Source organism: Bacteroides sp. 3_2_5, assembly GCF_000159855.2.
GTDB lineage: Bacteria > Bacteroidota > Bacteroidia > Bacteroidales > Bacteroidaceae > Bacteroides > Bacteroides fragilis.
Window position 1 is genome coordinate 115,344 of record NZ_JH636045.1, and the last position, 230,686, is coordinate 346,029.

Here is a 230,686-nt window from a genome sequence, read left to right on the forward strand (position 1 = left end):
CTGAAAACGAATATAATCCTCATCCGTCTTACTTTGTTCAGCCAGAACAATCAGTTCATCGAGTTCCTTACAGAGTTTTTTCCAATCCTGATATAAATGATGGTATACATCCAAAGCCTCTTCGTTATGGGAAAGAATATCGAGCACATTAAGCTGGAAGCCCTCCTTATTGAGCAATAGGTTCTGATGTTGAGAGTGTACATCGATCAATTGCTCACCCAGTTCTTTCATTTGTGTGAGCGAAGCAGGTGTATCATTGATAAATGCCCTACTTTTACCGGATGACTGTACTTCACGACGAAGTATGCATTCGGGCTCATACTCTAACTCGTTCTCTTCAAAAAAGGCTTCCATGTGATAGGCCGATATATCGAATCGTGCCTCGATGACACATTTAGAAGCGCCTTGCCGGATAGCTTTCACATCGGCACGTTGTCCGAGTAAAAGTCCGATTGCGCCCAGAATAATGGATTTTCCGGCACCGGTCTCTCCGGTGATTACAGAAAATCCGGTTTCGAAACGAATATCGAGTTTCTCAATCAGAGCATAATTCTGGATGTATAATGAACGTAACATAAATCACATTTCTTTTATCATTCTATCAATAATATCTCTGGCTACTTCCGTCTTCGATTTTAACGGATAATCGGTTCTACCCCTGCAACTAAGAATGCTTATCTTATTGGTATCGTAACGGAATCCCGCACCAGCATCATTCAACGAATTCAGCACAATGAAATCAAAGTTCTTCCGGATCAGCTTTCCCTCGGCATTGCGCTGCTCATCATTCGTTTCAAGAGCAAAACCAATTAACTTCTGTCCCGGAGTTTTTATCTTGCCCAATGCAGCAGCAATATCGTGAGTGGGTTTAAGATGCAGCAACAACTCGTCTCCTTCCCGTTTTATCTTCTTGTCAGCAACAGCGTCCGGAGTAAAATCCGCTACCGCTGCACACAGTATTCCGGCATCGACCAAGGGGTATTGCGCCATGGCTGCTTCATACATGTCCTGAGCGGACTCCACATCAATGCGGGTAATATGTGAATGATATGTTTTCTGTTGTACCGGCCCTGCAATCAGTACCACATCGGCTCCGCGACGGGCACACTCCTCAGCCAAGGCAAACCCCATTTTACCGGAAGAATAATTGCCGATGAAGCGCACCGGATCAATCTTTTCATAAGTCGGTCCGGCCGTGATCAGCACTTTTTTCCCCGCCAGTTCGCCCGTTGATGAAAAGAATTCATCAAGTACCCGGATTATATTCTCCGGTTCTTCCATACGGCCTTTTCCTACCAGATGACTGGCCAATTCACCCGAAGCCGGCTCAATGATATGATTGCCATACGAACGAAGCGTATCCAGGTTCTTTTGAGTACTGGGATGGGCAAACATATCCAGGTCCATAGCCGGAGCAACAAAAACCGGCGCTTTAGCAGAAAGATAAGTCGTAATCAGCATATTATCGGCTATGCCGTTCGCCATTTTTCCGATGGTAGAAGCCGTGGCAGGGGCTATCAACATAGCATCCGCCCACAATCCCAGGTCTACATGGCTATTCCACGTACCGTCACGTTGAGCAAAGAATTCACTGATGACAGGTTTGCCGGTCAACGCAGAGAGAGTTATCGGAGTGATAAATTCTTTTCCGGCGGGAGTAATTACGACTTGTACCTCAGCTCCCTGTTTGATCAGGCCACGTATGATGTAACAAGCTTTATAGGCAGCTATGCTACCGGTAATACCGAGTATAATTTTCTTTCCGTTCAGCATAATTATTTTCCGGTTAACTCACGCAGACGAATCTTGGTCAACATGGCTTTTGTATTCAACGTGAAATCACTGTTCAGAATCCAACTGTAATATCCCGGATCTTTTTTCAGTACTTCACTCACCGACTGTCCTTTGTATTTACCAAAGTTGAAAACCTCTACCCCATTGTCGTCATATACCATACGTCCTGCAAAATCCACATTCTTGTTATAGCTTGAATAATCGGCCAGGAAAGACATATCATTCTGCAACTCTTCCGGATAACGATCGAGTTGAGCCATCAGTACCTCGTACGTGGCACGGGTATCAGCTTCCGCTGTATGCGCATCTTCCAGATTACGGCCACAATAGAACTTATAAGCAGCCGTAAGGGTACGCTGTTCCATCTTATGGAAAATCACCTGTACATCGACAAATTTGCGCTTACTCATATCGATATCCACACCCGCACGCAGAAATTCTTCTGCCAACACGGGAATATCAAAACGGTTGGAATTGAAACCAGCCAGATCACAACCCTCGATATCATTGGCAATACTCTTTGCCACTTCCTTAAAAGTAGGACAATCGGCTACATCAGCATCATAAATACCGTGAACAGCAGATGATTCGGCAGGGATAGGCATTTCGGGATTGATACGGAGAGTTTTCGACTCTTCATTCCCATTGGGATACACTTTAAGATAACAGATTTCTACGATTCGGTCTGAGTTGATATTTGTCCCGGTCGTTTCCAGATCAAAAAAGACGATAGGATTCTTTAGGTTGAGTTTCATTGTTTATACGGTTTTGTTTTAATTCACTACAAAGGACACTGAGGGCACAGAGTTTCAATTCAAAAAAGAATGATGTCCCTGTGATCTTTGTGTCCTCTGTAATGAATCCGATTTTATTTCTGTTCCGCGATTAATCGTTCAGCATCATCGGCATCAGCAACATCAGCAAGTCTTCATTTTCTTCCTGTTCTACCGGGATAATGACACCGGCCCTTGACGGATCAGCCAATTCGATAACCACTTCGTCCGCCGAGATATTATTCAGGATATCGATCAGGAAAGTAGATTTGAAACCGATACTCATGGCTGCACCGGCATATTGGCATACCTGTGTTTCCTCTGCAGAGGTAGAGAAGTCAATATCCTGAGCCGAAACCACGATCTGGTTTTCCTGCATGCGGAGTTTTATAAGGCTGCTTGCCTGCGAAGAAAAAATAGATACACGACGCAAGGCGCCCATCAGTTGCATACGGTCCACCGTAACTTTATGCGGATTATTTTGCGGAATTACTGAATTATAATTAGGATAGCGTCCCTCTATCAGACGGCATACCATACGATAACTTTCAAGCGTGAAGACAGCGTTGCGTTCGTCAAACTCGATCACTACCATACCCGATTCCTTAGGCAAAAGGTTCTTCAACAGAGTCGCCGGTTTTTTGGGTAAAATAAATGCGGCACGTTCGTTTCCGCGCGCAGCCAATGTTTTACAACGCACCAACTTGTGTCCGTCCGAAGCCACCATCGTAATGTCTTCCGTCGTAATGTCAAAGTAGATACCGTTCATCACCGGACGAAGTTCATCATCAGCCGTAGCAAATACCGAACGGTTAATGCCTCCCAGTAGAATCTGTGCTTCCATCTCTACACGAACTGCATTATCGCCAAGTGTAGCCGATTGCGGGAATTCATCGGCATTCTGTCCCATCAGGCTATATTTACCATTCTGGTACTGTACCGTAATTTCATAAGTATCCGGTTTGATATCGAATGTCAACGGTTGTTCCGGTATCTCCTTCAATGCATCGAGCAATGTTTTTGCAGCTACAGCAAATTTTCCGTTAGAATCACTCTCGTTCACCTCAACCGAGGTTACCATTGTAGTTTCACTATCAGAGACAGTCACAGACAGTGTTCCGTCCTCCAACTGAAAGAGAAAACAATCTAAAATAGGCAGTGCATTTTTTGAGTTTATCACACGGCTAACAGCCTGTAAATGGCTGAAAAGTGCAGTACTTGAAACGATAAATTTCATATAATCTGTGATTTTAAATTTTATATTTTTGCAAAGCACAAAGTTACAAAAAAGATCGAGGCAGCACAATAAAAGAGAAGAAAAAACAGGGGAATATTCGTCGGATATCCCTAAAAAATTGTAACTTCGCCGCACAATTTAAAATTATCGCAATGGAATTTACAGGAAAAATTATCGCTATACTCCAGCCCAGAGGTGGAGTTTCTAAAACCAGCGGCAACGAATGGAAAGCCCAGGAGTATGTAATCGAAAATCATGACCAATACCCTAAGAAAATGTGTTTCGACATTTTCGGAGCAGACAAAATAGAACAATTCAACATCCAAATGGGTGAAGAGTTGACCGTGTCATTCGATATCGATGCACGTCAATGGCAGGATCGCTGGTTCAACAGTATCCGCGCATGGAAAGTAGAACGCGTAGGCGCAGGCGCACCCATGGCTCCGGGAGCTCCGGTTCCTCCTCCGGCACCCTCTTCGGCACCCGAATTTATTGCCGGTGACGCAAAAGACGATCTGCCTTTCTAAGCAAACAAGCTTTGGCAAAAGGCATAAAACCCCGAAAGTTCTTCAAGTTCTTTCGGGGTTTTATACCTTTTATGGGGTCAGGAAACGTCATCAGACTCACCTTTGTAAATCAATACCACATTGGGATATACAATTCCGTCCGTACAAGTAAATTGTGCAGAAAGAATAAAGTGGCGGAAAAACTCCTGATTACGAAAGAAAAATGCAGGTATCAGCCTCACATAATTCTCCGGTTGTGAGAAAGTCTCTCCCAAATCAGCAACCATCATAAAGTTGTACGACGGAGAAAGATTGACCACCGCCTCTTCATATCCGGGAGTATCATCCAGAATTTCTTTTTTATCCAGATGACGGAGATATGCGGTAAGGCTTTCCACATCCGGGGCCAGAACCAGTCTTCCCTCGTAGAAGCAAGCGTAAATGTATAAAGCCGACTCTGTTATCCCGGTCAATTGCGTAAACAACGTATTACGAGGCAGTACATAGAGCGTATAAGCCCTTAAAGGAGTTTTACAGAAAGTAGTACGTGGTTTCGGAGGACCGTCTACCTCCTTCGGAGCAGTGCGAAGCATTCCCTGCAACACACGCTCAGCCTGCTGCCCATCCCTCAATGGAATACTCATCACCGCACAAGGATTTGAAAGAGTATCTGTCGAATGAAACAGACAAGTCACAATCTCACCCCCGGCATTCTCTTTAAGATATGCGAGCAACTCCCCATCCCGATCTCTGATATAGTCGGAATAAGTCGATGTCGTATACTCCTGCCTGGCAGTGAAATCAAGCATAGCCTGCATATCGGTTACCGACCGTTTATTGAAGAAAAAAGTAGAAGCCGGCAGGATATCTCCCGGGAAATCCTCCACCGGTTGTTGTTGGCGCAACACATTCATAAATGTCAGACAAGTATCCGTATCATGGCTGACACCGGAGAAATAAATGGCATCTCCATTCATTTTCATATCAAATTCGGTCCATCCGCCCAACTGTGTACACGAACGAATCCCGTCGGTAGCCTTTCCCATACTCAACGGTTGCATACGGGCATAAATAGTAGCTGCCACACGGGCACGTTTATCCTCGTGTACTTTGGCAAACGAGGCATCGGTCAGCAAAGATTTCTTGGACAAACGGGCATCGATCACTTGCTCAATCAGTTTTTTCTGATAACTCACAACCAGAAAGTCGGAAGTGAAATAACAAGCCAGGAAACTGTCATCCGGCATCGGATAAATACGAATCTCTTCCCCTTTATAGTCAAACAGCTTTGACGGGAAACTACTCGAACAGTATTTACGTATAAACTTTTCCACCAACTCGTAATCGCCGTTTCCCAAGCTGCAATACAACACCTGGTTGCGATCATTGTCGGGTTCATGGAAACTCAACAACACTTTATTCATCTGCTTGCTCAACCCGTGCGGCGTATCTTCCAACAACGTATACAGATGGAGCTTCAGATAAGAAAATAATTTGGAAACATAAAGAAAATGTCGGTCTTTACTGCAACTCAACTCATTGATCCCCTGTATCATTCCGGCAAGATCATCCGTCTCGAGGACTACAGTGGCCGAACCCGGAACAAGCGTGTAGAGATTAAAATCCTTGCGTCCTTCCGCCGCCGACAACCTGAAGAAAGAAAACATGGCAAAGCCTGTACACAGCAGTACAACAGACGAGATTACGGCTATTTTCACTATCGTACGGAGTTTCATGGCATTCGTTGTTTATCGGCTCAGTGCAAAAATAATAATTTCTCCAAATAAAACAAAATATACTTAAAGAAAGAATTATAAAGCATCAATCACTAACATTCTAATTCAAGCCCGTCGAATGCAAAATGCACATGCGGAGGAAGTTGCTTCTCTACATCTGCCTGAAGTCCGATATGGTGACTCATGTGAATCAGCCAGGTTTCCTTCGCTCCGATGCGTTTCACAGCCTCCAATGCTTCAGACAGGCTCTGATGGGTGTTGTGTGGCGCTATGCGCAATGCATTCATCACCAGCACCTCTATTCCTTGCAACTGCTCAAACGATTCATCGGGCATGGTCAGCATATCTGTTATATATCCAAGCTTTCCGATCCGATATCCCAAAATGGGCAGTTTGCCATGCATTACCCTTAAGGGTAACACTTCGGTATGATTAACAAGAAAAGGGCGATTGGGTTCAATCTCACGCAAAGGAATATTCGGAACTCCCGGATAGGAATGCTCCACAAAGCAATAGGGCATCCGGCTGCGCAAACGTTCGGCTGTATAAGTTTCGGCATAGATGGGCACTTCCCCGAAACGGCAGAAAGGGCGAAGATCATCCAACCCTCCCACATGATCATAATGTTCATGCGAAATCAACACAGCATCGATCTTTCCAAACGGAACGCGCAACATCTGTTCCCTAAAATCCGGACCGCAATCCAGCAGTATAGTAGCGTCGTCAGTATACACCAATGCTGAGGTGCGAAGACGGCAATCTCTCGGATCTTTTGAAGTACAAACCGCACAAGTACATCCTATTTCGGGCACTCCGGTAGAAGTCCCGCTACCAAGTATTCTTATTTTCATTTCTTTCAATTATCAATCTGTCATTCCTGAGAGCCGGCATGCCCTGCAGCCCCATCGTAATCAGATAAAATTCACTTCCGGATGAATGTCTATGCCAAACTTCGCACGGACCGAAGCACGCACGGCATCGGACAATGCGATGACATCCGCTCCTTTTGCGCCTCCGCGATTCACCAGCACCAACGCTTGTTTATCGTGTACCGCCGCAGGGCCTAATGCTTTACCCTTCCAGCCACACTGATCAATCATCCATCCGGCCGGAATCTTCACCCGGTCAGTATCGATCTCGTAAAAAGGCATTTGAGGATATTCTGCCTGTAAGGCTTCGAACTGCTCACGACCCACAATCGGATTCATAAAGAAACTTCCCGCATTCCCCATTACCCGGGGATCAGGCAACTTCTCTTCACGGATAGCGATAATCACCCGGCGCACCACATCCAATGTCACTCCGGGATACTTCTCCAGCTCCCGGCGGATAGTACCGTAATCTAATGTATAATGTTCCCTCTTGCTCAGCCTGAAACTGACATAGGTAACAAAAACGCTCTTATTCTCAGGGCGCTTGAAGATGCTGTCCCGGTAAGAATATCCACACTCCGTTACATCATAAACATGCTCTTTCCCTTCAATGTTCAGGGTTTCCACCCGGACAATCAGATCTTTAACTTCAACCCCGTAGGCCCCGATGTTCTGCACCGCACTGGCTCCCACCTCTCCGGGGATCAGTGAAAGATTCTCCACGCCGTACCAATGCCGTTGCACGCAATAGTCCACGAAGTCGTCCCAGACCACACCTGCCCCCACACGCACAACAATATCGTCATCCGTTTCGGCCACAATCTCTACGCCCCCGATGCGTGAATGCAGGATAGTACCTTCGTAGTCTTTAGTAAACAGCAAGTTGCTCCCCCCTCCGATATGCAGATAAGGAGAGGTAACCCGTCCGGACCCGATCAACCCGCGTAATTCATCCACCGAAGCATACTCCAGGAAACAAGCCGCAGACACATCGATACCAAAAGTGTTATGTGATAAAAGAGAGTATTTCTGTTCCATAATCCTATAAAAGCAATCTCTAAATACTTGTATCCTCAAACTTGTACAACTCCCAGCCACTGTCTTTGCGCTGGAAATAGAGGATATTGGAGAACCCGTTGCCAATGCCTTTCAATGCCAATATTTTATGTGAGGCATTGTCATCATTTTGCTGCCCGTAGTTGATATTCGAAAGTTTATCGGCAGGCAATGCCGGCTTAAAGGCAAACCATTGGTTCAAGTCAAGTGTAGTTTCGAGTATCGAGAAGTCATCATCCGGATCGGTTGTCACAAAGACAAGCGGTTGGCGGATTCGCCGGCTCTGGAAAATACTATCCGTCGCAAAATGACCGAAGAATTCAACAAAGTCCTCGTTCTCGTTTTCCTCAATCGGACGCAGATTGATTGCTTCGAGCATCCACGCCCCTTTAATTCTTTCAAAATAATATTTCTTCACCATTCGTTTTTTCACGAAAATCCATTCCACCTGAACGGATGTGAGTGAAGTGTCTCCTACCAGATCCATATCCTCTTCCCGGTCGAAGAGTAAGGTATAATAACTTTGTTTGGCAAACAAGTCATCATGCTTCCAGTACTTCCTGTCGATTTTCGAAGCCCGTTCTCCGTTGTAGTAGGGCAACGGAAACACCACGCGCTGCCTTTGCAGAGCGTCATCAGAAGCAAAATTGTAGATAAAGTCGTCAAACGATTCGTCAGCCTCAATCGGTTTAGGTTCGTCCGAAGTCTTTTCTCTGTCAATAGAATCGGTTTTGTTCACCATTGCCGAATCTACCAGATGTGTAATAGATGCAAAGGGGTCAGCGTCGGTCTTATTACTGTTGCCGCACGAAGCGAACAACACCAGGACGGTGACTCCCGCCATTATTGTTTTCATTTTAATAATTAGCAATGTGTCGATATCCCCACATGCCAACCGGTTTTCGAAACTCTTTCATACTCCGGTCGGCACATGGGATTTATATCATCACATTATTTTAATTTAGCTCTTAGTTTTTCAAGCATATCCACTGTCATACTTTCCAAATCGTAAGCCGGTTTCCAGCCCCACTCCTCACGGGCGCAAGAATCATCCATACTGTCGGGCCAGCTGTTGGCGATGCGTTGTTTCAGCGGGTCTACCTTATATTCCATCTCAAAGTCAGGAACATGTTTCTTGATAGCAGCATAAATGGTCTCCGGCGCAAAGCTCATAGAAGCGATGTTGAAAGCATTACGGTGCACCAGTTTCGTCGGATCGGCCTCCATCAGCGAGATAGCTGCATTCAGCGCGTCCGGCATATACATCATATCCATCAGTGTTCCTTCCGGAATCGGACAGATAAACTTCTCTCCTTTAACGGCAGAGTAGTAGATATCTACCGCATAGTCAGTCGTACCACCTCCCGGAGGAGTTACATTCGAAATGATTCCCGGGAAACGCACGGCACGGGTATCTACGCCATACTTATTAAAATAGTAGTCGCTCAGCAACTCAGTGGTCACCTTGCTGATACCATACATGGTACGCGGACGCTGAATAGTGTCCTGCGGTGTCTGCACATGCGGAGTGCTTTCACCAAACGAACCGATCGAACTCGGAGTGAATACGGCACATTTGTTTTCGCGAGCCACTTCAAGTACATTCCACAAACCGTCGATACCGATTTTCCAAGCCAGCTTCGGCTTCGACTCGGCTACAACAGACAGCAGGGCGGCAAGGTTGTAGATTGTGTCGATATTATACTCTCTCACTACAGAGGCAATCATATCCTGATCTGTTACATCGACTACAGCCGACGGACCGGATTCTTTCAATTCCCCTTTGGGCTCTGCCCCGTGAATATAACCTGCTACTACATGTGTGTTTCCGTAGCGTTTACGTAGTTCCATCGTGAGCTCCGAACCAATCTGTCCGGTCGCTCCAATTACCAAAATATTTTTCATTATCTTTACTAATAAGGTGTATTAAGCTAAATGGTGCGCAAAGTAAGCACTTTTTTTTCATTTTTATACCAAATATATGTTGTTTATTCCAAGAAAAATTGTGTCCTTTGCAAAAGAAACTAAAACCCCAAACACTATGTACGGTAAAATGAAAGAACACCTCAGCAATACGATTGCTGAAATCAAAGAAGCAGGCCTCTACAAAGAGGAACGCTTAATCGAAAGTGCACAACAAGCTGCTATCACCGTTAAAGGCAAAGAAGTGCTGAATTTCTGTGCCAACAACTACCTTGGATTGTCTAACCATCCCCGCCTGATCGAAGGTGCAAAGAAGATGATGGACCGTCGTGGATACGGTATGTCTTCTGTACGTTTCATCTGCGGAACTCAAGATATACATAAGGAGCTGGAAGCCGCAATTTCAGACTATTTCAAGACCGAAGACACAATTTTGTACGCAGCCTGCTTTGACGCTAACGGCGGTGTATTCGAACCGTTGTTCACCGACGAAGATGCCATCATCTCCGACTCGCTGAACCACGCTTCCATCATCGACGGAGTACGTCTTTGCAAGGCAAAGCGCTACCGTTATGCCAATGCAGACATGGCCGACCTGGAACGTTGCCTGCAGGAAGCACAGGCTCAACGTTTCCGCATCATCGTCACCGACGGTGTATTCTCAATGGACGGAAACGTTGCTCCGATGGACAAAATCTGTGACCTGGCCGAAAAATACGATGCCCTGGTGATGGTAGACGAATCTCACTCAGCCGGTGTGGTTGGTGCAACCGGTCATGGAGTAAGCGAACAGTACAACACTTACGGACGTGTAGACATCTACACCGGTACTCTGGGCAAAGCTTTTGGCGGTGCTTTGGGCGGATTCACAACCGGCCGCAAAGAGATCATCGACCTGCTTCGCCAGCGCAGCCGTCCGTACCTGTTCTCCAACTCACTCGCTCCGGGCATTATCGGTGCCAGCCTCGAAGTATTCAAGATGCTGAAAGAAAGCAACGAAATCCATGACAAACTGGTAGACAACGTAAACTACTTCCGCGACAAGATGACTGCAGCCGGATTCGATATCAAGCCGACTCAGAGTGCTATCTGTGCCGTGATGCTTTACGATGCCAAACTGTCACAGATCTATGCAGCCCGCATGCAGGAAGAAGGTATCTACGTAACAGGCTTCTACTATCCGGTAGTTCCGAAAGACCAGGCACGTATCCGTGTACAGATTTCAGCCGGTCACGAAAAAGAACACCTCGATAAATGTATCGCTGCATTCATCAAAGTAGGTAAAGAATTAGGTGTACTGAAGTAAACCAATCTCCCACTTCCATTGTTATTGTATATAAAAAAATACGATAACAATGGAAGAACTTACACTCACGACACCCGCGCTGCTATTTTCAGCCGTTTCACTTATTCTTTTGGCATACACCAACCGCTTTCTCTCGTATGCCCAATTGGTCCGAATTCTTCGTGACCGCTATATGGAAGATCCTTCCGACATCAATGTTGCCCAAATTGAGAATCTGCGCAAACGCCTCAACCTGACCCGTATGATGCAGGTATTCGGCATTGCCAGTCTATTCTTCTGCGTAGTCACCATGTTTCTTATCTACATCGGATTGTTCCTGCTCTCAATCTATATCTTCGGGTTGGCATTGCTACTGCTGATCGCTTCTTTGGGGGTTTCCCTCCGCGAGATACAGATATCCACCCGTGCCCTGGACATCTACCTGAGTACGATGGAAGGCAAGTTAAAGCATTAACAGCCCATGTTCAGGATTCATACCACCCATACACAGAAAGTTCCGTCCTCTCCCCATCGGGATCGGGCGGAACTTTTACAAACAAAACAAACAAGGGGAAGTGTCTGTCACAGATGCCTCCACACTGTAGAATTTATGATTACTCTAAAACGATGTTGAATGTATAGTTATTGTTTCGGCGGAGGGAATAATCATGGATGTCACTTCTGCCCAAGTCAATGGCTTTTGTATATTCGGCCCCTCCTTTCTTTGCTTTGATTTGGAGCCGGGTGCGTTCACCGGAGTCGGTTCCCTCAGTCACATTCTCAGCCATATAATAGTAGCGGTAAAGGGGGGCTGTCCCCAATACTTTGTCGTCACCGATGACAACCTCTTCCGTATAATTCCCGCCTCCTTCCGGTGACAGATATACATCCGAAGGGAACAAATAGCCTTTGGTCTGCGCATTCTGCAACTGGATCCTCACGTTGCTGAATATCCCTGCCGTCTTGGCCGAAACAGCTATATTGAGCCTGCATACCAGACGTCCCAATACTACATTCACAGCTGTGGTGCCGGCAGCAATCTCGCCTTCGTAATAACCGAAGAGACACACATTCCGGTCCGTATTCCGTTCTTTCAGCCATCCCATATCCACCACCAGACTCTTGAAACCACTCAAGTTATCAGGCCACGCGGCAATCTCTCCATCCGCCAGATTGCCCACCACACAAACCGTACCGCGCCCGGTCCTCAACGCAATTCCTTCAAGCGTGGTGTTGAGCACCGGTGTGGGCAGCACTTTATGTTCGCTGCCTGTCAGGATACCTTCACGGTCAAACTGTAGAATCCACAAATTACTAATCAGGTTTTCATAATCAGGTGCCATCGGCTGCTCCGCACGGGTTGTCGCATCATCATCGGTGAAAGAAGCGGCAGTAAGTCCCATCGACACTTTCACTATTCCCTCCTCCTGATCCATCTGTTCATGGGGTGTGCAGGCACTCAGCGCAAACAGGCAAATACTAAAAACGATATATCCGAATCTTTTCATGGGATCATTATTATTCATTACTCTACTCTGTTTATTTCACCACAGGTTACACGGATTTTCACAGGACTTTTAATCTTAAAGACCACCGGGATTAATCATTAATCGGTGGTGATCGGTATAATCGGTGGTGAATTCTTATTTATCCATTACTACATTCTCCGTCCACGAACGGTTTTGCCAGGTCAGCACAGTGACGCCATTACTGATCTTCACCGTAGCCGTATAGTTGTACGAATGCCCTGCTGTCAGATACAAACCGGTGAGCAACATCTGATACTGAGTGGGGTTACCGTTCACCTTCAGGTTCAGCAACACACTGATAGAGTGAGAGCGTGCGTCTGTGGGCAATACGCCGGTATGCGCCACCAGGCTGTTATCGGCATTTTGGGTGGCATGTGTGATACGTACCGATGCACTCTGATCCCCCACTTTCACAGGCAGCACATCTCCATTTACCCAGTCGAAGCTGGTCGTATTGTCCAGTGGCTGCTGAATACCGCTGATTTCGATTCCTTCGGCAAGCATCTCCAAGGTGTGCACCCCTTCACCCGCCCTGACAGTAAACTGCATCCGCGCTGTCTGGTTGATGATGGGGGGCAGATACAGTGTCTGGACATTGTTCAATGTACCCCCTTCATCAATTTTCGTAATGGTCACTGCCGTCATGGCTGTTTGCGTATACCGGTCGTCGGTCGCAAGCAGGTATTCTCCGTTACCGATATTGACAAATCCCTTTGAGTTTAAGGCCTTGGCAGGTGACAGGATTCTGAAGTAATAAGTACCCGCCTTCATATAAAGAGGAGTGCTGCTTGAAGATATTACCGCTCCGTTGTCGTCTACCTCACAGGGATAGAGCAGACTGCTGCCTGACGTACCGGCGTTACGTACCAGATAAGCTTTGGAATACTCCTCCAATAGATTCTTGGCATCATCATATACCACCAGGCGTATCGTACTCCCGTCTTCCAGCAGAAAAATCGGTCTATCTTTCAACGTTTCGCCATCCGGTGTCGCCCCACGGGTCTGGGCCGAAGGAGAAATTGAAGGATAATATCCACCGGCAACGGGGTCAATCCGTACCCGATCCTCCGTATCTTCTTCGGGAGAGCCAGCGGCACATGCCGTACAAAGCAGAGCCATGATTACATACGAGCAACTTTTATAAACGATCATTCTTTTCATACATCATACTATTTTATTGTGAAGTGACATCCCGCACACAACGAATTTGGAAACCATCAGCCGGAGTATAGTTACTCATATTCAAATACCGGGTACTTGTATCAGCATCAAACTTTAATTTAGCCGCACGCACCATATTACCTTGTGTTGTGGAGGTTAAATACATCGCCTCAAAAGCATCATTTATAAGCATAGCGCTACGTGCCCATATAAAGCCATAGATAGGGATATTGATTACATCGCTGGGATGTTCCCAGTCCATACCGCTTTTGCTCTCTAAAGTCAATCGGTCTGCCGATGTGCATGAATATTTGGATATCTGCATATAGGCCCGACGAATAAAAACCCCACTACCATCACTGACATCCTCTTGACTTACAAATTTAGGTTCCCATTTGATTCTGTAAGCTCTGGAAGTGCCTTGGTATTTTAAGGCATAAATTACTCCATACATAGTGCCGGTATTTGCTCGTTCTCCAATATAAACGGATGTATATCCACTTTCCGGATCATTTGACATGGTCTCTATCCAGGAAGTCCCGCTATGTTGCAGAAAAGTAATGTCTCCCGACTTATCCTCCAACGGCATTATACCCGCAAATTCAATATATGTCGGCAACCTCCATCCTTTTGGACATGGATCGTTCAATGGTGTTTTCCAGCGATTGATACTGATTGCATGGGTATTATCCCAGTCTGTGGCATCAGCTTTAGATACAATCCATGCGACGGTCTTGCCTTCCTTAACATCATCAAAAGTGACAGCCACATTGGTAGGATTCTGGGGACCGCTAATAGCGGAGACACCTTCCTTTCCGGTTATCACCGGATAAGGAGCGGCACCACTACTGTATCCCCTACAATATGGCCTGGTGTACGTTTTACCGTCACTACCTTTAAAATTCACTGTTCTTTTCACAAAATAAGGAATGTCCCTACCCACCTGATAATAGTATCCCCTTCCTGCTTCCCATCCTTCCGGAGTTGTCATATCCGCACTGGTAGCTCCGAGATTCCGGTCCATCCACATGACACCGTTAAAAGTCAGGGGCTGCCCCATATACTGCGAATCGTCATTATGTTCGATCCAATCATACCGGCGGGGGATGATGGTAATAATCTGTACATCGCTATTAGTAATCGTAATGGTAAGCGTATACTCGTAATTGGGCAGGAAGCGGAAAGGCCCCGTCACGGTCTTACCGTTTTCATCCTTCCGGACCTCTCCATCATCTCCGATAACCGGAACACGAATTTCATACGTATCCGTTCGATCTCCACTGTTCGTCCCTTTCGTAGCTACTTTTATTTTAAGTCCCTCCGCAGCCGTGGTTAGAGTCGGGAATATCAGGCATTCGGCAGCCGCACTGCCCGATTGCCCGTCTATAGTTACAAACTGCACACTTTCCGTCACAGCTTGAGAAAATCCGCTGCCCAGAACCGCACGGTCACTTTTCCCTCCCATATAGCTGTATTCTCCGGTCGAAAGCAAGAGCGCTCCTTCGCTATAATCACTGACTGTGATCCCCTTCAGTTCGATACCCGCCAACACATCGACACCGGCCGAACCATTCTCCGGTTTTTGCTTCACCACCTCAAACTTCAACTTAGACAAAGTATGCTTGAAGGGTAAGGTAATCACTCCCGAGTTGATACCCGATTGTCCTGTCAGCACAGCACGGCGCAAGTCGGGCAATACTCCTCCGGCAGAGGAAGTGACGTTGCAAACAGGTATGCCATCTGCTTCGGAACCGCATATCGGCAGAGTCGTATTACCGTATGTCAGTGCATAAAAGTCGAGGATTCGGCCTTCAAAACGGTCTTCGTCAGTACCTGTACTCAGATATTCTATCTGATGTGTGCCGTCCGCACCAACGACCTCCGTGCCCTCCTGCCCATTCATCGTAGAGAGTCTGCCGCTCCACGAACTCCCTATAAGTCCGTATAGCCGGTATTTAGTGCCGGCTGTGAAATGATTCACCGACACATCTCCCGCACGGGTGATGACCTGCTCTTCACTCGAGGAGAGTGTAAAGCTGTCACCACCCTGCGCAGGTATGTGTTCCTCTTCAGGAGTGCAGCCGGTAACCAGTACCGCTACAGTTGAAAGAAAGAATCGTATTATTGTTTTCATATATTCAGCTCTTTTTATTTAGATTCACCACAGAGGACACAGAGTTGGAGTATTTAAGTTTACAGTCCCTCCCCTGTTCATCGTTCCCTGTTCACCGTTCATCTATGCACTTGGAACCGGTTCAGGAACCACCACGGGAATGGTCATTTTTCCTCCGTCCTCCCACTCCTTCTCTTCGCCTTCCAGTGTGAAAGAGTCGATATCAAAATTGAGAGTGGTTCCATACGACTCTCCGGATTGCAACTGAGTTACCGGGACTCCGGATTGATCCATGAAATTCAGGTTGCCATCCAAAACAGGAAAGCTTGCCTTTCGCGCTCCGGTCGTAAAATTTACATCCTTGGCCACATCCGCTGTCAACGTAAGCCCCGGTGTACCCGAAGAGGAAATATCGGTCAGCAAGTCGTTCGTCGCACAGGGTATCAGATAGAATACCGCAATTTGCGTATCCTCCGTACTCAATATCTGACCGGGATGATCGATAACCAAATCGGCGGAAGCCGGAGCCGCTACATAGTGTTTCACCCCCGTATCCCATTTCACCCCTCCGCACACTAACCGTGAAGGCACGGTCAACTTAAGGTTCTTGATATACAGCTTACCGACCGTGTTGTCCGTACGCCTCGCCTTGAGCACGATACGTACGGCAGCGTGTGCAAACTCCAATGCCCGTCCGAAAGGCTGCTTCCTGCTACCCGTAACCCCATTCGGAGTCACCAGTACATCGGTCAGCCCTGCTCTCGAAGGCAACGAATAGGTAGTATGACTGTCCGCCGTAGTCATCGCAGAAGGACAAAGCCCCATCACCACTACCCGGGAGTTATCAGTCGGATAATCCGTTTCCGTATTATAGGGTGCATCGGCGTAATCACCGATCCCCCCTGCCGGAGTGGAGGTTTTATAAGGAGAGCCCAATGTCCCCGTACTGAAATCCGTCTCTTTCCAGAACAGCAGTAACGGAGTGCCTTCGCTGCCTGCCACCCCATCCGTACGGGTGAGGGCTACCTCCATGGGTATCTCCTGTTCGTACTCTCCTTCTCCGGATACACACGAGGCAGACAGCAGACACAGGCAAAGCAGCAGGCATGCCCGGCAGAATCTACTCTTTTTTTCTTCTTTATTCATAGTTGTATACTTTCTTTCTCAGCTTTCACCACAGAGTAACACAGAGTTCCACAGAGATGATTTTCTCTTCATATCTCATAAACAAGAGATTAAGACTCCGTAAGACTCTGTGTTACTCTGTGCTGAATCGTATTTATTTTCCTTTCTACGTCGGCCTTACTATAATCTGATTACCGGAACTCGTCACCCAGTCCGTTACTTTCATCGTGGCACGCATCGGTTGCGGCAATGCGGCCGAAGGCAGGCTGAACCGGGTAATACGCAACAGATAATAACGGTTGCGCAAGATGCCGGAATCCGCACTGAAAGCGATTGTGCCGTCAGTAGCACTTGTGCCGTCTATATAAGTGTAATAATAGCCGATCCCGCCTTCGTAAGCGGTAAAATCAGTACGTTTCAGGGTACCCGCACCGATGGCGGCCTTCATGCCCGCATAGCTGTAATAGTCACTCCCGTTGGTAAAGTAAGTGCCTGCCGCATGTGCTTCCGCATCGACAGGTGTCGTCGTTGCGGGCAAGTAAGTAGCGGCATCGGCGGGAGATGTCAGGGTTTGCGTGGTTCCGGCCCCGGTAATAATCTGTTTGGGGACAAACTTCGCCGCTACCAGCAGATGGGTAGTCACCAGGCGGGGAATTTCCGCCTGAGTCGAATTAAGTGTTCCTGTCAGATCCAGTCCGCCCGCAAGAGAAGCGGTGGAAGTCGCAGTCGTGTTCTCCGGACAATACAGCCCACCGGTATAAGCACCGCTTTCCGGAGGAGTGGCTTTCGTCGCATTGAATTTGACCTCTTCATACGCTTCCGGAGCGATCCCTTCCGCCCATACACTGCCCAAAGTACGGTAAACGAATTGCTGTTCAGCCACATCGGGTGCCGATACATAATTGCCGCCATCATCTTTAACCACATACGGATCTACTTCATGATTAGGATCTTTCCCATCCGGGGGCGCATTCAGATACACCTTCCGGTTGACTGTGTTGAGGGCATACCGCACATCCGACAAACGTATCCAGCCCGGATCGGCTGACGGACGAGCCGCATTACCGGACATCCGTACGTACGCTCCTCCGTCGTCTGTATAGGTATCGCACACCAACAGTACTTTGGCCACCACCCGTTCCAGTGTGATAGGCGATGCCGTGAGATCCACGTTCACATCGGTGCCCGCACTGACCGTTACGGAAGTCCCGGCTTTTCCGGTCATGGCGATCCCCTCCGTCCCGCGGGCAAACTGCCGGATCACCTCGTCATACCCCGCCCCGGCGGCGGTATACAATCCCTTGCCTTCTGCCTGACCGCAGATGGCATGCACCTGACCGGGCAACAGATTGGCCCCCACATAGACCTTCTTCTCTCCGGGAGTGGTCGGTATGCGCGCCTGATACACGTCCGCCGCGCTACTGGTCGTGCCATACACCACTTCGTACTGCACATCATTCCAATCCTCCTTTCCACTCCCGTCGACCGACACCAGGAAAACGGCAACAGAAGAGATCTTCTCCTCCACCGTCACATCCGCCTGTACCGCCGCCCGGGTAGTCTCCCCCACTACCCGTACCGAGAGCCGGACACACGCCGTCACCCGGTCCGCCCCTGCCGGAGAGGCAGGCATGCCGGCATCATCGGAGCATCCGCATGCCCACAGGCAGAGCAGAAACCGAAAGAATATGATCCATATGCTGCCTTTACAGTTGTGCATCATTCAGTCTGATAATCCATCCGTTAATGTTCAGCGCCTCCAGCTTTCCCATCGGGGTAAGGTAGAAAATCACGTTGAACCGATCTTCGTAATCAAGGTAATCCTGGTCGCTGAGCTCCACACCGTTGCTCTCTTCAAACAGGGGGCGCGTCATCAGCAGATAACGCGTCAGGTCGATATCCACTACTTTCTGCCCCGAGACACGGTCCGTCACCACCAGACGGGCCTCCTGATCCGCCAGTAAGCGCAGTGTGTTCAAGCGGGCACGCGCCAGGCTGACTTCTCCCGTACGGGTGGCGGCCGGTTCCGTTTCGGAAGCGGACTCGGTATGATAGGCGGCATAAGTCACCCGGTCGCCCGTCATCACTTCGTTGTCGGCATTCATCCGGCCGTTATCCGCCAACAGAGTAAAGTCGTAATCATCGGCGTCCAGCCCCTGCCCCGACGTATCGTGCAAGGTAATGACGAACCGGTTGCTGTCCTTCAACATCGGTACGCTGACCGATGTCAGTTCCGAAGGCTGTATCCGGCTCAACCGGAGATGACCGTACCACAAGTGCCCCAATTCGTCATCCTGACGTCCGTCTCCGTCACGTTCCAACCGGAGGGTCAGCTCGTCACGGGTCGAACTGCCCGGTGTGAGTTGCGGCATCCGGTAATGCCGGTTGTCCCCTCCCGCCCAGAACACCAGTTCGTAAACGTCTCCGTCTTTATATTCCAGCGGCAGGGTAATGATATAATCGTTTTCAGTCAGCGATTGCCTGTTCTCTGTGTGCAGGCAGACGAACTGTCCCTGTGCGTCGAACACGTAAAGGGACAGCGTGTCGATCTCGTCGGTGATGACGCCTGTCCCGCTGTCGGGCTGTATCTGTGCATGCAATGCAGGCTGAAGACGAATACGGAAACCACTGGGACAGTCGCTACGGTCGTCCCCGGTCCACGAGCAGGCAAATAAGCCCGCCAACAACGAAAGCCACAAGAACGGCAGAAACCAACTGCCGGAATGGGAAAAACAGAAAGTCTGAAACTTATCGGACATGGTTGGGAAAATTTTATGATTGAACGGGTGTTTCACCACAGAGTAACACAGAGTTCCACAGAGATCTTTTTCTCTTAAGATATCCTGATAAGCGAGAACTTAAAACTCTGTGAGACTCAGTGTTACTCCGTGGTGAAAACCCATCTCAAAGCAATTACTTTTTTAGAGAAAACAGTGGGTTAACGGCCCAATACGGCACTATTCGCACGCACTACCCAAGGTTTGATACTTAACTTCACATTCAGCAATACGGTAGTCGGATCATCGGTTTCGGTATCGGTAATGATATTTTCGGTTACACCGTCTTTGCCGACACCTTGAATACCGGTAACGGTTACTTGATAGACATTGTTGCGGACAATGCCGAACTCCATCACATCTTCTGCTGTATCTGCCGAGGGGAGATGTTTGATCCAATACGGATAATAACAAATGAACTTGCCATCGGCACTTTCTTTCTTGAAACACTGGACGTCGTTCTTTTTCAGGTCGGCAGGGGCACCGCTGGCCGAACTGGAAGTAGTTCCGTCTGCCAGCAATACACCGGCTTCTTTCAGCGCTTCAATATCTTTGTAGAAGATGCCGGAATGGTAGAAGATTTCACCAATCGAACCAATTGTAGTAGTTTCTTCCACACCATCGCCCAAAGGCTTTTTTTGCATCATTTTACTCGGAGCTATTTCCGCTTTAAATACGATGCCGGTTGTATATCCGTTCTTCTGTTTATCCTTCAGCATCGTGTTTTCATAGCAGTAAGCGGCGACTTTAGTTTCCACCGCCCCGGAAGAGTAGCCCGGCATATCCGTATAAGTTCCGGAAAAAGTGCCGAAAGACGACAAGCCAAATGCGCTTGATCCTTGCAGATACCAGTCGCCATAGCTATTGGCTAAAGCAGGTGTGGAAGTATAAGTTTTATTATACGTCTTCGGATCTGTCACATACGGCAATGTAGCGCTTGAGTTACCATAATTAGCCTCAGTCAAAGGATTCGTTACAGTGCTTTCTTTATCCACATGACGGAAATAATATCCCTCTTTCCGTGCGTTGACTACATAATAGTTTTTTAGGGTGATATCCGTAATATTTCCGATAGCAGTCACTGTGGTAGAAAACGAAGTATATTTATTAACAGTAGCAGCAGAAGACGCACTGGTTCCTCCCGCAGTCACCGTAATCTTTCCCATCACACGCTCCACTGTTGCCGCAATGGTCTGCTCCGGGTCTTTGGTTATCTCCTGGGCAATATAAGGAAGAGTATTCGAGTTATTACTGTTGGGAGAACGGCTCGCCATTACCAGTCCGTCACTCGGTACAGCAGCTATCACGCTCGTAGCAGCAGCCGTTGTCTTTGCGAGAAAATCAGCTTCGGTCAGAGTTTCCTTGTCACTGTCACCCACCCCATTGACCGTACCGTTCACCACTATATAAATACGATAGTCTCCCGGGGTCAGGGCTGTTTTCTTACTGGTCCATACAATGGTCTTCTGGTCGGTAGTAGTAGTGGTGGTTTGCGTAAACTGGCTGATGGAAATAATCTCTGTCAACTTAGCGCTACCAAAGCTACTACCCGTTCCTCCCGGAAACAGATACAGATTGGCCTTCGTCACTTTGTATTCATCCGTTAAACCGATATCCATATTCGTATCGTCAGTATCCGCCGTCGGATCGGAGGCCCTTGTCTCCGCCACACCATTCGGTACGGCAATGGTCACTGTGGTATAAGCTCTCGCTTCTTCCGGATTCTCTCCGCCCGAAGCATCCGTATCGTCGGAACAGGCGGCCCAGGTTGTCAGCAATAAAGCAGCCAACCCCATCATACTCATGTACTTTAGTTTTTTCATTTCTTTTTTACGTTATGTGATACATTTATTGCGTTATACCGATGGTAGCGGCCCGTCGTTCCGCATTCATCTTTTTAAGGTTTTCTTCCGCTTCCCGGTTTCCGGCTTTCACCGCTCTATGCAGCCATAGCCCGGCTTCTTTGTCGTCTCCGCACAACAGATGGCAGACTCCCCGTACATTCCACGAGCGTTCGTCCGCCTCCACCGTCTTCAGCAACCGGAATGCCTCTTCATACTTCCGCCCCCGAATGGCTTCTATCGCACGGTTCACCGTATCCGCCACGCTGTCAGGGCGGTTGGCATACTGCACACGGATGTAGCAGGCATCGCGCAACTGCGGATAGAGCACATCCAGCACCGAACGATACGGACGCCCGCCCGCCAAGGCTTTCAGCCTGTCATTCCGCTCTTCCTCCGGATGGCTGCGGAGAATAGCGAGCACTTCCTCCTTATATGTCATGTCACTCCCATTCACCAGTTCGGCCAGCCTGTCCCAGTCTACTCCTCCGGCATTCAGTTCAAACAACGATACAGGCAGGTTCATGCGCACCGAGAGAGCATGCCGCAGAGCTTCGGCACGTTTCGCCGATAATTTCCGGTTCAGTTCCGTCGTGCCCTCGGGCGAAGCATATCCGCTGATCGAGATACCTTGCAGAAATGCGCAACTGTCCGCACGCAGCAACCCGATGGCTTCCGTTATCCGGCGCAGGTTTCCGGCATTGGCGGAATACAGCGTATCCACCACTGCCGATGCCGCACGGAAGCGAATACCGATGCCACTTTCATGCAGAGGGCGGCTGCCTGCCTCGCACAGGAACGGATAGTCATCCGCATGTTCCGCCACCGTCCGGCTCACCCTCGGAGTGAGCTCACTAACCGACGGACGATAGGGCAAAGCCACCGGAAAAGCGCCGGAGGAGACGATGCTTCCCACTGTCTGTACCCGGCAGCAACCTTCCCGGTCGATGTCGAGCCGCAGGTTCAAGCCATTCTCCATCCACGGGGCATAGCGCAACGTATCGGTATACAAGAAGGTGTCTCCATTGCGGGCGGTCCACCGATGATTGACGTCACGGTCCGGAAGGCCGGCCAATAGGCGCCGCTGATTTTCCTCGCGCGCCATGATGCGTCCCGTCACCACAAACGGGCCAAGCAACACACTATCCGAGGCGTTGCCCAGACAAGGGGTAATCACCCAGCGGTGACGGGCACGCACTGCACGGGGGGCTATCTTTACGGCAAACGAGACATATACCTGTCCACCCGCACGCTGCATTCGGACGGCGGTAAGGGCTACTCTTCCGGACGGATCTGCCGCACGGACAGACAGCGCACCGAAGCACAGCGCAAAGAGCGTCAGGAAGCAGACTGCCGGCGGCATCTTCCGAAAGCACATTCTTAAACGGGTCGATCGTATCTTCTCTTTCATAAGACTTTTTATTTTAACATATAAATCAGACTGATGCCCGCACGGGTCGGCGCCAGAAAATTTTTCTTGTTCGCTCCCCGATATTCACCACAGACCGGACAATTAAAACGTTTGTATTGGGCATGCACCCACCCTGCACCTATGGTAGCCTCCAGATTCCAGCGTTTGCCGAGCACCCACGAGTAACCGTATGAAAACCCCGCCATCAGCGCCCACCCCTCGTAGCGGTAAGAAACCGAACGGGAAACAAAAGGAAGATGCACCCGGCTCAGGTTGTATTCTCCCCCACCGGCATGCACACCCAGAAAGTGTCCGTAGAATGACTGACAAAGCCAATAGCGTGCCTCACCCTGCGTCATCCAGAATTTCCACTTCCGGTTGTCCGCAAAGTTCCACGGACAGGCGCTTCCCGCAACATCGAGTGTCCAGCGGGAGGCAAACGCCCACTCGGCAGCAAGCGAAGGTGCCGTCGCTACATCGTGCAGCAAATTGGTTTTAACCGCTGCCCGTTGCGCCAGTACATTGCCCGAAACAAGCAAAAGCAATATGAATAGTTGTTTTTTCATTCTGTTAGTTTATCTGAAACATATCCGCCAATCCGCCTATAAATCTGTCAGAGGTATCTCCGACAGATAGGCACGGGTCATCTGGTTGACAATGCCCAGCTTATGGGCGGCATAATGATAACGTGCATACATTTTCTCACAATCCGGTTGATTACAGTTCAGATGCTGGTCCACGGCTTCCATCAAATCGAGCAGGGAGATACGGAAAAGAGGGCGGGTCAGTTCATAGGTTTTCGGAATGCCACTGCCGGATTGGTCTGTCCTGACACGTATCAACCCCGCGGATTCCAGTTGATCCAGGAGTTCGTCAAGAGGCTTACAACCACATTCCAAATCCTGGAGATTTCCTGTTTCGTGAGAGGAAATATGACGTAAGACAGATATGGCTGTCAAAGTTAACGGCGTAAGCATAAGCTATTTTGTTTTGTTGTGTGATCAACCGTTACTTTGTAGGTAACGGTATTTAACAGATAGCGAATACAGAAAGCGTTCTGAACCCAATAACATGAATTAAATAATAAAAGACATCCGATGATGGCAATAAAATGTTTGTCCGCGTTAAATTACACCAACGTGGATAACCCTTTTTATTGCTTTTTTAAGAGAAAATAGGGAAAACTAATGCAAAGCATGCATCTTTTTTAAAATTAATTATCTTTTTAAATAAAAACTTGCCTTTTTATTTGTTTGTGTGAAAAATAATATCCAATTTTGCAGCAATTATTCATTGCCGTTACCTACAAAGTAACAGACTATTTATATCCCTGTATATAAGTGTAATACATTCAAATCATTTTATCTTTAAACCGCATTCAGCACATAGTTGAGTATCTTCCTGTTTGTCCGATCTACTTCCCTATCCCCGAAAGGTTTCAGGTAAGTTTCCGTAACTTTTACCGAAGAGTGTCCCAGTCCACGGCTGATCACTCCCACGGGCGTCTCCTGATGAAAGGCAATCGTGGCCCACGTGTGGCGCGCAGTGTATGAACTGAGCCTGCCGCCCAATCTCAAATCCACCGACACCCGTTCCAACCGGCGGTTCAGGTTACGCAACGCATATTGGTACTCCTGATAAGGAGTCAATGCCTTCTTTGTATGCCGCTTTCGGGTGCGGGGCTGCCCCAAAATAGGTAACAGATAACTCGGATGGCAGTTCTCAACCATCCTCCTATTGATAATTTCCATCGCCTCACGAGGCACGCTAATGCTGACCTCCTGCCCCGTTTTATGCCGGCAGTAGGTCAACACCCCCTTATCAAGATTGCTCCTGCGCAAGTGTGCCAGATCGACAAACGGGATGCCCCGCAGCATAAACATCAGTACAAACCAGTCCACAGCCTTCGCCGAGGCCGATTCATCCGGACACCCCGACATGCGGATCATACGCCCCACCGTGCGGGCATCCACGGCACGCTTCACGTCGGAGCGCGTACCGGTGTATACCTTATCGAAAAGACCGGTGACATATCCCGGACGCCCCTTCATCCCCCGATTGTAGCCCGCACGCAGGGCACGCATATAAGTCGATACCGTGTTCCAGCTCAACCGCTTGCCCAGCAGCCAATGTTCATACTTGCCCAGAAACACCGGAGTCACCTCTTCAAATCCGATCTCCTCTTTTCCTGCACTCTCCCTGAGCGTACGCAGCATATTATGGTAGATACGCCGGGCCGGTTCACGTCCCTCTTCACGGAGCCTTTCAATCTCCGAAATCATAAATACTGTTAATGTTTCATTCATCTTATTCCTTGTTTTTAGTTTACAAATCTTCTTTAAATATAAATTGTGTAAATAGTCGGATAACCGAATCTATATCTTTACAAAAAACATCTAAAGAGACTTTGCAGAACAATCCCCGGGACGATATGCTATGCTCTTTTTGTATATCTTTGCCGATCCTAACGTCATTTTAACAAACATTGGCATCCAGCCATCCCATGCAAACCTCAAAGTAAGATGAAAAAGAGCATTCAAGACCTGAAAGAGTCACTAAGAAAGAAGGAAGAGAAACAACAAAGACTGCACGAACAAGAAGAAACGGTAAAAAAAGACATCCGTGTGCTGCGGTACCTGATAGCCAAGGAGGAAGAGGCCGCCTCACCACAAGCCCCCCGGAAACGAAAAATCCCCCAAAAGCAGATAAACGACTTTTTTACCCGGATCGCCCTGTTTTACGAAGATCTGCAAAGGCGCCTGAACCTGCGCATCACTTATCGCTGCTTCTGCCGCTGGCTCTGCACCCGCTACGAGTTCGAATCACGCTATCACGACCGCCACAAACTGTCGCCTTGCACGATACTGGGGTATTTTAAGAGAGAAAGAGGAGGATGAAAGCCGTATACATAGAGACTAAACTAAAAACACTCTCTATGATTTATCCAGGATGAAAGATGCACACAGATTACTCTGCCATCCGACTTGCCGAAATCACCAGCGAGCACGAAGACTCTCCCAGAGCTATTGTGCTTCGTCACGGATCCATCGTCTCGCACATAGCATCCATCCTGACTGCTTTGTGTCAGTGTGTATGTTTCCTTAAAGAGGAATCATAAGGACGCATCATTCTCCTATCACCCACTCTCCAATATTCCGTTCCTCCTTCTCGAAGGCTACACCCACCTTCACTACTTTCCGTCCGTCCGCCTGATAGGGCAGCAGATATCCCTTTTCATCAATCTGCCTCAAGGCAGCCTCGGCACTGTCGTTCAGCTTGAACTCAAACACGTAGATGTAATCCGGTGTCTTCACCACCGCATCGGCACGCCCCCGGGCACTCCGGACCTCCGTCTCCGTAAACTGCCCCATAAGCTGGAAGACGAGGTAGAACACCGTCTGATAATGCCGCTCCGTGCGGTCGTTCAGATCGTAGGGGATACCGGCAAAGAAGCAGCGCAGGCGCGTGAGGAAAGCGTCCACATCACCGCTCTCCAACTCGCGGATGAACTTGCCGATATAGAACGAGGTGTCTGTCTGGGCTATAGGAGTGTAGAAGGGACTGACGAAGTTGAGGAAACCATATTTCACCTCCTCGTTGGGGAACCCCAGCGTGTACATCCGGAAGCGCTCGTCGTAGTCCTTAATCGTCAGATATCCACTTTGATAAATCATGGGTATCGGATTGTTTATATCCGCGCGGTCGTCGCTCAGCGAAGCCTCATTCACCTCAATACCCTCCATCTCCCTCAAGTCGAAATCAGTCTTCTGCAGCATCTCCACCAGGAAGGTGGGCGTGCCGCTGGCAAACCAGTAATTGCCATACGAACGCTTCTGCAAGGCACTCAACACGCTGAAGGGATTGTACATGGAGGTGAATTCCTCGTCTTTGGTGAACCGGTATCCGTCATATTGGCGAGTCAGCCGGTCCATCACCTGCCGGCAGGTCGCATTACTTTTCACTGCCAGGGCTTCCAATTCTGGAGAGAAGGTAGCTTCTATCTCCGCACGGGTCATGCCGCAAAGGGTGTTATAGTCGAGGTCAAAACTGATATCGTTCAGTTGGTTCAGATTACTGAAAATACCCATTTGCGCGAACTTGGTCACTCCGGTGATGAAGACGAACTGCAACCAGGGGTCGGCATCTTTGAGCACAGTATAGAAAGCGGTCAGCGTCTCCCTGAAGTCGTGTTGCAACTCCTGACTGTCGAACGAACGCAGCAAGGGTTTGTCATATTCGTCAATAAGCACCACCACGCGGCGCCCCGTCTGTTCGCAGGCGCGCCGGATGACGGTCATGAAACGTCCGGAGTGCGTAATACCTTCCCCTCCCGTCCGGTATAACTCTTCCCACTGCCGCAACTGCCGCTCAAGTATATCGATCAGCCCCTCACGACTGTCATACTTCTCCGCATTGAGGCTGAGATGCAGCACGGGATATTGTAGCCACTCTTTTTCCAATTTCTCGATAGCCAATCCGCGGAAGAGTTCCTTCTTACCTTGAAAGTACGCCTCGAAAGAAGAAAGCAACAGGCTTTTGCCAAAGCGGCGGGGACGGCTCAGGAAACAGGGATTGCCTGCTTGAGCCAGCCGATAAATCAATGCGGTCTTATCTACATAAAGGAAATTTTCGGAGCGCAGTTTCTCAAAACTCTGTATCCCTATCGGGAGTTTTCTAAGCGGGGCATTGATCGGTGTATCCATGGGGCATTGAAGTTAGTCTTTTGCAAATGTACACAATTATTTTTTAGATTCTCACACTTGGTTACAAAATGTAAGGGATGCAACAATTGGCACTCTTCTTTATTTTTCTTATACTCGTAAATACAAAGATAACATTTTCTTCTGTATTTTACGTGTTGTACTACCAAAGATACCACCCGGATCTAAATACCTATTATCAGTAAAAGGCCAAGTAGCACTTCGGTGACGATGACGGGCCGGGGCCCAAACGGCAACATACATGGACTTCAAAATTCGTGGTAAATTCCGGAGAATGCCCGGTGCGGCGGATCGGGTTCAAAAACTGTTCGCCGACCGCAAATTCGACTGATATATTTTATATATCTTTTGTTTATTATTTATTTATGTGCAGGTCTGCATGTTGGCGGCCTCGAATTTCGCTCGCACAGAAAGCTGAGCAACAGCGTATTACGAATACTAAAGCATGTTGGTATCCATGTTGGTGATTCAGAGGCTCCGAATGACGGAAACAGAGGGTCCGGAAGAGTCCGGACGAGGCTCGGTTTCACCCCGGCAGAGCGTGCATTGCCTTGCAGTGGACACTGTGACTTTTTGCGCCGTAATGCGGCACTCTGCATCACTTTCTTGCATCGCTGCCTTTCCATGCTTAACTTTGTCATACCGTTCGGGAAAGAACGGTACACTTAATAACCTGTAATATGAAATACTATGAATAGAGGGGAAGACGGAATAAGACGGAGAAAACGGAATTTACAAGTTCTCTATCTCTCCGGCGGACAATCCTGTCACCTGGCAGATGGTTTCGACCGGCAGGTTCAATGCCTTCATCCTTCGGGCATTCGCCTGCTTCTCTTCCATACGACCTTCGGCAAGCCCCTCCTGGCGACCTTCGGCAAGACCCTCCTGGCGGCCTTCCATAGCTGCCGTACTCAATACATCATTCTGAATCATAATCGCATTGATATGTTCATCATAAGCCAATTGTTCTGCCTTATTCATGTTATAATAGACAAGTTTACGACGCGCTTCCTCCAGTCCCGGAGCCTTGGTGTCGGGATGGATCACACCTGTCTTGAGATATTCAATCCACTCCTCAAGGGGCGTGACAGCCACTTTGTTGAACTCGTTCACACGAATAAGGAAATACTCAGGAAAGATCTCGGCAGGCAATTTACGGACGATGGCGTTCTTCTCTTTGGTGCTCACCTCCAGAAGGTCGCCCGTGTGGACACCCACGAAAGAGTTCTGACCGTGGTAAAGGTAATCAGTACCACGACCGATATCAAAGTAGAGGATACTGATGGAATACACCTTCTTAACCTCAGAGTAGAGCTGACCCAACTCGATATGCTCCGTGATCGCCTTGGCAACACCGAAAAGAATACGTTCCAGATAATAAATCTCACGGGTATTCTGAACCTCCACAATAATGATCTCGTCTTTGCTGTTACGCGCCTTTATGTCGACACGGTTGAATTTATCCGTTTCATTCAACTGATTGCCTTCACTCTCCAGAATCTCGACGATACGGATGGGCTCACCCAGCAAAACGGTGAGAAAACCCTCCAACACGCCGAAATTGGCCTTGTTACGCAACAGGCGTTTCACCGCCCAATCAAAACGAATATACCTGTCTTTCTGTTCCATCATATACGAATAATATCTATCCTACAAATATAAGTTTTAAAAAAGAACTATCCAAGCATACGGCGGAAGAAATAAGATGAACCGCCTTTAAACCATAAACGATGAACAGGCCACGCTGCATCGCATAGCTTGTTCATCGTTTACTGTCCATCGTTCAGGCTTGCGTCGGCCGGAACTTATCTCTGACCGAGCTGAGAATCGATAAAGAAGATACCGGCATCACCGGCTCTCTTAATCTTATCGACAATCCCTTGAGCGGTGGCTTCTTCTTCTACTTGTTCGCGAACGAATCCCCAAAGGAAATCCTGAGTCGCTTTATCTTTTTCGGCTGCGGCAATGTCAACCAAGGCATCTACCAGTTTAGAAACATGGCGTTCGTGCTCAAAGACGTGCTCAAACACTTCAAGAGGAGTACCCCAACCGGTGGGAACAACGTCAATCTTATCTACTTTGGCTATACCGCCGCGTTTGATAATATAATCGGCCATGGCATAAGCATGCCCCATCTCTTCCTGAGATTGCTTCTTCATCCAGTGTGCAAAACCGCTGAAACCTTCTCTTTCAAAATAGAAAGACATAGACAAATACAGATTAGAAGACCACATCTCGGCTGAAATCTGCTCGTTAATTGCATTCTGTAATTTTTCTGAAATCATGATCGTATTCATTTTAGGTTATTAAAATCACTACAAAAATAACAATTTTAAAAGAAAGGTTGTTCGGAGAAAGTGAAAAAAGAAGAGAAATCTTCCTTAAATCATCCGGACTACCGGACAGCCGGCCTATGACAGCATTACACCAACTCCTCTGAGATGTACCCTTTCGGCAGTTCACGGCAGTTATAGCCTGAAGCCATAATCTCGCCATAAGCACCGGCAGAACGCAGGGCTATCAGATCGCCACGCTTCACCTTATTCAGATCGACAGCCTTGCCGAATACGTCGGACGACTCACAGATGGGGCCCACCACGTCATAAGTTTCGACCACAGGATCTTCGGAAGTAAGGTTCTCCATCTTGTGATGTGCCTGATAGAGGGCGGGACGAATCAAATCGGTCATGCCCGCATCGAGGATGGCAAATTGCTTGTTGGTACCTTGCTTGACATAAAGTACTTTTGAAATCAGCGAACCGCATTGTCCCGTGATGGCACGTCCCAGCTCAAAATGCAAAGTCTGATGCGGACGAAGCTTCAGGTGCTCGTCGTATGTACGGAAATAGTCGGCAAAATCCGGAATAGGCTGACGGTTGGGGTGATCATAATCGATGCCCAGCCCACCGCCTACGTTGATATGCTCCACAAGGATGTGACGGGCTTCGAGCTTATCCTGCAGTTCGTTGACACGGTTGCATAGCGCTATGAAATCGCCCATATCGAGAATCTGAGAACCGATATGGAAATGAAGACCGATGAACTTCACATGCTTCAGCTCCAAAGCCACGTCGATCACCTTATCCATATCGTGCATGCTGATACCGAATTTGTTTTCGGCCAATCCGGTAGTGATATTGGCATGGGTATGCGCACCTACATTGGGATTGATGCGGAAAGCTACATTGGCAACTTTACCTTTGGCGGCAGCCAACTCGTTGATGACTTCCAACTCAGGCACCGACTCGACATTGAAACAGAAAATATCGTAATCGAGTCCCAGGTCGATTTCCCAATCAGCCTTACCGACTCCGGCAAAAACGATCTTCCCGGCAGGGAAACCGGCCTTGATGGCAGCGCGGATTTCGCCTCCGCTGACACAATCGGCACCCAGTCCACTTTCGCGGATGATGGTCAGTACCTTAGGATTGGCATTGGCCTTGACGGCATAGTGTACACTGAAATTGTCGTAACGTGCCACCTCACGGTTGACGCACGCCAGCGTGTCGCGAAGCACTTTCGTATCATAATAATAGAAAGGAGTCGGCAACTCGCGAAATTTATGAATGGGGAATACAGTTTTCATTTTGAAAAGTTACTAATCAGTTTTGAGTTTGATCTACCACAGAGTCACACAGAGTCTCACAGGGAAAGTTTTTTCTCTTCATCATCCTATTATATTATCAAAAGATTAAAACTCTGTGAGACTCTGTGTCACTCTGTGGTGAACCTAATTCGGTTTCTATTTGCCGTTGAACAACATGTCGCTGAGCGACTGTAAAGCCACCTTCTTGTCGCACTCACGAATCAGGAAGGAGATATTATAGTTGCTACCGCCAAACGAAATCATACGCACGGGGATGTCACGCATGGCATCGAGCGCTTTGGCTTCGAAACCTACATTCTCCCATTCCAAGTCACCCACGACACAGATGATACACATATCCTTGTCGACGGTAACGGTTCCGTACTTCTTCAGGTCATCCAGGATCTCGTTGAGATGCTTGGTGTTATCGACAGATACGGAAACTCCTACCTCAGATGTACAGATCATATCGATGGAAGTCTGGTAGCTCTCGAAGATTTCGAATACCTTGCGGAGGAAACCGTGTGCCAGCAACATGCGGCTCGATTTAATCTTAATGGCAGTAATATTACCCTTGGCAGCAACAGCCTTGATCTTGCCCTTTTCGGTATCATTGGAAATCAATGTACCTGGGGCATGCGGATCCATCGTGTTCAGCAGGCGAACCGGTATGTTGGCATACTTAGCCGGCTGGATACAAGTCGGGTGTAGAATCTTGGCACCGAAATAAGCCAACTCGGCAGCCTCTTCAAAGTGCAGCTGACGCACCGGGGCCGTTTTGTCGACAATGCGCGGGTCGTTATTGTGCATACCGTCGATATCCGTCCAGATCTGAATTTCGGAAGCGTGAATGGCAGCACCGACCAATGAAGCGGTATAGTCGCTTCCGCCACGCTGCAAGTTATCAATCTCGCCATAAGCATTGCGGCAGATGAATCCCTGAGTGATATAAATTTCAGCATCCGGATAGAGATCCAATTGTGCCTGAAGTTTATCCTTAATATAAACAGGATCGGGTTCCGCATTCTTATCAGTACGCATATATTCCAAAGCCGGAAGCAACACGGACTTCACACCGCACTCCTGCAAGTAGTAGTTGACCATAGCGGTGGAGATCAGCTCGCCCTGTGCCAGCACCACTTTCTCTTCGAACAATGTAAAGAGGTCTTTGGTGTATGAACGGATGTAGTCGAAATGAGATTTTATGACCTCCAGGCCTTTCTGTTTATACTCCTCAGTAGCGTAAAGTTCGTCAACATGCTGTTTATATTTAGCCTCCAGCTTATTGATAATCTCGTTGGCACCTTCCGGATTCTTCTTGTACAGATAGTCGGAAATCTCCACCAATGTGTTTGTTGTGCCCGACATAGCCGAGAGGACAACAATCTTTCTTTCACCATCGGTAATCAATTTGGCCACTTCCTTCATCCGCTGTGCAGAACCTACGGAAGTTCCTCCAAACTTTAAAACTTTCATTTTCGTTACTGTGTTAAAATTAGTATGTATATTAATTATTTTCTTTCTTCGCAAATTCGTCCGTCACATTGACAATGCGATGTTCGGCGCACCGGTATACCTGTCCGGGATATTCGGCTACCAACTGGAGGTTGTGAGTGGTCATCACTACCAGCGATCCGGCCTGACAGATGTTATGCAACAACTCTACAATGGCTTTTCCGGTCTCTACATCGAGGTTTCCGGTAGGTTCGTCCGCCAGGATAATCTCCGGAGAGTTGAGCATCGCACGCGCTATCACGATGCGCTGCTGCTCACCGCCCGAAAGCTCGTTTGGCAGTTTATAGCCCTTGTTCTCCATCCCGACAAGGTTGAGTACTTCGGCTATGCGTTCCTTGATTTCCTGTTTATTCTTCCATCCGGTGGCACGAAGCACAAACTCCAGATTATCGTTCACCGTACGATCGGTGAGCAGTTGGAAATCCTGAAAAACAATGCCCAGCTTGCGCCGCAACTGCGGAATGTGCTTGCGCTTGATGGATGTCATCCGATAACCGAGCACTTCGGCCTCACCGGCAGTCACATCGAGCTCGCCATAGAGGGTTTTGAGCAGGCTGGTCTTGCCGGAGCCCACTTTACCCACCAAATAAACGAACTCCCCCTTGTGCAGTTGCAAATTAACTTCGCTCAGCACACAGAGTTCCTGCTGATGTATCTCTACATCGGTATAGTGAATCAGTGTTTCGTCCATGAGTCGCTATGTCTTATCTGCAATTCGCGTGCCAGATCTTCGATGCGGTATCCTTTAGAGGTCAGCAATACAATCAGGTGGTAAATCAGGTCGGAACCTTCGTATATCAAACGGTCATCTGTACCGTTGGTAGCCTCGATCACTGTTTCCACCGCCTCTTCGCCTACTTTCTGCGCTATCTTGTTGATGCCGGACTGAAACAAGCTGGTGGTATACGACTTCTCGGGCATCTCTTCGTGACGTCTGTCGATGAAGTCCTGCAACAGTTTGAGGAACATGACCGGCTCTTCGTTCTTCTCGCCCCAGCAAGTATCGGTGCCGGTATGGCATACCGGGCCGACAGGATTTACCTGAATCAACAACGTGTCTTTGTCGCAATCTTCTTTAATAGAAACAACATTCAGGAAATTACCACTCTCTTCGCCTTTGGTCCACAAACGGTTCTTGGTACGGCTGAAAAAGGTTACTTTCCCGGTTTCAACAGTCTTCTCGTAAGCCTCTTTATTCATGAAGCCAAGCATCAGCACCTTGCGGGTGTCGTTGTCTTGTATGATGGCCGGAACGAGTCCGTTCATTTTATCAAAATCTAAATCCATGGTTCTTATTTATTATATTTTTGAGTTTGATTCACCACAAAGTAACATGGAGTCTCACAGCGTTTTAATCTCTTGTTTATAAGATATTAAGAGAAAACCATCTCTGTGGAACCCTGTGCTACTCTGTGGTGAGTCTGATTCGTTTCTATTCTTTCTTTAATCTTCAGGCTAAGATTTGCTTACGCTTTCTACCTGACGGTAATTCCCTGGCCGCAAAGATACGATTTTAATTCGGGAATTTTAATTTCTCCGAAGTGAAAAACACTGGCTGCCAGTGCGGCATCCGCTTTACCGAGCGTAAAAGCATCACGGAAGTGCTCCATTTGTCCGGCCCCACCCGATGCAATAACGGGAATGGAGAGTTGAGAAGCCAACTCGGCCAGGGCTTCATTGGCATATCCGGTCTTCACACCATCGTGATTCATACTGGTGAACAACACTTCGCCGGCTCCACGCTCCTGAGCTTCTTTGGTCCATGCCGTCAATTCCTTGTCGGTTTCGATACGTCCGCCATTGAGATAGCACTTCCACCCGTTCTCAGTCTGCTTGGCATCTACCGCAAGCACACATACCTGCGACCCGAAATGCTTGGCAATATCATCGATCAACTGCGGATGACGGATAGCGGAAGAGTTGATGGAAATCTTGTCGGCACCGGCATTGAGCAGGCGGTCCACATCACTCAACTCGTTGATCCCCCCCCCGACAGTAAACGGAATACTGATATTGGCAGCTATCCGCCGAACAAGCTCGGCAAAAGTTTTGCGACCTTCGTGGCTGGCCGTAATGTCGAGAAAAACCAACTCGTCTGCCCCCTGCTCGCTATAAGCACGTCCCAACTCCACCGGATCACCGGCTTGGCGCAAGTTTACGAAATTCGTCCCCTTTACGGTCTGACCGTCTTTGATATCAAGACAAGGTATGATTCTTTTTGCTAACACAACTATATATTTACGATTTTACGTTTGACAAATGATTCACTACAAAGCACACACCGGACTTTCGACAGGCATAAACACAACTCTGCCCCGCTATGCTGCCGTTAAAGAAATGCCTGAAGCTCTTTCAAAGTAATACGTCCTTCATAAAGGGCTTTACCGAAAATAACGGCAGGTACCCCGGCTTCGTGCAACGCTTCAATATCGGCTATACTGCTCACACCGCCACTGGCTATCAGATAAAGAGTGGGATGCTCTGCCAGAATCTCTTTATATAAATCCAAAGATGGCCCCGCCAGCATGCCGTCACAACTGATGTCGGTACAGATCACTTTCTCAATTCCTTTCTGGGTATAATCCTTCAAGAAAGGGAAAAGTTCACAAGTACTTTCGTCTTTCCATCCATTGACAGCTATTCTACGATCTTTAACATCGGCTCCCAAAATGATTTTCCCACTGCCATAACGGTCGATCCAACGGCAAAACAGGTCAGGGTTCCTGACGGCAATACTACCGCCGGTCACCATCTGCGCACCATTCTCAAAAGCAATTATCAGATCTTCATCACTCTTCAACCCACCGCCGAAATCGATAATCAACGATGTGCGACTGGCTATCAAGTCGAGTGTCCGGTAGTTGACCACATGATGCGAAGCGGCTCCATCCAGATCCACCACGTGCAAACGCCGGATACCGTTGGCCTCAAACTCTTTGGCAACTTCTACCGGATTTTCATTATATACCTTTTTACTGCCATAATCTCCCTGGGAGAGGCGTACGCACTTCCCATCGATAATATCAATGGCCGGAATCAATTCTATCATCTATCTGTTTTCAATTTACGGTTTAAAATCCCGGAGGGACTAAAGCTCCAGGAAATTCTTTATAATTCTTTCGCCCGCCTCACCGCTTTTTTCGGGATGAAACTGGGTGGCATAGAAATTATCTTTATGCAAAGCGGCACTGAAAGGCCGGATGTAATCGGTTTCGGCAGCGGTAAATTCACTGACGGGCACATAATAACTATGTACGAAATAGACAAATTCATCACGGGTGAATCCTTTGAACAGGTCACTCTTCAGGCAGCTGATGGTATTCCATCCCATGTGGGGAACTTTTTCCTCGTGCTTTCGAGGAGCAAAACGTTTCACATCGGTATCGAAAATACCCAGACAATCGACATTCCCCTCTTCGGAGAAGCGGCACATCAGTTGCATGCCCAGGCAAATGCCCAGCACCGGCTGACGGAGTTCTTTAATGAAACGATCCATGCCACTCTCCTTGAGATGAAGCATGGTAGTCTCGGCCTCTCCCACCCCGGGAAAGATCACTTTATCGGCAGCTTTCAGCACCTCTTTATCAGATGTAATCACTGCTTCCACCCCTAAGCGCTTCAAGGCATAGTCCACAGAACGGATGTTGCCTGCATTATATTTGATAACTGCTACTTTCATTTTAATGTTCTACATTTAGTTCGCAAAAATAACGAATTATTGCAAAACCACGAAAAATCAGAGCAGGAAGTTTGAATTAAAAGATAGATTTATAACAGATAGAAAGATTTTAGGCATATAAAATGAATAAGTATTATCCGAATGGAAAAACAGAGAGATAACCGAGACCTGATAAGACTATTATTTTTTCACACTTTTTTTTTCAAACTAAATACGTTCAGAATGAGGAACTAAGCCAAAACAGCTTCATTTTTTTCAAAAAACTTTTCGTTCAGCTATTGCAGGTTTCGGAAAAATGCCTACCTTTGCAACCGCAATCGAGAGAGATAGCAATTAAGAAATGAAATTCTGGTGCGTTAGTTCAGTTGGTTAGAATACATGCCTGTCACGCATGGGGTCACGGGTTCGAGTCCCGTACGCACCGCATCTCAAGTCTTAATTTAAAAATAAAATTGGTGCGTTAGTTCAGTTGGTTAGAATACATGCCTGTCACGCATGGGGTCACGGGTTCGAGTCCCGTACGCACCGCGAAAGCAAATAGCAAATTAAAGCAAAGCTCTGAAATTCAAGGATTTCAGGGCTTTTTCTTTTTCTCTGCTTCGGCAAAAAGCAGCGGTTTCAGGCAGTTCTCACGTGGCTTATCCGTGGGACTTTTTGAAAGCCGTTTTTGCTCCCACGAATTGACGCATTTGTCTTTGATTGTCAGCTTTTTGCGTAGTTGGTTTTTGAGTATGGAAAACTAATTTTGTACCACTTAAAAATCAATGAATTATGGGAGCAGTGAAAAGAAACACATTGAGCGTATTGTTCATCATCAAGAAATCGAAACTTCTGAAAAACGGTGAAGCTCCTATCTGCATGCGCATCACCGTGAACAAGCGAGTAGCCGAAGTTATGATTAAACGGAGCATTCCCGTAGATTTATGGAATCAGAAAAAGGAATGTTCCAAAGGGAAAGACCGTGTAGCCAACGAACTGAACCACTATATCAATACGGTTCGTGCCAAAATATTGCAGATACACCGTGAACTGGAAATAGACAATAAAACAATAACAGCCGATATAATAAAAGATTGTTTTTATGGACGTGATAAGGTACAGCGCAGCTTGCTGGAAGTTTATGCGGAACATAACGAGAAATGCCGTGCCCTGATTGGCAAGGAATATACGGAAAGCACCGTAACCAAGTTTGATACTTCCATAAACCGCTTGAAAGAGTATATCCGCAGTCGCTACCACCGTGATGATATGATGCTGGCAGAACTGGACGGGCAATTTATCCGTGATTTTGATTTTTGGCTGAAAACGGATAAGCACTGCCAAAACAATTCCGCATTAAAGTATTTGAAGAACTTGAAAAAGGTTGTCCGCATAGCTTTGGCTAACGGTTGGATAAAGAAAGACCCGTTTTACGGCATCCGTTTCAAGCAGGAGGAAGTAAACGTAGAGTTCCTCTCACGTGAGGAACTGGATATTCTGATGAACAAGGAATTTGCTATCAAAAGGCTGGAGCAGGTAAGGGATATTTTTGTCTTTTGCTGTTTCACCGCACTTGCTTTCGTTGATGTGCAGCAGTTAAGCCGTGAACATCTGATAAAAGACAATAACGGTGCTTTATGGATACGCAAGGCACGGCAGAAAACCAATCAGATGTGTAACATTCCCGTTTTATCCATTCCCCAAAGGATATTGGGGAAATATGAAGATAATGCGGAGTGTATAAAGAAAGGTGTGCTTTTACCCGTAATCAGTAATCAGCGCATGAATGCCTACTTGAAAGAAATCGCTGATTTATGCGGTATTGCCAAACGCTTAACTACACATGTTGCCCGCCATACTGCGGCTACCGTAGTTTTTCTCGCCAATGATGTGTCAATGGAAAATGTTTCTAAGATTTTGGGACATTCCAATATCAGAATGACACAACATTATGCAAAAGTTTTGGATAGTTCTATTATGCGGGAAATGCGGAATGTAGAAAAGAATTTTTCTTATGGAGATTGATTTTCATTATTTTGAGTATCTTTGAAAACAAAAAACTATGAATAAGTTACTATTAACCTTTCAGGAAATTAAGAATAGGATTACCGGGTTCAGTTTCCCTCTTTTTGGTGTATCATGGCAACCTAATGAATCAGAAATTAAAATTGCCCAAAATATAATCAACCAATTAGAAGATAGACGAGTTTTATATTCTCCTTATGAATTAGAACGTCCTCACTATTGTATAGAATCTATATTACGAATTAGAGAATGTCTAACCCAAGAAATATGTAAAGTTTCTCAAAATCAGAACATTTATCAAGATATACAATTATTAAGAGCAGCTTGTAGGAAATTTTTAGATACAATACAACCAATACAAGATGAAGTACACAATTGTGACTCCTTTACTACTATTAGTGGATGGATATTTTTATCTGCATTAGGAGAATTAAGGGGTGTATTTGGTATTATAATATCTAAACTTTCGGTTTCATACGGAATTCATATAAATGGAGAATTGATAAAAATAATTCCATCGAACGATATTGATGAATGATAAAAGAGCATTTTGCATGTTACTTCCCGAAGCCGAATAAGACATTAACAAAGATAAGCTCCGTATTCCGTCCGTTCAAGCCCAAGCCCTACGGGTTTTAAAGAAAATCTCCACACCTCACGATGTTCGGGTAGTATTTTCTTTAAAAGACTTGCACAGACGGACTACTACACTGGCAAAGTTAATGTTCTTAGTCAGTTTCGGGAAAAATGTATTCGGGGGACGGTAGATTATTCCTGCCGTTCTTCATTATAGCATGATTGCAGAAGTCTGTCTATATCGCTTTGGCGGTAGATAACCTTTCCCCGTATCTGAATATAGGGGATGATACCCGTATCTCTCCATTCCTGCAATGTGCGGATGCTAACTTTCAACAACTTAGACACCTCTCTGTTACTCAAAAAGCTATCTCCGCCCAATGATGGTTTATTCTCCTTTGCCAGTCGGTTGATACCGTCCAGCAAGCACTCCAAAGATTGAAAGAACTCTTTTACTGGTTCACTGTTTCCGTTTATCAATTCCATATTGAAATATTGTTTTATCGGTAGTTTGGAACATATCAGTCACGTAAATAGCTGCCATAATAAGAAATGGAAAGTATATCTTTCACTTTGTCATAACCGATATAGAGCCGCTTGAAGCCCTCTACAATGAAATAGCGGTTCTTCTCTTTCTGTATCTCGTAGGTGGCTGGTCTGGCTTGCCCGTTATCCGAGACACGGAGCATGGAAAGAAGATATTTCCGTCTGCTTGGATATATCATAATGGCAGGATGAAGATTCAGGCTTTCCCATGTGCCTGAAATAGCCGACAGCCTGAAAGAACAATTTGTTTCTGTTTCTTTTTTCATAGGACAATACTTATTTATGGTTTGACTTCTTGTTTTCGGTATATACTGCAACCAATCTTTCAATATCGGTAGCCTTATAGTACATCTTGTTCCCTATTTGGGAATAGCCCAGTTTCCCGCTATCCCGGTAATTCTGCAAACTTCGCAGGCTGATACCGAGCAGCGCACACACTTCACGGCTGGAAAGCCATTCTTCCGATTTTCGGGAACTTTCCATACAGATACTTTTCACCTGACTGGCAAAGGTGGAGAAACGCCTGCACACCAGTTGAAAGGTCTGTTCTTCGACAGCCACTACTTTCATGCCTGATTTCCTTTTGGCGGGTTGATGATACCTTTGTCGGCTTCTTCCCGATAGAGGGAGGAAATGACTTCTTTATAGCTGTTCAGGTGATGTTCCAATACATTGTCTATAAAGTTGCCGATGCTTATCCGCTTGCCCGCAATGACACCCACCATTCGGGCAATACATCCGTGTATCTCTCCACTGACATACACACTTTGACGGGTGCAGACCGTCCGTTTTTTGAGGAACAATGATTTATAACCGTCCCGTTCCCTGCTTCCCATTCCTTGCAAGGGTTGTTGTTTTACTTCTTCCATATATTCACTTTTTAAAGGTTGATAGATAATTCTTCATTCCTATTGAAAGAAAAAAGACATCCGTACAGATGGCTATATCTTTGGACAGCTTTCAAACAAGACATAAAGACATATTTACATCTTGTTTGATTGTCTTGTGTATTGCCTTATTTCAATCAATCCGCAACAAAGAAAATGGTAAAAACAGACGCTTTATAAAAAGCGGTTGTTTTGTCTTCCCTTGTCATGGATTGTCACGGCAGACCGTATTTCAGCAGCAAACGGTTGTCTGTAATTTTGCAGCGGATAAACGGACGGGGAAAGAAGCCTGACTGCTTGCTTCGGCAATCCGAGGGAACGAGGATTCTTGCTTTCAAACGAAAGCAGCAAGTTGTGTTTTCAGGTCCTCAGATGCTTCTGAGTGCCTGAAGACCTTGCACCTTTGCAGGTGGGCGGTTTCTCTCCGAAGTCGAGAACCTTGTAAAAATATCAGCTTATGGAACAGAAAAAGAAACGCTTCAACAAGGGAGGGCGAAAGCCCTTGTTAAACCCAAAAGTGCACCGCTATTCGTTTAATCTGGACGATGTGGAGAACGCCAAGTTCCTGTCGTTCTTTGACAGGTCGGGGTATACGGTAAAGGCACATTTCATCAAGAATTGTATTTTCGGCAAATCATTCAAGGTTGTGGTAAGGGACAAAAGTAAGGTGGACTATTATATCCAGCTGACACAATTCTATTCCCAGTTCAGGAAGATAGCCAACAATTACAATCAGGCGGTGAAAGAACTACATTCCAATTTTTCGGAAAGGAAAGCACTTGCGCTGCTTTACAGACTGGAACAATGCACCGTTGAACTGATAAAGACCAATGAAATGATAGTCCTGCTCTGCAAGCGGTTTGAGCAATCCTATCAGAGAGAGGGTATAATATCGGCGGATGAATGACGGGAACCTGCCAAAAAAGAAATATCCCGAAACTGCCCACGTGCCGCAATTTCGGAATAACTTCCTTACTGCTTATTATCTCCGTGCTCCTTCTCGAACTTTCGGAGCGTGCCCACATCGAACCGCTCCCTGATGAACTCCCTGACATCGGAAGCCCGATAATAGGCTTTGCCGCTAATCATCATGAAAGGGAGCTTTTTCTTGGCTCTCAATCTTTGCAGTGTACGGGTGCTGACCCTGAACAGCAGGCACAAATCCTGATTGTCCAGCAGCTTGTCACCCGGCATTACTTCGGGGTTGTTCTGCAAAGACCTCACACCTTTGCCCACTTCGTCCAACTTGTCGAGCAGTTTTTGCATCCACTCTCTAAACTCATAGTTTTCTATATACATATTCGCTTCATTTTTCAGGTTATACATAAATGATTACCAACCGGTTGATGAAGCAAAGTTCGGAAAATGGGAGTAAAAGAATTGTAGGGTAGCATACGCTACCCCGTATAAATTGGTGCTAAGTGATTGATTATCTATACCCTTTATTTATGTGTTCTTTTCGGATAAGGTTTGCCAACTCATTAAGAAACTCCGTTAATTTGGCAGGTTTCCGTTTGATGACATCCATATACTTTTGGTGATAATCTCCTAATTTGATATTAAAAAGCCATTCAAAGGCTTTGCCTAAGTCTGTCAAATGAACAGAAGTGCCATTTTGATATATTATCCGTTGAGAAAGGAATAAACCGTCAACAATTTCCATGATATTGATAAGGCTTGTTTTGTCTGCCAAATGGAGAGGGGAAAGATATAGGCTATTTGCGTGTTGCTGGAATTGTTCAGGGTATTTGATACGCAAGTTCACAATACGCACTTCTGTCTTGATTAGTTCTATTGCTTCATCAATCAAGTACAGATAGGGTATTTTTTTCTTGCTCAAACCGCATACGGTATGATTTAAGTCTGTGCAGTCCAAAAGAAAAATAGCGAAGCAAAACACTATAATTCTGTTCATTGGTACTAAAATTGGCTAAGTGAATAGCCAATTCTTCAATAGCTTCTACAAGTTCAGAGGCAGAAACTTTGTGCTGCGAGTATTCCGATAATAATCGGAAAAATCTCTGTTGGGATAATTGAGTCATAACCAATCTATTTAAGATTATAATCTAAATTTGAAAGAGTTTCTTCTACTTACATTTTTTACAATATCTTTATATAAACTACCGTCATAGCCGTTATATTTGGCATTTTTGTAAAGTTCTACAAGTTTGCGACTATAATCAAAAATCATATTATGGGATTTCTGTGATAAATTTGCTGCTAAAATTCCACTTCCCAAAACACCGGGATTACATGAAACGGTATTTTCTTTAATTGATTTCATTATAAGCTCCACACAAGTGTAGTTTTTGATATTTTCTTGTTGCAAACTTCTAATTACATATTGATTTATATGTCCTTTGTCTTGGTTGGTCATAAAGCCATACCAAAGTAAGCATTTCATTCCCGATTGGGTTGCTTTTACAAAAATATCAAGATAGGTTAAGTCCGATGCTCCTTTCTTGTCTATTTCGTATGGGTCTATATGAATAAAAGTAGATTTAGGAAGAGTAGGCAATAAATCAATCATTCCGTTTAAAGAGTCCATGTTAAGAAGCCGTACATCTGAATGAATTTTTATTTGTCCGGCATAGGATGATACGTTATCCAAAGCACTTTTTTCTATATCAAAAAAGATGAAATCGTTTACTCCTTTTAGAACATTCATTGCTAACCCCGGTGAACCTAAATAATTCCCTTTCAGCATTTCTGATTTTTCCAACTTATAATACATAGAATCTTTCAGCCCGTTTTCATCATTTGCCCGTTCCAAGAAATGATAAATGCCATATTGCTGTTCAGGAGTATGTTCCATTTGATAAATGGCACATGCAGAATTAGTTTCTATATAGGTCGAGGGATTTTCATTCTGAAGAATTTCACATAAGACCAAATGTTTTAAGACATCAGGTTGATTGCCAAAATGTTTATAGGTGCTCATACTATATTTATTAAAAAAATTGTGGCAGCAATATTAGGGCATATAAAACAAAAAAGCCTTGACCAAAGTCAAGACCTTTATTTTAATAGTATCTTTTTTCGTATTCGGCTAAGAGTTTCGGGCGTTATTCCCAAGAAGTGGGCTATTTCCTTTAAAGATAATTTTCCTTGTAAATCAGGACAGCGTTTCATCAAGGCTTGATAGCGTTGTTCAGGAGTGTCGCAATAGAAACCTAACAATCTCTGATATATTTCTGCAAACATCGTTTCTGCAATCCGTCTGCCCAAACGTTGAGTGTTCATATCAGTTTCCCAAAATTGATTTAGTCGGTTCAAAGAAAGAAGATACACCTCGCAATCGGTTGATGCTTGTATATTCACGGTAGCTCCCATTTTGTTTATAAAAGAAGGGTAGTCACAAACAAAATCATTTTTAAAACTATATCCAATTATCCACTCATTGCCATTAACGTCTATTCTTGATAAACGGAAAATGCCAGATACAACAAAGCCTATTTGATTTGTCATTTCATTCTGACGAATCAAATACTCATTTCTTTTTATTGTTGTAAATATGCCCTCTCTTAGAAAAAGTCTTTCTAATTCAGAGGTATCTAATATTTCTTTCTCTACATTAAACTTATCCATACTAAAATATTCAGTTTCAGAACAAAAATACAAATATTGGGGAAATAATAGTCCTTTACGCTTTCATTTATTCTCATAAAAGCGTTATATTTGCACCAACTCAAACAACCACCGCAACACCAAGCAATTAAGCGAATTGCACACGTGGGGTTATCAGTGGGAGAAAGAATAAAAGAGCTTGCTAAGATATTGAGTACGTGAAGAATAGTAGAAAAGTTCATCTTCCGTACGCACCGCAAAGGAGAATTAAGAACAAATATTTAGCACTGATATTCAATATATTAGTGCTTTTTTTATGTTCTTACCTTTGCTACACTTTTAAAAATAGTGTGCATAATGTGCGACTAACTATTAGTAACCCGTGCGACCACTCCATGCGTAACATTCATGTATTCTAACCACCTGAACTGATGGATGTTATATATTGGTTACTTTTTAAATATTATACCTTTACTTTTCGTGTCTCCGACACATAATATTCAGCTTCAAATTTGAATTCATAAGAACGTTTGATTTACTAACAATTAAATTAAATGTTATGAATACGTTTGCAGTTTCTTTTTTGGTTAGACCTTCTAAAAGCACTAAAGCCTTCTTTATTGCATTCAAAACCGACACGACTGTCACAAAAGCAAACCACCTATCCAGAAATAAAAAAAATAACTTTTGCCCAGCATATTTAAATACATGCCGAACAAAAGTTATTCATAGCAGACTACATCACGCACAAAAACAATCAGTTCGCTTCCATTTGCTTATCAAACGCTTGTTGAATCAACTCCATGATATCATCCAATTCATTCATATTCGAAATACCGACTTCTACATCGCCATTGCCCCATCGTCCCAAGTTGGATACATCTTTGCACAAACCTTTTGGATCAAGTATATCTGCAAATGCTACATTTAGAGAAAGGCGCAACCGGGATTTCTGAGGCACGACATCCACAAAGTTAGTATAAGCTTTAAAGGCAATGTACAACTTCTTGAGTTCCTCCTTTACGGAAGGATCTATATTCATTATCCTTCTGCGCAAGGCCTGAAACAGAGTAAGTATGTCTCCCTTCAGATATTCATAGTGCTCCAACGTATACTCTGCAGGATCTCTCTCCGCAGATCTATAAACTTCAAGTGTCTCCGGCGATAATAACGGAAACCTCCATATTTCTTTAGCTTTCTCAGCCAATTGCCCCGCACGCACAAGTATTTGCTCTTCATTCCACGAACTGATTCTCCTCAGATATGAATTGAGGCGAATAGGAGAATCGTCGAAACCTCCCTCCATACTCTTCTTTTCTTGGAACGGACGATCACTCAATTCCGAATTATAACCTGTCAGAGTCAGATTACCAAGTGTGTGTAAATATTTACCCTGGACTTCTACCCAACCTTCCCCTAACATCTCTTGCCATTCGTGTGATAGATTAGGATTTTGAGGCATGACATGTTCGATGGTATAATCAGAAATATTCACCATCTCCTTACGCTGAAAATTTTCCAACCGATTTAAAAGGTAGTTCCTGTTACGGAAATTATAAACATCTTTGGTTTGTAGGAAAGTAGTGAACTCCGTATCGTTCGGAAAGCGCTTATAACTATCCAGCAATAGGAATGCAGCTTTCAGACCATCCATATAATTCGCTTTATCGAATGACTTATAGAGAGTAGCGAACGTCTTATTCAAGCTATTTGTCGGTATGCCGCAAATGGCACGTCTGAACACATAGTTCTCAACCAGACAAAGAGCTTCGTAGAACTCGTCCCTGCTGATAACTTCGTTGACATAATCGTTGTACAACGGTAATAAAAACGGGTAACTAACGTCAACCCTCAACTGGCTGATGCGTTTGAAAGCCCCGCAAAGCAGCTTATCCGGCTCTTTGTGAAGAACCATGTTGACGTAATATCCGGAATAAGTATAAATGTCTTTGACTACTTCGCTGATAGTATCGGGAGCTTTTCCCCCTATCACATAGGCCTTGAAAGCATCGTACACCATATCGATACGAGGAATGGTACCTGTCTTCACTGATAAGTAATCGCGCATGAAGCTATTAAACAGCGCCGCATATTCACTACCATATCCTTGTTCCATAGGGTACCAATAAGATTCATAAAGTGAGGTCTGCAAGTGAACTTCTTGTCCCATCAGCACGTAATTGCGAATCAAGTCGGCTTGTGATAAATCAAGTCCCGTACTGTTCATACTTTCAAATATCAATTGTGGATTGTCCTTCTCCTTTTCAAGAGCCACATCCACAACAAACAGTCGCTGTACCCCGCTATAAATAGCTACCACATTCTCCTTGTTTATCTTACTTTTAAAGAAGTCATAGTTTTCAATGATGCGTTGTGACATCCCCTCGGACCGAGGAATCCCCTTCAATAAATTTATATAGGTATCTTTATCTCTCCGGGTCAGCAGAAGTTTATACCGCAATTCATTATCTTCTTCCGGGTTGATCAGATAATAGTTCTGAAGTTTAGTGAAGCTGGTATCTATCTCTACTGCATTCTCTTTTATAAAATCGGCAATAGCCGCTATCAGCAAAGAGACAGTGGTCAAGCGCTGCTGTCCATCAATAACCAGAAGTTTAGGCACATCGGACACTGTATGTATGCTCTCCTGAAAATAAACGATAGAACCGATAAAGTGCCCCTGGACGGCAGAATCGTTGCTAATACGCAAAATATCATTCAACAATTGATTGCATTGAACCAGTTGCCAACTGTATGTACGCTGATAAATGGGAATCACAAACTGTCGTGGTCCCTTTATGATGCTTAAAAGATTATTGGAAGATGCTTTCATAGATTATGCTTATTTTATGATAACAAAAGTATTCTTTTTCCCGATTATAAGAGAATAAAATAAGAAAATTATCAATAGTTTCCTGTTTTTTATCCGTTCATTGACCAATAATATTTCTCACTACCTTTGATTGAACATAATAGAGACAGAGCTTAATGATTATCCACAATTTAAAAAGAAAGTTAGTTTCCATGATAAAACTACAAAATTAAAAAAGGAACTTAAAACTCTGATTAAAACATGGGACAGGTGCACGAAGGACTTAAGAATATTCTTGTTCGTAGACGATATTGACCGATACTCTGAGAAGAAAATCATCCAATCGATCGATTCTTAACTCAGAATATTCTATTACCGATATTTAATAACAAAAAATTTACTAATCAATCAGTATAATTAAGATACATCGAGAGGATATCTGGATCAGCATCAAATATTTACGTCACTTAATCGAATTGTTAGTACTGGCCAGTAAAACTAAGGATGTATCTTTTGTGATCAGGCAAAAAGAGGAAACACAGGGAAATACGGTTGAAATATATTCCATCACTTTACTAAAAGATATCCATACGAACCGAACAGACTACGCGATTCTATTGAATGTGCCCGATACGGTTATAGCCTATTGAGAGCCGGCCATAGACTTGGGGAAATACATATAACTCGAAAAAAATACATTTTTTTTGCTCACTCCTGAACAAAATGATTTCTTCTGCGTTTATAATTATGCAAATCGGCCTGAAGCGCTTTATGCCTATGGGAATATCCATAATAGTCGCACCGTATGCCTCCCCGGCATAGACAGGTAAGATTGCATAGTAGTTTTGTCGTGTTTTATTTTGTGTTTGTGTTGTGACGGTGCTGCGATGTGAATCGAAGTACCGTTTTTTTGTACCTACCTCTCAGAAGCTAAAAGATTTACCATAAAAGAAGCAGAATACAGGGTAATGGGTTAAATGTTCCGATGGACGAATTGTCCGTCGATCCAGAACGTGGCATGCTCAGAACGGAACTTCAGTAAAACGTATTCCGGATCAGTCGGTCCCTTTGGGAAATGGGCGATAAACCAGTCTTGCCAATACTTCTGTTTGAGTCCGGCATCTGTCACTACCTCTATTTCACCGGTCAGGGCAACGCTATTCCCTTGTTCGTAGAAACAAAGACCCGCTTTCGGGTTGCTCCGGAAATCTTTCGTTTTCACAGAATGTTCCCCGGTTGCCATCCAAATCTCAGAAATACCTTCCGAAGCAATCTTACTCAAAGGGACAGGACGGGGATATCCCTCTTGATTGACCGAACTGAGTATTACCGTTTCACAACCTTGCAGCAAATCTGCTGCTCTTTCGTTTAATGATTTCATTGTATATTATATTGAGATTGATAATCCCTGCAAATATAAGCTTGCCCACCTACCCCGGCGTTGTAAAAAAACGACTTTTTACAGAATAAGAAACAGACTAAATTTCTTACAGACATAGTTTATTTTACACTCGCGATACAATGCCTGTACCCGAAACCAAATCCGAAACGCTTTTCTAAAGGCGATTTCCTTTATCACCCAACCGGTATTTTATTTCTCAATATACGTCAGCAGCCCCTCTTGCGGCAAGGTCGGAGAAAGGAATGATTCTGCCGTACCGCCGGACAGCGTCTTGACCTCTTTCAAGAAGTGCGAAACATCGTAATATCCGGCATTCACCGCTACCGAGAGCAGGTTATTTGCCTCCGTCGTATTTTTCAGCAGATCGATCGCCTGCCTGAACTTCACAATCCGACTGTATTCTTTAGGGGTAAATCCGGTAAACAGCTTGAACCGCCGTTCCAGATGCCGTTGACACAAACAGGTATCTTCTGCCAGCAAACGGATCTCCCGCTGACCGTGGTACAAATGAATGTGGTTTACCGCAAAAACAATCTGTTTGTCCACTACATCGTGCTTGTGCATCGACCGCACCAGTACTGTCTCAATACACTGAATCCTACTCCGCAAATCCGGAAGCTCGTAGAGTCGTTCCGTAAACGAATCATCGAACAACTTGATCCCTAAGTCGGCACTACTGATTCGCTGGCCGCCCAACTCCTGCAGGGGCAAGTCCATGAATCGGAATAATCCGCAAGGATGAAAACGAATACCAACCATGTGAACCGTTTCGGTATACGCGACCAACTCCGAATAGCGTTTCATCGGTCCCACGAAAAACGAACGGCAAGACGGCATGATCCGCCCTTCGTTGCCTACGGGTTGTGTTATCCCGCCCAAAGCGAAAATCAAATCGGTACACCCGTCCGGCAGGACATTGATGCGCATCCCATACTCAGGACTTCCTTTGAACTCCCAAATTTTATCGACGTAAGGAGCCAGTAGTCCACAAGGTTGATATTCTCTATACATACTTCAATTTCGGGCAAATATAGTGAGAATCACTCACACCTGCTATTTATCCGAATACAAACCGATATGGTTGCCTTCGCTATCGGCAAAAACAGCGAAATGTCCCCTGCCTTCAGCGTCAATCTCCGTCTCGGGGGTAATGACTCTCCCACCTTTCTGCAGGACACGTTCCAGCGACTTGCCGATCTCTTCGCAATAGAAATGAATCAGCGTTCCCCGCTCAGAAGGCAGAAAATCGGGTGCCCACGACACCGCTCCCACCGCTTCGCCCTGCTCCATGAAGCAGGCCATCTTCTCCTCTTCATACTCCGAGACCGCCAATTTGATGTCCAACACTGTTTCATAAAATCCTACCGCCCGGTGGAAATCTGCCGCCGGAATCTCAAAAAACGCAATAAACTTTTCCATATTCTTTATATTAATAAGATGAATACTGTATGCCGGAAGTCACGTCTCCCAAGCACACCGCAAAAGTAGGGCAAAGCATCCGCCCCGGATAGTAGAAAACAGACATCATTCCTCCACAAAGAAATAATCGGAATAAGGAGCGCAAACAGCCAGATATTCCGCCGGAGTATATCCCGAAAAGAATTTGAACTCCTTAATCATGTGCGATTGGTCGAAGAAACCACATTCGTAGGCCAGTTGCGCAAACGAAATGCCCGGCTGGCATTGTAGAGTATACAACGCCCGCTGTATCCGCACAATGCGCAGAAACTCCTTGGGAGTAGCGCCTACATACTCCGCAAACACCCGCCCAAACTGCTTATTGCTCAGGCAGGCTACGTCTGCCAGTTGTGCCGTACGGATGTGCGGATGGAGGTTCACCGCCTCCAAAACGGTCGAAACACGCTTCAGGTTATATTCGGGAAAAGCATAGAGACGGCTTAACAGAAACTCTTCTATCAGACGGATACACGCTACCCGATCCGGCATATCGGCTATCCGCCTGCCCAGATCAACCAACAGAGGATCGCCCATCTCTTCGGTATTTACATTCATCCCACGAAACTCGCTGACAGGCATATGGAGAAAAGCTTTTGCGGCAAAAGGCTGAAAAACGACTACGATCATCTCCAGCATCCCCGTAGACTCGACATCGGAATAGCCGAACGCCTGCCCGCTGATGAAAGAAGAGGGTTGCAACCGGCCTTCGGTCAGCGAAAACAGTTGGCGCCCCCGGTGAAAGACCATTTGGACGCACCCCACGGGCAGCGTCCGTTCGGATACCGGTGCAAGCGCATCGTCGCTCAACACCCAGTAATGCCGGACATAAGGAACGAGTGCCGCTGTGGGCTTTATGACTCTGAATGATTGCATAGACTACAAATATATTGTTTTTTGGATCATCCCGGCAAAGATAAGGGACGGGAAAAAGAAGGGATAGGAAAAAAGAGACAAAGGAAAATCGGGTTACCGAAAACGGCTGTCAGAAAGAGAATGGATGCACGTATGAATTGTACCCTGATATATAACAATATTAAGTGAGAGCAAAAGGATAAGCCTATTTCGACTTACAGATTATAACAATACAGTAACCCTATTGATAAAATGAATAAAAAAACTACGAGAAGAATCCCGTAGTTTTCTATTTACACAATATTATGGAGAGTCCCTCTAATAGCATACTTACACACAAGTTTGTTTACTTGATAAGTACTAAGCATAAGCAATTTAACTTTGGAAATAGAATATTTTCATCCATTATTTGTCATACACCTTCAACATCACTTTTCCCCCATTAGTCGTAAAATCTATCGGTCCGGGGTAATACTTCTTTTGTCCTTTTCTGTTCTGTCCCCAATAATCTTCTATTAAATCTATCACTGTTCCATTTTCTTTATTAAAAGATTGATCAGGTATGGAAGCACGACCTAAGTCTTTCGTACTAACCTTGTCACGGAGTTTTTCATCCTTCCAGTTTTCAGGAACATTTATTTGCAGATACCATCCATCCGTTTTTTCTATCACTTGAATATCTGCATCGAAACCGGAGTTAACAGTAGCATTTTTATCCAAGCCTGAAGATACCGCTTCTCCCCAATAACAGTTTTTTTCCATCTGTACCGGCAATACACAATCATCATACTCTGTCATTTCGGCCCTGGTAAAGATATTGTTGAAATAAGAGACATTTCCACAAGGACAATCGTGATATCCCATAATCTCCGTCCCATGAGGTGCAAGATAAGGTGTTTTACGTGGATCTACATTATTCAGTTTCCAAACTTTCCAAACAATCAAATTATGAACGAAAGCCATGCCTTGTGACAGTTTGATTTGGGCGAGTTCTGGGGACAGGAACAGATTATTGTCAACTAAAATAGGTCCATGGTTCACCTCAAATGAAACTTCCACGACCCTGTTGTCATGCAAAAGATTTCTTGTCACTCTTGCACCTTGTGCCATCCAATCGAGCCAAATACCACCCTCTACACGATAAATATGATTGCCTGAGATCTCCACATCTACAGCAGCATGTATCTTAATTCCCGCCATTTCATATCCCCAGAACAAGTTCTGTGTACTAATATCATGCACGGTATTATTCTTTATCTTACTGAAAATAGCGCCCAAGCTACCTGCAATACCGGCTTGTCCACAATAAGCCACAGTGTTGTTACGTACCAGATGCCCTCCGATATGTTCTCTGTTCCAATTGTGCCGAAGTGCACGCTTCACACAATTGACATACCCTTCTTCTGATTCTGATTTATTATCCCATTCGTCTCCATACTTACCTAAAGTAATCCCCACACACTTGGAATGGGTGATTGTATTGTTTTCAATAACCCATCCTTTACTCCAGTGAGTCCCCAACAAGCCAATCTGTTCTGCTGTAGGAGGTGCCCAGGGGGTAGCAGCCTGACTCAGCTTAAATCCGTTAACCACAATATAATTCACATAAGGTCTTTCCGGATAAAAGACAGATTGCCTTACATTGATTTCAACCAGTTCCTGATTAGGATTCTTATCGCCAAAATTAGCGTACAGGCGAGTAGTGTCTTGCTCTACTTTGCAAAACCACAACAAACTATCGCCTTTATTCTGCAAAACATTGCTCAATGACGGATTCTCCATCAGGGCTATATCATTCAGATATATCTCTCCCGTATGACACCACTTGCCTCTCTCAAACCAATCACCATGTAAAGTTTCAGCATATGGATTGAACCCACCGAAAAATTTATTCGGTATTCCGACTTCCCAAGTCGTATCATTAACCTTCTTCCAACCTTTCATTACTTCCGAACCTTTTATCTCCACATTCTCCCCTTTGGCCGCCATAAAGACAATCGGTTTTTCTTCCGACTCTCCACCCCGTGAAGGAGAAACCCTTTCACGATAGATACCTTCATGTACAATAACCGTATCTCCCGGCTCAGCCATATCGGCAGCAGCTTGTATCGTCTTCAAAGGATAGGCTAAACTACCGATTGATGCATCGTTTCCTGTCGAAGCGTTCACATGTATGCCATGACTCCGTTCCGCCTGCAATTCGACCACTATCAAAGAGTTGCCGGGCAACCCGAGTTTCATCATTTTACCCGTTGAGGGAACAAACGACTCTACCTTCACCTCTTCCGGATGTTGTAATGTATTAAAGCTCAAATCCGACTGTGGAGCAATCTTCATACCTTTCCTCACACGGAAAGATTTCTTTATCTGGCTAAAATCTATTTTACAAGATTGAGTATTCTGACTAAAATTCAGTACGACCAATGTCAATTTGTCCCGTCTCTTATTCCATGCAGCCTGAATCACAATATCCTGATTCTCCTTTTCCTGCTCTATTATTTGAGGATACGCTATATCCAATGAATTCAAGAGAGCGAAAGCCACGCCCGGAGCATTCAGATAAGTACCTTCTTTAGGAGTATTTATCAGACATTCTCCCCAACCATCGGACAGGTTTGTATAATTGGCAGTAAAGAAACTCCCACCCATATTCTGATAGGCAATGTATTGCTCCACCATATTCATGGCAAATCCCCAACGGATGGAAGCATTAAAGAGAGTTTCTTCCCCACCTGTGTCCTTCTGATTCAATCCGTCGGTATTTCCTTCATTTCGGGTTACCGGAGCACGAAACTCCGTATGGCATAATTTGATGTCTGTACCATGCGCCTTGTTATATGCATCTAAAATTACGATATCAGCACGCATCTCTTCCGGAGTTCCTCCCCTGTTTGTAATTAAATCCACATAAGGTCCGACAATCTCCAACATTTCCTTAAACTTCTTATTAAACAACCAATAATTACCCACCGCTATTTTGATTGAAGGATCTTTTGCTTTCATCGCCTTTGCAAAATCTACACAACGATTGGCATACGTGACGGCATCGAACCGACGGTAAGGTTCATTCTCTAATTCCCAATATTTCACATTCAACGGTTGGGTACGACCATAGGCAATACGTTGTGCATTGGTAGGATTATTACAGAAATCAACCCAGTCTGCAGCACTGTATTCATTATTGAACATAACAGGTACACAAAAAAAGGGTTCCGCCCCCACTGCCTCACACAGATCCACCAATTCGAACGTACCTACATCGTTCAGCAATTCACATCCCCACCAAGTATCATAGCTGACCGGTCTTTCTTCACGTGGACCAATTCCCGAACGCCAGTCATAAAGCGAAGTGAAACATCCGCCCGGCATTCGCATGGTCCTGGGACGAAGTTCATTCTTAATACGTTCAACCGACTCACGTTTCCAACCTTTTATTACATCATCTGCCATCAATGACAGCAGATCTATCCCTACACAACCGCCTGCAGGTACTTCTACAGTATAAGTACACCAGCCTTCATACTCCGTCGCATCTAATGAAGAACTGTATAAGATAAATTGGTTTGTATTCACAGCCAGTTCAGTCTTTGACAACGGAGTATGGAAATCCCCTTCTTTATAAATGGCAATAGTTACCGGGACACTCTCCTTTGAGTATTTCTCTTCGCTTAGGTAACCACCGGAGGAGAAAAGGCCTGAAACTGTATATCCTTTTCCCTTTTCAATATAAATGCGTTCCTGAACTAATAGAGTTGGAGTTTGCTTTTTACGATTATCAATCTGCAAAAAATACTTTCCATGAGCCGATGGCCAATAATTATTGAAAATAAGAGGTAACTTCTCTTCTTTCCTTCCATCAGCAAGCAGATACCACTTTGGCTCTTCATAGCCGGAATGCCACCACTTGGCTTCTTTTACATCCCCCCGGTAACACGTGTACCAAGAGTTTGACTCACTTACAGGTTTCGTATTCTCGAAACTGCGGTTAAAGAGAAGTTCACCCCACAACAAGTCGCTTCTGCCAAACCCCATTTCAAAGAAACTACCCCATAAATAAGGACTCACAGGTGTACTTGTTTTATCTTTATCTATTATTTTAATTGTATTCTGTGCATGCAGATCCGCCAGAAGCAGACATATAAACAAAAAGCTTACTATCTTATTCATGATGTTTAGACACATAATAAAAAATTATCGATTCAACATTCTTATATTGATTACCTGCCTTCCTTCGATAGAAATATGTTCAGTTTTGAACTTACTTCCACTCACAATTAAAGTATCGGTGGACATGGCACGAATAGAATATTCTCCCTTTGAGTTTGTGACAACTTCTTCTTTCCCAACTTTGACAGTTACTTGAGGCAACAGGTTTGCTTGTACATCCCGTATGGTTCCCTTTACCACTACCGGTGTAGCTGTCATATTCTTTGTTGAAGACACTTTTTTCTCCTTGTCCCTCAAAGTAGGAATGTATTTCTCGGATGCACGCTCTACCGTTATCACTTTCTTAATGCGAATATCATCTGATGCACGGCCTATCTGTAACTCAAAAGCACCCGGTTCAACCACTTTTTTCATCTCCTTGTTGTAGAGGGCCAGTTCTGACACGGGAATCTTAATTATCACTTGCTTCGTTTCTCCTTTCTTAATAAGCACTTTCTCAAAACCCTTCAGTTCCTGAACAGGCATCACGACACTGGAAACCATATCACGCACGTAAACCTGCGGCACTTCCAGACCGTCGTAATCGCCTGTGTTGCGAATTGCTATCGTCACCTCAATCACATCTTCACAAGCGTAATCTTCTTTGGAGGTAGTGGCAGAAAGATATTCAAAGTCTGTATAGCTCAATCCGTGGCCGAATGCCCACAATGCTTTCGGCGAAGAGAACACATAATCTTTACCGGGTTTATTCTTACTGCCCGGTGAGCGGTAGAAGCCCTTATCTGTAGGCAAATAGTTATAATAACAAGGTAGATGTCCTACACTTTGCGGAAAAGAATAATTCAATTTTCCCGATGGATTAACCTTACCCAAAAGCATGTCTGCAAGGGCTAGTCCACCTTGTTCACCGGGATACCACTGTACTACAATCCCCGGTATATTTTCCTTTATCCAAGACATTGCAAAAGGCTTTCCGGATAATAGAACAACAATTACCGGTTTACCTGTAGCATGAATGGCCTCCACCAAATCTTCCTGTACACCTGTCAAGGTCAAGTCACTTAAATCAAAACCTTCCCCACAAGTGGCATTACTATAATCACGAGCCAAAGAAGCACTTGCCGAACCGACAACAACAATACAAACATCACTTTTCTTTGCCACATCCACCGCTTCTTTAAATCCCGAACAATCATCCGTAACCAAATCACATCCCTTGGCATAATTCAATGTCAACTGATTACTGACTCTTTCTTTCAGGGCTTCAAGTAATGTAACCCCGTCCTTATTGTCACGACTCCATGTATAATCCCCAAACTGTACCTGATCAGCATTAGGACCTATCACAGCTATGGATTTCAATTTATTCATTTGTAAGGGCAAGATATTGTTTTCGTTCTGTAAAAGAACGATTGATTCTTCAGCAATCTTACGAGCCAATGACACATGGGCAGGAGCATGCACTACTTTATCATAGTTCTTTTCCATTGGTAATGGGTATTCAAACAGTCCCATATTAAACTTGGCCGTTAAAATACGAGCCACTGCTTGGTCAATATACTTCACATCCAACATTCCGTTCTCCACCAATTGCTGAAGCTCAGCGTAACTATTGTCTGAAGCTTCGGCATCCAGTCCGGCCGTTAATGCCTGAATAGCAGCTTCTGCACTGTTTTGTGCCGTTTTATGAAAATAGTTCAGCATACCTATCGCTCCCCAATCGGAATAAACATATCCTTGAAAGTCCCACCGGTCACGTAAAAGTTCCGTCATCAGATAGTGGGAAGAAGAATTAGGTTCATTGTTCCAAGAATTATATGAGGACATCACCGCCCAAGGTTTAGCTTCTTTTACTACAGTTTCAAAAGTTTTCAAATAGATGGAAAGTAACTCCCGCTGTCCGCACGATACAGAAGCAAGATTCAATCCTCCCTGAGGAGTACCATGGGCACCGAAGTGCTTGATCATTGGTGATACTTGATTATCAAGATAACCTCTCACTTGCGATACCCCCATACGCGACACCAGAAAAGGATCTTCACCGAAACATTCTTCCACTCGTCCCCAACGCAAATCACGGCAGACATCGATGACGGGAGTTAAAGATTGCGTGATACCTTGTGCCGACAACTCTTTTGCTATGGCAGAAGTCATTTCGTAAGCCAGTATAGGATTAAATGTACTTCCCAATGCGATGGCTTGTGGAAAAATAGTAGATCCGTCGTGTACAGAGCCATGTAGAGATTCAGTCAACGTGAATACAGGGATACCCAACCGGGGCTTCTCGCGCATATATTTCTGTACTTCATTCATCAAGGTCAGACATTCCTTTCCGGGCAAGGTAATACCTTCTATGAACCCATAGTTCTGCCCACCAATCATTTTCTCCAGTTTTTCCTCATTCAGTTTTCCATTCTCCATGATTGAATAAGCATGAATATGGCGCATTTGAGCAATTTTTTCCTCTAATGTCATCCTGCTTAACAGATCCTGTACCCTTACCTCTACAGGTAGTGAAGCATTCTTATATTTAAAATTGGTTTGTGCATAAAGACGGACACAAAAGCATATTGCCATCAATGAAAGAAATATTAGTTTTTTCATGATACACCGATTTATTTATTATTGTTTTTGATTATAATCTTTTACCGCTTCATAAAACGCGCGAATATTATCCAATGGAATCTCAGGAGGTACATCGCAACCTGTAGATATCACGAAATTAGGATAAGCTGTGGTTTTTTGCAACAAAGTATAGGTTTGCCGATACACCTCCTCCGCAGTGGCTTGTTTGAAAATTCCAACCGGATCCAGATTACCCATAACCAACGCATTCGAAGGACATTCTTCCAGAGCAGCAAGCATATCTATTTTATTTCCAAAATGATATCCTTTAGCCCCCGTAGCAACCATAGCCTGAGTACATTGCCCCATATTACCGCAATTATGCAATATAACTGCAAAATGACTATCCTGGACCTCTTCGACGATTCGTTTGACAAATACAGAGGAATACTGCATACAATCTTCATTGGACAACAACCCTGCCGCCGGTTCTGCAATTATAACTCCGGCAGAGCCACAATCTTTGATGGCACGGCAATATTGGGTAATGAATTGAGTGCATTTATCCAATAACAGCAAAGCCGTTTCAGGCTCTGTGTAAATAGCCATCATTATTTCCGTCATGTCAAACAGGCGACCTGCAAGAGAATACGGTCCAATGCAACCTCCCAAAACCGGTTTATCCAATCCTTTCGCAGCTAAACGGTTTACCTCCAAATATTGCGGAATACGAGCTATATCCAGTGTAGGAATTTTCAATCCGACGACCTCTTCATAATTACTCACCAAGCGCCCTATAACATTGGGTACTTCATTCTCACTAAACTGAATCTGTGCACCAAAAGCTTCCGCCTCTACCGTCAGGTCCATAATGACCGTACAAGCTGCCGACTGTGGATAGTTCATATTTAAAGCTTCAACTGCCTTAAAATGAACTTCACCATCGGTTACTGCATCCAGAACTCTTTTATTTAGCAGTTCAATGCCGGGATGGGTCATAATAGGTAATGCAACCTTTTTATCCGACACTATTATATACTCTATCCATTCATCTACATTCATATCTTACATCATTTATTTAATCTATTTTTATAACAGTCTTTTTTCCCGCACAACTCACAACCGTATTTCTGCCTGGTCATCTGTCTACCGATTCCCACCACTCCACTCACCGATTTAATAGGGCACATTAATGAAGAGGCAGTCAGGCTGACTCCACAAGGCTGATTGGGAAGCAATGAAAAGAGAATCTGCTGATCAGAGACTTTCCATCCACAATAGCCGGGGCTATAAGGATAGCTTATTCCCAATCCTTTCGCCCCGAACTCCTTTTCTATTGCTTTGCACGCCTCCCTCACAGTAGCCTCAGCAATGGCCGAACCTAATGCATCCAGCAGGAACTCCTCAACAATCTGCCCTGATTTTTTGACAGTCTGTTGAAATCGTTCAAATTCCTCACCGGCTGTAGCCACAAACAGGGCACATAACTCCGCATTCTCCAGATAAGGAGTGATAATGCGTCCTGTCTGTAACCGGCATCCATTCAATATAATCCGAGATTTATCGAAAGCATCCAATGAAAAGACACGATATCCCCAACGAGGTTTACAAAATTGAGTCACTTCTCTTTCCAAAGCGGAGAACATGGTCAATACTTCACCTTCCATCTTGTAACCTTTACCCAGAGAAAAAACAAAGTCATCCCAGTCCAGACAAATGTCTTTCCATGAAAGCTCTTTATAGCGGAAATCCATATCAAGCCGCTCCTATCAGTTTCTTCGCCATTATCACCGCTGCATTAGCATTGCTTGTATATGCATCAGCCCCTATCGAATGTGCAAAAGCCTCATTGATCGGAGCGCCCCCCACCATCACTTTTACTTTTCCATACAATCCTGCCGTCTTCAAGTCATCTACTACTACCTTCATATAATTCATAGTAGTAGTCAGCAGTGCAGACATACATATGATATCTGCATTGTTTGTACGGGCAGCTTCTACAAACTTCTCACTGGAAACATCCACTCCCAAATTGACAACTTCAAATCCACAACCTTCGAACATAGAAGCCACAAGATTCTTGCCTATATCATGCAAGTCCCCTTTCACGGTTCCAATAACAATTTTACCGACATAGGCATCAGTCTCTCCCTGTAATAACGGTTTCAGAATATCCAGTGCACCTTTCATGGCACGTGCACTCATCAGCAAATTAGGAACAAACACTTTTCCCGCCTCAAAGCGATTACCAATCTCTTCCATTGCCTTAATCATGTAATTAGTAATAATTTCGTTCGGAAGTACTCCTTCGGAGATTGCTTCATTGGTTACTGCAACGGCTCTGTCAAGTTTGCCATTTAAAATCGCATCATATAAATCTGTCAAGTTCATGATCTTTTATTTTTATCAGTGGTTCATACAGTCTTTAAAGCATCAAGCATTGCTATTACATTCTCGACCGGCACATTAGCCTGAATATTATGTACTGAGTTAAATACAAAACCGCCATCCTTTCCCAAGATTTCGCATTGTCCGAGAACATGCCTGCGAATCTCATCCGGAGTACCGAAAGGCAACATCTTCTGAGTATCGACTCCACCTCCCCAAAAGGTAAGATGGCTTCCAAACTCCCTCTTCAACATTCCGGAATCCATATCCTTAGCATTAATCTGCACCGGATTGATAATGTCAAAACCGGCTTCAATCAGTCCCGGCAAAATAGGCACAATAGCACCACAGGAATGTTTGAAAACTTTCCAGGTAGTATGTTCATGAATCCAGTCGTTCATACGCCGATAATGAGGCAGCCAAAGCTCATTAAAAACCTCCACTGAGCAGAATTGCGACTCTTGAGAACCGAAGTCCGTACCACAGGTTAATACCACATCCACTTTATCACCCAATACCGCCCACAATTTCTCATAGTTTGCGATGGCGATGTCCGTCTGTCTTCTAAATATTTCGTGTAAGTATTCCTGACGCATCACAGTGGACATATACCACTCCACCACACTGCGGATACCCTTCGGTTCTTTTAGCCCCATACCGGGTACAAAAGCAACATCCCCCAATGCAGTGCCACCGAAACTGGCTACCACTGCCCTGCCGGTGGCAGATGCTTCATTCACTTTTTTCTTGTAGGCATCCAATTCTTCATCGGTAATGGAGTTAAACTCTTCCAGATTGTCCATAGGATTCAGTTTATCTTCATCAATCGGCTGCTGCCTTTCGATGGCATTGATAAAGAAACAACCGTTCGGCATAACTGCACTCGGAGGATAGTTTTTATCTCCTCCTGCATATACATAAACATCTCCTTCCTTATCCTGAGTCAAGTCGAGTTGTATCGGCACCAACACTTTCTGCCCCCACGGTGTGACTTGCTCATGCATGCATTCTGTGTCATGGTCAAAGATATCTCTTGTACCTCCTACTCCAATACAATCCACTCCCATTGCATCGGCCAAATCCCTGTCCACCTCACCCAACATCTGGAAGGTATCGACAATCTTTACCGGTTTATAAGACAATCCGTAATGCTTGCGTAAAGCCTCCACTACCCGGCAGTGAATGCCGGTTACGGCTGTAGCTCCGAAGTCAACCGGAATACGATCACTACCCTGATGACTCAGAGCCTGTCTGACTCTATCTCTTGATGTACTCATAATATTCTTGATTTTAAATCTTGTTCAACAAAGTTATATTAAGTGTTTTTTGCGAGTTCACTTCCACTTCCTGCATATCATATCCCTTCCTACTGAAAACCAATACACTTGCAGAAGTAGCTTCAATGGAATATTCACCTTTCCCATTGGTTATCACACTCCCTTTTCTGCCTTTCACAGACACTTTCACACCGTCCAATGTCTTAGCCTGTACATCACGTACCACTCCTTTTACAATCATCTTCTTGCCGGTCTTAACCGTTTGCGTTTCCTTAGAAGCTGCGGAAGAAACTCTTTCTGCCTTAGCGTCCACTTCTCCCACATGAATAGTCTTCTTGAAACAAATACTGTCAGAAGAAGTGCCGATCATAAAGTCAAAATCTCCCGGTTCTACCACATAGCGCATATTCATATCATACAACCCCAATTCACTCACAGGTACAGAGATTTCGGCAAGCGTACTTCCATAGGCAGGAACCGTAACCTTGGAAAAGCCTTTCAGTTGCTTCATCGGCATGACCACACTGCCGGCCAGGTCTCTCACATATACCTGTACAGTTGACTTACCCTCAATGGCACTCTTGTTTTTCACATTTACCTGAATACGTACGGTATCAGTCAATCCGTAATTTTCTTTGTCGAAACAGAAGTCACTGTATTCAAAGTCGGAATAACTCAGACCATAACCGAACGGCCACAAGGGTTCGGGAGTTGAGAACACATAGTCACGGCCCGGCTTGTTAATGGTACCCGGTGAACGATAGATACCCTTATCCGAAGGCAAACGATTGTAATGTATAGGTAAATGGCCGACACTCTGCGGTATGGAGTAGCAGAGGCTGCCCGAAGGATTGACTTTGCCAAACAACACATCGGCAATCACTTCCCCTTCTCTTTCGCCACCATACCATTGGAACAGGATAGCCGGAATATGTTCCTTTTCCCAGGTAATGGAGAAAGGGCGTCCGGTTACCAAAATCAAGACCACTGGTTTCCCGGTCGCATAAATCTCCTTCACCAAATCACCCTGCACACCGGTCAGATTCAAATCAGTCAGATCATACCCTTCACCACAAGTACAATTGCTATAATCGCGCGCCAATGAAGCACTGGCAGAGCCTACAAACAAAAATACCACATCCGACTTCTTGGCAGTAGCCACGGCATCTGCAAACCCCGACTTATCATCGGATACCAAATCACAACCTACAACATGATGAACAGCCAGTTTATTACCAACGAGATTCTGTATTCCCTGCAACGGGGTAATCCCATCCTTATTATTACGGCTCCAGGTATAGTCACCAAACTGCACCTGATTGGCATTAGGGCCGATAACAGCAACAGATTTCAGCTTCTTCATATCGAGCGGTAACAGATTACCTTCATTTTTAACCATTACCACACTCTCTTCCGATATCCTGCGAGACAAAGCAACATTCTCCTTTGTACGCACCTTTTTTTCGTATTCTTCGATAGGAAGTCCATAAGGGTTTTCAAACAGGCCTGCTTTGAACTTGGCATAAAGCACTCTGGAACAAGCTAAATCCACATATTTCACGTCCAATTCACCCAAACGTACCATAGCAGGTATATTGGCATAGCAATCACTTGAGGCTTCCAAGTCGGTACCTGCCATCAGTGCCATCTTAACCGCCTCATTAACATTGGAAGCTACTTTATGAAAACCATATAACATAGACACCGCCCCCCAATCGGAATAGGTATATCCTTTGAATCCCCATTCCGTACGTAATAAATCTGTCAACAGCCATTTCGATGCTGTATTGGGTATGCGGTTGGTAGAATTGTAGGCAGTCATTACAGAATTCACACCCGTTTGCTTAACGGCTACTTCATAAGGTTTTAGGAAAACCTCTCTCAAATCTCTTTCGTTGGCTTCGGTAGAAGCTAAATTCAATCCGGAAGTTGGCACCCCATGGGGACCGAATACCTTGAGCATAGGCGAAATTCCCCCGTCAATATATCCGTTTATCTCATGCACTCCCATCTGGGATACCAGGAATGGATCTTCACCGAAACTCTCTTCCACACGTCCCCAACGCAGTTCACGTATCACATCAATAGTAGGAGATAACACATGGTTCACACCCATCGCATTCAACTCACCCGAAATAGCTTTTGTCATCTGATAAGCCAAATCAGGATTAAAGGTACTCCCTAACGCTACAGCTTGTGGGAAAATAGTAGCCCCACCCTGCACGGCCCCATGAAGTGACTCAGAGATAGTAAAGATTGGAATACCCAAGCGGGTATTTTCGATACAGTGCTTTTGAATCTGATAGGTATAACGAGCCATCTCGATCCCCTCTAAAGTAAGTCCTTCGACAGCCCCCCAGCCCAATGTACCGATGATGTTTTTCATCTTTTCCAAATTCAAAGTATGGTCATCATTCAGGATACTGCCTTCATGGATATGACGTAATTGGGCAACCTTTTCTTCTATGGTCATACGACTCAACAAGTCCTGCACTCTTACTTCTATCGGCTGTGAGGCATCTTTATATTTAGGGATGGGTTGCGCCGATAAACTGATGGTTAAAAACAGTAATACTGCTGTGAATATATAATTCTTCATTGATCGTTTGTTTAATTTAATAACTACTTAAAAAATCTCTAAACTACTACGGAACAGATACTGAGCTACCACGTAGTGGCTGTAGAGCCACTACGTAATAGTCAGCCAACCACTTCTATAAGTAGTTGTATCCTGAAAACCTAAAAATTTAATAAAATCGGAAAACGGAAGTTACCAATTCGGATTTTGAGTTAAGTTCGGATTCAGATCTCGTTCTTTTTGAGGTATTGGGAACAGATACCCTTTAGATGCATTAAAATAACGCGTTTCGATATAACGACGAGGAGTATTGTCAACATCCACAGTTTTGTCGTCCTTGCCAACTCCATCTTTACGCATATATGCACCATACATCTGCCCGGTTAGTCCTACCCCTGTAACAATCGTATTCTTTTCAGCATCTTTCCAACGGATAAGATCCATATAACGAAGTCCTTCATTGGCTAACTCAATACGGCGTTCATTTTTCAATAACTCCATCAACTCGTCTTTTGAGTTATAATTTTCACGGTGTACTCTACCACAGGAACAACGATCACGTAATTGATCTATCAGATTGCATACTTCCTCTTTTGCACTTTCTCCTTTCGTTTGCAATAAAGCTTCTGCTTTCATCAATAACACATCCGCATAACGGAACACAATAATATCATTAGTGCAGTCCCACACGGAGTTCATGGCATAGACAGAGTAGTCAATGTATTTGTTCCACATATATCCGGTAGCCGAAGGCTGAGAGTAATTATACTGGTGTTCAGGTACGGTAGTAGGATCTTCCGGATCATATAACCGTTCTTTGACAGTACCAGTTTCTACATCCAGATATTTTATCTGTCCGGTAGGATATACAATAGACTGATAAAAACGCGGATCCCTACCTTCATAAGGTTTTTTCGGATCATAGGAAGAACCGGCTTCATGAATCAATCGTCCGTCTGCCATAGGATAAGCATCAACCAACGAACCTGAAGGCGTAACTCCCCGATAAGGATCCTCACCGGTGATGCCCTTTAACAGCATGATTCCATTACCACCGTGGGAAGTATAAATTTCTCCAACTCTTTTATCACAAACTACACTCAATATTACTTCACAACTATTTTCTGCAACACCTGAAAATAAATCTTCATAAGGTGTATCACCTTCCCTGTATAATTGATATTTACCCTCCAATAGTTTAACAGTTTCCAATACATTCGAATAGTCACCGTTATACAAATACATACGGGCAATCAAAAATCTGCAAGCATCTGCCGTAACTCTACCTTTCTCTTGTGAAAGCCCTTCCAGCATTACGGCAGCCTCTTTCAACTTGTTAATGGCATAATCCACTACTTCCGCTTTGGGAGTGCGAACGAGTTGTTTGCTTTCAGGAATAGCCAGTGTTTCAGTCACCAGAGGAACATCGCCAAAATAACTTGTCAAAACATAGTAATTATAGGCTAACATAAAGTAGGTTTCACCTATTATCTTATTTTTATCTTGCTCTGATATATCCTCAATCTTTTCAATACCCTCAAGTAAAAACCAACATTTACGGATAACTTCATAGCTACCATTCCATCTATTAGTAGGTATCTCGCCACTTGTTGTATAAGAACCGTTTGCCACTTGTTGAGCACCTCCCCACCAATCCCATACCAGATAGGCATTATCAGACATAGCCTCATCAAAAAAGATGGCATCTTTAGGAAGTAGTGATGCATAAATATCTACTAACACCTTGTCTGCATCCTCTTTACTTTTCCAAAAGTTTTCATTTGTAACTGTATCCTGTGGAAAAGAATCCAGAAAATCATCGCATGCCTGCATAGTAAAAGCCAAGCTCAAAACACAGGTCATATAAGCTATTTTATTCATATCTATAAATCATTTAAGGTTTAAAAATTAAGATTCACTCCCATTGAATAAACTGCTACATTAGGATAAAATCCTCTTGCACCAACCGGAGTTTCAGGGTCCCAAGTACGGTATTTGGTAGCCGTGAACAAATTCTCTCCCGAAGCATATACACGCAATTGGTTGAGCCCCTTTATTTTGAAAGAGTAACCGATCTGCAGGTTCTTTAAACGAATATAGGAAGCATCCTGTACCCAGTGAGACATGTAAGCGTAATTATAATCACTGGACAGAATACGTGGGAAATAAGCCCCCGGCTTAGGATCCTGCGGATTGAAAGACTCTTTATAATGTTCTTTGCGCGCTCCATTAATCCCCATTGGCTGAATAGCTTCCATTGTTACATATCCATCGGCTTTACCTACCCCTTGAAAAAAGCAAGAGAAATCGAAGCCTTTGTACTCAAATCCCAAATTCAATCCAAAAGTAAAACGAGGAATAGAATTTCCAATAACAGTTCTATCTTCATCATTAATTACACCTTCTCCCGTCCGGTCCTTAATAATAATATCACCCATCCCCCATTTAGGATTGTATTTCTGCATCATCGGAGCATATTTGTCATATAACTCTTGATTGTCACAAATACCTAAAGTCTCGAAACCAAAGATTGCATTCAACGGTTGCCCTTCTATCTTAGCAGTCAATTCGGTAGTTGAAGATTTATATCCTCTCAAATCAATCACTTTATTCTTTACATCAGACAGATTGAATCCTATATTGTATTTAAAATCTTTCCCTATGTTCGAACGCCAACTTACAGTCAAATCCCATCCTTTATTCTCCATTTTACCAGCGTTTTCCATAGCAGGTTTAATTCCCAATGCACCCGGAGCTTCCAAGTTTAACAAAATATCCGAAGTTGTCCGGCAGTACCAGTCAAAAGTGGTTTGCAGCCTGTTATCAAACAAAGCAAAATCAATACCGAAATCCAAATTACGAGAAGACTCCCAAGTAATTATTTCATTCCCCATCAAGGCCTCTTTATAACCGATAATAGGGGTACCTCCAAAAAGATAACTTCCACCATTACCGACATTCGAAATAAACTGATAATCATTGATTCGTTGATTACCGAGTTCTCCCCATGACGCTCTTAGTTTTAGATTCTGCACGTGTTTCTTCAAAGGTTCAAAGAAAGCTTCCTCAGATATACGCCAGCCAGCAGATACAGAAGGGAAGAATCCCCAACGATGTCCACGTGCAAACTTGGAAGAACCATCATAACGAGCAGTAAATTCAAACAGGTAACGATCAGCATATACATAGTTAGCACGTCCGAAAAGCGAAGCCAATGCAGAATAAGTGGAATTACCTTCTGCTGCTGCCGTAGTAGCATCCCCGGCATTGATTTCACCAAAATCATCATTTGGAAAATCCATTCGTGAGGCTTTCGTATAAGCCCACTTAAATGTTTCCAAAGAACCACCTGCCATTACCTTGAAATCATGTTTACCGATTGTTTTCTCATAAGAAGCTGTGACATTAGCAGTCAAGTTGCGGTATTGATCCCAACGGTCAGTTTGTTTATTACGGGAAACTTCTGTAAGTCCACTCTGTCCTGCAGGCTCAAAACTTCCGTAAGTAACTGTTTTATTAAATATTTTTTCTTTATATATATTTGATTCATACCCAAAAGTACCCCTGATATTAAGACCGTCCAAAATATTAATTTCAGGAGCAATCAACAATGTCATACAGTCATTGTTCTTTCTTCTCATCCCATAATCTCCGTTCACCATACGTACAGGATTGGAAGGTGCAGCATCATAAGAATAAGTACCATCTGAGAATTGAACAGGCAAATAAGGCAATGCACGCATCGTTCTACGATAAGCCTCAGCTGCTCCTGCTGCAGACTCTTCTTGAGTACTATTTAAATATGCCATATTCACATCCAACTTCAGCCAAGAAGTAAGTTTGGAGGTGGTATTAACACGAAGATTGTAACGTTCATAATCTGTAGAAGGAATAATACCCTGTTGATCGGAATAACCGGCTGAGATCATATAGGTTATCTTATCACTACCTCCGGATACAGTTAATTGATGATTATGTTGTGGGGCACCCGAACGGAGTAATTCGTCATACCAATCCGTATTACCTTCCAACTTGTCAGGATCACCACCTGCTTTCATCCGGTCTATTCGATCCTGAGGAAACAAAGAGGAACTTTTTCCTTCATTATATTGCATTTGATTATAAAGCTCGGCATACTGCCAAGAAGTTACCGACTCCGGTACCCTTGTCGCAAACTGGAAACCTACATTACCTGAATAGTTAAAAGTAAGTTTCCCTTCTTTACCCTTCTTTGTAGTAATCAAGATAACACCATTAGCAGCCCGTGAACCATAAATAGCAGCTGACGCAGCATCTTTCAACACAGACACTGATTCCACCTCACTCGGAATCACATCATTTAAGCTCATGGATACTCCATCCACCAAAACCAAAGGAGATGCATCCCCCCAAGTACCAATACCACGAACACGTACCGTACCTTGATTAGGTCCGGGTTGACCAGAATTCTGCGTGACAGTAACACCAGCAGCTTCACCTGTCAATGCAGAGGCAATAGAAGTAACCGGTTTATTGGCAAGTCTATCGGACTTTACAGTCTCAACGGCTCCTGTCAGGTTCACTTTCTTTTGTGTTCCATAGCCTACCACCACCACTTCTTCCAATGCCTTTGAATCTTCTACCAATACAATATTTACCGACGATTTATTCCCCACATTAATTACTTGTGTCTTATAGCCAATATAACTCACCTGTAACTTCGCATTATCATCAGGTAATTCCAACGAAAAATGCCCATTCATATCCGTAATAGTACCATTGGAAGCTCCCATTACAAAGACAGAAGCACCAATGACAGCTTCTTCCATATTATCCGTTACTTGTCCGGTCACTTTACGTTTGCCTCCAATGGTGTGCTGCCGGACAGCTTTATATACAGAAATACGCTTGCCGTTTACTTCATATTTGATACCCTTACCATCAAAAAGTATCCCCAAAATTTCGGCAACAGTCTTATTCTTGGCATCAATCGATACTTTCTCATTAGTATTTACATCATTGTTTCGAATCAGAAAAGAACAATCTGTTTTCTCCTCTATTTCTTTAAATACTTTACTTAACGGTACATTTTTTTGCTGAATAGTAATCCTAATCTCTTGTAAGGGTGAAGCAACACCTGAGAGAGGCAAAAGAAAAACAAAAAAGAAAAGCAAAATCTGTGTTCTTACCAACAAAAGATTAGCTCCGGAATGACAAAATAAATATGTCATTCCGCTATAAAAACATTTTTTTTTCATACATTTGTACTGATTTAAAGATTTTCTTAAAAGATAACTTAAATTCGGAATCGGAGGACATACCCCAATATGTATCTCCGATTTTTGTTTTTTTACGTACAGTTTTCCATAATATTCTTTTTGAAGGTTACTACTTGATTAACTTATCGGTAATAGTAATCACATTACCACTCCGACTCCAGCTATATTTATTGTCGACATCCATATAGTCCAGTATTTCTTCAACCGTAAGTTTAGGGCTAATACTTCCTGAGAAGACCTCTTTATCCAGATATTTACTGTGGATAACAATCCGCACATCATACTTACGCTCGATAGCTTTCATTATTTCAGGTACTGATGCATTGACAAAACTCAAACGACCGGTAGTCCATTGTGAAGTTTGTAAAGCATCTACATGATGATGGTTCATTTTACCGCTTCTCTTATCATACGTCAACTGTTCATCGGGGGCAAGAATCACATTGTCCCGGGTTTCGGAAGTGGAGAATACATTTACTTTTCCTTTTATCAGACTGACTTCTATTTCAGAATCTTCCGGATAAGAACGCACATTAAAAACCGTACCGAGTACTTTGACATTTATATCATCGGCATGAACAATAAAAGGTTTCTCCGGATTCTTTTGTACTTCAAAATATCCTTCACCTATCAAATAGACTTCCCGGTTCTTTTTACGGAGAAAAGCAGGATCATACTTCAACACGGAACCGGAATTCAGACAAACGACCGAACCATCCGGCAAAATCACTTTGGTCTGCGATCCTAAAGGTACTTCCATTTGACACAAAGCCATTTCCTGATTCGATTCGGCTACATCATTATATATATAATAACCTGCAATAGAAGTAGTAAGAATCAATAAAGCAATAGCAGCTACTTGCGAGAAAGTACTCCACAACGGTATCCTTTTCTTTTCCGATTTCTTCTTTATTCCTAATTTCACAGACAAAGCCTCATAGTCAGCTTGTTTTTCCTGTTCAAACTTACCGATAAACGATTTAGCCCGTGTCCGTGCCATTTCTTTATATCTCTGCTGATAAGAAATATCCGACTGCAGAAAATGAAGTAGCTTCCGTTCTCCATCCTCCGACAGTTTTCCTGCCAGAAAATCAAGCATCAATTCTTCAAAAGTATCAAGTTTCTTTTCCATCATTTCCATGTTCGTTTATATATAATACACATCTCGATATGGAAACATTTAGTCTTAAAGAAACTTTTTTTAAATAAATTGCAAGAAATTCTATAAACGACCTACTTTAGATTCTCCTATACCTACCCATTCTCCTACATAGGCATGTGGGAGATGATATTCCTTAGAGAGATGAGTAGGGTAATGCGTAAAACAAACAAGGGGAATAAAGAACTGACTCAAAGCCTTCCGTAAAGAAACAAAAGCAGTATGCCTGCAGTAGGGCCCAATTGAAGTTTAATATGATCCATCGCATTCTTGATATGAACACGCACCGTATTTACCGATATGGCCTGTTCATCAGCAATCTCCTGAGGAGACATACCTTCATACAAGTATTTTTCAAAAACTAGGCGACATTTTACGGATAGAGAGTCTATCACCGTGTTAACCTGACTTTTCAGTTCCTCTATCTCCAATAATTGCAACGGGTTATTATCATTTTTGCAGAATTCTTCCTGAAAAGCAATCAGTTCCTCCCGATACTCATCAAGCACACGTTCTCGTGTATGTAAAGTACGGATGTAATTCAAACAACGATTCTGTACACTTCGCAATAGGTAATTATGAATAGGGAAACTTAACTGACCTCTACTGCTCCAGATATTCATAAAAACATCATTAACGATTTCCTTTGCCTCATCCGGATCGAATACGTAAGTAGTAGCATAAGCGCATAAATAACTATAATAGCAATCATATAAAGCAGAAAAGGCACTTTCTTTTCCTTCATTTATATCATCTATTATTTGTTCGCTTATCCTAGTAGTAGTCATATTTTAAGGTATTGTGATACTTTAACTAAGAACAAAGTTAATATTTTCATATACCGCTAATCGCACTTTACATTTATTTAACACATATCAATATTTCATTAAATTAATGTTAGACAAAAAATATATGACTATCCGCATAATTCCCCAAACTATTAAGATAACAATTTAATCTCATTTATGCAAAGGGAATTATGCTAGAGAATACTAAACACAGTTGTTAACCTCCTCTAGACTTTCACCCCAAATACTGGGATACACTTAAATAGCTAGTATATTTATTTTGTAATAAAAAAGAAACAGATATGAATCCAATTAGCTTTAAGCTTTACAAAAGAGTTTTGTTTCTAGATGAAGAGAGTTGCAAAAAACACCTCAAAAAACAAAGAGAAAAACAAGGTATTATTTATTTAAAATGCGGGCGCGTTCATCATTATTGGAACAAGAACAGAAATAAATGACAGTGTAGAAAGAACTACACTAACCTCTGGTACTGTTATGCATGGAACTAAACTCCCTATAATGTACTGATACATTGCAATGCATTTTCTTACTTCTATGAAAAAGTCATTCTTAGCATTAGAAATGCAAAGATAATTGAGTCATAGTTGTTATCAACCAATTTAGGAGCTTATGCACAAGCTTCGCAATGTAATGAGACTAAGAAATGCTGGATACCAACTTTGTGGTTTTATCGAATTGAACGAAGGTTTCTTCTCCACACAAAGAGATGTTTAATATTCATTTGTGTTGGTTATCAGACAACGTTCAAACATAATTAAAAAAAAAAATGATTATTTTTATCTACTTTTGTTTATCTTTGTCACACTGTTTAATTTTAAATCAAATTAGTTATGTGCAAAGAAAAAGAGTTTCCTATGAATTTTGTTCCAGTAAAAAGTATCCATTTATCTTTAGTTGAAGAAAAAGATAAGTTCTTCATTATTGATGAAGTTTCTTCTAAGGTTTTGATTACTTTTAATAATGAAATTAATGCCCAAAATGCTATGAAACAAATTACAGATAATTTATCCACCACAATTAATCATATATTGACTATTTCTCAACAAAATATCCAGATACTTGAATAAGATGAAACAAGAAGTGTTATTTATCATTCTCAATGAATATGCCGATTGGGAAAGTGCCTTTCTGGCAGCTTCTCTCCATTCCGGACTGATGCCGGGTAGTGAAATCAAGTATGTAGTCAAAACAGTAGCCCCCACTTTGGAGGCAGTCCGTTCCTTGGGTGGTTTCCGTACTCTGCCGGACTACAGTTTTGATACTATGCCCTCTGATTATGCCGGCTTGGTTTTGATAGGAGGTATGCAATGGCAATCTCCTGAAGCAGAACGTATATTTCCCATTGTACAGGATGCTTTCGAAAAAGGGAAAGTGATTGGTGGTATCTGTAACGCTGCTTCATTTTTATGTGCCCATGGCTTCCTGAATCATGTCAAACATACGGGAAACACTCTTGCCGTACTTAAACAGTGGGGTGGAGAGCGATATACCAACGAGGATGGTTACTTGGAAAAGCAGGCTGTCGGCGATAAGAACATAGTTACGGCAAATGGTACCGGTTATCTGGAATTCACCCGTGAGTTGCTATTAGCATTGAAAGCCGATACACAAGAAAAGATAGAGGCATTTTATGATTTCAGTAAAAATGGACTTGTGAGATAACTACATATTCATCAAGCATATGGGACAACATAAATTATCCGATGATTCTCTTTTGGCTATAGAAGGAAATTTCATGGAAACCCGTATGTCTAACTGGAAAAGAGGAGAAGAAAATATTCTCTTTACGATCCCCTAACAATGATGTGACATGTGATGACAATGAAACCCGTAATCATAAGAGATCAGGTCAATGAAGCAACCAAAAACTAATCCGGACAGCCTAATCGAGAATTATCTTCCGGCAGATTATTATGCGACTCTTTTTCAAAAGAGTCGCATAACAAGAACGTCATCTCCATTGACGAGTTCGCAGATATAGCTTTTAACCAACTTCCCTCTTGGATTATCCTGCTTCTAATAGTAAGAAATAGTTTGATTAAACCCTTCGGACTCGATACAAACAGACGAGTCACGGATATAAAGTGTGAAAAAAGTCAACATGAAATAATCTTTGGCATGTCCGATAAGCACCTGACTTTTTACGTATCCCTTTGGTGTAAGGATAGAGTAGAAAAAGAGGTAAACGTGCATCTTCCTAAAAAGAAAAGCATCCCGGAATTACGTAATTAAACAGACTTTTTTATTGCTCCGAAATCTTTCTTACTATCGGTTTATCCGCTTCCGCCCAGTCCAATATTGCCATCTCTCGTGTAGAAAGCCATTGTGCAGCAATATGTTCTTTCAATACATATCTTTGCCCGACAGGATGGCAAAGAAAAGCATGCATCGTGATCTCAAAATCGGGATAGGTATGATGGACGGTCAAAAGTTTCTCTCCCACTTCAATAACGTAATCCATTTCCTCCATGATTTCCCTTTGAAGCGCCTCCTGCAAAGATTCACCTTCCTCCACTTTTCCACCCGGAAATTCATATCTGAAAGAAGTATATGAAAATTTAGTTTGCCCCCGTTGTACACAAAGATATTTCTCACCTAATCGAATAACGGCTGCTACAACTTCTATACTTTTCATAATGACTATGATATTGGGATTAAAAATAATAGAGGCAAAAGTAATAAAAGAATGCGGGAAAGAAAGAAATAAAGATATATTTATAATGCACAGTACATTTTTGTAAGACACATTTGTTGCTACAAAAAATTTTACGTAAATTTGTATGGTAACAATATGATCATTATGGATTTTGAAAAAATCACCAAAGAAGCTGTAGTACAAGCTTTACTAGAAATCAAGAAAAATGGCATCCCTAAAAATGCGCACTCTTCTACTTATGATATTTTATACAAAGGTAAGAGATATCCACCTAAACTAGTGATGGAATATGCTTATCAACATTCTACTGGAAAACAAATAACCAGAAATGATTTTGAAGGAGGAGAAAAGACACCATGTTTTAATAGATTGAAAGAATTAGGATTTACTATAGTTCATAAAGAGAAAAATCCTAACTTTTATGAGACACTAACTAAATTCCTTGAACAAACTAAGACAAAAAGTCAAAAATATAAAGACTATCCCAAAGAGTTTTTGGGACTGAATATTAGTGTTAGTTTTGGTATAGGTGGCCCTTCAAAGACTCCATGGATTTCTTTCTTGTACGATGGACAAAAGACTCAACATGGTATATACCCTGTATACTTATATTACAAAGAATATAATACACTGTTTTTAGCGTATGGTGTAAGTGAAACCACTCCACCCAATATAGAGTGGAAGTTTAATACTAGTCCTGAAACAATTTTTGATTTTTTTAAACGGAAAGGAATAAAACCTAAACGATATGGAAATTCATATGTATTTAAGGATTATGATATTAACAACTTAAATCCTTCTACAATCAATAAAGATTTATTTGAAATCATCGAAAATTATAAGAATTTAATGGCTTCATATACAGAAATATCAACTAATACTAATAAAATGCAAAGTCCCAGTATTAACATAGATTATCAGTCTATACCAGCTAATCTAAGACAATTTGTCACTGCTATTAAATCGAAACCATTCATACTGTTAGCTGGCATTTCTGGTACAGGAAAATCACGTATAGTCCGACAATTAGCTTATGCCACTGGTGGAGAAAACCCAGAAAAAGTTCAAAAGCCATATAATTACGAAATGATATCTGTACATCCAAACTGGCACGACTCTACAGAATTGTTAGGATATGTAACTCGGGTTTCCGGAAATCCGGAGTATATAGTAACTGATTTTCTGAAATTTATAGCTAAAGCTTGGTTCTACGAAGGAATCCCATTCTTCCTTTGCTTGGATGAAATGAACCTAGCACCCGTAGAACAATATTTTGCAGAGTACCTTAGTGTTGTCGAGAGCCGAAAATTGAGAAATAATAAAATAGTTACAGACCCGATAGTACCTCCATTGACAACTTGGGATAAAGCAGATCAGAAAACACTTGTTTCTGATCAAATACTTAAAGAATTATTTCATGAATTTTGGAATAATGAAGGTTGGAATAACTCTACAATAGCTGCCCGAATTGAAGAATTAAAAGAACAATTCAAAAATACAGGTATTTCTATTCCTCAGAATCTGATTGTAATGGGAACTGTGAACATGGATGAAACAACTTATAGTTTTAGTCGTAAGGTACTGGACCGTGCAATGACCATTGAGATGAATCATGTAGATTTAAATAGTGGTCTCAGCAAAGCACAAGATAATATTACTCCTATCACGGCTAAAGCACTTTTACCTGAAGTAGTTGAGGGATATGATGTTTATGAACAAAACCCAGAAATATGTAAATCTATTATCAAATATCTACAACAAGTTAATGAGAAGTTAGAAGATAGTCCATTCAAAATTGCCTATCGCACACGCAATGAATTTCTTATCTATGTGTTAGCTAATTTACCATATCAAGGTAAAGAGACTCAGGAACAGTGTATCACTCGTGCACTCGACGAAATAACCTGTATGAAAATACTGAGTCGTATCGAAGGAGACAAAAACAAAGTAGGTACAGTATTAGATGACTTATATACCATTATACAAAAGAGAATTGAAACAAGTGGTATTAATTCAGAAAAATCAATCTCTCTTGATAAAATTCGAAGAATGAAAAAGAAATTGGAAACGGCCTATTATTGCGACTTTTGGAACTAATCACTAACGAAAAATTATGGAGGCGCTGCTCACACTGAACCATCCAGACTATAAATTAATGGTCTATTGTCCTTCTTATGATAAAATATTTAAGAAGGCGCAAACTTGCATGCGTGTAAAGCAGAATGATGAAACTCTTTATTCTATTTATACGTGGGATAAAAATGCATTCACTCAAATTAATGGAGAGCAATTAATAGAAGGTAAAAGGCACCCTTCTATCTTTTTTGAAAATACAGATTATCAATTCTGGATCAATTTTAAAAGAATAGATATAGAAGATGCTTGGATCAATACTCCTTTGAGAAACATTCAAGATAATTTTATGTTCAATCAAGAAAATCAGATACTCTTTGGACATCTTAACTATGGAAACGATATCGGTAGAGCAGAATTTAATATTGATTATAAACTGAAAAATGGAGAAATAAGGCATTCAAAACTTGGTTACGATGTACTTTCAATAAAATTAGATTATCATAAAGACTTAAAGAAGATTGTAGACGATATTGAGAAAGAATATCGAATGCTTTCTATTGACTTTCTGCGAAAAACATACCACACTTTTGATGTAGATGTAGTAGGAGAAACACCAGATATTATCTGGTGGAATCTATTTAAAGACATTCAAACAAATTTTATACAAGCTGTAAAAACCATTGTGGACTGTCCCCGTAACCGGCTAGTACAAAAAGAGACCTATCTTCGGGCTGACAAACTAAAACGATTAACTCCACAATTGGAAATACAATTAACAGAACATCGTAAAAATCCAGCGCATTTATACCGTACCGAGCACCCTATTGCCTGCGTAGATACAATGGAGAATCGTTTTTTGAAGTACTGTATTATCTTCATTGCCGAAAAATTCTCAGATTTAAAATGCAGAATTATTAATAGTTACAAGCAATTGACAGAGAAATATATTATCAATCTGAATCAGCAACAGGAGGAATTACAACGATTGGTTCACCACCCATTCTTCAGAACAGTAGGTGAATTTCGAGGATTCACACAAGAATCTTTGATATTAAAACAAGCCACTGGATATTCGGAAATTTATCATGATTGGATCATACTTAGTTGTGGATATGATCTAAAAGAAGGCGCTAATAGTCTAGAGCTAAAAGATATAGCTAAATTATACGAAATATGGTGCTTCATCGAACTCAAGAATATTATTAAAGAATTATTAGGAAACGAAGTCGAAACAAATTATTCTAAACGACCAGAAAAAAAATTTATTACCCAGTTGGGAAAAGGAAAATTATCTAAGGTCATCTTCTCTAAACACAACATTGAGCTGGCAAAAATTTGCTATAATCCTAAAAGTTACGTTGGAGAAGAACAACTATCCACAATAATTCCGTGTACAACTTCATATACTGTCTCACAACAGCCAGACATTATCTTACAACTAACAAGACGCGATATCAAACAAGGTATAAAACTAACCTATTTATTTGACGCAAAATACAGAATAGGAGATACTCAAGATAATGTAGACACTCCACCTGACGATGCTATCAATCAAATGCACCGCTATCGAGATGCAATATACTACATAGATCAAGATACTAAACAGCTAAAGAAAGAGGTTATTGGTGGTTATATCTTATTTCCCGGAAATGGTGAAGACAGCGCTGTCGAAGAGATGAATTTCTATAAATCTATTGGAAAAGTTAACATCGGCGCTTTCCCCCTACGTCCACAGGATAATGAAAGCAAAGAGCTGCTTAGAGGTTTTCTTAAAAGATTGATTTGGGAATGTCCAACCTATCAGATTTTAGAACAAACTTTTACTCACAAAGAAACAATGCTAACTTTCAATCAACCTGGAAGTGTATTATTAGTTCCCATTGCAAAAAGCCGCTCCTATTTCAAAGATTTTAATGAACGTAGTAAAGTGATTCATTATTATTTTGGCAAAATCAAAATGGGAGGTGTATACGAACATTTAAATTTCCAGAAATATGATTACTTTATTCCGGTAATTGAAGGAAAAATCAGGGATGTCTATCGCATTGAATATGCATCAGTTAGACATAGGAACGACATTCCAGGAATAGAACCAAAAGAAAATGTGGATCTTTCTGACTTCAGAATTTACATGAAACTTACTTCTCCCTCTTATTTAACTGGTGCAAAACGATTAATTCCTATTCGGCATTCGAGGATTGATTATAAATGTTTCTTTAAAGAATATAATTCAATAACGGAAGTGATAAATCTTATAACTGAATAGATATCGTTAAATACCAATAATATACCGCTATACCTACTTGCAATCCCTCAATCACCGGTATTCCATACTTGAATTTAAAATACCATGTCTTATGCCGAAAGATATACATCCCCACCCGTGCACCTAACGAACCTACTACGGCTATTCCCTGCAGACGGACTTCAGGAGTACGCCATCGTTTCCGGGATGCATGCCGTTTATCAATACCATACATAACGAAAGCAACGATATTCACAACTACTAAATATAAAATAAGTAACTTCAACAGTCAGCCTTTTTGCAATTCTCCTGCAAAGATACATATTTTTAATCAGGCCAGATTTGCCGGCCGGAAGATTCTCCGTATCTTTGCCACATGGCAGAGAGAAACGAATTACATAAAAGGAACAGGCATAACGGACAGTACGATTTTTCAAGACTGACGGAGGAATACCCACCGTTAAAAAAGTTCATCGTACTGAACGCTTATGGAACAACAAGCATCGATTTCTTTAATCCCCGGGCAGTAAAGGCACTCAACAAAGCCCTCTTGATAAGTTACTACGGCATACGATACTGGGATATTCCCAAGAATTATCTGTGCCCACCCATTCCCGGGAGAGCTGATTATATCCATTACATAGCAGATTTGATTCAGCCGGATATATCCGATGAATCGACAGGGTTGAAAACAGCTGTCCCAAATACCCGTCAATACAGGTGCCTGGATATCGGTGTAGGTGCCAACTGCATCTACCCCATTATCGGTCAAACGGAATATGGATGGACTTTCGTCGGTTCCGATATCGATCCGGTTTCCATTGACAATGCACGAAAGATCGTAACTTGTAATCCGGCATTGGCTCACAAAATAGAACTTCGGCTACAACGGGATAGCCGGAAAATATTTGAAGGAATCATTGCTCCGAATGAATATTTCGACGTAACTCTCTGTAATCCTCCCTTCCACAGTTCCAAAGAAGAAGCAGAAGACGGTACGCTACGCAAACTCAGTAGCCTGAAAGGTAAGAAAGTAACCAAAGCCCGGCTCAACTTCGGAGGCAATGCCAACGAACTCTGGTGTGAGGGCGGTGAACTTCGATTTCTGCTGACTATGATCGAAGAAAGTCGCAACTACCGGAAAAATTGCGGATGGTTCACCAGTCTGGTATCAAAAGAAAAGAACCTGGGTAAACTGACCGCCAAGCTGAAATCGACCGATATAGCCGAACATAGAATCATTGAGATGCACCAAGGTACTAAAACCAGCCGGATCCTGGCATGGAGATTTTGAGAAAGATAGGGTTATCAAATCAGCAAGTATCGACTCAAATCCTTTAGGGAGACGATCTTCACAAGAGAGCGACTGCCATCTAAAGATATCATTGACATTGAGCTGTTTATCAAAGCAAACAAGCAAGTTCCGGAAAGCATGTTTTAACATAGTATTAAAACTTGTTTTCTATAAACAAAAGATTTGTTCTTTGACTGTAGAAAACTAATTCTTTATTTATAAACCATCAAAACCATATATTCAGAATTAACATTGTTAACAGGAAAACAATACACCATTATGAACCTATTAATCATCAGTAACGCCGATAGCTGCCGCAGCCGAATCGCACAAGCACTTCTTTCTTCGTTCGGAAAAGGCATGAAAGTATATTCTGCAGGGACAATGCCCGCAGCAGAGATTCATCCGTTGGTCCTGAAACTAATAAAGGAAACAGGTATCGAACCGAACACACAACCTCCCCACTCCATCCGTGAATACACCAACGAAAACTGGGACCATATCATCGTACTTTCCGGTACGGCCGATGATATACGCAATCTCTTCCGGAAGGAGGTAAAACACTGGTATCATCTTCCCTTTGAAGACTTGTTCTCCACAGCGGCACCAAGCGAAGCGGAACTGTGGGATCGCCTGATACGCCTGAAAGCAGATATACAAAGAAAAATGTACGAACTATACCGGGACGATCTGAGAGAGCAATTACTACCGCGCTGTAGCTGCGGAGCCAATGACTTTTGCAGATGTGAGTGAGGGAATTATTCCCTCACTTCCTGCTTTATCAGCCGTGTCACACTTGTGATGTTCCGCTTATCCTTGTTCAGAATATAAGTATATTTATAATCGCTTGCCCGATAAGAGGTAGGCGAACTATTCACCAGGATAATATTCCGGTTATTGGCAAAGTCCAGAATCCCCTTAATATTATTAGGGTGAAGTTTTCCGATTTCATCCATCATACAGTGCAGCTTAAAGTCGTTGAACTGATGCGATGCTTTCTCCTTAAACACATTTAGTAACATGATATTAATCATGGCCTTCACCAGGATATCCGTTCCGTCGGAACCCACGTTTGCCAGTTTCTCCACCCATCCGCTATCGTTGTCGTTCTCCACAATACGGAACTGGAGTTCGAAGGTATCGGAAAGGGTAAGTTCTTTTTCTTTATTCAATGCCAGTTCTTTCACCAATGACTGCAATAAACTTACCGCCTGCCGATTCCGTTCTACAAAATCCTCTTGTCCGAACAGGCTGAACATGCCCGGGCCACCCGGCTGACTCCGGTCGCAGAACTCTTTGATCGTGACAAAATGTTGCATGATACGATTACCGCTCGGCACAATCTGCAAGGCTATACTCTTGATAACTCCGGCAAAGTTGCGTTCCACAAAGTCACTGTTGATATCGCTGATGGTCTTACGAATCAGTCCCTCTTTTGAAAGCATGTCCGTCGTTTCTTTTCCAATCCGATGAATCAAGTCGGTGTATGCCTCGTTTGAACGACGTTCAAAATCAATAATCTTATCATTATCAATAAATTCTTTCAGATCGGCGGCAAAAGTCATAAACTCTTCCCGCTTCGTAAGCCGCGTACGGAAATTGAACGTATTCTGCTCGGAGAAATTACCGGAAAACCGACCGACGGCCTCCCTGAAGTCTTTTTCCTGTTCAATCTGCCGGTAATGGTTTTGAGTCAGTTCCTCAATCACCTTCTTACAGCGCTTGGCATTCTCTGTTTCCACCCCCGTTTGTAACACAGGCGGACAGATATTGAGCGTTTTGAAGTTCTCCGTCTCCCGAATATCCTCGTCCAAATGTTTCAGGCGGGTGTTTGTCTCAGCCAGCTGCTTGTTCAGTCCCGTTACTTTCAGATTCAATTCTTCCTCTTTCAAACGGAACTTTTCTTTCTCGCCTTCCAGTTCTTTCTCGGCCAACTGCTTTTCGTTTCTGAATTCGTCCATCCGGTCAAAGAATTCTCTCTTGTCCTTCTCGTAATCGTAGACCAGGCGACGATGTTGGTCAATAAACACCAGCTCCTGTTCCGTACTGGCCACTTCATTACGCAAAGCAGTGATACGCTCCGTATCCACTCCTTTCCCGGAGAGTTCGTGCAGCAAGTCTTTGTCCATGGTTGCCAGCAGTTCATCGGTTTTCTGCTTTTCGGAAGCAATGGACAGGTGAATTTCTTCTTGTTTGTTACGGATCAGGGCATCCTCTTCTTGCATTCTCTGGTTACGTTCCTTCTCCTTTTGACGTACACGAGTTTCGAGCAGATGATTGAACTGTTCCAATTCCGCCACTGTCCCCTGCAGGCTACGGGTAGCCTCGGCCAACTGTTTATCCAATTGTTCCAGCAGGACACGCTTCTCCTCCCCTGCCTTCTGTTCCCACCTGATTTCATCCGCTTTCAGGAGCCGGATACGCTTATCGTTCTGCTCCATACAATAAGTGGATTGAGCCACATCCTCCTTACAGGTACTAAGCGTGGCCTGATGTCTTTTCCGAATCAAGGCCAGTTCCTTTTCTTTTTCCTCTCCCAACTTCTCAAGCTGCTGTTGCCACTCTGATACTTCCTTACCGGCTATTTCCTGATCCGCCGCATACTCTTGTACACTTTTCACCTCCTTACGGATAGCCGAGAGGTCGAGTTTAATGCCATAGAAAGAATCTTGACCGGCATCCGGAACAGACTGAGGCTTCAGTTCCTTGCTGAACAAAACCTGTTTCTCGTCCACGACCTTGCCAATGGTATCTTCCCACCCCTGACAGTTCTGACTCAGCCATTCGTAGAATGAACCCTGACGGTTGTCGAGCAAACGGTCTATCTCCGCTACCCTCTCTTTAGCAAGTGTAATCTGCTGTTCGATATCCTTTTGGCGGGCAGTGAACTGCTGCTCACAGGCAGTCTGATCCAATTCCCACCGGCGGCGCACCAGCTCCATCTGTTGTTCAGCTTCTTTCTGCTTCAGCCTATGCTCATGGTTCTCCTTTTCCAGTGCGGCACGCTCCGTCCGGCAGGCTTGCAACTCCTCTTCATAAAGAGTCCGGTGCAAACACTTCTCCCGTTCCATTTTCAACTGATAGATGCCTTCCTTTTTCTTTTCTGTCTGCTCACGCAGAAGGGTCAGTTTCCCAACTTCCTGTTCCCTTACCTCTTTCAATATTTTATCGAACTCCTTACGTATGGCTTCCTTACGCTCGATGGCACGCAGATGGAGGGTATTCAACTCGGCGTTTTTCCCGTTACGGAAACGCTCAAAGGCACTGGCCGCCTGTTCTTTCAGCAGTTTATACTGGCTGTTGATGTCGTCAAAGCGTGCAGTCAGCATGGTCAGCTGCTCTTCCAGCATTTGCTTGTGAAGCACAGCTTCGGACTCCGCATTCACCCGTTCCCGTACATGATGAATATCCTGCGATTCGTACCGTTCTTTTCGCTCCCGTGCTGTTTTCAGATTTTCGTTCTGCACTTTGACCACTCCCAACAATCGGTCACGCTCACTCTGAAATTTCCCGGAAAGTTCTTCCAACTGGCGTTTCTCCTTTGCCACTTCTTTCAACAGCTCTTCTTTCTGTTTTTGCAGAGAAGGGAGTACTTCCCGCGCTGTCCGAAAAGCGTAATTCAATTCTCCGGCCAATGTACGGGCCTGTTGCTCCAGATAATGCATTTCCCGATAAAGTTCAATCACCCGGTCGGCTTGCCTGCGGACAGTTACCTCACCGTTCTTATTTTTCCGGAACCACTTACTGATGTCGGTCACTTCTTCATCGAACCGGCGCAGATGATGGGCATACTGCCCCAGATCGATACGCACATCTTCTTCGTTCAGAGACATGATAATGGTTTGCTTGATAAACTCTGCATCAAGTTTTGAGTTCAGAAAAACATTCTGAATCGTCCGAGGTATATTCTGGTACTGCCGACTTTCGGTAATAGCAAACTTCCGAAACTCCGGAGGAAGCCCCCGGCCATTACCGAAAATAATGTCTCGATACTCCTCATACGTCTCTATACGACGGCTCTTATAGACAAAACTGCCAAGCGCATCACGTATCTGATCCCACTCTTCGTATGCTTTTCCCTCGGGTGAAATGAAATATTCTTTCTTATAGCCCGTGCCCAGAAAGCGGAAGCAGACCCTTCCCTGCGAACGGAAAGCCAATACGCAATACGAAGCATCATCCACCACCACTTCATAAATAATGTATGAATTGACGTACGGAAAATAGTATTCATCAAAACTCTTTTTCTCTTTTGAAATGCCCAGCTTTGTCTTATCGGCATTGTAAAAGAAGAGTAATGCACGCAACGCCGTACTTTTCCCCACTCCCTGTGTACCGATAAAGTGAACATTGCCGTCTATCTGTATTTCGGCATATTGGATACGGGCACTATTGATAAAAATAATCTTATTCAGGTATCTCATTCTGTATCTCTTCTGGTATGTTAATGCAAGCGACCAATTCTTCCAGATAGCCGAAAGCCGCCACTACCTTATAAGTGGAAGTAATCTCGTTTTCCAGTTCAATAAAGCCGTCACGTTTCAGGTCGTTTACTATTTTGTCAATCATCTCTTCATGCTTTTCCCGTCCGGTAAGCTTTTTCAGGCCGGTAAGCTTCTCTTTCAACTCTAAGTCGGTTCCCACTTTCACAACCATATCAGCCGGCTGAAAACGGAATCCGGATGAAAAGGCCGCGTCATAAGTCTTGATAAAGTCGAGTACATCAATCCAACGGACAGCAATCTCCAACTTACGTTCCAAGTCGACTTTATTCTCGCGACGGGAAAAATAATAGTATTCGTTTCCGCTTTCGAGCACGAAGTTGATGGCGGCAAAGAAGTCGTACAACTCCGACTGGTTGTCTTCAATCACCGTATAAAGTTGCCGGATGTTGGGATTGGTACTATCGGAAGAGATAAATCCTCCTTTACTCAATATTTCAAATATCTCAGCAGTTTGTTTAATCATTACTGTAATGGTTTTAAATTCATTTCACCACAGATTACACGGATTCTCACAGAATTCCATTGAGAATTCAGACCAAAGTATCTGTAAGAATCGGTATTACCCGGTGGTGAATCTTATTTATTCCTAAACTATTTCTCCCGTCCTTTCCGGATAAATCAACGCATATTCCACACCATCCATCCTGCCATACTCGTCGGTGATGCGGAGTTCTTCGTAAAACTGGGATACGATCTGGCAATAGAATGTGATTCTTTCATCAAAAGACACCTCTTGTGTGAAAGGGTAAGCGGTAACAAACGAAAACAAGTCCCCATCAGCCTGCATAAACCGCTTCTTCACTTCTTCCAGGTTGATGTAAGCCTCTTCGGATATATGGGTCTCAAGTGACTCCTCAGCGATGCTGTCGGCCACATTACGGGCCAGTATGGCTCGCTTGCCGACTGTGGCTATCACCTTACGGATACTCTCTAACACTTCATCGTCGTTACGGAGATATTCGACAGAGAGACGCAACGGATATGCCGGTGCAGGCTCAAACCAGACACTGTCTTTCTGCATCAGCACCCGGCAGATATCGGTCCGTTCTTCCAGTTCGAACTGATCTTTGAGATATTTCAGCTGACGGATTTTGACCCGTATCTTATTCTGATACTCTATCCGGTTCAGGTAGCTGATGATTTGCTTCTGTATCTCGATCAGGTTATGGAAACATTCATTGAGTTGTATCCGTACGTTAGCCACCACCAAAACCAGTTCATCATCCGGAACCCGGCGAAAGAAACGGTCTTCTTCGGTGACAAGGAGTTCTTCACTCACTCGTATCAGTGCCTCGATATCCCGCCGTTTTTCATCCAGGCGGACCAGTTTCTTTTTCTTGATCTGATAGTTCGGTTCATTCTTGAATGTGCTGTCGATGTTGCGCTTCAGGTCGATGACATTACGCAAGGTAGTCAAGGCAATGTTACGCAATATACGCTTAATGGTACGCAGGTAAGTGGTCTTCCTTTTCTCATGGTTTTCTTGCTGATAATAAGAGATGGTATCTTTGAGATAGCTGATATGCTCGTTAACAAACGAAGTATTGATCTCCTCGTTTACCTCGAGCACCTGCTCGAAAAAGTGCAAGTAGATATCCTCCATTTCGAGAAACGAACCATTCTCACGAAGCACTCCGTGGTCGATCAGGCTCTGTATACGTTGCAGTTTGTATTCAGTCAGTTCCAGTGCATACTCCCGCCGGAAGGATTGCTGTTTCCGTTTGCCGAACATCTGTTTCAACAAAAGTTGTTCACGGCTCATCATTTTCAGCAACTCGTCAATAGAGTGAAATGTAGTCATGTATAACGGCTATAAACTTTTTCGGGGTTCCTTATCTTGTCAGTTTTCTCTTCATTCCTCCGGCCACTTCTTCTTTGAGAAAAGTCATCAACGGCTTTCCCACAACAATAAACGTAACGGCCACCAGAATCATCAGAATACCCAGCATCAGCCTGGGCGTCAGCCGCTCACCAAAAATCATGACACCAAAGAAGAGAGCCGTCACCGGTTCGAGTGCTCCCAAGATAGCGGTCGACGTGGAGCCAATGGTGTGAATGGACACAGCGGTACATACCAGTGAAATCACGGTAGGCAGGAAAGCCATTGCCAGAATATTACCCCAGGCAGGAAGTGAAGGCACAGCTTGCAAGTCCGAACAAAAATTCAAACGGACTATATAAATGGAAAGACCGAACAGCAGGGCATAAAAGGTCAACTTGGCCGTTGACATCAACTTCAGGGTGGAATGATTGACACCGACTATATAGACCGCATAAGACAGCGAAGAAAGAATGACCAGCAACATCCCTACCAGACTTAGCGTCTCACCCCCTTCTCCTTTGTAAAGCAGTCCGATGCCGGAAAGGGCCAACAGAATACAGAACACAGTCAGTAACGATACTTTCTCGTGGAAAAACAAGAACATGATAAGCGCCACCATCACCGGATAGACAAACAGAATGGTGGAAGCAATGCCGGCATCCATGTGCTTATAACTCAGAAACAACAACAATGAGGAAGCAGAAAAGAGCAGTCCGCCTACAATCAGCGGCAGAACCTCGTTCTTTTTCAGAGCGAACGATTGTCCTTGTACTTTCATCAGAATGCCTAGAATGAGCACGGCAAACCCGTAGCGGTAGAACAAGACAGAGTCCACTGACATTCCCTCTTTATAAAGCGGCAGTGTAAACAACGGATTCATGCCATAAGTGGCGGCAGCCACAGCCCCGCACACAAATCCTTTAGCCTTACTATTAATATTCATTATTATATTCATTTTTTCGGGGTGCAAAGATACGGTTTTTTAGAGATCTTGGTTACTTTTGCGTCAATTCTAACAGAGATTAAAATTGAGCAAAAACCGTATTGATCAGGAAAAGAGAGTAGTAGAGTTGATGATCCGCCTTTACTGCCGTAAAAAAGAAAAGAATGTCACGCTTTGCCCCCGGTGCGAAGAGTTGTTGCACTATGCACACGCCCGCCTGGACCACTGTCCCTTCGGGGAGAAAAAGAAAGCATGCAAGCAGTGCAGCATACACTGCTACAAACCCGCCATGCGGGAACAGATGAGACGGGTGATGCGCTTTTCCGGTCCCCGGATGCTGATTTACGCTCCTTGGGAGGCAATCAAGCATTTGTTGGGATAGACATGGTCGGCTCTGAAAACGATTAAATCCATCAAACAGAAAAATACGTTTTGAAAGTAATTCCATATATATCCTATCAAAAAAGCAACTAATCCTTCCTTTCTGCTAACAGCCTATAGAAACAAAAAAGCACTGATAGAAAGTCAAGACAGAGAAGAGTGGAAGAATATGCAAAAATGCAGCTTCATTATCTTATAAAGATGCAATAAAAAGGAAATATATGCAGTGACTCCAACCATCAGAGCCTGCATTGGAAGGAAAGTAACGGTGCATTCCTTTCAAAACAACGGTGCATCCCTTTCAAAACAACGGTGCATCCTCTTCCAAGCAACGCTGAAAGGGTAAAAAAGGGAGATTGATCCGGCCATTTCCGAATTATCAGGACCCTTGAAGCGAAGCGATCCGAACTGACAAAAAGTTCGGTTCCAGGCCGTACACTTTCGATCCGAAAGCAGACCGGGCGTATACAAAGCATAAAAGCCGGAATGCCGCAAGATCGGCGTCACCACGCTCCGTCCCTAATCGCCTGTAATCGTTTTTTTCAAATCCATTCGCCACCGGGACAAAACAGGGCTGCCGGTAAGTGATAGAATATACAAAATGACATTTTATCGCTGCGGATGTTTTCCCGTTCCCCCTTATCATCAACTTTTCCAGAATCCGGGATAGAAAAGCAAAAGTACACTAAAGAGCTCCAACCGTCCTATCAGCATCAGAAATGAAAGTACCCACTTGGCAGCGTCGGGTAATCCATTCCACGAATAGGCTGGGCCACAAGATCCCAATCCCGGTCCCACATTACCGATACTGGAGATCACCGTACCGATGGACTCGGAAAAGCCGACACCCAAGAACAGGAGAACTACCCAACCAAGAATGACGATGATAAGATAAAAAGCAAAAAACATACCCACAGTAGACACAATCGAAGGTGAAACGCTCTGCTTATTGACCCTTACCGGCAAACGGCATTGGGATGCAATAAATGCTTGAATTCATTCCGGATAGAGCGGGCAATAATCAGCAAACGCATGTTCTTGATACCACCGCTGGTAGAACCGGTACATCCTCCCGAGAGCATGGCAATCAGCAACAACAACCACGTAAAGGCAGGCCAAAGATTATAGTCGTCTGTGGCAAATCCGCAAGAAGTATGTGCCGTAGCCACCTGAAACAGCGACTTACGGAAAGCCGTCTCCCAGTCATAATGATTTTGAAAGACCAGTGCGAAAGTGATCAGAAAAGTCAGGATAGCAACAGAACCGAGGAACCAACGTAATTCTTCGTCCCTCAAAAGACGACTGACTTTACCGCGAAGGCACATCAGGAATAATGCAAAGTTGACTCCCGAAAGAAGCATGAATATAGCGACCACATATTCGATAAACGGTGAATTCCAATACGAAATACTGGCCTGCTTGGTAGAATATCCACCGGTGGCCGTCGTAGCAAATGACTGGCAAACAGCATCAAAAAGGCTCATACCTCCCAGCATCAGCAAAATGGTTTCTGCCAGTGTCAATATCAGGTAGACTGTCCATAGCCATTTGGCCATCACATTAATCTTAGGATGGGTACGGTCGTGGATTACTCCCGTAGACTCGGCGGAAAAAAGCTGTACTCCCCCACTGGTGAAAACGGGCAATACGGCAATTGTGAAAAAAACAATCCCCAGCCCGCCAATCCATTGTGTCAGGCTGCGCCAGAAAAGCATACCATGCGAAAGCGATTCGATATCATCAAGAATCGTAGCTCCCGTAGTAGTAAATCCCGACATGGTCTCGAAGAAAGCATTAGTCAACGAGTCAATACTTCCGCTCAAATAAAAAGGCAACATACCGAAAAGTGTGAAAAACACCCACGAAAGTGTCACAATGCAGTAACCGTCACGCCGGCTCAACCGATTTTCCGCACCACGTCCATAAAACATCAGTAACGCACCGGACAGGAGGTTGATACCCACCGTATAAAGGAAATACTTGTAATCGCTTTCACCATAAACCACGGATATGCCGGAGCAGAGTACAAACATTCCCGCCTCTATAAAAAGTAAGACCCCAAGTACGCGCCCTATCATTTTGCCGTTTATCAGACTGTTATTCCGTTTACTAACGTATATGTCCGTCGACAGGTATTCTTCCATAACACACGATTTTTTTTGCGAAAGGCATATAGCCAATATCGTGCCAAAACGGAAAGAAAAAGTACAAGTAAATAGTTACCAGACAAATAGATTTTCCATTCAAGTATCGAACAGTGATCATCACCCTACCATTTTGATAGGATCAGCTTTTCAAAACGAAAAGGTGCATCTTCAGGAAAACCGGTTATCCCTGCATAAAAAGTTTATGCTTCATTTCTGAACTGAACAGGCGAGAAGCCTGTATATTTACGGAAAAAACGCGCGAAAGAAGAAGAGTTCGGAAAACTAAGTTTATCCGCTATCTCTGTGACACTCAAATCCGTCGATCTCAGCATCAGTTTGGCTTCTCTCAGTATAAAATCCGCCATCCAATAGTGAAACGTTTGCCCGGTTTGTTTCTTTATACTCCTCATCAGGTATTTATCCGATATACACAACCGGCTCGCATAAAAGGCTGCCATCCGTTCTTGTGTGCAATATTTATGCAACAGACTGAAGAAACCATCTACCAATTTATCTTGCCGGGACATCTCTACCGAAATATTTCTACCCGAATACATCCGGCACACTTCCAGTACCAAAGAGAACAGCATCCCTTTGATAACTTCTGACGGACATTCGGCATCCAAATAACGATGATAAATGAAATGATAATACATCTTTATCAAACTGAAATCCTCCGGGGACATTGGCAGACAAGGTGCATTAGTAACCTGATTCGATATGTCTGCCTTCAACAACAGGGGAAAATCGGACAGAAAGTCGAAACTGAATGAAAGATACTGAAAAAGAAAATCCTGCGTACACGAAAGCCGGAGGAGTAGATGCCCCGGCGGAAGAAACAAGAAAGTCCGTTCGGGCAACAGCATGCTTTTGCCATCTATCCGTACCATGGCCTTCCCTTTTAATATAACCACGAAATAAACCTTACCAAGAGGATTGCGCACGGCTCTCCCTGTAGGAAAAAGTGACGAAAGATTGCTGCTCGGAGGCGTCATCTCAAACTGCTTCGACTCATCAGACAGATTACACATATTACATATAATAGACCTGAGCAAAGATAAGCGATTCTACCGGAATAACGACCTGCTTTTGGTTACTATTTGAACGAACCTCGCATGATATCGGACGAAATAGTATGCAAAAATAACGGCAACTTTGCAACCGGAACTAATCAAGCAATATAACAATGACGAAAAGAATAGGAAACTCCAGGCTTTACATCCTGATATTTATAGGGATTGTATCAGCATTCGGTCCGTTCGTGACCGATTTTTATCTGCCGGCCCTGCCAGTGTTGAGCGAATATTTCGATACTACGGCTTCGCTGGTGCAGCTTAGTCTGACTTTCAGTATGGTGGGATTGGCAGTAGGGCAATTAATCATAGGTCCACTGAGCGACAAATATGGACGTAAACTGCCTCTAATGGTCTCATTAGTGATCTTCTGTATTTCCACAGTAGGATGCCTTTACTCGCCGGAGATCCATGGCTTTATCTTCGCCCGTTTGTTGCAGGGGTTGTCCGGAGCCGGAGGAGTCGTGATTTCCAAGTCCATAGCCATTGACCTTTACCAGGGAAAAGAACTAACACGTTTTTTCGCCATGCTGAGTTCCGTACAGGGATTAGCTCCCGTCTGTGCCCCAGTATTGGGCGGAATATTACTCGGAGCGATGGATTGGAAAGGTATCTTCTGGATATTATTGGCTATAGGCATACTATTGATTGTCGCCTTGTCTGCCTTCAAGGAATCGTTGGAGATTAAGAAACGCCAAAAAGGGAATGTCTTTTCTACATTCAAATATTATCTGCCGGTACTCCGTAACAGGCAATTCATGCGCTATGTCTTGATACAAGCATTCGCCATGGGGGTCATGTTCACCTATATCGCAGCATCTCCCTTTATTTTCCAAAACCACTTCGGGACCTCACCTTTTGCTTACAGCCTCTGTTTCGGTGTCAATGCATTAGGCATTATGTTGGGCAGTCTGGCTGTCTCCCGGTTTAAAGATGCGACAGCAGCTCTACGTTTCGGAGTAGCAGGTTTCACAACCATGAGTCTTCCGGTTGCTGCTGCACTAATTTTCAGTCCATCCGTCTGGATTGTAGAAGGAACACTGTTTTTCCTCCTTGCATTTTTAGGATTAATCCTTCCCGGTTCCACAACGCTTGCACTTGATATGGAACGTAAGAATTCGGGTAATGCATCGGCCCTGTTGGGATTCCTGATGTTCGTGTTTGGAGGGCTGCTGTCCCCGTTGACGGGAATAGGCAATATGCTTTACTCTACCGGTATCATTATCGTGGCTTGCTGTGTCGGGACATGGTTCTTTACTTATAAAGCAACCTCATCCGCCCGCTAGCCGACTATTACAAGACAAGATATGAAAAATACAGCTTATTCACTTTCCACATTCCGTACCTTGTCTTATTTTTATTTCTTATCTTTGCCTCAAACCCCTGGACATGAATTCAGATATGAAACGAGCCATTATCATCGGAGCTACTTCAGGTATCGGCCGCGAAGTGGCAAAACAACTTCTCTTACAAGGCTGGCGCCTCGGCATTGCAGGCCGTAGGCTTCCGGCACTTGAAGCACTGCAAAGCAGTGCTCCGGACCTTATAGAAATCGCAGTCCTGGATGTCACCCAACCGGATGCAACACCCAAACTCAATAACCTGATCAGACGGGTCGGAGGTATGGATCTGTTCCTTCTAAGCTCCGGCATCGGTTACCAGAACATGGAACTGAATCCGGACATCGAACTGGATACTGCCCGTACCAATGTAGAAGGATTCATGCGGATGGCAGATACCGCTTTCCACCACTTCCGTGAGCATGGCGGCGGTCAGTTGGCAGTCATCAGTTCCATTGCCGGGACAAAAGGATTGGGGGTAGCCCCTGCCTATTCTGCTACGAAACGGTTTCAGAACACCTATATCGATGCGCTGGAACAGCTGGCCGGAATGCAAAAACTGAACATCCGCTTCACGGACATCCGCCCGGGATTCGTATCTACCGACTTGCTGAACGACGGAAAACACTATCCGCTACTGATGCGGCCGGAAAAGGTAGCCAAACGGATTGTACGGGCACTGAACCACCACCAACGGGTAGTGGTGATAGACTGGCGCTATGCCATTATCGTCTTTTTCTGGCGAATGATTCCGCGCCGGATATGGAAACAATTACCCATACGGACAGGGCAGAAACCGACAGAAAAAAATAGCAAGATCGGATAACCGCTCTTTCAGTAAAACCCGCTACATTTGTCCCGGAACCCAACGGAACAAAAACAATGAAGAGCGATACTGAAGAGAAATATCTGCAACAGGTGAACCGGGTGATAGATTATATTAACTCACACCTCAACGAACCTTTGCGGGTGGAAACACTGGCACGTGAAGTATGCCTATCGGAATATCATTTCCATCGCATTATGCGGGCTTACCTGCACGAACCGCTGGCTACGTACATCGCCCGGCAACGAGTGGAACGTGCGGTAATGTACCTGCAAATGAAGAATATCCGTCTGGCGCAAGTGGCAGAGATGGTCGGATACGAAACGCCACAATCGTTATCGAAAGCATTCAAGCAGTTTTTCGGCATATCCCCCACCGCCTACCGCAAACGGCGTGCAGAACGTTACGAAGAATTCAGCACTCTGAAAAAGGAGTCTCTGAAACCGGAAATCCTGACAGAACCGGAATTGAAGCTGGTATATATCCGCATCATCGGGCGTTATGGCGAAGAGGAACCTTACATAGAAGCGTGGAGAAAACTGAGAGATTTTCTCCAAATAAACGGTCTTCTGACTCCTTCTACCCGCTGGATAGGCATCAGCTTTGACGACCCCACAGTAACGAAAACCGAACAATGCCGCTTTTACGCTTGTGCAACAGTGGAACACGATGTATCACCGCAAGGCGCTTTTGGCATGAAGACGATTCCGCAGGGACGCTATGCCGTCTACACACTCCGCGGAAGCTACAGTGGTTTGCAAGAAATGTATGACCGGATTTACTCGTATCCACTGCCTACAGCATTTCGTGATGCAACTTCATTTGAAGAATATCTTAATTGCGAACCAGATACGGAAGAAAAAGATTACGTGACAAGAATATATATCCCTATTGAATAACCTATTAAAAACAGAAAAAGAATGGAACAGAAATTTTGCCAGAGCTGCGGCATGCCGCTCAACCCGGAAGTATTGGGAACAGAAAAGGATGGTAGCAAAAACGAAGAGTATTGCACCTATTGTTATGCCGACGGACATTTCACCGTGGAATGCACGATGGACGAAATGATTAACCAATGCGCACAGTTCGTAGACGAATTCAATAAAGGCTCGGAAGTGAAAATGACGAAGGAAGAGGCCATTGCAAACATGAAGCAATTCTTCCCAATGCTGAAAAGGTGGAAACAGTGAAGAGGATGGGCAACAGTCAGCTTCCTCCGAGGGATTTTATGACGGAATGGTAACAGAACAAGTTCACCACGGATTACACGGATCAACACAAACTCTTATAATCTCTTGGTCAATAGAGCGTTGAAGAGAAAGATATTCTCTGTGAGACTCTGTGTTACCCTGTGTTGTTCTGTGGTGAGTTAAGCTTAGAGCATTGATACTAAGATACAAAGAATCTGTGTTAATCCGTGTAATCCGTGGTGAACCCAAAAACGATTCATTCTCCGAACAGGCCTCAATCCGGACGGTTTATTCCGCCGGATGCCGTTTCAGCCATGCGACGGCATACGAACACGTTGCTTTGGGCTTCAACCCCTGCGCAGAGGCATATTTATAAGTCGCTTCTACCAGTGCGGCCGCAATTCCCTTTCCTTCCAAGGGAGGAGGTACGATAGTGTGCATAATATCCAGTGCTCCATCTTCGACTTCATATTCCACAAAGGCAGTCATTCCATTCTTCTCCAATTCAAAACGATTCCGCTCCGGGCGGTGAATTACTTCATATTCTTCCATTTTCTAATCTCCTTTTTGTTTAGGTTAATATAGACTACATTATTTTTTTCTCTCTTTGCTCCACCCAGATCAGTTTCTTCACATCATATCCCCTGCGGGTGGCAGCATCCAGCAACTTCTTCTTAATCTCTTCCGGCAAAATTGGTGCACGGCTCAGTATCCATAAATATTTATCAGAACTGCTACCGATCAGAGCATAATTGTATTCGTCCTGATCTAATTCCAATACATAATAGTCTGAATAAAAAGACAGGAAAAACGATACTTTCAGTTTACCCGGTTGAGACGGATCGGGTATCTTAGCACGTCCTTCCGCTGTCTTACAAACATCATAGGGTTTCTTATGCTTACATCCCCGGTTCTCCACACGGACCGTCCCGTCGGGCATCAGCGTATAAGTGGCCGTCACCTCCGATAATCCTCTCTCAAAGCGGTGGTCGAAACGGGCTATCTCATACCACGTACCCATGTAGCGGTGCAAATCCAATCGATCTACAGCTGCATGATCCGTACTTTCGAAGAAATCTTCTATCGTCGGCTTCGCAAAACGGAAACCGGCCTCGAGCAAACGTGTGGGACGCACATTCTGTCCTGATGCCAGGAAGGAAGCCGCCTCACCATACCGCATCCGGAAGAACCAACGCGGTACGACCACCTTCATCCAGGCATGATAGCGTGCTGCCATTGCCTGAGTAAATGCATACTGTGAAACTTGTTGCGGAGCCACCAGGTTGAAAACTCCGCTTGCCTCTTCGTGGCTGATAATAAACTCCATCGCCCGACAAAGATCCTGAATAGCAATCCAGGGGAAAGGCTGTGTACCCGGACCGATCACACCGGCTACCCGCGTTATCCGGAGGGGACGAAGCATTTGTTCCATCGCCCCGCCATCGGGTGACAGCACAATGCCGAAGCGGGTGATTACCAGCCTTGTCTGCGACGGACAACGGCGGGCTTCTTTCTCCCATGCATGACAAAGTTCCGCCAGAAAGCCACTTCCCCGGGTATTGGTATATTCATCGAATGTACCCTCCTCTGGATAATATCCTACGGCAGAGGCGGAAATCATTAACCGCGGCTTCGTCTTTACTGCATCCATTGCCCGGATGATGCAGTGCGTCACCTTAATCCGGCTGTCATAAAGTTCTTTTTTGTATTCCGGTGTCCACCGCTTGCTAATGGGTGCTCCTGCCAGATTGATGATAACATCGCAATGTGACAGAGCCTGAATTAAATGCCCCGATGTGCCTTCACGGAACATAGGCCTCCCCAGAGGGATTACCCGGTGTCCCGCTTCTGTAAGGTACTCTGTAAGATGCTTGCCTATAAAACCGGAGGCCCCGCTTATTGCTATATTCATCTGTATTTCCTTTTTTTAGAAATATAACGCAGGGAAAGAGGGTAAAGTTCATCTCATGGTCATCTTCCTCAGATCTTCGAGCGAACCGTTGAATACGTTCAGATCTACATCGTGATGAATACCGGGCACACTTCCGATATCAGTGTGCTGCCAGAAGTGCCATTTACCTTCGTACCTCACCGAATCAACGTAATAGTGGGCTATCCAGTAGGGATAAGCATTGAAAAGCGAGTCGTCCAGATAGCGGGTCTTGAATTTATAAGAAGTGTAGAGAATAGGTTTTACACCATAATGTGCCTCCACCCGGTCGAGCCATTTCTTAATATTTTGTTGCAACTCTTTTTTAGGCCTCTTACCTGTCAGTTCAACATCGAGCACCGGAGGCAAATCTCCACTATCGAGTTTCACGGTACGGATAAAAAAGTCCGCCTGCTTCAAGGCATCCGTACGTGGAGTGAAGAAATGGTAGGCCCCACGAATAAAGCCATAGCGACGTGCTTGTTCGAAGTTGTCTTTGAAAGTATCGTCACCATGATCTCCTCCCTCGGTGGCTTTCATAAAAATAAAGTGAAGCGGAAAATCCGTTTCTCTGTTTTGTTTCAACTCCTTCCAGTCGATGTTCCCCTGATAATGGGAGATATCGATACCATGCACCTCATAGCCACAAGGGATACAAACGCCATACTCCTTCCGTCCGTAGCACTCCTTCCAACGATAAGAATAAGGACGGATAACGAAATAATAGAAAGTGAGAGAAAATACTCCGACCACAATAAGCGCAAGGGTATTGCGCATCCAAACGGGCATGGTGCGGGTAGTTTTCTTTTTCGCTTTCGTCTTCCGTGCCGGTGTACGACGACCGGAAGCGGGTTTGCCGGAGGTAGAAGTGTTTCGTGAAGACTTCATTGATTTTTATTCTTATTTAGAGTTTGATTCACCACAGATTACACGGATTTTCACAGATTAATGATTTTATTTCATTGAGAATCAAATTAAAGTATCTATGAAAGTCCGTATAATCTGTGGTGAAATGAATTCATTCCTAGATGGCTCCATCAGCTTCTGCCCTCACCCACTCCAGATAAACACCCGGATTAGCCTCAGCAGGAGGAGCGATGAAATGAACATAACTAATTCCATTCTGAGATTTGTTCTTGAGCGGAAGGCGCAACGGACGAAGCCGCCCATCTACCCGGACACGTGCTTGCGGGCGCTTCTGCAACAAATCCCATTCCAAAGAAACCTCGTGCCAACGATCATCCTTCACTCCGAGTTGCTTACGGGTGAGTGGAAGTTCATACATAGACTGGTAACGGGCTACGGTGTCCGAAGGATTCATCCAGCGATCATTCAATAACAACGAAACCGAATGACTCCCTTCGGGAATACGTAAACTAACGGTGAACGTTCCTTTCTTCATAGCCGGAAAGTTCCATACCGCACCACGTGTATCTGCCACCAGTGAAGCATCCGGCCGGTAAGTCAGATGAAGCACTTGCCGACCTTCCTTCCGGGGATGGGGTTCGAGCATACAACCCTGTATACGATTATAAGCGCAATGTCCTTTGATACCATTCATGTAGTTGAATGTACTCCATTGTGAAAGAGAGTCGGTAAAGTCGTTGAAGCGGCTCTTCTCGTACAACCAATTCACATCGAACATCATCATAGCACGATGAAGAGGATGTTGACCGATAGATGCCAGCACCTTACCCGGAGCTACTTCTACAAACTGTGCCTGATGAACGCCACGGTCAATCCCGCCACCATGAACGGCATAGTCGATATCATTGCGCATGGGATCCATGTAAAGTTCGCGAAAACCCTTCCAAGTCTTTCCATCATCATCAGAAACCGCCACGTGAGTCACATCACGATTGGTGAACACATCATCCCAAACACCATCCGTACCCTCCTTTTCGGGAAGAGGAGTCGTATTGCACCAGAAAAGCAACAGTCGTCCGTTGGCCAACCGCCCTAAAGTAGGCATCGTGATGGTACCATAAAAAGGCGATGGTTCCGATTCGCCCCAGGTTTGTCCGCCGTCCTTAGAAAAAGCCTGATAATGGAAGTCTTGTGAAGTACGCATCAACATCCAGAGAGTTCCGTCCTTCAGTTCGACCACCGTAGGCTCCACAGCACCATGATTCCAACGGATACCTTTATGGAAGCCTCCTCCCTGATGATCGGGGGATGTGACTGTATTCGAGCATTTCCAGGTCAGACCGTCATCATCGGAAAAATAGGTATAGCACCCTTTCGGTGTTACCCCTCCGTGAGCAGCTACGACAATACGTTTGCCGTTTCGGATAAATACAGGCGGTTTAATCATGATGGAGTTGCGGTCGGCCACCTTCGTAAGAGTACGTCCTCCTGTCAATCCACCGGAAGTACGAATGCAATAAACACCCATTGCCCCCATATCTACCAGACGAATATACTCCTTACTGACAGGGCTCTGACAATCGGCAAAAGGCATTTCTTTGGGACGGTTCACCCGTTTCCAGGTCAAACCATGATCGGTACTGGACAGATATACAGTACCTGCCACAGCCTGTTCTCCATAATTATAGTGTCTGATCTCACCGTTATCGAGAAGCGATAAGCCGATATAAGCATCGGAAGGAGGTGTAGCCACTTTCAGGGGAGCGTAAACCGAATCAAGCACCGTCGGACGGGCCTGGTGTGCTTGTCCCGGAATGAAAAAGCCTGCTGCCAGCAGGCATAGGGTAGAAAGTCGTTTCATATAAAATAGGGATATTCAGATGAACTAAAAACCCACCGAAGGGAATTGAATCAATCCGCCCCGATGGGTTTCTACTATTGTAATGCGGGGAAAAGCTTACTTAGCTTGTTCCAGTTGCAGTGTCTTAGTCGGCTGGTCGCAAACCTCCGTCGGACCGAAGTATTGAATCGGGCCCGGATATACGTAATCTGTATTCAACGCCCACTGATCGCGTTTAGCAGCGAATGTCAGGAACGGTTTTCCGTCCAGTTTCACCAATGCTTTCTGGATTACCGGTTTCATTTCGCCATGACGACGTTCCATGTTCATCATCATTGTAATGGGCACACCGCCTGCGATCCATTCAGCAGCAGGAGCAGTTGTGTTACGTACAGATGACATGTAACCGGTCTTACCGTTAGCAATCAACATAGAAGCTGTGTAACCCAGTGAGTAGCAGTAGTCAGCATCGTAATTTGATGGAGCAGCGCAACGTCCTTCATAACCGAAGAAGTGGTGCTGTGCAGCAAATTTACCTACGTATTTCCCTTCTTCTTTCCACTGGGCCAGTTTTGTTCCTACCATTTCAGACAACAGCTTTTCAGTTTCGATCAATGATACCTGTACGTTTCCGTGCGGGTCGCGATCCAAAGAAAGCTGACGTGCTACACCTTCAGGAAGGCTTGCATAGATCTCAGCATTTTCTTTTGACAGTTTGCTGATGATATATTCGCGCTGACGAGAACGTTTGATATTTGCGAACTCAACGGCATTGGCTGCCAGGAAGTCATTCAACTCAGCGATCAGACGTTTCATAGCTGGGATAAACTCAACCAGACCTTCAGGAATCAGCACAGTACCGAAGTTGTTGCCCTGAGCAGCACGATCGGCAACGATCTTAGCAATGTAAGTTACTACATCGTCCAATGACATATCTTTCGCTTCCACTTCTTCAGAGATGATACATACGTTAGGCTGAACCTGCAAAGCACATTCCAGTGCAATGTGAGAAGCCGAACGACCCATCAGTTTAATGAAGTGCCAGTATTTACGTGCAGAGTTACAGTCGCGCTGGATGTTACCAATCACTTCTGAGTATACTTTACATGCAGTATCGAAACCGAAAGAAGTTTCAATCATTTCGTTCTTCAAGTCACCGTCGATAGTTTTCGGACAACCGATCACCTGTACACCGGCATTCTTGGCAGCATAGTATTCGGCCAGAACACAGGCATTTGTATTAGAGTCGTCACCACCAATGATTACCAGTGCTTTGATACCCAATTTATTGATAATCTCCAACCCCTTTTCGAATTGTTCCGGAGTTTCCAGTTTGGTACGTCCCGAACCAATAATGTCGAAACCACCTGTATTACGGTATTCATCGATGATATCGGCAGTCAGTTCCATATAATTATGGTCAACCAATCCACCGGGACCCAGAATAAAACCATACAGTTTGTTGTCTTTGTTCAGTGTCTTGATACCATCGAACAGACCAGAGATTACGTTATGTCCGCCCGGAGCCTGTCCTCCTGAAAGGATAACACCTACATTCATAGCGGGGAGCTGGATAGCTTCACCTTCTTCGAATTTAATCAACGGCATTCCGTAAGTGTTCGGGAACAGTTTCTGGATAGCTTCCTGATCGGCTACTGATTGTGTAGCTGCGCCTTCAACTGCTTTTACTGAGCCTTTCAGCGCTTTCGGAAGTTTGGGCTGATAAGCAGCCCTGGCAATTTGCAATGCACTTTTAGTCATTTTCTTTATCTTATATTTAAAGGTGTTAGTAATTCAAACTTAAAAGTGTCGCAAATTTCGTGTTTTTTTCCGAATTATGAAAGAAAATGATGATTTTGTTCTCTACAGGTATGCCACAGAGCAGACGAAGGGCACGAAGATTACATCCTTGCTTCTGCAATTCCATAGCACTCCGTACCCTCTTCGCCTGTTCGGCACTATCTGTCAGTCTCTTTTAAAACGTCACTGCAGTCCTGGCTCCCGTAGCAGAAACAGCATATACCTTAAAGCCGTCTTTCCAAGCGGTTTTCATGGTAAACGTAGCAGTACCGGAAGGTGCTAACAACCCATCAGAGATACAGACTTTCTTACCGGTTTCATCTACAACTTCATAAGCTGCCACATTTTTCCAGTTGGTCATGGTAAATGTCGAACCGCTCCGTGTGGCTGTACCGGCTACAATTCCGGGTTTGTCCTTATAAAGTTCTACAGAATTATCCGTTATATATTCCAGAGCAACATCCGGTTTCGGATATCCCAAAGCCTCTACACGACTTCGTATTTCGTCGATACGGGCCTGGGTAACGGTGAGTTTGCCCGTTCCGTAGTCATCCACTGTTATGTCGACCGGAGTCAGAAATCCCCATTTCGTGAAGAAATCCAGCAAGTTGGCTTTAGCTATCAGACTACAGATATAAACGAACTCAGTCTGCTGTTCCCCGGCCGTTCTCAGATTATCGTGCGTCCGGATATACTCGTACACATCCGGATAGAATCCTCCTTTGTCAGATTGCTGAAGAGGTGTCCGTCCGAGTACTTTACCGAAATAGAGTTCCAATTGCCAGAAAGGAACGAGTTTACAGAAAACATCGCTGTCACTTCCAAAATTTCCATGTGGCGCACCTGCCGCAATGATCTGGGTCCAAGCCTTGGAATAACGGTTACGACTGCCATCTCCCATATCTTCTGTTTGCAAGCGAGAAGGCTGTCCGAAAATTGTAGTCTGGATGTACTCGGACATGATATTGTTCGTTACCTCCGTTGTCCCCAACCATTTCAATCCGGGACGTGTCTGGTTGCAATGCCCTATTTCATGTGCAGGTCCCCAACATGCAGATGTCTTCAATTTATCCACATTACAAAGTTCGGCCAGAGTACCGTCATTGTAAGCAGTATGATAACTGGTGGCATACATATAGCTGGTATACATCACATGCAGGTACATGCGGTTCTTGAACAGTTTATTGTATTTATACAATCCCATCAGTTCCATCTCCGAATTCACAATCTGATCATAAGCATCGATCAGTGCTTTCCCGTCCGTAGTATGAGTACGGAAACGCTCGGTCGGGAATGTGAGATGTGCATAATGTCCCACCACATCGAAATACTTATCCACAGCGTTACTCAACAATTTATTCCAATCGGAAGCCTGATGTTTAGCTACATCGAAATAGCCGTTTACTTGTCCGGAAGCGATATGTATCTTTACAGGCTGAGCAGTTTCATAGTCAGGAGTGTGATACAAAATATACATTAATCCTTTATTCCGGGCCGTAATCTTGTTGGCCCCTTCAGACAACGGATAAGAGGTTCCTCCGAAACCATCACCACCGGGAACATCCAGATTCTGAATCACTGCACTGACAGTCTGCCCATGTGTATCGCCGACAAAAATCATCAGTTGCTCTCCATCTTTAACCGAAATTCCCGTAGGATTATCACGCAGGCTATAAGGACTGGTCTTATGTGTTTCTGACTGGGCATCCGGATGGGGCCAAGCCTTATATTCCTGAATACGGAACTCTGCCGGATACTTACCCTGCTTCATATAGTAAGCTATGTTCTTGTAGAATGAATACGGACAGTTCTCTATTTCTTCATCGGTAAGTCCGGGCTTCAATTCAGAGCATGTACCATCGGTGAAAAGAGTGAGCGGATCGAATGCATCCGGATTCTTTTTATAAAATTCCATCTCGGCACAAGCAGCAAATCCCTGCCCGTCTCCCGATCCTGATTTGACAATAAACTGAACCGACGTGACTCCGATTTGTGCCTTCGGAAAATTAACACGGACTGCGGCATTCGTCCCCCCGAAGTTTTTAGTCATCACCGTATTCCATTCATCGGTCCCTCTGGTATTCGCATTTGACTTTACACGGATCTCCACTTCCTTGAAGTTACCATTCGGTCCTGAGGTACGGGGATAATATATAAGATAGTCCATATCCGAACCCGCAGCAAAATTATAAGTCAACGTAATGGGGAAATAATGATCTCCCGCGTTATTCCAGTTAGAATGGTAAATAGTGCTCATATCACCATCGAATGATTTATCAATATTCGAGCCACCCTGAAAAGAGCTTGCTTCACCTGATTCTACCGGAACCTTAATATCGTCTTTGATACCCTCGAGATTTCCGGATTCATATTCTCCCAATCCTTTCTGAGTAACAGATACCAAGGCCTCAAGTTCTCCGCCGACCTCTTTCACGGTGATATTGCCCGTACGTTCACTATCTTCCGGATTGGCTGTAACAATGTAATTATGCGTCGTAGTCACCATTTCGGATGCACGTGTACCTGCCGGTTTCTCTTTGATCCATTCCGGCAATGTGATAGTCACCGAAACATTTGTAGTTACATCGAATGCGATATCACTGCCACTGGCCTCAACGGTAAAGATCTGTTGGGATATCAAAATAGCAGGCTCTGATCCCAATTGGCGTACGTTAACAGTTTCTGCCAATCCATCGGCAGTAACTTTAATCACTGCCTCCCTTGTCTCTTTTCCATCGTATCCGGACACATTCACCGTCAATGTACTTTCGTTGACAGCAACCGAACACCAATCTTTATCAGACCGTGCCGTCCAATGGTCTGCATTGGTAACAATAGCGATGTCACGGGTTCCTGCATCACTTTTAAAATCAATGGCAGACTGTGCTACCTCAAGAGTAGTCGATGTTAACGCTCTTTCTTCTTCAGCAGAACAAGCATACAGCAGCAGAGGGATAATAGCTGCAGAAATCATTAGAATTAGATGTTTCTTCATGTTATTAGGGTAAATTAAACATAAGATAAATAAAACAAAGGAAATACAAATTTTGTTCTCATAAAAGACTTCACTTGTATTTCCTTTTTAATAATTACTTGATTCTCGTATTTAGCATCAATCTGACAACCATAGGTGGCCAAATTCATACTACATTATATAGGTACCTATTGAATCCTGTTTTAGAAACTGCTTTTGAATGAATCGTCTAATGATTTGAGATGAATTTTCACGGTTATTCCGGTTGTTATAAGAGGAAGATAACAAGCTATCTGACGATTAAAAGAATCGAAACAGACCGGAATATCACTCAAAACATAGGCAAAAGTCAATCAAAAAAGATATGTATAGAAATTCAAAACAGTTTCTTACTCAATGGTAGTTTCTCCGGTTTCCGGATCATAGGTTTTCACAATTACCTTCGAAAGGCCGAGTTCTGCCAACGCAATCCAGTTGGAGCCGCTTGTAGAAGATTTCACCTTAAACCAAAGATAGCGGTAAGATGCACCGGCTTTTATTATATCCGATTCGTAAGACGCAGCTTTTGTATTAGGCAAATTACTCAAAGACGCCAACAAAGTGGTCTGGCTCTCATCATAATTCTTTCCATCAAAAGTATTGCTGCCCAGAATATCCATCTCTTTGGGATTGTCTTTATTGTTATTGTCACGACAAACATAAGAGAACAGGAAAGTGGACAAAGCATTCTCTTCACCCAAGTCGACCACAATATAGTGAGGGAAAGGCGTAGGACTGCTCCATGACATGTGGAAATAAGTGTCATTCCTTCCATCCACCAGGTTTGCGATAGGTCCTTCACTACTCTCCTGATCATCTGTATACAACTGTTTTGCAGACAAGGTTATAGGATTCCGGTCAGTCTTGATCTGTTTCAGAGCAGGAAGTGCCTGTGCCATGATACTGCAACTTTGCGAAGCTTCCCCGGCACGATTGCAAGGTTGCAATGTAAAGTTAATGTCACCATACCGATGCAGCAGATTGTCCACCAACATGGTATCACTATTCACACTTGCCAATCTCATACATTTCTTCCCGTCTTCAGGTAATGTATAGGTCACTTTTACATAATAATAATTAGAATCGGCTGGTACGGTCCATTTCAATTTGATAGCACCGGCTTTGGCTTCAGCCGACAGTGAATTCTGATCTATAGAGGTCGGCATGGGATACTTCTCATCGCTGGAGCAGCCGATCATATTTATCAGGCCCAGTATCACACACAGGCCAAGCAATATTTTTTTCATCTTCATTTCTCTTTAAAAAGATTAATAACCCGGATTGTTTACTAATTTTTCATTTCTGTTAATATCGGCAGAAGGTATGGGCAACAGATATTGAGTCGGCGCCTCGAACTTACGCTCAAAGTCAATAGTCTTCACTATCGCATAATCTTCTATGGTAGTAGCAGCAATATTCAACCCCTTAGCCTTGACATTAAAATATTGTCCAGCCAGCAGCCAACGGCGCATATCCCAGAAATTCTGGTTTTCCAAATAAAGTTCATTCATTCTCTCCTGCCGTACAATCTGACGTAATTTTGTCTGATCCAATGCAGCAACACCACTCCATGCTGTTTCTACTGTAGGGATACCGGCACGCTCTCTGACTTTGTTCAGATATTGTTTGGCTGTCTCCAGATCATTAGTCTCCACACATGCTTCGGCATATGCTAAATACAGGTCGGCAAGACGAATAATGGGCCAGGGATACTGATTCAATTTCGTAGCATTTGTAGAAACAACAGTATTAGGATCGACACCTTTTTTGTTCAGATAACCACTTGGAGTATAGTTACCCGGTCGCTGTACGGTGGCCGTACCACGACTGCAGTTACCTCCCAATACAAAATCGCATATCAATCTGCTATCCGAATTATCTTTCTTACCGTTACTCATAACATAGGCCGGATTAGTTGACCCGTTCATCACTTCGTAATATCCACCCTGAAAAGCTACCCAAGCATAAAAGCGAGGTTCGCGATCCAAATTAAACAGGAGTGTTTTACTTCCTTCATGAGCCTCGTCAGCATGGCTGGCATCCACATTGACGATCTTTAATTTGTCTTTATCTTTATACTCCGGATCTTCGTCCCAAGGTAAACCGTTTTTAGTATAAAAACGATTTAACATGGTCCATGTCGGGCCGACACCATTCCACGCCCAGCCGTCAGTCACAAATGGTAACGATTTGTTTTGTATACCATACGAGCCTTCACTACGCGTTTCTGCCAGAAGAACCTCCGGATTACGCGAATCCCAATCGACCAAGCTGGTTCGAAGACACCGGACAGGACCTGCCGCCGGATAGGGATTCGCATCCTCATTACCTATCTTATAGTCTTGCTTTACATACAAAGCATGTCCGTTCTGCTCGGCAAGGTCAATCGCCTCTTTAATAGCTGTCTTTGCTTTTACCCACTTATTAGGATCATAAGTCAGAGGCATTAACTGACTACCGGATTTATCTGTAAAATTACTATAGAAACTTGAGTTTCCATTGAATAACGGAGAAGCTGCATACAAAAGCATTTTCGCTTTCACAGCCTTAGCTCCTACACTGGTTGCCAGTCCGTAATCTTCTTTATTGGTACGTATGGCAGGCAATGAACTTGCGGCTTCATCCAATAAATTGCATATCCAGTCTACACATTCGTCATATGAAGTTCGGGGTAAATATTCTGCTTGCGAAGCATTTACATCCGGTAGTTCCTTGATCAGGATAATAGGTCCGTAACAACGTGCCAACTGATAATGATAATAAGCAATCAGAAACTTAACCTGTGCGATATAGTCTGTTTTTACACTTTCAGTCAGGTCGGGTACCTTGTCTACATTTTCCAGAAATATATAGCATTGACGCAATCCTTGAAAAAATGTATTCCAATAAGAAATCACCGGCGAAGAAGCCGTATAGTTGCCTTTTGGAAAACTGGCAAACGTTTCATGTTCAAAAGCCGTTATCACTTCATCTCCTGTCAGCAAATCGAGACTGCCTGATGCCACATTACTTTGCGGCAAATAGCCATAGCAAGAATAAACAAAATTCTTAGCCGCATTCCGGTCTTTAAATGCATCTGCCTCAGTCGTTATTTCATCCGGAACAATATCCAGAAAGTCGCAGGAACTATATCCTATCGTCAGCAAAAACAAAAATAGGAGTTTATATATTATCTTCATAAGTATATATTATTTAAAAGTTAATTGAATACCAACATTATATGTACGTTGTGTCGGGTATTTCATACCGGCACCTCCACCCATTTCAGGATCCCATAGCTTAAATGGAGAAAAGGTCAACAAGTTACTTCCGTTCACATAGATTCTTGCCCATTTGAAACGATAGCCGATTTCGGCATTCCGCAATTTCAGGAACGAAGCATTCCGCAGCCAATAAGAAGAAGACGCCGTATTGTTGTTGTTATTATATTGTGTCAATCGCGGATACCGTGCATTCGGATTCTGATTATCTTTGCTCCAATGATCATCGGAAATCCATTTCAGAACATTATTTTTACTTTGCGTTCCAAATGGTTCGAAACCGCTCATCATAAATGACACGCGCGCTTGTCCCTGAAAGAAGAAAGAGAAATCCCAATTCTTCCATGTAATAGAGGGACCAAATCCGTATATTATCTCCGGAATTGTGGGATATCCTAATACCACTCTGTCATCTGATGTTATTTTTCCATCATAATTACCGCTCGCGTCCGGCTGATCTACATACTTCACATCGCCCGGTGCAATAGCAATATTACCGATAGTCGACTGAGGATTATTCGCAATATCAGCTTCATCAATATACAATCCGTCTGCTACATATCCCCAGATTGAGTTCAGGCTCTTTCCAACCTGCGATAATGCCGGACGAAGTCCTGCCGCTTCATCATACTTCAAAACCTCATTGTGTGCATAGGTAAAAGTTCCTTTCATCTGGATAGAAAAGTTCCGGTTCAACTGTTTTCCATAATCCAAAGCAAGGTCAAATCCTGTATTCTTCACTTTTGCGAAATTACCGTAGATTTTAGTACTGGCAGTTCCCAGATAATTCGGTATGGAATTTTTCTGCTGAAAAATATTATCTCTAATCTCCCTGAATCCGTCGACAGTGATATTTAATGAATTGAAGAGCTGTAAATCGACACCCACATTCAGTTTATTTCCGACTTCCCACGTAAGTTCATTATTCTGGAATCGATTATAAGTAGGTCCTGATAATGAAGTGGTACTACCACCATATCCGGTTGTATAAGACGGGCTTTTAGTCAAATTCACGATTGCCAGATAAGCAAAACGGTCACTGCCGATTTGATCGTTACCTACCAAACCATACGAACCGCGGACTTTAAAATTGGAAATAACCGGTTTTATCGGCTTCCAAAATTTTTCTTCACTGATATTCCATCCCAACGATATGGATGGGAACAGTCCCCAACGATGCCCTTTGGCAAAACTCTCAGAACCATTGTAGCCCGCATTTACTTCAAGCATATACCGATGATCGTAATCATAAGACAAACGTGCCGCCACACCCATTTTACGTTTTGGAAGCGAAGCAATAAGACTGCTGTTTACATTCGTATTGTAATCATCCTGGTTATAAAGCAACATACCACTTACATTGTGCAAGCCGAACGAACGTTCGTAATTCAGGTATCCCTGAATATAAAACCGACGGTCACCGTTGGTACCGAAAAAGGCATCCATCGTATGATTACTCGGTTCTCCGATAGGTGTATTGGTAAAGTCATAGGAACCGTCTTCATTCTGTTTATAATCGGAAAGCTGATAACTATTATATCCTTGCAGACGGAACTTCTGATTATAACTCCAATTCTTAAATGAAACCAAAGCTCTGAAGCTTAATCCCTTCGTTATAAAATCCAGTTTCTGATCCCAGTTTACATTGGCTACTACGGTACTCTCAAACGTATCCTTGTAGCCTACACTTGAAAGAGCTACCGGATTGAGCGGCTGATAATTTCCGGCAAGGATACCTCCCCAATGGTACCATGTGTCAGATCCCTGCGGAAACATAACCGGAAAATCAACAGGATTGGTTCCCATAATAGCACTGAATATATCGCCTACGCCATTACCATCCTTAGTTGTCAAAGGACCATGCATATCATTCAACTGTACATTCAGGTGAAGCGAAATGGTAGAAGACTTAGAGAGATGAAAATCCACGTTGTTCTGGAACGCATATTTCATGTAGTCTATATTATTTTTATAAGAGAAGAAGTCACTGGAACGATCTTTCAACATTCCGGTTTCATGATTCATATTGACATTCATAAAATAAGTAATTTTAGATGTACCTCCACGTACATTAAAATTCGCTTTTTGATTAAATGTCGCATCTTTGAAGACCTCCTTGTACCAGTCCACATTAGGATAAATATAAGGATTCAGATTATGGATCGTACCATTTATTTTTTCATCAGAATAAAGCACAGCCCCTGTTCCCTGATTGGTAACCGCTTCATTGTACAAACGCATATAAGTGGGTCCGTCAACAATTTCCGGTTTCTTAGTCGGAGTATTTACATAGCCTTCTAAACGTACGCCGATGATCGGTCTGTCCAAGTCACTTCCCGATTTTGTTTTAACGATAAGTACACCGTTTGCTCCACGAGTACCATACATCGCCGATGCCGTCGCATCCTTCAATACGGAAAAGCTTTCAATTACTTCAGGATCCAATGAATTCAAGTCCGCTTTGGATACTTCAACTCCATCCAAAATAATTAGAGGAGAAGTCGCTCCGTTCATGGTTGCAACACCACGAATGAAAAAGTCCGCAGAATTCTGTCCCGGTTCTCCACTACGTTGGTAAGCAATCACACCCGACAAGCGTCCGGCAAATGAAGAAGAAAGGTTGGCAGAAGGTACCAGAAGATCCGAAGGACGAACCGACTGAATCGATCCGGTGATAGTCTCCTTTTTCTGTCCCGTACCAAAAGCAGTGACCACCACCTCATCCAGTTGCTGGGCATCTTCCGCAAGAGTGATAGACATTACCTTTTGACTACCGACTTTAACTTTCTTGGTAACATATCCTATATATGAAATCTGTATTTCATTTTTAGGAAATGCCGCTAATTCAAATTTACCATCTACATCGGTAATCACACCTGTGGTAGTACCCAGTAATTGCACTGTTGCACCGATGATAGGTTCACCGGTTTTTGAATCTGTTACTATACCAATGATTTTTGCCTTTTTCTGTTGTGTACTTTCCGTTTTCTCAACTTTAAGAATAACTTCATTCCCTTTAATAACATAACTGATATTACTCCCTTTAAAGACTTCGTTCAAGACGTCATCAATAGAACCTTTACAATCGATACTCTTAAGAGTTGTGTTTTTCAAATCATTAGCGTTATAGAAAAAAGTATATTGACTGCTTTTTTCTATGAGCCGGATGGCTTGAGGAATAGTGAGAGACTGACCTTTAACCACAATCTGTCCTTGCGCAGCAAGTGCAGACAGCGGATAAAGCAACAAAGCCATAACGATGTATTTGAGACACCGCTTCTGACAAGAAAATAAAAACTTGTTCATGCTTCAATTTTTAGATTTAACATTGGGTTAATAAATATTAGTTGTAAATAATAATCTCGTGATTTATTTCTTTTTTCCGAAGATTCAGGCTAAAACAAATTTTATCAATAACGTCTTCCAAAGACTCATCATAGCGGATACTCCCTGTAAAGGCACAATTTTTATTCACTTTATCGCTGATAATGATACGTGAACCATACATTTGGTTTATAATCCTAGTCAAATGTTCCAAATTAAATTGTGTAAAATTATAACGGCCGTTTTGCCACTCTATATTTTCTATTTGCCTTAATTGAGTCCCTGCATCAGCAGGATTATATACCAATTCCTGAAGTGGTTTCATCTCTATTTTATGTTGAGTCGATTCAACATTAAATTCAATGCTTCCATTAAACAAAGTAATTTCATTGGCACTGGGATTGTTCTGCTTTATCAAAAAGCAAGTTCCTTTCACTTCGATAAAGGCTTTATCGATATACACCCTAAATTTTCTACCCATATTTTTGTGAACTTCGAACAAAGAATTACCTTTCAGCCATACATTCCGATGCTTCTTGAAATCTTCGGCAAAACGTATAGAACTTCCCGGCTGCATCCAGACCTTCGAACTATCTGGTAATAAATACATTCTGCTTTTCTGAGCTGTAATTTCAATATATTTATCCATCGGGGTACTACCTTCATTTAAATGCATCCAAAGTCCACCGACAATCAAAACAAGAGCTACAGAAGCAGCAATATACCATAGTTCTAAAGGAACTAATGCTATATCACATAAAAAATAAAGAAGTTATTATTACCAATTAATTTATTAGATATTATACTAAATATCAGAAGTTTAATAGATATAAAAATAAACAACATGTATATTATAGATACCAGTCAAGAAACTTTTACTAAAAAAAAGTTGCTCTTGTCATGTGGTGGTAGATGGGGCTGTTGTGTATTTAGTTTTAGATAACACAAAATAAATCTAAATATAATTATTAAAATGAATAAAAGTAACAAAGAAACTAATCTGATCAAGAAGCTATTGGCAGATCAATTGGACAAGAAGGAACGCAAGAAACTCTATTATTCAAATTTAATAGAAAAACAAATGAGAAAACAATGGAAAGAAAATAAGAATATTCCGGTAGAAAATGAGATTGGAAATAAGATATGGGACAAGATCGAGAACCAATGCATAAAAGTTCACAAAAGAATAGTTCCTTTAGAACTTATCCAATAAATATATGTTGCTATTATTTTATTTATAAAGAGAAAGAACATATTACCCAATTAAGTGCATATAATAGGATAATATAGCCATAATACACCAAGATAAATTAAACAAAAAATGTTATTTTTTAATATTCTTGTAGAAATCGCAGCAATTTAGAACAAAAAGATTACTTTTGCACCTCTAATTACTAAAACAGATGCAAGAAAAAGAAACAGTCAGGAAATTAAAGCATGGCGATCAGGAAGCATTTGCTTTTTTATACAATCATTACTGGAAACAAGTTTATAATTTCACAAGACTCTATTTCACCGCCTCTATGGATATTGAGGAAATTGTGCAGGAAGTATTTGTGAAAGTATGGGAATCTCATCATTTCTTGGATGAAAACAAAAGTTTTGAAGGCTACCTCTTTATCATAACCCGAAACGTGATCTTCAATCATTCACGTAGGTATTACAAAGAGACAGCCCTCAAAATAACAGCTATACAAGCAGTCGAAGAATCTTATGACATGGAGGGAGAGTTGGATGCCGCCGATTTAAAGAAATATATCGATGAACTTGTTATGCAACTCCCCCCCCGCCAACGAGAAGTATTCCGCATGAGCAGGGAACTGCACATGAGCAACAGAGAAATAGCAGAACACTTCTCTATTACTGAAAAAGCAATAGAGCGCCATATCAATCTGGCCCTGAAATTCCTCAAAAAGAACCTCAATTTATTCATGTTGTTTATGGCAGCTTAACATCCAACCAAGATTCTGTCATTGCACCTGCCATCCGCCCCCCAGAGCCTTATACACTTGTACTACAGCGATCAATTCGTCCCTTATCGCATTGCTGAGTCCGATTTGGGCATCGAAATATCCACGCTGGGCATCGAGCACATCAAGGTAGTTCGTCACCCCATTGATATATTGTAATTGTGCCAAGTCTACATAACTCTTAGCCGAACGTTCCAATTTCGCACGAAGGTCGTATACCTCCTTAATCTTATTGAAGTTGACAATCGAATTGCGCGTCTCTTTGAAAGCAGTCAGGACAGCCTTTTCATAGCTGTGCACTTCAGCTTCATAAGCGGCTTTCTTTGCTTTGAGAGCGGCACGATTTTTTCCCCAACCAAAAATAGGCGTAAGTAAAGCACCTTCCATAATGCTATAAGGCGATTTCAACAGTTCGGAGAGAGCGGTACTTTCCGCCCCTACCCTACCGGTAAGTGAAATACGTGGAAACATATTCGTATAAGCCACTCCTACCCGGGCATTGGCAGCAATCAATTTCTGTTCAGCCTGACGAATATCGGGGCGACGTTCCAATAATCCGGAAGGCAACCCGACAGGTAACTCTTGTGGAAAGTTAAACTCCTGCAACAAACGGCTACGGGTAATTTTGTTGGGATATTCACCGGCTAGAAAAGCTATATCGTTTTCTTTCAGAGATATTTTACGTTCCAAATCGGGCACCAGTGTTGCAGTACGTGCCAACTCAACCTGAGACTGACGATAAGAAGTTTCAGATGTCAAACCTCCTTCGAAACGGATGCGGGCAAGACGCATGCCTTCCTCACGTGCTTTCAATGTTTGGCGAACAATATCCAATTCCGTATCGAGAGCTACAAGTTCATAGTATGCCTGCGCTACTTCGGCTATGATAGTCATGCGAAGGGCACGTTGTGCCTCCACAGACTGAAGGTACTCGGCAATGCTGGCGGAACGTGCCCAACGAAGATTTCCCCACAGATCGAGTTCCCAAGAGAAAAGAAGCTGCGCTTCAAAAGTATCGCTACGCTTGAAAGCATCACCACCGTGGTTTTCATTTTCTCTCTCCGCAGTCACGGTACCTCTAATGTCAGGCAACAGATTTGCTGTTGAAATACGTTTTTGCGCAGCCATCTCCTTGACACGGGCAGCAGCTATCAGCATGTCTTTATTGTGTTCCAAGGCCCTGTCTATCAGACTCCGAAGGGTACTGTCAGTGTAAATCTGCCACCATTCCTTATCTCCGAAACTCAAGCTGTCCTGATGTTGCGCCAGACTATCGGGCAGATTCAGTTCCGGACGGACATAACTTTTTCCTATTTTACAGGAACCTAAAATTAATACAACTAATAAAAGAGTAATATATAAATAGCTTCTTTTCATAATTCAATCAGTTTTCTTTTTAGACTTGAACGGTAATTTCACGTTCACATTCGGTACATTTTTTAGTTTTGCCTTTGTCTTATAAACCAGCACAAAGAAGAATGGAACCAGAATAATGCCCACTACAATGGCAAAGATCATTCCGAAAAAGACTCCTGTACCAATAGCGGCACGGCTTGCCGAACCGGGACCGGTTGCCAGCACCATCGGAAGCATACCCAGCACAAAGGCGAGGGAAGTCATCAAGATGGGGCGAAAACGCAATTGGGCGGCATGGATGGCAGACTGTATTAAATCACCTCCACGGTCTACCTGCACTTTGGCAAACTCTACAATCAGGATGGCATTTTTTGCTGCCAACCCGACAAGCATCACCAGTCCGATCTGGAAATATACATCGTTTTCCAATCCGCAAACCCATACTCCCAGATAAGCCCCCAAGGCAGCCACCGGCAAAGAGAGTAACACAGCAATCGGTACCGTCCAACTTTCGTACTGTGCTGCCAGGAAAAGGAATACAAATAGGAACACCAGCGCCAATACCAATCCGGTCTGTCCTCCCGCCTTTTTCTCCTGATAGGAAAGCCCACTCCACTCCAGTCCGATATTATCGGGCAAATGATACCGGGCAATCTGCTCCATAATCTCCATAGCCTGTCCGGAACTATACCCCTGTGCCGCCTCACCGCGGAATACAGCAGTAGTAAACATATTGAAACGTTTAATGCTGCCGGGACCCGTAGTATATGATGCGTTTCCCAAAGAAGTCAGCGGAATCATAGCCCCGTTGGAAGCCTTCACGAAGAACAAGTTAATATTGTCCTTATGTTCCCGATAGGGTGCCTCAGCCTGAATGTATACCTTATAGATACGGTTGAACATATTGAAGTCATTTACATAAACCGAACCGGTATAAGCTTTCATTGTTGAAAAAACATCCGCCAAAGGCACACCTAGCATCTTCACTTTATCACGGTCCACATCGAAATAAAGCTGTGGAATATCCGACTGAAGTGAAGAAGAAAGTCCCGTCAACTCTTTGCGCTGAGAGGCATAATACATCAGCGTATCCGCCGCCTGCACCAAATTTTCGAAAGTAGCCTCGCCACGAGCCTCCAGTTGCATCTCAAAACCACCCGAGGTTCCCAAACCGGGAATAACAGGAGGAGTAGAAAGATAGACTTTACACTCCGGATACTCACTCAGGTCGTGACGGACGTTTGACATAATCTCATCAATTGACGTATCCTTGCGGTCTTCCCATGGCTTCAAGATAACAGTCAATTCACTACGAGCCTGATTGCTACCTACACGGGGACTGCTTCCGGTAACATTCTGTACATAGGCTATATACGGATTCTTTTCCAGATAAGTGATGGCACGATCCGTCACCTCCCGGGTACGTTCCAGCGTAGCACCTTCTGGCAATTCCAACTCTATCTTGAAGTATCCTTGGTCTTCCACCGGAAGGAAACTTGTCGGAATCAGCCGGTGAATCAACAAAATACCAATAAGCACCACTCCGAAACCGGCCAATACACGACGCGGATTACCGATTACCCTACGGATAGCGATTACATATTTATGATTGCCCACGTTCAACCAATGGTTGATTTTACGGAAAACAATGTTCTTCTTTTTGCCATTGTCCGGTTTCAGAATCAGCGAACACATGACCGGACTCAGAGTCAGCGCCACAACAGTCGAAATCAGTACGGATACAGCGATGGTAATAGTAAACTGGCGGTAAAGTTGGCCCGTAATTCCGCTGAGGAAGCTCACCGGCACAAATACGGCACAAAGTACCAGCGAGGTAGCAATCAACGCACCTGCCAATCCATTCATAGCTTTCTTGGTAGCTTCATACGGCGGCAACTTCTCTTCCTCCATAATACGCTCTACATTTTCCACCACTACAATAGCATCATCCACCACAATACCGATGGCAAGAATCAACCCGAGCAATGTCAATATGTTCAGCGAGAAACCGAAAATCAGCATGAAACCAAATGTGCCGATCAGTGAAATAGGAACGGCAACAATCGGAATCAACGTAGCCCGCCAACTCTGCAAAGAAAGATAAACGACGAGTACTACCAGGATCAATGCTTCAAACAAGGTCTTATAAACTTCATGAATAGACTCGGAAATATAAGTCGTCATATCGAACGGAACCTCATAGCTCAGCCCTTCAGGGAAGTTTTTACTGATTTCATCCATCGCCTCTTTTACACTTTTCGCTACTTCCATTGCGTTAGCGCCCGGAAGCATATAAATTCCCAGAACGGCAGCATTCTTACCATTGATGCCACTCTCTGTACTATATGATGAGGCTTCCAGTGAAACTCGTGCCACATCGCGCAGACGAATGATAGAGCCATTTGTATTGGCACGAATCACAATATTTTCGAATTGTTCTACAGTAGAAAGACGTCCCTGCGTAGTGATAGGGATTGTCACATCGAGCCCCTTCACCGGTTGCTGCCCAAGTACACCGGCAGCCGATTCACGATTCTGATCCTTCAAAGCATTCTGCAAATCCTGCACAGTCAGCCCGAAGTTAGCCAATTTATCCGGTTCTGCCCAGATTTGCATGGCATAATAACGGCTACCGATATTCGACACACGTCCTACTCCCGGAATACGGCGGATTACATCAAGTACATTAATCGTCGCAAAATTACTCAAATAGATTTCGTCAAATTTCGGATCGGACGACATCAATGTAAGGGTCATCAACTGGCTGGGCGCCTGCTTTTCAACTGAAATTCCGTTTTGAATAACTTCAGCCGGCAAACGGCTTTCCGCCAGCTTCACCCGGTTCTGAATTTCTACAGCGGCCAAGTCCGGATCGGCAGAAACATCAAAAGTAACCGTTGCCGAGAAGCCTCCGGAATTGGAACTGTTCGACTCCATATAAAGCATACCCGGTGTTCCGTTAATCTCCTGTTCGATGGGAGTTGCTACAGCCTGCGAAACCGTAAGCGCACTGGCTCCCGGATAAGAGGCACTGATCTTCACTACCGGAGGAGTGATCTGCGGATACTGGTCGACAGGCAACATGGTCAGTCCGATGATGCCGATGATGACTATCAGTATCGAGATAACGATCGAGAAAACAGGTCTATCTATAAAAAAACTAACTTTCATATTCAGTAAGGTCTCACCCCGCCCCTCTCCCAACGAGAGGGAGGAAGAGTTTCTTTTAAATTATACGTTTTTATCTATCTCAGGAAAAGGGAGTCACTCAGTCTCTTTATTCTCAGCTGACGGCTGGGGCAAGGTAGCTCTCACTTTCATTCCCGGTGTCAGCTTGTGATACCCTTCCACCACCACTTCTTCACCTGCACCCAGACCTCTCTCCACAACGAGTTTATTACCAAATTCAGGTCCCAACTCAATGAACCGTTTCTCTGCCGTAGAATCTCTGCGCATCACATAAATATATGCTCCGCCTTTCTCGATAGTCACTGCTTTATGCGGTACAACGATGGCTCCTTCACGTACATCCAAGAGCAGCTTTACCTTCGTAAACTGTCCCGGAAGCAATACCTGTTTCGGGTTCGGCATCTCCGCTCTTACCGAAAAAGTACCGGTCTGCGGATCTACCTGAGGTTCGGCAAAATCCACATATCCTTTATAAGGGTATACCGTATTATCCGCTAAGGTAATGGTGATGTTCGGCTGCCAGGAACGGGAAGAGTCCTGCTGACCGATATTAATATTACGTTCTTTGCTCTTCAGGTAATCCAGAGCAGTCATGCTGAAGTCCACCAGCACCGTATCACTCTTCACAACTGTAGCCAAAAGCGATTTTCCACCCGGTCCCACCAGTGTCCCCAAATCCACATTACGTTCGCTGATGTGTCCAGACAACGGCGAACGGACCAATGTATAACCCAACTCCAACTCTGCCTGCGCCAGGTCCGCCTCACTCATGGCAACGGTTGCCACCGCACTTTCATAGGCCGCCTCCGCATTGTCCAGATCTAACTGGCTGGCCGCATTCTGGGCATACAAAGGCTTGATACGCTCCAAATCCCGCTTTGCTTTCAATGCCTGTGCTTCATCTTTTTTCAGTTGTGCCCGTGCTTTATCTGCCTTTGCACGATATTGATCCTGATTGATCACAAAAAGCACCTGATTTTTATTCACATACGTTCCCTCGGCAAAGAGCATACTTTCCAGATACCCCTCCACACGGGCCCGCACTTCCACAAATTGTTGTGCACGTATGCGCCCCACATACTCACCGAAAATCTCTACATTATCCCTTTCTGCGGGCTCTACAATTACAGTCGGCACTTCCGGCTCTACTTTATGTGGTCGTGTCAGAATCCAGTAAATGCCTGCCACCAAAGCCAAACAGACGATGCCTGCAATTGTTCTTTTTCTCCTCAGTTTTAGCTCTTTTCTCGTAAAAAACAGTCTCATGCTTGTTTGTATTATTAAAATTAACTTATCCTTTATTAGCTACTTTACAAATCAGATACCAAATTATACCTGAACCGATCTTTTCAACTAAAAGCGCCTCCATACGTCTTACAAAGGCAATTTTAATGATTTACCGAACTTAGTTGCCATTCGTTAAAAGTGTGGAATTATGCCCATTAGTGTAGAATAATTCCACAAAAGGGCCGCAAAGATAATTCTTTTCTGCATAAGTTCCATAACTTTCACTTTTAATGGCATTCGCTACTTATTTATCAAATAATAGTATAAATTTGTAGTAACATTCATAATAACACTATAATGAAAAAACATTTGTCATTGATATTAGTTCTGTTACCGGTACTTTTTCTGGCACTCCCCGCTCTGGCACAAGAACGTAAAAAAGTCGGAGTGGTACTCAGTGGAGGAGGTGCAAAAGGGGTAGCACATATCCAGGCACTGAAAGTCATAGAAGAAGCCGGCATTCCGATCGATTATATAGTAGGTACCAGTATGGGATCCATTATCGGCGGATTATACTCTATCGGATATACTCCTCAGCAATTGGACAGCATGGTGCGCAAACAGGACTGGATGTTCTTACTGAGCGACCGGGTGAAACGTAGCGCCATGTCACTCAATGAACGTGAAAAGTCAGAAAAATATGTTTTTTCGTTTCCGTTTACCAAAAGTCCCAAAGATGCAGTTTCAGGTGGCATCATAAAAGGACAAAATCTGGCCAATCTTTTTACGGAACTGACAGTGGGATATCACGATTCCGTAGATTTCAACAAACTTCCCATCCCCTTTGCCTGCGTTTCACAAAATATCGTAAATGGCGAACAGATTGTGTTCCACAATGGAATACTTGCCACAGCTATGCGGGCCAGTATGGCTATTCCGGGAGTATTCACCCCGGTACGGAAGGATAGTATGATCCTGATTGACGGCGGCATGATCAACAACTACCCTGTAGATGTGGCCAGATCGATGGGTGCGGATATCATCATCGGGGTAGATGTACAAAACAATCTGAAAGGAATCGACAAACTAAACAGCGCTCCGGACATACTCTCTCAAATCATCGACCTGACAACTAAAAACAACCATCAAAGCAATGTCGGCCTGACCGATACTTATATAAAGGTAAATGTAGAAGGATATTCCTCGGCCAGTTTTACTCCCGCAGCCATCGACTCCCTGATGCACCGGGGAGAAGTAGCAGCCCGCAAGCAATGGGCTTCTCTGCTCGCTCTCAAAAAGAAAATCGGCATTGCAGACACGTTCGTACCCCAATCGCACGGCCCTTATACCATGTTCTCAAAGGACCGGACCCTGCATGTGAAAGAAATCACCTTCTCCGATGTAGAAGAAAACGATAAGAAATGGTTAATGAAGAAATGTAAACTGCAAGAAAACAGCAGAATCAGCATGCGTCAGATTGAGCAGGCACTGTTCATCCTGCGTGGAAACCAGTCTTACTCAAATGCCAGTTATACACTGACCGATACTCCCGAAGGTTACAAACTAAACTTCCTGCTAGAGAAAAAGTACGAGAAAACGATTAATGTAGGCATCCGGTTCGACTCGGAAGAGATAGCTTCATTATTAATAAACGCTACGGCACAGTTAAAGACTCATATTCCCTCCAAAGTCTCCGTCACCGGGCGATTGGGCAAACGATACATGGCACGGGTAGACTATACATTGGAGCCGATGCAACAACGAAACGTCAACTTTTCGTACATGTTCCAATACAATGACATCAACATTTACGATCATGGTGACCGTACCTATAACACTACTTACAAATATCATTCCGGTGAGTTTGGATTTTCGGATGTATGGTATAAAAACTTTCGGTTTGGGTTCGGAGCACGAATCGAGTATTTCAAATACAAAGATTTCCTCTTCAAGAAACCGGAATTTACGATGAATGTCAATTCCGAATATTTCATCAGCTATTTTGCACAATTACGTTACAACACTTTCGACAAAGGGTATTTTCCATCTAAGGGAAGTAACTTCTCCGGAGCTTATTCGCTGTACACAGACAACTTTGCCCGATATAACGGACATGCCCCCTTCTCTACACTCAGTGCTTCCTGGGAAAGTGTATTCTCCATAAGTAACCGCCTGACATTGATCCCGGCACTTTACGGCAGGGTATTGATCGGCCAAGAGATCCCTTATGCTTATGAAAATGCGTTAGGAGGCGATGTATTCGGCCGTTACCTTCCTCAACAACTCCCGTTTGCAGGAATTTACAATATAGAACTAACTCACAATTCCGTTGCCGTGGCTTCCTTGAAACTACGCCAACGCATGGGTAGCAAACATTATATCACGTTGGTCGGAAATTTCGCCTTGAGTGATGACAATTTTTTCAAAATCCTGAAAGGTAACCGGATTTACGGTTGCAGTATCGGATACGGCCTGGACAGTATGTTCGGTCCGTTGGAAGCTTCATTAGGATATTCCAATCAATCCAAAGACGTGGGATTCTACGTAAATTTAGGATTCTCTTTTTAAGAAACTTAACCCGTATCCCGATAGGGTGTAGCCTTATGAAGCAAAGGGTGTAGCCATCCGGACAATAGGGTGTAGCTCTGCCTTGCGGATGGCTACACCCTATTTCGGCCCCTTCCCAGACGACCGGACAACCGGACAGACAGAGCACGGATTTATTTAATTATTTCAAATTTATTACTCAGAACCAAAGAAAGTCATTATCTTTACCGAAAATATTTTCTATATACTCACATAAAACATTTGGAATAATGGCAAAGAGAAGAGAACTTAAAAAAAACGTAAATTATATCGCAGGTGAATTATTTTCGGAGTGTCTGATCAACAGTAAGTTTATACCGGGTACCGACAAAAAGAAAGCTGACGAGTTGATGGTGGAAATTATGAAAATGCAAGATGAATTCATCAGTCGAATCAGTCATACAGAACCGGGTAACGTGAAAGGATTCTACAAAAAATTCCGTTCGGACTTCAATGCAAAGGTAAATGAAATCATCGACGCTATCGCGAAACTGAATTAAGAATGAAGAAAGCAATATATAGCTTTATCTACTATCACCTGTTGGGGTGGAAAACCAATGTAACGGTACCGAACTATGATAAATGTGTAATCTGTGCGGCACCTCATACAACGAATATGGACCTCTTTATCGGTAAACTGTTTTATGGAGCGATAGGCCGTAAAACCAGTTTCATGATGAAAAAAGAGTGGTTTTTCTTTCCTTTAGGAATCTTGTTCAAGGCCGTAGGCGGCATCCCCGTAAATCGAGGACGCAAAAGCTCACTGGTAGAACAAATGGCAGAGGTCTTTGCCAAAAGACCTAAGTTTCATCTTGCAATCACTCCCGAAGGAACCCGTAAACGCAACCCCAACTGGAAAAAAGGATTCTACTACATCGCATTGAAAGCGCAAGTCCCTATCGTGCTGATCGGAATCGATTACAATACGAAAACAGTTACCTCCACCAAAGCAATCATGCCCAGCGGAGACATTGAAAAGGATATGCGTGAAATAAAACTTTATTTCAAAGATTTCAAGGGAAAACATCCCGAGAACTTCTCCATTGGAGACGTTGAATGATTATTCATGAAAATCTCGATTGTACAGACAGATATTATCTGGGAAAATAAACAGGAAAATCTCCGTTTGCTCCGCGAAAAGCTATCACCTCTTCGCGGAACAACGGAGATTGTTGTTTTACCGGAGATGTTTACAACAGGATTCAGCATGAACAGCCGGCTATTAGCCGAACCGGTTTCCGGTTCCACGCTCCGGAGTCTCAAAAATTATGCCATAGAATTTCATTTGTCATTGGCCGGGAGTTTCATTTGTGAAGAACAAGGTTCTTATTATAACCGGGCTTTCCTGATCACTCCCGATGGACAAGAATTTTACTATGACAAACGCCACCTCTTCCGCATGGGACACGAAGCGGAACATTTTTCGGCAGGCAGCCGGAAAGTGATCATTCCCTACAACGGTTGGAACATCTGCCTGCAGGTATGTTACGACCTCCGCTTTCCTGTCTGGAGCAGGAATGTGAACAATGAATATGACCTCCTTATATATGTAGCCAGTTGGCCGACTCCACGTATTCAGGCATGGAATACATTATTATGCGCACGTGCCATTGAAAATCAATGTTATGTATGCGGTGTGAACCGTATAGGACAGGACGGCAACGGGCTCTGTTATCCGGGGTATTCCGCTTTATATGGACCTAAAGGAGAAAACCTGGCAGGAACTCCCGATTCGGAAGAAAAAATACAAACCATTGAACTTAGCCTGGAAGCCCTCACTACTTTTCGTCATAAATTCCCTTGCTGGAAAGATGCAGACCCCTTTCTCCTTTACTAAATATCCAAGCCTAAATTTCCGTATTTACTAAAAATATCTCTTGAATTATAGTATATAAATGCAAAAAAGTATCTAATTTTGCCAGACAATCAATTTATTGTACCAAAAAACAAACCCTAATTTAACTCATAACACGAATGTTAACCCAATTAATTAATGCACGTATACTCACCCCCCAAGGATGGATGAAAGACGGTTCCGTGCTTATCAGAGACAATAAGATTTTAGAAGTCACAAACTGCGATCTGGCCGTTATCGGAGCTGAACTTATTGACGTCAAAGGTATGTATGTAGTCCCCGGTGGAGTAGAAATCCACGTGCATGGTGGTGGAGGCCGCGACTTTATGGAATGTACGGAAGATGCTTTCCGGGCAGCGGTCCATACTCACATGAAACATGGCACAACAAGTATCTTCCCCACACTGTCATCATCTACAGTCCCCATGATTCAACAAGCTGCAGAAACCTGTACCAAGTTGATGGAAGAGAAAAACAGCCCTATCCTGGGACTGCACCTCGAAGGTCATTACCTGAACATGAAAATGGCAGGAGGACAAATTCCGGAAAACATTAAAAATCCTGATCCGAATGAATACATTCCGATCGTAGAACAGTATCATTGCATCAAGCGTTGGGATGCTGCTCCGGAACTTCCGGGAGCCATGCAATTCGGTAAATATATTGCTGCCAAAGGCATACTGCCTTCCGTAGCACATACACAAGCCGAATTTGAAGATATCCGTACAGCTTATGAAGCCGGATACACTCATGCAACCCACTTCTATAATGCAATGCCCGGCTTCCACAAACGCAGAGAGTACAAGTACGAAGGTACAGTCGAAAGCATTTATCTGTTGGATGACATGACAGTAGAAGTAGTAGCCGACGGTATTCATGTCCCCCCTACGATCCTGAGACTCGTATATAAAATAAAAGGTGTGGAAAGAACCTGTCTGATCACCGATGCCCTTGCATGTGCCGATAGTGATAGCAAAGAGGCTTTCGACCCGCGCGTAATTATCGAAGACGGAGTCTGCAAACTGGCCGACCATTCTGCTTTGGCGGGAAGTGTCGCCACCATGGACCGCCTGATCCGCACCGTTGTGCAGAAAGCAGAGATCCCACTGGAAGATGCAGTTCGCATGGCTTCCGAAACTCCGGCACGCATCATGGGGGTATATGATCGCAAAGGTTCCTTGCAAAAAGGTAAGGATGCCGATATTCTGGTACTGGACGAAGACCTCAACGTAAGAGCCGTATGGGCCATGGGTAAGTTGGTACCTGAAACAAATACTCTGTTTTAAACGATAAACGTTTTTGAGCGATAACGATTAACAGGCTGTGCCGGTGCAGCCCGTTAATCGTTTATTATTTATCGCCTGTTACTTATCGCTCATTGTTCAAAACCGTTCATCGTTTATCTCCCATCATTTATCGTTCCCTCCTCCCTATTTATAGGTAAAAAAAGATTTTAATTTAATTTCCCTGTCAACCTTATCGCATAGTTGATTGTTTTTATATATATTTGTTCAGAGTTTCCAATAACGACAAAGACTCAGTCAAACTTAATTAATAACAAACTTATGAAGACAAATCTTAGTTCTCAGATTACTCTCAACAGGGTCTCCCCCAGGTATTACAGACCAGAGAATGCATTCGAGAGATCGGTATTGACCCGATTAGAGAAAATTCCTACAGACATCTATGAATCTGTAGAAGAAGGTGCAAATCATATCGCTTGCGAAATAGCACAGGTTATTCGTGATAAACAGAAAGCAGGACGTTTCTGCGTACTGGCATTGCCGGGTGGAAATTCTCCGCGCAGCGTATATGCCGAATTAATTCGCATGCACAAAGAAGAGGGACTCAGTTTCCGTAACGTAATTGTATTCAACATGTACGAATACTATCCGTTGTCTCAAGATGCAATCAACAGTAATTTCAATGCGTTGAAAGAGATGTTCCTCGATCATGTAGATATCGATAAACAGAATATCTTTACTCCGGACGGTACGATTGCCAAAGATACCATCTTTGAATACTGCCGCCTGTACGAACAGCGCATCGAAAGCTTCGGCGGTATCGATATCGCTCTGCTAGGCATCGGCCGTGTAGGTAATATAGCCTTCAACGAACCGGGGTCACGCCTGAACTCCACCACCCGACTGATTTTGCTGGATAGCGGTTCACGCAACGAAGCATCCAAGATATTCGGCACCATCGACAACACTCCTATCAGTTCTATTACGATGGGTGTAGCCACAATTCTTGCTGCTAAGAAAATCTATTTGTTGGCATGGGGTGAAGAAAAAGCCCACATGGTGAAAGAGTGTGTAGAAGGTAACGTAACAGATACCATTCCGGCATCTTACTTACAGACCCACAACAATGCACATGTAGCTATCGACCTGTCAGCAGCTTCCAACCTGACACGCATTCAACGTCCATGGCTGGTCACTTCCTGCGAATGGAATGACAAACTGATCCGTAGCGCAATCGTGTGGCTGTGCCAATTGACCGGCAAACCAATCCTGAAACTGACTAATAAAGATTACAACGAAAATGGCTTGAGCGAGCTGCTTGCCCTCTTCGGATCTGCTTATAACGTAAATATCAAGATATTCAACGACCTGCAGCACACCATTACCGGATGGCCGGGTGGTAAACCGAAAGCAGACGACACATATCGTCCGGAACGTGCAAAACCATATCCGAAACGAGTAGTCGTATTTTCTCCGCATCCCGATGACGATGTGATTTCTATGGGTGGTACGATCCGCCGTCTGGTAGAACAGAAACATGAAGTCCATGTAGCTTACCAAACTTCAGGAAACATTGCCGTAGGCGATGAAGAAGTAGTTCGCTTCATGCATTTCATCAACGGATTCAACCAAATCTTTATAAACAGTGAAGATCAGGTGATCAGTGAAAAGTACGCCGAAATTCGTAAATTCCTGAAAGACAAAAAAGACGGCGATATGGATACACGCGATATCCTGACCATCAAAGGTCTGATCCGCCGTGGCGAAGCGCGCACAGCTTGTACTTACAACAACATTCCGCTGGAACGTTGTCACTTCCTGGACCTCCCCTTCTACGAAACCGGTAAAATCCAGAAGAATCCGATCAGTGAAGCCGACGTAGAAATTGTCCGCAACCTGCTCCGTGAAGTGAAGCCTCATCAGATCTTTGTAGCCGGTGACCTTGCCGACCCGCACGGAACACACCGTGTATGTACAGATGCCGTATTTGCTGCCGTAGACCTTGAAAAGGAAGAAGGAGCCGAATGGTTGAAAGACTGCCGTATCTGGATGTATCGTGGCGCATGGGCCGAATGGGAAATTGAAAACATCGAAATGGCTGTACCTATCAGTCCTGAAGAATTGCGTGCAAAACGTAACTCTATCCTGAAGCATCAGTCACAGATGGAAAGTGCTCCATTCCTGGGCAACGACGAACGCTTGTTCTGGCAGCGTAGCGAGGATCGTAACCGAGGTACTGCCGCTCTTTACGACAGCTTGGGACTGGCTTCTTACGAAGCAATGGAAGCATTCGTAGAATACATCCCACTATAACCAAAGCCAATTAGTGAAATAAAAATAAAGAAGAGTGAGGAGTTTGGAACTCTTCACTCTTCTTTTGTTTAAACAGAAAAGATACAAATTATATATGAAACAAGAAAAATTCTTCCGTCTTCTTCCTATAGAGGGAGCTTATAATATTCGTGATCTGGGAGGTTATCCGACATCAGACCATAAACATGTAAAATGGAAAACATTCATCCGTTCGGGCGATCTTGATAAACTGACAGAATCCGATCTGGACTATCTTACCTCCTTGCACATCCGAACCGACATCGACTTCAGGAGCATGCAGGAAAAAAAAGCAGCGGCAGACAAAATTCCCTCAACAGTTACACAATATATCCCCTTATCTATCGAAGCAGGCGACATGACCGACATGACACACTTCAACCTGAACAATATACCGGGAATACTCGAACAGGCATACGTTTATATCATCCAAAATGCTCAGGATACTTATCGGGAATTCTTCCGGATTGTTTCGGAAGAACGGAATACTCCTCTTTTATTTCACTGCTCAGCGGGAAAAGACCGTACCGGAATTGCCGCAGCCTTACTACTGGGAGCATTGGGTGTCGACAGGGAAGTGATAATGGAAGATTACATGCTGTCTGCCGAATATATAAAAGGGAAATATGATGCAATCGTACAAGCTCATCCCGGATTTGCCCCTCTCACCACAGTACGGAAAGAATATCTGGAAGCTGCTTTCCAAACCATTGACACTGACTATCAAGGTATGGATAACTACCTGAAAAATCAATTGGGAGTAGATACCCACAGATTGAGAATGCTGTATACCGAATAAATGGACAGTTAGCAACTTCCTCAGCCAATGACTTATCGGCAATTGCCGGTTTTTCATTTATTTCTTCTACTTTTGCACCCGATAATCATTCAACCGAGCATATGAAAAAACTATGTATATTTCTCCTGCTGCTCTTTGCTGCGACAGGAATCTTGTTTGCACAAGAAATAGAAAAAAGCGTGAAAGAGCGGCTCAGTAATTACTTTGAGACTTACACCCCGGCATCTGCCAATACCGGAAGCTGTAAGTTAAAAAGCGTAGACATAGACTTCGAAGGCAGGAAACTATCTATCTATGCTTCCGAGAGTTTTGCTTATCAGCCGTTTGTACCGGAAACAGTAGACGAAATCTATCATCAGATAGAAGAATTGCTGCCCGGCCCGGTACGTTTTTTCCGAACTACAATTTATGCCAACAACCAACCTATCGAGGAGTTGATTCCCAATTTCTTTCGCGGGAAAAAGAAAAAAGATAAATCGCGGCTTTCAAACGCAGAATATAAAGGAGCACCTTGGGTGATAAACACCTCCCGCCCTTACGAAATAACCAAAGGATTGCAGAACCGGCACATCTCCTTGTGGCAAAGCCATGGCAAATATTACAAGAACGATAAAGGCGAATGGGGATGGCAACGTCCACGCTTGTTCTGCACTACCGAGGACCTGTTCACGCAATCTTTCATTCTGCCTTATGTCATCCCTATGCTCGAAAACGCCGGAGCTAATGTCTATACCCCCCGGGAGCGGGATACTCAAAAGAATGAGGTGATTGTGGACAACGATACACGAAACGGTTCCATCTATCTGGAGATGAAAAGCCGCAAAGCCCGTTGGGAGAAAACCGGCGGTTACGGATTCGCACAAAGAAAACCTGTATATGAAGATGGAGAAAACCCTTTCCTGACAGGTAGCGCACGCTTCACCCGGACTGAAAAGAAAAAGAATAAGGCATTTGCCGAATGGATTCCTACAATCCCCGAAACAGGGAGTTACGCAGTATATGTATCCTATCAGACACTTCCAAACAGCGTCAGTGACGCCAAATATCTGGTATTTCACAAAGGTGGTGTTACAGAATTTAAAGTCAACCAGAGGATCGGCGGTGGTACATGGGTATATCTCGGAACCTTTGAGTTTGACAAAGGCAGCAATGATTATGGCATGGTGGTACTAAGCAATGAGAGCAGCGAAAACGGGGTTATCTGTGCCGATGCCGTTCGTTTCGGCGGAGGAATGGGAAATATATCCCGTGGCACAGTAAGCGGACTACCCCGTTATCTGGAGGGAGCCCGTTATTCTGCCCAATGGGCAGGTATGCCCTATGATGTCTACGGAGGCAAACAAGGAACAAATGACTATGCTGACGACATCAATGCACGCTCCAACACCATCAATTACCTGTCCGGTGGTTCTGTATTCAATCCCGGACAAAAAGGACTGGGTGTCCCCTTTGAAATGAACGTGGCGCTGCATAGTGATGCCGGATACAGTAAAACGAACGATATAGTGGGATCACTCAGTATCTATACCACCGATTTCAATAACGGACTGCTTAACTCGGGAAACAGCCGGTATGCTTCACGTGACCTGGCAGATCTCCTGCTCACCCAAATACAAAAAGACATTCGTGCCAAATTCAATATACAGTGGACACGCCGTAGTATGTGGGATCGCAATTATAGCGAAACACGCCTGCCTGCCACTCCATCCACTATCGTCGAATTGCTTTCACACCAAAATTTCGCAGATATGAAACTCGGTCACGACCCGAATTTCAAATTTACCGTAGGACGTGCCATTTACAAAGCCGTATTACAGTTCATCAGCAGTCAGCACAACAAGGAGTATGTAGTGCAACCACTCCCCGTCAGCAACTTCGCCATCGAGTTTGGCAAAAAAAGAAACACCCTGGAACTCTCATGGCAGGGTGAAAACGATCCGTTGGAGCCTACCGCCCGTCCCCGCGAATACATGGTATACACTCGTATCGGATACGGTGGTTTCGACAATGGAGTACGTGTGAATAAACCTTCGTACACCCTGAAAATAGAACCCGGATTGGTCTATTCATTTAAGGTTACAGCTGTCAACCACGGAGGCGAAAGTTTTCCATCCGAAATCTTATCTGCCTATAAAGCCAAACAAGAACATGCACGAGTGCTGATCATCAATGGTTTTAACCGATTGAGCGGACCGACAGTAATCGACACACCGGACGAAGCCGGATTTGACTTGGAACAAGACCCTGGTGTCGCTTATCAATACAATATTTCACTTTGCGGGGCACAGACCGGCTTTGATCGCTCTCAGGCGGGAAAAGAAGGAAAAGGAAGTCTGGGCTATAGCGGAAACGAACTGGAAGGAATGAAAATTGCCGGAAACACTTTCGACTATCCTTTTGTACACGGCAAGGCAATCCAAGCTGCCGGAAACTACAGTTTCGTATCATGCAGCGATGAAGCTGTCGAAAACGGGCGTATACAACCGGAACATTATCCCATTGTGGATTTTATCCTGGGACTGGAAAAAGATGATATTTTAAGCAATCCGGCACGCAAAACGTATTATAAGACATTCTCTTCACCCATGCAACGGATATTAACCGCTTACTGTCAGTCAGGAGGAAACCTTCTCGTCAGCGGGTCTTACATTGGCAGCGACATGAGTAATTCACAGGGTAACCGGGAGTTTACGGAAAAAATTCTGAAATACGGCTTCCAAGGTTCACTCAAAGATACCCGTTCGAGACAGATCACCGGATTGGGACGCACCCTGCAAATCCCCCGTTTGCCCAACGAGAAGGCTTATGCAGTAACAGCTCCTGATTGTATCGTTCCCGTAGACTCCGCGTTTCCGGTATTTGTCTATCAACCCGGACAATACAGTGCCGGAATCGCTTATAAAGGAAATTACCGGGTATTCGCAATGGGATTTCCATTCGAAAGCATCGAAAGCGAAACAGACCGTGCCATAGTAATGGCGGCAATACTAAAATTCTTCGGAGAAAAATAAATATCCCAATCCACTTTGCCGAAACCTGATGGGTGATGTCAGTCTTTTGTCTGCAAGAAACAAGTTTCTTGCAGACAAAAGACTACATGGATAACTCTTCCAAGCAAAACATCCATAGGGAAAAACACCTTGTGTTTTCTTTCACTCACCGATACATTTTGAACATCATTTTCGGCAGCCCCCCTCGGCTCTACGGTCATACCTGACACTCTTAAAGCTTATACTGACATAATGTCTGCTATCCAAACAAGACATATTTAACATTAACTGCCATAATGTCTGCCATCCTCTTATTCTTCTTATTCGGTTGCCCCTCTAATCCGGCTGTTTTCGTTCTATAATATTTTTCTAATTTCATAATAGAGTCTTCTAATCTGATTATTTGTGCCCGGATAATCATTTGTAGCGTACTACATGAACCAATTTTATATAATTATGAAAGCAAAAATGTTTTTTTTAGTAGTAGCCATGCTACTTTGCAGAGGTGTATCCTATGCATACAGCCCTTCGGCGAACGATCCGATTTCAAAGTCGGGAGGAATTGAGCAAGATATTCCACCTCCCCATATTCCACCGCCTCCGTTGCCGAGTCAGATATTTCTTCATGTCGGTGAAATTTCCGAAACTCCATATCCCATGATCGGGGCAATGGTATGGGAATGTGATAATCCACCGGTAGGTATAGAACAAGAAGAATCATATATCTTTGGAACTATGATTATCCTGCGTATAAAAGGAGTTGCAGCGGGAAGATATCAAGTGGATATGAAATGGTACAATCCGCTCAATCCGGGCCAGCCTCCATTAGGAAGACAAACCATTGAGGTCATCGTTCAGCCGTGGCCTTAACAAGTGACAAATAAATTGTCATAGAACTCCCTCCGCGATGCGCACCTGCATCCGGAGGGAAAATAAAGACAAATACAAACCGGACATAAACGACCATTTAAAAGCTATTCGGGAGAAAACTAAAAAACAGAGATAAGGAAGAGAAACCATTGGAAATATATATTCATCAAAAAAAAATCCCTGCCACTTACTCCATTCTTCATTTTAAATTCTATCTTTGCTCCTAGTAATAACTATTAAAATAAAAACACTATGTACACAATACAGGCAAATCCAAGTGGCACACGCAGCATGGAAATATCTGAAGAGAATTTGGTAACCATTGAAAAATACTCTTTATTCCAGCATCTGATAGACAGCAATGGAATTGTAGATGAAGCTGTTCTGGAAAAGCTGAAACTCAATATACGTTCTCTGATCGCAAGTCAGGAAGAAGACAGTAAAGACCTGCTCGACCTTTGTATAGATGTGATTTATCACAACAATATGAAAGCATTCGGGTTGCAGCAACTCATCAAGCTCTATCTCACCTGGTTGTCAAAGCAGGAAGCAGAAGAAGAGGAGGAGGCATGATTACCGTCGATACCTGTGGAATGACGAACTATAGCCCGTTGATTCCGGCCATAAAAGCGATGTGTAATGCCAATCCCGGTGACAAGATGGAGATTGTAACGGATCAGGTGGCTGCATTTCAGGATCTTAAGGAATATTTATCAGAACAAGGTATTGGATTCCGTGAAATATATGATGGAGAACGGATGACTTTACAGTTTACTATTTTATGAGCGAAATACAAAATCAAATTAAAAAATGGCCGGTAACGGCAATCAAAAAAATCAAAAGTACATTCGGTAGCGCAGAAAAGTTCTACGCTACCGTTTATCTTATAGCCCGCAACGAACATCATTGCCAGATGATGGGAGTGGCCGGAGCGGAACAACGCTTGAAGACGATTCATGCCTATCAGGGTATGATTCGCTTTATGCTCGATGAAGAAGGACTCAATGGTAAGGAAATCCTGGACACAATAGCCGGAGAGTATCTGGAAGACTTTGTGAACTATCGCGAACAAGACTTCGGAATGACCAATGAAGAATTTATTGCCATTATCAAAAGAATAGGTTGAACGCATGGATATATTCCTGATTATTCTGGGTAGTATCTGCCTGCTTGTCGGATTAGCCGGATGTATCGTCCCTATGCTTCCCGGGCCTCCTGTCTCCTATCTGGCACTGGTATTTCTGCATTTCACCGATAAGGTTTCTTTTACCATTCCACAACTATTCTTCTGGTTGTTCATTGTGGTACTGATACAAATACTCGACTATTTCATTCCGATGTTCGGTGTAAAAAGACTCGGAGGTACCCCATGGGGTAAATGGGGTTGCATCATCGGTACCTTTGCCGGCATTTTTCTGTTCGCCCCCTGGGGCGTATTTATCGGCCCGTTTGTGGGCGCAGTTGTAGGCGAATTATTGGGTGGAAAAGAAACGAAATACGCGCTGAAAGCAGGATTCGGAGCATTTGCAGGGTTCCTGTTGGGCACCGTACTGAAGGTAGCCGTATGCGGTTGGTTCATCTTCTGCTTTATCCGTGCCCTCGTATAGCGAAATTATCCGTATCTTTGTCCCCATGAAAGAATATCGACTTACCGATTGGTTACCCACTACCAAGAAAGAAGTAGAGCTTCGCGGCTGGGACGAACTGGATGTTATCCTCTTTAGCGGCGATGCTTATGTGGACCATCCTTCATTCGGAGCCGCCGTTATCGGTCGTATCCTTGAAGCCGAAGGCCTGCGTGTAGCCATTGTGCCCCAACCCAACTGGCGTGACGACTTGCGTGACTTTCGCAAGCTGGGACGTCCCCGACTCTTTTTCGGTATCAGTGCAGGTTGCATGGACTCCATGGTGAACAAATATACAGCTAACAAACGCTTACGTAGCGATGACGCTTACACCCCGGACGGACGTCCCGATATGCGACCGGAATATCCCTCGATCGTATACACCCAAATTCTGAAAAAACTCTATCCCGATGTTCCCGTTGTTTTGGGAGGTATTGAAGCAAGTATGCGCCGCCTCAGCCATTATGACTATTGGCAGGATCGGTTAAAGAAAAGTATACTTTGTGAAAGCGGTGCCGACATGCTGATTTACGGCATGGGAGAAAAGCCTATTTGTGAGTTGGTCCGCCGATTGACAGCCCTGTGTGATAATCAGGATGGAGTGATTTCATCATCCGACATTCATTCTCCGGCATTATCCTCTATCCCGCAGACGGCTTATCTGACCAGGAAATATGAATCCGACGAGAATGATATCACCCTCTATTCGCATGAAGAATGTTTGGCTGATAAAAAGAAACAGGCAACCAACTTCCGTCATATAGAAGAGGAAAGCAATAAATACGCGGCAGCCCGAATCGTACAGGCTGTCGATGGTAAAACAGTGGTTGTAAATCCACCCTACCCTCCTATGACAGAGAAAGAGCTGGACCGTTCGTTCGATCTCCCTTACACTCGTTTGCCTCATCCCAAATACAAAGGCAAACGCATTCCGGCTTATGATATGATTAAATTTTCCGTTAATATCCACCGGGGATGTTTTGGCGGATGCGCTTTTTGTACCATCTCCGCCCATCAGGGAAAATTTATAGTCAGCCGAAGCAAGGAAAGCATTCTGAAAGAAGTAAAAGAGGTAGTTCAATTGCCCGATTTCAAAGGAAATCTGAGCGATTTAGGAGGCCCTTCTGCCAATATGTATAAAATGGGCGGGAAAGATCTCTCCCTTTGCAAACGTTGTAAACGCCCCTCTTGCATTCATCCCAAAGTGTGTCCGAACCTGAATACGGATCACCGTCCGCTATTGGATATTTACTATGCAGTGGACTCTTTACCTGAGATCAAACGAAGTTTCATCGGAAGTGGAGTGCGATACGACTTATTGCTCCATCAAAGCAAGGATGCTACCGTCAACAAAATCACAGCAGAATATACTCGCGAACTAATAGCCCGCCACGTCAGCGGACGCCTGAAAGTTGCACCGGAACATACCAGTGACCGGGTACTGAGTATCATGCGTAAACCCGCTTTCAGCCAATTCGGAGAATTTAAAAAGATATTCGACAGAATCAACCGGGAACTTGGCTTGCGCCAACAATTGATCCCTTATTTCATCTCCAGTCATCCGGGCTGTAAAGAAGAAGATATGGCGGAACTGGCAGTCATCACCAAACAACTGGACTTCCATCTGGAACAAGTGCAGGATTTCACCCCTACCCCTATGACCGTAGCCACCGAAGCTTGGTATACAGGCTTTCATCCGTATACACTCGAACCGGTATTCAGTGCCAAGACTCAACGGGAAAAGTTGGCACAAAGACAATTTTTCTTTTGGTATAAACCGGAAGAACGACGGAATATCATCAATGAATTGCGCCGCATCGGACGGGCGGACCTGATAGATAAACTATACGGAAAGAGGAAATGACAACTTCCTCTTTCCACACTTCACTTACTCTTTCTCTTTCACCGGTAATGCCACAATTTCCAGTAGTACACTGACAGCCGTTTCCACATTCGGAATATCTTTTACCAACATAGACCGACGTCCGTTCTGCTCTCTCAAATCACATCTTCGGGTATACTTCATCATATAGTCGATCATCTTGCCGAAAGCAGCACTCTGATAATACGGGCTTTCTGCATTGTTGACAAAGAACAGTGTCATACGTCCTCCTTTCAAGAACACTTTTTCCACTCCCAATCGGGCAGCCAGGCGCCTTAACGGTACTATACGCAACAATTCTTCAGTCTCAGGCGGAATAGGGCCGAAACGGTCTTCCAATCGTGAACGGAAAGCATCTACATCTCTATCGAGAGTCAGTCCGTCCAGTTCCCGATACAGCAACATACGTTCGCTGCTGCCCGTCACATAATTAGCCGGTAACAGCAATTCCAGATCGCTTTCCACCTGACATTCTTCAACAAACTCTTCACCACTAATGACACCTTCTCCTTTTAATTCGTCAGCATAAAGTTCGGCAAATTCATCCGTTTTCAGTTCATGCACAGCTTCCGACAATATCTTCTGATAAGTTTCATAACCCAGATCGGCGATAAATCCACTCTGTTCGGCTCCCAGCATATTACCCGCACCGCGAATGTCCAGATCCTGCATGGCAATATGAATACCACTACCCAAATCACTGAAATTCTCGATCGCCTGCAGGCGACGTTTGGCTTCGGGGGTTAACGAAGACAACGGAGGAGCCAGCAAGTAACAGAACGCCTTTTTATTGCTACGTCCCACACGTCCGCGCATCTGGTGCAGATCGCTCAATCCGAAGTTTTGTGCCTGATTGATAATAATCGTGTTCGCATTCGGTATATCGATTCCACTCTCGATAATAGTGGTTACAATCAGTACATCGTAGTCATAATTGACAAAGCCGAAAATGATCTGTTCCAATTCCGCCGGCTCCATCTGTCCGTGTCCGATGGCTATCCGGCAATCCGGAATGTGACGAAGAATCATTGCTTTCAGTTCCGGAAGATTGGCTATACGGTTGTTTACCAGAAAAACCTGCCCATTACGACTCATCTCAAAGTTAATGGCATCAGCTATCACCTCTTCACTGAACGTATGTACCTCCGTCTGTATCGGATAACGGTTGGGAGGTGGAGTTGAAATCACACTCAAGTCACGCGCTCCCATCAGCGAGAATTGCAAAGTACGCGGAATAGGGGTTGCCGTCATTGTCAATGTATCCACATTGACCTTCATCTGCCGCAGCTTCTCCTTGACCGACACACCGAACTTCTGCTCTTCGTCAATAATCAGCAGTCCGAGGTCTTTGAACTTGACATCTTTTCCCAAGATACGGTGCGTACCGATCAGAATATTCACGTCTCCAGCTTCCAATCCTTTGATTACCGCCTTTGCCTGTGCCGCCGTACGGGCACGGCTGAGATATTCTACCCGGCAGGGAAGTCCTTTCAGGCGATCACGAAAAGTCTGGAAGTGTTGGTATGCCAAAACCGTTGTAGGCACCAGTACGGCTACCTGCTTATTGTCTGCTACGGCTTTAAATGCGGCACGGATGGCCACTTCAGTCTTACCGAAGCCAACGTCTCCACATACCAGGCGATCCATAGGCATATCCCGTTCCATATCCTGTTTCACATCCGCCGTAGCCTTACTCTGATCGGGGGTATCTTCATAGATGAACGAAGCCTCCAATTCCCGTTGCAAAAAACTATCGGGACTGTATGCAAACCCTTTCTCTTCACGACGTTGTGAATAAAGTTTTATCAAGTCACGAGCTATATCTTTAATCTTTGTCTTTGTACGCTCCTTCAGTTTCTCCCAAGCGCCCGTACCCAATTTGTTCAGTCGGGGGGCTTCTCCTTCTTTACCTTTATATTTTGAAACTTTATGCAACGAATGGATAGAAACAAATACCACATCTTCATTCTGATAGACCAGTTTCATGACCTCCTGTGTCGTATCTCCGTTAGGAATACGTACCAGACCGGAAAAACGTCCCACACCATGATCGGTATGTACCACATAATCACCGGGGGTGAACTGATTCAACTCTTTCAGCGAAAGGGCGACCTTTCCGGAACGGGCTTTATCACTCTTCAGATTATATTTATGGAAACGGTCGAACAACTGGTGATCGGTAAACAAACAAAGTTTCAAGGTATCGTCTGCAAACCCTTCATGCAGAGTCCGCTCCACAGCCGTAAACTGAATCCGGTCTCCCCGATCCTCAAAAATGGCTTTGATGCGATCCGTCTGTTTCGTACTGTCACTACAGATATAAAGTGCATATCCCCGGTTCAGATACTCTTTGAAAGACTCCGCCACCAAATCGAAATTCTTATGAAAAATAGGTTGTGCCGTAGTATGAAATGTCAAGGTAGCATCCGGTGTGCCGGTCGGCTTGTTACCAAACTCCATCCGCCGGAAATCGAGCGCACGAACAGTGAACTCACTCCCATCGATCAATTTTCCTTCCAGAGTAATGCCTCCATTCTCTTCGGCCTCCTGAGAAGCAAGAGCCTGCGGTGTGAGCGATTCATCGTGAACAACCTGAATACGCTCCCGCAACCAAAGGAAATCACGCATCGCCAAAGTGGTATCTTTCGGGATAAAATCAAGAAAAGAAGTTGTAACCTTTCCGGTTACGGCAAGATCGGGCACAATCACAATACTCTCTTTCTTCTCTTTCGACAACTGTGAATCGACCTCAAATGTACGGATACTCTCCACGTCATTACCGAAAAAGTCAATACGATAGGGATACTCGGACGAAAATGAAAACACGTCGATAATACTTCCACGAACGGCATACTGCCCCGGTTCGTATACATAATCCACGTATTCAAACCCGTAACTATGCAATACATCCGTAATGAAACCCGTATCCACCCGCTCACCCACGTGCAGTTTCAGGGTATTCTCGCTCAACTCCTGCCGTGATACGACCTTTTCGGCTAATGCATCGGGATAAGTGACGATACACAATCCCTCCTCACCCTTCTGCAAGCGACTGAGCACTTCGGTACGCAAAATCTCGTTAGCAGCATCTTTCTGTCCGTACTTCACTGAACGACGAAACGAAGAAGGGAAAAACAAAATGCGCTCTGTACCCAACACTTGGGTAAGATCATGATAAAAATAACCGGCTTCTTCCAGGTCACCTAATATAAAAACAAACGGGCAAGGACTCTTTTCAACCAACGCCGAAGCGAACAAGGAAGCAGCGGAAGCATATAAGCCGCCGCAATAGATATGTCTGACTGCGGGCTCCCCCAACAGTTTATTCAGGGCCTCTACATTCGGATGCCCCGCATATTGATGTTGCAGTTCAGTAATTGTCATAAATGCAATTTTAGCCCATCACCGATCCTATGGATTTACACGGATGAAACATGTTTCCGAACCATCTATGCAAATCCCTGTAACCTGTGATGCAAATTCACCGCAAAAGTACTAAATTATCCTTAGTTTTAATGCGCTATCTTTGGTTAGTAGCGGAAAAGCATTACATTTGTCTTCAAATTTAGACACAATATGCAGACATCGGACAGCATCGTAATCATCCCTACCTACAACGAACGGGAAAACATAGAGAACATCATCCGCGCCGTTTTCGGACTGGAAAAGACCTTTCATATTCTGATCATCGAGGACGGTTCTCCTGACGGGACCGCCGCCATTGTAAAGACCTTGCAGCAGGAGTTTCCCGACCGCCTTTTCATGATCGAACGTAAAGGTAAACTGGGATTGGGAACAGCCTACATCACCGGATTCAAGTGGGCGCTGGAACATTCATACGAATACATCTTTGAGATGGATGCCGATTTCAGTCATAATCCCAACGATCTGCCACGGCTCTATGAGGCTTGTGCCGTTCAGGGAGGCGACGTAGCTATCGGCTCTCGATACGTAAGCGGAGTGAATGTAGTAAATTGGCCGATGGGACGTGTGCTGATGTCTTATTTTGCATCTAAATATGTACGAATCGTTACCGGACTGCCGATACACGATACGACTGCCGGATTTAAATGTTACCGTCGCCAGGTACTCGAAACCATCGATCTCGACCACATACGTTTTAAGGGGTATGCTTTTCAGATAGAAATGAAATTTACGGCCTACAAATGCGGATTCAAGATTATCGAGGTACCGGTTATCTTTATCAACCGCGAACTGGGTACTTCAAAAATGAACAGCAGTATCTTTGGTGAAGCGGTATTCGGTGTCATCAAACTGAAAGTGAACAGCTGGTTTCACACATTCCCCCAGAAAACAAAAATGAATTAAGATATGAAAAGAACATTAATACAAAACGCTACCATAGTAAACGAAGGACGTTCTGTGCGCGGTTCAGTAGTTATCGAAGGGGAAAAAATAGCCGAAGTACTTGAAAAAGGACAGAAACCTGCTATCCCCTGCGAAGAAACAATCAATGCCAACGGATGCTATCTGATTCCGGGTGTGATCGACGATCATGTACATTTCCGTGATCCGGGACTAACCCACAAAGCCGACATCTCTACCGAAAGCCGGGCTGCCGCAGCTGGAGGTGTAACCTCTATCATGGACATGCCCAATACAAATCCGCAAACGACCACACTGGATGCGCTCAATGCCAAGTTCGATCTGCTTGCCGAAAAGTGTAGCGTTAACTATTCGTGCTATTTCGGGGCAACCAATAATAACTATACCGAGTTCGACAAACTGGACAAGAACTGTGTATGCGGAATTAAGCTTTTCATGGGATCGAGTACCGGAAATATGCTGGTAGACAAAATGAACAGTCTACTGAATATTTTCAATGGAACCGATCTGCTGATTGCCGCTCACTGCGAGAATCACGAAACGATTAAAAAGAATACGGAGAAGTATGTAAAAGAGTATATTGAAAAATATCCTCATCAATATTACCATGTTCATCATGAGACCCTTCCGATGGGTTATCATGCTAAAATACGTTCGATTGCGGCTTGTTACGAATCGTCCGAACTGGCTGTACGCCTGGCACGCATTGCAGATGCACGCCTGCATATCCTGCATATCTCTACAGCCAGAGAACTTTCACTGTTTGACAATGATATCCCGTTAGAGGAAAAGAGAATCACAGCAGAAGCTTGCGTTTCACATCTGTTATTCGACTCTTCCGATTATCCGGAACTCGGTGCACGCATCAAGTGTAATCCTTCTATCAAAACAAAAACCAACCGGGATGCGCTCCGTCAGGCAGTCAACTCCAACCTGATCGATGTAATCGCGACAGACCATGCCCCACACCTTCTCAAAGAAAAAGAAGGAGGGCCGTTGAAAGCAATGTCCGGTATGCCTATGATCCAGTTCTCTCTGGTCAGCATGCTCGAACTGGTGAACGAAGGTATCTTTACGATAGAAAAGGTTGTCGAAAAGATGTGTCACGCCCCTGCACAAATATACAATATTCACAACCGCGGCTTTATCCGCCCCGGTTATCAGGCCGATCTCGTATTGGTTCGTCCGGATGCATTATGGACGGTAAGCGCGGATCAGATTTTAAGCAAATGCGGATGGAGCCCGCTTGAAGGACGTACGTTCGAGTGGAAAGTAGAAAAGACATTTGCCAACGGACATCTATTGTATACTGACGGACAGGTAGACGAAACCTATCGCGGACAAGAGATCTATTTTGAACGATGAACAATAAACGAGGAACGGGGAACAATAAATGCGAGGAGAATGAGAAATATATTGAAAGATAAAAGTATGGCTTTCGCGATACAAATCGTAAACCTGCATAAATATCCGAACAAAAGAAAAGCTTACTCTCTATCCGACCAGATTCTAATATCCGGTACAGCCATCGGAGTTCTGCAAAAAGAAACGGAATGCGCCGAAAGCAACGCCGACTTTATTCATAATATAGCATCGCCCCAAAAGAACGTAACGAAACCCTTTTCCGGCTTGAATTGTTATTTAAAACAGAATATTTATCCGAAACAGAATATTCAAGCATGTTTGCAGACGCAAATGAATTAATGAAACTTATGATTACCAGTATTAAAACAGTCAAATATGGAAAAGCATAACCCGTCATCATTCACCGTTGATAGCTCCTCCCCTGCTCATCGTTCATCATTCGCCATTCATGATTTAACCCCTTATATCAACTGGATTTACTTCTTCCACGCCTGGGGATTCCAACCGCGTTATGCTGCCATTGCCAATATTCACGGATGTGACTCTTGCCGTGCTATCTGGCTGACCACTTTCCCGGAAGAAGAACGGAGCAAGGCTTCAGAAGCGATGCAACTTTATAAAGAAGCTAACCGGATGTTGAACGAACTGGACAGAGATTTTGAGGTAAAAACTATTTTTAAGCTCTGTCCTGCCAATGCGGATGGAGATAATCTGATTATAAACGGTATCACCTTCCCATTGCTCCGGCAGCAAGTCAAGAAGAAAGAAAACGAACCGTTCTTATGCCTCAGTGACTTCGTACGCCCGCTATCTTCAGGCATCACCGATGTGGTAGGAGCTTTTGCCTCATCCATCGATGCGGACATGGAAGGACTTTATGAGAAAGACCCCTATAAGCATCTTTTGGTACAAACGCTATCCGACCGCCTGGCCGAGGCCGCTACCGAAAAGATGCACGAGTACGTCCGTAAAGAAGCCTGGGGATATGCCAAGGATGAAAATCTTTCCATACCCGATCTTCTTGTCGAAAAGTATCAAGGCATCCGTCCTGCTGTGGGATACCCTTCTCTGCCCGACCAATCCGTGAACTTCATCCTGGATGAGATTCTCGATATGAAACAAATAGGTATCCACCTGACCGAGAATGGTGCCATGTATCCTCATGCTTCCGTATGCGGATTAATGTTTGCCCATCCCGCATCCCAATATTTCTCCGTGGGGAAGATCGGTGAAGATCAACTGGCAGACTATGCCGGCCGAAGGGGAAAAACCGTAGAAGAGATGCGTAAATTTCTGGCAGCAAACTTGCAATAAAAGTTTTCTTTCGATATATTTGTAACTGATCCTATTCTTTATAAATAGAAGAAGTTATGAAAAAGGTTCTTATTCTGTTATTATGGTTACTGCCCTCATGCAGCGTAGTGATCTTTGCACAGACTCAGCGCATAGCGGGTACTGTCGTAGTTGGTGACGGCCAGCCTGCCGTCGGTGCCGCCATCGTTGTCAAAGGAACCAATATCGGTGCCGTGACGAATGTAGACGGCAAGTTCGTAATAGCAGAAGCACCCGCTTCGGCACAACGGCTCGTAGTGTACCATGTAGGTATGGAACGCAAAGAGGTAGATGTTGCTCCCAACGTATACATTCAGCTTCAACCCGTAGAACAAGGCTTTTCGTGGAATGTGAAAGCCGGTGTCAGCCTGTTCAGTTATCGCCGCCCGGATGGACTGGACGAACGGACAGGATTCAGTGTCGGTGCCGGTGTGGAATATAATTTCAGCAGACACTGGGCCATACAGTCGGGATTGATGATCACCAGCAAAGGAGCAACTGCCGAATACGAAGGCTACTCTCCACTATCTTCGTCTACCGATCCCATCTCCTACAAAGCCAAGATATCTCCGATCTACCTGGATATCCCCATCCTGGCAGCTTTTAAAATAGATATATCGAACCATGTTAAGTTCGCGATCAATATCGGTCCCTATTTATCCGTAGGTATGGGTGGAAAATACGAACTGACCAATACAGGCGGACATAAAAACGAATCACACAATCCTTTTAAATCCTACTCCTCCACAGCCGAAATGAAAGATAAGGACGCCTTGTTGAAACGCTTCGACATTGGAGTGCAGGGAGGCATCGGATTTGAAATATGGAAGCATTATCTGATCAATGCCTCTTTCCAGCACGGATTCATGGACCCGATCAAAGGAGGGACATTGTATGCCGGTGATACCGAAAAGCACTACCCGATCGGTGGAATCCTGACAGTGGGCTACAGATTCTAAATGAATACTTTATTTAAGCATTGAAAACACACAAAAGAGTGAAGAGAAAAGGGGTGTGCCTAAACTCGTATTCACCACAGATTACATGGAATTTACACAGATAAATATTATGGTTATCAGTAGATTAAAAATCATTCTGTGTAATCTGTAGTGAGTTATGAAACACTCCCTTTTCATGGTCTATTATCTCAGAAACGATATCCTATTTCAAAAGCTACATCTATAAAGCCTTCCGAATGATTCCATGAAGTACATCCCACTCTTCCGGTTCCTCCTATCAGGAAACGACCGTATTCTACTCCGATTCCATAGGCGAATCCTCCTGTAAACCGTTTACCGAACAACGACCGGCTATTGGTAACAGACTCGGTTTTATTACCCTCCATCGTATCGTAATAATGCTTGATATATTCTCTCTTTTCATCTCCACTAAGTCCCAGATCAATGTAAGGGCCGAAACTGAACACCAGGTTCATATCATTCCCTACCCTGTATTTCAGTGCAAACAACAGAGGAATCTCCAAATAGAATGGATTATAAGTGCCACTGACCTGCTCATAAGAAGCGGATGAAGAACCATCTCCGTTATTTTCGGCATAATAGCCATAGAAATCATACCCTTTCATTTTACGGGAAACCAGCAAAAGTGACGGCTGAAAAGCCCAATGTTTCGACATCCGGATATCGGCTCCCACCCCACCATAGATACTGAATCCGTCTTTCAGTTTCGATTCGGGCCCCTGCATGAATTTTCCTGCTCCAATTCCTGCCTTTACCGACCACGAGAAGCGTTGCATCACCTGTGTGCGCATCTGTATGCGCATCGGAAGATCTATATATCCGCTACGTTTTCCTTTTTTCACTTGTAACGAATCAAAATATACCGGTACCTCCTCCAGTATAAATACTCCGTCTTTATCGGTCGTCGCATTCTGATTCGTACGTTTCAGGGTAACGACGGCACCCTCTACCGGATAGTAATCTTCGTCCACAACCTTCTCTACTACCTTTTGCTTTTGTGCCATTACGTCGGTCAATGCCAGGCAGACCCATGCCAATGCTATATATTTTTTCATATCTTTCTATTTTTTACATTCAACATCCAGTTATCCGTTTCCGCTTCATCAGAAACGGTAAGTGACTCCCAAGGTAAGTACCAGATTGTGCTCTTTTGCTTCAAAGCCTTCATCATCCTGCCCCAAACACATGCTCTTTCCTGAAATACCGGCCAGCCACTTTTTGTATTCCACCCCTATGCCATAGGCTACACCAAAGCTGAAAGGATGCAGCAAAGAATGTTTCCCACCGGAATAGTCGTATTCATACTCACTGCTATAAATATCATACTCTTCATCGGGTTTGCCTGTCTCGCTAGCTTTCACTTTCCCTGCAAAACCATACGAAAAAACAGGTCCCATAGAAAATGCCAGATTCATTTTGCGGGCTATCGGACAACGAAGAATGAACAACATCGGCAAATCCAGTGATACCGGATTCCAAGTCTCCTGATATTTCACGCCATATCTTTCGGCATTGAACTCAGCTCCGTGATTACAGATTTGCAAGGTAGGCTGAAAAGCCCAACGCTTCGACATACGCACCTCGATACCCAGACCGAATTCATATCCCACTTTAAAGTCGGAACCATATATCGTATATTTACTCATACTAAGACCGGCATGTGCCACAAACGAGACCTTCTTACGTTTTCCGGTCAGCTGTACCGGTACATTCAAGTCAACTTCCCGGGTCTCCATCCCGATGGATGTAACGACCACTTTCTTTACCGAAAGAGGAACCTCCTGCAAGAGGAATTTGCCATCTACATCGGTGATTGTACTGATATTGGTTCCTTTGGCGGTGACCAATGCTCCCACAATAGGTTGCTGGCGTCTATCGAATACTACTCCTTTTATGTCGTGTGTCTGAACCTGAGCCATTACGGTGATTGCGCAAATGCAGGCAATCATTCCTATTATTATTCTTTTCATCTGTTTTCGTTCTTTAAATCCATTTTCTTATTCTACGGGAATCTTAACGGTCCGGTAACCACTGTAAGTGATCCCTACTCCATTTTTCGCATAAACACGGAAAGCATAACGCGTTCCGGGACGCAGTCCGGTAACGATTTTACTAAGTTCCTGTCCATAATCATCCCCAAAAGGAACCTCTATCATCTGCTCATCCTTCACCGTCCCCGTTTCTTGTGAATAAATGCCATAACTATATCCGTAGTTTGTAATCTGATAATCATTTGTATAGAAAGAGGCATACAACTCTACCGACGTATCGTCATATGAATACAACGAAAACTGATTGATAATCGGTTCCGTACCCGGTTCGGTTGTAAACTCAACTACCGGTCCGTAGCCTGTCCCTTCCTCAGTAGTCACATAGGGACGTATATAATAATGTGTATTGGGAAGCAGATCGGTCACCTCTACTTCTAAAAACGAATAGTCATAATTCCGGGTTTCCCGTGCCAATGTCTTCTGATCATCAACCGTAGGGATTCTTTTAGTAGAACTGTAACAAGCGCCCTGTTCTATAATTCCGCCATTGCTTTTGAAACGGACCTCCGCAGATAAATAGAAACTGTATCCTGTAAAATGTGCATCGTGCACAACCAATCTTGGCAACCCTGAAAGGCGGAATGGCTTCACTTCACTGTAACGTTCGCCACGCGTATTTCCGCCCAATACATGGTCCAGCAATCCCGGACGTCCGTTATAGCCATAATTATAATCAACCATGGCGCAATAATAAGTTTCGCCCACGGGGAGCATATTCGATTCCAGGAAAGCATAAAAAGTCCCTTCTGTATCACGATGTACATAAGCTTCCGTAAGCACTTCTTTCATCTCTCGATCTTTAGCTATCAGGAATCTGGGATACTGGTAGAATCCGGTTTCTTCACTTGTCACTTTCCCTATCATGACCACGTCTGTCCGATACAGTTCTTCTGTATTCATCCCCAGAATATTGGACAGCAATTCCACGGAATCTTGTGAAAGCGTAGCCATATCACAAATCCGCTCCAACGTTAATGTTGCTTTAGAAGATTCCATAGCCCCCCAATAATCTCCTTTATTATCACAGGAGGTAGCCAGCAATGTCATCAGACAGAGCAAGCCTAGTAATTTTCTCTTGTTCATCTTTGTCTATTTATAGTGTTAATCGTCCGCAAAGTTACAATATTTATCATAAATATAACAAAATAAAACAATTTGATTCTCTACAAATCCGGAGTATCCTCCGGCCGATATAAAGGAAACACAACAAATAACATCCCCCCGGCCGGAAACCGTCCGATGTTGCCAACCGGCATATACTTTGCTTCAGGCAAGAAAAGCCCCCCGGAATAATAAATATTCAATATTATCTCCCTATATTTACAGACAGAGGTACCCCCCTGAAGTACCCCCATTGCAAACACCCATAACGATATGATGCAGAACCCCGATTATTTTGAACGTACCCGCAGCCGGTTACATCCCAAGAAATACCGATTTTATTTCTTTGATTACCTTTACTATTGCGGTGACCGGTGGTCGAAAAGAAATTCTCGCGTATGGGGAAGCGGAGTGATATTTAATTATTGGACATTTTGCATATGGGGTCCTGTTGCCTTTTGGACAAGATTAAATGGGATTCATCTTTTTAGCGAGAGCATAGATGTGACAATTGTTTTTGCCGGCATGTTACTCCCTTTCGTTTGTACCCGTCTACGATACCGGAAAGACCGGGTATCGGCTATCAGGCACCATTACCGCCGGAGTGCCTGGAGAAGCATCATTCCTCCCCGGCTGGTGGTGTTCGGATGGTTTATCATCCTATTGCTTGAAGTGATAGGAGCAAAGTTATGCGAGGCATAACGAGAAGGTAAACAGGATATATCCGGAATCTGAATATGACCGATCATTGATGTATATAGCCACACATTCAGCCTTTATCGTAATACTTCAGGTTGCTTGCAAGCCTGTCAATCGCTTTGGCCATCCTGGCTACTTTTGCCCGATCGGTCTTTGCAGAATAGATCCATTTCACATAATTGTGCCGCTCGTTTTCAGCCAGTGAATTGAAAAATTCCAATGCTCGAGGTTCGTCTTGCAAACACAATTGCAGTTCTTCGGGAATCTCCGACGGCTCTTCATCAAGGTACAAAACAACATGTACATAATCACCCGCCTGCTTTTTGATCTTCTTACGGATCTCAGCTTTTACAGAAAGTCCTAATTCTCCATTCCCCATTGGCATCAAATGGTGCTTTTTGATTTCGACACCATCAATACTTCCTTTTACTTTCACCCAGCCGAAAGGTGCCTTTTTATCTTGCGGCACTTCGGGAATGGGTGCATAAGTCCATCCTCCATTGCCGGGAGTTCTCTCAAGCAAGTAATCTTTATCCACTAAGGGTACTTCCATTTGTCAATGACTGTTTATTTCTATTCTATCTTTTCTATTTCCCCATACTTTCCGCCCCGCATCACTTCTCTTCACCCGGCAGAACGAAAGACCAATGGGTATGGTATGGGTTGATAAAAGCCTTCTGATCTTCATGCTAACGCTCCATTGCTCACTGATCCATATGGCTTCCAAATTTAATAAATATCCGGAGACGAACCCCAATTACCACCAATTTTCACTCTTATTCTGTGATTATTTCCTTTTCTTTGCGACTAACCAAATAAAAGTAATCCTAAAAGAAGATCAATGAACCTGAATCCGGCGCATATCAACGAGCCTGTACAAAAAGAGTTCCTCTCGGTAATCAAGGAATACGAGCGGGTTATCTACAAAGTATGCTATCTGTATACCACCCGGAACGCTACGCTCGGCGACCTTTACCAGGAAGTGATTCTCAATCTGTGGAAAGCTTATCCCAAATTCCGGAAAGAATGCAAAATATCGACCTGGATTTACCGGATAGCCCTCAACACTTGCATCAGCTTCATCCGCAAGGAAAAGAATGTGCCGGAAATCGTCGCACTGACCCGCGAAGCCGACTGGATGACAGAAGAGAAAGACGAACTGACGGAAATGCTGCGGCAACTGTACCGGATGATCAATCAATTGGGACAACTGGACAAATCGATCGTACTGCTTTACCTGGAAGAAAAAAGCTACGAGGAAATAGCCGAAATCACCGGACTGACTGTGACCAATGTAGCCACTAAGCTGAGCCGGATCAAGGACAAACTTAAAAAGATGAAAAAGGAGGAATAAGATATGGAACTGGATGACTTGAAGAAATCGTGGAATGCTCTGGATGAACACCTGAAAAACAAGGAGTTCATTGAAGAAAAAGAGATAGCACAACTGCTGGGACGTGCCCGTAACAAGATGAACAGCATCGACCGGTTCAACAGGAAACTGCGTTTTGCCTCGATCGGCATACTGACATTAGCGGTGCTCTTCTGGATATGCGCCGACACACTTACAGACCTTTTTTATTGGATAGCCCTCTCACTGTGCATCCCGGCTCTTTGCTGGGATTTGTACTCCGCCCATTACCTGAGCCGGACCCGGATCGATGAGATGCCTCTGGTCACAGTCATCTCCCGCATCAATCGGTACCATAGATGGATGGTTCGCGAATGGATCATAGGTATCCTCTATCTGCTTGCGATGGCTACTTTTTTCTTTTTCCACAGGCAAGTCTGGCAATATGGTGCTGCGGGAATTATCGTCAGCCTGATCGTCTGGGCCATCGGGCTCGGAATCTGCCTATGGGTATATCGCCGGAACATAAGACATATAAAAGAAATAAAGAAGAACCTCAACGAGTTAAAAGAATTAAATCATACAGCTTAACTTAAACCATACTTTACAAATTCTCTCTAACTTTGAAGAGGCGTTCGGAAGTCCCCCCCAAAAACTTACCTGCGCCTCTTTTTATGTATTCAACTCCATAGTTAAGAAAATATGCTGCAACGAGTTTTAGGCTTTCTGATAGTAATCCTTGTACTGCCGGACATTTATATTTACCGGACATTTATCAAACAACTGACTCTAAGTCTTTTCTGGCGGATTCTGTACTTCTTCCCCACTCTTTTCCTGATGGCAGGAGTCGTGTCACTGGCTTTCTTTGCCAACTATGAATACGCCGAGCAACATACGTTATGGATAGGGCGTTTTGCCGTTGTCTTTTTCCTATTTGCTTCACCGAAACTAATTTTCACGATCTGTTCCATCATCGGACGCCCGTTTAACCGATGGTTGCACTGGTCCCGGAAGCCCTTTGTGGCAACCGGACTGGTACTTGCCACACTCAATGCGGCGCTGATTCTTTACGGATCGATGGTCGGCAAAGACCGTTTCGAAGTAAAGGAGGTCACTTTCCGGTCTCCCCGTCTACCCGAAGCCTTCAACGGATACCGCATTGTCCAGTTGTCCGATATCCACATCGGGAGTTGGCAGGGAAACGCCAAGAGCCTGCAACGGATGGTGGACCTGGTGAATGCACAAAAACCGGACTTAATCGTATTCACGGGTGACCTGGTGAACAACCGGGCTGCGGAATTGGACGGATTTGAAGAGATACTGTCTCAACTGCATGCCACAGACGGCGTCTACTCCATATTAGGGAACCATGACTACGGACCTTACTATCGCTGGAAAAGCAAGCGTGACCAGGTAAACAACCTGAACGACCTGAAGAAAAGACAGGCCGACATGGGCTGGATACTGCTGAACAACGAGCACACCCTGCTACACCGGGGAAATGACAGCATTGCCCTGATCGGGGTAGAAAACGAAGGAGAACCTCCTTTCTCCCAGCACGGCGACCTGACCAAAGCACAGGCAGGAACAAACGGGCTGTTCAAGCTGTTACTAAGTCATAACCCTACCCACTGGAGGCGTGAAGTGTTACCTCAATCGGACATCGATCTGATGTTGGCGGGACATACTCATGCCATGCAACTGGCCATCGGACATCACTCGCCTGCCTCCTGGATTTATCCGGAATGGGGAGGTATGTACATGGAGGACAACCGGGGGCTGTACGTAAACGTCGGCATGGGATTCGTAGGTCTGCCTTTCCGCTTCGGAGCATGGCCGGAGATTACCGTGATAACACTGGATAAATGAAAAAATACTGGCAAATACTGAAGAAGTACAAAATAAGCCTGCTGGCATGCCCGTTGCTGGTACTCGTGTCGGTGATGTGTGAAACCGTTCAGCCGATGTACATGGCGGATATTATAGACAACGGAGTGATGCAAAGAGACCTCTCCGTCATCACTGCCGTGGGCGGAAAGATGATACTGATCTCCATTGTCGGACTGATTTTTAGCATTGCCAATGTCTACGTATCTTCCCATGCATCCATTGGTTTCGGAACCGATCTGCGCACCGGCCTTTTCGGCAAGATACAGCAACTCTCTTTCTTCGACATCGACCGGTTCAGTACGGCTTCGCTTATTACCCGCCTGACCAGTGACATCAGCCGCATCCAGCAAGTCATCATGATGTCGATGCGCCTGATGCTGCGCTCTCCGCTGATGCTTGTCATGGCGGTGTTTTTCGTTGTACGCATCAATCTCGAACTAGCGGGTGTCCTGCTGGCTGCCATCCCTATATTGGGTTTCAGCGTATTCTTTATTCTCCGGAAAGGTTTCCCCTTCTTCCTGAAGGTTCAGCAGAAGGTGGATCAACTGAATGAGGTGGTACGCGAAAACCTGATTAACATCCGGGTGGTAAAGTCATTTGTACGAGAGGACTTCGAAGCACATAAGTTCAAAGACAAGAGCGAGAGCCTGCGTGATACGGTGATTCATGCTTCCAACATCATTGTCTCCATCTTTCCGGTAATGCAACTGGTGATGAACCTGTCTATCATCGCTATCCTCTGGATGGGAGGCCACAAGGTGATGACCGGAGAGCTGAAGGTAGGCGAACTGATATCGTTTGTCAACTACCTGGGACAGGTGTTGATGTCATTAATGATGCTTTCCATGATCATCATGTCTTATGCCCGTGCTTCTGCCTCGTCGAAACGTATTTTAGAGGTACTGGACACACAACCTTCGCTGACCGACACACCCGAAGGCATGCGGAGCACCCGAGAGATTGAAAAAGGAGAGATCGCCTTCGAGAAGGTCAGCTTCCGTTATGGCGGCGGAGAGACGGACGTATTACGAAACATCAGTTTCCACATCCGCCCGGGCGAGACAGTGGCCATAGCAGGTGCTACCGGATCGGCAAAAAGTTCACTCGTGCAACTGATCCCCCGCCTCTATGATGTCAGCGCCGGAGAAATACGCATTGACGGCATCCCTGTACAAGACTATAACCTGCGCGAACTCCATGCCCGCATCGGAATGGTGCTGCAAAAGAACGAACTCTTTACGGGAACCATCGCCGAAAACCTTCGCTGGGGAAAACCGGATGCCACGCAAGAAGAACTCGAAGTGGCAGCCCGTGCCGCCGAAGCCCATGAGTTCATCTGCTCGTTGCCTGCCGGATACGACACACTGCTGGGACGGGGTGGAATCAACCTTTCCGGCGGACAGAAGCAACGCATCTGCATCGCCAGGGCCTTGCTGCGTAAACCCAAGATATTGATACTGGACGACAGTACCAGTGCCGTAGACTCTGAAACGGAACTCCGTATCCGGAACAACCTGAATGCCTGGCTGCGGGATACCACGGTGCTTATCATCACCCAACGCATATACACCATGCAATCGGCCAACCGGGTCATTCTGCTGGACGACGGGGAGATAGAATCCATCGGCACCCCGGAAGAGTTGTTGGAACGGTCGGAAATGTATCGGGAAATATATTACTCACAGCAAATCGTTATCTGACCATGGCACACGGAGATCATCTGAAATACAGCGGAAAGCCTAAGGCGGGAAAGAAAACATTTCTACGCCTGATATCGTACGTGGCCTGTGACCGGCGGTTACTGATTGTGATCGGTGTGCTGATCGTGATCAGCATTGCAGCCAACCTCACCGGATCGTACATGCTTCGCCCGATTATCAACGAGTACATCCTGCCGGGCGACTTTCAGGGACTGGTGCGCATCCTGCTGTTCCTGGCAGCCATCTACCTGACAGGAGTAGCGGCTACTTACATCGAATATATCCTGCTGAATAAGATAGGACAACGCACCGTGACCCGGATGCGTGAGGAACTGTTCGGCAAGATGGAACGTCTGCCTGTCAGATACTTCGACACCCATCAGCACGGTGATGTCATGAGCCGGTACACCAACGATATTGACCGCATCAGTGACGCATTGACCGACAGCCTGTCCGATATGCTGTCCAGTGCACTGACGGTTATCGGTATTTTCTGCCTGATGATCTTTATCAGCCCGATACTGACAGCGGTAACGCTGATTACTGTCCCCCTGATGTTCCTCAGTGCCAAAGGCATTGTGAAACGGAGCCGGAAATACTTCAAAGCGCAGCAGGAAGCACTGGGAATGATGAACGGCTATGCGGAAGAAATGATCAGCGGACAGAAAGTGGTGAAAGTATTCGGACACGAACAGAAGGTGGAAACAGACTTCGGGATACTGAACCAAAGCCTGAAGGACAAATCGTTGAAAGCACAATTCTACTCGGGGCTAATGATGCCTGTCATGCAAAACCTCAATACGCTGAACTATGTGATCATCACCATTGTGGGGGCTTTACTGGCCATCTTCCGCGGATTCGACGTAGGCGGACTGGCAGCTTTCCTGCAATATTCACGGCAGTTCGGCCGCCCGATCAATGAACTGGCAAGCCTTTACAACAGCATACAGGCTGCCATAGCCGGAGCCGAACGTATCTTCGAAATCATAGATGAAGCGCCCGAGAAAGCGGATGTTCCGGAAGCCGTCACACTGAAAAATATAAAAGGAGACGTAGCCCTGAAGAATGTGTATTTCGGCTACCGTCCGGAGAAAACCATCTTGAAAGGAGTGTCCCTGCATGCACCGGCAGGAAAGAAAATAGCCCTGGTAGGCGCCACCGGAGCCGGAAAGACAACGATATTAAACCTGCTTCCCCGCTTTTTCGATATTCAGTCGGGAGAGATCACCATCGACAATCACCCGATCGACCGGATCGAGCGCAACAGCCTTCGCCGTTCAATGGCTATCGTGTTACAGGACACCCATCTCTTCACAGGTACGGTACGGGAGAACATCCGCTTCGGACGCCTCAGTGCGACGGATGACGAGGTAGTGGCAGCCGCCCGCCTGACCGCTGCCCATTCGTTCATCAAACGCTTGCCGCAAGGGTACGATACTTTGCTCGAAAACGACGGAGCCAACCTGAGCCAAGGGCAACGGCAGCTATTGAACATTGCCCGTGCCGCAGTGGCCGATCCGGCCATCCTGTTGCTGGACGAAGCAACGAGCAACATAGATACACGCAGTGAAATCTTGATCCAGCGGGGATTGGACCAGTTGATGCAGGGACGCACCAGCCTGATCATCGCCCACCGCCTGTCTACGATCCGCAATGCAGATACCATCCTGGTACTGGAGCACGGAGAAATCATCGAGCAAGGCAGTCATCAGGAATTACTTGCATTGAAGGGAAAATATTATTCGCTGAATGAAGAGCAATTCAAATAAACGGACTACCACAGAAACCGCGCCGGGGATGGAGCAACCGTAATCCCGATTCGGAAGAGGTATCAGATAGAAAGTGATTGATGCAAACAGCGATACATTAAGAAAGCAAATACCCGGTTTCACAAACAGCACCTTTCGATAAAAGCAGTAAACCGGAGAGGGAAAGTCCCCAAAAGTGGGGTTACGGAGGTGAAGAACCGGGATTGAACAGGTGAAGAACCGGGATTTTTCACAAAAGAAGCAAGCATTTCAGGAAAAAGAAGTAAGCATTTGGTCCGAAAGAAGTAAGCATTTCCCCAATATGCTTACTTCTTTTTCAAATATCTCCTATTGTTTTTGTCCATCAGGTCTATTGTCCTGTTTTTCTCCCCTGATTCTTGCGTTTTCCGTTCCGGTTGTGAAGTGTCCGAAGCACTTAAAGGAACAACAGAAAGACACGGCTTTCCTTCAAGGAAATACTTCAGCGAAGCAATCGCACCTATCTTGTGACATTCTATCAGAAAGCGAGCGGAATCACCGTCCATAAGACAAACCCATAACTCCCTACAGGACGTTTTTTCCATTCGGACCGCACTCCGGCCCCGAAAAAACGCAGCCTGACGATTTCCAATTATCAATTTGTCAAAGTGATAGCACTCTTCCCATTCGCCGCACGATGGAGTTGCACTTGCACGGCGATGCGCTCACTCATCTCCTGTACATGGGAAATGACTCCGATCTTCCGTCCCTGCATCTGCAATTGCTCGAGAGCTTCCATCACCGTGCGCAAACTGTCGGCATCGAGCGAACCGAAACCTTCATCGATGAAAAGTGACTCCACTTTCAGGTTATTGCTTGAAAGAGACGACAGGCCGAGAGCCAACGCCAGGGAGATCAGAAAAGATTCTCCGCCGGAAAGAGAATAGACGGTACGCACCTCGTCACACATATCGCAGTCGATCACTTGCAGGGCGAGCGTTCCCGGCACCTGCTGCAACCGGTAACGTTTCGATAGATAAGACAGGTGCTTGTTGGCATGCATCAGCAACAGATTCAACGTATAGCTTTGGGCAATCACCTTGAACTTTGTCCCGTCCGCACTGCCAATCAGTTTATTGAGTTTTCCCCATCGGTTGGCTGTCTCCTGTTTTTCGGTCAGTTCCTGCTCCAGTTGCTTCAGCTTCTTCCGGTTTTGCTCCTGTTGCAAAAGACGTGCTTCGACGGTCGACAGACGCCGTTCGGTCTCCTGATTGGTGGCTTGCCGGCGGGCGATCGTCTCCGGCAAATGTTCCGGATCGGCTATCTGTTCTTTCCGAAGCATCAATTCGTCGATGGAGCTGTTCAGTTGCCTGATCTCTCCCTGCATACCGGAAATACGCGACTGGACTTCTTCTCCCTCCTTGCGCACCTGTTCCACGGAATCGTTTAATTGTTTCTCTTTTTTCCGAATAGCGGCTTCCGCATCCTCAACAGATTTGCCTTTCAACAAAGGAGCCCGTTCCTGACGGAGAGTTATCAATTGTTCACTGACCACTCGGAACTGCTCCCGAGCAGTCGTTTCCGCCGTTTTCAGTAGTTCAAATTGCTCTTTAGCAGCCAGAACTTGCTGCATCAACAGATGGCAACGGGCCACCCCTTCGCGCAAAGCCTCACAAGCCGAGCGAGCCGTCCTGATCTGCCCCTCATGCTGTTGCCATTCCTTGTAGAGCTGATGGTATTGGTGCATTTTCTCCGCGAGCAGATTTAGCTTCCCTTGCACGGTATGCAATTGTTTCTCAAAATAGTCCGGATTTTGCTCCTCTTCAGACGAAGGACGTTTCTGCTCAGCCTCTTGGAGGAACGCCTGCAACTGTACGGTTATCTCTCCGGACAATTCCGACAGATGAAGCAAATCCTGTTTCAAGGCAATATTCCGGTTATTTAGTTGCTGATACTCAGCAGATGCGGTTTGATATTCCTGTTCGATGTTCTGATACAGGCTATGGACTACCTGTTCCTCATTCCTATAAGGATGGTCAGTGCCCCCACATACCGGACACGGTTCATTCTCACGCAAATTCTGCCGCAAGGTCCGAACGTCTTTCCCCATCGCGATACGGGCATTCTCAAAAAGGCGTTGCAGCACTTTCAGTTCAGCCTCCTTCTCTGACAACCGGGTGGTCAGAAGGGTTATCTCTTTCCGCATCTGTTCTTGTTTGTGCCCCATCTCTTCCTGTTGTGCTTTCAGACGTTCGGCCTCTGTCCCCGCTTTTCTCCATTCCAACATCTGCTGGCGGGCATTCTGCAAACGGGTTTGTTCCTGCATCCATCGGGCTTGCTCGTCAGTCACCGCTTCAATCCCAAAAGCATTCAGACGGTTCACACGCGCTTCGTTCTTTTCCTGAAGAATGGCAAGTTGGTCTTCCTGCTCTTTCAGCCTGTTCCGGACAGATTCAAGAAATAGCCCGGTCTCTTCCGTAACCGGTAGCTCGATCTCTCCCGTCAGATTCTTCAACGAATGGCAGGAAGTATGCAGGGCTCCCTGCACAGATTGCAATTTATTGGCTTGTGCATTCACTGCCTTTTCAGCACCTTGCAGTATCTCCTCTACCTGCTTAGATTGGCTGACCAGTGATTGGATCTGAACATCCAGTTCACGTGCCCGGCTAAGATCGGGTTGCACAGCTTCACACTGTCCCCTGAAGCGAATGAGAGAGTCGGACTGGCGTGTATATTCTTCCCGGAGCTTCTTACTTTTTTCTTCATCCAGCCGCATATCCTGCACTTTCTTATCACGCTGCTCCTGCTGCAACTTCAGAGTATGCAGCACCGATAGCTGTGCATTCAGGTCTATCAATGCTTTGCTTCCCTGTTCACGAAGGTTGGTCAGACTCTCTTTTTCGGTCCGTAGAAGAGTGATTTCCTCTTCGGAAAGCAGTTCGATCAGAGTGGCATTGCTCTTCAGCTGATTCAGTTCTGCATCGGCTGTTTTGCTACGCAGATAGATTTCACTGGAAATACGGGAGTATATCTCCGTTCCGGTCAGCTTCTCGAGCAACTCGGCTTTGGCAGACTCACGGGATTTCAAGAAAGTAGCGAAGTCATTCTGGGCAAGCAGCACCGTACGGGTAAACTGTTCGTAAGTCAAACCGACCAAAGTCACCAATTGTGCCAACAACTCTTTCCTCGTTCCCTGTAGTTCCTGATTGGCAGTCAGATCGGTCACTTGTATCGTCTGCGACCGCAAAGCACCGTTAGCCCGGCTTCCTGTCCGGCGTACCGACCAACGAGAACGATAACAGTGTCCGGATGCTCCTAAAAAATCAACTTCGGCAAATCCCTCTCCCGTCCCTCTGCGAAGGATATTCTTCACATCGGCCTGATTCACCCGACTCTCACCGATATCTGACATATAAAGACTCTCGACCGAAGCGGAGAAGCGGGGTGTCTTATCATACAGCGCCAGACAGAGCGCATCCAGTATCGTAGATTTTCCGGCTCCTGTAGGTCCGGATATCGCAAAAATTCCGGCAGAGCGTAAAGGCTCGGCTTGGAAATCAATTTCAAAAGTTCCTTCAATGGAAGCCAGATTTTTTAATCGTATGGTTAGTATCTTCATGGTTATTCGGTTTGCTTTCACCACAGATTACACGGATTAACACAGATCAATAGATGATCTCGTTGATAGTAAAGATTAAAAGATCTGTGTGAATCCTAATGGTGATCTGTGTAATCTCCGGTAATCTGTGGTGAATTCCTATTTGATTCATTCTAAATTGATGGTCCGGCAAGCCTCCTGGAACAAATTTACCAGTTCTTCCGGCATCTCCGTCTGGTAACTGTTCTCAAAGGTTGCTTTCACAATCTGTAAGGGATTCATCTCCTGCAATCCGGCGGTCAGGGTTTCTTCTTCCACGCTCCCCTCTGCCGCCTGCCGATAGAAAGAAACGATACGGGCCAGCCGGACCGGCTTGCCTTCCAGTATTTCTTCCACTTGCTGCCGCAACATCGGCTCCGGTTCGCTTAGTTTCACCTTGACTTCCAGATAGGGCATCGGTTCATCTTCCGGTAGTTCCAGCCCGCGCAATTCATCCAGCACCTCGTCCGGAGCCGCAGCTTCTGTGGCAGGGATACTTAGCAAACGCACCAACGGAGTATATTCAAGTTTCTCTATCTCAACCGCCCAACCTTCATCCAGAGTCACTTTTACCACTCCGTGGTGATAATGCTTCTCGGCAAACGACATAGGTAAGGGACTGCCGGCATAACGGATATTCTCCCTGCCCGATACGCGCTGAGCCTTGTGGATATGCCCTAAAGCCGTATAAACAATCTGTTCGGGAAAAGACTCGGGCGATACACTCTCCAGACCACCGATGATGATGCGCTCACTATGATCTTTCTCGGCAATCTCCGAACCGGTTGCCAGCAGGTGTCCGACAGCCACCAATGCCTGTCCGTCAGTCCGCTTCTTCAACGCATATTTCAACAAACGGGCATACAGTTCCTTCACCCCTTCCGCATACGGATTGCCTTCAGTCTCTACCACCGGATAGTCTCCCTGTCGCAAGAAAGGTACCGCCAGGCATAGGGCTTCTACCTCCCCCGCCGCATTCTTCAATTCTACCAGTAAATGCTCATAATCTATTTTGCCATTCTGTTTACGGACAATTCCTTTAATCTCCGTACGCATCTCCTGCAACAAAGGCAGAGGAGATTCCAGCCGGGCAGCCGAATCGTGATTGCCGGCCACAACAACCAACTGCAATCGCGGATTCTCAGTCGTCACCCTGTGAATGAAACGATAGAACATCCGCTGGGAAGCAGCAGACGGATTGGAAACATCAAAGACATCTCCGGCAACAATCAGTACATCAATCTTGTTCTTAGTGAGGACACCGGCCAACCAGTCCAGAAAATGTTCGTGTTCCTGTGTGCGGTCATACCCGAAAAAGGTTTGTCCCAAATGCCAATCGGCTGTATGTAGTATACGTATCATGCTATTGAAATTTGAAACAAAGTTAGCAATTATTCAGGACAGCAATATTATTTTGTTTATTTTTGCACAAGCTAAAACCAAAATCATTATGAAGATACTATACTATATTTATCAAATCTGCATTGCATTGCCCATTTTGTTAGTATTGACTATCCTCACGGCGGTTGTCACAATCGTTGGTTCATTGCTGGGAGGAGCCCACATCTGGGGGTATTATCCGGGGAAAATATGGTCACAACTGATCTGCCTTTTTCTGTTGATCCCGGTCAAAGTGCATGGGCGCGAAAAGCTACATGAAAGAACTTCTTACATCTTTGTCCCCAATCATCAGGGCTCATTCGATATCTTTCTGATTTATGGTTTTCTGGGACGTAACTTTAAATGGATGATGAAAAAAAGCCTTCGCAAAATTCCTTTCGTCGGAAAAGCATGCGAAAGCGCAGGACATATCTTTGTAGATCGCTCGGGACCGAAAAAGGTACTTGAAACCATTCGTCAAGCCAAAGACTCCCTGAAGGACGGAGTATCATTAGTGGTCTTCCCGGAAGGAGCCCGTTCTTTCACCGGACACATGGGATATTTTAAAAAAGGAGCTTTTCAATTGGCAGATGACTTACAGCTTGCCGTAGTTCCCGTAACCATAGACGGCTCTTTCGAAATCCTGCCACGCACCGGCAAATGGATTCACCGTCATCGCATGATTCTGACCATTCATGATCCCATCCCTCCCAAAGGACAAGGAGCAGATAATATGAAAGCTACTATGGCCGAGGCTTACACAGCTGTAGAAAGTGCACTTCCCGATAAATTCAAAGGAATGGTGAAGAACGAAGATCAGGATCGATAGACGTTCTTAAATAGAAAAAACACTGGTAAAAAATGAACGATGAACAAGCTGCATTGACTATCGCACAGCTTGTTCATCGTTCATCTTTTAAGAGCCCATTGCTCAAAGCATTCACTATTTAAAAGGTATTCAACGCTTACCAACCCTCTTCTTCAACACGAATACCGGAAGGAAGAAAAAGATTCCGATGATAGACATCACCAATCCTCCGATAGTTCCTGCCGCTAATGGGAACCAGAATGCCTCCTTATCCGTACCGACCATAAAGGGAATAAAACCAAGGATGGTGGAAACCACCGTCAGGAAGATAGGAAGGATTTTTGCATTCCAGGCTTTGGTATAAGCTCTCAAAGCCGACATTCGGGGATGACGCCTCCGGATGGCATTGTATTCGTTGAGGATATAGATACTGGCGTTCACCGTAATACCACATAGCAAAACGAACGAAGCAAAGCCACCTTGGTCAAAGTTCAGCTTAAACCAATAGAACGTCAGGAATACCCCGATATACGACACGGGAATGATGAATATGATGGCCAAAGGCTGTTTCAAAGAGTTGAACAGAATACTGGTAGTAAAGAAGATAATGGCAATCACTACCAGCAAAAGCAAGTATTGCTTGTTATCCTTTTTTCCCCAACCCCAGCTCTCTCTCTCCGACTGAGCCGTATACCCCATCGGCAACTCTTTATTGAATTCTTCCAGATCCCGCTTCAGGATTTTGTTTCCCTGCTCGCCCGAACCGATATATTCGTATTGCAGGCATAGCCTGTACTGCTGGTTCTCCTTGGCAACCTGTTGGGGCATCTGCCCTTTTTCCATAGTGGCCAGTTCAGACAGCTTATACTGTTTATCGTCTGTTCCATACGGAAAATATTGCATGGCCCAGATATCATATTCCTGAGACTGCTTGGAAGAAAGCTTTATCTTTTCCGAACCATTTTCCGCCACTACCGAGCCGATCTCCATATTCTTACCATATATCGGCCGGATGGTGGAGAACAGAATATTGGCATTGATATTCTCCTGCGCCATACGTTCACGGTTCAGATTAAAATAGAACTCCTGATAATCGTCTTTCCAATAAGAGAAATACGAATTGATGATGACTTCCTTGATCCGTCTGTGGGTCAGCAACTTGGCTTTCAACTTTTCAGCCCACTCGTACAGTTCATCATAATTGTATCCGTACATCTTCACCTGAAACGAACCGGCTCCCTCACGAACATCATTACTGAACCCCTGATCCTGCAAGCCGTATACACCCCAGCTACCTCCACCCAGTTGCAGGGCCTTACTGATAATGTTGGCTTTCAGTGTATAGGGGAAACCGCTATTCTGATGCTCTTTGGTAAAATAGATATTGATATTACCCCGACGGGCATTGTATACCGAGGTTTGGAACTGCTTAATTTCTTTAAACTGGCTCAGATAGATTTCCATCTTCTTGATCAGTTCGTTCATCTGCTCCAACGTACTGCCATTCGGAAGATTGGCATATACATACAACACGACTTCTTCGTTCCGGGTAAAATAGCTGCCGTTGTATACCTTCTGGATAAACAGGCGCAAACTACCTCCCAATGCTTTGTCGACTATCGGCTTGATCTTCTCTTTGTAAGTGGACGATCCCAAGGTTTTGTTGTACCACTCCGTGGCACGTCCTTCACCCTCCACTTTATCCGGAAGCATAAACACCGGAAGTCCGAACAATAGTATCAACAAGATGCAGACAGCCACACGCCAACGACACAATTTACGTATCATCCAGCCATAGAAGCGGGTAAAGTAAACCGTTATTCTTCGCGGAAGAGAGGCCCGGAGAAGGAAGAAGCGGGATTGGGTCCGACGGCGTTTCCTCTTTTTCAACCCGATCTTTTCGATCAGGGCAGGTACGAAGAACAGAGCGACAAACAAGGATACGGCGAGGTTGATAATCACCACGGCTGCAAAGTCCTGCAAGTTCAACCGTATCTTCTCGTCAAGGAAGAAGATGATCACCAAAGCTCCCATTGTAGTCAGAGTAGCGGCCAGGATAGACATAAAGGCTTTCAGGTTACGCCGGTGCAGGATATGGTCGGTCATCACAATCGTATTGTCTATCACCAGATTGAGCGAAACCGTAATACCGGCCAGCGAATAGAGCTGCATCTCCAACCCAAAAAGATAATAGAAAATGACTGCTACCGCAATATTGATGCTCAGGCTGACTACAATCAAGAATAGGTAACGCGGATTCAGAGTGATAATCAGCACAAAGAACAGCAAGATCAGAACCGTAAGGCCGGTACGCAGATAAATCTTGTTCAATTCTTCGTGAATAAATTCCGTCGCATCATAACTGGTGTGAATTTCATATCCGGCAGGCAACACCTTTTGTATGGCCTCCATCTCTTCTTTCACTTGTTTGCTCAATTGCAATTGATTGGCAGTTTCTTCTGCTGTTATCGACAGATAAATGGAGTTAAGTCCGTTGATGCGATAATAGCTTTGGGGGGCCTCTTCCATGTGGGACACAGTTACAAGCTCGTCCAGACTGATCAATTTACCTTCGGCACTCTTCACCCGGATACGGGATGCATCAAAACCCTCATCTTTTGTTTCAGGCATCAGCGCCAACCGGATCCACTCTTTACCCCCTGTAGATGATTCGACATTATAGGTACCGAGGAACTCTTTCAGATAATAGCGGCTGACAGCCTGCTGGATATCACTCAAAGTAATTCCCAATCGTCTCAGTTGTTCGCTATCATACTCCAAGACCCACTCCATGGGAGTAGCTCCGCTCAGGTCTATCTTATAGATGCCCTGAATCTGTGCCAGTCTTGTTTTGATATGCTCATCGGCATATTGCTGAATCAAGATAGGAGTAGAAGGAGCGTTGAGTGTAAACGACATAAAAGGGCGGGAAGCATTCTCGTCCGGGCGCTTCATCCTGATATAAGGATAGCTCACTCCATCGGGAAGCTGCGGCCAGGTCTGCCGGATAATGGTAGAAGCCTCAAAACGTACCGCATCTATATCCGCATACTTATCCAATTCAATGGTGATGCTTCCCGAACCATTATCGGAGGTAGAATAGATATTCTTTATGCCCTTGATACGTGCCAACATAGCCTCCAGTTTACTGGTAGCCTCTATTTCCACCACCCTCGACGAAGTACCGGGCATACTGAACTGCACCGTAAAACCGGGCAGGGTTCTCGAAGGGTTCAGCTTTACGGGAAGCAGGGGGATTAAGGCCAGACCGATCAACGCCACGCATATAAAGGCGACAATCAGCGTAAAAGAAGAGGCTTTCGTCTGCGTTTTTATTTTAGAAGGATTATCCATCGTTTCAATGTTAGTTAGCACTATCGCACCAATTGTCCTCCCGCATAGTCAAACTTGTCAGTCAGCGAGATTCCGGTAGCAAAGTCATGTAACGTCAGTTTACGTATCTTATAATAGTTCAGCCAATAGTTTTGCAAGGCTGAAATGTAATTCTGTTGTGCCTCTTGCTGACGGTTCAGAGACAGGGTCAGGCTGTTGATATCTGCTTTCCCGATGATAAACCGCTGACGAGTCTCGTTATAAGCCAGGATAGAGAGGTCTAGTGCTTCTTCGGCACTGGTGATCATATTCTGTTGAATATTGAAATCGTTCACAGTCATGATCACTTCTTCGTCCAGGCTGATTTCATCCTGGCGGGCAGAAGTTTTCACCACATTCAGGTTATTGCGGGCCATGTTATATTTACCTTTCCTTACCCCCCAGTCAACCAACGGAATACTGACACTGACTGATACCAAGTCCTGCTGCATGGGTTTGTGGTACACATCTCCAAAATTATCAGCCACCTGGTTGAAACCGATACTGGCATTCACGCTCGCATTGAAACGCGACTCTTTTTTCGTCTTGTCCACATTGCGTTCGGCTTCCAGTACGTTCTGCTTTAACCCCAGTAACTGAGGATTGTTTTCATGTGCCATCTGCAATGCCTTGTCCACCGGTATCACCAATTCCTGAGGCCGGACAGGCAAGTCGATATCGATAACCGTATTCTTATCCAGGTTCAGGAACGAAACCAGCGAAAACATGGCGCGTTTCAGAGCACTAGCCTTGTTCTGCAACGTATTGCGTGCATTCACCACATCCAACTTCAGTGTCAATAAGTCGGCTTTCGAGATGGCTGCTATCTTCTGGCGTTGCACTCCGATGCTATAAAGCGTATCCGAAGAAACCATATTCTCCTTGGCCAGGTTATACTCGGCCTGCGCCATAGCCAGGTTAAAGAAATACGTAGTGGCCTGCACGGATACGGCTTCCACATTATACACAAACTCTTTCTTTACTTTTTCATATTTCAAGGGTTCAATCTTTCTCTCCCACTTGAACGAATTATATCCGACCAGGCTCTGTGAATATCCCAACCGGATAGGTACACTGGTAAACTGCGTTGTCTTGTTCCCACCAAAACTACGCATATATCCCAATTGCGATTGCAGGTAGAAAGTACCGCCGGTCAAATCGAAGTTCTGCTGGATAGCCAGATTACCCGATGCATAGAACGACTGTTGGCTACGATAAACATCCAAGTCCTTTTCCGAATCGTATCGCTTGGTGATATCCCGGTTATACTCGGCAGGAGTCATATTCAAAGTAAGGCTCGGCAGGCGATTGGCCTTGTAAGTCCGATACTCCCAGTAACCGGAAAGATACATATTCTGCGTACGGAATGCCTCCAGTGAACTGTCATTGGCCAATTGTATCGTCTTCTGCAAATCGAGTTTTATATGATCCTGAGCCTTCGCTACAGAAGCCCCAAACAGCAAGGCTGCTATTACTATATAATATCTTTTCTTCATATCTATCGTTTTTCTTTATTTCTATAAATAAACCAATACAACAAAGGGATGATGAACAAACTCACCAGGGTACCGATTGTCATAGTACCTATCATGGCTATGGACAGCGGTTTCTGAAGTTCGGAACCAAGGTCGAACGAAAACAGTAACGGTACCATTGCAAAAATAGTGGTCAACGATGTCATGATAATCGGTCGTAATCTTCTTCGTCCGGCTTCATGAATGGCCTCCAGTAATGGTACTCCCTCCTTACGCAATTCGTTGATGGCATCCAGCTTCAGGATGGAGTCATTGATCACGATACCGCAAGTCACAATCAAACCGATGGCCGACATCAGGTTCAATGTATGTCCGCACACCCAAAGCAATACCAATGCAAACGCCACGTCAATCGGTATTTCCATCAACACCAGCAAAGGCTGCATGAAACTCTCGAACTGAGCCGCCAAAATGAAATACATCAGCAAAAGGGAGATGAACAGAATGACCACCAGTTCGTCCAGCATCTTCTGATTGGAAAAGAAGCTTCCCGAAAAGGCGATGTCCCAATCTCCTGTCTCGCTAGAGGTTTCTTTAACCTGGGTCATCAACTTCTCCGCATTCTCCACTCCATAGAATTTATAAGGAATATACTCCCCATTTCTTCCGGCTGTAATACTCTTCAAATCTTCTGCGGGAGTCACTTTTATCAGCTCCCGTAAGGGAATAAAGTTCACCTCTCCCGTCTTGCTGTCCGGTTGTGTCTGAATCAAGGTTTCCTGTAGAACCTGGTTAACCGTCTTTTCGTCTCCTGCAATGCTGATAGGCAGATATTGCTGATAAGAGTGCAACATAGCTACACTGTTTTCCTTGAAAGCAGTTCTCAGCACACGATACAACTCGTTATAAGAGATTTGATACAACAATAGCTTTTCCTGATTAATACTGAGGTTCAATTGGTTTTCGAAAGCAATACCTGTAGGAGGTATTCCTGTCTTCTGACCGAATGTTTGCTCCAATCCACGCAAAGTACCGGGGCCGGGTGCCCTGTCCTTATTGCGGGCATATAATTCGGCCACAATATCAGCCTCACCGGTCACAAACAGTTTCTCAAAAACTGTTTCAGGAGGAGAGAATGAAATCACAGCCAAAGGATAACGTTCTTTCAGCTTCTGATAAATTTGTTCCTGCAACGGAACAATCTCTTTCGAGGTTTCGGTCTTAAAATAAAGTTCCGCCTCCGATGACGACAACTCTTGTTCCCGGTTCAAAATGTAATCCTGCAATCCGATGGACGCTGTCTGCTCCACAGATGCTCCCTGCAACTCACGGAACAATTCGTCGACCCGGCGTTGATTCTCGTCCACATGAATGTTTTCGTTCCATTCAATACGGGTAATCAATTCATTTTCGTCGATATCCGGCATTCTTTCTTTATCGATAAAGTAGAAAAAGAAGATACATAACGGAAAAGAGATGGCACAGAACAATACACTCAACGTCTTATGACTGAATACCCAATCGATACCCTTATCGTAGAAGCGGTCCAGAGTATGTTCTTTCAAAGGATTATTAATTTTCAGCCTCAACCACTTCGGACCACCTTTGATCCCGGTACGATAGACCAACATATACAGAACAGGAAGCAACATGATACCGGTGAAATAAGAGACCATCAATCCTACCGTAACGGCAAAAGCCTGATCGTAAAAGATAGCACCCGCGATACCACTCATAAATACCAAAGGTACAAATACGGCGATTGTCGTAAACGAAGAACTCAGCATAGGAGTCACCACCTCACTTGTTCCCGCCACGCAGGCTCTCCGCAACGAATAACCCTTTTCCCTGTATTGCGATATATTTTCCGTTACGATAATCGAACTGTCGATCATCATACCCAGTGCCAGGATCAGTCCGGACAGGGAGATGATATTGAGAGACATTTTACACAGGTAGAAAAACAAGAAACTGATGACAATAGACACCACCATACTCAGCCCAATAATGAATGGAGATTTGACATCTCCCAAGAAGAGTACGGCAACGATACAAATGAAAACAAAACCGAGTGAGAGATTCTGCTGAAGATTGGATATTGTATAGTCCAGCAGTTCGGTTTGATTACGACTCACGCTAAACTCGATATCCGGATAGATCTTTTTGAAATAATCCATTGTTTCCGACAGAGCATCTTTCATATTGTCCATGTTCTCGTCGGCCTGCTTAATGATGGCAAGCGTCACGGCCCTTTTACCGTTCGACACAGATACTCCTTTTTCTTTGACCGGTACTATCGCTATCCGGCAAAATTCTTTCAACTGTATGATGCGATCTCCTTTACGGATATATATATTCTCCACATCTTCCGCAGTACGGAGCAGAGTTGAGAACTTGATGTTATATTCATAGTATCCATCCCGTACGGTCATGCTTCCCGGCTCTACATTGTTTTGCGCCAGAGCCGTCTCAATATCTTCAATGGATAATTCAAGCATAGCCAGTTTATCCATATCGGGTACAATCTGCAATTGTCTTTCCAGCAAACCGGTAACGTCTACCATTGCCACTTCCGGCAACTGTTCGATACGGCGTTTGATTACCGATTCTGAAAACTCACATAAATTCAGGAAAGCCTGCTGATCCGTCTCTTCATAAGCACTGTCTGTCTTTAAAGTCAGATTCAGATAGAATACCGGAATATCGGTAGCACTTGCCTTGATCACCTTCGGACGATCGGTATCTTTAGGCAAGTAGTTCATAGCTGCGTCAATCTTTTCGTTAACCTCTATGAATGCCAGGTCCGTATTGGTACCAAAATCAAAACTAAGCCGGATAATACCCGCACCGTCACGCGTTTCACTGGTCATGTCTTTTAGGGCAGCCACCTGAATCAATTGCTGACGGACAGGCTTCACGACTGTGTTTTCCAATTCACGTGCCGAGGTATTTTTAGCTGATACCTGTACGGTAATCTCCGGGATGGAGATATCCGGCAACAGCGATACCGGTAATGTGAAGTACGTCACCAACCCCACTATGAAGCAAGCCGTAAAAGCCATCAATACGGCAATGGGACGTTGTATCAGGAATTTAATCATAATTGTTCTGTGTTAGTGATTCATCCTTATTCAATGATTGTGACCGGAGCTTCGTGTGCCAGGTTAATGTTTCCGCTTACGATGACCGTATCTCCTTCTGTCAGTCCGTCGGCCACACTATAACTGTCTGCATTTTCCAAAGCGGTATGAATATAGTTCCATTGGGCCATCTTCCCATCTTTCAGGGTAAATACAACCTGCTTGCCCGAACGAAGTACGACTGCGCTTTTCGGAATCACCAACTGCTCTCCCAACGAACGATGTACACTGACACGTACATTCATCCCGCTAAACAGCTTACCGGCCCCGTTCACCCGGGCTTTCACCTTCACCATTCCTTTATCATCTACCAAAGGGTTGATTTCCGAAATACTTCCTTCGTGTACTGTTGCGGCATCCGAATAGGGCTTGATCACTACCTTATCTCCATTCTTTATTAATGGCAACTCACTTTCAAGTACAGTAAAATCTACTTCCATCCCCTGCATATCGATCACCGTACAGAATACATCCGAAGTACTGGCCAGATTGTAGGGTTTCGAAAACAGGTTAGCAACTACTCCGTCAAAAGGTGCGGTCAAAGTAGCGTGCTCTGCATTGTATTTCGACATTTCATATTGTGATTTGCTCTGATCATAACCACTCTTCACCTTTGCCAGCTTCATTGTCTCTTCGGGTACCTGACTAATGTCGTCTGCCGGATAGCCCTGACTGATAAGTACATCCCTCAATTCCAATTCCGACTTTTTTAAAGCGTCTTCCGATTGCGACAACTGGTTGTCAAGTTTGAATTTGTCCAACTCCGCCAACTTCTGCCCCTTTCGTACCCGGTCTCCGTTCTTTACCCAAATATGGGCTATCACTTCACCACTTTCAAATCTCAGGTCAGCCATTCCCCTGGCAGAAATTTTTCCATTACTCACCAATTCATGATTGAATATCTGCTTTTTGAGCGTCATGACAGACACCTCGTTTTTCGTGTCGGGCAACACGGTTTCCACTCCTTTTTCAGAAGCACTCTCTTTCTTCTCACCGGAACAAGCTGTCAGCATTGTCAATGCCAGACAAAGCGTATAGAAGGGATACTGGTTTTTCATAATGTTATTAAACTTTTTCTCTATTAATTATGATTGCAAATATAGTTGGTTACTTTCTAAAACTCAAAATAAATGGTGGACTAATTCCGGATAACACAGAAGCTTAAATCCATTAATTATTAGCAATTTACGATTTTTACGTTACTTACATAGGTGGACAAAAAACTTTTCTTCCAATTAATCCGTCAAGATTCGGATAGGAAAACTGCATTTCATTCCCGAATCTTATTTGTAGTTCGTTTATTCTGTTTATCATAGCAAATTCTATTTATTTGATGTCTTATTTCCAAGACATATATATATGATGTATTTCATATTATTAGCATACAGTCACAAATATAATTGCTAATCTTCAGAAACGCAAAAGAAATTGTATACTTTTTCTTGCATTTAAAACATATTAATCATTTACATTTCTGCTATTTACGATTTTTTCGTTACTTACATCTATAACTAACTTCCTTATTTCATCCCTCATTTCCCGTACGGCTGTCGACTGTACTTTGGGTTCCTTAGTCAAGACCAAGTCCGCCATTTCATGGAATTTATCGGGCTGTAAATATCCAGGCGAGGCATATAGCTTCGCCAACAAGTAATATGGATAAATCCTTCCCGGCAATAAGTGAGTGGAACGCAAAAGCCATTTTTCAGCTTGAGCATATTCTCCTTTTTCCTGAAAATTCTTACCAATAATATTTAGTATCATCGGATCGCAACTTCGGGTAGAAGCTTCTTTCAATAATAGAATCGAAGCATCCGCCTCCTTTAATTTATGCAAACAATGCCCATACTCAAACAAAAAGGCCCCTCTTCCCTTTAATTTCGGATACAAACGTTCATAGCCTTCTTTTGCACTTTGATAAGCACCTGCCTGATACAACATACGGCAGTTGGCCCAGTCCTTGCACTCTTGATGCACATCTGCCTGCCACCAATGGTATCCGGAAAATCCCAACACACAAGCAAACGCCAGTTGCCAGGCAAGAAAGCGTCCTGCAATACAAGCCATCAGTAAAATCAGGAATGCAATAACAAAAGCAGGCAATTGCATCGGATAAGAAGAAAAAGCAAATACCAACAAAGAGATCACACTGCCACAAGGCCCCCAACGTTTCAGTTCCACACCTCTCCGTAGACAAAATCCTGCAAAAGCCAGGCAACAAAGCAATACGGGTATCCCCCACTCGAGTGCTATCTGCAAATATTCATTAAAAGCATATTCCGGACTTCCTGCCACCAATTCTTCCTGAGGCGAATAACTCCCTTCGGCAAAATAAGCTTCCTGACTTGTCCCATATGCCAGTGCAAAATTTCCTTGGCCATAACCTGTAAATGGTTTCTCTGCAATGGCCCGGCTACTGATTTTCCACATGAACAGTCGCCCGCTGGCCGAATCTTTTTTCAGGTTAAACAAACAGACTCCTCCGACCAACACAACTATACATAACACAGAGGTGACGGCCAGCACCTTTGTCTTTTTGCGCATCCACACTCTTTTCAAGCGTACCGGCCAGGATTTATGCGCTCCATATACCCAAATACCTGAAATAAGAGCAGCCACCCATGCCGAACGACTCATTCCCGCAGGAAGCACACAGAGTATAAGAAACAATACTGCCACGGCCCCATAATATCCCGTCCATTCCATCCAATTCTTATTCTCCCTTTTCCGTAATCGTAACCATTGATCCAGACAAAGAGGAAATATCATAGCCAGATAACCGGAATATGGTCCGGGATTAAAAAAAGATCCGGTCAGGGAATACAGAGAATGATGGGAAGAAGTAAAACCATAAAGCTGCCTCAAGCCATAAATAGCCTCAGAAGCAGCCAAAACAATAAAACTCCAAATAACGACCTGATAAAAATCAGCCCCCATATCATACCCCTTTCTATAATAGAGAAAGGCCAACACCACCCAACCGACAGCAGCTCCCATAGCAACTTTTGCCAGATAGAGCCATTGCCCCGACAACTCACCTGCCGGAAGCATCGGATCATTTACCCATACCACAGACAGCAGTGCACATACCATTGCCAGAAGTCCTCCACGAAGTATAATATGCATATAATCTACTTTTTCTCTCATCATTTTATTCTTTTAAATACCCGGTTCCAACGAATCTTTCCACGTAAAGGATCGTCCGACCGCCATATTGTAAATGCCCTACCTACAATATATGATTCGGGCAACATTCCCCAATAACGTGAATCCTTGGAATTTTCCATATTATCTCCCGATACGAAATAGTAATTCTCTGTGAACTTATATTCCGTTATTGCACTATCGCCCAGACATACCGCCTCTCCTTTTTGCCGCAGTCTCTTCTTCTGCTCCCAATGGATCAATCTTCCGTAAAGCAAACAAGACAATGTATCTATTTTCACCACCTGCCCTTTGGCCGGTACCGGAAGAGGTCCGAATTCCTGAATGGTCCATCCCAGACGTCCGTCCCACGGAAAAGCATCCATCACGATCCCATGTGAATCTTCCCTTCTGACACGTGCAATCCGATGTTGCGCCTGCACATTCCCCACACTGTCTGTGATTCCTTTTATATGATAATAGCCCTTACGTATTTCCAAAGTATCACCCGGCAAGGCAATACACCGTTTCACATAATACTTCATTATATCAAATCCGATGCTGTCGCTCCCATCCTGATAAGGGAAATTAAAAACAAGCACATCGTCCCGCTGAAACGATCCGAAACCCGGTAGACGATAGATATCCACTTCTTCTCCTCGCAATGACGCAAAGATATTAAACAGACGTGCCCCACCGGTCCATTTATCCACCAGTATTTTGTCTCCCGAAAGCAATGCCGGTTCCATTGAATTGGAGGGGATTTTGAAAGAAGTCAGGCAAAACACCTGCAATACCATCCAGGCAACAAAAGCCACACAAGAATAGAAACAGATATTCACAATCCAGTTCCCGATTCGTTTCACCAGTTTTATCCAAACCTCTTTCTTCATATATATACATTTTAATGCGATCCCCTGTCAAGAATCCAAGGAAAAAGAAACCAGATAAAATTCATGAGTTTCAGAAAAAGCAATCCCATACAGTTTATTTGGTTCCTGAGTTGAAGCACAAATTCTCAAAACGAGGCAATCAGTATTATATTTGATTAATTCCCGGCCATCCCAATCAAAAACAGATAAGTTATTAAATAAATTGGGATTCTTGTCACCTATAAATACACTATAAATCCTTTCATCTGTAGCACATAACGCAGAAAAGCCCCAAACAGTCTCCTCTGTGTTTTGGATAGTTCCGGATAAATATTGCACGACCGGAGGATAAAATTTTCGGATTGCTCTTAATTCTATGTTTTGTGATAAATCAAATAATTCAAGGATTCCTCCATATAAAGTTCCTACGGCCATCTTTTTACAATCCGGAGATATCGCAATTGCTGGCGATGACCAAACGGAACGTTCTTTCGGAGTATCTATAGGAAAATCATTGTAATCAGCCACCACTTTTGCATCTGCCAACATCTGAAAACGTTTTTGCTGATCCGACTTTGTTCCCAACTGACCATCTACCAAAAACCTACCATTCCGAAGTTCCCACACCCGGCGTAGTGTACCTCCTAAATCATAAAAAGACCGTTCTTCTATCAACGCTCCCCAATTATCAGCGTCTTTATCAAACTGATAAGTCAATAACTTCATAGAAGATTCGTCATACACAGAAATTTTCTTTTCACGTGCATTATAATAGCACATGTTCGCAGTAGTCGCTTCACCCGGTCCCTGCCCTCTTGTTACAAAACTTCCAAGCAGTTGCCCTGTAGTCTTATCATATACCTGCAACCAGGCATTATCTGCCAAAGCCAATATAAAGATATAGTCCTCACTAACAGCCATATCCAAAGGATAGCTGATCAGGAGTTCGTCCGACAAACGATGAGCATGTATTTTCTTTACTTCCGGAAACGTAGGAGGTGCATAAGCACTACGTTGTTTCTGACAAGAACACAAAATAGTTATTAAACAAACATACAGCGACAACTTCTTCCACATATATTAGTCAAGGCTACTTATTGCGATATTCTTTTCTATACTCGCAAAAATAATACATTTTAAATTATAAACACATCTTATTCGTAAAAACATTACCAAATGTTTTACTTAAAGTTCCTTTAACGACGCCACAATATCTTTAATCTGCGGTAGCAGTTCTAAAAACAATGAGCAAGACGTAAAACTGATATAATATACATTTTCACGCCCCTGCAAATACCATTCAGCCTTTTGCAAAGCAGATAATTCGTTAGTTTCCGGATGACGCTCTGCCTTATACGAAGTAAAAGCCATCTTTTTACCCCCATTCTTACTATTGACAGACTTATATATCACCTTCACCTGCGTAGTATCCGTCGATGCCCAAATACTGTCTTCCTTAAATATTTCCTGAAAAGATGCACATTTTTGTATTTCCATAATGGTCAATACCGCACCACAACGATCTTTACGTTTTGAATATACTCTCATAAACTTTGTAGTTTCGTATTTCCCATTAACGCGTTTCAAAGGTTCATCATTGCAAGAATGCACAGCAGAAGGACGTTTCCATCCTTTCGGCACCTCAATCACATACGTCTCACCACGCAAAAGGTTTCTATCGGGTCGTGATACTTGCCCAACAAGTTGGGCACAAAACAAAAAATTCAAAAAAATCAAAATCATCCATTTCATAATCGGGGTAAATTAAATACATAAATATGATCTTCGTCTTCAACAAAAGCTCCATAAATCTTATTTGCAACTTCATCAACGACAAAAGTGTTAATAAAACAATCGAGTTTATATTGTGTAAGTGGTTTTCCTTCCCAATCGAATACTTGGATGTTAGGAGTAGTTTTTCGATTCTCAATTTCCTCTGTTGTCATATCCAGATTTAATGTATAAATATAACTGTCCGTTGCATAGATACTTATAGGATGTATGAATCTCAAATAATCATCCACATCAGGACGTTCTTGCCCGGGAAGAATATCTAAAATAACATCTCTTTTTAATTCTCCATCTTTACCATAAATTCTGAAACGGCGTATATGTTGGTAGAACGAAACGAAACAACTCTTATCAGGCTTAGCGACGGTCATCTTTATATAGGCCTGATTCCTGCCCAAAACAGATCCGAAACGTTCCTCTGTTTCAGGATATTCTCCCCATGATTCATGATTTCCGTCAGGATAAAGAAACCTAAATTCTTTTTCATTCTCAAAACCTCCATTACAGCAATAACTGCTATCGGAAATACTTATCAAGTCATTAAAACAATTAAATCCATAATTTAAAGTCGAAGTCTGTACGATAGCTTTGTCTTTCTCGACACTAATATGTTTCAGGTTAATTCCGTCTAACATGACAAAACCGTTCTTTTGATATTTCACAGGGGTAATAGAAGGGAGAACGAAATCATTCGGTCCCTGCCCCTGTGTTCCAAAACCATATTGAAAAGTCAAATCCGGCAAATGGAAGCATTGAAACATAGTATCCATTTTTTCATTGAATACTATCAGATTACTATCACATAAAACTAAACTCCGTGGATACAATAACACCGAAGGGACCTGTATCCTGTCGGATTTCAAATTTATGGTATGCTCAAATTGAGCATAATGCATAATCCTATCAGATTCTATACAACTTGATACAGTTATAAACAAAATCCCCCATAAAAAACATCTAACATTCATTATTTATCTCTTTTATAAAAACAGTTTCTCAAAATCTGATTCTCCTACCCCAATACATTTCAATCTTCCATTTCCCACTTAAGATCTGGATACGAATCAAAACAGCTAATATATAAACATATTAAGTCATTCTTTCATCGTGCTCTCTATACCACTCTGTTTCACTTGGTACTTTTCATAAGAATGATTTGATCTTTATCTTGTATGATCTTGAACTCCTATCCACATAAGCCTCTACATCGAAACTCATGCCCCCTGCTACCCAGGCTTAGAAAATTTGCCAAAAACAGAGTTCCATCACGAGATTCACTTTAATGTTTGTTCAAAACTGTTCCCTGGCTCCAAAAAATCCCACTCTACTTTTTTAGGATTGTTAACCTGCAATACTATAGGATAACTATCAATCCGTTCATCGTTAAACAAGAAATCATTATTTTCGTCCACATATACATTTTTCTGCTGAAGCTTATCCCCCATTCTTAAACGCAGTGCTTTCAAAGATGAAATATTCGTAAAAACAAAAAAGATACTATCATTTGTATTCCTTTTTAAAAAAGCCTCCGACTCCGAAATACACCCACCACAGCCCACATTAGGTATAACTACAATATGAGTAAATGTGCCCTTGTTGTAATTACTTATTCGTTTTAATTGTTTCACCATCCTATCTAATGCGCTTTTCTCTTTTGTATCCCCTATATGACAAGAAGTACATAATAAGAAGAAAAGTACACAATATTTCCATACGATATTCAGTTTTCTCATAATTTTAATAGTTCAAATGTTTTAAAACGCATTATATCATCATCCTCTGACTCCACTTGAATGTGAAATCCATCTGGACCGACAAAACATTGATTTAATAAATAAAGTTCTTGGGGTAACATTGTTTCTCCCACAATTTGAAAGTTCTTATCTAAAATAGTCACTGACATTGGTTTGCGTAACACCCCCTCTTTAGGATCAATACTACTGTCTGGATGTCCTGCCAAACGATAGTAAACCTCTCTATATGAGTCATAGTGAATACATCCATAATTCAAACTATGGACATAGTGATCTCTATCGGCTTCTGGAGAAAAATGTTCGAAATCAAGACTTTTCTCAACTGGTTCAATAACGATATCTTCCTTGGTTCCGGCATAAAACTCATGATATTGCAGTGAGTCTACATGATGTACTCTTATATTATGATCGGCAGCAAAACTAATAACCAGTTCATTATTAGGAGACAAGGTATAATAAGGAAAACGATATGTAAAACTCCCCCCCCAATTTCCAGAATGATACATAGATGGATAACTATCAGAATACCTAATAGTGTTCTTCTGCAAATTATAGAAAGCCATCACAGGACGATTTGAATCATTCTCACCCTCAAATTCATAAAAAAGAGTTCCAGATAACAATAATTCATCACCTATTTTTAAAATAGGAGAATTTGTACGCGGAAACAATTCAGAAGGTGCAAAAATGGAATCTCCTTTCAAGCATCTAACAATGTTTATTCGTTTCTTGTCTTTTACAATACTTCTATCATTTGCTAAACTCAGAAGATGAGTTGTTCTATCATATAAATAAATAGAATCTTCATTTATGATTAGATAGGAAGTAACGCTATTAATCCCATTAGCTCCTTCCCTTTCAAATTTTATTTTACGCATATTTTCTCCAGTTGCATAATCATATAATACAATAGAGTTATCATATTCATTCACAAATGAAAAAATAATTTCCTCACCAGATTTAAACAACTGAAGATATTCTGTGGTCTGGACCGTTTCACTGTCTAAATTAAAACACTTATCTGCTTTCACTATCAAAGAATAATCCTCTGTTCTATGAACTCTATCATTTTTTTTATAGCTACATGAACAAACAAGACCTCCCAATAAAGTCCCTAATATAATATGTTTAATTATTGTCATAACGTACAAATTTAATAAATTAAGTTATAAGAGTAGACAAGTCTACTCTTATAACAATAAAAGCAACTCTTACTATAGAATATGAATTTGCTTTAAATCCATATCAATGAAGCATTCTTTATTCAAATTGTACGATAACATGGAAGTGCTCCAGAATATTCAGCACAATATTCATTCTGTAGACTTACATCTTTCACGCAATGCCCCGCATTATAGTGTACTACACTAACCTCACAAGCGGCTAAAGCTTCTGTATCAGTTAATGCTATATCTGACAAACCTACAGTTCTCTGTGCTGCATAAATATTATAACCTGCGACAACCGCTACAACAGCAACAATCATTGCTGTAAGAATTTTCTTTCCCATAACTTCTGTTTTTATTTTAATGGGTTATTAATTTCATTTTCTTTTTCTCTTTCTTTCTATTGGAAAAAACAATCTATCGATTGCATAATTCCTGTTTTATCTCTAAGTTTGCATTCAAAAGTCCCTCCTCGGACTAATTTAGGATGGAGCAGAAGCTATACTTTGCAGAGTCCGGCAGAAGCTCCTCCTTCTTTAAATGAATATTCCTATTTTAGTAATGACGACATATGCCACCATCATTCTCTTCTACCAAAACTGTTGTCTCCCATCGGTCTTCTTAAAGATCCGTTCGTCCTTTCCCTCCGTATGATTCTTTAAAAATAAGGCTACCCCTTTCGGAATTACATAATTTAAAGAATCTGCTTTTGCCACTTGCCGACCTAAAGAATTCCATTTCTTGTCATGCCAATAGAATAATTCATATACATCTCCTTTATGGATAAAATTATCCGAATTACGAGGAATATAGGCAAATTTCTTTATCCGGCGAGGAATGCCAAAATCTAATCCGACCCACCCCTCATCAGGAGTCTTATAATCCATATAAGTATAGGGATTGCCATCATATACTTTGTAATAATCATGCGAGCCGTCTTTCTGAAAACAACCCGGAGTTCCGATGATCCGCCCTTTCAACGCCAACGTATCCGAGGTATCTTCAAAGAAAGCCATCTCTGCTATATTGCAATAACTCCCCTTCGGCCCCTTGTACCGAACATAGCGATAAGACTTTTCTTTCTCCGGAAAAATAGTGTTGTTCAAGCGGAAAGGCCATTGTTTTACATAATACAATGTATCTGCAGAGCGAAACTGCGAATCATTACTTCCTTCAAAAACTCCTCCGGGCATACGAAGGATACCTAAGTCGCAGAACAGCGGAAACTTAAAATACAAGGTTATATCTTCTTTTTCACTTTGAGGAGTGAGCAAAGCAATCGTTCCTGACATTTTATCATAGGTAAACGGCTCGGACTGCATCACAAGACGTTTTCCATTCCATGTAGCCAAACAACCAATCACACTACCTTCCGTATCTTGAAAGCGCAATGAGTCTTCTTCAAAAACAGTCCATGCTATAGGTACCCAATCCATCCTTGTGGAAAGGCAAAAATAGACAATATCTCCTTTGTGAACTTCCTTACACAAAATATCAGAAGACACTACCAGATCACGATTCAAGCTGTCGGCATACACAGCCGTGACATCCTGATATAGAGGTTTTCGAAACGCCGGATGCATCATTTTTCCCTGTTGTCTCTTTACATCTTTCCAGTTTAAGCCATACGTATTCCGGTATACCTTTGCCTTAGGATTATACATACTCACAGCCCGTTTCCAATTAGGATCGGGAAATTCCGTAATATACGTTTTTCCATCTTTATCCAATGTAAAATTCCAGAAATGCGGCACGTTATTATCTCCACGCATCGCCATATAGTCTGTCCCGCAAGGAATACCCAAAGCACGCATTACATACACTACCAAATCGGCGAACTCGCGACAGCTCCCCGCACGCCATGACACTACTGAAGGACCTAAATGAGGACCGGCGGGAAACAGACCGGTAAAATGGGATTGTTCCACAACAAGCGAATCCATCAACACCTTTGCAGCAACCAACGGATCCTGAGCTTGAGGCAACAACCGGATACTATCTAATATTGGATTATAGCGTTTATAAATATCTTCTCTCCAGAATCCAAGTGGTTCATCTCCCAATCGATAAGGTAGAACAAACTCACAAAAATTATCAAAACTTACATTCTTGCCCCAAGGCTGCTCTCTCCACACCTTAAAAGCCCAATCCACGTTCTGCACCAGTAAAGAAGAATCAATATTGGCAATATCCTCTATCCGTTTTAATTGCGAAACAGAAAACGAATTTTCTTTTAAAGAATCAATCACTTCGTGCGGTCCTAATTTTCCTTGCGCGTAAATATCAAAATATTGGTAATAATGCTTCAAAGCATTTCCCTCGTATCCTGCATGAAAAGGCATATTCCTGATCAGAAAGCAAACGGCCTGATACTTCAGGCTGTCATCTTTATAATGATCCAGTACTTTTTGTAGTTCTTCTTTATTGGCGAGCGGAAGAGATAAAACCTCTTCAAGACGTTTCTCTTCTTGAGTTCGACAAGATATGATGCCCCACATCATAATTACCAAGGTTAGCCACATCATCCCACGAACTCCCAGTCTCAACTTCATTATAGTCATACTTTCTACATTGATTTACCTTACAAAGTTTGAGAAAAAATAAGATTAAGGAAGCTAATATCCGGTCAAAAAACAACAAAATCAGACCATTCAGCGATTTACAGTCTATTTTACAAAATAAATAAAAGAAATTCCTCTTTTTTTGATCTGTTTCTTTCCTGTTTTTACCACTTTACAAAGAAAACCTGCCGACCGTCCTCGTTTCGAAATACGGTTTCTTCTCTCCCTCTTGATAAATTCCGAAGCCAAAGTACTGAATTTTGGGGTATATTGTCATAGTGCAATGTTAATTCTGAGGCTACTTGCCTGCCTAAAGAAATCCAACCACGAAATCCATCCTGATAAAACAGTTCATACTGATCCCCTAACCGAATGAAGTTATCATCGTTACGAGGCATATAGACTATTTTTTCAATCTTTTCCGGCTTACCTAAATCAAGTGTAACGAATGCTCCCTTCTCTTTCGTAAGAAAAAAGGTTAATCCATCACCGTCATTCACTTTAAAACGATCAAACCGGTCATCTGCAATAAAAGCATTACTGCCATCGATGACCTTAGCCGTTATTTTCTCTTGATCATCCACTTTTCGGAAAAGCTGTAATTCCGCCAGTTGAAGTGTTTTTTCGGGGGTCGAAGTATAACGTATATACCGGTATCTCTTCCGGGATTGTGGATAGGCTACCTGATAGCTTACCTTAGGTGTATCCACTATCTGATGCAACAGACAGGCATCCGAAAAATCCGAATGATTGGCTCCCTCTATCTTATCCCCCACTACAGCGCTGAGATAATCTTTCAGATATTGTCGCAATAAGAATTTACGGTTCAAATCCATACTTCCTTTCACAGCGCAATCGGGTTTATGATACTTCACCTCTCCCTTTTCGTCTACAAGGAAAGGGTATCCGGCTGCCACCCACTTCATCCCGTTATCATATAGCGGTTGAAACAAAATTCCGGGTTCTACATTCATAAAGGTTGCTTTATTTCCTTTCTGCACAGTTATATCTATGGGCATACATCCTTCCAATGTAAACACACCCAGGCAGATATACTTTTTATCAACCTGAGGATCAATTTCTATTGTAACCTGATTTGCCGGGAAATAGTCACTTGTAACATCTTTTAAATATGGATCTTTCAGCGGAAACGGAACAGACCGATCGCGGCGGATACCTGATACTTTCTCCTGCTGTGCTCCAAAACACCGCCTGTATACCTTCCCTTTTTCTCGTTTATCACTTCCGCCCCGCTCCACTTTAGTCTGAATAAACCAGAAAGGAACATAGCCACCGGTTGTATCCCTCAATACATTCCAGACATGACCGGCTCCCTTACCGGGTCCATAATGATAAATATCCGTTGCAGCGGGAATACCAAGCGCACGTAACACATAGACCGTAAAATCACAAGACGCCTCACAGCTTCCAACCCTGTTAGCTAGCAAAAAACCTGCACCTAAATGGGGTAAGTCCAGCTCAACACTATACCCGAAGTCTTTTTCCTGACGCAAATAAGCCCCTAAACGATCGGTGGCTTCTACCACATCTGTCCCTTGATAGAGCGAATCCAATATAGATTCATAACGCTCCCTATACCAACCACGCCATTCCTCCAAGGGTTCATCACCAATCCGATATGGCAAAATCAATTCACAGAAATCATCAAATGGCAAATATTTATTCCAGGATCTTTTTTCAAAAACTTCAAAGGCTTGATCTATGTGATGAATCAAGAACTCAGCTTTAATCACTTTAGCATCATAAACTTTCTTTAAAGTCCGAAAAGAAAAATGTTCCCATTTTTTGCGATCTTTTTTATTCACCCATCCATCCGTATGTTCTGTGGCTGCATGAATTGCTTTTAACGTATCCAATTGCCATCCTTCATAACTAAAATAGCGGGGCATATTTTCAATCAAAAAGCGTGCGGCATCCTGTTTCAGTCCGCTATCATTATAGTGTTCCAAAACTTTTTCAAGCTCTCCCCTATTCTCCCCGGCAAACTCCAACGCATATTCCAATCGTTTATTTCCTGTACAAGAACAGCACAAGCTACCGACTAACAGCACCCATAATAGGTAAATCTTTATCATTCTTTTTTTCTTTTCCGCTACTCCTGTCATATACTACCCTTAATCATAAAAAGCCGGCTTTCGGTGAATTGCAGCAAGTTTATCAACTACTCCTAGAAATAAACCATTGAACAAAATCGCCCCCCATGGTTATTTGTCCACTGCGCCTCAACCGTCAGCCGGCAATCTCTTAACTTTTATTTAGCATCTCCTTTTATTTTCAATTGCAAAGGTGAAACAGGCGAGTTACAGTAGACAGTAATCGTCTTGTTAAAATGCTCCGGATATTCAGCCTTATAAACGACGGTAATATCTACCGTCTTTCCGGACTGAACCGGTTCTCTCGAATACTCCACCGTAGTACATCCGCACGAAGTATTTATATCATCAATCACAAGCAACTCTTTTCCCGTATTCTCAACGGTAAAAATACATTTCTGTTCTTTTTTCCAATCAAACATACCCAAGTCCATAGACAGAGCCTCTATCTTCACCTCTGTTTGAGGACGTTTTTCATCTGGAAGAGAAGTGCCACCGGAAATTATATTCAAAAATAAATCTCTGATATTCGGGTTATGAATGGGGTTACCTACTGCTACAACCTTATTCTCCTTATTCAGCAAAAAAGTCTGGAATCTTACATCGTCAGGAAAATGATTTAACTTATTAAAAGAATCGAGTGTGTCAACACAAACCGGATAGGTAAATTTATCCATTCTCATTGTATGATATATGTCTCTTCCATTCTTGGGAAAGAAAAAAAACAAAAACTGTACACGCTCAGACTGAGTAGAATCCACATAATGGATTAACTCTTTCCATTTAGACAAGTGTAATTTACAACTGGTGCAACCGGCAGAATCAACATAGGCGACAATCTTATATTCGGTATCTTTTATACGAAAATCAACATTCTCTTTACCCTGAATACTAAAATACATTTTATTCGGGAAAACAATTTCCTTATTCATCCATTCCCTCAAAACAGATTCCGCATGTTTTTTATTCTCATCTTTACAAGAAAACAAAAAAGAAAAAGCTAATAACACATATAAGTATTTCATAAATATCTACTAATTTATATCTAAATCAAGGAAATAAAAAGACTGCCCATTATTTGAGTTAATACCACAAAAAAGATTTCTATCCGGATCTATAAAAAAGAAAAAAATCTTTTCATCCAATCGATAACGCGCTATTGGTCTACCTTCCCAATCTACTATAACCAAACTGGATTGCTCACCCTCCGGACATAGCAAATAAATGTATTTATCAGTAACAAAACAATCTCTAATAAACGTTGTCCAACGTTTAGGATCTGCATCCACAACATATTTATTAGATGCATAATCAAGACATACATCGTGCAATAATCGGGCACTCAAATCATAAATCCGAAAACGGCGAGTCCTCACATAATTAACTAAGATGCGACTTCCGTCCGGTTTTGGCCATACTTCGTGCGCATAGGCAAACTTAAAGTCAAATATCGTTTTAAATCTTACCTCAGTACGCTCCGGATAATGCCCTTTAGGATATAAGATATTATTCTCAGCATCAAGCATGTAGAACTCATTTAACCTAATATCATTATAAGAAGGGTCCGTATATGCATGAGCTGTATACATTTTATCATTCAATTTCTTAATTTTAGATAATCGAATCTTATTGCTATTATAAAGGAAATGAGTTGTCGTTTTCTGCAACAAATCCTTATCTGTTAAATGATATAAATATAACGAATCATCTTTTACCAAGTAAAAGCCTTCATTGCATTTGGCTAATATCTGTTTATATTCTGACAAACTACCGGTATAGCTCAAAAATTTCATTTCCGGATAAGCAAACACAGCATAAATAGAATCTGTAGTTGACGTACGAACCAATACCCGCTTATCGCCATCCCACACCATACACCGTGCATTTACCTGCATAGGATCCATTTCTACTTTAGAAAGCATAACAGTAGTATCTTTCAAGAGAAAAGACGAATAATAAGTAATAGGCACGTCAACCTCCGTGGGTTTGCATGAGACAAAAAGTATACAAGCTACCCCAATAATCCCAAGCCAATTTCTATAAATCATATTTCGCCAATGCAAAATCAGGATTAACTCCTATCACATACAGAGCATTACTTCGTCCGTCAGCAGCAATGCGCATTACAGGCATGCCCAAATTTACAATTTTCAGTAATTTACCATCATAATCATACACAAAAACCGTACGGGGACATTTACTTGCATTACGTCCGACAGTCCTTTCATCCAACGGATCAACTTCCCGGTCACGCTCCAGAGTAACAATATAATCTTTAGTCATGCATATATCTCTCACTCCCATCACGCTACGATCAAACCTAATCGCCCCATCAACAACAGAATAGTTTTCTTTTTCAGGCATGCGTTCCCATAATAACTTAAAATTATCCCCTTCCTTTTTATACAAAGCCAAATAAGAAAAATTAAAAGGACCAAAAGCAAGGAGTCCACGATCTTTATCGTAAGTTTTATATGTACCCATATGGTGTTTCACTTCACGAATCGGATAAACCCCAAATGTAGATTTTTTCCCATTTGAACTCACTTTAAAATAATCGTTCTCACCATTTTCGGTTTCAGTCAGATACAGTTGTTCGTCCAATTTAGCCATTCGTATATTCCGATCAAAATCTGATAAAGACATAAAAGGTTCTTTTCCGACAATTAAACTGTCAATAGATAAATAGCCTCTGGTTTTCCCGTTAGCATCATGAGCAGCAATACAGCGATTAATGGAAAAACGATTGATTAAAGGACTTACAAATTCCTGTGGCCCTTCTCCCTTTTGCCCCATAGAACCGATATATTTTCCATCGGAAGAACGATGTACATGCAAAAATTTGTTATCAGAGAAAGGATCAGACCAAACTAAATAATCGTCTATCAGCAATAAATCACCAGGCATAGTTGTCAAAAGACTATCATTCATTACCTGGGGTTGCAAACTCACCTTATCAGGTACATCAGTAGTTGTGCAGGAAGTAAACACTGTTAAAACAGAAATAATATATAGAATTATCTTATGCATAACTTTAATAAAGTTACCAAAAGATGTGTCACAAATATTACAACTGACACATCCTTTTTATTAAATTTTAATTTGTATAATGGCTACATCCACTTACTGTATAGCAGCTATTACCAGTCACTTCTATTGCACAAGCATAAGTATAATGAATATAATCACACTTACAACATTCTTGTGACCAAGAACCTTCACAATTTCCATTCGAAAGTTCTCCATTTGCCAATGCTTCTACGTTAGCCATTGCCAAATCAGATAAAGAGGCATCCGCCTTTTGACTCTGATAAACATTATATCCCGTAAATGCAATAACAACTACAGCTAATAACGCTGCATAATATTTCTTTTTCATTCTTTTTATTTTATATTGGCAATAATAATTTTGTCTATGTCTCCTTTCTCGGAAGATGTACCTGTTAAACTTCCTTTTCTAAAGGTTGTCAGGAGCGGGAAAATAGCTTCCCCATCAACAAGTTGGCTTTACCCACTCCTTTTCGAACCTGTTACACTTGACTTTAGCCAAAGCGGAACTCCACAATGGGTTGGTCGTTATTAACATCTGTTGCTGTAATAGTCTTATTTCTTTCATCAACATGGAAACCTGTGATATAACGATCTAAGGTATATTTACATAAAGGTTCCCCTTGTAAGTTGAAAACATAAATGTATTGTCCACCATCTGTAGCTCTTCCCTCTTTTTGGTGCTGTGCCATAATCTCTTTAAAAGTGTGACCATGGAAAACAGCATAAATAGCCTCATCCGTAACCTGCACATCCGAGAATCCCATGATCCCATCCGGAATAGCATACCCGCCCGCAAGTTTGAATTCCGGTTCCCCTTTAGGACCTAAACAGACCCTATGAAAATCGTTTTGAAGATTATAAATCTCAAGAACTTCACCTAATTGAGTAGCAGCAACCAACACTCCGTTATGAGGATTATAATCGATAAAACTGCGCCAAGCTTGTGCTAAGGCAGGACGCGCCTCTTTCAATGCTTCTTCGTTCAATGAAGGAATCACTCCACTTTTTTTCAAAAACTTTCCTTGTCGGTTCACCCAACAGAATCGGCTATCTCCCGAATAGTCAGGTATCAGAAAAGTCGTATCATTGAATGCCACAAAATCAAGAGCACGCAGAATGCTGTCTTTATCGAAAGAGATCGCTTCTGCACGCAGAAGCGAATCTCTATCCGAAACAAACTCAAACCTAGTTAACTCGCCTTTGTTGGCATCTAAAGTCCAAAATGAACCATCTATACATTTCACTGTTTCTACTGAAAGCATCTCTTCCGGTGAATCCCCTCTCCTGCCAAACGAAGACAGATAATGGAAATCAGGATAATGAAAAAGATGGCAATACACATCAGTACCATGTAAATCCAGGACAACAGCCTGATCACCGGACACATGTACCCGAAACGGATAACGCATATAAACCGAATCAAGCTGAATTACCTTAGAATGTAGTGTCTCCTCCTTAGGAAAAGAAGCATACAACATCCGATCTTTCGGCAAATCTGAAGTGCACCCAGTAAAGATTACCAAAAGAAAGAGAAATGTCAGACAGTATTTCATGAGATTTTAATAATAATATAATACTTTAGATCCGTCATTGGGACAAACCACTGAACCGTATCCAACACACATAGCAGGTGAAGTCCCCTCCCCTGTCGCCAACGCTTCCACATTCATCATTACTAATGATGAAGGATCTTCTCTCTTTTCTCTCATAAACATAGAGACTATAACTACTGTAACAACGGCTAATACCGCTAAAATCTTTATTTTCATTTCATCAATAATTTAATAAATATCAGCAAAGATAAGCGAGTGAATAGAAGCATGCAAACATTCTATGTCAACACTTTTATTGATAACGTCATTTTATTTAATGACGTCTAAATATCAATATATTAGATTCTAATAAGATAGCAATTGTTTTTATTACTAATTCAACAAATAGGGTGGTAAATTCAAACTTTTAAAGTAACTTTGCAACACCAACACAAGATCTGGCAAATATGAATAAAAGAATATTTTTAGTAATTGGAGTCATTATACTTTTTATTATGATTGCCATAGGTGCCTCAACCTATATCATTCACTCTCTTATTCAAAAAGAAAAAGAAGCATTCAAGCCACAAGTTGAAAATATCTTGAAGGAGGCAGTTGCCAACAATACAATCCAAAAATGTAAAGATATACCCTTAAATGGTTTTAATAACTCACCTAACAAAATAGGTACGTATGAGACTCGGACCTTCTGTTCAAGAGATACCTTGTTTACCTATCAGCACAAAATTCAAGACGTGGATAGTGAAATATTATTCGCTCGCCAATTGGGGTTACTTATGATGGATAGTTTACAAAGTAGTGATATACAAGCCCTAATAATTAAAGACTTAAATAAAAATGATATAAAAGGATATATCAATACTGGAATAATTGTCTCCAAACATCTACAAAGAGAAATATGGAGTCAACCATCAAATAGCATCCCTCGCAATGCAGAAATGATTACCTATCGTCTAGAAAATGAAATTGTTAGTGTAGATTACATAATGTATATCGACTATAGTTTCTCAACTTTGTGGAAGCGAATGCCTAAAACCAATATCTACATCAATTTAGTAGTCGAAGTGATTCTCATCTACACCATTACTCTATTTGTACTATACTATAGGAAACAGCAAAAGAACAGATCTGTATCTACAGTTGATATAACATCAGATCCCAATATTATCACGGACCCCATATCAGTTGACAATACTGTAGAAACAGAAAAGCAGACTAATTCTACCATAAAAGAGGAGTTATCATTCAAGGATCAATTTGTCTTTGAGAAAGACTTTGTCCTATTCAATGACCGTCCGATCAAAATGCCTAATCAACAACAAAAGATATTAATATTTTTCTTAAATAGGCCTAATTACAGAGTGAACAAACACGAATTGAAGGAAGAGTTTTGGCCTAAAAACAGTGATCCAACCAATAATATGACAAGCGCAATCAATAAATTAAAGAAAATTTTAGAGGAAATCAACAGTAAGTATACAATTATCACTGACAAGACTAATGAAGAATACTATGTACTAATCAGGGATAAATCAGCAGAAAAAATATAGATATATAAGGATAAAATAATAAAAAGTATGCGGGATACATCACGCACCCCGCACACAACAACCATTTAAGTATTAAACAATTAAACTAAAAACATATGATAGTACTATATAAAAAAACAAGTCCAAATCCAGTGTTGCATCAATGAATGCTAACATAGAGATGAAACTACTCTTAGAATCTTTTCACATACCTGCTTATCTTCATGGAGTAATTTGCCATTGAAAAATATCCATCATCAGATTTAACAGGTTTGTCTGTAAAGCCTACAGCATATTAACTTTGAAGCTCAGCATCTGTAAGATTAATCCATTTTTCACAAGGGGTGGTAAACAAACATCTCCAATTGTCCCACTCTCGTTCACTTACTTCCGACATATAGCTTATCTCCCTTCCAGTAAATGAGCTATATCCTCTTGATTGCCTGATTGCTTATACGTTCCATCGCCGCAGATAATAATATGCTTTTCATCTAAACTAAAATTATTTATTCTACAATAAATTGTCCATATACATAACCACCATTCGAATTGGTAAATTCAAGCAGGTAAGTTCCCGGTGCTAAATCGGCAATAGAGAACGAAGTAGCTTGATTAGCAGCAGTTACATCCACAGAAGATGAATAAACTTCTTTTTTGGTATCATCTTTCACTGTAATATCCACATTACCTATAACCTTTGTAAATTCAATAAATAAAGTAGTGCCATCAATATCTGCAGAAATAGGAATCAACGGATTGATGGAACGATTACCTTCTTCGATAATTTCACCATCTAAAACAATGGGTCTACGAAGAATTTGAGTGGACATAGCACACATGGACTGTCCAATGAACAATACCACAATTAACGATAAAATAACACGCAATTTCATATTTTATTTGTTTTGGTTTCGTCAAATGTAGCGCATATTTTTCAGACAGCCAAAGAAATTACCCGGACAAATTCAGGTAGGGTTAATGGCATCTAATTATCTTAAAATCAATAGATAAAAAATAAGGAACAGATATTTACCCGGACAATTTCCCCTCAAGCCAAACTAATATTTTAGCAAAAAAACGTCCAAATCATCCGAAGCAGATAGATTCAGTCGTTTTTTCATACGTCTTTTAGCTTTTGTCACTGAATCAGTCTCCGTCAGAAAAATACTTCCTAAGACCTCATGTTCAATACCAAATCTTAATAGACAGCAAATTTCAATATCATGTTTGGTAAGAGTAGGAAAATCATTCTTAATACGCGTAATAAAATCACCATGTATAGCATTAGATAGATGAAATAACTTATCCCAATCGGCATCCAAAAGCAATTTCTTACCTGAAGTATTCTCTATATTTTTCCCTCTTAACATTATTAGTATATGAAGTGCTTGCATATAAATAGCATAGAGATCATCGGCTTCACTTTCCGGTATATCATGCTTCTTCTCTGTTAAACGAAGAGATAATGCTTTATTCTGATCTTCAAGGACAGACATTTTCCCATGCAATTCTCCTATCTGATTTCGATAATCCTGCAATGTTTCTCTTTGTAAGTCCTGATAATTGAGTATTTGCCTTTGATACATCTTTATGTCAGCATCATTTTTACGAATTCTTTCATTGATATCCTTAACCAGTTTCTGATTCGTTCTATATTTATAATAAATATAAATAATAACCATTATTGCAATAAAACTCACAAATGAACTTATTAAAAGAATATTCTTTTTCTCAATACTGGATTGTAGACTTTCCCTCTGCCATTTTTCACTATTATACCGACTCTGTAAAGTTGCTATGCTATTTTGAATATCAATATCTTGAGTAATAATTCGTAAAGAGTCAGCTATGTCTTTATACCCGATAGCACCTTTAAAATTATTCAATTCTTTCTCCAAATCATATAAACATTCACAAGCATCTCTCTTTATAACGAGATTAGAACTTCCAAGACATAATAAGAGATATCTCTCTGCATCTTTTAATCTGTCCATATATAAATACAGATTTCCCAATGCTAAATAACCTGAAAATAATTTTTCTGGATCTTTTTCTTTTTCTATAAAAGATAAAAAATATTGCTCAGCACCAACATAATCTTTTTCAGAACGATGAATTACTCCTAATTCTAAAAGTATTGATCCTACAGCAGAATACTTTTTAAGGTTTAAAATATATAATGCTTTATCATAATAATAGTAAGCACTGTCTATTTGATTCTTATATAAGAATCCCCGACCTAAATTCCTATACGCATAAAGCATACATAAAGAATCTGGTATTGAAGCATAAAAATCAAACGATTCTTTATAATCATTTAAAGCTGCATCAAGTAATTTCTGCCGGCGATTTAAATCTCCAATTTTCTCTGTTACAAGTCCCAATAATTTAAACTGATCACTGCTTTGAAGTACATCTTTCGCCTTTAAATAAAACGTCATTGCATCCTCTACTTTATCAAGGCTTTCCATCACCCTTCCATAATAATAAAAGGATTTTCCTTTAGCTACAAGATCTTCAGTATGGCCTCCATAATAACCAACAGCAAATTTAATCAGCGAATCTGAAGTAAAATTTATGTAGTTTTTATCCATAGCCTGTGTCATCAATAGGCTATAGTCCGCCTGCGCTTTACCATGAAGAGTTTCCGGAGTTGGGATATGTTGCAAAATAGCCATTGCACTATCCGGGCGAGATTCCATTATTTTCTCAGCCTGAGATAGAGATGACATGACTCCATCCGGCGTCGAATAACATGATACAACTAAAAGACTAAATAAAGCAATAAAAAGGTAACCAAATAGTGAGTGCGTGTTCATTTTCATTAAGTTTTTTCGCAAAAATACGAAAAAAACTTATTAGCTAATGGTTCAAGGTCGCATTTTGTTCCATGCGCTGATGCTCTTCAATCAGCTCCATATTCGATTTCGCTTTTGTAATAAAATCCTTCACTAATTTGTTATTCTTAAACGAATAAGGAGCATCTTTCATGATGTCCTCTATTTGGGGAGTCATAACAGGATAAGGTAGTGTGCTGCACAGCATCATAAATACACTCGGACCTAAAACTGTTTCGTAGTTATCTGAGATAAATTTTTTGATAAAGCCATTCATATCTTGCATTAACGAATCGCCCTCGTGAGTCAATTGCTCATGAATATCAGCCAAGTCGGCACCATCCATCACCATGCGGGCTTCTTTACGTTGCAATTCTTCTATCTGAACATCCAATGAATTCTTTTTATCAATAAAAGCGTAGAGGGCATTGTTCAGAGCGGTTCCTTTTGCTACCAATTCTGTATTTGTAATTGAAACCTGAATATTACCTTTTTCAATCACTAAAGGCATGATGCTTTCGTCACCGATATAGAGTGTAGCCATTACTACCGAATCGACTTTACCTTTCATCGAAAATAGTCCATGCACCACTTCGGCAGAATCAATATTGAGCCACTCGCCATTCTGAAGCACTTTAATAAAAAGCATTTTACCGTCCAGACTGGTTACAGAAGAGGCGCCTTCAATCTTATACTTGCGACTACAAGAGGTAAAAACAAAAAGCAAAAGTAAAAAAGGCAATACTTTATTCATAGGATACACAACTTTTTCGACGACAAAGGTACAACGGATTCGTATGCAAATGAAACATTTTATCAATATTTAAAACTTGTAAGACTCTTTTCTTTAATAATCCTTATAAACATCTACATAAGGACGGATTTTTCATTTACTTTACCTAAATTTGCACTTTCGGAGTTGACAAATAGTCAATGAGTTATTGAAGCCGTCAATCCGTTAATCCGTAAAATTGTAACCGTATATTATAGAAATGTCTACCTACGCACCCTTTGCCAAGCCGCTATACGTAATGCTCAAGCCTGTAGGGGCTGTATGCAACCTTGCATGTGATTATTGTTATTATCTGGAAAAGTCCCGGCTTTATCAAGAAAATCCCAAACATGTGATGAGCGATGAACTGCTTGAAAAGTTTATCGAGCAATACATCAATTCGCAAACCATGCCGCAAGTACTCTTCACCTGGCACGGAGGAGAGACATTGATGCGTCCACTCTCTTTCTACAAAAAAGCAATGGAGTTGCAGAAGAAATATGCCCGTGGAAGAAGCATAGACAACTGCATACAGACTAACGGAACCCTGTTGACCGACGAGTGGTGTGAGTTTTTTCGTGAAAACAACTGGCTGGTAGGAGTCTCGATAGACGGTCCTCAAGAGTTTCATGATGAATACCGGAAAAACAAGCTTGGCAAACCCTCGTTTGTGAAAGTCATGAATGGCATCAATCTTTTGAAAAAGCATGGAGTAGAATGGAATGCCATGGCGGTAGTAAATGACTTTAATGCTGATTATCCGTTGGACTTTTATCACTTTTTCAAAGAATTAGGTTGCCATTATATTCAGTTCGCTCCCATTGTGGAACGGATCTTCCCGCATCAGGACGGACGTCATCTGGCCTCACTGGCACAGCGCGAAGGAGGAGAACTGGCAGAATTTTCCGTAACACCGGAGCAATGGGGAAACTTTCTCTGTACACTCTTCGATGAATGGGTGAAAGAAGATGTAGGCGACTATTATATCCAACTCTTCGATTCTACCCTTGCCAACTGGGTAGGCGAACAACCGGGAGTATGCTCCATGGCAAAAACATGCGGACACGCCGGCGTAATGGAATTCAACGGAGACGTCTACTCATGTGACCATTTCGTGTTTCCGGAATTCAAACTGGGCAACATTTACAATCAAACTTTGGTAGAGATGATGTATAGTGAACGCCAGACTGCTTTCGGACAAATGAAACAAAAGTCACTTCCCACCCAGTGTAAAGAGTGCGAATTTTTATTTGCCTGCAATGGTGAATGCCCCAAAAATCGTTTTTGTCGCACAGCAAATGGTGAACCGGGACTAAACTATCTGTGCAAAGGATATCATCAATTTTTCAAGCATGTGGCTCCTTATATGGATTTCATGAAAAACGAATTGATGAACCAGCGGCCGCCGGCCAATGTGATGGACGCTATCAAAGAAAACAAATTGATCATAGATTAAAATAGTAAAACAACGAATCATTCTAATTTTTTTACAAACTAATGAACAGACTCAAACTTTACTTACTGGCGCTGACTGCGCTGGCCGTTTGTTCCGCAAAAGCGGACGAGGGTATGTGGTTACTGCAATTAATGCAGCAGCAACACTCTATCGATATGATGAAAAAACAGGGACTGAAACTCGAGGCACAGGATTTGTATAATCCTAACGGAGTCTCACTGAAAGATGCCGTAGGTATCTTCGGGGGAGGATGTACCGGCGAGATTATTTCACCGGAAGGATTGATATTAACCAATCACCACTGCGGATACGCTTCCATCCAACAACATAGCTCTGTAGAGCATGATTATCTGACAGATGGATTTTGGGCAACTTCAAGAGACAAAGAATTGCCGACTCCAGGACTGAAATTTACATTTATCGAACGCATAGAAGACATTACGGATATTGTAAATTTAAGAATTGCCGCTAAAGAAATCACTGAATCAGAATCATTCAGCAGTACATTTCTTAATAAACTGGCTAAGGAGTTGTTTGAAAAGAGCGACTTGAAAGGAAAAAAAGGAATCGTTCCTCAAGCTTTGCCTTTTTACGCCGGAAATAAATTCTATATGTTTTATAAGAAGGTATATCCGGACGTACGTATGGTTGCCGCTCCTCCTTCATCAATCGGTAAGTTCGGTGGTGAAACAGACAACTGGATGTGGCCACGCCATACCGGTGACTTTTCAATGTTCCGTATCTATGCCGACGCGAATGGCGAACCGGCAGAATACAGTGCTTCCAATGTCCCCCTGAAAACCAAAAAACACCTGAACATCTCTATCAAAGGGCTGAAAGAGGGAGATTATGCCATGATTATGGGATTCCCGGGAAGCACCAGCCGTTATCTCACCGTCTCGGAAGTGAAAGAACGCATGGAGGCAAGCAATGCCCCCCGTATCCGTATCCGCGGAACCCGTCAGGACGTGTTGAAAGAAGCGATGAATGCCAGCGATAAAGTACGTATTCAATATGCCAATAAATATGCAGGTTCAAGCAACTATTGGAAGAACTCCATCGGCATGAACAAAGCTATCATCGATAACAATGTTTTGGGAACAAAAGCAGAACAGGAAGCTAAATTCGCTAAGTTTGCCAAAGAAAAAAATAATACCGACTACATGAATGTAGTGGCAAAGATCGACGAGGCTGTAGCTAAAACTTCTCCAATCAAATATCAACAGACCTGTCTGACGGAAACATTCTTCGGCGGTATTGAATTCGGTAGCCCATTTATGGTAATGGACAAACTGAAAGAAGCATTGGAACAGAAAAACGATTCAAGTATTGAAGCTAACATCAAAGTGCTGAAAGAGGTATTCAACGACATCCATAATAAAGACTATGATCACGAAGTAGACCGTAAAGTGGCCAAAGCCCTGTTGCCACTATACGCAGAAATGATTCCTGCCGGACAGCGTCCTGCCATCTACGATGTGATTGAGAAAGAGTACAAAGGCGACTACAATGCCTACGTAGATGCAATGTACGATACTTCAATTTTGGCCAATCAGGCAAACTTTGATAAATTCATCAAAAAACCGACTGTAAAAGCAATCGAAAAAGATATAGCCACTCAATATTCACGTGCCAAGTTTGACAAATACACCAATCTGGCCGAGCAAATGGGAAAATTGCCGGAAGAACTGGCTTTATTACACAAAACATATATCCGCGGACTAGGTGAAATGAAATTGCCTGTACCATCTTATCCGGATGCCAATTTCACTATCCGCCTGACCTATGGCAATGTGAAACCATACAGCCCGAAAGATGGGGTATATTACAAATACTACACAACAACCGACGGAATCCTTGAAAAAGAAAATCCGGAAGACCGTGAATTCGTAGTACCTGCCAAACTGAAAGAGTTGATCGAGAAAAAAGATTTCGGACGCTATGCATTGCCCAATGGTGAAATGCCGGTTTGTTTCCTGTCTACCAATGACATCACAGGCGGTAACTCCGGAAGTCCGGTACTGAACGAAAACGGCGAATTGATCGGTTGTGCATTCGATGGTAACTGGGAATCACTGAGCGGTGACATCAATTTCGATAATAACCTGCAACGCTGTATCAACCTGGACATCCGTTATGTACTCTTTATTCTCGAAAAGCTGGGAGGATGTGGACATTTGATTAACGAAATGACGATTGTTGAATAATGATGAAAAGAAACTTATTATCTGCTGCGTTTGCACTGATGGCATTGGCCGTCAGTGCTGACGAAGGAATGTGGATGCTGACTGACCTGAAAGCACAGAATGAAGCTGCCATGATGGATCTCGGGTTACAAATCCCTATAGAGGAAGTCTACAATCCGGATGGAATAGCTTTAAAAGATGCTGTTGTACATTTCGGAGGCGGATGTACCGGTGAAATCATCTCGGCGGAGGGATTGGTATTGACTAATCACCACTGCGGATATGGAGCAATTCAACAACATAGCAGTGTAGATCACGATTATCTGACAAATGGATTCTGGGCAATGAACCGGAACGAAGAGTTACCCTGCAAAGGGTTGACAGTAACCTTCATCGACCGTATCCTGGACGTGACAACCTATGTAAACGAGCAACTTAAAAAAGATGACGATCCCAACGGCATCAATTATTTGTCTCCCAAATATCTGGCAACGGTTGCCGACCGATTTGCAAAAGCAGAAAATATCCAAATCACTCCGGCAACACGTTTGGAGCTGAAACCATTTTACGGAGGCAACAAATACTATCTATTTGTAAAGACAGTCTACAATGACATTCGCATGGTAGGTGCCCCTCCTTCTTCGATCGGCAAATTTGGAGCTGATACCGACAACTGGATGTGGCCACGCCACACAGGAGACTTTTCTTTGTTCCGCATTTATGCAGACAAGAACGGTCAGCCGGCTGAATACTCTAAAGACAATGTTCCTTTACAAGTAAAGAAACATTTGACAATCAGCCTGGCAGGAGTTAAAGAAGGTGATTTTACATTTGTCATGGGATTTCCCGGACGCAACTGGCGCTACATGATTTCCGACGAAGTGAAAGAACGAATGCAAACAACCAACTTCATGCGCCACCACGTACGTGAGGCACGGCAGGCCGTACTGATGGATCAAATGCTGAAAGATCCGGCAGTACGCATACATTATGCAAGCAAATATGCTTCCTCCGCTAATTACTGGAAAAATGCCATCGGTATGAACGAAGGTTTGGTCCGACTGAAAGTGTTGGATACCAAAGAAAAGCAACAAGAACAACTGTTGGCAATGGGACGTGAGAAAGGCGATGACTCTTATCAAAAGGCTTTTGATGAGATACGCTCGATTGTGGCGCATCGTCATGATGCCATGTATCATCAGCAAGCCATCAGCGAAGCATTGGTAACGGCACTCGATTTCATGAAAATTCCTTCAACCGACGGATTGAAAAAAGCACTTGAAAGCAAAAATGCCACAAAGATTAAAGAAGAAACTGATAAGCTGAAAGCAGAAGCAGATAAATATTTCGCATCTGTTCCGTTTCCGGAAGTAGAACGACTCGTAGGAAAGAAAATGCTGGAAACCTATGCCGGATATATTCCGGAAGATCAGCAAATCGGTATTTTCAAAGTAATAGACAGCCGTTTTAAAGGGAACAAGGATGCCTTTATCGATGCTTGCTTCAAGTACTCGATCTTTGGTTCGAAAGAGAACTTCAACAAGTTTATCGCTCACCCCACTCTTAACAAACTGGATAAAGACTGGATGATCCTCTTTAAATATTCCATCACGGACGGACTGTTGAAAACGGCACTCGCCATGAAGGATGCCAATAAGAACTATGATGCAGCTCATAAAGTATGGGTAAAAGGTATGATGGATATGCGTCAAGTTGCCGGTACGCCTATCTATCCGGATGCAAACTCAACCCTGAGGTTAACTTATGGTCAGGTATTGCCGTACGAGCCCGCCGACGGGACAGTATACAATTACTATACAACACTGAAAGGGGTAATGCAAAAAGAAGATCCGGATAATTGGGAGTTCGTAGTGCCTCAAAAACTAAAACAACTGTATCATGCAAAAGACTTCGGACATTACGCGATGGAAAACGGAGAAATGCCTGTTTGCTTCATTGTCAATACAGACAATACAGGAGGAAATTCCGGAAGCCCGGTATTCAATGGAAAAGGGCAATTGATCGGGACCGGATTCGATCGTAATTATGAAGGCCTGACAGGAGACATTGCTTTCCGGCCTTCTTCACAACGTGCCGCAGTAGTAGACATCCGCTATACTCTATTTATTATTGATAAGTATGCAGGTGCCTCACACATCATCAAGGAGCTGGATATTGTAGAAGAATAATAAAAAGACAGGGTACACTTCCGTTCAAACGGCGTACCCTGTCTCTTTTGATTATCAATGAAGTTTTTTCTCAGTTTCAGCATCTGATATGCTATAAACTCTTGTCCTATATAAAATCCTCTACCAAATACATTTCTTCAACCAGGTCTTCCATGGTCTGTTCCAGGTTTTTTACCGCTTCTTCGGGTGAATCCCCATACGCATTACACTGCATATTTACAGTAAGCCAAGCATAATAACCGCCATCGGATGTGCGCTCAAGCATATAATCAGTCTTATTCAATTTCATATCGGAAAATAATTAGTTAATGTAGGTACAGTGACAGCCGAATGTTGATCAGCAAGTCGTTCAAGTTCTCCAATGATCTGTCGTTCACAGCTACGAACCCAACGAATAAATTCCCGGTTGGGAACATACGTTCCGGCAAAACGAAGCAACGACTCCAAATCGAAAGATTCTCCAATAATTCCGGCACCGGCCTGCCGGGCATCATAAGCATTGCAATCCTGCTCAATATGAGCAGGAACCATCAGTACAGGTTTGCCCAGATACATCGCTTCACAGATAGACTCAAAACCGGCCGTACTGGCATATGCTCTGCAACCGGCCATTCTATTAAGAAACTTCACATCATCAATCTGATGAAAACTCAGTGTGGCATCCACTTTAGTCACCTCGTCAGCATCCTGTTTATCCCAGAAAAAGTGCATAGGAATTTCAGGATGCAAGGCATGGAAAGCCTCTACACTATCTGCAAAACCTGAGTTAACCATATATCCGTGAATGTAGTTACCCTGTTCCGGCTGCATAGCGGTCACTTCCCTGCGAAGCAGAGGAGGAACAACGGATATCCGTTCAGTCCGGTCCGATTCCATTTTACGAAAAGAGAGTGCCAACCGCCTGCTAGCGCGCAGACTCGTCATCCGCGTGAAAAAGCGCAACATGGAGAGTTGAATCACACTTTTTCGGGGAAACTCAAAGTGGTTGTGCAAAAACAGATATTGGTGTCCGATGCAAACATAAGGAACGGAGGGACGGAAGAGTGCGTAGGTAAGTCCGGTCAGAAGTTCGTAGAAGTTGATCACAACTTCCGCCCCTGTTTCCTTAATGCGCTGATTGATATAACACATACTGCGAAAATATTCCGGTACGTGTATCAGATTGTATGCAAAACTCTTTTTCAGATCAGCCCGTTTATTTTCGGCTGTAGGCAAAAAATTCGGACTGGTGAAACGCTTTACCGGTGCCTGGATACTCCGGTTGAAAAAGCCGGGCAAGGTACGTGACGAACTTTTGCCGACAAGAACCTCCACTACCTGGTGCCCATTACGTAATAACATGTCTTCAAGGGTAATGGCTTGGGTGAAATGCCCTCTCCCCTCTCCTTGCACAATAAACAGAAATTTCATGATGCTATTGTTATGGATATAGTTTGTTTTTCCTTATGATTATCTTCCTTTAGTAATCCACTATCAAAATAGCGGATAGTCCAGTTACCATCTTCATCTTCAGTAAGAGCCGAAAGTGTTTCTACCCAGTCGCCTGAATTCAGATAATGGATATCTTCATAAAAAGTATTGGCAGGATGGTGAATATGACCGCATATCACGCCATCACACTTTTTAGCCCTTGCCAGGCCAACAAGCTCTTTTTCAAAATCAGAAATATAAGAAACGGCAGTCTTTACCCTATTCTTAATAGACTGGGAAAGGGAATAATAAGGTTTTCCCTGCTTCGTTCTGCGGAGATTGTATACCTTATTCAACCATAACAGAAAAGTATATCCTGTGTCGCCCAACTTAGCCAGCCATTTCATTTGAGTAGTCACCGTATCAAAAATATCTCCATGTGTCACATAATAACGTCTGCCGTGGCTTTCGTAGATACAGTCTTTCACAATCCGGATATTATAAAAATTCAGAGGGGCCAGATTATCTAGAAAATCATCATGATTACCACGAACATAAATCACTTGTGTCCCGAAATTCTCCATCATCTTCATTATTACTTTGAAGAAATCCGTATGTTTAGCTTTCCATTTACCCAAACCGCTTTTCTGCAAATGCCATCCGTCAATGATATCACCATTCAGAATTAAGCGATCACAATTTATTGATTTCAGGAAGTGAGTGACTTCCTCTGTCTTGGAGTGTTGAGTTCCCAGATGAATATCCGAGAGAACTACTGTGGGATAATACGTCCGTAAATGCATAACTTTTGTTTTTTTCGTTACGCAAAGATCCCGTTTCCGGATTACAGAAGGATGAATGTAAGGTTACTATATGATGAACAAAATCGGGACTTCTCTGTTATTATAATAAAACAAATAACTATATTTGCCCCCTGTAAACGAGGGCTCTATATTTATCAAAAGAAAGGAAAAATTATGGAAAAATTTGAAGATTTAATACAGTCACAAAGTCCCGTTTTAGTAGATTTTTTCGCAGAATGGTGCGGCCCCTGTAAAGCAATGAAACCGATTCTTGAGGATCTGAAACAGCAGGTAGGCGAGAAAGCCCGTATTGTAAAAATCGATGTGGACACACACGAAGAACTAGCTGTAAAATACAGAATTCAGGCTGTGCCGACTTTTATCCTTTTCAAAAAGGGAGAAGCTGTCTGGCGCCATTCCGGTATGATTCAAGCCAACGAACTGAAAGGAGTTATTGAACAATACACATAAAAACAAAGAATGAAGAAAGTATTATCATTAGTAGCTTTGGCCATGATCAGCACCATTATGTTTGCTGTAAACGATGGAGTCAAAGCAGATCAAAACAAAAAAGAGGCAAAGAGCGGTGAGGTTATCGTGATGAATAAAGAGATGTTTATCAACGATGTCTTTGATTACCAGAATTCAAAAGAGTGGAAATATAAAGGTGATAAACCTGCCATTATCGACCTGTATGCAGATTGGTGCGGTCCCTGCCGCATGACAGCCCCGATTATGAAATCGCTTGCTAAAGAATATGACGGAAAAATCGTAATATATAAGGTGAACGTGGATAAAGAAAAGGAACTGGCTGCACTATTCAATGCAACAAGTATTCCCCTCTTTGTATTTATCCCAATGGAGGGCGAACCCCAACTGTTTCGTGGAGCAGCAGATAAAGCCACTTATAAAAAAGCAATCGACGAGTTCCTGTTGAAACAGAAATAGGACTGAAAAAATTCAATAATAAAAAAGGCATGGTTTTCTCAACGGAACCATGCCCTTTTTATATGCTGCCGTCTTCACTATCTTCACTCCGAACGAATATCAAGTTATCAATAAAACAATTATTCCCTACATCTAAGATCGGGACATAAAAGCCCTGCCTATCTGATGTGTTTACCCAACCATCTAATATTCACCAGTTTGTTTCTTTTATATTTTGCTATTAAAAGCTTAGAATTAACATAGTGTTAAAGTTAGTCTTTTAACTGCAAAACATTAGTTATTTGGTAGCAAAGATCAAATCTTTTGGCACTAAGAAAATCAAGTATCTCCTGATAAATTAACACTGTTAACGAGATTGGCAGAACATCTGCCAAGACACATCATTTAAAATATCCAACCGGATGATTCATCATCGGCATTTGAGTATCCTTTAATTTCAAAGCAGTTTTGAGCCGTGCCAGATCCATCGATGCACGCGGGACTGTGGCCAGACGTGCAGCCGAACAGAACAACGAGATGTTTTGCGAAACAATCCCTGCATCCATAGCTCCCATCAATTGAACATGATTACTCTTCGCATCACCCAGCTTAGACAGATCACTGACCAGCACCAACGATACCGGCGCATTGTTGACAAAGGCCTGACCGCCAGCAACCGCAGAACGGTGATCTCCCTCAGAAATCAGATTGAGCTTATGCCCTTTAGCATCATACAGGTAAGTTCCTTGCGGAAGCACCACATATATGTCGATATCCTGACGATTCATGGCTGACGGAGCTGTACGTTTGCCTTCAGATGACCGGTTAATGCCATTGGCAGCCCAGAGTAAATCGGATAAATCGGTATTACTCAAAGCCTTCGAAGCATATTCACGAGTAGAATGACGTTCGGATAACGCTTTCATTAGCAGTCCGGCACGATTCATATCGGGCTTAGGTAACTGAATCGTCCGCTCGGCAGCATAGCTTGCTACCGACAAAAGCAGGAAACACACTAAAAACTGTAACTTTTTCATAATTATGTATCTTTTTAAGTAAAGTACAAATATAAAAGAATCATCAGTCAACATCTTTATTTCAAAAGAAAATTTAACAAAAAAGGCCTGTATCCCAAACCGGACACAAGCCTTTCTCTATAAATCATTTACGTAGATTATTTCTTACCGAAATAGCGGTTATAAAGTCCTTCGAAACCTTTACCGTGACGAGCTTCGTCTTTACACATTTCGTGTACGGTATCGTGGATAGCATCCAGATTCAAAGCTTTAGCACGTGTAGCGATACGTTTTTTGTCTTCGCAAGCACCGGCTTCAGCATTCATTCTCTTTTCAAGGTTTGTTTTAGTATCCCATACGCAATCACCCAACAGTTCAGCAAACTTAGAAGCATGTTCTGCTTCTTCCCAAGCATAACGTTTGAAAGCTTCAGCTACTTCAGGATAGCCTTCGCGATCGGCCTGACGGCTCATAGCCAAATACATACCAACTTCAGTACATTCGCCCATGAAGTGATTGTTCAGGTCTTTAATCATTTCCTCGTCACAACCTTTAGCTACACCGATTACGTGTTCGTCAACAAAAGTGAGTGCACCACCTTCTTCTTCAACAACTTCTACGAATTTGCTTGCAGGAGCTTTACACAAAGGGCATTTCTCAGGAGCTGCGTCACCTTCACAAACATAACCGCAGACAGTACATCTAAACTTTTTCATTTCGTCTTAATTTTAAATTAATTAGTCAATACGTATATCATTTAAACATTTCTTACAAACACCTTTATAATAGTAGTGCACTTCGCTTACTTCATGTCCATCCATTTGAAGGCCTTCCACTTGTTTCATCTCAACCTGGCATTTCAAATCATAAATACGCCCGCAACGTTTGCACAGAAAATGGGCATGTTGTGAAGTGTCCGCATCAAAATTGGTGTTCCGCTCGTCAATAGTAAGCATTTGTGCCGCTCCCTGCTCAGAAAACAGCCTCAAGGTATTATAGACTGTAGTCTTTGAAAGTGTTGGCATAGAGGGAGATAACTCCGTATATATTTCATCAGCCGATGGGTGTGTCTTATGTTCCATCAAATAGTTCATGATAGCAATTCGCTGCATGGACGGTTTGATGTTGTGCTCTAGTAATCGGTTGTATGATTCCATTTTCTTCCTCCTTTCCAAAATTGTATTTATTACAATTTTAAATCCGATGCAAAGATAAAGAGTTCTTTTATTTTCGCAAACAAAATACGAATATTTTTTTGATTAAACAGAAAAACGGCATACAAAATTGCTTTCGTATGCCGTTTCTTATGACAATAATATGTACGTATTAAATTCCTTTAGGGTTTTCACCGTATTGGTTGCTACCCGGCTGTCCGTCCTGAATAGTCAGGAAGAGATACCAAAGGCTGCCGATCACCGGTACGAAAGTGATAAACAACCACCATCCGCTTTTACCGATATCGTGCATACGACGTATACTAACAGCAATCATAGGCAGAAGCATAGCCAAATAATAAATACCTACAAATACGCAAATCGTACCCAAAATAGCATCAATAATACTTGCGACAATAGCAAAAATAGCCATGAACAAAACAAACATCCAGTATTCACGTCTTCTGGCTCTACCGTCGAAATCTTTCCACTTCTTTAAAACATCAATGTACTCTTTCATCTTTCAAATCTTTTAATAGTTAATAATTGTTGGTATTTTGTGTTTATTCCTATAAACTGCCACAAATATACTAACTACTATTTATATTTTTTATATGTTCTGCGTTTATTTTTAGCAAAAAATAAAAAAAGAGCTAGCTCTCACCCAACAACATAGTGCAAAAGCCCTATACAGGCCGATCTATAGTCCCCTGTTCCTCAACAAAGGTTCTATGCCCGGTTCTTTACCCCGAAAGTTCTTATACATATCCATCGCATCGTCGATGCCTCCGGGAGTGAGAATATAACGACGGAAACGGGAAGCCACTTCCTGATTAAACAGATCACCGGTTTCCTTATATGCTTCAAAAGCATCGCTATCTAACACTTCGGCCCAAATATAACTGTAATAACCAGCCGTATAGCCGCTGTTCATGATGTGATTGAAGTATGTAGTACGATAACGAGGAGGTATCTGACTTAGCAAGCCACGCTCTTTCAGCACAGCAGCCTCAAATTCAGTGACATCCATATTCCGGGGAATCTCTTTCAGTACATGGTAATCCATATCAAGCAGAGAAGCGGCAAGATATTCGGTTGTGGCAAACCCCTGGCCATACTTTCCACTCTTATCGAGTTTCTCAATCAATGCAGCAGGAATCACTTCACCGGTCCGATAATGTTTGGCATATATTTTCAGCACCTCCGGTTCGAATACCCAATGCTCCATAACCTGAGAAGGTAATTCCACAAAATCACGCGGTACACCGGATACGGCATGAAAGTGTACATCTTTAAACAAATTGTGGAGTGCATGGCCAAATTCATGGAATAAAGTACCGGCCTCATCGGCACTAAGCAGGGCAGGCTGTCCCGAAGAAGGCTTGGTAAAGTTACACACAATCGTAACTACCGGCGCCAAACGTTTACCGTCACGATAGGTTTGAGAACGATAAGTTCCGCACCATGCGCCTCCCCGCTTACTATTACGAGGGAAAAAGTCCATATACAGCACACCAAGATGGGTTCCGTCTTTATCTTTACACTCAAAAGCCTGTGCCTCTTCATGCGGTTTCGGAATGTCTTTAATTTCGGTGAAAGTAATGCCATAAAGTCTGTTAGCTACATAGAAAGCACCTTCACGCACATTATTCAATTCAAGATAAGGACGCACTTCATTCTCGTCTAAACTGAACTTGGCTTTCTTCGCTTTCTCAAAATAATAGCGCCAATCCCATCCTTCGGGGGTAAAGTTAGCGCCTTCCTTCTTTATTTCAGCCTGAATATCAAACAATTCCTCCTTGGCTTTCGCCACTGCAGGAGTCCAGATCTGATTCAGCAAACGATATACATTTTCCTCGTTCTTTGCCATGCGGTCTTCCAAAATGAAAGAAGCATAATCGGCATATCCCATCAATTTGGCTTTCTCCAGACGCAAAGCAACCAATTTTTTCACGATTTCATTATTATCAGCCTCATTGCCATTGTTGCCGCGATTGATGTATCCTTTAAAGATTTTTTCACGTAACTCGCGATTATCTGCATATTGCAAGAAGGGCATTACACTCGGATTGTGCAAAGTGAAAAGCCACTTCTCTTCCATACCTGCCCCTTTAGCCGCTTCGGCTGCGGATGCCACAAGACTTTCGGGTAATCCGGCGAGATCTTCCTTCTTATCAATCACCAACTCAAAAGCGTTGGTTTCTTTCAGCAGGTTCTGTCCAAAAGTCAATTGCAACATCGAAATCTCACTATTGAGTTGACGTAACTTCGCCTGATCCACAGAATCAAGATTAGCACCTCCACGAACAAACTTCTTGTAAGTTTCTTCCAGTAACTTATTCTGCTCCTTATCCAATCCCAGTTTCTCCCGACGTTCATAAACTTCTTTCACACGGGCAAAGAGAGCCGGATTCAGACTAATATCGTCCCGATGTGCCGAAAGCAACGGAGTAATCTCTTTATTAAAAGCCTGCATTTCATCGTTCGTATTACAACTGTTCAGCCCACTAAACACAGTACTCACCTTATTTAACAACTCTCCACTCTGATCGAATGCAGCGATGGTATTATCGAAATCGGGAACCGAACGCTGATTGACAATAGCATCTATTTCTTTTTTCTGTTCTTCCATTCCTTTCAGGAAAGCTTCTTTGTAATGCTCTATTTTAATCAAGTCGAACGGTGGAACACCGAAAGGAGTTGAATACTCTGCCAGAAAAGGGTTTCCGGCATCGGTGGCTGCTTTCTGTCCGGCTGTGCCGCAAGCAGTCATCACGGCGGCCATTCCGGCAGCCATAAGCATCTTCTTCATGTTTTTGTGCGATTTAATAATATAATGTATCAATTCAATTTTGACAAAAATACAAAGATTCGATTAAAATGTCTACTTTTGCAACAAGAAATGATAAACTCTAATAGAAAATGAACTACGGATTCGTAAAAGTTGCGGCGGCCGTTCCCCGCGTAAAAGTAGCAGATTGCAAATTTAATTCTGAAAGATTGGAGGGTCTTATTACCATAGCCGAAGGTAAAGGAGTACAGATTCTCACTTTTCCCGAAATGTGCATTACCGGATATACTTGTGGAGACTTGTTCGCCCAGCAACTTTTGCTTGAACAGGCAGAAATGGCTTTGATACAGATTCTAAACAGTACCCGCCAACTGGACATCATTTCCATACTGGGCATGCCGGTAGTAGTCAACTCCACAGTAATTAATGCTGCAGTAGTTATCCAGAAAGGCAAAATACTGGGAGTAGTGCCCAAAACTTACCTGCCTAATTATAAAGAGTTCTACGAGCAACGTTGGTTTACATCCGCCCTACAAGTCTCGGAAAACAGTGTGCGGCTTTGCGGACAGATTGTCCCGATGGGCAACAATCTGTTGTTCGAAACTGCGGAAACAACTTTCGGCATAGAAATCTGTGAGGACCTTTGGGCTACCGTTCCGCCCAGTTCCTCACTCGCACTGCAAGGGGCTGAAATCATCTTTAACCTTTCCGCCGATGACGAAGGTATTGGTAAACACAATTATCTTTGCTCTCTGATCAGCCAGCAATCTGCACGCTGCATCTCCGGTTATGTTTTTTCGTCGAGTGGCTTCGGTGAATCGACAACAGATGTTGTTTTTGCCGGAAACGGACTTATTTACGAAAACGGATATCTACTGGCACGAAGTGAACGTTTCTGCTTGGAGGAACAGTTGATTATCAATGAAATTGATGTGGAATGTATCCGTGCAGAGCGTCGGGTCAACACAACTTTTGCTGCCAACAAGGCTAATTGTCCGGGTAAAGAGGCTATCAGAATTTCTACAGAGTTTGTCAACAGTAAAGATCTGAACCTAACCCGTACATTCAATCCACATCCTTTTGTTCCGCAAGGAAGCGAACTCAACAGTCGCTGTGAGGAGATCTTCTCGATTCAAATAGCCGGACTGGCACAACGTCTGCTACATACCGGAGCAAAAACAGCCGTAATAGGTATTTCCGGAGGACTTGACTCAACACTCGCCTTATTGGTATGCGTCAAGACATTCGATAAATTGGGATTATCTCGCAAAGATATTCTGGGTATAACCATGCCGGGATTCGGAACAACCGACCGCACTTATCACAATGCCATCGACCTGATGAATTCCTTGGGAGTTTCAATACGGGAAATCAGTATCAGGGAAGCATGTATCCAACACTTTAAAGATATCGGACACGATCTCAATATACACGATGTAACATACGAGAATTCACAGGCACGCGAACGTACCCAAATCTTAATGGATATAGCCAACCAAACATGGGGTATGGTGATCGGAACCGGAGACCTGTCGGAACTCGCATTGGGATGGGCAACGTACAACGGAGATCATATGTCGATGTATGGTGTCAACGCAGGTATTCCCAAGACACTGGTGAAACACTTAGTACAGTGGGTAGCCGAAAACGGTATGGATGAAGCATCCAAAGCAACTCTGCTGGATATTGTGGACACTCCTATCAGTCCGGAACTGATACCGGCAGATGAAAACGGAGAAATCAAACAAAAAACGGAAGACCTCGTCGGTCCTTACGAACTACACGACTTCTTCCTGTATTATTTCTTACGGTTCGGCTTCCGCCCGTCAAAAATCTACTTCCTGGCACAAACTGCATTCAGTGGAGTTTATGATGATGAAACAATCAAAAAATGGTTGCAAACTTTCTTCCGCCGCTTCTTTAACCAGCAGTTTAAACGCTCTTGCCTGCCGGACGGACCGAAAGTAGGAAGTATATCCATCAGCCCCAGAGGAGACTGGCGCATGCCAAGTGATGCCAGTTCGGCTGCATGGCTGAAAGAAATAGCCGAATTGTAACAAAGACGATACCTCTTTTTAACATGACACTGCGATCTTTGCAGCATCATATTAAAAAGAGGTAAAGTTATGAAAAGACATCTTATTTTAGCATTTGCTTTATTGGCATCCAGTGTTGCCTTAAATGCAGTCAATTCATTGCCGGACGATGATAAATCCGACAATAAGAACAAAACAGAACTCAATTCTGTCGTCAAAAAGACATGGGAGTTCTACTCCGCCATCAAACAACCTTCTGCCGATGCACTGGCTAATGCGGGTAACTACAAATTCGGGCAAGAAGCCGGCTATCTCTATAACCAATTCATGAAGATCTATGTAGTCAGGGAAGAAGTGGTTCCCGGAGACCCTACCCGCCGTACCGTAATTCGCAAACCCACTATCTACAACGCAGTACGCTCCATCGAGAAACAGCTGAACAAAGAGCTCAAAAGCAACAAAATGACCAGAGAGCAAGTAGCTGCAGAATTCACAAATGTACTGAAAGTAGCGATTTCTGCCTATGATTCCGAAAGCGAATCATTTGAAGACGCTTTACAGACAAATCGCAAAAATGCAACCGACCTTCTCTCCGTATTTCAAAATGTAAAACTGACAGAAATCTAAAATTCTTTTTTTCAATAGGTAAATAAATATTAATGGCAAGTCTTGGGCAAAAGAAAACTTTTGCCCCCGCACTCGCCATGACTAAACACTCAATGATTAGTACTTATGAACAGTAAATTTCTCCTGCTACTCTGTAGTATGTTATTGTGCACTTCACTTGCATTCGCACAATCAATCAAAGTAACAGGTACAGTCACAGACAAAATGGGGGCAGTAATCGGTGCCACTATCATGGTGAAAAACTCATCAAACGGAACTGTCACCGATATAGATGGTCGTTACAGCATCGAAGTTCCTAAAAACGCAACACTACTATTCTCTTTCGTAGGTTACAGCACAGTAGAGAAAGAGGTAGGTAACAACACTGTAATCAATGTCGAACTGTCCGATGACATTCAGGCCATCGACGAGGTAGTGGTCACTGCAATCGGTATCAAGCAGCAAAAGAAGAAGATCGGTTACACAACCCAACAAATCAACAGTGAGGTATTGAATGCCACTCCCAGTCTGAATGTGGGCTCGGCCCTTTCCGGACAAGTAGCCGGTCTGTTGGTAGCCAACCCTACCGGTATTTTCCAGGCACCGAGTTTCAAACTGCGCGGCAACGCACCATTGGTTGTACTGGACGGAGTTCCGGTAGAAACCGACTTTTTCGACATCTCAAGTGAGAATATTGAAAGTGTCAATGTGCTAAAAGGTACGGCAGCCTCAGCTTTATACGGTTCACGCGGGAAAAACGGAGCAATTCTGATCACCAGTAAAACGGCCAAAAAAGAAGGCTTGGAAATCAACTTCTCTACCAACAACATGATCACAGCCGGCTTTGCAGTGCTTCCCGAGACACAACATCAATACGGTAGCGGTTCAAATGGTAAATATGAATTCTGGGATGGTGCAGATGGCGGCATTTCGGATGGTGACATGACTTGGGGACCCAAATTAAATGTAGGAACCAAAGTAGCTCAGTGGAACAGCCCGATCAGGGATAAAGTGACTGGAAAAGAGATTCCCTGGTGGGGAGATGTAAAAGGTACTCAGTATGATGACAAATCGCGCTATGAACGTATACCTATCGACTGGGTATCCCATGACAACCTGAAAGACTTTCTGCAAACCGGACTAGTAACCAACAATAATATCTCAATAGCTTATAAAGGAGAAAAAGCACGCTACTTCGTCACCGGACAATATGCTTACCAAAAAGGACAGGTGCCTTCTACTGAAATGCACAGTGGAGGTATCAACTTCAACTCTACCTTTGATCTGGCTAAAAACTTGCAGCTGGATGCCAATCTGGCCTACAACAAAATAGTTGCCCCGAGTTATCCGCGCTACGGATACGGACCTAAAAACCACATGTACACCATCGTTGTATGGATGGGAGACGATGTGAACGGTAAAGAACTCCAAAAACACAAATACGTTCCCGGGCAGGAAGGGTATCGGCAGGCAAGTTACAATTATGCATGGTATAATAATCCTTACTTTGCAGCCGAAGAGCTCCAGCAATCCGAAAGTCGGGATGTGGTGAACGGGCAACTCCGCCTGAATTATCAAATCCTCCCCAATCTGAACATACAGGGACGTGCCGCCTTACGCCAGAAAACAATTCTTCAGGAAATGAAAGTACCCAAAACTTACATGAACTACGGTGACTCCCGGGAAGGTGACTACAAAGTATGGAATGACCGTCAAACTAATGTAGACGCTGATGTACTGGCTACCTACACTCAAGATCTGACTCCGGATATCCTCTTCACCCTGAATGCCGGAACTTCGGTATTCTACCGTAATTACCGTCAGGAATATCAGTCTACCGACGGTTTGATTGTTCCATTCGTATACAGTATCAAAAACACACAAGGTCCTTCCATTACCGATGCCAACCGAAATGAAAAATCAATCCGTAGTATTTATGGATCAATCAACCTTGATCTTTACAAATATGCCTATCTGACGTTGACAGGACGTAATGACTGGTCATCTACTCTGGCAAAAGGCAGTAACTCTTACTTCTATCCTTCTGTCGCACTGAGTACTATGGTATCCGAATACATCAAATTGCCAACATTTATGGACTATCTCAAAATGTATGGTTCATGGGCGGTTGTCTCTACCGACCTGTCTCCCTACCAGATCATGTCCACTTATACAAAAGATTCCAATTACGGTTCGAATCCATCTATTTCCTACCCTTCTTCTCTGGTCAACTACTACATTAAACCTCAGAAAACGACATCCTGGGAAGCCGGATTGTCAACTGCATTCTTCCGTAACCGGTTATCTTTCGACCTGACTTATTATCATACGATCGATGAAAACCAGATTATCGACCTGAATATTTCGAATGCATCGGGTTTCACCAGCCGTAAAGTGAACGGTAACCAATATACCACCAACGGATGGGAAATCATGGCCAATGTACAGGCTATCAAAAATAAAGATTTTCAATGGGATTTCTCCTTGAACTGGAGTAAGAGTGTAAAAAAACTGACGGAAATATATGGCGGACAGAAAAAGTTCGGTGACCTGAAAGTGGGCGACCGTGCCGATGCATTTTACGGTTCACAATGGCAGAAAAGTGCTGATGGAGAATTGATTCTGGATGAAAACGGTATGCCTACCAAAGACGCATATAAACAATATCTGGGACATCTGGATCCGAACTTCCGAATGGGTATGCAAAATACTTTCCGCTACAAAGACTTCACACTGTCTGTCGATCTGGACGGCGCTTATAAAGGAGTAATCTATTCTGTATTGAGCGAAAAGTTATGGTGGGGAGGAAAGCATCCGGAATCAGTGGAGTACAGGGATGCACAATATGCCGTCGGACACCCGATATATGTACCCAATGGGGTAGTCGTAACCGGAGGAGAGCTGAAACGTGACATCGACGGTAATGTAATCTCTGACACACGCACCTACAAACGTAACACGACAGCGGTCGATTGGCAACAATGGTGCCAGAACTATCCTTATCAAGCTTATGTATCTTCGAAAGAAAATGCCAAATTTGCCAATGTATTCGACCGTAGCTACATTAAGCTCCGCCGAGTGGCACTGACTTACAACTTCACCAAACTACTTTCGAAACAAAGCCCCGTGAAAGGACTTACAGCTACAGTGTTTGGCAACAACCTAGCTGTCTGGAAAAAAGTCCCCTTTGTCGATCCGGACTACACCGGAGACAGCAACGACGGAGGTGCCAACGATCCAACCGCACGCTATATCGGCATGGGCGTCAACATAAAATTCTAAACGAATAAGAAACTAATAAGAAATTATAAAATGAAAAAGATAATATTACTCATCGTATCTGTGTGGATGTGCGTTTCCTGTGGAAATCTGGAAGAGATGAACATTGATCCGGACAATGCCACCCAGACCCACCCCAAACTCCTGCTTACCCAAATCTGCATGAATGCTTTTAAAAGAGGGACTGACGGAATGTATGCTACCAAAAAAGTAATTCAAGCCGACGGAGAGAGTGCAGATCAATATTACAAATGGACCCGCGGAAGTTTTGGCTACTATGACAATCTCCGCAATGTACAAAAGATGGGTGAAGAGGCAGAACGTATAAATGCTCCGGTGTATACGGCACTCACTAAGTTCTTCCGCGCCTACTACTTCTATGAACTGACCCTCCGTTTCGGAGACATCCCCTACAGTCAGGCCTTGAAAGGAGAAAAAGAAGAAATATACACTCCCGAATATGATGCACAAGAGGATGTTTTTGCAGGAATCCTCCAAGAATTGAGAGAAGCAGACGAAATACTGGCAAATGACGCATCTGTCATTGACGGAGACATCATCTATAACGGAAATAGCACCCAGTGGAGGAAACTGATCAACTCTTTTCGTCTGAAAGTGCTGATGACCCTCTCCAATCATACAACAGTAGGGAATATAAATATCGCTTCTGAGTTTAAAAACATTGCGACAAACAGCCCGTTGATGAATAGCCTGGCAGACAATGGACAGTTGGTTTACCTGGATCAGCAGGGCAACCGATATCCTCAATTCAATGCCCAATGGTCCGGCTATTATATGGATGATACATTTATCCAACGTATGCGCGCACGTCGGGACCCACGCCTGTTCATCTTCAGCGCACAGACCAACAAAGGAAAGACTGAAGGAAAACCTATCGACGACTTCAGCTCTTACGAAGGAGGAGACCCTGCCGCCCCTTATAGCGATGCTATTATCAAAGTTAGTGAGGGTACCATATCGCCCATCAACGACCGTTTCCGTACAGATCCGATTGTAGAGCCCACCATGCTGATGGGATATGCCGAACTACAACAAATTCTTGCTGAAGCTGTTGTACGGGGATGGATCAGTGGCAATGCACAAACGTATTACGAGAAAGGTATCCGCGCCTCATTCTCTTTCTACGAAACCCATGCAAAAGATTATGCCGGCTATCTGAACGAGAACGCAGTGGCCCAATATCTGAAAGAACCATTGGTTGACTTCACCCAAGCATCGGGTACTGAAGAGCAGATAGAACGCATTATCATGCAGAAATACCTGGTTACATTCTACCAAGGCAACTGGGATTCCTTTTACGAACAACTACGTACCGGCTACCCGGACTTCCGTCGCCCAGCCGGAACAGAAATCCCCAAACGCTGGATGTATCCGCAAGGAGAATATGATAACAACGGTACTAACGTAGAAACGGCTATTACACGCCAATTCGGTGCAGGAAATGACAAAATAAACCAAGCTACCTGGTGGCAAAAAAAATCATAGAATAAAATATATACTCTTAACCCATATTTATAATGAAAAAGATTATTTTAAGCAGCGTATTATTGCTATCCGGCTTCTTTATCCAAGCGCAACAAGCTCCCGATAAAATCAGCTTTAATTCCAATGGTGAATTTAAGATAGCACAATTTACCGATATGCACTTGGGACATGATCAGGAGAAAGACCGAATAGTGGGAGATATGATCAAAGAAGTACTTGATTCTGAAAAGCCTGACCTCGTGATATTTACAGGAGACAATACTACTATGGATGAAGTCCGGCAAGCTTGGGAAGCCATATCTGCCGAACTGTCGGCCCGCCGGATCCCTTGGACAGCCGTATTGGGAAATCATGATGACGAATATGCCGTAAAGCGTGATGAAATCATTCGTATCATCCGGGAACAACCGTATTGTATGATGAAACAAGTGGCAGAAGGAATAAAAGGAGAAGGTAACCATATTCTCCCTATTTACAGTTCGAAAGACGGAAATAAAACAGCCGCATTGCTTTATTGCCTGGACACAAATGCTTATTCGAAGATAAAAACAGTAAAAGGATATGACTGGATCGGACGATCTCAAATAGACTGGTACTCCCGCGAAAGCCGGAAGTACACAGAACGGAATGAGGGACAACCATTACCTGCATTGACCTTCCTCCATATTCCGTTACCGGAGTACACCCAAGCATGGGAATCGTTCGAAACCAAACGTTACGGAGACCGTAACGAAAAAGAATGCAGTCCCAATATAAACAGCGGTATGTTTGCCAATATGCTGGAATGCGGTGATGTTATGGGTGTTTTTGCCGGACACGACCACGTAAACGATTACATCGCTACTCTCTATAACATCGCTTTAGGATATGGACGAGCTTCGGGCGGAAAAAATACTTACGGAGATAAAACACCAGGCAGTCGTATCATCGTATTGAAAGAAGGTAAACGTGAATTCGATACTTGGCTTCGGGAAAAAGGAAATATGGCAAAACTGAATGTATGTACATATCCCGGCTCTTTTGTAAAAGAGAAATAGAAATCACTTTTATGAGTATTCAAAAAGAAACGGCTATAAAAACTTTTTAGGTGATTTACAGATTATCCCTCCAACCTATAATAAACACTTATCGAATTATAGTTGGAGGGATAAATTTATTTGGTAAAAAGTGAATCGTTACAAAACTCCTTTACTGGACGGCAATTCGAAATGATAGATATCCCTCTTCAACGCCATCTTCAACGCACGGGCCAGCGCTTTGAATATTCCCTCTATCTTGTGATGCTCATTCTGCCCCTCAGCCTTAATATTGAGGTTCATCTTGGCTGCATCACTCAGAGACTTAAAAAAGTGTAAAAACATCTCGGTAGGCATTTCTCCTATCTTTTCACGCTTAAACTCGGCATCCCATACTAACCACGGACGTCCTCCGAAATCCAGGCATACCCTGCAAAGGCAATCATCCATGGGCAAAGCATAACCGTAACGTTCAATTCCTCTTTTACTACCCAGCGCCTGATAGATACACTCACCCAATGCGATAGCCGTATCTTCGATGGTATGATGTTCGTCTACCTCGAGGTCCCCCTTCACCCGGATCGTTAAATCCATACCGGAATGTTTACCAATCTGCTCAAGCATATGGTCAAAGAAACCTAACCCGGTAGAAATGTCACAAGTACCCTTACCATCCAGATTGAGAGCTACTAGGATATCGGTTTCTTTCGTTGTCCTGCGTATTTCTGCTCTCCGCTCTCCTGCAAAAAGGAACTCAGCCACCCGATCCCAATCAGTAGTGGCAAGAGCACAATAAGTTTCCAGTCCCTTTTCTTTCAGCAAATCAATGGATTCCTGAAGGTAAATGGCACGGCAACCTATATTTTTGGCCAATTCTACATCTGTCGGACGATCTCCAATGACAAAGCTGCCCTCCAGATCATATTCCGGATTGGAAATATACTTAGTCAACATTCCTGTACGCGGCTTCCTCGTAGAAGCACAATCTTCGGGCATACTACGATCTATCAGGATATCATCGAACGTAATACCTTCTCCGGCCAGAGTTTTCAACATCAGATTGTGCGCCGGCCAAAAAGTTTCTTCCGGGAAAGAAGAGGTGCCCAAACCATCCTGATTGGTCACCATGACAAACTCAAAATCAAGTTTACTGCGAATAAAGCCCAAATTGCGGAAAACTTTAGGATAGAATTCAAGCTTCTCCAGTGAATCGAGCTGATAGTCGACAGGCGGCTCAATGACAAGCGTGCCATCACGGTCAATAAAAAGTACTTTCTTTTTCATTTTTCCTATTGATATTTTTTCAGTGCTCCAATCAGTTTGGCATTCTCAGCCCGTGTACCTACAGTCACACGAAGGCAGTTGCCACACAATGATATGGAATTTCGATTACGTACAATAATACCCTCTCCCACCAGATAATTATAAATTTTCACAGCATCGGTCACACGTGCCAGAAAGAAGTTGGCATTCGATGGAAATACCTGTAATACGCAAGGCAACTCAACGAAAGCTTCTTCCAGATACCCCCTCTCCTCCTTCAATGTTTTTACCCAGCGTTCTATTTCGTAGTATTTGTGGAGCATTTCTATAGCTTGTTGCTGAGTCAGCTGATTCACATTATACGGATACTTGATTTTATTCAAAACACCGATAATCCCCTCGGAGGCAAAAGCCATCCCCAAACGAATAGCTGCACAACCAAACGCTTTTGAGAAAGTCTGTAAGATAATCAGATTCGGATACTTATCCAACTCTGACAAAAATGAGGGTTCATCGGAAAAATCATTATAAGCCTCGTCCAGAATGACCAATCCTTCGAAATCATTGATCACCTTTATTATCTCAGACCGAAGCAGATCATTTCCCGTCGGATTATTGGGTGAACAAAGGAAAATCATCTTAGTCCGTTCATCCGCAACTGCCAACAATTCATCGGCAGAAAACTGAAAATCATCGTGAAGCAGCACTTTGCGGTATTCCACATCATTGACATCGGCGCAAACCTGATACATGCCGTACGTAGGATCGATAGCCACCACATTGTCTCTGCCCGGCTCACAGAAAGCACGAAACACCAAATCAATAGCCTCATCACTGCCATTTCCCAGAAAGATATGGGCAGGAGCTACTTTTTTTATTTTGGACAATTCCAACTTCAGATCCCGTTGCATCGGATCCGGATAGCGATTGTGCGGCAGGTTATACGGGTTTTCGTTAGCATCCAGAAAAACAGATGCTGCCGCCCCACTATATTCATCACGGGCCGAAGAATAGGGTTTTAGTCTCCAGATATTCGGACGGGTTAATTCTTGCAATGTTTTCATTTTCTTATCTCCTCCAATCTAACAGTTACCGCATTTTTATGTGCATCCAGGTGTTCATTGGCAGCCATCACCTCGATAGCCGGGCCAATAGCCGACATTCCACTGGGAAGTATCTCTTGAAAAGTGATCTTACGGATGAAACTGTCCAAGCTCACTCCACTATAGGCTTTGGCATAGCCGTTGGTAGGTAAAGTATGGTTAGTTCCCGAAGCATAATCACCTGCGCTTTCGGGAGAGAAGGCACCCAAAAATACCGAACCGGCATTTACTATCTGTCCGGCTACTTCCATATAGTCCTTCGTCTCAATAATCAGGTGCTCAGGAGCGTAAGCATTGGTAAGTTCCAAAGCTTCCTCCATATCCTTCACCAATATCAACTTACTGTTGGCCAAAGATTTTTCGGCAATATCGCGACGGGTTAGATAGCCTAATTGGCGTTCGACCTCGTAAACGACTTCCGTTTGTAGCTTCTCAGAAGTCGTAACCAGCATCGCCTGACTATCCACTCCATGTTCCGCCTGAGAAAGAAGATCGGCAGCCACAAACACCGGGTTGGCAGATTCGTCAGCCAGAACCTCTACCTCCGACGGCCCCGCAGGCATATCAATGGCGACATCCCGCAGGCTGACAAGTTGCTTGGCAGCGGTGACATACTGATTGCCGGGACCAAAGATCTTATAAACTTTAGGAATACTCTCTGTCCCGTAAGCCATAGCGGCAATGGCCTGTACTCCACCAACCTTAAAGATTTTGCTGACTCCAGCCAGACGAGCGGCAAACAGGATAGCAGGATGTACCTTTCCATTCTTATCAGGCGGTGTACAAAGTACAATCTCTTTACATCCGGCAATCTTAGCAGGTATAGCCAACATAAGCACAGTGGAGAATAGAGGGGCTGTCCCTCCGGGGATATACAATCCGACCTTTTCAATAGCAACAGCTTTTTGCCAGCAAGTAACACCTTCCATCGTGTCCACCTTTTTCCCCTCAAAACGCTGTGCAGAATGAAATGTCTCAATATTACGTTTAGCCAGATAAATAGCTGCCTTCAGTTCGATGGGTACCTCCTTTTCTGCTTCTTCTATTTCCGCAGAAGTAACAGCCAATGAGGTGAGTTCAGCTTTATCAAACACAGCCTCATATTCCATGACCACCCGGTCCCCTCCGGCTCTCACACGGTTAATAATATTGCGTACAGTATCGAAAAGATTTTCTGTCTCAAGTATAGGACGCTTCAAGATCTCATTCCATTGCGACCGATCCGGATATTTAATCAGTTTCATAATTTTTAATTTAAGAGTTCAACCAACAGATTTTCCTATATAATCATCTTCTCAATAGGCAACACCAAAATACCTTCCGCTCCCAGCGCTTTCAGCTTACCTATGATCTCCCAAAACCGTTTCTCATCGAGCACTGTATGTACAGAGCACCAACCATCTTGTGCCAACGGCATCACAGTAGGACTCTTCATACCCGGTAGCACAGCAATAATATCTTCCAGTTTATCTTTAGGAGCATTCATCAGTACGTACTTTTTATCTTCAGCAGTTTTCACAGCATCCATGCGGAAAAGCAATTCGTCCAATATCTCTTTTTTCTCCTTACTCATATTCTTGTTGCCTATCAGCAAAGCTTCTGATCTCATTACGACCTCCACTTCTTTCAGACGATTGCTGACCAGAGTAGAACCGGAACTGACAATATCGAAAATAGCATCCGCCAATCCGATGCCGGGAGCAACTTCTACAGAACCGGTAATGACATGCACTTCAGCCTTCACCCCGTTACTTTTCATAAAAGCATCTAAAATTCCGGGATAGGAAGTAGCTATCTTCTTTCCGTTAAACCAACTCAAACCGGGATATTCAATGTCTTTGGGCATAGCCAAAGACAAACGGCATTTGCTAAACCCGAGACGCTTAATGATTTCGGCATCTTCCTGCCTCTCTACAAATTCGTTTTCTCCTACTATACCCAGGTCGGCAACTCCTGTAGCTACAGATTGGGGAATATCATCGTCACGGAGAAAAAGTACCTCAACCGGAAAGTTGGACGATTGTACGAGTAAAGTACGTTTGGTTGTGCTCAGTTTGATGTCTGATTCTTCAAGAAGGGCCATCGTTTCTTCAAAAAGACGCCCTTTGGCTTGTACTGCGATTCTTAACATAATTACAATATCTTAATTTACAATTTATAATTCGATATATAGAAAATAAAAAAGGCTCACCTTATCGGTAAGCCTCGTATTCTATCATATATATATACACAATACCATCTTGCCCACCGAGTTATTCGATTGAGTAATGATGATGGCGATGTGTAATAGTAATGTTCATATCTTTATTGTTTATGCGACAAAAATAAAGTATTAGTTCTGAATCACCAAACAATTATCAGAAATTCTTCTATTTTTCTTTCAAATTAAAGGAAGAATCTCTTCATCTTCTACTTCGCATGACAAAAAATGCATCTCTTCTCTGGCTTTCTCCTTCGGAAAAGTAAAGTAAGTGCAGAGAGCTTCTGTACACAATTCCTCATCTTTATTATAAAGACGTGCCTCAATTATCACAATGTTACGCTTCACTTCTTTAATATGTGCTTTGAGCACTACATGTGAATCATTAGTACTGATTGATTTACGATAACGTGTCTCCATTTTTGATGTCACCCCCGTAGTCTGTAACTTCCGGAGAATAACCCATGCACAGATTTCATCCAAAAGTACGGCCTGGATACCTCCATGTAGCGTATCAATCCATCCCTGGTATTCGGGACGGGGACGCCAGATGCTAATCACTTCATCGTTATCCTCATAAAATTCCATTTTCACACCGGCTTCATTGTTAGGGGCACAACCAAAGCAATTATATCCTTCCATCCCCTTCCACGGGTTAATAATCTTTTTCATACCTTTTTCGTTTTAGAATGCTCAAAGATATAAATCTTTTCGCAAAATGCACCCATCTCACCACCAGAACTTTATCTATAATCCGTTTGTTATACAGATGTTCTATTAAGAAAGGAAAAGTATGAAAACAGTAGTAGACAAAGCCTCTTCAAGGGGTTATTTCAATCATGGTTGGCTGAAAACCCACCATACATTTAGTTTTGCAAACTATTATAACCCGTCAAGAATGCATTTCGGCGTATTGAGGGTACTGAATGATGATAGCGTTGACCCTGAAATGGGATTCGATACACACCCTCACCAGAATATGGAAGTCATTTCTATCCCCCTGAAGGGGTATCTGAGACATGGCGACAGCGTAAAAAACACCCGGACAATCACACCCGGCGATATCCAGGTTATGAGTACGGGGAAAGGTATCTTCCACAGTGAATATAATGGAAGTGACAAAGAGCAATTGGAATTTTTGCAAATATGGGTATTCCCGAGAATTGAAAATACAGAGCCGGAATATAACAACTACGATATTCGTCCTTTATTGAAAAGAAACGAACTTGCTCTAATTATTTCACCGGACGGTAAAGTACCCGCTTCCATTAAGCAAGATGCATGGTTTTCTATGGGAACATTTGACGCAGGAAAGAGTTTCGAATACAAGTTGCATCAGGAAGGTAACGGAGTTTATCTTTTTATCATCGAAGGAGATGTGGAAGTTGCAGGCAACCGATTGTCACGACGTGACGGCATCGGTCTTTGGGATACAAAGAGCTTTAAAGTGGAAATAACCCAAGAAGCGACCTTATTGCTAATGGAAGTACCAATGCGATAAAAATGAGTATTCATTTCGCAAAAGAATAAAAGGCTGCCTCCAATAGCGAAGACAGCCCTTTATTTATTGAGAACACTGTATTATCTATTTCTCTTTCCGATAATTTTCAAGTCCTGTTTGCAAGAAATTGATATACTTGGATATATCCTCATCATAAGCATACGACTTGTTCAGCGGATTACCCTCATTGTCTATCAGAACATAGAAAGGCTGGGCATTGGCACCAAACTTCACACGCTGCAGATAACTCCATTTATCACCTACCGTACGCAAAGTGCGTTCTGTACCATTTTCCATGATCTTCACCGGTTCAGTAAGCGGAGTCTTATTGTCAACATAAAGAGTAATCAGTACGTAGTCATTATTAATAATGCTGCTAACCTTCGGATCGGTCCATACGGCAAGCTCCATTTTACGACAGTTCACACAACCATATCCTGTAAAGTCGAGCATTACCGGCTTGTTATGCTGACGGGCATATTCCATACCTAAATCATAATCATCGAACTTGGCATGTACCTCATTGGTATAAAGATTAAAATCCTGGGTTTTCATAGGCGGTGCAAAAGCACTAACCGCTTTCAAGGGTGCTCCCCATAAGCCCGGAACCATATAAACAGCAAAAGCTAATGAAACCAGTGCCATGAAGAAACGAGATACACTTACTTTCGTATCATCGTCATCATGAGGAAATTTAATCTTACCCAACAGATAGAAACCAAGCAGAGCAAAAATAACAATCCACAAAGCAAGGAAAGTCTCACGATCCAGAATTCTCCATCCATAAGCCAAATCGGCAACAGACAGGAATTTTAAAGCAAAAGCTAATTCCAGGAAACCTAATGTCACTTTAATCACATTCATCCAACCACCAGACTTAGGCATTGACTTCAGCCAAGACGGAAATAAAGCGAATAAAGTAAATGGCAGAGCCAATGCAATGGCAAAGCCCAACATACCAATCGCGGGAGCGACTACACTACCTGTAGTAGAAACCTGTACCAACAAAAATCCGATAATAGGACCTGTACAAGAAAAAGATACAAGCGATAATGTAAACGCCATCAAAAAAATACTCAGTAATCCGCTTGTAGCTTCCGCCTTGCTATCCACTGCCGTACTCCATTTTGCGGGAAGTGTCAATTCGAAAGCTCCGAAGAAAGAAGCAGCAAATACGATCAACATCAGACAGAACAAGATATTGAAAACAGCATTAGTGGAAAGGGCATTCAAAGCACTGGCACCAAATATCAAGGTAATGGCAAGGCCAAGCGCTACATAGATTACCACGATGGATGCCCCATAAGTCCATGCATCCCGGATGCCTTTCTTTTTGTCCTTGCTTCGCTTCAGGAAGAAACTTACAGTCATCGGAATGATAGGCCATACACAAGGAGTGAACAAGGCCAGCAAACCTCCTAAAAATCCTGTAATAAAAATATAGATCCATGACATATCTTCCTGAGAGTTTGCCTCACCAAATTTCTTCAAATCATTAATTACAGGCTTCCATAAGTCAACACTGCCTATCGCAGTGGTAACAGTTGTAGCTGTCGGTTCTACAATACTGTCTGTAACAGTGGCGACTGGCTCTTTTACCGGAGTTGCAGGGGTTTCTTTTGCCGAGACTTCGGCAGTAGCAGCGGCTTTACCCGAAAATTTAAAGGGAACTTGTGTAGGAGGCAGACAATTTTCATCGTTGCATGCACCATATTCCAGATACCCTTCTATTGAATAGTCACTGCCGGTAAACTTTATCTTCTGTATAAATTGAGCCGTTTTTTCAAAATAGCGTACTTTCATTTCGAACAGTTTGTCAAAGTCCGAAACTTCTTTTCCCCGAGGGGTTAATTTACCAACAACTTCGGCACCTGACATCTTCTCTACATTAAAAGTAGCGGAGATAGGACCACCATCACCTAAATCGGTAGAATATACATGCCAACCGGCATCGATCGTACCTGTAAAAACGATTTCCGCTTCGGCTCCCGACAGGGTTTTCAGCTCCGTTTTAAACTTCACAGGCTCTTGTATCTGTGCCTGCGCCGTAAATACGACCAGCAACAAAAGCAGAAAAGAGGATAATTTCTTCATTCTTTAAAATTGTTTATGATGTTTCTAGAAATATAACAGCTATCGGATTTTCCCGGTTTGAGGTTTTGGCTAATCTTAAAAAGCTATTATTTATTTATAACTAAAATTCATAATCTACACAAGCCCGACTTTCTTTTGTCTCTGCCAAAATCTTACCGGCAGCCACATGCTCGGGATGGGTAGCATAGAACTTCACATCATCCAGATTATCAAATTCACTATACAACGCAATATTCCAGGTTTCTCCCGGATTCATATTCAATCCGACTTCAATTTTGCGGATCACAGAGATTTTAGCAGGTAATGCTTCAATAGCCTCCTTAAAACTATTCATCACAACGAGTTTCTCTTCTACAGGAACGTCGTCTCTTAACTTAAATAATACAATGTGTTTTACCATTACGTTGTTATTTTAATTATTTGTTTTTATATTTGTCAGCCAAAGCTGTTTTTTACAGTTGCAAAATTACTCTATTTGTTTCAAATATACACTATAAAAGGATGTTAATAATAGGAATAGCAGGCGGAACAGGCTCGGGAAAGACCACCGTCGTACGGAAAATCATTGAGAGTCTACCAGCTGGTGAAGTAGTATTGCTACCTCAGGATTCATACTATAAAGACAGTAGCCACGTACCGGTTGAAGAACGCCAGAATATCAATTTTGACCATCCCGATGCTTTTGAATGGAGCCTTTTGTCTAAACATGTTGCCCTGCTTAAAGAAGGCAAGTGTATCGAACAACCCACCTATTCTTATTTGACTTGTACCCGCCAACCCGAAACGATCCATATTGAACCACGTGAAGTGGTCATAATCGAAGGTATCCTAGCTTTATGTGACAAAAAGCTACGCAATATGATGGATCTGAAAATATTTGTAGATGCCGACCCGGACGAACGGTTGATCCGTGTGATCCAACGTGACGTAGTGGAAAGGGGCCGCACTGCAGAGGCTGTAATGGAGCGATATACGCGCGTGCTGAAACCTATGCATTTACAGTTCATCGAACCATGTAAACGCTACGCAGATTTGATTGTTCCCGAAGGAGGGAGCAATCAAGTAGCCATCGATATATTGACCATGTATATAAAAAAACACATCGGTAGGCCATGAAACGGCATCTGATAATTTACTCCCTGCTTTTTCTTCTTTTCTGTGTATTGTCTTGCCGCAACAAACAAGCAGTAGCTACAGAGGAGTCCTCTGCACACGATCTGGAACAAATCAAAGATAGCGGAGAGCTCGTTGTTCTGACTCTTTATAGTTCTACTTCTTATTTCATCTATCGTGGGCAAGACATGGGTTTCCAATACGAACTCAGTGAACAATTTGCCAAAAGTTTAGGAGTGAAATTGCGAATAGAAGTAGCCAAAAACGTACCGGAACTCATCCGAAAGTTACTAAATGGCGAAGGAGATATTATCGCATACAATATTCCGATTACTAAAGAATTAAAAGACAGCCTGATCTATTGTGGCGAAGAAGTAATCACCCACCAGGTAATTGTCCAACGAACCAATGGGAAAACAAAACCGCTAAAAGATGTAACTGAGTTGGTCGGAAAAAATATATATGTGAAACCGGGCAAATATTACGAACGATTGGTTAACTTGAATAAAGAGCTGGGAGGAGGCATTCTGATTCATCAAGTAACCAATGACAGCATTACTGCCGAGGATTTGATAACCCAAGTTGCACAAGGTAAAATTCCTTATACAGTGGCTGATAATGATGTCGCTAAGTTGAATGCAACTTATTATCCTAACCTGAACACCAGTCTGTCTATCAGTTTTGACCAACGCGCTTCCTGGGCCGTACGTAAAGATTGTCCGCAACTGGCAGCAGCAGCAGACGAATGGCATAAACAGAATATGACTTCGCCGGCATATACCGCAAGTATGAAACGATATTTTGAGATCAGTAAAGCAATGCCTCATTCTCCCATTTTATCCTTAAAAGAGGGTAAAATCTCTCATTATGACAACTTATTCAAGAAATATGCGCAAGAGATAGGTTGGGACTGGCGTCTGTTGGCATCCTTGGCCTATACCGAATCGAACTTCGATACAACTGCCGTATCATGGGCCGGAGCAAAGGGACTGATGCAATTAATGCCTGCCACCGCCCGTGCAATGGGGGTTCCACCGGGCAAAGAGCAAAACCCGGAAGAAAGTATCAAAGCTGCGGTGAAATACATTGCAGCGACAGATCGCAGCCTAAGCATGGTGCCGGATAAACAGGAACGGATTAAGTTTATACTCGCTTCATATAATGCCGGGCTGGGACATATTTTTGACGCAATTGCACTGGCAGATAAATACGGTAAGAATAAAACCGTATGGACAGACAATGTGGAAAATTACATCCTACTAAAAAGCAATGAAGAATATTTCACTGATCCGGTATGCAAAAACGGATATTTCCGTGGAATAGAGACCTACAATTTCGTCAGAGACATTAACTCAAGATATGAATCATATAAGAAGAAAATAAAAAGTTGAAATAGGGCAAAAGCTCGCAATTATAAGAATTGCAAGCCCTTGACAGCATATAGTATATTTTATTTTTTCCCTTTCTCTGTTAACAAACTCACAATAATAACGGCTGCTACCGATAATGGCAATGCAAACAATATCGGATCTATCATCGGAAAAGGATAGGCTTCGATCAACACATCCTTACCGAAAAGCCACCTGCATACCCCCATTGCCGCAGCCTCTTTCTGGTGCAGAAAGGCCAGCGCAAACAAACTACCTATAGTCCCTATCCAAAGGCTTGCCATCACTCCCTGACGGGTAGCACGTCTCCAATATAAAGCACAAAAATAGGCCGGCAGGAAAGCTGCAGCGCAAATACCCATAAAAATAGAAGTTCCACGGGCTATAATATCGTTGGGCAACATATAGCAGATAATATAACTCACTAAAATTGAAAATAAAACTCCCAAACGGATCACATTAGTCAATTTACCACGTGAACGAGGCTTGTAAGTACCATAAATATCGGAACCAACCGAAGCTCCCATCGTATGAAACTGTGAACTCAGTGTAGACATGCTGGCAGAAAGGATACAGAGCATAAAAAGAGCGGCAAACCAATCCGGCATTGCCTTATTTATAAAGTATGGGATGATTTTATCCATATCTTTGACTGCTTCCGTAGCTACAACACCTTCGGTCTTAAGAAAGAAAAGATTGCTCAATGCACCTGCATGATAAATAGCACCTACGGTAATAATCAGAAAAAAACACCCGATAAAAACCCCACGGTTTAGTTGTTTGCTACTTTCAACCGTCATAAAACGCACAACCAACTGAGGCTGCGCAAGACAACCGATTCCAACTCCCAAGATAAGAGAAGTGACTAATGTATACCATTGAGGTGAACCGGTAACAGGCATAGCCGTCCACCCTTGATGTCCCAACGCCTTAAATTTTTCAGGAACTAAGGGAGCTATGTCCGTCAGAGCCTGATTGGCTTCAGTAAAGCCCATATCCAGTACCCGATACAACGAAAAAAGCAGAAACAGCATACAGCCAAACATAATAACTGCCTGTAAAGCATCTGTATACATTACTCCTTTCATACCTCCTGCGATCACATAGGCAGCTATTACCAATGTAAATATTAAAAGTGAAATATTAAAATCAATCTGGAAAATCTGTTCGATAAAGACAGCACCACCTTTCATAACCACTGCGGCATACAAAGGCATTCCGAGGAAAATCACTGCGGCAACAAAGACTTGTATTCCCCGTGAACGATAATGCCTGCCTAACAATTGAGGAAATGTACTTACATTCAATTTAGCACCCATTCGCCGCGTCCGGAGTCCGAAAAAAATAAAGGCAATCACTACACCTATAAACATATTCAAAAAGCAAAGCCACTGAATACCCATACCAAAAGCTGCTGCTACCCCACCAAAGCCGACAATAGCAGAAGCTGATATAAAAGTGGCACCATAAGAGAGTGCCATGACAAACGGATTCATCTGTCGACCTCCTACCAGGTAATCACTGGCGGAGGATGTTTTCTTATAACCTAAAAAACCAAGATAGGCCAGTGACAGCAGATAGGCTATCACAATCAGTCCAAGTGTAAATGTATTCATCGTGTTTTATCTTTTTCGTTGTCTTTATTCCAGTATTTGAAGCCAAACCAAGCAGCAAAGAGCACACATACTACCGAAAGCAAGTATGACAAAATGATAAGTGAGTCGCTAATTCCAAACATTCGTGTATCAGATTTCGATTAATATTGGTGCAAATGTAAGGAATTTATTGAAATAGAGAAACAAAATGCAGAAATTATCAGAAGGAAAGGAATAAAAATAAAAAAGCTGCCTCGTTTTATCAGAAGCAGCTTTCAGAAAAGCCAATAAACGGTTTAAAACTTATCGTAATGAATTTTTTTCTCATCAAATTTCTGTTTAGGCTCTTGGGTAGTTGCCGGATAACCAAACGGAATCACACACAGGGGCACTATATTCCCCGGAAGCTCCGTATATTTACGAACAACCCTGATACGGTCTTCATAAGGATAAGCAGCTGTCCATACCGCACCCAGCCCCTGTGCTTCGGCAGCCAATAATATATTCTGTGCAGCAGCCGAACAATCCAGATACCAATAGGAAGATTGAGCTACATCTCCACATACAACAATGGCATAGCGAGCTTGAGTCAGCATCTTTGCATAAGGTAAAGCAGCGGCCATCGAATCAAGAGCAACCCGGTCGGTGACCAATACAAACTCCCACGGACGAATATCTTTTCCGGATGGTGCAGCCATTCCGGCACGTAGCATCCAATCTATTTTTTCTTTTTCTACTTCCTTGTCTAAATAAGCCCGCACACTTTTACGTGCAAAAATATTATCCAACGCAGCATTGGATGTCGAAGGGGCTTCTCCTTGAGAAGCAGTTGAACAAGCTGCGAATGAAATCATTCCCAGTATCCCGATCACCCATACATAAATCGCTTTCTTTATTACCATAATTTCTTTTTATATCAAAAAAGTTTCAATCTGTTTTCCTGAGCTTCTTTCAATGAAACGGTTTCACGCTTCATCATGCCACTCTTATCACGAAGGGCTTCATATTCACCGGATAATTCTTTTGCCAACTCTTCTTTCGATTTCGGACTCATCAGCCGAGCAGCAACGCCCGCATTCTGCGAAGCATCCTTCAAGTGAACAACCGGAGCGTGATAAACCGGAGCAATCTTCAATGCTGTATGTAGTTTAGAGGTAGTCGCTCCTCCTATCAACAATGGAATATCCAATCCGGCTTTTTCTAATTCCATAGCCACATGTACCATCTCTTCCAGTGAAGGAGTAATCAACCCACTAAGTCCGATCATATCCACTTTCTCCTCAATGGCTTTTTGGACAATCGATTCAGCCGGTACCATCACTCCCAAATCAATAATATCGTAACCATTACATGCCATCACAACCGAGACTATATTTTTGCCAATGTCATGCACATCCCCTTTCACAGTGGCCAGCAAAACTTTTCCTGCCGAAGCAGTACCTTCCACCTTTTCCGATTCTATAATAGGTTGTAAGATTGCAACGGCTTTCTTCATCGTACGGGCTGTTTTCACCACTTGTGGAAGAAACATCTTACCTGCGCCAAACAATTCGCCCACATGATTCATTCCATTCATCAACGGTCCTTCAATCACATCCACCGCTTTATCATATTTAGGCAAAGCCTCAGCAAGATCTTCTTCCAGAAAATCCCCGATTCCTTTTACCAAAGCATATTGCAAGCGTTCTTCTACCGTACCGTCCCTCCAGGCATCATGTTTTACCGGTTGCCCGGCCGAAGTATTACCCGCAGAAGCCTCCTTTAACCGGTCAGCCAATTCTATCAATCGTTCTGCGGCATCACTTCTCCGGTTTAATACTACATCTTCAATCCTCTCGAGTACATCCGCCGGAATATCTGTATACAATACAGAAGTACCCGGATTCACAATCCCCATATCCATCCCTTTCTGAATGGCATGGTAAAGAAATACGGCATGCATCGCTTCACGAATATAGTTGTTTCCACGGAATGAGAACGAAAGATTACTTACTCCCCCACTGATATGGGCGCCCGGAAGATTCTTTTTAATCCAAGCCGTCGCCTCTATAAAATCTACCGCATAGTTATTATGTTCCTCGATCCCTGTTGCCACAGCCAATACATTCGGGTCGAAAATGATATCATGCGGATTGAATCCTATCTTATCTACAAGCAAATGATAGGCCCGTTCGCAAACTTCTATTTTACGGGTGGCTGTATCAGCTTGCCCTTTCTCATCAAAAGCCATCACTACCACAGCCGCACCATATTGGCGAACCGTACGAGCATGTTCAAGGAATTTCTCCTCTCCCTCTTTCAACGAGATGGAATTCACAATTGATTTTCCTTGAAGACATTTCAATCCGGCTTCGATAACTTCCCATTTCGAAGAATCAATCATTACAGGAACACGAGCAATTTCCGGTTCCGAAGCCACCAGATTAAGGAAAGTTGTCATCTCCTCCTTTGCATCCAGAAGGCCGTCGTCCATATTTACATCGATAATCAGTGCTCCGTCTTCTACCTGTTTACGGGCAATGGATAATGCCTCGTCATATTTCTTTTCATTAATCAAACGAAGAAATTTGCGCGAACCGGCTACATTGCAACGTTCCCCCACGTTAACGAAATTTATTTCAGGTTTCACTTCCAACAGTTCTAATCCCGAAAGCCACATACAATCCGGTTTACAAACCGGAATATGCGGTTTTGCTCCGGCAATCAATGCAGGATATTCTGCAATATAGGCATCGGTAGTACCACAGCACCCGCCTATGATATTGATCAATCCTTCATGAACATACTCTTTTACTTCATGGGCCATATCTGCCGGAGTCTGGTCATATTTTCCTAAACTATTAGGTAGACCAGCATTCGGATAAGCACTAATATAATAAGGAGCCCGAGCGGCCAATTGCTCTAAGAAAGGTTTCAGTTGCCTGGCACCAAACGAACAGTTTAACCCGACTGAGAAGATATCAGCGTGTTGCACTGAAGCCAGGAAAGCTTCCAGCGTCTGTCCGGAAAGAGTACGTCCTCCGGTGTCGGAAACCGTCACAGATAACATAACAGGCACTTTTACTCCTGTAGCCTTCATTGCACGTTCTGCTGCCAAAATAGCAGCTTTGGCATTCAGCGTATCAAAGATAGTTTCTATCAATAAAGCATCTACCCCACTTTCAAGCATAGCTTCCATCTGTTGCTGATAAGCATCAGCCATTTCATCATAAGTCACAGCACGATAAGCCGGATTATTCACATCCGGCGACATAGAACATGTTTTATTGGTAGGACCTACCGAACCGGCTACGAAACGGGGTTTATCGGGATTTAGTACCGTATATTCATCAGCCACTTCACGTGCCAGCTTTACAGCCGCTTGATTCATTTCACGCACATACTCTTGTACATGATAATCGGCCATAGAAATAGTGGTAGAACTAAAAGTATTCGTCTCAATGATATCTGCACCGGCTTCTAGATACTTACGGTGTATATCCCGAATCACATCAGGGCGTGTGAGACAAAGTAAATCATTATTCCCCTTCAGTTGACCGGGAATATGCGCAAAGCGTTCATTACGAAAATCTTCTTCTCTAAGATTATATTGCTGAATCATTGTACCCATAGCGCCATCCAATATAAGGATACGTTCGAGTACCAGCTGTTGAATAGTTTTTTTCATTGCTAAAGGTACAAACCTATCATCGTTTAAACATCCTGTCCATATCACGACGGTCGTCTTTTTCTTTCAAAGCCTCCCGTTTATCATATTGCTTTTTACCTTTAGCCAAAGCTACAACCACTTTGGCCAAACCTCTTTCATTAATAAACAAACGCACAGGGACAATGGTGAATCCGGCGTCTTTCGTCCCTCTTTCCAATTTATTCAGCTCCTTTTTGCTCAATAGCAACTTACGGTCACGTCGGGCCGCATGATTATTATACGAGCCATAAAAATATTCGGCAATGTGCATATTCTTCACCCACAACTCGCCTTTCGCAAAATAACAAAACGTATCTACCAAGCTTGCCTTACCCAGACGGATGGACTTAATCTCCGTCCCGGTCAACACAATACCTGCTGTATAAGTATCGATCAACTCATAGTCGAAAGTAGCACGTTTATTCTTTATATTTATAGGAGCCAGTTTCATTTTATTTTCTTAATTTAATATAGCTGTTAGCTTGTTGAACACAACTTGTATTACCGCCGGACATAGTATTAACAAAATCGACGAGAAAATGGTGTAACGCAACCGATTCTTTTCTTCTACCAGCATCACAACCCTTGCTCCTTCCCATACCACATAAACGATATAAAATTGGAGCAGCCAACCGATAATACTGAAATCAGGAAGCAATCCGGTTACTATATGTAACAAAAAAGTGACAACTAACGCATAACCTGCAAACTGCTGTGCCAAAGGGATATCATTGGTCATACCAAACATTTTTATCCCCATCTGATTGATAGCATAAGCCGCCAGAAAATAACCTCCGAACAAAGCTACCGCCACCGCACAACACTGCGTCATGGCCAACTGGAAACTTTGTGGTCCTCCCCAACCATTAGTCCACAAAGCACCAATGAATACGGATAAACCACATAAACCAATCATAGGATAGACAAAAACAGTAAGAACTGCCCGTCTATCCTCTAAACGAATTTCCTCCCAGGCCTTGGCCGGAGAGGAAATCAATGACATTGCTATTTGAAATAATGCTTTGTAATTCAAATTATTCCGCAGTTTTATATTCTATTTCATATACCTTCTCTATAGTAGAAGTATCTTCCAACTTATTGTTGTACTCATTTTGCTGTGCTACTATAGTTATTTTAGCAGGTTTAGTTTGTCCACTCTTCAGAGTATATTCTCTTAAGATTTGGCTGATTTCATAAGCCTTAAAGCTGGGAGTACGTGTTGCACGCTCAGCAATAGCAGCAGGTTCATCCTCAACTTTATAGCGTAAATAAAGTTTCAAAATGGTATCACCAGATTTAATATCATCTGTATAGCAGACAAGAGTAAAAGTATGTTTAGCAAGCTCATTTTTAATATCTTCTGTAGTAGTCACATTTTTCACACGATAAAGTACTGGTAATACAATCGTATTTTCACTAAACTGAAATGGGGCCACAGTTGAATATCCTGATGCAAAACTCAACGAACCAACAGGTGCATTAGTAGTCACATCACTTGATTCTACTTTCGGAGTGGTTATTGCTGTAGCATCAATTCCTGTAGGATCTGCTAAAAGTGTAATTTTAATTGACTTAGGATTTGTTGAGAGGTCCTGACCTTCATCAACCTGGCAATCAATGTAAGCCATTCTTGCATTCAAAGTTACAGGAATCGTGTTAGTAGGGATCAGCTCTGTACCGGCAGCATCTGTGAATGTAACATAACCCATTCTATCATTCACTTTCACCACACCGGCCCACTGCTGAGGACCGCTTTCTCCGGAATCCATACATGAAGTAAACATAGTACCCATCAACAGGGTTAAGGTCAACACCATTAATTTCAATTGTTTCATAAATCTATTTTTTAGAGTTTGCAAAGATATAAATTCTAATTCACAATAAGTAAATGCAGAGACTTAAAAAATACTGCATCTATTACTTAACTATTTTTGCAAACAACTCTAAATGATCGTCTACATAGCTTGCTACCAGTGCTGTAACCTCCTCCTCAATATCCAGATATTCTTCTTCAAGATCATCAAAGGCCTCGTATTGCTCGTACATAGCCATAAATTCATCCTCTGTACGCTCTTTCTCCAGATCGTGGCGATGAGCATCGTATATCTTCTTAGCTTTATAAACCAACTTCGAGAAATCCTCGGCTCCCCACAGGCGCATTACCTTTGCAAAAGGATTATCAAAGATATAACCTCCATACCCATTCTGAATCAATTGACAAAAGCCGCCGAACATGACTTCATCCCGAAAAATCTGATAGGCCAGCAAAGAGTGCTGCTCCCCTGTCAACAGTGGCATTGTTTCGGCAGTAAGTTCCCCGCCAATCACTTCTTTATACTTGTCTGTAAACACCTGGATAAATTCATCCATTCCCTCACCCGCAGCTTTTTGCAAAGAGGCATCCGTAACTTCTATCATTTCCACTATATATAATAAGGTGAATTCTATATTTATAAATATCAGGAAACAAAAATACGGAAATATATGGTTCAGAAAGGCTTTTTGATAAGTTTTTTAGAAACCCGTTTAATTTTCTTCAATAATAATCCTATAACGAATAATTTGATCACCTCCTCTGCCGGATCGCATGTCAGTTCATTGTAGTTCGGTATTGCAACAAGCGTTATCAATTAACGTTGTTAATGCCATCTTCTTTGCATTCTGTGCTTGAATGCAAAGGACAAGTGTTTTACATTTAAAAGCCTTCTTCTCTATCATCAAAACATTTGTTTTAACAGTGTGTTAAAACAAGCCTTTTACCGACAAACAGCAAGTCATAGTAACCTTCTAATTTACAAAAGAATAACAGGTTCATCAATTTGTTCTCCGAGAATTTCACTAATACCTTCTAAAGGTAGATAATTAAAGATTTGACAAGTATAGCATCTTATTCAAAGCAATCTACACAATACAAAGAAACAGACGGGATTCAATTCTCAATCCTTATAATTGATAATCAATGATGCAATGACATACCAAGATATACGCCTATGCAGTAAGGTATCAACCAAATGCACCACACCACAATACTGAAACGGTTGAAATGTTCCTTGGCTCTTTCACTCCCTTTCACATACGTCCAGATAGCCCACATAGCGTGAATAAACATCAACAGGATAGCGATAATGCCGGTCACAGTATGTATTTCATCATGCAAGTGTGTGAGTCGCGCAATATTCTCCATTAAAGCCGTTCCCACAGAATCGGCCAGCAGTCCCAACAAAAAAAATACCAGATGCCAAAATTTCAACCTCTTCTGCAATCGCTCTCCCCACACTCCTATTGTGTAAAACACCAATGCCGAAGTTATCACACTAATGGCTGCAATTAAATAATGTATATCTACCTCATTCAAATTCATAACCGATCAATTTTTCTCAGAAGAAACAAAGAATCAGAGTAATAGTTCAACAAAACAAAGATTATCTAAAATGTCATCTCCACATTACAATCTAACAAAACCACA

Annotated in this window: 192 protein-coding genes, 2 tRNA genes and 3 pseudogenes (1 of these 197 running past the window's edge); 66 read left to right on the plus strand and 131 right to left on the minus strand. The window is 43.4% G+C overall.

Annotation, left to right across the window (positions count from 1 at the left end):
• The 4 genes from recN to dnaN form a co-directional block, all read right to left on the minus strand.
• On the minus strand, positions 1–576 hold the 5' portion of the coding sequence (gene recN, locus BSHG_RS04350) for a DNA repair protein RecN (RefSeq protein ID WP_008660862.1). Its footprint begins 1,110 nt before the window's first position; the window shows 576 of its 1,686 coding nt (coding positions 1–576); its start codon is at positions 574–576; its stop codon lies off the left edge, out of view.
• A 3-nt stretch (positions 577–579) separates the two neighbouring features.
• Positions 580–1,773, minus strand: a complete 1,194-nt coding sequence (coaBC, locus tag BSHG_RS04345; RefSeq protein WP_005788745.1) for a bifunctional phosphopantothenoylcysteine decarboxylase/phosphopantothenate--cysteine ligase CoaBC — start codon at positions 1,771–1,773, stop codon at positions 580–582.
• 2 nt (positions 1,774–1,775) lie between these two features.
• The gene (locus tag BSHG_RS04340; RefSeq protein ID WP_005788747.1) at positions 1,776–2,549 is read right to left on the minus strand and encodes a 3'-5' exonuclease; all 774 of its coding nucleotides are present in this window, start codon (positions 2,547–2,549) and stop codon (positions 1,776–1,778) included.
• Between the two features lie 130 nt (positions 2,550–2,679).
• A complete protein-coding gene (dnaN, locus tag BSHG_RS04335; RefSeq protein ID WP_005788748.1) occupies positions 2,680–3,804 on the minus strand; it encodes a DNA polymerase III subunit beta in 1,125 nt (374 codons plus the stop codon).
• Between the two features lie 152 nt (positions 3,805–3,956).
• On the opposite strand from dnaN, the gene BSHG_RS04330 reads away from it, so the two are divergent.
• Positions 3,957–4,331, plus strand: coding sequence for a DUF3127 domain-containing protein (locus tag BSHG_RS04330; RefSeq protein ID WP_005788752.1), 375 nt, complete (start codon positions 3,957–3,959; stop codon positions 4,329–4,331).
• Positions 4,332–4,408: 77 nt separating this feature from the next.
• On the opposite strand, the gene BSHG_RS04325 is transcribed toward BSHG_RS04330, so the two are convergent.
• The 5 genes from BSHG_RS04325 to BSHG_RS04305 form a co-directional block, all read right to left on the minus strand.
• Entirely contained in the window at positions 4,409–6,046 is a 1,638-nt protein-coding gene (locus tag BSHG_RS04325) for a DUF3352 domain-containing protein (RefSeq protein WP_008660867.1), read from the minus strand.
• 92 nt (positions 6,047–6,138) lie between these two features.
• Positions 6,139–6,897, minus strand: a complete 759-nt coding sequence (locus BSHG_RS04320) for an MBL fold metallo-hydrolase (protein ID WP_005788758.1) — start codon at positions 6,895–6,897, stop codon at positions 6,139–6,141.
• 60 nt (positions 6,898–6,957) lie between these two features.
• The gene (gene murB / locus BSHG_RS04315) at positions 6,958–7,956 is read right to left on the minus strand and encodes a UDP-N-acetylmuramate dehydrogenase (RefSeq protein WP_008660869.1); all 999 of its coding nucleotides are present in this window, start codon (positions 7,954–7,956) and stop codon (positions 6,958–6,960) included.
• 19 nt (positions 7,957–7,975) lie between these two features.
• Positions 7,976–8,830, minus strand: a complete 855-nt coding sequence (locus BSHG_RS04310; protein ID WP_008769737.1) for a DUF4348 domain-containing protein — start codon at positions 8,828–8,830, stop codon at positions 7,976–7,978.
• Positions 8,831–8,925: 95 nt separating this feature from the next.
• Complete coding sequence (locus BSHG_RS04305; RefSeq protein WP_005788767.1) at positions 8,926–9,879, minus strand: NAD-dependent epimerase/dehydratase family protein; 954 nt, start codon at positions 9,877–9,879, stop codon at positions 8,926–8,928.
• A 136-nt stretch (positions 9,880–10,015) separates the two neighbouring features.
• Here BSHG_RS04305 and kbl point away from each other — a divergent pair, with 136 nt between their 5' ends.
• Together kbl and BSHG_RS04295 are read left to right on the plus strand one after the other, a co-directional pair.
• Positions 10,016–11,203 carry a glycine C-acetyltransferase gene (gene kbl / locus BSHG_RS04300; RefSeq protein WP_005788771.1) on the plus strand — a complete coding sequence of 396 codons (1,188 nt, stop codon included), beginning with the start codon at positions 10,016–10,018 and terminating at the stop codon, positions 11,201–11,203.
• Between the two features lie 49 nt (positions 11,204–11,252).
• Positions 11,253–11,657, plus strand: a complete 405-nt coding sequence (locus BSHG_RS04295) for a DUF2721 domain-containing protein (RefSeq protein WP_005788775.1) — start codon at positions 11,253–11,255, stop codon at positions 11,655–11,657.
• 139 nt (positions 11,658–11,796) lie between these two features.
• Here the strand turns inward: BSHG_RS04295 and BSHG_RS04290 are convergent, their stop codons facing one another.
• The 11 genes from BSHG_RS04290 to BSHG_RS04240 all read right to left on the minus strand — a co-directional run bounded on the left by BSHG_RS04290 (position 11,797) and on the right by BSHG_RS04240 (position 25,445).
• A complete protein-coding gene (locus tag BSHG_RS04290; protein ID WP_008660870.1) occupies positions 11,797–12,708 on the minus strand; it encodes a DUF4906 domain-containing protein in 912 nt (303 codons plus the stop codon).
• A gap of 117 nt (positions 12,709–12,825) precedes the next feature.
• Positions 12,826–13,872: a BF2992 family fimbrillin-A clan protein gene (locus BSHG_RS04285; protein ID WP_008660871.1), complete on the minus strand. Its 1,047-nt coding sequence runs from the start codon at positions 13,870–13,872 to the stop codon at positions 12,826–12,828.
• Positions 13,873–13,885: 13 nt separating this feature from the next.
• Positions 13,886–16,006 (minus strand): fimbrillin family protein, encoded by a 2,121-nt coding sequence (locus BSHG_RS04280; protein WP_008660872.1) that lies wholly within the window; start codon positions 16,004–16,006, stop codon positions 13,886–13,888.
• Positions 16,007–16,108: 102 nt separating this feature from the next.
• Positions 16,109–17,131: a hypothetical protein gene (locus tag BSHG_RS04275; RefSeq protein WP_008660873.1), complete on the minus strand. Its 1,023-nt coding sequence runs from the start codon at positions 17,129–17,131 to the stop codon at positions 16,109–16,111.
• 145 nt (positions 17,132–17,276) lie between these two features.
• Entirely contained in the window at positions 17,277–18,830 is a 1,554-nt protein-coding gene (locus BSHG_RS04270; protein ID WP_025814439.1) for an Mfa1 family fimbria major subunit, read from the minus strand.
• On the minus strand, positions 18,817–19,869 hold the full coding sequence (locus tag BSHG_RS04265) for a FimB/Mfa2 family fimbrial subunit (protein WP_008660876.1): 1,053 nt from the start codon (positions 19,867–19,869) through the stop codon (positions 18,817–18,819). Before BSHG_RS04265 ends, BSHG_RS04270 begins: the two co-directional genes overlap by 14 nt.
• 179 nt (positions 19,870–20,048) lie before the next feature.
• Positions 20,049–21,710, minus strand: coding sequence for an Mfa1 family fimbria major subunit (locus tag BSHG_RS04260; protein ID WP_008660877.1), 1,662 nt, complete (start codon positions 21,708–21,710; stop codon positions 20,049–20,051).
• Between the two features lie 25 nt (positions 21,711–21,735).
• Entirely contained in the window at positions 21,736–23,139 is a 1,404-nt protein-coding gene (locus BSHG_RS04255) for a hypothetical protein (protein ID WP_008660879.1), read from the minus strand.
• Positions 23,140–23,147: 8 nt separating this feature from the next.
• Positions 23,148–23,705 carry a DUF3575 domain-containing protein gene (locus BSHG_RS04250; RefSeq protein ID WP_008660880.1) on the minus strand — a complete coding sequence of 186 codons (558 nt, stop codon included), beginning with the start codon at positions 23,703–23,705 and terminating at the stop codon, positions 23,148–23,150.
• A gap of 36 nt (positions 23,706–23,741) precedes the next feature.
• On the minus strand, positions 23,742–24,116 hold the full coding sequence (locus BSHG_RS04245; RefSeq protein WP_008660882.1) for a hypothetical protein: 375 nt from the start codon (positions 24,114–24,116) through the stop codon (positions 23,742–23,744).
• Positions 24,117–24,506: 390 nt separating this feature from the next.
• The gene (locus BSHG_RS04240; RefSeq protein ID WP_005788799.1) at positions 24,507–25,445 is read right to left on the minus strand and encodes a Tsr25 family tyrosine-type DNA invertase; all 939 of its coding nucleotides are present in this window, start codon (positions 25,443–25,445) and stop codon (positions 24,507–24,509) included.
• 216 nt (positions 25,446–25,661) lie between these two features.
• Here BSHG_RS04240 and BSHG_RS04235 point away from each other — a divergent pair, with 216 nt between their 5' ends.
• Entirely contained in the window at positions 25,662–26,036 is a 375-nt protein-coding gene (locus tag BSHG_RS04235; protein ID WP_005818230.1) for a hypothetical protein, read from the plus strand.
• Positions 26,037–26,095: 59 nt separating this feature from the next.
• A complete protein-coding gene (locus tag BSHG_RS23360; RefSeq protein ID WP_008769729.1) occupies positions 26,096–26,257 on the plus strand; it encodes a hypothetical protein in 162 nt (53 codons plus the stop codon).
• 7 nt (positions 26,258–26,264) lie between these two features.
• On the opposite strand, the gene BSHG_RS04230 is transcribed toward BSHG_RS23360, so the two are convergent.
• The 10 genes from BSHG_RS04230 to hisH all read right to left on the minus strand — a co-directional run bounded on the left by BSHG_RS04230 (position 26,265) and on the right by hisH (position 36,640).
• Positions 26,265–27,842 carry an ATP-binding protein gene (locus BSHG_RS04230; protein WP_005788802.1) on the minus strand — a complete coding sequence of 526 codons (1,578 nt, stop codon included), beginning with the start codon at positions 27,840–27,842 and terminating at the stop codon, positions 26,265–26,267.
• A 750-nt stretch (positions 27,843–28,592) separates the two neighbouring features.
• Positions 28,593–29,492 carry an Rpn family recombination-promoting nuclease/putative transposase gene (locus BSHG_RS04225; RefSeq protein WP_005788808.1) on the minus strand — a complete coding sequence of 300 codons (900 nt, stop codon included), beginning with the start codon at positions 29,490–29,492 and terminating at the stop codon, positions 28,593–28,595.
• A 173-nt stretch (positions 29,493–29,665) separates the two neighbouring features.
• Positions 29,666–30,145, minus strand: coding sequence for a ferritin (locus tag BSHG_RS04220; RefSeq protein WP_005788812.1), 480 nt, complete (start codon positions 30,143–30,145; stop codon positions 29,666–29,668).
• A gap of 137 nt (positions 30,146–30,282) precedes the next feature.
• Positions 30,283–31,446 carry a diaminopimelate decarboxylase gene (lysA, locus tag BSHG_RS04215; protein ID WP_005788814.1) on the minus strand — a complete coding sequence of 388 codons (1,164 nt, stop codon included), beginning with the start codon at positions 31,444–31,446 and terminating at the stop codon, positions 30,283–30,285.
• 156 nt (positions 31,447–31,602) lie between these two features.
• Positions 31,603–32,922, minus strand: coding sequence for an aspartate kinase (locus BSHG_RS04210; RefSeq protein WP_005788816.1), 1,320 nt, complete (start codon positions 32,920–32,922; stop codon positions 31,603–31,605).
• A 31-nt stretch (positions 32,923–32,953) separates the two neighbouring features.
• A complete protein-coding gene (locus BSHG_RS04205; RefSeq protein WP_008660884.1) occupies positions 32,954–33,652 on the minus strand; it encodes a cell division ATP-binding protein FtsE in 699 nt (232 codons plus the stop codon).
• Positions 33,637–34,248 (minus strand): bifunctional phosphoribosyl-AMP cyclohydrolase/phosphoribosyl-ATP diphosphatase HisIE, encoded by a 612-nt coding sequence (gene hisIE, locus BSHG_RS04200; protein WP_005788819.1) that lies wholly within the window; start codon positions 34,246–34,248, stop codon positions 33,637–33,639. The genes BSHG_RS04205 and hisIE overlap by 16 nt, the downstream gene beginning before the upstream one ends.
• A gap of 188 nt (positions 34,249–34,436) precedes the next feature.
• Positions 34,437–35,189, minus strand: coding sequence for an imidazole glycerol phosphate synthase subunit HisF (hisF, locus tag BSHG_RS04195; protein WP_005788820.1), 753 nt, complete (start codon positions 35,187–35,189; stop codon positions 34,437–34,439).
• Positions 35,190–35,290: 101 nt separating this feature from the next.
• Positions 35,291–36,010, minus strand: a complete 720-nt coding sequence (gene hisA, locus BSHG_RS04190; protein WP_005803064.1) for a 1-(5-phosphoribosyl)-5-[(5-phosphoribosylamino)methylideneamino]imidazole-4-carboxamide isomerase — start codon at positions 36,008–36,010, stop codon at positions 35,291–35,293.
• Positions 36,011–36,049: 39 nt separating this feature from the next.
• Entirely contained in the window at positions 36,050–36,640 is a 591-nt protein-coding gene (gene hisH, locus BSHG_RS04185) for an imidazole glycerol phosphate synthase subunit HisH (protein WP_005803062.1), read from the minus strand.
• Positions 36,641–36,990: 350 nt separating this feature from the next.
• Here hisH and BSHG_RS04180 point away from each other — a divergent pair.
• From BSHG_RS04180 to BSHG_RS04165, 4 genes are all read left to right on the plus strand, one after another.
• A tRNA-Asp gene (locus tag BSHG_RS04180) sits at positions 36,991–37,064 on the plus strand.
• A 30-nt stretch (positions 37,065–37,094) separates the two neighbouring features.
• Positions 37,095–37,168, plus strand: a tRNA-Asp gene (locus tag BSHG_RS04175).
• Between the two features lie 243 nt (positions 37,169–37,411).
• Complete coding sequence (locus BSHG_RS04170) at positions 37,412–38,644, plus strand: site-specific integrase (protein WP_008660885.1); 1,233 nt, start codon at positions 37,412–37,414, stop codon at positions 38,642–38,644.
• Between the two features lie 37 nt (positions 38,645–38,681).
• Complete coding sequence (locus tag BSHG_RS04165) at positions 38,682–39,182, plus strand: DUF6650 family protein (RefSeq protein ID WP_008660887.1); 501 nt, start codon at positions 38,682–38,684, stop codon at positions 39,180–39,182.
• Between the two features lie 230 nt (positions 39,183–39,412).
• Here BSHG_RS04165 and BSHG_RS04160 read toward each other — a convergent pair whose 3' ends face one another.
• The 4 genes from BSHG_RS04160 to BSHG_RS04145 are packed head-to-tail and all read right to left on the minus strand — an operon-like array spanning position 39,413 to position 40,635.
• Positions 39,413–39,706, minus strand: a complete 294-nt coding sequence (locus BSHG_RS04160) for a helix-turn-helix domain-containing protein (RefSeq protein WP_008660888.1) — start codon at positions 39,704–39,706, stop codon at positions 39,413–39,415.
• A 35-nt stretch (positions 39,707–39,741) separates the two neighbouring features.
• Positions 39,742–40,032 carry a DUF3876 domain-containing protein gene (locus BSHG_RS04155; protein ID WP_008660891.1) on the minus strand — a complete coding sequence of 97 codons (291 nt, stop codon included), beginning with the start codon at positions 40,030–40,032 and terminating at the stop codon, positions 39,742–39,744.
• A gap of 10 nt (positions 40,033–40,042) precedes the next feature.
• The gene (locus BSHG_RS04150) at positions 40,043–40,336 is read right to left on the minus strand and encodes a helix-turn-helix domain-containing protein (protein WP_008660893.1); all 294 of its coding nucleotides are present in this window, start codon (positions 40,334–40,336) and stop codon (positions 40,043–40,045) included.
• The gene (locus tag BSHG_RS04145) at positions 40,333–40,635 is read right to left on the minus strand and encodes a DUF3408 domain-containing protein (RefSeq protein ID WP_008660894.1); all 303 of its coding nucleotides are present in this window, start codon (positions 40,633–40,635) and stop codon (positions 40,333–40,335) included. The genes BSHG_RS04150 and BSHG_RS04145 overlap by 4 nt, the downstream gene beginning before the upstream one ends.
• A gap of 475 nt (positions 40,636–41,110) precedes the next feature.
• Between BSHG_RS04145 and mobA the strand changes: the two genes are divergently transcribed.
• Positions 41,111–41,560, plus strand: a complete 450-nt coding sequence (mobA, locus tag BSHG_RS04135) for a conjugal transfer protein MobA (protein WP_008660897.1) — start codon at positions 41,111–41,113, stop codon at positions 41,558–41,560.
• Between the two features lie 65 nt (positions 41,561–41,625).
• Here mobA and BSHG_RS04130 read toward each other — a convergent pair whose 3' ends face one another.
• The 6 genes from BSHG_RS04130 to BSHG_RS04110 all read right to left on the minus strand — a co-directional run bounded on the left by BSHG_RS04130 (position 41,626) and on the right by BSHG_RS04110 (position 47,053).
• Positions 41,626–41,952 carry a helix-turn-helix domain-containing protein gene (locus BSHG_RS04130; RefSeq protein ID WP_008660899.1) on the minus strand — a complete coding sequence of 109 codons (327 nt, stop codon included), beginning with the start codon at positions 41,950–41,952 and terminating at the stop codon, positions 41,626–41,628.
• A 130-nt stretch (positions 41,953–42,082) separates the two neighbouring features.
• On the minus strand, positions 42,083–42,463 hold the full coding sequence (locus BSHG_RS04125; protein WP_008660901.1) for an RteC domain-containing protein: 381 nt from the start codon (positions 42,461–42,463) through the stop codon (positions 42,083–42,085).
• Positions 42,456–42,695, minus strand: a complete 240-nt coding sequence (locus tag BSHG_RS23595; RefSeq protein WP_008660903.1) for a hypothetical protein — start codon at positions 42,693–42,695, stop codon at positions 42,456–42,458. The genes BSHG_RS04125 and BSHG_RS23595 overlap by 8 nt, the downstream gene beginning before the upstream one ends.
• 17 nt (positions 42,696–42,712) lie before the next feature.
• On the minus strand, positions 42,713–43,594 hold the full coding sequence (locus tag BSHG_RS04120; RefSeq protein ID WP_008660905.1) for a hypothetical protein: 882 nt from the start codon (positions 43,592–43,594) through the stop codon (positions 42,713–42,715).
• A gap of 77 nt (positions 43,595–43,671) precedes the next feature.
• Complete coding sequence (locus tag BSHG_RS04115; RefSeq protein WP_008660906.1) at positions 43,672–44,241, minus strand: Crp/Fnr family transcriptional regulator; 570 nt, start codon at positions 44,239–44,241, stop codon at positions 43,672–43,674.
• Between the two features lie 736 nt (positions 44,242–44,977).
• On the minus strand, positions 44,978–47,053 hold the full coding sequence (locus BSHG_RS04110; protein WP_005798625.1) for a DUF262 and DUF1524 domain-containing protein: 2,076 nt from the start codon (positions 47,051–47,053) through the stop codon (positions 44,978–44,980).
• Positions 47,054–47,183: 130 nt separating this feature from the next.
• On the opposite strand from BSHG_RS04110, the gene BSHG_RS23160 reads away from it, so the two are divergent.
• Entirely contained in the window at positions 47,184–47,390 is a 207-nt protein-coding gene (locus tag BSHG_RS23160) for a P-loop NTPase fold protein (RefSeq protein ID WP_032575952.1), read from the plus strand.
• Positions 47,391–48,005: 615 nt separating this feature from the next.
• On the opposite strand, the gene BSHG_RS04105 is transcribed toward BSHG_RS23160, so the two are convergent.
• The 15 genes from BSHG_RS04105 to BSHG_RS04035 all read right to left on the minus strand — a co-directional run bounded on the left by BSHG_RS04105 (position 48,006) and on the right by BSHG_RS04035 (position 70,924).
• Positions 48,006–48,413, minus strand: a complete 408-nt coding sequence (locus tag BSHG_RS04105; RefSeq protein ID WP_005788828.1) for a pyridoxamine 5'-phosphate oxidase family protein — start codon at positions 48,411–48,413, stop codon at positions 48,006–48,008.
• Positions 48,414–48,623: 210 nt separating this feature from the next.
• On the minus strand, positions 48,624–49,445 hold the full coding sequence (locus BSHG_RS04100) for a helix-turn-helix domain-containing protein (RefSeq protein ID WP_008660910.1): 822 nt from the start codon (positions 49,443–49,445) through the stop codon (positions 48,624–48,626).
• A gap of 42 nt (positions 49,446–49,487) precedes the next feature.
• Complete coding sequence (locus BSHG_RS04095) at positions 49,488–49,853, minus strand: VOC family protein (protein ID WP_005798628.1); 366 nt, start codon at positions 49,851–49,853, stop codon at positions 49,488–49,490.
• 105 nt (positions 49,854–49,958) lie between these two features.
• Positions 49,959–50,765, minus strand: a complete 807-nt coding sequence (locus tag BSHG_RS04090; protein WP_008660913.1) for a helix-turn-helix domain-containing protein — start codon at positions 50,763–50,765, stop codon at positions 49,959–49,961.
• A gap of 384 nt (positions 50,766–51,149) precedes the next feature.
• Positions 51,150–54,911 (minus strand): right-handed parallel beta-helix repeat-containing protein, encoded by a 3,762-nt coding sequence (locus BSHG_RS04085; protein ID WP_008660915.1) that lies wholly within the window; start codon positions 54,909–54,911, stop codon positions 51,150–51,152.
• 24 nt (positions 54,912–54,935) lie between these two features.
• Complete coding sequence (locus tag BSHG_RS04080; protein ID WP_008660916.1) at positions 54,936–57,515, minus strand: glycoside hydrolase family 3 N-terminal domain-containing protein; 2,580 nt, start codon at positions 57,513–57,515, stop codon at positions 54,936–54,938.
• Positions 57,516–57,533: 18 nt separating this feature from the next.
• Positions 57,534–58,538, minus strand: coding sequence for a methylcobamide--CoM methyltransferase (locus BSHG_RS04075; RefSeq protein WP_008660917.1), 1,005 nt, complete (start codon positions 58,536–58,538; stop codon positions 57,534–57,536).
• A gap of 8 nt (positions 58,539–58,546) precedes the next feature.
• Positions 58,547–59,230 carry a vitamin B12 dependent-methionine synthase activation domain-containing protein gene (locus BSHG_RS04070; RefSeq protein ID WP_005788841.1) on the minus strand — a complete coding sequence of 228 codons (684 nt, stop codon included), beginning with the start codon at positions 59,228–59,230 and terminating at the stop codon, positions 58,547–58,549.
• A gap of 1 nt (position 59,231) precedes the next feature.
• Positions 59,232–59,867 carry a corrinoid protein gene (locus BSHG_RS04065; RefSeq protein WP_005788843.1) on the minus strand — a complete coding sequence of 212 codons (636 nt, stop codon included), beginning with the start codon at positions 59,865–59,867 and terminating at the stop codon, positions 59,232–59,234.
• Positions 59,868–59,890: 23 nt separating this feature from the next.
• Entirely contained in the window at positions 59,891–61,141 is a 1,251-nt protein-coding gene (locus BSHG_RS04060) for a uroporphyrinogen decarboxylase family protein (RefSeq protein ID WP_005788846.1), read from the minus strand.
• A gap of 13 nt (positions 61,142–61,154) precedes the next feature.
• Positions 61,155–63,740 (minus strand): glycoside hydrolase family 3 N-terminal domain-containing protein, encoded by a 2,586-nt coding sequence (locus BSHG_RS04055; protein ID WP_008660920.1) that lies wholly within the window; start codon positions 63,738–63,740, stop codon positions 61,155–61,157.
• Between the two features lie 171 nt (positions 63,741–63,911).
• Positions 63,912–65,600 carry a RagB/SusD family nutrient uptake outer membrane protein gene (locus BSHG_RS04050; RefSeq protein ID WP_008660922.1) on the minus strand — a complete coding sequence of 563 codons (1,689 nt, stop codon included), beginning with the start codon at positions 65,598–65,600 and terminating at the stop codon, positions 63,912–63,914.
• Positions 65,601–65,620: 20 nt separating this feature from the next.
• On the minus strand, positions 65,621–68,956 hold the full coding sequence (locus BSHG_RS04045) for a TonB-dependent receptor (protein ID WP_005788852.1): 3,336 nt from the start codon (positions 68,954–68,956) through the stop codon (positions 65,621–65,623).
• A gap of 130 nt (positions 68,957–69,086) precedes the next feature.
• A complete protein-coding gene (locus tag BSHG_RS04040) occupies positions 69,087–70,112 on the minus strand; it encodes a FecR family protein (RefSeq protein ID WP_008660924.1) in 1,026 nt (341 codons plus the stop codon).
• A gap of 215 nt (positions 70,113–70,327) precedes the next feature.
• Positions 70,328–70,924, minus strand: a complete 597-nt coding sequence (locus BSHG_RS04035; protein WP_008660925.1) for an RNA polymerase sigma-70 factor — start codon at positions 70,922–70,924, stop codon at positions 70,328–70,330.
• Between the two features lie 851 nt (positions 70,925–71,775).
• Here BSHG_RS04035 and BSHG_RS04030 point away from each other — a divergent pair.
• From BSHG_RS04030 to BSHG_RS22480, 4 genes and pseudogenes are all read left to right on the plus strand, one after another.
• Entirely contained in the window at positions 71,776–72,012 is a 237-nt protein-coding gene (locus BSHG_RS04030; protein ID WP_008660926.1) for a hypothetical protein, read from the plus strand.
• A 1-nt stretch (position 72,013) separates the two neighbouring features.
• Entirely contained in the window at positions 72,014–72,607 is a 594-nt protein-coding gene (locus tag BSHG_RS04025; protein ID WP_005788859.1) for a type 1 glutamine amidotransferase family protein, read from the plus strand.
• 25 nt (positions 72,608–72,632) lie between these two features.
• Positions 72,633–72,737 (plus strand): annotated as a pseudogene (locus tag BSHG_RS23790) (alpha/beta hydrolase); the annotation flags it as partial.
• 167 nt (positions 72,738–72,904) lie between these two features.
• Complete coding sequence (locus BSHG_RS22480; RefSeq protein WP_121955731.1) at positions 72,905–73,177, plus strand: DUF2867 domain-containing protein; 273 nt, start codon at positions 72,905–72,907, stop codon at positions 73,175–73,177.
• Positions 73,178–73,187: 10 nt separating this feature from the next.
• Here the strand turns inward: BSHG_RS22480 and BSHG_RS04020 are convergent, their stop codons facing one another.
• The gene (locus BSHG_RS04020) at positions 73,188–73,580 is read right to left on the minus strand and encodes a (deoxy)nucleoside triphosphate pyrophosphohydrolase (protein ID WP_005788863.1); all 393 of its coding nucleotides are present in this window, start codon (positions 73,578–73,580) and stop codon (positions 73,188–73,190) included.
• Positions 73,581–73,745: 165 nt separating this feature from the next.
• On the opposite strand from BSHG_RS04020, the gene BSHG_RS04015 reads away from it, so the two are divergent.
• Together BSHG_RS04015 and BSHG_RS04010 are read left to right on the plus strand one after the other, a co-directional pair.
• Positions 73,746–75,698, plus strand: coding sequence for an MrcB family domain-containing protein (locus tag BSHG_RS04015; protein ID WP_005788865.1), 1,953 nt, complete (start codon positions 73,746–73,748; stop codon positions 75,696–75,698).
• 16 nt (positions 75,699–75,714) lie between these two features.
• A complete protein-coding gene (locus BSHG_RS04010; RefSeq protein WP_005788867.1) occupies positions 75,715–77,943 on the plus strand; it encodes a restriction endonuclease-like protein in 2,229 nt (742 codons plus the stop codon).
• Here the strand turns inward: BSHG_RS04010 and BSHG_RS04005 are convergent.
• Positions 77,930–78,208, minus strand: coding sequence for a DUF1294 domain-containing protein (locus BSHG_RS04005; protein WP_080596603.1), 279 nt, complete (start codon positions 78,206–78,208; stop codon positions 77,930–77,932). The genes BSHG_RS04010 and BSHG_RS04005 overlap by 14 nt on opposite strands.
• A gap of 90 nt (positions 78,209–78,298) precedes the next feature.
• On the opposite strand from BSHG_RS04005, the gene rlmF reads away from it, so the two are divergent.
• A complete protein-coding gene (gene rlmF, locus BSHG_RS04000; RefSeq protein ID WP_005798651.1) occupies positions 78,299–79,216 on the plus strand; it encodes a 23S rRNA (adenine(1618)-N(6))-methyltransferase RlmF in 918 nt (305 codons plus the stop codon).
• Positions 79,217–79,495: 279 nt separating this feature from the next.
• The gene (locus BSHG_RS03995) at positions 79,496–79,969 is read left to right on the plus strand and encodes a hypothetical protein (protein WP_008660927.1); all 474 of its coding nucleotides are present in this window, start codon (positions 79,496–79,498) and stop codon (positions 79,967–79,969) included.
• A 5-nt stretch (positions 79,970–79,974) separates the two neighbouring features.
• Here BSHG_RS03995 and BSHG_RS03990 read toward each other — a convergent pair whose 3' ends face one another.
• The 4 genes from BSHG_RS03990 to BSHG_RS03975 all read right to left on the minus strand — a co-directional run bounded on the left by BSHG_RS03990 (position 79,975) and on the right by BSHG_RS03975 (position 86,486).
• Positions 79,975–83,640, minus strand: a complete 3,666-nt coding sequence (locus tag BSHG_RS03990) for an ATP-binding protein (RefSeq protein WP_008660930.1) — start codon at positions 83,638–83,640, stop codon at positions 79,975–79,977.
• The gene (locus tag BSHG_RS03985) at positions 83,624–84,184 is read right to left on the minus strand and encodes a condensin complex protein MksE (RefSeq protein ID WP_005788879.1); all 561 of its coding nucleotides are present in this window, start codon (positions 84,182–84,184) and stop codon (positions 83,624–83,626) included. The genes BSHG_RS03990 and BSHG_RS03985 overlap by 17 nt, the downstream gene beginning before the upstream one ends.
• A 123-nt stretch (positions 84,185–84,307) precedes the next feature.
• The gene (locus tag BSHG_RS03980; protein WP_008660935.1) at positions 84,308–85,522 is read right to left on the minus strand and encodes a hypothetical protein; all 1,215 of its coding nucleotides are present in this window, start codon (positions 85,520–85,522) and stop codon (positions 84,308–84,310) included.
• 31 nt (positions 85,523–85,553) lie between these two features.
• Positions 85,554–86,486 (minus strand): DMT family transporter, encoded by a 933-nt coding sequence (locus BSHG_RS03975; protein ID WP_008769713.1) that lies wholly within the window; start codon positions 86,484–86,486, stop codon positions 85,554–85,556.
• Positions 86,487–86,571: 85 nt separating this feature from the next.
• Here BSHG_RS03975 and BSHG_RS0220660 point away from each other — a divergent pair, with 85 nt between their 5' ends.
• Positions 86,572–86,868 (plus strand): nitrous oxide-stimulated promoter family protein, encoded by a 297-nt coding sequence (locus BSHG_RS0220660; RefSeq protein ID WP_005803030.1) that lies wholly within the window; start codon positions 86,572–86,574, stop codon positions 86,866–86,868.
• 644 nt (positions 86,869–87,512) lie between these two features.
• Here the strand turns inward: BSHG_RS0220660 and BSHG_RS0220670 are convergent.
• Positions 87,513–89,011, minus strand: a pseudogene (locus tag BSHG_RS0220670) (TrkH family potassium uptake protein).
• Positions 89,012–89,214: 203 nt separating this feature from the next.
• Complete coding sequence (locus tag BSHG_RS03970; protein WP_008660936.1) at positions 89,215–90,045, minus strand: helix-turn-helix domain-containing protein; 831 nt, start codon at positions 90,043–90,045, stop codon at positions 89,215–89,217.
• 155 nt (positions 90,046–90,200) lie between these two features.
• Between BSHG_RS03970 and BSHG_RS03965 the strand changes: the two genes are divergently transcribed.
• The 4 genes from BSHG_RS03965 (at position 90,201) to BSHG_RS03950 (ending at position 93,443) form a co-directional block, all read left to right on the plus strand.
• Positions 90,201–91,373, plus strand: coding sequence for a multidrug effflux MFS transporter (locus BSHG_RS03965; RefSeq protein ID WP_005798662.1), 1,173 nt, complete (start codon positions 90,201–90,203; stop codon positions 91,371–91,373).
• A gap of 115 nt (positions 91,374–91,488) precedes the next feature.
• On the plus strand, positions 91,489–92,253 hold the full coding sequence (locus tag BSHG_RS03960; protein ID WP_011203143.1) for an SDR family NAD(P)-dependent oxidoreductase: 765 nt from the start codon (positions 91,489–91,491) through the stop codon (positions 92,251–92,253).
• Positions 92,254–92,309: 56 nt separating this feature from the next.
• Positions 92,310–93,152, plus strand: a complete 843-nt coding sequence (locus BSHG_RS03955) for a GyrI-like domain-containing protein (RefSeq protein WP_008660937.1) — start codon at positions 92,310–92,312, stop codon at positions 93,150–93,152.
• Between the two features lie 21 nt (positions 93,153–93,173).
• Positions 93,174–93,443: a zinc ribbon domain-containing protein gene (locus BSHG_RS03950; protein ID WP_005788894.1), complete on the plus strand. Its 270-nt coding sequence runs from the start codon at positions 93,174–93,176 to the stop codon at positions 93,441–93,443.
• Between the two features lie 288 nt (positions 93,444–93,731).
• Here BSHG_RS03950 and BSHG_RS03945 read toward each other — a convergent pair whose 3' ends face one another.
• From BSHG_RS03945 to BSHG_RS03900, 10 genes are all read right to left on the minus strand, one after another.
• Positions 93,732–93,995 carry a GNAT family N-acetyltransferase gene (locus BSHG_RS03945; protein ID WP_005788897.1) on the minus strand — a complete coding sequence of 88 codons (264 nt, stop codon included), beginning with the start codon at positions 93,993–93,995 and terminating at the stop codon, positions 93,732–93,734.
• 34 nt (positions 93,996–94,029) lie between these two features.
• Entirely contained in the window at positions 94,030–95,355 is a 1,326-nt protein-coding gene (locus tag BSHG_RS03940) for a TIGR01777 family oxidoreductase (RefSeq protein WP_008660938.1), read from the minus strand.
• A 48-nt stretch (positions 95,356–95,403) separates the two neighbouring features.
• Complete coding sequence (locus BSHG_RS03935; RefSeq protein WP_008660939.1) at positions 95,404–96,261, minus strand: glycoside hydrolase family 25 protein; 858 nt, start codon at positions 96,259–96,261, stop codon at positions 95,404–95,406.
• A 136-nt stretch (positions 96,262–96,397) separates the two neighbouring features.
• Complete coding sequence (locus BSHG_RS03930; protein ID WP_008660940.1) at positions 96,398–98,101, minus strand: sialidase family protein; 1,704 nt, start codon at positions 98,099–98,101, stop codon at positions 96,398–96,400.
• A gap of 96 nt (positions 98,102–98,197) precedes the next feature.
• Positions 98,198–99,841 carry a diphosphate--fructose-6-phosphate 1-phosphotransferase gene (locus BSHG_RS03925; protein ID WP_005788903.1) on the minus strand — a complete coding sequence of 548 codons (1,644 nt, stop codon included), beginning with the start codon at positions 99,839–99,841 and terminating at the stop codon, positions 98,198–98,200.
• Between the two features lie 214 nt (positions 99,842–100,055).
• A complete protein-coding gene (locus tag BSHG_RS03920; protein ID WP_008660942.1) occupies positions 100,056–102,875 on the minus strand; it encodes a M60 family metallopeptidase in 2,820 nt (939 codons plus the stop codon).
• Between the two features lie 368 nt (positions 102,876–103,243).
• A complete protein-coding gene (locus BSHG_RS03915; RefSeq protein WP_005788909.1) occupies positions 103,244–104,140 on the minus strand; it encodes a discoidin domain-containing protein in 897 nt (298 codons plus the stop codon).
• 21 nt (positions 104,141–104,161) lie between these two features.
• Positions 104,162–106,072: a RagB/SusD family nutrient uptake outer membrane protein gene (locus tag BSHG_RS03910; RefSeq protein WP_005788911.1), complete on the minus strand. Its 1,911-nt coding sequence runs from the start codon at positions 106,070–106,072 to the stop codon at positions 104,162–104,164.
• A 9-nt stretch (positions 106,073–106,081) separates the two neighbouring features.
• Complete coding sequence (locus BSHG_RS03905) at positions 106,082–109,459, minus strand: TonB-dependent receptor (protein ID WP_008660944.1); 3,378 nt, start codon at positions 109,457–109,459, stop codon at positions 106,082–106,084.
• A gap of 37 nt (positions 109,460–109,496) precedes the next feature.
• Complete coding sequence (locus BSHG_RS03900) at positions 109,497–110,126, minus strand: FecR family protein (RefSeq protein ID WP_045899291.1); 630 nt, start codon at positions 110,124–110,126, stop codon at positions 109,497–109,499.
• Positions 110,127–110,450: 324 nt separating this feature from the next.
• Here BSHG_RS03900 and BSHG_RS03895 point away from each other — a divergent pair, with 324 nt between their 5' ends.
• Together BSHG_RS03895 and BSHG_RS03890 are read left to right on the plus strand one after the other, a co-directional pair.
• The gene (locus BSHG_RS03895) at positions 110,451–110,690 is read left to right on the plus strand and encodes a hypothetical protein (RefSeq protein ID WP_005788921.1); all 240 of its coding nucleotides are present in this window, start codon (positions 110,451–110,453) and stop codon (positions 110,688–110,690) included.
• 190 nt (positions 110,691–110,880) lie between these two features.
• Entirely contained in the window at positions 110,881–111,429 is a 549-nt protein-coding gene (locus BSHG_RS03890) for an RNA polymerase sigma-70 factor (protein ID WP_005788923.1), read from the plus strand.
• An 18-nt stretch (positions 111,430–111,447) separates the two neighbouring features.
• Here the strand turns inward: BSHG_RS03890 and BSHG_RS03885 are convergent, their stop codons facing one another.
• The 3 genes from BSHG_RS03885 to BSHG_RS03875 form a co-directional block, all read right to left on the minus strand.
• Positions 111,448–112,824, minus strand: a complete 1,377-nt coding sequence (locus BSHG_RS03885) for an efflux transporter outer membrane subunit (RefSeq protein ID WP_008660946.1) — start codon at positions 112,822–112,824, stop codon at positions 111,448–111,450.
• Between the two features lie 3 nt (positions 112,825–112,827).
• Positions 112,828–115,974: an efflux RND transporter permease subunit gene (locus BSHG_RS03880; protein ID WP_008769702.1), complete on the minus strand. Its 3,147-nt coding sequence runs from the start codon at positions 115,972–115,974 to the stop codon at positions 112,828–112,830.
• Between the two features lie 93 nt (positions 115,975–116,067).
• On the minus strand, positions 116,068–117,258 hold the full coding sequence (locus BSHG_RS03875) for an efflux RND transporter periplasmic adaptor subunit (protein ID WP_005788929.1): 1,191 nt from the start codon (positions 117,256–117,258) through the stop codon (positions 116,068–116,070).
• 318 nt (positions 117,259–117,576) lie between these two features.
• On the opposite strand from BSHG_RS03875, the gene BSHG_RS03870 reads away from it, so the two are divergent.
• The 14 genes from BSHG_RS03870 to BSHG_RS03805 all read left to right on the plus strand — a co-directional run bounded on the left by BSHG_RS03870 (position 117,577) and on the right by BSHG_RS03805 (position 133,383).
• Positions 117,577–119,787, plus strand: coding sequence for a patatin-like phospholipase family protein (locus tag BSHG_RS03870; RefSeq protein ID WP_008660947.1), 2,211 nt, complete (start codon positions 117,577–117,579; stop codon positions 119,785–119,787).
• A gap of 248 nt (positions 119,788–120,035) precedes the next feature.
• On the plus strand, positions 120,036–120,305 hold the full coding sequence (locus BSHG_RS03865; RefSeq protein WP_005788933.1) for a hypothetical protein: 270 nt from the start codon (positions 120,036–120,038) through the stop codon (positions 120,303–120,305).
• A 2-nt stretch (positions 120,306–120,307) separates the two neighbouring features.
• Entirely contained in the window at positions 120,308–120,865 is a 558-nt protein-coding gene (locus BSHG_RS03860) for a 1-acyl-sn-glycerol-3-phosphate acyltransferase (protein ID WP_005788935.1), read from the plus strand.
• Between the two features lie 6 nt (positions 120,866–120,871).
• Positions 120,872–121,642 carry an amidohydrolase gene (locus BSHG_RS03855; protein WP_008660954.1) on the plus strand — a complete coding sequence of 257 codons (771 nt, stop codon included), beginning with the start codon at positions 120,872–120,874 and terminating at the stop codon, positions 121,640–121,642.
• A 137-nt stretch (positions 121,643–121,779) separates the two neighbouring features.
• Complete coding sequence (gene nagA, locus BSHG_RS03850; RefSeq protein WP_005788940.1) at positions 121,780–122,946, plus strand: N-acetylglucosamine-6-phosphate deacetylase; 1,167 nt, start codon at positions 121,780–121,782, stop codon at positions 122,944–122,946.
• Positions 122,947–123,225: 279 nt separating this feature from the next.
• Positions 123,226–125,217, plus strand: coding sequence for a glucosamine-6-phosphate deaminase (locus BSHG_RS03845; protein ID WP_005788942.1), 1,992 nt, complete (start codon positions 123,226–123,228; stop codon positions 125,215–125,217).
• A 94-nt stretch (positions 125,218–125,311) separates the two neighbouring features.
• Entirely contained in the window at positions 125,312–126,034 is a 723-nt protein-coding gene (locus BSHG_RS03840) for a tyrosine-protein phosphatase (RefSeq protein ID WP_011203150.1), read from the plus strand.
• Between the two features lie 101 nt (positions 126,035–126,135).
• Positions 126,136–129,045, plus strand: a complete 2,910-nt coding sequence (locus BSHG_RS03835) for an N-acetylmuramoyl-L-alanine amidase (RefSeq protein WP_008660962.1) — start codon at positions 126,136–126,138, stop codon at positions 129,043–129,045.
• 447 nt (positions 129,046–129,492) lie between these two features.
• A complete protein-coding gene (locus BSHG_RS03830) occupies positions 129,493–129,894 on the plus strand; it encodes a hypothetical protein (RefSeq protein WP_005788950.1) in 402 nt (133 codons plus the stop codon).
• A gap of 252 nt (positions 129,895–130,146) precedes the next feature.
• The gene (locus BSHG_RS03825) at positions 130,147–130,467 is read left to right on the plus strand and encodes a hypothetical protein (RefSeq protein ID WP_005798707.1); all 321 of its coding nucleotides are present in this window, start codon (positions 130,147–130,149) and stop codon (positions 130,465–130,467) included.
• Entirely contained in the window at positions 130,464–130,679 is a 216-nt protein-coding gene (locus tag BSHG_RS03820; RefSeq protein ID WP_005788955.1) for a sulfurtransferase TusA family protein, read from the plus strand. Before BSHG_RS03825 ends, BSHG_RS03820 begins: the two co-directional genes overlap by 4 nt.
• Positions 130,676–131,020 (plus strand): hypothetical protein, encoded by a 345-nt coding sequence (locus BSHG_RS03815; RefSeq protein WP_005788957.1) that lies wholly within the window; start codon positions 130,676–130,678, stop codon positions 131,018–131,020. The genes BSHG_RS03820 and BSHG_RS03815 overlap by 4 nt, the downstream gene beginning before the upstream one ends.
• Before the next feature lie 4 nt (positions 131,021–131,024).
• Positions 131,025–131,501: a DUF456 domain-containing protein gene (locus BSHG_RS03810; RefSeq protein WP_005788959.1), complete on the plus strand. Its 477-nt coding sequence runs from the start codon at positions 131,025–131,027 to the stop codon at positions 131,499–131,501.
• Between the two features lie 25 nt (positions 131,502–131,526).
• A complete protein-coding gene (locus BSHG_RS03805; protein WP_005788960.1) occupies positions 131,527–133,383 on the plus strand; it encodes a YgiQ family radical SAM protein in 1,857 nt (618 codons plus the stop codon).
• Positions 133,384–133,407: 24 nt separating this feature from the next.
• Here BSHG_RS03805 and mfd read toward each other — a convergent pair whose 3' ends face one another.
• A complete protein-coding gene (gene mfd, locus BSHG_RS03800; protein ID WP_008660977.1) occupies positions 133,408–136,785 on the minus strand; it encodes a transcription-repair coupling factor in 3,378 nt (1,125 codons plus the stop codon).
• Between the two features lie 192 nt (positions 136,786–136,977).
• Between mfd and BSHG_RS03795 the strand changes: the two genes are divergently transcribed.
• From BSHG_RS03795 to BSHG_RS03775, 5 genes and pseudogenes are all read left to right on the plus strand, one after another.
• Complete coding sequence (locus BSHG_RS03795; protein ID WP_005788964.1) at positions 136,978–137,730, plus strand: polyprenol monophosphomannose synthase; 753 nt, start codon at positions 136,978–136,980, stop codon at positions 137,728–137,730.
• Positions 137,731–137,733: 3 nt separating this feature from the next.
• Entirely contained in the window at positions 137,734–139,113 is a 1,380-nt protein-coding gene (locus tag BSHG_RS03790; RefSeq protein WP_008660979.1) for a dihydroorotase, read from the plus strand.
• 66 nt (positions 139,114–139,179) lie between these two features.
• Positions 139,180–139,502 (plus strand): annotated as a pseudogene (locus tag BSHG_RS03785) (four helix bundle protein).
• Positions 139,489–140,427, plus strand: a complete 939-nt coding sequence (locus BSHG_RS03780) for a vitamin B12 dependent-methionine synthase activation domain-containing protein (protein ID WP_008660983.1) — start codon at positions 139,489–139,491, stop codon at positions 140,425–140,427. The pseudogene BSHG_RS03785 and the gene BSHG_RS03780 overlap by 14 nt, the downstream one beginning before the upstream one ends.
• 56 nt (positions 140,428–140,483) lie before the next feature.
• A complete protein-coding gene (locus tag BSHG_RS03775; protein WP_005788972.1) occupies positions 140,484–141,404 on the plus strand; it encodes a porin family protein in 921 nt (306 codons plus the stop codon).
• Between the two features lie 188 nt (positions 141,405–141,592).
• On the opposite strand, the gene BSHG_RS03770 is transcribed toward BSHG_RS03775, so the two are convergent.
• Genes BSHG_RS03770 through BSHG_RS03760 form a run of 3 tightly spaced genes read right to left on the minus strand, consistent with a single transcriptional unit; the run spans position 141,593 to position 144,559 of the window.
• On the minus strand, positions 141,593–142,480 hold the full coding sequence (locus tag BSHG_RS03770; RefSeq protein WP_005788975.1) for an outer membrane beta-barrel protein: 888 nt from the start codon (positions 142,478–142,480) through the stop codon (positions 141,593–141,595).
• A gap of 48 nt (positions 142,481–142,528) precedes the next feature.
• Positions 142,529–143,395, minus strand: a complete 867-nt coding sequence (locus BSHG_RS03765) for a porin family protein (RefSeq protein WP_008660986.1) — start codon at positions 143,393–143,395, stop codon at positions 142,529–142,531.
• Between the two features lie 27 nt (positions 143,396–143,422).
• A complete protein-coding gene (locus tag BSHG_RS03760; protein WP_008660988.1) occupies positions 143,423–144,559 on the minus strand; it encodes a hypothetical protein in 1,137 nt (378 codons plus the stop codon).
• A 291-nt stretch (positions 144,560–144,850) separates the two neighbouring features.
• On the opposite strand from BSHG_RS03760, the gene BSHG_RS03755 reads away from it, so the two are divergent.
• Positions 144,851–145,279, plus strand: a complete 429-nt coding sequence (locus BSHG_RS03755) for a hypothetical protein (protein ID WP_005815136.1) — start codon at positions 144,851–144,853, stop codon at positions 145,277–145,279.
• A 67-nt stretch (positions 145,280–145,346) separates the two neighbouring features.
• Here the strand turns inward: BSHG_RS03755 and BSHG_RS03750 are convergent, their stop codons facing one another.
• Positions 145,347–145,829, minus strand: a complete 483-nt coding sequence (locus BSHG_RS03750) for a YdeI/OmpD-associated family protein (RefSeq protein ID WP_005788988.1) — start codon at positions 145,827–145,829, stop codon at positions 145,347–145,349.
• A 288-nt stretch (positions 145,830–146,117) separates the two neighbouring features.
• Here BSHG_RS03750 and BSHG_RS03745 point away from each other — a divergent pair, with 288 nt between their 5' ends.
• From BSHG_RS03745 to BSHG_RS03725, 5 genes are all read left to right on the plus strand, one after another.
• Positions 146,118–146,630 carry an RNA polymerase sigma factor gene (locus tag BSHG_RS03745; protein WP_005802969.1) on the plus strand — a complete coding sequence of 171 codons (513 nt, stop codon included), beginning with the start codon at positions 146,118–146,120 and terminating at the stop codon, positions 146,628–146,630.
• 3 nt (positions 146,631–146,633) lie between these two features.
• Positions 146,634–147,218, plus strand: a complete 585-nt coding sequence (locus BSHG_RS03740) for a hypothetical protein (protein WP_005788993.1) — start codon at positions 146,634–146,636, stop codon at positions 147,216–147,218.
• 111 nt (positions 147,219–147,329) lie between these two features.
• Positions 147,330–148,496, plus strand: a complete 1,167-nt coding sequence (locus BSHG_RS03735) for a metallophosphoesterase (RefSeq protein ID WP_005798721.1) — start codon at positions 147,330–147,332, stop codon at positions 148,494–148,496.
• Positions 148,493–150,217 (plus strand): ABC transporter ATP-binding protein, encoded by a 1,725-nt coding sequence (locus BSHG_RS03730; protein ID WP_005788999.1) that lies wholly within the window; start codon positions 148,493–148,495, stop codon positions 150,215–150,217. The genes BSHG_RS03735 and BSHG_RS03730 overlap by 4 nt, the downstream gene beginning before the upstream one ends.
• Before the next feature lie 2 nt (positions 150,218–150,219).
• Positions 150,220–151,986, plus strand: a complete 1,767-nt coding sequence (locus tag BSHG_RS03725) for an ABC transporter ATP-binding protein (protein ID WP_008660992.1) — start codon at positions 150,220–150,222, stop codon at positions 151,984–151,986.
• A 305-nt stretch (positions 151,987–152,291) separates the two neighbouring features.
• Here BSHG_RS03725 and BSHG_RS0220685 read toward each other — a convergent pair whose 3' ends face one another.
• The 3 genes from BSHG_RS0220685 to BSHG_RS03715 form a co-directional block, all read right to left on the minus strand.
• Complete coding sequence (locus BSHG_RS0220685; RefSeq protein WP_008769684.1) at positions 152,292–152,510, minus strand: hypothetical protein; 219 nt, start codon at positions 152,508–152,510, stop codon at positions 152,292–152,294.
• 89 nt (positions 152,511–152,599) lie between these two features.
• Positions 152,600–155,563, minus strand: a complete 2,964-nt coding sequence (locus BSHG_RS03720; RefSeq protein ID WP_032497488.1) for an AAA family ATPase — start codon at positions 155,561–155,563, stop codon at positions 152,600–152,602.
• A 147-nt stretch (positions 155,564–155,710) separates the two neighbouring features.
• Positions 155,711–156,943, minus strand: a complete 1,233-nt coding sequence (locus BSHG_RS03715) for an exonuclease SbcCD subunit D (RefSeq protein WP_008660997.1) — start codon at positions 156,941–156,943, stop codon at positions 155,711–155,713.
• Positions 156,944–157,031: 88 nt separating this feature from the next.
• On the opposite strand from BSHG_RS03715, the gene BSHG_RS03710 reads away from it, so the two are divergent.
• A complete protein-coding gene (locus tag BSHG_RS03710) occupies positions 157,032–157,790 on the plus strand; it encodes a lysophospholipid acyltransferase family protein (protein ID WP_005789007.1) in 759 nt (252 codons plus the stop codon).
• 129 nt (positions 157,791–157,919) lie between these two features.
• On the opposite strand, the gene BSHG_RS03705 is transcribed toward BSHG_RS03710, so the two are convergent.
• The 20 genes from BSHG_RS03705 to BSHG_RS22510 form a co-directional block, all read right to left on the minus strand.
• A complete protein-coding gene (locus tag BSHG_RS03705) occupies positions 157,920–161,123 on the minus strand; it encodes an efflux RND transporter permease subunit (protein ID WP_005789008.1) in 3,204 nt (1,067 codons plus the stop codon).
• 20 nt (positions 161,124–161,143) lie between these two features.
• Positions 161,144–162,637 (minus strand): TolC family protein, encoded by a 1,494-nt coding sequence (locus BSHG_RS03700; protein WP_005789010.1) that lies wholly within the window; start codon positions 162,635–162,637, stop codon positions 161,144–161,146.
• A gap of 2 nt (positions 162,638–162,639) precedes the next feature.
• Positions 162,640–165,717 (minus strand): efflux RND transporter permease subunit, encoded by a 3,078-nt coding sequence (locus BSHG_RS03695; protein WP_008661001.1) that lies wholly within the window; start codon positions 165,715–165,717, stop codon positions 162,640–162,642.
• Between the two features lie 26 nt (positions 165,718–165,743).
• The gene (locus BSHG_RS03690) at positions 165,744–166,814 is read right to left on the minus strand and encodes an efflux RND transporter periplasmic adaptor subunit (RefSeq protein WP_005789014.1); all 1,071 of its coding nucleotides are present in this window, start codon (positions 166,812–166,814) and stop codon (positions 165,744–165,746) included.
• A gap of 400 nt (positions 166,815–167,214) precedes the next feature.
• On the minus strand, positions 167,215–168,903 hold the full coding sequence (locus BSHG_RS03685; RefSeq protein WP_008661003.1) for an O-antigen ligase family protein: 1,689 nt from the start codon (positions 168,901–168,903) through the stop codon (positions 167,215–167,217).
• Positions 168,903–169,793, minus strand: coding sequence for a signal peptidase I (gene lepB, locus BSHG_RS03680; protein ID WP_005789018.1), 891 nt, complete (start codon positions 169,791–169,793; stop codon positions 168,903–168,905). The genes BSHG_RS03685 and lepB overlap by 1 nt, the downstream gene beginning before the upstream one ends.
• 27 nt (positions 169,794–169,820) lie before the next feature.
• Positions 169,821–170,849 carry a BF3164 family lipoprotein gene (locus tag BSHG_RS03675; RefSeq protein ID WP_008661005.1) on the minus strand — a complete coding sequence of 343 codons (1,029 nt, stop codon included), beginning with the start codon at positions 170,847–170,849 and terminating at the stop codon, positions 169,821–169,823.
• A gap of 108 nt (positions 170,850–170,957) precedes the next feature.
• Positions 170,958–171,524, minus strand: coding sequence for a hypothetical protein (locus tag BSHG_RS03670; protein ID WP_008661007.1), 567 nt, complete (start codon positions 171,522–171,524; stop codon positions 170,958–170,960).
• Positions 171,521–172,531, minus strand: coding sequence for a BF3164 family lipoprotein (locus tag BSHG_RS03665; protein WP_008661009.1), 1,011 nt, complete (start codon positions 172,529–172,531; stop codon positions 171,521–171,523). The genes BSHG_RS03670 and BSHG_RS03665 overlap by 4 nt, the downstream gene beginning before the upstream one ends.
• Positions 172,532–172,837: 306 nt before the next feature.
• Positions 172,838–173,296 carry a hypothetical protein gene (locus tag BSHG_RS03660; protein WP_008661011.1) on the minus strand — a complete coding sequence of 153 codons (459 nt, stop codon included), beginning with the start codon at positions 173,294–173,296 and terminating at the stop codon, positions 172,838–172,840.
• Positions 173,293–174,459 carry a DUF4221 family protein gene (locus BSHG_RS03655; protein ID WP_008661013.1) on the minus strand — a complete coding sequence of 389 codons (1,167 nt, stop codon included), beginning with the start codon at positions 174,457–174,459 and terminating at the stop codon, positions 173,293–173,295. Before BSHG_RS03655 ends, BSHG_RS03660 begins: the two co-directional genes overlap by 4 nt.
• 122 nt (positions 174,460–174,581) lie before the next feature.
• Positions 174,582–174,827, minus strand: coding sequence for an NVEALA domain-containing protein (locus tag BSHG_RS03650; RefSeq protein WP_005798741.1), 246 nt, complete (start codon positions 174,825–174,827; stop codon positions 174,582–174,584).
• Positions 174,828–175,073: 246 nt separating this feature from the next.
• The gene (locus BSHG_RS03645) at positions 175,074–177,035 is read right to left on the minus strand and encodes a transglutaminase domain-containing protein (protein WP_032497489.1); all 1,962 of its coding nucleotides are present in this window, start codon (positions 177,033–177,035) and stop codon (positions 175,074–175,076) included.
• Between the two features lie 173 nt (positions 177,036–177,208).
• Entirely contained in the window at positions 177,209–179,170 is a 1,962-nt protein-coding gene (locus BSHG_RS03640; RefSeq protein ID WP_008661016.1) for a transglutaminase-like domain-containing protein, read from the minus strand.
• 146 nt (positions 179,171–179,316) lie between these two features.
• On the minus strand, positions 179,317–180,183 hold the full coding sequence (locus tag BSHG_RS03635; protein WP_005798747.1) for a DUF1573 domain-containing protein: 867 nt from the start codon (positions 180,181–180,183) through the stop codon (positions 179,317–179,319).
• A gap of 9 nt (positions 180,184–180,192) precedes the next feature.
• Positions 180,193–181,206, minus strand: a complete 1,014-nt coding sequence (locus tag BSHG_RS03630; protein WP_008661018.1) for a hypothetical protein — start codon at positions 181,204–181,206, stop codon at positions 180,193–180,195.
• Positions 181,196–182,188: a BF3164 family lipoprotein gene (locus BSHG_RS03625; protein ID WP_005789041.1), complete on the minus strand. Its 993-nt coding sequence runs from the start codon at positions 182,186–182,188 to the stop codon at positions 181,196–181,198. Before BSHG_RS03625 ends, BSHG_RS03630 begins: the two co-directional genes overlap by 11 nt.
• A gap of 67 nt (positions 182,189–182,255) precedes the next feature.
• Positions 182,256–182,537 carry an NVEALA domain-containing protein gene (locus tag BSHG_RS03620; protein ID WP_005789042.1) on the minus strand — a complete coding sequence of 94 codons (282 nt, stop codon included), beginning with the start codon at positions 182,535–182,537 and terminating at the stop codon, positions 182,256–182,258.
• A gap of 163 nt (positions 182,538–182,700) precedes the next feature.
• Complete coding sequence (locus BSHG_RS03615; RefSeq protein WP_008661021.1) at positions 182,701–183,762, minus strand: TolB-like 6-bladed beta-propeller domain-containing protein; 1,062 nt, start codon at positions 183,760–183,762, stop codon at positions 182,701–182,703.
• Between the two features lie 6 nt (positions 183,763–183,768).
• Entirely contained in the window at positions 183,769–183,978 is a 210-nt protein-coding gene (locus BSHG_RS22510) for an NVEALA domain-containing protein (RefSeq protein ID WP_008661023.1), read from the minus strand.
• Between the two features lie 230 nt (positions 183,979–184,208).
• On the opposite strand from BSHG_RS22510, the gene BSHG_RS03610 reads away from it, so the two are divergent.
• Positions 184,209–185,312 (plus strand): helix-turn-helix domain-containing protein, encoded by a 1,104-nt coding sequence (locus BSHG_RS03610; RefSeq protein ID WP_008661025.1) that lies wholly within the window; start codon positions 184,209–184,211, stop codon positions 185,310–185,312.
• Positions 185,313–185,797: 485 nt separating this feature from the next.
• Here BSHG_RS03610 and BSHG_RS03605 read toward each other — a convergent pair whose 3' ends face one another.
• The 3 genes from BSHG_RS03605 to BSHG_RS03595 form a co-directional block, all read right to left on the minus strand.
• Positions 185,798–186,184, minus strand: a complete 387-nt coding sequence (locus tag BSHG_RS03605; RefSeq protein ID WP_008661026.1) for a DUF3244 domain-containing protein — start codon at positions 186,182–186,184, stop codon at positions 185,798–185,800.
• A 165-nt stretch (positions 186,185–186,349) separates the two neighbouring features.
• On the minus strand, positions 186,350–188,110 hold the full coding sequence (locus BSHG_RS03600) for a tetratricopeptide repeat protein (RefSeq protein ID WP_008661028.1): 1,761 nt from the start codon (positions 188,108–188,110) through the stop codon (positions 186,350–186,352).
• A 43-nt stretch (positions 188,111–188,153) separates the two neighbouring features.
• Positions 188,154–188,882, minus strand: a complete 729-nt coding sequence (locus tag BSHG_RS03595) for a DUF4369 domain-containing protein (protein ID WP_005789092.1) — start codon at positions 188,880–188,882, stop codon at positions 188,154–188,156.
• A 238-nt stretch (positions 188,883–189,120) separates the two neighbouring features.
• Here BSHG_RS03595 and BSHG_RS03590 point away from each other — a divergent pair, with 238 nt between their 5' ends.
• From BSHG_RS03590 to BSHG_RS03580, 3 genes are read left to right on the plus strand one after another with little or no spacing between them, the layout of a single operon-like run.
• A complete protein-coding gene (locus BSHG_RS03590; RefSeq protein ID WP_005789094.1) occupies positions 189,121–190,356 on the plus strand; it encodes an anaerobic sulfatase-maturation protein in 1,236 nt (411 codons plus the stop codon).
• 41 nt (positions 190,357–190,397) lie between these two features.
• Complete coding sequence (locus BSHG_RS03585; protein WP_005789096.1) at positions 190,398–192,563, plus strand: S46 family peptidase; 2,166 nt, start codon at positions 190,398–190,400, stop codon at positions 192,561–192,563.
• Positions 192,563–194,731 (plus strand): S46 family peptidase, encoded by a 2,169-nt coding sequence (locus BSHG_RS03580; protein ID WP_008661032.1) that lies wholly within the window; start codon positions 192,563–192,565, stop codon positions 194,729–194,731. Before BSHG_RS03585 ends, BSHG_RS03580 begins: the two co-directional genes overlap by 1 nt.
• Positions 194,732–194,837: 106 nt before the next feature.
• Here BSHG_RS03580 and BSHG_RS03575 read toward each other — a convergent pair whose 3' ends face one another.
• From BSHG_RS03575 to BSHG_RS03565, 3 genes are read right to left on the minus strand one after another with little or no spacing between them, the layout of a single operon-like run.
• Entirely contained in the window at positions 194,838–195,020 is a 183-nt protein-coding gene (locus BSHG_RS03575; RefSeq protein ID WP_005789100.1) for a type II toxin-antitoxin system HicB family antitoxin, read from the minus strand.
• Entirely contained in the window at positions 195,017–196,141 is a 1,125-nt protein-coding gene (locus tag BSHG_RS03570) for a glycosyltransferase family protein (protein WP_005798764.1), read from the minus strand. The genes BSHG_RS03575 and BSHG_RS03570 overlap by 4 nt, the downstream gene beginning before the upstream one ends.
• Positions 196,138–196,944 (minus strand): UDP-2,3-diacylglucosamine diphosphatase, encoded by an 807-nt coding sequence (locus BSHG_RS03565; protein ID WP_008661037.1) that lies wholly within the window; start codon positions 196,942–196,944, stop codon positions 196,138–196,140. The genes BSHG_RS03570 and BSHG_RS03565 overlap by 4 nt, the downstream gene beginning before the upstream one ends.
• Before the next feature lie 174 nt (positions 196,945–197,118).
• Between BSHG_RS03565 and trxA the strand changes: the two genes are divergently transcribed.
• The gene (gene trxA, locus BSHG_RS03560) at positions 197,119–197,415 is read left to right on the plus strand and encodes a thioredoxin (RefSeq protein ID WP_008661040.1); all 297 of its coding nucleotides are present in this window, start codon (positions 197,119–197,121) and stop codon (positions 197,413–197,415) included.
• Between the two features lie 9 nt (positions 197,416–197,424).
• Positions 197,425–197,892: a thioredoxin family protein gene (locus BSHG_RS03555; RefSeq protein ID WP_005789107.1), complete on the plus strand. Its 468-nt coding sequence runs from the start codon at positions 197,425–197,427 to the stop codon at positions 197,890–197,892.
• A gap of 380 nt (positions 197,893–198,272) precedes the next feature.
• Here the strand turns inward: BSHG_RS03555 and BSHG_RS03550 are convergent, their stop codons facing one another.
• From BSHG_RS03550 to BSHG_RS03530, 5 genes are all read right to left on the minus strand, one after another.
• On the minus strand, positions 198,273–198,908 hold the full coding sequence (locus BSHG_RS03550; protein WP_008661044.1) for a SagB/ThcOx family dehydrogenase: 636 nt from the start codon (positions 198,906–198,908) through the stop codon (positions 198,273–198,275).
• Positions 198,909–199,045: 137 nt separating this feature from the next.
• Complete coding sequence (locus BSHG_RS03545) at positions 199,046–199,603, minus strand: NADH peroxidase (RefSeq protein ID WP_005802932.1); 558 nt, start codon at positions 199,601–199,603, stop codon at positions 199,046–199,048.
• 21 nt (positions 199,604–199,624) lie between these two features.
• Positions 199,625–200,044: a Fur family transcriptional regulator gene (locus tag BSHG_RS03540; RefSeq protein ID WP_005802930.1), complete on the minus strand. Its 420-nt coding sequence runs from the start codon at positions 200,042–200,044 to the stop codon at positions 199,625–199,627.
• A gap of 169 nt (positions 200,045–200,213) precedes the next feature.
• Positions 200,214–200,561, minus strand: coding sequence for a DUF805 domain-containing protein (locus BSHG_RS03535; protein ID WP_005789114.1), 348 nt, complete (start codon positions 200,559–200,561; stop codon positions 200,214–200,216).
• Between the two features lie 180 nt (positions 200,562–200,741).
• The gene (locus BSHG_RS03530) at positions 200,742–202,853 is read right to left on the minus strand and encodes a M3 family metallopeptidase (protein ID WP_008661046.1); all 2,112 of its coding nucleotides are present in this window, start codon (positions 202,851–202,853) and stop codon (positions 200,742–200,744) included.
• Positions 202,854–202,963: 110 nt separating this feature from the next.
• On the opposite strand from BSHG_RS03530, the gene BSHG_RS03525 reads away from it, so the two are divergent.
• The 5 genes from BSHG_RS03525 (at position 202,964) to BSHG_RS03505 (ending at position 211,296) form a co-directional block, all read left to right on the plus strand.
• Positions 202,964–204,889, plus strand: a complete 1,926-nt coding sequence (locus BSHG_RS03525; protein WP_005789117.1) for an NAD(+) synthase — start codon at positions 202,964–202,966, stop codon at positions 204,887–204,889.
• A gap of 69 nt (positions 204,890–204,958) precedes the next feature.
• Complete coding sequence (locus BSHG_RS03520) at positions 204,959–205,495, plus strand: hypothetical protein (RefSeq protein WP_005789118.1); 537 nt, start codon at positions 204,959–204,961, stop codon at positions 205,493–205,495.
• Between the two features lie 105 nt (positions 205,496–205,600).
• A complete protein-coding gene (locus tag BSHG_RS03515; protein ID WP_032497490.1) occupies positions 205,601–208,756 on the plus strand; it encodes a SusC/RagA family TonB-linked outer membrane protein in 3,156 nt (1,051 codons plus the stop codon).
• 30 nt (positions 208,757–208,786) lie between these two features.
• Entirely contained in the window at positions 208,787–210,259 is a 1,473-nt protein-coding gene (locus BSHG_RS03510) for a SusD/RagB family nutrient-binding outer membrane lipoprotein (protein ID WP_008661050.1), read from the plus strand.
• Positions 210,260–210,291: 32 nt separating this feature from the next.
• Complete coding sequence (locus BSHG_RS03505) at positions 210,292–211,296, plus strand: metallophosphoesterase family protein (protein WP_008661051.1); 1,005 nt, start codon at positions 210,292–210,294, stop codon at positions 211,294–211,296.
• Between the two features lie 138 nt (positions 211,297–211,434).
• Here BSHG_RS03505 and hisB read toward each other — a convergent pair whose 3' ends face one another.
• The 5 genes from hisB to BSHG_RS03480 form a co-directional block, all read right to left on the minus strand.
• On the minus strand, positions 211,435–212,559 hold the full coding sequence (hisB, locus tag BSHG_RS03500; protein WP_005789124.1) for a bifunctional histidinol-phosphatase/imidazoleglycerol-phosphate dehydratase HisB: 1,125 nt from the start codon (positions 212,557–212,559) through the stop codon (positions 211,435–211,437).
• Positions 212,560–212,564: 5 nt separating this feature from the next.
• Entirely contained in the window at positions 212,565–213,602 is a 1,038-nt protein-coding gene (gene hisC / locus BSHG_RS03495; protein WP_005802912.1) for a histidinol-phosphate transaminase, read from the minus strand.
• Positions 213,599–214,885, minus strand: coding sequence for a histidinol dehydrogenase (gene hisD, locus BSHG_RS03490; protein ID WP_008661052.1), 1,287 nt, complete (start codon positions 214,883–214,885; stop codon positions 213,599–213,601). Before hisD ends, hisC begins: the two co-directional genes overlap by 4 nt.
• Positions 214,886–214,920: 35 nt before the next feature.
• The gene (gene hisG, locus BSHG_RS03485; RefSeq protein WP_005789131.1) at positions 214,921–215,772 is read right to left on the minus strand and encodes an ATP phosphoribosyltransferase; all 852 of its coding nucleotides are present in this window, start codon (positions 215,770–215,772) and stop codon (positions 214,921–214,923) included.
• 249 nt (positions 215,773–216,021) lie between these two features.
• Positions 216,022–216,513: a PaaI family thioesterase gene (locus tag BSHG_RS03480; protein ID WP_005798782.1), complete on the minus strand. Its 492-nt coding sequence runs from the start codon at positions 216,511–216,513 to the stop codon at positions 216,022–216,024.
• A gap of 121 nt (positions 216,514–216,634) precedes the next feature.
• Here BSHG_RS03480 and BSHG_RS03475 point away from each other — a divergent pair, with 121 nt between their 5' ends.
• A complete protein-coding gene (locus tag BSHG_RS03475) occupies positions 216,635–217,342 on the plus strand; it encodes a pirin family protein (RefSeq protein ID WP_005789136.1) in 708 nt (235 codons plus the stop codon).
• Positions 217,343–217,426: 84 nt separating this feature from the next.
• On the opposite strand, the gene BSHG_RS03470 is transcribed toward BSHG_RS03475, so the two are convergent.
• Complete coding sequence (locus tag BSHG_RS03470; protein WP_008661056.1) at positions 217,427–219,436, minus strand: protein-disulfide reductase DsbD family protein; 2,010 nt, start codon at positions 219,434–219,436, stop codon at positions 217,427–217,429.
• 100 nt (positions 219,437–219,536) lie between these two features.
• The gene (locus tag BSHG_RS03465) at positions 219,537–219,836 is read right to left on the minus strand and encodes a Dabb family protein (RefSeq protein WP_005789142.1); all 300 of its coding nucleotides are present in this window, start codon (positions 219,834–219,836) and stop codon (positions 219,537–219,539) included.
• A gap of 101 nt (positions 219,837–219,937) precedes the next feature.
• Between BSHG_RS03465 and udk the strand changes: the two genes are divergently transcribed.
• Positions 219,938–220,552, plus strand: a complete 615-nt coding sequence (gene udk / locus BSHG_RS03460; RefSeq protein ID WP_005789145.1) for a uridine kinase — start codon at positions 219,938–219,940, stop codon at positions 220,550–220,552.
• Positions 220,549–221,940 (plus strand): transglycosylase SLT domain-containing protein, encoded by a 1,392-nt coding sequence (locus tag BSHG_RS03455; RefSeq protein ID WP_005802904.1) that lies wholly within the window; start codon positions 220,549–220,551, stop codon positions 221,938–221,940. The genes udk and BSHG_RS03455 overlap by 4 nt, the downstream gene beginning before the upstream one ends.
• Before the next feature lie 59 nt (positions 221,941–221,999).
• Here BSHG_RS03455 and BSHG_RS03450 read toward each other — a convergent pair whose 3' ends face one another.
• From BSHG_RS03450 to BSHG_RS03415, 9 genes are all read right to left on the minus strand, one after another.
• Positions 222,000–223,553: a sodium:solute symporter gene (locus BSHG_RS03450; RefSeq protein ID WP_005789151.1), complete on the minus strand. Its 1,554-nt coding sequence runs from the start codon at positions 223,551–223,553 to the stop codon at positions 222,000–222,002.
• Entirely contained in the window at positions 223,550–223,675 is a 126-nt protein-coding gene (locus tag BSHG_RS23795) for a symporter small accessory protein (RefSeq protein ID WP_008661059.1), read from the minus strand. Before BSHG_RS23795 ends, BSHG_RS03450 begins: the two co-directional genes overlap by 4 nt.
• A 153-nt stretch (positions 223,676–223,828) precedes the next feature.
• A complete protein-coding gene (locus BSHG_RS03445) occupies positions 223,829–224,434 on the minus strand; it encodes a nitroreductase family protein (RefSeq protein WP_008661061.1) in 606 nt (201 codons plus the stop codon).
• A 14-nt stretch (positions 224,435–224,448) separates the two neighbouring features.
• The gene (gene metH, locus BSHG_RS03440) at positions 224,449–227,199 is read right to left on the minus strand and encodes a methionine synthase (protein WP_050427964.1); all 2,751 of its coding nucleotides are present in this window, start codon (positions 227,197–227,199) and stop codon (positions 224,449–224,451) included.
• 19 nt (positions 227,200–227,218) lie between these two features.
• Positions 227,219–227,671, minus strand: coding sequence for an SsrA-binding protein (gene smpB / locus BSHG_RS03435; protein WP_005780358.1), 453 nt, complete (start codon positions 227,669–227,671; stop codon positions 227,219–227,221).
• A 9-nt stretch (positions 227,672–227,680) separates the two neighbouring features.
• The gene (locus BSHG_RS03430; protein ID WP_008769654.1) at positions 227,681–228,223 is read right to left on the minus strand and encodes a Yip1 family protein; all 543 of its coding nucleotides are present in this window, start codon (positions 228,221–228,223) and stop codon (positions 227,681–227,683) included.
• A gap of 31 nt (positions 228,224–228,254) precedes the next feature.
• Positions 228,255–229,055, minus strand: a complete 801-nt coding sequence (locus tag BSHG_RS03425) for a hypothetical protein (protein WP_008661065.1) — start codon at positions 229,053–229,055, stop codon at positions 228,255–228,257.
• Between the two features lie 82 nt (positions 229,056–229,137).
• A complete protein-coding gene (locus BSHG_RS03420) occupies positions 229,138–229,638 on the minus strand; it encodes a DMP19 family protein (RefSeq protein ID WP_005789167.1) in 501 nt (166 codons plus the stop codon).
• Between the two features lie 538 nt (positions 229,639–230,176).
• Positions 230,177–230,581 (minus strand): HsmA family protein, encoded by a 405-nt coding sequence (locus tag BSHG_RS03415; RefSeq protein ID WP_005789172.1) that lies wholly within the window; start codon positions 230,579–230,581, stop codon positions 230,177–230,179.
• Between the last annotated feature and the right edge of the window lie 105 nt (positions 230,582–230,686).

Coding starts and splice junctions, on each gene's coding strand:
- coaBC (WP_005788745.1), bottom strand. CDS start 1,773: ATGCTGAACGGAAAGAAAATTATACTCGGTATTACCGGTAGCATAGCT.
- BSHG_RS04340 (WP_005788747.1), bottom strand. CDS start 2,549: ATGAAACTCAACCTAAAGAATCCTATCGTCTTTTTTGATCTGGAAACG.
- dnaN (WP_005788748.1), bottom strand. CDS start 3,804: ATGAAATTTATCGTTTCAAGTACTGCACTTTTCAGCCATTTACAGGCT.
- BSHG_RS04330 (WP_005788752.1), top strand. CDS start 3,957: ATGGAATTTACAGGAAAAATTATCGCTATACTCCAGCCCAGAGGTGGA.
- BSHG_RS04325 (WP_008660867.1), bottom strand. CDS start 6,046: ATGAAACTCCGTACGATAGTGAAAATAGCCGTAATCTCGTCTGTTGTA.
- BSHG_RS04320 (WP_005788758.1), bottom strand. CDS start 6,897: ATGAAAATAAGAATACTTGGTAGCGGGACTTCTACCGGAGTGCCCGAA.
- murB (WP_008660869.1), bottom strand. CDS start 7,956: ATGGAACAGAAATACTCTCTTTTATCACATAACACTTTTGGTATCGAT.
- BSHG_RS04310 (WP_008769737.1), bottom strand. CDS start 8,830: ATGAAAACAATAATGGCGGGAGTCACCGTCCTGGTGTTGTTCGCTTCG.
- BSHG_RS04305 (WP_005788767.1), bottom strand. CDS start 9,879: ATGAAAAATATTTTGGTAATTGGAGCGACCGGACAGATTGGTTCGGAG.
- kbl (WP_005788771.1), top strand. CDS start 10,016: ATGTACGGTAAAATGAAAGAACACCTCAGCAATACGATTGCTGAAATC.
- BSHG_RS04295 (WP_005788775.1), top strand. CDS start 11,253: ATGGAAGAACTTACACTCACGACACCCGCGCTGCTATTTTCAGCCGTT.
- BSHG_RS04290 (WP_008660870.1), bottom strand. CDS start 12,708: ATGAATAATAATGATCCCATGAAAAGATTCGGATATATCGTTTTTAGT.
- BSHG_RS04285 (WP_008660871.1), bottom strand. CDS start 13,872: ATGAAAAGAATGATCGTTTATAAAAGTTGCTCGTATGTAATCATGGCT.
- BSHG_RS04280 (WP_008660872.1), bottom strand. CDS start 16,006: ATGAAAACAATAATACGATTCTTTCTTTCAACTGTAGCGGTACTGGTT.
- BSHG_RS04275 (WP_008660873.1), bottom strand. CDS start 17,131: ATGAATAAAGAAGAAAAAAAGAGTAGATTCTGCCGGGCATGCCTGCTG.
- BSHG_RS04270 (WP_025814439.1), bottom strand. CDS start 18,830: ATGCACAACTGTAAAGGCAGCATATGGATCATATTCTTTCGGTTTCTG.
- BSHG_RS04265 (WP_008660876.1), bottom strand. CDS start 19,869: ATGTCCGATAAGTTTCAGACTTTCTGTTTTTCCCATTCCGGCAGTTGG.
- BSHG_RS04260 (WP_008660877.1), bottom strand. CDS start 21,710: ATGAAAAAACTAAAGTACATGAGTATGATGGGGTTGGCTGCTTTATTG.
- BSHG_RS04255 (WP_008660879.1), bottom strand. CDS start 23,139: ATGAAAGAGAAGATACGATCGACCCGTTTAAGAATGTGCTTTCGGAAG.
- BSHG_RS04250 (WP_008660880.1), bottom strand. CDS start 23,705: ATGAAAAAACAACTATTCATATTGCTTTTGCTTGTTTCGGGCAATGTA.
- BSHG_RS04245 (WP_008660882.1), bottom strand. CDS start 24,116: ATGCTTACGCCGTTAACTTTGACAGCCATATCTGTCTTACGTCATATT.
- BSHG_RS04240 (WP_005788799.1), bottom strand. CDS start 25,445: ATGAATGAAACATTAACAGTATTTATGATTTCGGAGATTGAAAGGCTC.
- BSHG_RS04235 (WP_005818230.1), top strand. CDS start 25,662: ATGAAAAAGAGCATTCAAGACCTGAAAGAGTCACTAAGAAAGAAGGAA.
- BSHG_RS23360 (WP_008769729.1), top strand. CDS start 26,096: ATGCACACAGATTACTCTGCCATCCGACTTGCCGAAATCACCAGCGAG.
- BSHG_RS04230 (WP_005788802.1), bottom strand. CDS start 27,842: ATGGATACACCGATCAATGCCCCGCTTAGAAAACTCCCGATAGGGATA.
- BSHG_RS04225 (WP_005788808.1), bottom strand. CDS start 29,492: ATGATGGAACAGAAAGACAGGTATATTCGTTTTGATTGGGCGGTGAAA.
- BSHG_RS04220 (WP_005788812.1), bottom strand. CDS start 30,145: ATGATTTCAGAAAAATTACAGAATGCAATTAACGAGCAGATTTCAGCC.
- lysA (WP_005788814.1), bottom strand. CDS start 31,446: ATGAAAACTGTATTCCCCATTCATAAATTTCGCGAGTTGCCGACTCCT.
- BSHG_RS04210 (WP_005788816.1), bottom strand. CDS start 32,922: ATGAAAGTTTTAAAGTTTGGAGGAACTTCCGTAGGTTCTGCACAGCGG.
- BSHG_RS04205 (WP_008660884.1), bottom strand. CDS start 33,652: ATGGACGAAACACTGATTCACTATACCGATGTAGAGATACATCAGCAG.
- hisIE (WP_005788819.1), bottom strand. CDS start 34,248: ATGGATTTAGATTTTGATAAAATGAACGGACTCGTTCCGGCCATCATA.
- hisA (WP_005803064.1), bottom strand. CDS start 36,010: ATGATAGAATTGATTCCGGCCATTGATATTATCGATGGGAAGTGCGTA.
- hisH (WP_005803062.1), bottom strand. CDS start 36,640: ATGAAAGTAGCAGTTATCAAATATAATGCAGGCAACATCCGTTCTGTG.
- BSHG_RS04170 (WP_008660885.1), top strand. CDS start 37,412: ATGGGAGCAGTGAAAAGAAACACATTGAGCGTATTGTTCATCATCAAG.
- BSHG_RS04165 (WP_008660887.1), top strand. CDS start 38,682: ATGAATAAGTTACTATTAACCTTTCAGGAAATTAAGAATAGGATTACC.
- BSHG_RS04160 (WP_008660888.1), bottom strand. CDS start 39,706: ATGGAATTGATAAACGGAAACAGTGAACCAGTAAAAGAGTTCTTTCAA.
- BSHG_RS04155 (WP_008660891.1), bottom strand. CDS start 40,032: ATGAAAAAAGAAACAGAAACAAATTGTTCTTTCAGGCTGTCGGCTATT.
- BSHG_RS04150 (WP_008660893.1), bottom strand. CDS start 40,336: ATGAAAGTAGTGGCTGTCGAAGAACAGACCTTTCAACTGGTGTGCAGG.
- BSHG_RS04145 (WP_008660894.1), bottom strand. CDS start 40,635: ATGGAAGAAGTAAAACAACAACCCTTGCAAGGAATGGGAAGCAGGGAA.
- mobA (WP_008660897.1), top strand. CDS start 41,111: ATGGAACAGAAAAAGAAACGCTTCAACAAGGGAGGGCGAAAGCCCTTG.
- BSHG_RS04130 (WP_008660899.1), bottom strand. CDS start 41,952: ATGTATATAGAAAACTATGAGTTTAGAGAGTGGATGCAAAAACTGCTC.
- BSHG_RS23595 (WP_008660903.1), bottom strand. CDS start 42,695: ATGACTCAATTATCCCAACAGAGATTTTTCCGATTATTATCGGAATAC.
- BSHG_RS04120 (WP_008660905.1), bottom strand. CDS start 43,594: ATGAGCACCTATAAACATTTTGGCAATCAACCTGATGTCTTAAAACAT.
- BSHG_RS04115 (WP_008660906.1), bottom strand. CDS start 44,241: ATGGATAAGTTTAATGTAGAGAAAGAAATATTAGATACCTCTGAATTA.
- BSHG_RS04110 (WP_005798625.1), bottom strand. CDS start 47,053: ATGAAAGCATCTTCCAATAATCTTTTAAGCATCATAAAGGGACCACGA.
- BSHG_RS04105 (WP_005788828.1), bottom strand. CDS start 48,413: ATGAAATCATTAAACGAAAGAGCAGCAGATTTGCTGCAAGGTTGTGAA.
- BSHG_RS04100 (WP_008660910.1), bottom strand. CDS start 49,445: ATGTATAGAGAATATCAACCTTGTGGACTACTGGCTCCTTACGTCGAT.
- BSHG_RS04095 (WP_005798628.1), bottom strand. CDS start 49,853: ATGGAAAAGTTTATTGCGTTTTTTGAGATTCCGGCGGCAGATTTCCAC.
- BSHG_RS04090 (WP_008660913.1), bottom strand. CDS start 50,765: ATGCAATCATTCAGAGTCATAAAGCCCACAGCGGCACTCGTTCCTTAT.
- BSHG_RS04085 (WP_008660915.1), bottom strand. CDS start 54,911: ATGAATAAGATAGTAAGCTTTTTGTTTATATGTCTGCTTCTGGCGGAT.
- BSHG_RS04080 (WP_008660916.1), bottom strand. CDS start 57,515: ATGAAAAAACTAATATTTCTTTCATTGATGGCAATATGCTTTTGTGTC.
- BSHG_RS04075 (WP_008660917.1), bottom strand. CDS start 58,538: ATGAATGTAGATGAATGGATAGAGTATATAATAGTGTCGGATAAAAAG.
- BSHG_RS04070 (WP_005788841.1), bottom strand. CDS start 59,230: ATGGATTTCCGCTATAAAGAGCTTTCATGGAAAGACATTTGTCTGGAC.
- BSHG_RS04065 (WP_005788843.1), bottom strand. CDS start 59,867: ATGAACTTGACAGATTTATATGATGCGATTTTAAATGGCAAACTTGAC.
- BSHG_RS04060 (WP_005788846.1), bottom strand. CDS start 61,141: ATGAGTACATCAAGAGATAGAGTCAGACAGGCTCTGAGTCATCAGGGT.
- BSHG_RS04055 (WP_008660920.1), bottom strand. CDS start 63,740: ATGAAGAATTATATATTCACAGCAGTATTACTGTTTTTAACCATCAGT.
- BSHG_RS04050 (WP_008660922.1), bottom strand. CDS start 65,600: ATGAATAAAATAGCTTATATGACCTGTGTTTTGAGCTTGGCTTTTACT.
- BSHG_RS04045 (WP_005788852.1), bottom strand. CDS start 68,956: ATGAAAAAAAAATGTTTTTATAGCGGAATGACATATTTATTTTGTCAT.
- BSHG_RS04040 (WP_008660924.1), bottom strand. CDS start 70,112: ATGATGGAAAAGAAACTTGATACTTTTGAAGAATTGATGCTTGATTTT.
- BSHG_RS04035 (WP_008660925.1), bottom strand. CDS start 70,924: ATGACTACTACTAGGATAAGCGAACAAATAATAGATGATATAAATGAA.
- BSHG_RS04030 (WP_008660926.1), top strand. CDS start 71,776: ATGTGCAAAGAAAAAGAGTTTCCTATGAATTTTGTTCCAGTAAAAAGT.
- BSHG_RS04025 (WP_005788859.1), top strand. CDS start 72,014: ATGAAACAAGAAGTGTTATTTATCATTCTCAATGAATATGCCGATTGG.
- BSHG_RS04020 (WP_005788863.1), bottom strand. CDS start 73,580: ATGAAAAGTATAGAAGTTGTAGCAGCCGTTATTCGATTAGGTGAGAAA.
- BSHG_RS04015 (WP_005788865.1), top strand. CDS start 73,746: ATGGATTTTGAAAAAATCACCAAAGAAGCTGTAGTACAAGCTTTACTA.
- BSHG_RS04010 (WP_005788867.1), top strand. CDS start 75,715: ATGGAGGCGCTGCTCACACTGAACCATCCAGACTATAAATTAATGGTC.
- rlmF (WP_005798651.1), top strand. CDS start 78,299: ATGGCAGAGAGAAACGAATTACATAAAAGGAACAGGCATAACGGACAG.
- BSHG_RS03995 (WP_008660927.1), top strand. CDS start 79,496: ATGAACCTATTAATCATCAGTAACGCCGATAGCTGCCGCAGCCGAATC.
- BSHG_RS03990 (WP_008660930.1), bottom strand. CDS start 83,640: ATGAGATACCTGAATAAGATTATTTTTATCAATAGTGCCCGTATCCAA.
- BSHG_RS03985 (WP_005788879.1), bottom strand. CDS start 84,184: ATGATTAAACAAACTGCTGAGATATTTGAAATATTGAGTAAAGGAGGA.
- BSHG_RS03980 (WP_008660935.1), bottom strand. CDS start 85,522: ATGACTACATTTCACTCTATTGACGAGTTGCTGAAAATGATGAGCCGT.
- BSHG_RS03975 (WP_008769713.1), bottom strand. CDS start 86,486: ATGAATATTAATAGTAAGGCTAAAGGATTTGTGTGCGGGGCTGTGGCT.
- BSHG_RS03970 (WP_008660936.1), bottom strand. CDS start 90,045: ATGTGTAATCTGTCTGATGAGTCGAAGCAGTTTGAGATGACGCCTCCG.
- BSHG_RS03965 (WP_005798662.1), top strand. CDS start 90,201: ATGACGAAAAGAATAGGAAACTCCAGGCTTTACATCCTGATATTTATA.
- BSHG_RS03960 (WP_011203143.1), top strand. CDS start 91,489: ATGAAACGAGCCATTATCATCGGAGCTACTTCAGGTATCGGCCGCGAA.
- BSHG_RS03955 (WP_008660937.1), top strand. CDS start 92,310: ATGAAGAGCGATACTGAAGAGAAATATCTGCAACAGGTGAACCGGGTG.
- BSHG_RS03950 (WP_005788894.1), top strand. CDS start 93,174: ATGGAACAGAAATTTTGCCAGAGCTGCGGCATGCCGCTCAACCCGGAA.
- BSHG_RS03945 (WP_005788897.1), bottom strand. CDS start 93,995: ATGGAAGAATATGAAGTAATTCACCGCCCGGAGCGGAATCGTTTTGAA.
- BSHG_RS03940 (WP_008660938.1), bottom strand. CDS start 95,355: ATGAATATAGCAATAAGCGGGGCCTCCGGTTTTATAGGCAAGCATCTT.
- BSHG_RS03935 (WP_008660939.1), bottom strand. CDS start 96,261: ATGAAGTCTTCACGAAACACTTCTACCTCCGGCAAACCCGCTTCCGGT.
- BSHG_RS03930 (WP_008660940.1), bottom strand. CDS start 98,101: ATGAAACGACTTTCTACCCTATGCCTGCTGGCAGCAGGCTTTTTCATT.
- BSHG_RS03925 (WP_005788903.1), bottom strand. CDS start 99,841: ATGACTAAAAGTGCATTGCAAATTGCCAGGGCTGCTTATCAGCCCAAA.
- BSHG_RS03920 (WP_008660942.1), bottom strand. CDS start 102,875: ATGAAGAAACATCTAATTCTAATGATTTCTGCAGCTATTATCCCTCTG.
- BSHG_RS03915 (WP_005788909.1), bottom strand. CDS start 104,140: ATGAAAAAAATATTGCTTGGCCTGTGTGTGATACTGGGCCTGATAAAT.
- BSHG_RS03910 (WP_005788911.1), bottom strand. CDS start 106,072: ATGAAGATAATATATAAACTCCTATTTTTGTTTTTGCTGACGATAGGA.
- BSHG_RS03905 (WP_008660944.1), bottom strand. CDS start 109,459: ATGAACAAGTTTTTATTTTCTTGTCAGAAGCGGTGTCTCAAATACATC.
- BSHG_RS03900 (WP_045899291.1), bottom strand. CDS start 110,126: ATGGATAAATATATTGAAATTACAGCTCAGAAAAGCAGAATGTATTTA.
- BSHG_RS03895 (WP_005788921.1), top strand. CDS start 110,451: ATGAATAAAAGTAACAAAGAAACTAATCTGATCAAGAAGCTATTGGCA.
- BSHG_RS03890 (WP_005788923.1), top strand. CDS start 110,881: ATGCAAGAAAAAGAAACAGTCAGGAAATTAAAGCATGGCGATCAGGAA.
- BSHG_RS03885 (WP_008660946.1), bottom strand. CDS start 112,824: ATGAAAAGAAGCTATTTATATATTACTCTTTTATTAGTTGTATTAATT.
- BSHG_RS03880 (WP_008769702.1), bottom strand. CDS start 115,974: ATGAAAGTTAGTTTTTTTATAGATAGACCTGTTTTCTCGATCGTTATC.
- BSHG_RS03875 (WP_005788929.1), bottom strand. CDS start 117,258: ATGAGACTGTTTTTTACGAGAAAAGAGCTAAAACTGAGGAGAAAAAGA.
- BSHG_RS03870 (WP_008660947.1), top strand. CDS start 117,577: ATGAAAAAACATTTGTCATTGATATTAGTTCTGTTACCGGTACTTTTT.
- BSHG_RS03865 (WP_005788933.1), top strand. CDS start 120,036: ATGGCAAAGAGAAGAGAACTTAAAAAAAACGTAAATTATATCGCAGGT.
- BSHG_RS03860 (WP_005788935.1), top strand. CDS start 120,308: ATGAAGAAAGCAATATATAGCTTTATCTACTATCACCTGTTGGGGTGG.
- BSHG_RS03855 (WP_008660954.1), top strand. CDS start 120,872: ATGAAAATCTCGATTGTACAGACAGATATTATCTGGGAAAATAAACAG.
- nagA (WP_005788940.1), top strand. CDS start 121,780: ATGTTAACCCAATTAATTAATGCACGTATACTCACCCCCCAAGGATGG.
- BSHG_RS03845 (WP_005788942.1), top strand. CDS start 123,226: ATGAAGACAAATCTTAGTTCTCAGATTACTCTCAACAGGGTCTCCCCC.
- BSHG_RS03840 (WP_011203150.1), top strand. CDS start 125,312: ATGAAACAAGAAAAATTCTTCCGTCTTCTTCCTATAGAGGGAGCTTAT.
- BSHG_RS03835 (WP_008660962.1), top strand. CDS start 126,136: ATGAAAAAACTATGTATATTTCTCCTGCTGCTCTTTGCTGCGACAGGA.
- BSHG_RS03830 (WP_005788950.1), top strand. CDS start 129,493: ATGTTTTTTTTAGTAGTAGCCATGCTACTTTGCAGAGGTGTATCCTAT.
- BSHG_RS03825 (WP_005798707.1), top strand. CDS start 130,147: ATGTACACAATACAGGCAAATCCAAGTGGCACACGCAGCATGGAAATA.
- BSHG_RS03820 (WP_005788955.1), top strand. CDS start 130,464: ATGATTACCGTCGATACCTGTGGAATGACGAACTATAGCCCGTTGATT.
- BSHG_RS03815 (WP_005788957.1), top strand. CDS start 130,676: ATGAGCGAAATACAAAATCAAATTAAAAAATGGCCGGTAACGGCAATC.
- BSHG_RS03810 (WP_005788959.1), top strand. CDS start 131,025: ATGGATATATTCCTGATTATTCTGGGTAGTATCTGCCTGCTTGTCGGA.
- BSHG_RS03805 (WP_005788960.1), top strand. CDS start 131,527: ATGAAAGAATATCGACTTACCGATTGGTTACCCACTACCAAGAAAGAA.
- mfd (WP_008660977.1), bottom strand. CDS start 136,785: ATGACAATTACTGAACTGCAACATCAATATGCGGGGCATCCGAATGTA.
- BSHG_RS03795 (WP_005788964.1), top strand. CDS start 136,978: ATGCAGACATCGGACAGCATCGTAATCATCCCTACCTACAACGAACGG.
- BSHG_RS03790 (WP_008660979.1), top strand. CDS start 137,734: ATGAAAAGAACATTAATACAAAACGCTACCATAGTAAACGAAGGACGT.
- BSHG_RS03780 (WP_008660983.1), top strand. CDS start 139,489: ATGGAAAAGCATAACCCGTCATCATTCACCGTTGATAGCTCCTCCCCT.
- BSHG_RS03775 (WP_005788972.1), top strand. CDS start 140,484: ATGAAAAAGGTTCTTATTCTGTTATTATGGTTACTGCCCTCATGCAGC.
- BSHG_RS03770 (WP_005788975.1), bottom strand. CDS start 142,480: ATGAAAAAATATATAGCATTGGCATGGGTCTGCCTGGCATTGACCGAC.
- BSHG_RS03765 (WP_008660986.1), bottom strand. CDS start 143,395: ATGAAAAGAATAATAATAGGAATGATTGCCTGCATTTGCGCAATCACC.
- BSHG_RS03760 (WP_008660988.1), bottom strand. CDS start 144,559: ATGAACAAGAGAAAATTACTAGGCTTGCTCTGTCTGATGACATTGCTG.
- BSHG_RS03755 (WP_005815136.1), top strand. CDS start 144,851: ATGATGCAGAACCCCGATTATTTTGAACGTACCCGCAGCCGGTTACAT.
- BSHG_RS03750 (WP_005788988.1), bottom strand. CDS start 145,829: ATGGAAGTACCCTTAGTGGATAAAGATTACTTGCTTGAGAGAACTCCC.
- BSHG_RS03745 (WP_005802969.1), top strand. CDS start 146,118: ATGAACCTGAATCCGGCGCATATCAACGAGCCTGTACAAAAAGAGTTC.
- BSHG_RS03740 (WP_005788993.1), top strand. CDS start 146,634: ATGGAACTGGATGACTTGAAGAAATCGTGGAATGCTCTGGATGAACAC.
- BSHG_RS03735 (WP_005798721.1), top strand. CDS start 147,330: ATGCTGCAACGAGTTTTAGGCTTTCTGATAGTAATCCTTGTACTGCCG.
- BSHG_RS03730 (WP_005788999.1), top strand. CDS start 148,493: ATGAAAAAATACTGGCAAATACTGAAGAAGTACAAAATAAGCCTGCTG.
- BSHG_RS03725 (WP_008660992.1), top strand. CDS start 150,220: ATGGCACACGGAGATCATCTGAAATACAGCGGAAAGCCTAAGGCGGGA.
- BSHG_RS0220685 (WP_008769684.1), bottom strand. CDS start 152,510: ATGGACGGTGATTCCGCTCGCTTTCTGATAGAATGTCACAAGATAGGT.
- BSHG_RS03720 (WP_032497488.1), bottom strand. CDS start 155,563: ATGAAGATACTAACCATACGATTAAAAAATCTGGCTTCCATTGAAGGA.
- BSHG_RS03715 (WP_008660997.1), bottom strand. CDS start 156,943: ATGATACGTATACTACATACAGCCGATTGGCATTTGGGACAAACCTTT.
- BSHG_RS03710 (WP_005789007.1), top strand. CDS start 157,032: ATGAAGATACTATACTATATTTATCAAATCTGCATTGCATTGCCCATT.
- BSHG_RS03705 (WP_005789008.1), bottom strand. CDS start 161,123: ATGGATAATCCTTCTAAAATAAAAACGCAGACGAAAGCCTCTTCTTTT.
- BSHG_RS03700 (WP_005789010.1), bottom strand. CDS start 162,637: ATGAAGAAAAGATATTATATAGTAATAGCAGCCTTGCTGTTTGGGGCT.
- BSHG_RS03695 (WP_008661001.1), bottom strand. CDS start 165,717: ATGATTAAATTCCTGATACAACGTCCCATTGCCGTATTGATGGCTTTT.
- BSHG_RS03690 (WP_005789014.1), bottom strand. CDS start 166,814: ATGAAAAACCAGTATCCCTTCTATACGCTTTGTCTGGCATTGACAATG.
- BSHG_RS03685 (WP_008661003.1), bottom strand. CDS start 168,903: ATGAGAGAAAAAGTAGATTATATGCATATTATACTTCGTGGAGGACTT.
- lepB (WP_005789018.1), bottom strand. CDS start 169,793: ATGAAGAAAGAGGTTTGGATAAAACTGGTGAAACGAATCGGGAACTGG.
- BSHG_RS03675 (WP_008661005.1), bottom strand. CDS start 170,849: ATGTGGAAGAAGTTGTCGCTGTATGTTTGTTTAATAACTATTTTGTGT.
- BSHG_RS03670 (WP_008661007.1), bottom strand. CDS start 171,524: ATGAAATGGATGATTTTGATTTTTTTGAATTTTTTGTTTTGTGCCCAA.
- BSHG_RS03665 (WP_008661009.1), bottom strand. CDS start 172,531: ATGAATGTTAGATGTTTTTTATGGGGGATTTTGTTTATAACTGTATCA.
- BSHG_RS03660 (WP_008661011.1), bottom strand. CDS start 173,296: ATGAGAAAACTGAATATCGTATGGAAATATTGTGTACTTTTCTTCTTA.
- BSHG_RS03655 (WP_008661013.1), bottom strand. CDS start 174,459: ATGACAATAATTAAACATATTATATTAGGGACTTTATTGGGAGGTCTT.
- BSHG_RS03650 (WP_005798741.1), bottom strand. CDS start 174,827: ATGGGAAAGAAAATTCTTACAGCAATGATTGTTGCTGTTGTAGCGGTT.
- BSHG_RS03645 (WP_032497489.1), bottom strand. CDS start 177,035: ATGAAGTTGAGACTGGGAGTTCGTGGGATGATGTGGCTAACCTTGGTA.
- BSHG_RS03640 (WP_008661016.1), bottom strand. CDS start 179,170: ATGACAGGAGTAGCGGAAAAGAAAAAAAGAATGATAAAGATTTACCTA.
- BSHG_RS03635 (WP_005798747.1), bottom strand. CDS start 180,183: ATGAAATACTTATATGTGTTATTAGCTTTTTCTTTTTTGTTTTCTTGT.
- BSHG_RS03630 (WP_008661018.1), bottom strand. CDS start 181,206: ATGATTTATAGAAATTGGCTTGGGATTATTGGGGTAGCTTGTATACTT.
- BSHG_RS03625 (WP_005789041.1), bottom strand. CDS start 182,188: ATGCATAAGATAATTCTATATATTATTTCTGTTTTAACAGTGTTTACT.
- BSHG_RS03620 (WP_005789042.1), bottom strand. CDS start 182,537: ATGAAAAAGAAATATTATGCAGCGTTATTAGCTGTAGTTGTTATTGCA.
- BSHG_RS03615 (WP_008661021.1), bottom strand. CDS start 183,762: ATGAAATACTGTCTGACATTTCTCTTTCTTTTGGTAATCTTTACTGGG.
- BSHG_RS22510 (WP_008661023.1), bottom strand. CDS start 183,978: ATGAAAATAAAGATTTTAGCGGTATTAGCCGTTGTTACAGTAGTTATA.
- BSHG_RS03610 (WP_008661025.1), top strand. CDS start 184,209: ATGAATAAAAGAATATTTTTAGTAATTGGAGTCATTATACTTTTTATT.
- BSHG_RS03605 (WP_008661026.1), bottom strand. CDS start 186,184: ATGAAATTGCGTGTTATTTTATCGTTAATTGTGGTATTGTTCATTGGA.
- BSHG_RS03600 (WP_008661028.1), bottom strand. CDS start 188,110: ATGAACACGCACTCACTATTTGGTTACCTTTTTATTGCTTTATTTAGT.
- BSHG_RS03595 (WP_005789092.1), bottom strand. CDS start 188,882: ATGAATAAAGTATTGCCTTTTTTACTTTTGCTTTTTGTTTTTACCTCT.
- BSHG_RS03590 (WP_005789094.1), top strand. CDS start 189,121: ATGTCTACCTACGCACCCTTTGCCAAGCCGCTATACGTAATGCTCAAG.
- BSHG_RS03585 (WP_005789096.1), top strand. CDS start 190,398: ATGAACAGACTCAAACTTTACTTACTGGCGCTGACTGCGCTGGCCGTT.
- BSHG_RS03580 (WP_008661032.1), top strand. CDS start 192,563: ATGATGAAAAGAAACTTATTATCTGCTGCGTTTGCACTGATGGCATTG.
- BSHG_RS03575 (WP_005789100.1), bottom strand. CDS start 195,020: ATGAAATTGAATAAGACTGATTATATGCTTGAGCGCACATCCGATGGC.
- BSHG_RS03570 (WP_005798764.1), bottom strand. CDS start 196,141: ATGAAATTTCTGTTTATTGTGCAAGGAGAGGGGAGAGGGCATTTCACC.
- BSHG_RS03565 (WP_008661037.1), bottom strand. CDS start 196,944: ATGCATTTACGGACGTATTATCCCACAGTAGTTCTCTCGGATATTCAT.
- trxA (WP_008661040.1), top strand. CDS start 197,119: ATGGAAAAATTTGAAGATTTAATACAGTCACAAAGTCCCGTTTTAGTA.
- BSHG_RS03555 (WP_005789107.1), top strand. CDS start 197,425: ATGAAGAAAGTATTATCATTAGTAGCTTTGGCCATGATCAGCACCATT.
- BSHG_RS03550 (WP_008661044.1), bottom strand. CDS start 198,908: ATGAAAAAGTTACAGTTTTTAGTGTGTTTCCTGCTTTTGTCGGTAGCA.
- BSHG_RS03545 (WP_005802932.1), bottom strand. CDS start 199,603: ATGAAAAAGTTTAGATGTACTGTCTGCGGTTATGTTTGTGAAGGTGAC.
- BSHG_RS03540 (WP_005802930.1), bottom strand. CDS start 200,044: ATGGAATCATACAACCGATTACTAGAGCACAACATCAAACCGTCCATG.
- BSHG_RS03535 (WP_005789114.1), bottom strand. CDS start 200,561: ATGAAAGAGTACATTGATGTTTTAAAGAAGTGGAAAGATTTCGACGGT.
- BSHG_RS03530 (WP_008661046.1), bottom strand. CDS start 202,853: ATGAAGAAGATGCTTATGGCTGCCGGAATGGCCGCCGTGATGACTGCT.
- BSHG_RS03525 (WP_005789117.1), top strand. CDS start 202,964: ATGAACTACGGATTCGTAAAAGTTGCGGCGGCCGTTCCCCGCGTAAAA.
- BSHG_RS03520 (WP_005789118.1), top strand. CDS start 204,959: ATGAAAAGACATCTTATTTTAGCATTTGCTTTATTGGCATCCAGTGTT.
- BSHG_RS03515 (WP_032497490.1), top strand. CDS start 205,601: ATGAACAGTAAATTTCTCCTGCTACTCTGTAGTATGTTATTGTGCACT.
- BSHG_RS03510 (WP_008661050.1), top strand. CDS start 208,787: ATGAAAAAGATAATATTACTCATCGTATCTGTGTGGATGTGCGTTTCC.
- BSHG_RS03505 (WP_008661051.1), top strand. CDS start 210,292: ATGAAAAAGATTATTTTAAGCAGCGTATTATTGCTATCCGGCTTCTTT.
- hisB (WP_005789124.1), bottom strand. CDS start 212,559: ATGAAAAAGAAAGTACTTTTTATTGACCGTGATGGCACGCTTGTCATT.
- hisC (WP_005802912.1), bottom strand. CDS start 213,602: ATGAAAACATTGCAAGAATTAACCCGTCCGAATATCTGGAGACTAAAA.
- hisD (WP_008661052.1), bottom strand. CDS start 214,885: ATGAAACTGATTAAATATCCGGATCGGTCGCAATGGAATGAGATCTTG.
- hisG (WP_005789131.1), bottom strand. CDS start 215,772: ATGTTAAGAATCGCAGTACAAGCCAAAGGGCGTCTTTTTGAAGAAACG.
- BSHG_RS03480 (WP_005798782.1), bottom strand. CDS start 216,513: ATGAAAAAGATTATTAACCCGTGGAAGGGGATGGAAGGATATAATTGC.
- BSHG_RS03475 (WP_005789136.1), top strand. CDS start 216,635: ATGAAAACAGTAGTAGACAAAGCCTCTTCAAGGGGTTATTTCAATCAT.
- BSHG_RS03470 (WP_008661056.1), bottom strand. CDS start 219,436: ATGAAGAAATTATCCTCTTTTCTGCTTTTGTTGCTGGTCGTATTTACG.
- BSHG_RS03465 (WP_005789142.1), bottom strand. CDS start 219,836: ATGGTAAAACACATTGTATTATTTAAGTTAAGAGACGACGTTCCTGTA.
- udk (WP_005789145.1), top strand. CDS start 219,938: ATGTTAATAATAGGAATAGCAGGCGGAACAGGCTCGGGAAAGACCACC.
- BSHG_RS03455 (WP_005802904.1), top strand. CDS start 220,549: ATGAAACGGCATCTGATAATTTACTCCCTGCTTTTTCTTCTTTTCTGT.
- BSHG_RS03450 (WP_005789151.1), bottom strand. CDS start 223,553: ATGAATACATTTACACTTGGACTGATTGTGATAGCCTATCTGCTGTCA.
- BSHG_RS23795 (WP_008661059.1), bottom strand. CDS start 223,675: ATGTTTGGAATTAGCGACTCACTTATCATTTTGTCATACTTGCTTTCG.
- BSHG_RS03445 (WP_008661061.1), bottom strand. CDS start 224,434: ATGGTAATAAAGAAAGCGATTTATGTATGGGTGATCGGGATACTGGGA.
- metH (WP_050427964.1), bottom strand. CDS start 227,199: ATGAAAAAAACTATTCAACAGCTGGTACTCGAACGTATCCTTATATTG.
- smpB (WP_005780358.1), bottom strand. CDS start 227,671: ATGAAACTGGCTCCTATAAATATAAAGAATAAACGTGCTACTTTCGAC.
- BSHG_RS03430 (WP_008769654.1), bottom strand. CDS start 228,223: ATGTCATTGATTTCCTCTCCGGCCAAGGCCTGGGAGGAAATTCGTTTA.
- BSHG_RS03425 (WP_008661065.1), bottom strand. CDS start 229,055: ATGAAACAATTGAAATTAATGGTGTTGACCTTAACCCTGTTGATGGGT.
- BSHG_RS03420 (WP_005789167.1), bottom strand. CDS start 229,638: ATGATAGAAGTTACGGATGCCTCTTTGCAAAAAGCTGCGGGTGAGGGA.
- BSHG_RS03415 (WP_005789172.1), bottom strand. CDS start 230,581: ATGAATTTGAATGAGGTAGATATACATTATTTAATTGCAGCCATTAGT.